176 protein-coding genes, 2 pseudogenes and 1 riboswitch (2 of these 179 running past the window's edge) are annotated in these 230,686 nt (G+C 47.2%); of the genes and pseudogenes, 147 read left to right on the forward strand and 31 right to left on the reverse strand.

All coding sequences use genetic code 11. The annotated features are described in order from the left end of the window. Window positions 1-1,283 carry the 3' portion of a glycoside hydrolase family 3 C-terminal domain-containing protein gene (locus tag CXK86_RS06165; protein WP_076253690.1) on the forward strand. It extends 1,540 nt beyond the left edge of the window, so only the last 1,283 of its 2,823 coding nucleotides appear in the window; its start codon lies beyond the left edge, outside the window; it ends in the stop codon at window positions 1,281-1,283. Between the two features lie 96 nt (window positions 1,284-1,379). Here the strand turns inward: CXK86_RS06165 and CXK86_RS06170 are convergent, their stop codons facing one another. The 3 genes from CXK86_RS06170 to CXK86_RS06180 all read right to left on the reverse strand — a co-directional run bounded on the left by CXK86_RS06170 (window position 1,380) and on the right by CXK86_RS06180 (window position 4,903). Beyond that, the gene (locus CXK86_RS06170; protein WP_036612816.1) at window positions 1,380-2,219 is read right to left on the reverse strand and encodes a methyl-accepting chemotaxis protein; all 840 of its coding nucleotides are present in this window, start codon (window positions 2,217-2,219) and stop codon (window positions 1,380-1,382) included. Between the two features lie 216 nt (window positions 2,220-2,435). Then, entirely contained in the window at window positions 2,436-2,945 is a 510-nt protein-coding gene (gene nrdG, locus CXK86_RS06175) for an anaerobic ribonucleoside-triphosphate reductase activating protein (RefSeq protein ID WP_076253689.1), read from the reverse strand. Further along, entirely contained in the window at window positions 2,942-4,903 is a 1,962-nt protein-coding gene (locus tag CXK86_RS06180; RefSeq protein WP_051447284.1) for an anaerobic ribonucleoside triphosphate reductase, read from the reverse strand. The genes nrdG and CXK86_RS06180 overlap by 4 nt, the downstream gene beginning before the upstream one ends. A gap of 481 nt (window positions 4,904-5,384) precedes the next feature. Between CXK86_RS06180 and CXK86_RS06185 the strand changes: the two genes are divergently transcribed. After that, window positions 5,385-7,022: a hybrid sensor histidine kinase/response regulator gene (locus CXK86_RS06185; RefSeq protein ID WP_076253688.1), complete on the forward strand. Its 1,638-nt coding sequence runs from the start codon at window positions 5,385-5,387 to the stop codon at window positions 7,020-7,022. Between the two features lie 159 nt (window positions 7,023-7,181). Continuing rightward, the gene (locus tag CXK86_RS06190; protein WP_047840782.1) at window positions 7,182-8,120 is read left to right on the forward strand and encodes an aldo/keto reductase family protein; all 939 of its coding nucleotides are present in this window, start codon (window positions 7,182-7,184) and stop codon (window positions 8,118-8,120) included. Between the two features lie 126 nt (window positions 8,121-8,246). On the opposite strand, the gene CXK86_RS06195 is transcribed toward CXK86_RS06190, so the two are convergent. After that, a complete protein-coding gene (locus CXK86_RS06195) occupies window positions 8,247-9,359 on the reverse strand; it encodes a GGDEF domain-containing protein (RefSeq protein ID WP_076319286.1) in 1,113 nt (370 codons plus the stop codon). 272 nt (window positions 9,360-9,631) lie between these two features. On the opposite strand from CXK86_RS06195, the gene CXK86_RS06200 reads away from it, so the two are divergent. The 20 genes from CXK86_RS06200 (at window position 9,632) to CXK86_RS06290 (ending at window position 31,355) form a co-directional block, all read left to right on the forward strand. Continuing rightward, the gene (locus CXK86_RS06200) at window positions 9,632-10,027 is read left to right on the forward strand and encodes a Fur family transcriptional regulator (RefSeq protein WP_101313529.1); all 396 of its coding nucleotides are present in this window, start codon (window positions 9,632-9,634) and stop codon (window positions 10,025-10,027) included. Next, window positions 10,003-10,809, forward strand: coding sequence for a winged helix-turn-helix transcriptional regulator (locus CXK86_RS06205; RefSeq protein ID WP_036612804.1), 807 nt, complete (start codon window positions 10,003-10,005; stop codon window positions 10,807-10,809). Before CXK86_RS06200 ends, CXK86_RS06205 begins: the two co-directional genes overlap by 25 nt. A 288-nt stretch (window positions 10,810-11,097) precedes the next feature. After that, the gene (locus CXK86_RS06210; protein WP_047840780.1) at window positions 11,098-12,561 is read left to right on the forward strand and encodes a catalase; all 1,464 of its coding nucleotides are present in this window, start codon (window positions 11,098-11,100) and stop codon (window positions 12,559-12,561) included. A 208-nt stretch (window positions 12,562-12,769) separates the two neighbouring features. Next, entirely contained in the window at window positions 12,770-13,186 is a 417-nt protein-coding gene (locus tag CXK86_RS06215; protein WP_017691824.1) for a BlaI/MecI/CopY family transcriptional regulator, read from the forward strand. Window positions 13,187-13,211: 25 nt separating this feature from the next. Continuing rightward, on the forward strand, window positions 13,212-14,048 hold the full coding sequence (locus tag CXK86_RS06220) for a M56 family metallopeptidase (protein WP_180361729.1): 837 nt from the start codon (window positions 13,212-13,214) through the stop codon (window positions 14,046-14,048). 50 nt (window positions 14,049-14,098) lie between these two features. Beyond that, the gene (locus CXK86_RS06225; protein ID WP_083684969.1) at window positions 14,099-14,512 is read left to right on the forward strand and encodes a DoxX family protein; all 414 of its coding nucleotides are present in this window, start codon (window positions 14,099-14,101) and stop codon (window positions 14,510-14,512) included. Between the two features lie 198 nt (window positions 14,513-14,710). Then, window positions 14,711-15,412, forward strand: coding sequence for a pirin family protein (locus CXK86_RS06230; protein WP_036612794.1), 702 nt, complete (start codon window positions 14,711-14,713; stop codon window positions 15,410-15,412). Window positions 15,413-15,456: 44 nt separating this feature from the next. Then, on the forward strand, window positions 15,457-15,792 hold the full coding sequence (locus tag CXK86_RS06235; protein ID WP_076253683.1) for a hypothetical protein: 336 nt from the start codon (window positions 15,457-15,459) through the stop codon (window positions 15,790-15,792). 174 nt (window positions 15,793-15,966) lie between these two features. Continuing rightward, window positions 15,967-17,562 (forward strand): spore germination protein, encoded by a 1,596-nt coding sequence (locus tag CXK86_RS06240; RefSeq protein ID WP_051447282.1) that lies wholly within the window; start codon window positions 15,967-15,969, stop codon window positions 17,560-17,562. Window positions 17,563-17,566: 4 nt separating this feature from the next. Further along, a complete protein-coding gene (locus CXK86_RS06245) occupies window positions 17,567-18,766 on the forward strand; it encodes a Ger(x)C family spore germination protein (RefSeq protein WP_076253682.1) in 1,200 nt (399 codons plus the stop codon). After that, window positions 18,759-18,980, forward strand: a complete 222-nt coding sequence (locus CXK86_RS31815; RefSeq protein ID WP_036612790.1) for a hypothetical protein — start codon at window positions 18,759-18,761, stop codon at window positions 18,978-18,980. The genes CXK86_RS06245 and CXK86_RS31815 overlap by 8 nt, the downstream gene beginning before the upstream one ends. Window positions 18,981-19,036: 56 nt before the next feature. Beyond that, window positions 19,037-20,239 carry a GerAB/ArcD/ProY family transporter gene (locus CXK86_RS06250; RefSeq protein WP_076253681.1) on the forward strand — a complete coding sequence of 401 codons (1,203 nt, stop codon included), beginning with the start codon at window positions 19,037-19,039 and terminating at the stop codon, window positions 20,237-20,239. 130 nt (window positions 20,240-20,369) lie between these two features. After that, window positions 20,370-21,200 (forward strand): uroporphyrinogen-III synthase, encoded by an 831-nt coding sequence (locus tag CXK86_RS06255; protein ID WP_076253680.1) that lies wholly within the window; start codon window positions 20,370-20,372, stop codon window positions 21,198-21,200. A gap of 206 nt (window positions 21,201-21,406) precedes the next feature. Next, complete coding sequence (locus CXK86_RS06260) at window positions 21,407-22,906, forward strand: cobyrinic acid a,c-diamide synthase CobB (protein WP_076253679.1); 1,500 nt, start codon at window positions 21,407-21,409, stop codon at window positions 22,904-22,906. Between the two features lie 178 nt (window positions 22,907-23,084). Continuing rightward, window positions 23,085-23,807, forward strand: a complete 723-nt coding sequence (locus tag CXK86_RS06265) for an SDR family oxidoreductase (protein ID WP_235193706.1) — start codon at window positions 23,085-23,087, stop codon at window positions 23,805-23,807. 43 nt (window positions 23,808-23,850) lie between these two features. Continuing rightward, window positions 23,851-24,489 (forward strand): ThuA domain-containing protein, encoded by a 639-nt coding sequence (locus CXK86_RS06270; protein ID WP_036667831.1) that lies wholly within the window; start codon window positions 23,851-23,853, stop codon window positions 24,487-24,489. Between the two features lie 72 nt (window positions 24,490-24,561). Then, on the forward strand, window positions 24,562-24,942 hold the full coding sequence (locus CXK86_RS06275) for a phasin family protein (protein ID WP_036612779.1): 381 nt from the start codon (window positions 24,562-24,564) through the stop codon (window positions 24,940-24,942). Beyond that, on the forward strand, window positions 24,943-26,613 hold the full coding sequence (locus CXK86_RS06280) for an ABC1 kinase family protein (RefSeq protein WP_036667829.1): 1,671 nt from the start codon (window positions 24,943-24,945) through the stop codon (window positions 26,611-26,613). A gap of 517 nt (window positions 26,614-27,130) precedes the next feature. Beyond that, window positions 27,131-28,582: a SulP family inorganic anion transporter gene (locus tag CXK86_RS06285; protein ID WP_076253678.1), complete on the forward strand. Its 1,452-nt coding sequence runs from the start codon at window positions 27,131-27,133 to the stop codon at window positions 28,580-28,582. A gap of 1,168 nt (window positions 28,583-29,750) precedes the next feature. Next, window positions 29,751-31,355 carry a DEAD/DEAH box helicase gene (locus CXK86_RS06290; RefSeq protein WP_036667827.1) on the forward strand — a complete coding sequence of 535 codons (1,605 nt, stop codon included), beginning with the start codon at window positions 29,751-29,753 and terminating at the stop codon, window positions 31,353-31,355. A 489-nt stretch (window positions 31,356-31,844) separates the two neighbouring features. On the opposite strand, the gene CXK86_RS06295 is transcribed toward CXK86_RS06290, so the two are convergent. Both CXK86_RS06295 and CXK86_RS32000 read right to left on the reverse strand, forming a co-directional pair. Further along, entirely contained in the window at window positions 31,845-32,777 is a 933-nt protein-coding gene (locus tag CXK86_RS06295; protein WP_076253677.1) for a hypothetical protein, read from the reverse strand. Between the two features lie 2 nt (window positions 32,778-32,779). After that, the gene (locus CXK86_RS32000; protein ID WP_164783298.1) at window positions 32,780-32,923 is read right to left on the reverse strand and encodes a hypothetical protein; all 144 of its coding nucleotides are present in this window, start codon (window positions 32,921-32,923) and stop codon (window positions 32,780-32,782) included. A gap of 262 nt (window positions 32,924-33,185) precedes the next feature. On the opposite strand from CXK86_RS32000, the gene CXK86_RS06300 reads away from it, so the two are divergent. From CXK86_RS06300 to CXK86_RS06400, 21 genes are all read left to right on the forward strand, one after another. After that, window positions 33,186-34,979, forward strand: a complete 1,794-nt coding sequence (locus CXK86_RS06300; RefSeq protein WP_076253676.1) for a vWA domain-containing protein — start codon at window positions 33,186-33,188, stop codon at window positions 34,977-34,979. Window positions 34,980-35,277: 298 nt separating this feature from the next. Then, on the forward strand, window positions 35,278-38,667 hold the full coding sequence (locus tag CXK86_RS06305; RefSeq protein ID WP_076253675.1) for a tubulin-like doman-containing protein: 3,390 nt from the start codon (window positions 35,278-35,280) through the stop codon (window positions 38,665-38,667). A gap of 1 nt (window position 38,668) precedes the next feature. Then, complete coding sequence (locus CXK86_RS06310; RefSeq protein ID WP_101313531.1) at window positions 38,669-41,110, forward strand: transcription initiation factor TFIID; 2,442 nt, start codon at window positions 38,669-38,671, stop codon at window positions 41,108-41,110. An 85-nt stretch (window positions 41,111-41,195) separates the two neighbouring features. Next, complete coding sequence (locus CXK86_RS06315) at window positions 41,196-42,479, forward strand: vWA domain-containing protein (RefSeq protein ID WP_076253674.1); 1,284 nt, start codon at window positions 41,196-41,198, stop codon at window positions 42,477-42,479. A gap of 19 nt (window positions 42,480-42,498) precedes the next feature. Next, window positions 42,499-43,146 carry a hypothetical protein gene (locus tag CXK86_RS06320; RefSeq protein WP_062836882.1) on the forward strand — a complete coding sequence of 216 codons (648 nt, stop codon included), beginning with the start codon at window positions 42,499-42,501 and terminating at the stop codon, window positions 43,144-43,146. Window positions 43,147-43,236: 90 nt separating this feature from the next. Further along, on the forward strand, window positions 43,237-44,496 hold the full coding sequence (locus CXK86_RS06325; RefSeq protein ID WP_024632789.1) for a TRAFAC clade GTPase domain-containing protein: 1,260 nt from the start codon (window positions 43,237-43,239) through the stop codon (window positions 44,494-44,496). Further along, a complete protein-coding gene (locus tag CXK86_RS06330; RefSeq protein WP_143781305.1) occupies window positions 44,493-47,699 on the forward strand; it encodes a GAP1-N2 domain-containing protein in 3,207 nt (1,068 codons plus the stop codon). The genes CXK86_RS06325 and CXK86_RS06330 overlap by 4 nt, the downstream gene beginning before the upstream one ends. Window positions 47,700-48,186: 487 nt before the next feature. Beyond that, the gene (locus CXK86_RS06335; protein ID WP_036612750.1) at window positions 48,187-49,071 is read left to right on the forward strand and encodes an ABC transporter ATP-binding protein; all 885 of its coding nucleotides are present in this window, start codon (window positions 48,187-48,189) and stop codon (window positions 49,069-49,071) included. 239 nt (window positions 49,072-49,310) lie between these two features. Then, entirely contained in the window at window positions 49,311-49,790 is a 480-nt protein-coding gene (locus tag CXK86_RS06340; RefSeq protein ID WP_076253672.1) for a glutathione peroxidase, read from the forward strand. Window positions 49,791-50,275: 485 nt separating this feature from the next. Then, window positions 50,276-51,637 (forward strand): FAD-dependent oxidoreductase, encoded by a 1,362-nt coding sequence (locus CXK86_RS06345; protein WP_074092585.1) that lies wholly within the window; start codon window positions 50,276-50,278, stop codon window positions 51,635-51,637. Between the two features lie 376 nt (window positions 51,638-52,013). After that, on the forward strand, window positions 52,014-52,865 hold the full coding sequence (locus tag CXK86_RS06350; protein WP_076253671.1) for a formate/nitrite transporter family protein: 852 nt from the start codon (window positions 52,014-52,016) through the stop codon (window positions 52,863-52,865). Window positions 52,866-53,290: 425 nt separating this feature from the next. Continuing rightward, window positions 53,291-55,354: a molybdopterin-containing oxidoreductase family protein gene (locus CXK86_RS06355; RefSeq protein ID WP_101313532.1), complete on the forward strand. Its 2,064-nt coding sequence runs from the start codon at window positions 53,291-53,293 to the stop codon at window positions 55,352-55,354. Between the two features lie 192 nt (window positions 55,355-55,546). Beyond that, the gene (locus CXK86_RS06360) at window positions 55,547-56,770 is read left to right on the forward strand and encodes an MFS transporter (RefSeq protein ID WP_076253731.1); all 1,224 of its coding nucleotides are present in this window, start codon (window positions 55,547-55,549) and stop codon (window positions 56,768-56,770) included. A gap of 205 nt (window positions 56,771-56,975) precedes the next feature. Next, window positions 56,976-57,890 (forward strand): class I SAM-dependent methyltransferase, encoded by a 915-nt coding sequence (locus CXK86_RS06365; protein ID WP_076253669.1) that lies wholly within the window; start codon window positions 56,976-56,978, stop codon window positions 57,888-57,890. A 269-nt stretch (window positions 57,891-58,159) separates the two neighbouring features. Beyond that, window positions 58,160-59,707, forward strand: a complete 1,548-nt coding sequence (locus CXK86_RS06370; protein ID WP_076253668.1) for a response regulator — start codon at window positions 58,160-58,162, stop codon at window positions 59,705-59,707. A gap of 332 nt (window positions 59,708-60,039) precedes the next feature. Then, window positions 60,040-60,900 (forward strand): ABC transporter permease, encoded by an 861-nt coding sequence (locus CXK86_RS06375; protein WP_235193717.1) that lies wholly within the window; start codon window positions 60,040-60,042, stop codon window positions 60,898-60,900. A 15-nt stretch (window positions 60,901-60,915) separates the two neighbouring features. Then, complete coding sequence (locus tag CXK86_RS06380; RefSeq protein WP_036667808.1) at window positions 60,916-61,785, forward strand: carbohydrate ABC transporter permease; 870 nt, start codon at window positions 60,916-60,918, stop codon at window positions 61,783-61,785. 27 nt (window positions 61,786-61,812) lie between these two features. Then, window positions 61,813-63,462 carry a type 2 periplasmic-binding domain-containing protein gene (locus CXK86_RS06385; RefSeq protein WP_076253667.1) on the forward strand — a complete coding sequence of 550 codons (1,650 nt, stop codon included), beginning with the start codon at window positions 61,813-61,815 and terminating at the stop codon, window positions 63,460-63,462. A 92-nt stretch (window positions 63,463-63,554) separates the two neighbouring features. After that, window positions 63,555-65,330, forward strand: coding sequence for a sensor histidine kinase (locus CXK86_RS06390; RefSeq protein WP_076253666.1), 1,776 nt, complete (start codon window positions 63,555-63,557; stop codon window positions 65,328-65,330). Then, window positions 65,309-66,601 carry an ABC transporter substrate-binding protein gene (locus CXK86_RS06395; RefSeq protein WP_076253665.1) on the forward strand — a complete coding sequence of 431 codons (1,293 nt, stop codon included), beginning with the start codon at window positions 65,309-65,311 and terminating at the stop codon, window positions 66,599-66,601. Before CXK86_RS06390 ends, CXK86_RS06395 begins: the two co-directional genes overlap by 22 nt. Before the next feature lie 197 nt (window positions 66,602-66,798). Beyond that, window positions 66,799-68,379, forward strand: coding sequence for a hypothetical protein (locus tag CXK86_RS06400; protein ID WP_076253664.1), 1,581 nt, complete (start codon window positions 66,799-66,801; stop codon window positions 68,377-68,379). Window positions 68,380-68,431: 52 nt separating this feature from the next. Here CXK86_RS06400 and CXK86_RS06405 read toward each other — a convergent pair whose 3' ends face one another. From CXK86_RS06405 to CXK86_RS32005, 4 genes are all read right to left on the reverse strand, one after another. Continuing rightward, on the reverse strand, window positions 68,432-70,144 hold the full coding sequence (locus CXK86_RS06405) for an ABC transporter ATP-binding protein (RefSeq protein WP_036612711.1): 1,713 nt from the start codon (window positions 70,142-70,144) through the stop codon (window positions 68,432-68,434). A 78-nt stretch (window positions 70,145-70,222) separates the two neighbouring features. Further along, window positions 70,223-71,251, reverse strand: coding sequence for an ABC transporter substrate-binding protein (locus tag CXK86_RS06410; protein ID WP_076253663.1), 1,029 nt, complete (start codon window positions 71,249-71,251; stop codon window positions 70,223-70,225). A gap of 110 nt (window positions 71,252-71,361) precedes the next feature. Further along, window positions 71,362-73,008, reverse strand: a complete 1,647-nt coding sequence (locus CXK86_RS06415) for an AraC family transcriptional regulator (protein WP_076253662.1) — start codon at window positions 73,006-73,008, stop codon at window positions 71,362-71,364. Between the two features lie 101 nt (window positions 73,009-73,109). Then, a complete protein-coding gene (locus CXK86_RS32005; RefSeq protein ID WP_179087941.1) occupies window positions 73,110-73,352 on the reverse strand; it encodes a hypothetical protein in 243 nt (80 codons plus the stop codon). Window positions 73,353-73,692: 340 nt separating this feature from the next. Here CXK86_RS32005 and CXK86_RS06420 point away from each other — a divergent pair, with 340 nt between their 5' ends. Continuing rightward, window positions 73,693-74,682 (forward strand): LacI family DNA-binding transcriptional regulator, encoded by a 990-nt coding sequence (locus CXK86_RS06420; protein ID WP_076253661.1) that lies wholly within the window; start codon window positions 73,693-73,695, stop codon window positions 74,680-74,682. A gap of 161 nt (window positions 74,683-74,843) precedes the next feature. Beyond that, a complete protein-coding gene (locus tag CXK86_RS06425) occupies window positions 74,844-78,236 on the forward strand; it encodes a GH36-type glycosyl hydrolase domain-containing protein (protein WP_101313533.1) in 3,393 nt (1,130 codons plus the stop codon). 79 nt (window positions 78,237-78,315) lie between these two features. On the opposite strand, the gene CXK86_RS06430 is transcribed toward CXK86_RS06425, so the two are convergent. Further along, window positions 78,316-79,515 (reverse strand): methyltransferase domain-containing protein, encoded by a 1,200-nt coding sequence (locus CXK86_RS06430; protein WP_076253659.1) that lies wholly within the window; start codon window positions 79,513-79,515, stop codon window positions 78,316-78,318. A gap of 265 nt (window positions 79,516-79,780) precedes the next feature. On the opposite strand from CXK86_RS06430, the gene CXK86_RS06435 reads away from it, so the two are divergent. Together CXK86_RS06435 and CXK86_RS06440 are read left to right on the forward strand one after the other, a co-directional pair. Next, window positions 79,781-80,281, forward strand: coding sequence for a GNAT family N-acetyltransferase (locus CXK86_RS06435; RefSeq protein ID WP_076253658.1), 501 nt, complete (start codon window positions 79,781-79,783; stop codon window positions 80,279-80,281). Between the two features lie 27 nt (window positions 80,282-80,308). Further along, window positions 80,309-81,097, forward strand: coding sequence for an SDR family oxidoreductase (locus tag CXK86_RS06440; RefSeq protein ID WP_076253657.1), 789 nt, complete (start codon window positions 80,309-80,311; stop codon window positions 81,095-81,097). Window positions 81,098-81,210: 113 nt separating this feature from the next. Here the strand turns inward: CXK86_RS06440 and CXK86_RS06445 are convergent, their stop codons facing one another. Further along, complete coding sequence (locus tag CXK86_RS06445; protein ID WP_036612698.1) at window positions 81,211-81,759, reverse strand: GNAT family N-acetyltransferase; 549 nt, start codon at window positions 81,757-81,759, stop codon at window positions 81,211-81,213. Between the two features lie 48 nt (window positions 81,760-81,807). Further along, window positions 81,808-82,071: a DUF2164 domain-containing protein gene (locus CXK86_RS06450; protein WP_076253656.1), complete on the reverse strand. Its 264-nt coding sequence runs from the start codon at window positions 82,069-82,071 to the stop codon at window positions 81,808-81,810. A 259-nt stretch (window positions 82,072-82,330) separates the two neighbouring features. On the opposite strand from CXK86_RS06450, the gene CXK86_RS06455 reads away from it, so the two are divergent. After that, window positions 82,331-84,064: a glutamine--tRNA ligase/YqeY domain fusion protein gene (locus tag CXK86_RS06455; RefSeq protein ID WP_076253655.1), complete on the forward strand. Its 1,734-nt coding sequence runs from the start codon at window positions 82,331-82,333 to the stop codon at window positions 84,062-84,064. A gap of 689 nt (window positions 84,065-84,753) precedes the next feature. Here CXK86_RS06455 and CXK86_RS06460 read toward each other — a convergent pair. Continuing rightward, a complete protein-coding gene (locus tag CXK86_RS06460) occupies window positions 84,754-85,947 on the reverse strand; it encodes an MFS transporter (RefSeq protein ID WP_047840746.1) in 1,194 nt (397 codons plus the stop codon). 163 nt (window positions 85,948-86,110) lie between these two features. On the opposite strand from CXK86_RS06460, the gene mobA reads away from it, so the two are divergent. Beyond that, window positions 86,111-86,740 (forward strand): molybdenum cofactor guanylyltransferase, encoded by a 630-nt coding sequence (mobA, locus tag CXK86_RS06465; protein WP_076253654.1) that lies wholly within the window; start codon window positions 86,111-86,113, stop codon window positions 86,738-86,740. Here the strand turns inward: mobA and CXK86_RS06470 are convergent. Further along, window positions 86,710-87,654, reverse strand: coding sequence for an AraC family transcriptional regulator (locus CXK86_RS06470; protein ID WP_256720170.1), 945 nt, complete (start codon window positions 87,652-87,654; stop codon window positions 86,710-86,712). The genes mobA and CXK86_RS06470 overlap by 31 nt on opposite strands. A 275-nt stretch (window positions 87,655-87,929) precedes the next feature. On the opposite strand from CXK86_RS06470, the gene CXK86_RS06475 reads away from it, so the two are divergent. The 6 genes from CXK86_RS06475 to CXK86_RS06500 all read left to right on the forward strand — a co-directional run bounded on the left by CXK86_RS06475 (window position 87,930) and on the right by CXK86_RS06500 (window position 96,454). After that, on the forward strand, window positions 87,930-89,933 hold the full coding sequence (locus CXK86_RS06475) for a beta-galactosidase (protein ID WP_076253652.1): 2,004 nt from the start codon (window positions 87,930-87,932) through the stop codon (window positions 89,931-89,933). Between the two features lie 308 nt (window positions 89,934-90,241). Then, window positions 90,242-92,032 (forward strand): sensor histidine kinase, encoded by a 1,791-nt coding sequence (locus CXK86_RS06480; RefSeq protein WP_076253651.1) that lies wholly within the window; start codon window positions 90,242-90,244, stop codon window positions 92,030-92,032. Further along, window positions 92,029-93,147, forward strand: coding sequence for a response regulator (locus CXK86_RS06485; protein ID WP_256720169.1), 1,119 nt, complete (start codon window positions 92,029-92,031; stop codon window positions 93,145-93,147). The genes CXK86_RS06480 and CXK86_RS06485 overlap by 4 nt, the downstream gene beginning before the upstream one ends. Before the next feature lie 138 nt (window positions 93,148-93,285). Next, window positions 93,286-94,566, forward strand: coding sequence for an ABC transporter substrate-binding protein (locus tag CXK86_RS06490; protein ID WP_047840742.1), 1,281 nt, complete (start codon window positions 93,286-93,288; stop codon window positions 94,564-94,566). A gap of 179 nt (window positions 94,567-94,745) precedes the next feature. Beyond that, the gene (locus tag CXK86_RS06495; RefSeq protein WP_017691891.1) at window positions 94,746-95,630 is read left to right on the forward strand and encodes a carbohydrate ABC transporter permease; all 885 of its coding nucleotides are present in this window, start codon (window positions 94,746-94,748) and stop codon (window positions 95,628-95,630) included. Beyond that, on the forward strand, window positions 95,627-96,454 hold the full coding sequence (locus CXK86_RS06500; RefSeq protein WP_047840740.1) for a carbohydrate ABC transporter permease: 828 nt from the start codon (window positions 95,627-95,629) through the stop codon (window positions 96,452-96,454). The genes CXK86_RS06495 and CXK86_RS06500 overlap by 4 nt, the downstream gene beginning before the upstream one ends. Window positions 96,455-96,610: 156 nt before the next feature. Here CXK86_RS06500 and CXK86_RS06505 read toward each other — a convergent pair whose 3' ends face one another. Further along, window positions 96,611-98,104: an aminotransferase-like domain-containing protein gene (locus CXK86_RS06505; RefSeq protein ID WP_076253729.1), complete on the reverse strand. Its 1,494-nt coding sequence runs from the start codon at window positions 98,102-98,104 to the stop codon at window positions 96,611-96,613. A gap of 135 nt (window positions 98,105-98,239) precedes the next feature. Here CXK86_RS06505 and CXK86_RS06510 point away from each other — a divergent pair, with 135 nt between their 5' ends. Then, entirely contained in the window at window positions 98,240-98,848 is a 609-nt protein-coding gene (locus CXK86_RS06510) for a LysE/ArgO family amino acid transporter (protein WP_076253650.1), read from the forward strand. 213 nt (window positions 98,849-99,061) lie between these two features. On the opposite strand, the gene CXK86_RS32885 is transcribed toward CXK86_RS06510, so the two are convergent. The 3 genes from CXK86_RS32885 to CXK86_RS06525 form a co-directional block, all read right to left on the reverse strand. Continuing rightward, entirely contained in the window at window positions 99,062-99,898 is an 837-nt protein-coding gene (locus CXK86_RS32885) for a methyl-accepting chemotaxis protein (protein ID WP_076253649.1), read from the reverse strand. 376 nt (window positions 99,899-100,274) lie between these two features. Further along, window positions 100,275-101,276, reverse strand: coding sequence for a GTP 3',8-cyclase MoaA (moaA, locus tag CXK86_RS06520; RefSeq protein ID WP_076253648.1), 1,002 nt, complete (start codon window positions 101,274-101,276; stop codon window positions 100,275-100,277). 119 nt (window positions 101,277-101,395) lie between these two features. Beyond that, window positions 101,396-103,618: a methyl-accepting chemotaxis protein gene (locus CXK86_RS06525; RefSeq protein WP_076253647.1), complete on the reverse strand. Its 2,223-nt coding sequence runs from the start codon at window positions 103,616-103,618 to the stop codon at window positions 101,396-101,398. A 367-nt stretch (window positions 103,619-103,985) separates the two neighbouring features. On the opposite strand from CXK86_RS06525, the gene CXK86_RS06530 reads away from it, so the two are divergent. From CXK86_RS06530 to CXK86_RS06580, 11 genes are all read left to right on the forward strand, one after another. Next, entirely contained in the window at window positions 103,986-104,810 is an 825-nt protein-coding gene (locus CXK86_RS06530) for an ABC transporter ATP-binding protein (protein ID WP_076253646.1), read from the forward strand. Beyond that, on the forward strand, window positions 104,791-105,603 hold the full coding sequence (locus CXK86_RS06535; RefSeq protein ID WP_076253645.1) for an ABC transporter permease: 813 nt from the start codon (window positions 104,791-104,793) through the stop codon (window positions 105,601-105,603). The genes CXK86_RS06530 and CXK86_RS06535 overlap by 20 nt, the downstream gene beginning before the upstream one ends. Then, window positions 105,600-106,538 carry an ABC transporter permease gene (locus tag CXK86_RS06540; protein ID WP_083684945.1) on the forward strand — a complete coding sequence of 313 codons (939 nt, stop codon included), beginning with the start codon at window positions 105,600-105,602 and terminating at the stop codon, window positions 106,536-106,538. The genes CXK86_RS06535 and CXK86_RS06540 overlap by 4 nt, the downstream gene beginning before the upstream one ends. Before the next feature lie 144 nt (window positions 106,539-106,682). Beyond that, on the forward strand, window positions 106,683-107,747 hold the full coding sequence (locus tag CXK86_RS06545) for an ABC transporter substrate-binding protein (RefSeq protein ID WP_076253644.1): 1,065 nt from the start codon (window positions 106,683-106,685) through the stop codon (window positions 107,745-107,747). 21 nt (window positions 107,748-107,768) lie between these two features. Further along, window positions 107,769-109,142 (forward strand): aspartate aminotransferase family protein, encoded by a 1,374-nt coding sequence (locus tag CXK86_RS06550; RefSeq protein WP_076253643.1) that lies wholly within the window; start codon window positions 107,769-107,771, stop codon window positions 109,140-109,142. 97 nt (window positions 109,143-109,239) lie between these two features. Further along, entirely contained in the window at window positions 109,240-110,529 is a 1,290-nt protein-coding gene (locus CXK86_RS06555; RefSeq protein ID WP_101313534.1) for a M20 family metallo-hydrolase, read from the forward strand. A gap of 4 nt (window positions 110,530-110,533) precedes the next feature. Beyond that, window positions 110,534-111,415 (forward strand): nitrilase-related carbon-nitrogen hydrolase, encoded by an 882-nt coding sequence (locus tag CXK86_RS06560; RefSeq protein ID WP_076253641.1) that lies wholly within the window; start codon window positions 110,534-110,536, stop codon window positions 111,413-111,415. A 49-nt stretch (window positions 111,416-111,464) separates the two neighbouring features. Further along, window positions 111,465-112,832, forward strand: coding sequence for an NAD(P)-dependent oxidoreductase (locus CXK86_RS06565; RefSeq protein WP_101313535.1), 1,368 nt, complete (start codon window positions 111,465-111,467; stop codon window positions 112,830-112,832). Between the two features lie 480 nt (window positions 112,833-113,312). Next, window positions 113,313-114,608 (forward strand): NAD-dependent dihydropyrimidine dehydrogenase subunit PreA, encoded by a 1,296-nt coding sequence (gene preA / locus CXK86_RS06570; RefSeq protein ID WP_101313536.1) that lies wholly within the window; start codon window positions 113,313-113,315, stop codon window positions 114,606-114,608. Beyond that, entirely contained in the window at window positions 114,605-116,050 is a 1,446-nt protein-coding gene (hydA, locus tag CXK86_RS06575; protein ID WP_101313537.1) for a dihydropyrimidinase, read from the forward strand. The genes preA and hydA overlap by 4 nt, the downstream gene beginning before the upstream one ends. Continuing rightward, a complete protein-coding gene (locus tag CXK86_RS06580) occupies window positions 116,050-116,277 on the forward strand; it encodes a hypothetical protein (protein ID WP_047840726.1) in 228 nt (75 codons plus the stop codon). The genes hydA and CXK86_RS06580 overlap by 1 nt, the downstream gene beginning before the upstream one ends. A 16-nt stretch (window positions 116,278-116,293) precedes the next feature. Here the strand turns inward: CXK86_RS06580 and CXK86_RS06585 are convergent, their stop codons facing one another. The 8 genes from CXK86_RS06585 to CXK86_RS06615 form a co-directional block, all read right to left on the reverse strand. Next, the gene (locus tag CXK86_RS06585) at window positions 116,294-117,970 is read right to left on the reverse strand and encodes a PucR family transcriptional regulator (RefSeq protein WP_101313538.1); all 1,677 of its coding nucleotides are present in this window, start codon (window positions 117,968-117,970) and stop codon (window positions 116,294-116,296) included. 462 nt (window positions 117,971-118,432) lie between these two features. Further along, a complete protein-coding gene (locus tag CXK86_RS06590) occupies window positions 118,433-121,657 on the reverse strand; it encodes an efflux RND transporter permease subunit (protein ID WP_101313539.1) in 3,225 nt (1,074 codons plus the stop codon). A gap of 33 nt (window positions 121,658-121,690) precedes the next feature. Next, entirely contained in the window at window positions 121,691-122,620 is a 930-nt protein-coding gene (locus tag CXK86_RS06595; RefSeq protein ID WP_164783302.1) for a TetR/AcrR family transcriptional regulator, read from the reverse strand. A gap of 231 nt (window positions 122,621-122,851) precedes the next feature. Further along, window positions 122,852-122,983: a hypothetical protein gene (locus tag CXK86_RS32580; protein ID WP_257467785.1), complete on the reverse strand. Its 132-nt coding sequence runs from the start codon at window positions 122,981-122,983 to the stop codon at window positions 122,852-122,854. A 301-nt stretch (window positions 122,984-123,284) separates the two neighbouring features. Then, window positions 123,285-123,599: a DMT family transporter gene (locus tag CXK86_RS06600; RefSeq protein ID WP_017691901.1), complete on the reverse strand. Its 315-nt coding sequence runs from the start codon at window positions 123,597-123,599 to the stop codon at window positions 123,285-123,287. Next, window positions 123,599-123,940, reverse strand: coding sequence for a DMT family transporter (locus CXK86_RS06605; protein WP_017691902.1), 342 nt, complete (start codon window positions 123,938-123,940; stop codon window positions 123,599-123,601). Before CXK86_RS06605 ends, CXK86_RS06600 begins: the two co-directional genes overlap by 1 nt. Then, the gene (locus CXK86_RS06610) at window positions 123,937-124,560 is read right to left on the reverse strand and encodes a TetR/AcrR family transcriptional regulator (RefSeq protein WP_101313540.1); all 624 of its coding nucleotides are present in this window, start codon (window positions 124,558-124,560) and stop codon (window positions 123,937-123,939) included. The genes CXK86_RS06605 and CXK86_RS06610 overlap by 4 nt, the downstream gene beginning before the upstream one ends. Window positions 124,561-124,685: 125 nt before the next feature. Further along, a complete protein-coding gene (locus CXK86_RS06615) occupies window positions 124,686-126,161 on the reverse strand; it encodes a phospholipase D family protein (protein WP_101313541.1) in 1,476 nt (491 codons plus the stop codon). A 255-nt stretch (window positions 126,162-126,416) separates the two neighbouring features. Here CXK86_RS06615 and CXK86_RS06620 point away from each other — a divergent pair, with 255 nt between their 5' ends. The 9 genes from CXK86_RS06620 (at window position 126,417) to fni (ending at window position 137,044) form a co-directional block, all read left to right on the forward strand. Then, a complete protein-coding gene (locus tag CXK86_RS06620; protein WP_257467786.1) occupies window positions 126,417-127,373 on the forward strand; it encodes a MerR family transcriptional regulator in 957 nt (318 codons plus the stop codon). Between the two features lie 264 nt (window positions 127,374-127,637). Continuing rightward, window positions 127,638-129,188 carry a phytoene desaturase family protein gene (locus tag CXK86_RS06625; protein ID WP_101313542.1) on the forward strand — a complete coding sequence of 517 codons (1,551 nt, stop codon included), beginning with the start codon at window positions 127,638-127,640 and terminating at the stop codon, window positions 129,186-129,188. Continuing rightward, window positions 129,185-130,648, forward strand: coding sequence for a phytoene desaturase family protein (locus tag CXK86_RS06630; protein ID WP_101313543.1), 1,464 nt, complete (start codon window positions 129,185-129,187; stop codon window positions 130,646-130,648). Before CXK86_RS06625 ends, CXK86_RS06630 begins: the two co-directional genes overlap by 4 nt. Beyond that, window positions 130,645-131,517, forward strand: coding sequence for a phytoene/squalene synthase family protein (locus CXK86_RS06635; RefSeq protein WP_101313544.1), 873 nt, complete (start codon window positions 130,645-130,647; stop codon window positions 131,515-131,517). Before CXK86_RS06630 ends, CXK86_RS06635 begins: the two co-directional genes overlap by 4 nt. Next, window positions 131,517-132,284: a carotenoid biosynthesis protein gene (locus CXK86_RS06640; protein ID WP_076253629.1), complete on the forward strand. Its 768-nt coding sequence runs from the start codon at window positions 131,517-131,519 to the stop codon at window positions 132,282-132,284. The genes CXK86_RS06635 and CXK86_RS06640 overlap by 1 nt, the downstream gene beginning before the upstream one ends. Continuing rightward, window positions 132,253-133,014, forward strand: a complete 762-nt coding sequence (locus tag CXK86_RS06645) for a lysophospholipid acyltransferase family protein (RefSeq protein ID WP_076328725.1) — start codon at window positions 132,253-132,255, stop codon at window positions 133,012-133,014. The genes CXK86_RS06640 and CXK86_RS06645 overlap by 32 nt, the downstream gene beginning before the upstream one ends. Before the next feature lies 1 nt (window position 133,015). Continuing rightward, window positions 133,016-134,164: a glycosyltransferase family 2 protein gene (locus CXK86_RS06650; RefSeq protein WP_101313545.1), complete on the forward strand. Its 1,149-nt coding sequence runs from the start codon at window positions 133,016-133,018 to the stop codon at window positions 134,162-134,164. Next, entirely contained in the window at window positions 134,161-135,642 is a 1,482-nt protein-coding gene (locus tag CXK86_RS06655; RefSeq protein WP_101313546.1) for a phytoene desaturase family protein, read from the forward strand. The genes CXK86_RS06650 and CXK86_RS06655 overlap by 4 nt, the downstream gene beginning before the upstream one ends. A gap of 334 nt (window positions 135,643-135,976) precedes the next feature. Continuing rightward, window positions 135,977-137,044 carry a type 2 isopentenyl-diphosphate Delta-isomerase gene (gene fni / locus CXK86_RS06660; protein WP_101313547.1) on the forward strand — a complete coding sequence of 356 codons (1,068 nt, stop codon included), beginning with the start codon at window positions 135,977-135,979 and terminating at the stop codon, window positions 137,042-137,044. Window positions 137,045-137,655: 611 nt separating this feature from the next. Here fni and CXK86_RS06665 read toward each other — a convergent pair. Further along, window positions 137,656-139,073: pseudogene (locus CXK86_RS06665) on the reverse strand (IS1182 family transposase). Window positions 139,074-139,408: 335 nt separating this feature from the next. Further along, window positions 139,409-139,993, reverse strand: a complete 585-nt coding sequence (locus CXK86_RS06670; protein ID WP_180361730.1) for a hypothetical protein — start codon at window positions 139,991-139,993, stop codon at window positions 139,409-139,411. Between the two features lie 263 nt (window positions 139,994-140,256). On the opposite strand from CXK86_RS06670, the gene CXK86_RS06675 reads away from it, so the two are divergent. Continuing rightward, window positions 140,257-141,450, forward strand: a complete 1,194-nt coding sequence (locus tag CXK86_RS06675; protein WP_180361731.1) for a chymotrypsin family serine protease — start codon at window positions 140,257-140,259, stop codon at window positions 141,448-141,450. Window positions 141,451-141,847: 397 nt separating this feature from the next. Here CXK86_RS06675 and CXK86_RS06680 read toward each other — a convergent pair whose 3' ends face one another. Then, on the reverse strand, window positions 141,848-142,084 hold the full coding sequence (locus CXK86_RS06680) for a helix-turn-helix domain-containing protein (RefSeq protein WP_076253622.1): 237 nt from the start codon (window positions 142,082-142,084) through the stop codon (window positions 141,848-141,850). Window positions 142,085-142,326: 242 nt separating this feature from the next. Here CXK86_RS06680 and CXK86_RS06685 point away from each other — a divergent pair, with 242 nt between their 5' ends. The 7 genes and pseudogenes from CXK86_RS06685 (at window position 142,327) to CXK86_RS06715 (ending at window position 149,028) form a co-directional block, all read left to right on the forward strand. Then, a complete protein-coding gene (locus tag CXK86_RS06685; RefSeq protein ID WP_076253621.1) occupies window positions 142,327-142,683 on the forward strand; it encodes a hypothetical protein in 357 nt (118 codons plus the stop codon). Window positions 142,684-142,856: 173 nt separating this feature from the next. Continuing rightward, window positions 142,857-143,909 carry a transcriptional regulator gene (locus tag CXK86_RS06690; protein WP_256720166.1) on the forward strand — a complete coding sequence of 351 codons (1,053 nt, stop codon included), beginning with the start codon at window positions 142,857-142,859 and terminating at the stop codon, window positions 143,907-143,909. A gap of 593 nt (window positions 143,910-144,502) precedes the next feature. Further along, window positions 144,503-144,673 (forward strand): aspartyl-phosphate phosphatase Spo0E family protein, encoded by a 171-nt coding sequence (locus CXK86_RS06695; protein ID WP_101313549.1) that lies wholly within the window; start codon window positions 144,503-144,505, stop codon window positions 144,671-144,673. Between the two features lie 246 nt (window positions 144,674-144,919). After that, complete coding sequence (locus CXK86_RS06700; protein WP_257467787.1) at window positions 144,920-145,390, forward strand: GNAT family N-acetyltransferase; 471 nt, start codon at window positions 144,920-144,922, stop codon at window positions 145,388-145,390. A 45-nt stretch (window positions 145,391-145,435) separates the two neighbouring features. Next, window positions 145,436-145,585, forward strand: a pseudogene (locus CXK86_RS32585) (type 2 isopentenyl-diphosphate Delta-isomerase); the annotation flags it as partial. 807 nt (window positions 145,586-146,392) lie between these two features. After that, complete coding sequence (locus CXK86_RS06710) at window positions 146,393-147,613, forward strand: S-layer homology domain-containing protein (RefSeq protein ID WP_101313551.1); 1,221 nt, start codon at window positions 146,393-146,395, stop codon at window positions 147,611-147,613. A gap of 200 nt (window positions 147,614-147,813) precedes the next feature. Further along, on the forward strand, window positions 147,814-149,028 hold the full coding sequence (locus CXK86_RS06715; protein ID WP_101313552.1) for an S-layer homology domain-containing protein: 1,215 nt from the start codon (window positions 147,814-147,816) through the stop codon (window positions 149,026-149,028). 202 nt (window positions 149,029-149,230) lie between these two features. On the opposite strand, the gene CXK86_RS06720 is transcribed toward CXK86_RS06715, so the two are convergent. Continuing rightward, window positions 149,231-149,665 (reverse strand): hypothetical protein, encoded by a 435-nt coding sequence (locus tag CXK86_RS06720; RefSeq protein ID WP_076254981.1) that lies wholly within the window; start codon window positions 149,663-149,665, stop codon window positions 149,231-149,233. A 209-nt stretch (window positions 149,666-149,874) separates the two neighbouring features. On the opposite strand from CXK86_RS06720, the gene CXK86_RS32590 reads away from it, so the two are divergent. The 62 genes from CXK86_RS32590 to CXK86_RS07025 form a co-directional block, all read left to right on the forward strand. After that, the gene (locus CXK86_RS32590; protein ID WP_257467788.1) at window positions 149,875-150,105 is read left to right on the forward strand and encodes a hypothetical protein; all 231 of its coding nucleotides are present in this window, start codon (window positions 149,875-149,877) and stop codon (window positions 150,103-150,105) included. Beyond that, on the forward strand, window positions 150,074-150,346 hold the full coding sequence (locus CXK86_RS32595; protein ID WP_257467789.1) for a GNAT family N-acetyltransferase: 273 nt from the start codon (window positions 150,074-150,076) through the stop codon (window positions 150,344-150,346). The genes CXK86_RS32590 and CXK86_RS32595 overlap by 32 nt, the downstream gene beginning before the upstream one ends. Before the next feature lie 192 nt (window positions 150,347-150,538). Then, entirely contained in the window at window positions 150,539-151,639 is a 1,101-nt protein-coding gene (gene ychF, locus CXK86_RS06730; protein WP_017691917.1) for a redox-regulated ATPase YchF, read from the forward strand. Window positions 151,640-152,302: 663 nt separating this feature from the next. Beyond that, on the forward strand, window positions 152,303-153,370 hold the full coding sequence (prfA, locus tag CXK86_RS06735) for a peptide chain release factor 1 (RefSeq protein WP_017691918.1): 1,068 nt from the start codon (window positions 152,303-152,305) through the stop codon (window positions 153,368-153,370). Window positions 153,371-153,394: 24 nt separating this feature from the next. Further along, on the forward strand, window positions 153,395-154,279 hold the full coding sequence (gene prmC, locus CXK86_RS06740; protein WP_083685084.1) for a peptide chain release factor N(5)-glutamine methyltransferase: 885 nt from the start codon (window positions 153,395-153,397) through the stop codon (window positions 154,277-154,279). An 85-nt stretch (window positions 154,280-154,364) separates the two neighbouring features. Next, a complete protein-coding gene (locus CXK86_RS06745; protein ID WP_076254008.1) occupies window positions 154,365-155,585 on the forward strand; it encodes an FtsW/RodA/SpoVE family cell cycle protein in 1,221 nt (406 codons plus the stop codon). 270 nt (window positions 155,586-155,855) lie between these two features. Then, a complete protein-coding gene (locus tag CXK86_RS06750) occupies window positions 155,856-157,076 on the forward strand; it encodes an FtsW/RodA/SpoVE family cell cycle protein (protein ID WP_036667775.1) in 1,221 nt (406 codons plus the stop codon). 924 nt (window positions 157,077-158,000) lie between these two features. Continuing rightward, window positions 158,001-158,660, forward strand: coding sequence for a stage II sporulation protein R (spoIIR, locus tag CXK86_RS06755; RefSeq protein ID WP_076254010.1), 660 nt, complete (start codon window positions 158,001-158,003; stop codon window positions 158,658-158,660). Window positions 158,661-158,907: 247 nt separating this feature from the next. Further along, the gene (locus tag CXK86_RS06760) at window positions 158,908-160,080 is read left to right on the forward strand and encodes an L-threonylcarbamoyladenylate synthase (protein ID WP_256720188.1); all 1,173 of its coding nucleotides are present in this window, start codon (window positions 158,908-158,910) and stop codon (window positions 160,078-160,080) included. A gap of 176 nt (window positions 160,081-160,256) precedes the next feature. Next, window positions 160,257-160,817, forward strand: coding sequence for a manganese efflux pump MntP (locus tag CXK86_RS06765; protein WP_036667772.1), 561 nt, complete (start codon window positions 160,257-160,259; stop codon window positions 160,815-160,817). A 58-nt stretch (window positions 160,818-160,875) separates the two neighbouring features. Then, entirely contained in the window at window positions 160,876-161,448 is a 573-nt protein-coding gene (locus CXK86_RS06770; RefSeq protein ID WP_036612575.1) for a low molecular weight protein arginine phosphatase, read from the forward strand. Window positions 161,449-161,544: 96 nt separating this feature from the next. Continuing rightward, window positions 161,545-161,626, forward strand: a riboswitch (ZMP/ZTP riboswitch). Between the two features lie 141 nt (window positions 161,627-161,767). Continuing rightward, a complete protein-coding gene (locus CXK86_RS06775; protein ID WP_076254013.1) occupies window positions 161,768-162,361 on the forward strand; it encodes a TIGR01440 family protein in 594 nt (197 codons plus the stop codon). A gap of 216 nt (window positions 162,362-162,577) precedes the next feature. Beyond that, window positions 162,578-163,828, forward strand: coding sequence for a serine hydroxymethyltransferase (locus CXK86_RS06780; protein WP_076254015.1), 1,251 nt, complete (start codon window positions 162,578-162,580; stop codon window positions 163,826-163,828). 429 nt (window positions 163,829-164,257) lie between these two features. Then, window positions 164,258-164,887 (forward strand): uracil phosphoribosyltransferase, encoded by a 630-nt coding sequence (gene upp / locus CXK86_RS06785; RefSeq protein ID WP_017691929.1) that lies wholly within the window; start codon window positions 164,258-164,260, stop codon window positions 164,885-164,887. A gap of 37 nt (window positions 164,888-164,924) precedes the next feature. Next, entirely contained in the window at window positions 164,925-166,082 is a 1,158-nt protein-coding gene (gene wecB / locus CXK86_RS06790; RefSeq protein WP_036667768.1) for a non-hydrolyzing UDP-N-acetylglucosamine 2-epimerase, read from the forward strand. A 185-nt stretch (window positions 166,083-166,267) separates the two neighbouring features. After that, window positions 166,268-166,522 (forward strand): AtpZ/AtpI family protein, encoded by a 255-nt coding sequence (locus CXK86_RS06795; protein WP_017691931.1) that lies wholly within the window; start codon window positions 166,268-166,270, stop codon window positions 166,520-166,522. Beyond that, window positions 166,515-166,892 (forward strand): ATP synthase subunit I, encoded by a 378-nt coding sequence (locus CXK86_RS06800; protein WP_017691932.1) that lies wholly within the window; start codon window positions 166,515-166,517, stop codon window positions 166,890-166,892. Before CXK86_RS06795 ends, CXK86_RS06800 begins: the two co-directional genes overlap by 8 nt. A gap of 45 nt (window positions 166,893-166,937) precedes the next feature. Next, complete coding sequence (atpB, locus tag CXK86_RS06805; RefSeq protein ID WP_017691933.1) at window positions 166,938-167,756, forward strand: F0F1 ATP synthase subunit A; 819 nt, start codon at window positions 166,938-166,940, stop codon at window positions 167,754-167,756. Between the two features lie 78 nt (window positions 167,757-167,834). After that, the gene (gene atpE, locus CXK86_RS06810; protein WP_017691934.1) at window positions 167,835-168,059 is read left to right on the forward strand and encodes a F0F1 ATP synthase subunit C; all 225 of its coding nucleotides are present in this window, start codon (window positions 167,835-167,837) and stop codon (window positions 168,057-168,059) included. Between the two features lie 113 nt (window positions 168,060-168,172). After that, window positions 168,173-168,661, forward strand: coding sequence for a F0F1 ATP synthase subunit B (gene atpF / locus CXK86_RS06815; RefSeq protein ID WP_036612568.1), 489 nt, complete (start codon window positions 168,173-168,175; stop codon window positions 168,659-168,661). Continuing rightward, the gene (locus tag CXK86_RS06820) at window positions 168,658-169,206 is read left to right on the forward strand and encodes a F0F1 ATP synthase subunit delta (RefSeq protein WP_036667767.1); all 549 of its coding nucleotides are present in this window, start codon (window positions 168,658-168,660) and stop codon (window positions 169,204-169,206) included. The genes atpF and CXK86_RS06820 overlap by 4 nt, the downstream gene beginning before the upstream one ends. A gap of 16 nt (window positions 169,207-169,222) precedes the next feature. Beyond that, window positions 169,223-170,737, forward strand: coding sequence for a F0F1 ATP synthase subunit alpha (gene atpA, locus CXK86_RS06825; protein ID WP_036612563.1), 1,515 nt, complete (start codon window positions 169,223-169,225; stop codon window positions 170,735-170,737). A gap of 169 nt (window positions 170,738-170,906) precedes the next feature. Further along, window positions 170,907-171,779, forward strand: coding sequence for an ATP synthase F1 subunit gamma (atpG, locus tag CXK86_RS06830; protein WP_036612560.1), 873 nt, complete (start codon window positions 170,907-170,909; stop codon window positions 171,777-171,779). Window positions 171,780-171,874: 95 nt separating this feature from the next. After that, window positions 171,875-173,278, forward strand: coding sequence for a F0F1 ATP synthase subunit beta (gene atpD, locus CXK86_RS06835; RefSeq protein ID WP_036612557.1), 1,404 nt, complete (start codon window positions 171,875-171,877; stop codon window positions 173,276-173,278). 60 nt (window positions 173,279-173,338) lie between these two features. Then, on the forward strand, window positions 173,339-173,743 hold the full coding sequence (locus tag CXK86_RS06840) for a F0F1 ATP synthase subunit epsilon (protein WP_036612555.1): 405 nt from the start codon (window positions 173,339-173,341) through the stop codon (window positions 173,741-173,743). A gap of 606 nt (window positions 173,744-174,349) precedes the next feature. After that, window positions 174,350-174,607 carry a DUF1146 family protein gene (locus CXK86_RS06845; protein ID WP_017691941.1) on the forward strand — a complete coding sequence of 86 codons (258 nt, stop codon included), beginning with the start codon at window positions 174,350-174,352 and terminating at the stop codon, window positions 174,605-174,607. 522 nt (window positions 174,608-175,129) lie between these two features. Further along, window positions 175,130-176,476 (forward strand): UDP-N-acetylglucosamine 1-carboxyvinyltransferase, encoded by a 1,347-nt coding sequence (murA, locus tag CXK86_RS06850; RefSeq protein WP_017691942.1) that lies wholly within the window; start codon window positions 175,130-175,132, stop codon window positions 176,474-176,476. A 467-nt stretch (window positions 176,477-176,943) separates the two neighbouring features. After that, complete coding sequence (spoIID, locus tag CXK86_RS06855; protein WP_076254017.1) at window positions 176,944-178,284, forward strand: stage II sporulation protein D; 1,341 nt, start codon at window positions 176,944-176,946, stop codon at window positions 178,282-178,284. A 1,029-nt stretch (window positions 178,285-179,313) separates the two neighbouring features. Beyond that, window positions 179,314-180,054 (forward strand): M23 family metallopeptidase, encoded by a 741-nt coding sequence (locus CXK86_RS06860; RefSeq protein WP_076254018.1) that lies wholly within the window; start codon window positions 179,314-179,316, stop codon window positions 180,052-180,054. A gap of 170 nt (window positions 180,055-180,224) precedes the next feature. Next, window positions 180,225-180,512, forward strand: a complete 288-nt coding sequence (spoIIID, locus tag CXK86_RS06865) for a sporulation transcriptional regulator SpoIIID (RefSeq protein WP_024632710.1) — start codon at window positions 180,225-180,227, stop codon at window positions 180,510-180,512. 219 nt (window positions 180,513-180,731) lie between these two features. After that, window positions 180,732-181,730 carry a rod shape-determining protein gene (gene mreB / locus CXK86_RS06870; protein WP_036612542.1) on the forward strand — a complete coding sequence of 333 codons (999 nt, stop codon included), beginning with the start codon at window positions 180,732-180,734 and terminating at the stop codon, window positions 181,728-181,730. A gap of 102 nt (window positions 181,731-181,832) precedes the next feature. Next, entirely contained in the window at window positions 181,833-182,717 is an 885-nt protein-coding gene (locus tag CXK86_RS06875) for a flagellar hook-basal body protein (protein WP_076254020.1), read from the forward strand. Between the two features lie 645 nt (window positions 182,718-183,362). Beyond that, window positions 183,363-184,202 carry a flagellar hook-basal body protein gene (locus CXK86_RS06880; protein WP_047840695.1) on the forward strand — a complete coding sequence of 280 codons (840 nt, stop codon included), beginning with the start codon at window positions 183,363-183,365 and terminating at the stop codon, window positions 184,200-184,202. Between the two features lie 12 nt (window positions 184,203-184,214). Beyond that, window positions 184,215-184,436, forward strand: coding sequence for a DNA-directed RNA polymerase subunit beta (locus tag CXK86_RS06885; protein WP_047840694.1), 222 nt, complete (start codon window positions 184,215-184,217; stop codon window positions 184,434-184,436). Between the two features lie 488 nt (window positions 184,437-184,924). Beyond that, window positions 184,925-185,356 (forward strand): 3-hydroxyacyl-ACP dehydratase FabZ, encoded by a 432-nt coding sequence (gene fabZ / locus CXK86_RS06890; protein ID WP_036613058.1) that lies wholly within the window; start codon window positions 184,925-184,927, stop codon window positions 185,354-185,356. A 112-nt stretch (window positions 185,357-185,468) separates the two neighbouring features. Continuing rightward, window positions 185,469-187,190, forward strand: coding sequence for a phospho-sugar mutase (locus tag CXK86_RS06895; RefSeq protein WP_076254022.1), 1,722 nt, complete (start codon window positions 185,469-185,471; stop codon window positions 187,188-187,190). A gap of 217 nt (window positions 187,191-187,407) precedes the next feature. Beyond that, entirely contained in the window at window positions 187,408-189,429 is a 2,022-nt protein-coding gene (locus tag CXK86_RS06900; protein ID WP_076254023.1) for a DUF5693 family protein, read from the forward strand. Beyond that, entirely contained in the window at window positions 189,405-190,586 is a 1,182-nt protein-coding gene (csaB, locus tag CXK86_RS06905) for a polysaccharide pyruvyl transferase CsaB (protein ID WP_076254025.1), read from the forward strand. Before CXK86_RS06900 ends, csaB begins: the two co-directional genes overlap by 25 nt. Before the next feature lie 7 nt (window positions 190,587-190,593). Beyond that, complete coding sequence (locus CXK86_RS06910) at window positions 190,594-191,355, forward strand: WecB/TagA/CpsF family glycosyltransferase (RefSeq protein WP_076254027.1); 762 nt, start codon at window positions 190,594-190,596, stop codon at window positions 191,353-191,355. Window positions 191,356-191,772: 417 nt separating this feature from the next. After that, window positions 191,773-192,900 carry a glycosyltransferase family 4 protein gene (locus CXK86_RS06915; protein WP_036667762.1) on the forward strand — a complete coding sequence of 376 codons (1,128 nt, stop codon included), beginning with the start codon at window positions 191,773-191,775 and terminating at the stop codon, window positions 192,898-192,900. A gap of 164 nt (window positions 192,901-193,064) precedes the next feature. After that, window positions 193,065-197,048, forward strand: coding sequence for an S-layer homology domain-containing protein (locus CXK86_RS06920; RefSeq protein ID WP_076254028.1), 3,984 nt, complete (start codon window positions 193,065-193,067; stop codon window positions 197,046-197,048). A 206-nt stretch (window positions 197,049-197,254) separates the two neighbouring features. Next, window positions 197,255-197,596, forward strand: a complete 342-nt coding sequence (locus tag CXK86_RS06925) for a hypothetical protein (RefSeq protein WP_036612519.1) — start codon at window positions 197,255-197,257, stop codon at window positions 197,594-197,596. A 518-nt stretch (window positions 197,597-198,114) separates the two neighbouring features. After that, window positions 198,115-201,111 (forward strand): S-layer homology domain-containing protein, encoded by a 2,997-nt coding sequence (locus tag CXK86_RS06930; RefSeq protein ID WP_076254030.1) that lies wholly within the window; start codon window positions 198,115-198,117, stop codon window positions 201,109-201,111. Window positions 201,112-201,426: 315 nt separating this feature from the next. Then, entirely contained in the window at window positions 201,427-204,042 is a 2,616-nt protein-coding gene (locus CXK86_RS06935) for a hypothetical protein (protein ID WP_101313553.1), read from the forward strand. Between the two features lie 134 nt (window positions 204,043-204,176). After that, entirely contained in the window at window positions 204,177-204,743 is a 567-nt protein-coding gene (locus CXK86_RS06940) for a hypothetical protein (RefSeq protein ID WP_076254034.1), read from the forward strand. Window positions 204,744-204,891: 148 nt separating this feature from the next. Beyond that, window positions 204,892-205,164 carry an alpha/beta-type small acid-soluble spore protein gene (locus CXK86_RS06945; RefSeq protein WP_076254036.1) on the forward strand — a complete coding sequence of 91 codons (273 nt, stop codon included), beginning with the start codon at window positions 204,892-204,894 and terminating at the stop codon, window positions 205,162-205,164. A 255-nt stretch (window positions 205,165-205,419) separates the two neighbouring features. Beyond that, the gene (metK, locus tag CXK86_RS06950) at window positions 205,420-206,622 is read left to right on the forward strand and encodes a methionine adenosyltransferase (protein WP_076254038.1); all 1,203 of its coding nucleotides are present in this window, start codon (window positions 205,420-205,422) and stop codon (window positions 206,620-206,622) included. Window positions 206,623-206,830: 208 nt separating this feature from the next. Next, window positions 206,831-210,652, forward strand: coding sequence for an S-layer homology domain-containing protein (locus CXK86_RS06955; RefSeq protein WP_101313554.1), 3,822 nt, complete (start codon window positions 206,831-206,833; stop codon window positions 210,650-210,652). A 104-nt stretch (window positions 210,653-210,756) separates the two neighbouring features. Next, entirely contained in the window at window positions 210,757-211,467 is a 711-nt protein-coding gene (locus tag CXK86_RS06960; protein ID WP_076254041.1) for a hypothetical protein, read from the forward strand. Window positions 211,468-211,739: 272 nt separating this feature from the next. After that, window positions 211,740-214,463: a stalk domain-containing protein gene (locus CXK86_RS06965; protein ID WP_101313555.1), complete on the forward strand. Its 2,724-nt coding sequence runs from the start codon at window positions 211,740-211,742 to the stop codon at window positions 214,461-214,463. Window positions 214,464-214,510: 47 nt separating this feature from the next. Continuing rightward, on the forward strand, window positions 214,511-215,671 hold the full coding sequence (locus CXK86_RS06970) for a sensor histidine kinase (protein ID WP_036612500.1): 1,161 nt from the start codon (window positions 214,511-214,513) through the stop codon (window positions 215,669-215,671). Between the two features lie 7 nt (window positions 215,672-215,678). Next, window positions 215,679-216,401, forward strand: coding sequence for a response regulator transcription factor (locus CXK86_RS06975; protein ID WP_026081439.1), 723 nt, complete (start codon window positions 215,679-215,681; stop codon window positions 216,399-216,401). A 359-nt stretch (window positions 216,402-216,760) separates the two neighbouring features. Beyond that, the gene (locus CXK86_RS06980; protein WP_036612497.1) at window positions 216,761-217,138 is read left to right on the forward strand and encodes a hypothetical protein; all 378 of its coding nucleotides are present in this window, start codon (window positions 216,761-216,763) and stop codon (window positions 217,136-217,138) included. 447 nt (window positions 217,139-217,585) lie between these two features. After that, window positions 217,586-219,469 (forward strand): helicase-related protein, encoded by a 1,884-nt coding sequence (locus tag CXK86_RS06985; RefSeq protein ID WP_101313556.1) that lies wholly within the window; start codon window positions 217,586-217,588, stop codon window positions 219,467-219,469. A 306-nt stretch (window positions 219,470-219,775) separates the two neighbouring features. Beyond that, complete coding sequence (locus tag CXK86_RS06990; protein ID WP_257467790.1) at window positions 219,776-220,438, forward strand: ComF family protein; 663 nt, start codon at window positions 219,776-219,778, stop codon at window positions 220,436-220,438. Between the two features lie 251 nt (window positions 220,439-220,689). After that, the gene (locus CXK86_RS06995) at window positions 220,690-226,233 is read left to right on the forward strand and encodes a fibronectin type III domain-containing protein (protein ID WP_180361732.1); all 5,544 of its coding nucleotides are present in this window, start codon (window positions 220,690-220,692) and stop codon (window positions 226,231-226,233) included. 149 nt (window positions 226,234-226,382) lie between these two features. After that, on the forward strand, window positions 226,383-226,790 hold the full coding sequence (locus tag CXK86_RS07000) for a TIGR03826 family flagellar region protein (protein WP_076254051.1): 408 nt from the start codon (window positions 226,383-226,385) through the stop codon (window positions 226,788-226,790). Window positions 226,791-226,964: 174 nt separating this feature from the next. Next, window positions 226,965-227,249 carry a flagellar biosynthesis anti-sigma factor FlgM gene (gene flgM, locus CXK86_RS07005; RefSeq protein ID WP_053779526.1) on the forward strand — a complete coding sequence of 95 codons (285 nt, stop codon included), beginning with the start codon at window positions 226,965-226,967 and terminating at the stop codon, window positions 227,247-227,249. 11 nt (window positions 227,250-227,260) lie between these two features. Continuing rightward, entirely contained in the window at window positions 227,261-227,764 is a 504-nt protein-coding gene (locus CXK86_RS07010) for a flagellar protein FlgN (protein WP_076254054.1), read from the forward strand. Window positions 227,765-227,785: 21 nt separating this feature from the next. Continuing rightward, complete coding sequence (gene flgK, locus CXK86_RS07015; RefSeq protein ID WP_076254056.1) at window positions 227,786-229,339, forward strand: flagellar hook-associated protein FlgK; 1,554 nt, start codon at window positions 227,786-227,788, stop codon at window positions 229,337-229,339. Window positions 229,340-229,361: 22 nt separating this feature from the next. Then, window positions 229,362-230,282, forward strand: a complete 921-nt coding sequence (flgL, locus tag CXK86_RS07020) for a flagellar hook-associated protein FlgL (protein ID WP_076254058.1) — start codon at window positions 229,362-229,364, stop codon at window positions 230,280-230,282. A 19-nt stretch (window positions 230,283-230,301) separates the two neighbouring features. Continuing rightward, window positions 230,302-230,686: the 5' portion of a DUF6470 family protein gene (locus tag CXK86_RS07025; RefSeq protein WP_076254060.1), read on the forward strand. Its footprint extends 185 nt past the window's final position; the window shows 385 of its 570 coding nt (coding positions 1-385); it begins with the start codon at window positions 230,302-230,304; its stop codon lies off the right edge, out of view.

The following is a 230,686-nucleotide window of genomic DNA, read 5'->3' on the forward strand; positions in this document are numbered from 1 at the left end:
CTAATGGTGGAAACGATGCATTAGTAGTGTCCGAAGAACTGAAAACCTTTGGTGCCACAGAGACGTTCAAGCAGGATGTGATTGTGAACGGACTTGAAGAAGCGGTAGCAGCGGCTAAGGCTGCGGAAACGGCGATTGTTTTTGTTGGTAATAATCCGCTTGTAAATGGTAAAGAAGAGATTGACCGTCCAAGTCTGGATCTCGCCGGATCCCAGCAACGTCTGGTTGAGGCGGTCTATGCCGCGAACCCGAACACGGTAGTTGTCATCGTGGGTAGTTATCCGTTCACATCCAACTGGGTTCAGGAGAACATCCCGGCGGTATTGTATACTTCACACGCAGGACAGGAACTGGGTAACGCAGTAGCTGACGTCTTGTATGGCGACTATGCACCAGCAGGCCGTCTGAATATGACATGGGTACAATCGGCAGATCAACTGACCGACATCAAGGATTACGATATCATTCAATCTGGTCGGACATATCAATATTTTGAAGGTAATGTATTGTATCCGTTTGGACATGGTCTGACGTATGCAACGTTTAAATACAGCAATTTGGAACTTAGCCCAGCTCAAGTGGGTACAGAGGGCAACGTTACGGTAACTGTAGATGTGAGCAATACGGGTTCAATCGCCAGTGACGAAGTTGTACAGTTGTACGTTCGTGCAGGCAAATCCCGGGTGAAACGTCCACTCAAAACGTTAAAAGGATTCCGTCGTCTTCATATCGAAGCGGGAGCTACAGCGAAAGTCAGCTTCACCTTGCCTGTTCAGGAACTGGCAATCTGGGATGTAACTCGTGATCGGTATGTCGTGGAAAGTGGAACTTACTCCATCATGGTTGCCAAGTCATCCTCTGATGTCCAACTGGTTGCAGACCTGACGGTAGAAGGAGAGACGATCCCTGCCCGTAATCTAGGTGTGGCTACTCGTGCCGAGAATTATGATGCTTACCTGGGTGTTGATCTGGATGAGAGCAAAGAGGGCGGAAGTGCTGTCCGTGTAGTTGGAGAGCAAGGATGGATTGCTTTCAAGGATGCCGATCTGGGTAGTGGGGCAGCAGCAATTGAAGCGCGTGTCTCCGCAGAACAAGCAGGTGCTGTGTTAGAAGTTCGACTCGGTTCACCAGACGGTACGCTCGCAGGACGTGTGGAACTGGCGCAAGGTGAAGCCCAGCAGTGGTCTACCGTGAAGGCTGAACTCACAGGTGCATCAGGTGCGCAGGATGTATACATTGTGTTGTCTGCAGGCGTGCGCATCAGTCACTTCAAGATTCGTTAAGTCAAATAACTCATGAAAAAGCCTCCGAACTTATTCGGAGGCTTTTGTTTATTGTTTGCTATCAAACGCATTTTTTATTGTCCATTAAACGTATTTTTATTTTCCGTCAAACGTAATCATTTTTTGCACAAATTGCTTCAATTGTTTGTTGGTTTCATTCAGCTGCTCAATTGTGCTCATGAAATTGTTTACGAGTTCAGCCTGTTCTTGGGAGCTGGCAGTGATCTCACCAAGTTCATTCTCCATGCCTTGAATGGATTGCCGAACAGAGAGAAGAGAATCTTCAATACGGGCCGTTGCTTCTTTGGTATCCACAGACAGTTTGCGAATTTCTTTGGCAACAACGCCAAAACCTGCACCTGCTTCACCTACACGAGCAGCTTCAATGGCTGCATTCAAGCCGAGCAGATTGGTTTGTTCGGAGATTTCACGAATGAAGCTGGCGACTTGAGTTACATTGCCTGATTTCTGTACGGCTTGTTTGGAATTATTCCGGATCTCTTCGGTTGTGGCACTGAGTTCCTCGGAGTGTGCAGCTACATGCTGTACACTGTCAATTAACTGGTTGGTCAGATTTTCGGTAGCATCCATGAGCTGTTGCAGCTGGTCCTGGTCATCCATACTGTAGAGCAGGTTGAACAGGGCGATGACTTCACCTTTTTCATTTTTAATGGGGATAAAAGCCACGTCAAAAGGAACACCGAATAAATCTTTAGGGTAGTGATCGAATCGTTTGACGGTACCGCCGTTGAGATCAGCAAAATTTCGATTTCCATCCAACAGAGGGTCGCCGGGTTGATAATTCAGTTGCTTTAACGATTCCCCTGCTGAGAAATATAGGAATTTCTCATGATCAATAACGGAGAGGGTTACATCCTGACGAATCGTATCTCGAAAGAAAGGCATACATGTAATTAATGCTTGAACAATATCCATATAAAAGATGATTCCTCCCTGGTTACCTTATGTAAACGGTTAAATTTTAAATGCTAACTTAGTAACTACCTATATTATATATCGTCATGCAATAGAGAAGAAAATAGAGAGAATGGATAAAACCTATTTCTTAAAGCAGACCACTATACGCCAACAAGACACGAGTCCGCTGGGGACCCGTGCCTTGTTAGTTGGTGAGGGGAATAAAACCAATGTTTACAGCATACTGAGCTGCATTGTAACGATGGTTCGAGTGGCTAGTGTTGCACGGACATCAATCAAACGCTGATTCCGGCTGCCGCGGAAGGGAAGGGAAACATCACGCTCTGCTTCAACGTATCGACCGTCAATAATCACATCGCACAACCGGGCAAGCTCCGCTCTTGCAGGGTCGGTAATCAGTTCTTCATATTCGAATCCCGTGTAGGCCCATACCGTCAGATCAGGACGTGTAGCGCGGAGCTGCTGGACCCAAGACGTACATTCTGCTGCCGAGAAAAAGGGATCACCACCACACAACGTAACGCCATCCAGTAACGGATGGGTCGTCACTTCATGCAGAATCTGCTGCTGCCGCTCCTCTGTAAAGGGCTCACCCGCTCGAAAGCTCCATGAATCCGGACTGAAGCAGCCCGGACAGGCGTGACGGCATCCGCTGATGAACAACACGGCACGCAGGCCGATTCCTTCATTAACCGATTCCGGGATGTAACCATATAGATTCACCGGTGTTTCACCCGATCCCGCACTTCGGCTTGCTTCGCAGCATTGAAGCGTACTTTGTAATCTCCGGTCAGATAGCCAGTTACGCGGCGTAACCGCTGGAAGTGTACATGGTTCTCATGGGCTTCACAGCTTGGGCATACATCCCCAATGACGCCTTCATAACCACATGCAGGGCAGCGATCAATTGGATGATTAATGGAGAAATAACCGATATCCTGCGCCAGTGCATACTGTACAATTCGCAGGAAAGCTGCGGTGTTGGCCCGAACGTTTCCGTCAAGCTCCACATAGGAGATCGCACCCGCGTTACATAAAGTGTGGAATGGGGCCTCCAGTTCAATCTTCCGATATGCTGGAAGCGTGTGGTAGACCGGGATATGGAATGAATTCGTATAATACTCCCGATCATTCACTCCGGGAATAATGCCATAACGCTCTCTGTCGATCTTCGTGAATTTGCCGGACAACCCTTCAGCAGGTGTGGCAAACAGTGTGATATTCAAGTTATGCTGCTCGCTCATCCGGTCACAGAACTCTCTCATGGTCCGAATAATGTTGAGCGCTTCGCGATGTACATGAGGATCCTGCCCATGATGGCGCCCATAGAGAGCTGTCATACATTCCGCGAGACCGATAAAACCAAGAGATAATGTTCCATGCTTTAAAAGCTCGGCAACCGGCTCGTTCGGGCCAAGCTGTTCTCCACCTTCCCATACACCCTCCCGCATCATGAAGTCCGATGCCTTGGCAGGCTGCAATGTCTGAATTCGGTAGCGGTGCAACAGGCCGGAAGCGGCATTATGCATAACTGACTCCAAAGCAGTATAGAATCCGGCTCGGTCAGCGACAGCTCTTGCACCTTGGCAGATGCCAAACCGGATGCCGAGCTTCACGAGGTTAATGGTGTTGAAGGACAGATTACCTTTACCACTTTGACGATTGCGACCAAACCGGTCAGCCAGTGTACGTGTGCGGCATCCCATAGTTGCAATGATCGTATCCGGATCTTCCGGATGATAGAAAGGCAGATTGAAAGAGGCATCCACATTGACAAAGTTAGGATACATCCGCCGGGATGAACAGGTGACTGCGAGCCGGAACAGATCATAGTTCGGCTCTCCTTGAGCCTGATTGATCCCCTGTTTACATTGGAAAATATGTTGAGGGAACACGGGAGTCTCCCCGTTGCCCAGGCCACGAATGGTTGCTTCCAGCAACGAGCGTGATACCAACCGTCCTTCCGCAGAAGTACATAATCCATAGTTCAGTGAAGTAAATGGAATCTGACCACCCGCCCGGCTGCTCATCGTATTCAGGTTATGAATCAGTGATTCAGCAGCTTGTCCTGTCTCCAATTCAGTCTCTTCATAGGCGAAGGCATATGCCCGCGGACATTGATTCTTCGCTTCGATGCTATCCAGATGAAGCTGTTCATCCCCGATCAGAACATTTTCACCAAAGAGCCGTTGCCCTTTGCGGTAGTGTTTGCGGAACGATCGCTGTACATAAGGGGCCAGATCCCAGTCAATTTTATTGGCCGATACACCGCCATATTGACTGTTCTGCTGGGATTGGAAGATGATCGCAACCAGAGCCATGGCAGACATGATCGTCTGAGGTGTGCGAACCGATCCGTTACCTGTGTTGAAACCCGCAGCAAGGAGACGGTCAAACGGGATAAAGATACAGTTGGTCGTTCCAAGTGCATACTGATCCAGATCGTGTACATACAGATCCCCATTCTCCACAGCTTGGGCAAGCTCTTCCGGCAACACATGACGCAGAGCATGCCACTTGGCGGTCTCCGAACCGAGCCTGCTCATCTTACCACTGAAGGAATCCCCGTTCAGATTCGCATTTTCCCTCAGCGTATCGGCGTCTTCTGCGCCAATAATTCGTCTTCCCAGGTCGGATAATAGATCGGATGCCAGTGGGGTGGCATACTCAAGCATGTTCATGTAAGGTTCCTCCTAAAATGATTTTGGTTATCATTCAATTCACGTTAAATACTATATGTAGATTCGTCTTATCCATTTATAAACTATATGTGGTTTTTTGGGTGTGATAATGATCACACAGCTTACTGAACAAAGTGGACTTTCCTTTAATTGCTACGGATAAAGGTTCCCAAAGTCTGAGCGGAAGCGTATAATTTCTAGTTATTCTGCAAGTATAATATCCGAAGTCGGACAAGATGGACTTTAATCAAGCTGAAAAGGCGAGTTGCAATGAATTCGCGGTCGTTAAACCATCCGTTTAAGACCTGCTTTTGTCCACAAATGGGCAATAGGCAGGGAGTATGATTCTCTTATACTTCTACGGTGTTAATCATATAAGTATAGATTGTGACAGCTATTCGGATTTTTGATGACCCCTGTACGTGATTAAACATTCTGAAATACAGATTTGAAAGTGCAGCTAAGATAAGAGGGGTGAATCATGGGGACGGCAGAAGGCATTACAAGAGGCTTCTATGAAGATATAAAGGAAGCTGCGGCTCATATCGTAGACGTATTAAGTGGTATATTGAAGGTCAATACCATCTTTGTTGCCACGAATGACGGGGTGACCAATGTCATTTTGGAGGCCTTTAATCGTACGGAAGAGTTAGTTGTTAAAGGCAGTGCACTTCCATTTACGGATTCATATTGCAGCCTGGTATTAAGAGACAACGGTAGCGTTCTTACGATCCCGGATACATGTGAACATCCGATGACACGATCCATGGGCGTTACGAGCGGACTTGGCAATCGCTTCTTCGTGGGCGTGCCTATTATGAGAAGATCGGGCGAAACATTTGGTACCATCTGTCTGATGGATGATCCTGGTTATGTGATCAGCGAAACCGATATGAAGACACTGAAGGCAATGGCTGTATTCCTGGGTTATGTTGTTGATCTGGAAAGCACGTTGCATGTTCAGGAGCAGAAATTGAGTGATTCGGAACAAATGCAAGAACAGCTCCAGGCAGAGAAAGAACGTGCCGAATCTGAGGCTATGACCAAAACACAGATGTTGAAGCTAATGAGTCACGAGATTCGCAATCCTTTGAACGGTATTTTGGGACTGACAGATCTGATGCGCACACCGGATATGCCTGAGGAGCAGTCCGAATATGTGAACATGATTGAGACAAGCGGCAATATTCTGCTTTCCTTGCTGAATAATATGATGAATTTCAACATTAATGAAGCAGGTAAAACGGTTATACATGATGATCCGTTTGATCTGGTAGGCACCATTGAGAATACCGTGTATCTCTATGCCGGGATTGCGACGGGCAAGAACATTGAGCTGGGATTAAATCTTGAACTGAATGTATCTCAAGTGTTTGTTGGTGATGAAGTCAAGATTGGACAGTTGCTTGCACACGTCATTCAATATGCTCTCGATTCAACGCGTGAAGGTTCCGTTCTGATCACAGCAGTGGTGAACGGAGGAGAATTGGAGGAGACCGGTACACTTCAGCTCAAGGTGAAGTACACGGGTCAGATGTTATCGGACAAGAAGACACAAACCTTTAACAGCCAAGATGAAAATTTGAATATCCAAAAACTGATTGGAAGCAATCTAGGTTTAGCTGTAAGCCAGAATCTTGCCATTCTCATGCATGGCCGTATTCAGGTGAGCAGTGTGAAGGAAAATGAGACGGAATTTAACATCTCCCTTCCGTTGCGCAGATACTGGGAGTTACCTCAACTCGCAAGTGTTCAGCAGCGGTTAAAAGGGAAAAAGGTGTTGCTTGCCAAGGACCCTGACATTTTGCAAGGCGTCTCTTCCCTGATGCGTAGGTGGGAGATGGATGTACACATGACCTCCGGTGTGACATTAGCGCATGATTGGATCAAGGAAGGATTCATGCCGGATGTAGCCGTTGTGGATATGGGGTTACTGGAAGGCGGCGCAGTTGATTTTGTACATGAACTGAAACAGCGCCTGGAGAATCTGCCCGTCATTGTTCTTGTTCCTTATGGGATGCACATTGAATTGCATGAAGCAGAAGCATTTGATGCTGTTCTGACCAAGCCGGTCAGACAGGCTGATCTGTTGAATGCATTGAGTATTACTTTGCCTTAAATCATGATCATAGATAAATCTTTATTCGGCGCACCGGTTATAGGTGCGCTTCTTTTCATTTTCCATTTTCTGAGCCAAAGCCCTTTTATTCCGAGCTGGTTACGTTACAATAGTAAGTGAACTTCATCTTTATAACCAACAGAGGAGGATATGCAATCAATGGATTATCGCAGATTAGGTGGAAGCGGACTGAAAGTGAGCGAGATCAGCCTGGGAAGCTGGCTGACGTACGGAGGGTATGTGGAACGTGAGAATGCGGTGAAATCAATTGAAACTGCATTTGATGAAGGCATTAACTTTTTTGATACTGCCAATGTATACGAACGGGGTGCAGCAGAAGAACTGCTGGGGCAGACGCTCAAAGCATATTCCCGTGACTCTTATGTACTTGCAACCAAAGTATTTGGCAAAATGGGTGATGGTCCGAATGACCAGGGGTTGTCTCGGAAACATATCAAGGAGCAATGTGAAGCCAGCTTGAAGCGCCTGGGCGTTGAATATGTGGATATCTATTACTGCCATCGTTATCATACCGAAACACCAATTGAAGAAACACTCCGCGCGCTCGATGATCTGGTACGCCAAGGCAAAGTGTTATATGTAGGCGTCAGCCAGTGGACAGCGGCTCAGATGGAAGCTGCGTTGGGTACAGCAGATCGTCTGCTTCTGGATCGTATCGTGGTTAATCAGCCGGTGTACAACATGTTTGACCGTTATATCGAAAATGAAATTATCCCGCTCGGTGAGCGTAAAGGCATCGGACAAGTCGTATATTCCCCGCTTGCTCAAGGTCTATTGACCGGGAAATATACGTCCGTTTCCGATATCCCAGAGAATAGCCGTGCTGCCAAGCTAGGATGGGACGAAGGAAAGATCAATGCGGATCGTATCGGGAAAGTTCGTCAACTGATTGAAGTGGCGGACAAGCTGGATCTGAAGGTTGGCCAACTGGCCCTGGCTTGGATTCTGCGCCAGAACAATGTATCCAGTGCACTTGTAGGGGCGAGTCGTCCCGAGCAGGTAAAAGAGAACGCGGCTGCATCTGGCGTGAAGCTGGATGCTGCCATTGTGGAGGAGATTGAGAGCATCCTTGCTTGATCTCCTGTCATTTTACACAAGCTGAGATGATATGCAATGATCTATAAAGAAAGGGATGTCCTGTGCGCCTGAATAGGCGAACGAGACATCCCTTTTTTGGAGAACGTTGAAAGGTTAGATCTTACTTTAAAGCGTAAGAGGCAAGGAACGAAAAGTTAAGGCACACACACGGTTACGCCCTGTATTCTTGGCTTCATATAAAGCACGATCGGCCTGTTCGAAGAAGTCGTCATCGTCATGATCATCACAATGATCGGGATATACGGCTACACCAATGGAGATGGTTAGACGTGTCGTGTGCCCGTCGGGCAGAGCAAAATGGTATTTCTCTACAGCCTGTCGTATAGATTCGGCGGTAGCCACGGCCTGACGGTGTCCACAGTCGAGCAAGAGAATGGCGAATTCTTCCCCACCGTTTCGTGATACGATATCAGCAGAACGTGCATGCTCAACAAGCAGTTGTCCAAGTTGCTTCAGGACCGCATCGCCAGCGGAATGACCATAGGTGTCGTTTACCTTTTTGAATCGGTCAATATCAATGGCAAGCAAGGAAAGCTTCTGTTGGTAATCCCGCGCACGCTGTAGTTCCAGTTGAAGTGATTTTTCGAACTGTCGTCGATTGCTCAGGTTGGTAAGATGATCGGTAGAAGCTCTTTTTTCCAATAGAAATAACATTTCATTGGATTTATTAATGAATTCTGCAATGAAATAGATAAATATTCCACCGGCAAAAGAAATGGTCATTTGTAACGGATATATCTTCATTAATGAATTCATGCTGTCCGTGTTCAACATAAGGATGATAAAAATTAATGTCATGCCAAGCAGATTCATTGTAATTATTTTAGTCAGTCTGGACCAAGGAGCATAGGCGAAGTATACACCGGACAGTCCGATCAGAGTCATGACAAAACCTGCATCTATGGCAGAGGATGATAAGCCGAACATCAGAATACGAATGATCGAGATCATGAGTCCCGTAACGACCGAAGCCAATCCTCCCATATATACCGCTGCGGTAACGATGGCCAGATGCCGTAGATCTACAATCGTAGTTTCGTTCAGAGGGAATGAATAGTTCATGAGTACTGTGCCATATATACCGAATAATAAGCCGCCGATCAACTGAACACGTAACGAGGGAAAAGGCAATCGGATACTATAGAACTTTGCGATGATCCCGGACACATACATAAACGTAATCATGACACAGATATTAATGAAAAAAGTGCTAAACAACCGACATTCCCCCTTTTTACGCACATCCTTATATTTTATCTGAAAATTTGCGCTGTAGCGAACCATATTATCCCAAATTTATGAGGGGATTGCTGGTAAAGGTGGTTTATTTGCATATACAGGATGTTAGAGTGATATTGACTTCAATATGCAATGAGATTTATACTTAATCTAAATCAAAATATATTCCTTCTTTTTGGGAAGACCATCATAAGTAGAAGATCAGTGTCTGATTTCATATAAAATGGATCAATAATAAAGGAGAAATGGTTGTGAGAACTTTAAATCTGACGATACAACGGCAAGCGGTATATGATGTGGTGCGCCATTCAGAGGATCATCCGACAGCTGCTGATGTCATGAATCGACTCGTGGAACAAGGATATAATCTGGCCTATGGTACGGTGTATAACTCTCTTCGTTATCTGACGGACAAAGAATTGATACGGGAACTTAAACTCGGAGAGACAGCAAGCCGGTACGATGCCCGTATGGATGATCATCAGCATATTATGTGTGAAGTGTGCGGCAAAGTGGACGAGGTGATGACAGAGGTTCCTCCACAATGGATAAAACAGGTAGCTGAAGAAACCGGATATGCAATCGATCATGCTCATGTGGTCTTTGGAGGTGTCTGCGGGGAATGCAGAAACAAACGGATCAAGTAAAAATAAAACTGCCTGGCCGCCGTTTACCCCTAAGGGTTAAACCAGCCTTGTCTGACTCAACACCCCTTGTGGACAATTGTCCGGTTACAAGGCGTGTTATTCTGATCAGCCCGATGCCGGGGCAGGTTCATGAACTGGTAAAGGCCTTAACGGATAGTTGCTTTGATGTACTGGTCTTCCATCGCTGGGAACCGGATCTGCATGAGCGTCTTGTCTTTGATCTGTTGATCTATGATCTGTCTGTTGCTGGAACTATCGATGCATTTGCCGGCATTAGCAGCCGATTGAATCGTGAGGCTGAGCATACAACCCCTTGTTTGTATCTGGTTGGTGAGAAGATGATTGGCAGTGCAAGTGGACCGATGCTTCAGGAGGAATTGCTGGTGTGGCCTGCACGCCCGCAGGAAGCACTTTACCGAGTGCAGCGCATGATTGGCAACAGCCCTGCTCTGCCCAACCGTGGTTTTTTGCCTGAGGAAGGGCACCGTATCGGATTCAAAGATCTGTGGCTCGATCGTGAACGGATGAGTGTACAGCGCGATAATAACCGGATTCATCTAACCAAGACCGAATATGATCTGTTACTCAAGCTGATTGATGCCAAAGGTGCAGTCATTTCCCGTGAGGAAATGCTCAGCGATATCTGGGAGACGGACTTTACGGGTGGAAGTAATGTGGTCGATGTTCATATCAAAAGCTTGCGCAAAAAATTGGGCGATAATGCGTCTTCGCCGCAATATATTGTAACAGTAAGAGGAGTGGGCTACCGCCTGGCGGATTAGTCCGCTTTTTTTTGCCCAAATTTTATCTTTCACTTCATGCTTTTTCGGGTACTACCTAATAGAGAGGCAGATCAGAATCATTCCCTTAAAACATGTTCATAGTTCATTCATGAATGTTGAAGAACCTCATCTTAATCTCATGTGAACCTCATGCAAGAGTAGAGTGGGACATGTTAGAATCAATTTAACAGTTAGATCAAGTCTAAATGTATATTTAAACCGAAGCCGAATATGATTTTAATAGTAGATATATAACAGCCGTGAGACCCATTAGAGGAGGACGACATGATGACAGAACGTATGACAACGAATCAGGGAGCACCTGTAGGTGACAACCAGAATTCCCGCACAGCAGGCAGAAGAGGGCCGACACTGCTTGAAGACTACCATCTCATTGAGAAAATAGCCCACTTTGACCGTGAACGTATTCCCGAAAGAGTCGTACATGCGAGAGGTGCCGGAGCTCATGGTGTATTCACGCTGGAGCAGAGTATGAAGGCTTATACAACAGCTGACTTCCTGCAAGATCCAGGTACGGAGACGGATGTGCTGGTTCGTTTTTCAACCGTTATTCATGGTACGGGATCACCAGAGACTGCACGAGATCCACGTGGATTTTCCGTCAAATTTTACACACGGGAAGGCAACTATGATATTGTCGGTAATCATCTGCCCGTTTTCTTCATTCGTGATGCGATGAAGTTCCCTGATATGGTGCATTCCTTGAAGCCGGCTCCGGATACAAACATTCAGGAACCTGCCCGATATTGGGACTTTATGACCCTCTCACCGGAATCAACACATATGATGACCTGGTTGTTCTCTGATCTGGGCACACCAGCAAGTTATCGGGAGATGGATGGTTTCAGCGTACATGCTTTCAAATGGATTAATGCACAGGGACAGGTCCACTATGTGAAATACAAATGGGAGTCTGCACAAGGCGTGCGAGGCTTCTCTCGTCAGGAAGCTGCCGAGGTACAAGGACAGGACTTTAATCATGCTACCCGGGACCTGCATGAACATATCAAGAACGGGCAATACCCGCAGTGGAAGCTTCAGGTACAGCTCTTGAAGCCGGAGCAAATGGATGATTTTGCTTTTGATCCTCTCGATCCAACCAAAACATGGCCTGAAGATGTATTGCCGTTCCATACGGTAGGGACCATGACCCTGAATCGGAATCCACAAAACTTCTTTGCTGAAGTGGAGCAGGCGGCCTTTTCTCCTAGTGCGCTTGTACCCGGAATTGAGCCTTCCGAAGACAAATTGTTGCAAGGACGCCTATTCTCCTATCCAGATACACAGCGTCACCGGCTTGGACCGAACTATTTGCAAATTCCGGTGAATTGCCCGTACGCACCCGTTCGTAATCATCAGCGTGATGGACTCATGAATGTGAATCAGGACCCATCTCCGGTGAACTATGAACCCAACAGTTCAGGAAACAGCCCGCAAGAAGATCCGGCATACCGGGACAGTCAGGTTCCGTTGCAAGGGCATGTTACAAGAGAGAAAATCGAGAAGACGGATGATTATACGCAGTCAGGGGAGCTTTTCCGTTCATTTACTCCTGTAGAGCAGCAGCATTTGCTTGATAATCTGATCAATGACCTTAAGGGCGTATCTGTTGATATTCAAATGCGTGCCCTGTGCCACTTCTTCCGAGCGGATGGACAGCTTGGCGGACGTTTGGCTCATGGACTCGGCGTGGATATTTCTGCACATATGCCGTCACAGGATGGAAAATAAAGTACAGTTTGACCATGTTCTACAACATCATACGGACTAATATTCGTTGAAGACCGGGCAGAACCGCGAACGTGCGGAACTCCCGGTCTTTGGCCTTTTTTACTGAAATGGAAAACAAATTTACAAATCATTTACATAAAATAGCTGACATAGAGGTTGACTTCTCATTTGATGGCACTACAATGGGTAGTGTGAGGGGTGTCAGAAAATGAGAATACACAATTTCAAAGTGGGTGAGCGTGGGCTCAACCGATTTTTTGGTCCGCTGGAGGCCAAGATCATGGACATTTTATGGGCTCGTCCTGGCAGTAGCATCCGTGAAGTGCAGACCGCACTTGAACAAGACAAAGACGTCAATTTTAATACAGTCATGACCGTGATGAACCGGCTCGTAGACAAGGGACTTCTCGGAAAGTCACAAAAGGGCAGAACATCTTTGTACCAACCGGTACAGAGCAAGGAGGAGTTTATGAACGACCAATCCAAGGAACTGTCACATGAGTTGGTGGATGAATTCGGAGCTTTGGCATTGAATCATATGCTGGATGCGCTGGACGAAGCAGATGCGGGTCTGATTGAACGCTTGGAACAGAAGATCAAACAATGGAAAAAGGATAGCGATTAAGATGTGGAAGACCCGCTCGAAACTTTTGTTTACCGTCGGGTTTGGCATTCCGTTACTCGTGTTCATGCAGATGTTCATGTACGCGATGTACAAAATTTTTGGCTGGGATATCCCGTTTAACCTGCTCTGGCTCTGCAATCATTGGATGAGTCGACTGGGATGGTTATCCGTGGGACATTTCCTGCTGGCACTGGTATTGCTGACATTTGCGGGAACAGGTTGGTTGTTAATGGTGCGTATGATGAAAACCAGAGCAGCCGTACGTAAGCTTCGCTCCATGGAGGTGCGTGCATTGTCTCGCGAACTGGAGTCCAAGTATCACCATCTCGGACAGCCGGGATTCATTGTGGTGGACAAGCATTCTCCGGTTGCATTTACAATTGGTCTATGGAGACCTTGCATCGTACTTTCCACGGGGCTTCTGACGATGCTGGATGCAGAAGAGGAGACTGCAGTTGTGTACCACGAAGTCCATCATCTGTGGCACCGTGACCCACTGAAGACAACACTGTTATCGGTATTTGCAATCATGATGCCGTATATTCCTGTATTGAAGCATACTTCGAAACATTACAATATTGTTAGAGAAATTCTGGCAGACAATGAGGCCATTGAGCGTACAGGCAATGTGGCAGGCATTGGCAGTGCTTTGCTCAAGTTGCTCCGTGCTTGTCCTGAACCTTGGGGGGTCAAAAAACTGACCGTTCAATCCTCATTTGCGGATACGTCGGTGAATGTCCGCATTTCACGTCTGCTGGACCCGGAACAGGACGTAACGCTGAGGTTGCCACGTTATGCTGTCCTGATGTCGGCTACTGTTTTTCTATTGCTGTCTATCTTGTTTGTTTGGTCCATCGGATAGATTAATTGGGCTACATGTGAAGTCAAATATAATGAGGAAGGAAGATGAACATGAATAATAAAAGTGTAGAGATTGGATTACTTTTCTCAAGGATTATGATCGGTTTGATCTTTGTATTGCACGGCTGGAGTAAATTCGAAGGTGGAATCAGCGGTACGGTAGGTTTTTTCGAAAGTATTGGTATTCCCGGATTTCTTGCATCCGTTGTAGCCATCATTGAGTTGGTAGGTGGTGCAGCGATGATTCTGGGTCTGGGAACACGTGTGTTTGCTGCTCTGTTTGCCATCGTGATGGTTGGCGTTCTGTTTACAGCCAAAGTGGGTGAGCCGTTCCTGAGTGGTACCGAGTTAGATTACCTGCTGCTTGCGGGTTCCCTGACACTGCTCTTCACAGGAAGCCGCCTCCTGGCCGTGGATTATCTGTTCTCCAGACAGGGGAGCGCTCGCCAGAATGTGAGTGCTTGATTTGACTAACGATTGCTAAAAATAATGAAGTGCAGGATGAGTCCTGTAACGAGGTTCTTTATTGGCCAGGCCGGTTCGGGAATTGATTTGCGAACCGGGCTGATCAGTAGAGAACTTTTTTCGTTTGGACGACATGCCTGAGGTTTGTTACAATGAGAATAAGTATGCTACTAAGAAAAAATAAGGAGGATGCATTTTATGATTAACGTCATTCCATCCGATGCCCGCTCCAGCTTCGATCGAGGCTGGCTCCGTGGTAGTCACAGCTTTTCTTTCGGAGAATACCAAGACCCGGAGAATACGGCGTTTGGACCGATGCGGGTAGCGAACGACGATGTGATTGCGCCTGGTCGCGGTTTTGGAGCTCACCCGCATAGTGATATGGAGATTGTATCGATCGTACTGAACGGCAAGTTGCGACATGAAGATAATCTGGGCAATGTAGCCGTTACAGGCTTTGGTGGTATCCAGCGGATGTCAGCAGGCAGTGGCATGATTCATACCGAACATAATGCATCCGATACCGAAGAAGTACGTTTGCTTCAGCTCTGGTTCATGCCACAGACAAAAGGGTTGGAGCCCTCCTATGAGACGACATCATTTGATCCAGCGGCATTGGCAGGAGCACTCGTGCCGATTGTATCCCCAGATGGGGGACCAAGAGTTGCGACCATTCATCAGGATATGACGATCTACCTTGGCCGATTAGCCAAAGACGAAACGTTAACCTTTAATCAGGATGCAGGCCGCCGAATGTACATTTTCTCCATCGAAGGCAAGCTGGGATTGGATGGAGAGTACCTGTTGAACGAAGGCGACACGGCTCGTGTGGAACAGCGGGATTCAATCGAACTGCAAGGAAACGAAGATACGTTCTATATGATTATTGATTTGCCGTAGATGGCTGATGAAATGAACTCCAAGATGAAGGAGGATATACACGTATGGCGCAACAGGAATGGTTTATGGTTAAACATGCGGTGACCGGACGAGGATTAGCTAATAGCAAAACAGATTCGCTGTCCTATCGGTTCCAACAAGAAGGTACAGGTTTCATATTTACCGTTACGGGTCTGGACGAGCAGATTGTGGAACAGATTATGGAGCTTAGACAGGAACTGAACGTATTTCGATTTGTCCAACGCAAGGATCAGCCCCTTTTGAAACACTGGTACTACGTAGATGGTGAACAGGTAGTATACGACAGGGAGAGTCACACGCTAAGCATCTATGCGAAGTCGGAGATTCGTTATGTGCCTGAAGATTATTTTGCGGATTAACTTATAAGTACCTATAGAACTTGGAACATCCCAGAGGTCTCTGTTAAATACAGAGGCCTTTTTGCTGTCTAAAAACTCAGAGAATTTAATCGTAATTTTGCAAAAAAGACCACATAATTCCCTGCTGTCTGGCACAAGCTACCTTGTATAAAAACAAGAACGGAGGGGCGGCATATGGCAGACAAAACATCTGGGAAAGACAAGTCCGGACAACCGGGACGAGCTTCAGAAGAAAAAAAACATATTCCTTTGGGACTGCCGTCCCCACCTTTTCTTCGGCAGCCAATTAGTGCAGTACATGAAACTCAGATTAAGGCGGTAAAGGAGATATTCTCCGATTGTTCTGATGTGGTTTTTCGCAACGTCATGATTACGCCTGAAGTGAAAGGACTTCTGGTCTATATCGAAGGCATTGTCAATTCGGCTGATATCCAGGAACACATGCTGCGACCGATTATTCGAGGGCTGGTGCAGCAGCGCACAGATGAACCTGATGTTCCACTGGATGATACAACCGTTGAGCTAACACAGGTGAAGCGAGTGGATACCTGGGCTGCTGCGACAGAAGGGGTGCTGGCATCCTCTGCCCTTCTGGTGGTCGATGGAAGTAACAAAGCCTGGATGTTCAATGTCAAAGGTGGCGTCAGACGTGGTGTGGAGGAACCGCAGACAGAATCCGTCATTCGGGGACCGCGGGAGGGATTTACCGAAACGCTCCGTGTGAATACGGCCTTATTGCGGTTCAAGCTGAAAACACCTGCGCTCAAGATGGTGAGTATGACCCTTGGAACAGACACCAAGACAGATATTGTGCTGACCTATCTAGAAGGTATTGCTGATCCAAAAACGATTCAAGATGTCAAGAAACGTCTGGAAAAAATTAATATTGATGGCATCCTGGAGACGGGTTATATCGAGGAACTGATTGAAGATCATCCGTATTCCCCTTTCCCTCAGATGCACTATTCGGAGCGGCCGGATACCGTTGCAGGCAATCTGTTGGAAGGACGCTTTGCCATTATGGTAGATGGAACCCCATTCTCGCTAATTGCTCCAGTCACGATGTGGCAGATGCTACAAGCCAGCGAGGATTATTACGAGCGATTCTTCATCAGTAATCTGGTGCGGTGGATTCGCTTCCTATTCGTAGCCATCGCTCTGTTCCTGCCAGCCTTGTATATCTCTATTACAACATTTCATCAGGACATGCTGCCAACTACGCTGATTCTGAGTATTGCGGGTGCACGGGAGGCTATACCTTTTCCGGCTTTGGTGGAAGCCCTCATCATGGAGCTGTCGTTCGAAGCTCTCCGGGAAGCGGGGGTCAGGTTACCCAAGACAGTGGGTCAGGCTGTCAGTATCCTCGGTGCACTCGTGATCGGACAGGCGGCAGTTCAAGCGGGGATTGTATCCGCACCGATGGTTATTATCGTATCCATGACAGGAATAGCTTCCTTCACGATCCCGCGATTTAACTTCGCGATTACGGTGCGTCTGCTCCGATTTCCGATCATGTTACTAGCAGGTATGCTTGGACTATACGGCATCGTCATCGGCTTGGTCCTGATCTCGGTGCATCTGACACAGATGACTTCGTTCGGTGTCCCATATCTCTCTGGTCTTAGCCCGTACAGTAAAACAGATACCAAAGACATTCTCATTCGTGTGCCATGGTGGAAAATGATCAATCGTCCTTCTACGGTACATCGGGATCAGAAACGGATGACCGAAAAGATCAACGGTTCCCCTGAAGCTGAGGAAGGGTGGTGAACCCATGCAGATCATATATAAGTACCGGGCAGTGATAGCGCTGTTGTTATGTACCACTTTTATTTCAGGTTGCTGGGATCGTAAGGAGATTAACGATGTTGCCTTTGTGATTGGTATTGCTGTTGATAAGGAGGGGGACAATTACAGATCCAGTCTTCAGATTGCTCTGCCAGGACAATCCGGTTCTTCCGGTAGTGAAGGAGGCGGAGGCGGCACGAGTGGGGATAAATCCTGGTTCATGTTATCCAATACAGCCAAATCTGTGCATGGTACGTCTATTGAAGGTCAAAAGGAACTTTCACGAACAATCTATTACGCGCATCGCCGTACGATGCTTATTGGTGAGGAGCTTGCCCGGGATGGCGTGGCCCCCATGCTCGATCTGTTTACACGGTATCCGCTGAACCGACTCTCTGCATTGCCAGTGGTCACAAAAGGTGCAGCATATGAGGTCATGGATACGGATGCACCTATAGAGAAGTTTCCATCCGAGATGGTGCGGGAACTGTGCTTCCTCAATATGCGTAATCCACGTTCACTTAAAACGTTTATAGATGCCATTCTGAGTGAAGGTGTCGATCCATTCCTGCCGGTCGCTTCGAAAGTGAGCAATGTTCCAAAAGGGTGGAAGGACGCCAAAACAAACATAAAGCTGGATGGGTTGGCCATTTTCAAGAAAGATAAGCTGGTTGGCATGATTGACAAAGCTCCAGCCGATGCGCTCATTCTTGCTATGGGCGAGGCCAATGCACCGGAGATTATGGTTAAAGCTCCTGGCGGAGATGGAAATATGTTCATCAAGTTGAACGAGAACAACGCTTCACTACATCCCAGTATCAAGGCTGATAAGGTCACCGTGAATATTGAATTATATGCCAAGGGAGTTCTCGTAGATAACGAATCCAATTATGGCGACCGGCGTGAGAATGAGATTCTGAAGTTACATGAAGCCATTCACGAGAAAATAAAATTGGATATCGAGGAAGGTGTCCGGTTGGTTCAGGGAAAATACCATGCGGACATCCTTGGAATCGGTCGATCCATTCATCAACATCTGCCGGCCAAGTGGGACACGATGAAGGATCGTTGGGATGACATATACCCTGAAGTTGAGGTGACGGTTACCCCCCATGTCCTTATTGAAAACGTTGGGGTGAGCAATAAACCAATTGGCGTCGGAGAGGATGAAGTTGTACATGATTAAACCACTCTTATTTACCTTCCTGGCCATGGTAATCGTGGTCATTTTGATGGATTTCAGACATTTGAAACAGGCAGCTGCCATTAATCGCTGGCTATCCTATAGTTTGATAGCAGTGGCTACAGGCATTTGGTTCTATGTGACTAATCTAAGCAAAACCTTATTTGTGTCGGTATGGATAAGCCACGTTATCCAGCGCTTACTGCCACTGCCCTAGGTTGTGGACAGGATGCATTAAGTTTGCGAGATCGCGAGAGGGAAAGGAGGTATATCATGAATCAGAGAGTGACACACCGTCAGATGATCCTGCTCGTGCTGCTGCTCAGTATTTCAGGAACGTTAATTCAGCCTCACGCGCAAGCTATCTACTATGCGGAACAACACGCTTATCTCTCGTATATACCTGTAGTCTTAGTGATGCTTGCATCCATGTGGATGTTAAGTCGGGTCCAGCGGAGATTTCCGGATCAGGATCTATTTCAAGCCCTTGCTGGGCGATTCCCCTTTTTGGGAAGGCTCGCAGGATTGATGTACATTTTGTTTTTTTTCTTTGTGTTTGCGAGGGATATCCGGTTAACGGGGGATTATATCAGCATAACTTTGTTAGAGACCACGCCCATCTCCATCATTGTGTTATCTCTGATCGTTATGGGAGTTTTTATCGTCAGAGGTGGGCTCGGCTCCTTAATCGGTATGTCGGAGTTGTATGTGACATTGTTTCTCTTAAACTCCGTGATTGTGCCTTTCATGCTCATTCAACAGATCAATATGGATAATTTGATGCCGTATTTTCACGTTGATGTTACGGGAGTGGGCAAGGGGAGTTGGTACATATTTTCGTTTTACGGAGAGATGATTGCATTACCTTTTGTTATCAAAGGCAGTGATTTTCGATATAAATCGGTTGTGTCAGGTATTATCCTCTCTGCACTCCTGATGATGCTAATCCTTGTGGAGACCATTACCTCCATTGGAGTTCCTATCGCTTCAAGGTTGGTGTATCCCTCCTATGAACTGGCAAGACAATTGCAAATCAGTGATTTCTTGGATCGGTTTGACCTTGCGCTGGCAGCGGCAACCTTGCCTACCATGATCACGAAGATTGCATTTGACCTGTACTTTGTCTGCTGGGGATTGAAGCGAATCATTCCGAACGTATCGGGAAAGGTGTTGACAGGCCCGATTGCCCTCGTCGGATTTGTCTGTGCATTCTGGTTCTTCCGAAATGCCATTCAGCTCAATCGTTTTACTCGGGAATGGACGTGGATCGCCATTGTATTTGAAGTGATGTTCCCTATCGTGCTGTTTCTTTTCCTTCGTCCTCGCAAAAAGGATAAAAAAGAATCTACCCAACAGAGATCGGGAGAACAGTCAAAGAAAGAGAAACATGAGCCGGAACAAAAATCGGCTGATTCGGAGAAGGACGGAGAGAAAAGACGGAAAGATTCTCATGGCGGAGAACTCCAGCCTTCCTGATGCATTCCATCAAAAATCCTTATAGATGAACGGGCAAAAAGAGGGAAAGTACAGTTTCCCTCCACAGAAGTACCCTGTATACTGTAGTCAGACTGATGAACATTCGGCTGAACTAACGGGGGGAACATGAATGGCTCAACATTTGGCAGGTGTACGTGTAGCATTGACAGGACCACGAAAATCGAAAGAAATGTCCATACTGGTTGAAAAAATGGGTGGAATCCCGCTTGTGCGACCGGCACAGGGGACCGTATTCCTGGATGATCGGAGTATCAGGGATGGGCTGGTATCCTGGATCTCAGACCCGCCAGATTGGGCGGTATTAACGACGGGTATGGGATTGGATGCATTGTTTGAAATGGCTGAGGATATGGAAGTGGCAGGCCAATTGTTGGATGTATTATCAGAATCCTCAATTGCGGCAAGGGGATACAAGACGGTGAATGCGCTCAAAAAGCGCAAGCTAACACCGCTGGTACGAGATGATGACGGTAGCACGGACGGGCTCATCCGAGAATTCACCCCACATGATCTCGCAGGGAAAAAGGTTATGTTGCAGCTTCATGGGGAGACAGCTCCCAAACTCGTTGCATGGTTGGAAGAACAAGGTGCCATCGTCAGACAAGTGCTTCCTTACCGCCATGTACCGCCAGAAGAGGCAGAACTGGAACAGTTATTGAATGAAATTCTAAAGTACGAAGTAGATGCTGTTGCGTTCACAAGTGGACCGCAGGTTAGGTTTCTGACGCAATATGCGGCCTCCCAGGACAAGCTTGAGCCGATGCTTGCAGCCTTCAGACAAGGTGTAATTCCTGCGTCTGTAGGTAAAGTTACCGCAAACTCCATGCGTGAAGAAGGCATTGAGGCACTGGTCATTCCGGAGGAAGAGAAGATGGGAGCACTCATCGTTGAGCTTGGACGTTACTTTGCAGCAGGGCGTGCGGCCAAGATTAGAGATTAGTGGCCTGCTTTTAGATCAGTTCGATAAAAAGCTTTTGGCGTCGCTTCATGAATAAAAAGTGTGCATTAATCTTAACCGCATCGCTATATGATGCGGTTTTGTTTAGATTATAGAATTTATACGTTACAACTAAAATACGAATGTACATCCTTGATAGTGCTTCGATCAGAAGCTTTTCTTATCTCGAAGAAAAGGTGGAAATGACGATGACCATTGCAGATCGTAATGCCAGACCCCGACTTATCATTGCAGGGACCGGAAGTGGTGCAGGAAAAACGACAGTAACCTTGGGGCTGATGAGGGCACTTGCCCAGCGTGGCTTGAGTGTACAAGGGTTCAAATGCGGCCCGGACTATATTGATCCGACATATCATACCGCCGTCACGGGCAGACCGTCACGTAATCTGGATGCATGGATGACATCGCCTGAATACGTGAGAGATACGTTCGAGAAGGCATCGGCGGGACATGATATTTCCATTATAGAAGGCGTTATGGGCCTTTACGATGGCAAAGATCCGCTCAGCAATACAGGCTCAACTGCAGAGATTGCTCTGGTCACGCAGACCCCTGTGATTCTGGTTGTGGACGTACGCAGCATGGCTCGCAGTGCGGCCGCGATTGTCCTGGGTTTTCAACAGTTGGATCCTGAATTAAATATTGCCGGAGTGATCGTCAACCGGTGTGGAAGTGCGGGTCATTATACCATTGTGAAAAAAGCCATTGAGCAGATGTGCGGAATTCCGGTGGTTGGCTGGCTGAAGCGGGATGAAGACATGTCCATTCCTGAGAGACATCTGGGACTTGTACCTGCCATTGAGCGGGGTGAATTGAAACCATTATTTCAGCGGGCTGCCGATGTGCTGATGGAAGGCACCGATCTGGATCTGCTGCTGGAGCTGGCGACAAGCGCCCCACCTTTGAATGAAGAAGAAGTGATTCCTGCAACTACTGCCCAAGCTGATTCGGCTAATGCTGAATCAGGCTCGAATTACGATCCACTTTCCAATTCAGTGATCCATGTTAATAATCGACATGTATCATATGCGATGCAGCCTGTCATTGCCGTTGCGCGCGATGCGGCATTTAATTTCTATTATCCCGATAATCTGGAATTGCTCGAAGCGGCCGGGGCTCGATTACATTACTTCAGTCCGCTCGCTGGCGAAAGTATTCCAACAGATGTGGATGGCATCTATTTGGGTGGCGGGTTTCCAGAGGAGTTTGCAGCAGAGATTGCCGGTAACCAAGATTTCTTGGAAGGACTTCGACGGGCAGCACAATCCAACATGCCTTTATTTGCTGAGTGTGGTGGTTACATGGTACTTGGAGAAACGTTGACCGACCGAGAGGGAGTTACTTTTGACATGGCGGGCATTATCCCCGCACAGGTGCAGATGCAGAAGAAGCGCGCTGCGCTTGGCTACCGTGAAGCGAGTAGCGTTCAGGATTCCTTTTTACTGAAAAAGGGTGAAGTACTTCGAGGTCATGAATTTCATTATTCGACAATGACCTATCGTGATGAAGAAACGATTCCTTATGCGTATGAGACCAAGGGGATGCGTGGCTTGAAGCAAGAGGGATATGCCGCAGGCAACATCGTGGCGGGGTATACGCACGTTCATCTGGGCTCTTATCCGGCAGCTGCTCAAAGATGGGTGGAACATTGTTTAGCCTATCGGCAGGAGCGAGATATGCAGAGATAATAACAGCTATTTATAGCTCAAATAGATAGCTGAATTCAATAAGCAAAATGGCTCTAATCTCGCTTTTACCTCCTGAGTCTTTGGTCGTGAAGTTGGCAATCCTATTCTGAATTAAAGGTTTTCAGATGAATATGTGGAATGAATAAAAGACAGAATCATTATGCGAGGGAGGGACATCATGATGAGAACCGTATGTGTAACGGGAGCTGCTCGTGGATTGGGATTGGCTTTGACGGCACAGATGCTGAAGAGAGGGTATCTCGTGTATGCGGCCGGTCTGGACGTGGAAGATTCCGAGGGAATTCGTATGCTTGCAGAAGGATATCCTGACCATCTGCGCGCCATCGAACTGGATATCGCGGACGACCTGTCGGTAGCACTGTTCACGGAGACATTGAAGCTGGATACGAATCATTTGGATATGCTGATCAATAATGCGGCTATACTAGGAAGTATTACGGATCATATCCGCGGGCCGTTGAATATGGCGGAGATGGCTGAAGTATTTAATGTGAACACCTTAGGTACACTGCGTGTGACTCATTCCCTGTTACCCCTCCTTCTTCAAGGACAGGTCAAGCTGATTGTTGATATCTCTTCCGAGGCTGGAAGTATAGAACAATGCAGTCGGGATGGGTGGTATGCCTATTGTATGTCCAAAGCTGCTTTGAACATGCAGGCCCGTCTTGTGCACAATGGTCTGAAGGATGAAGGCGGACAAGTGATGCTTGTGCATCCCGGTTGGGTACAGAGTTATATGAGGGGCGAATTGGATGTTGCTGCGGATCTCACGCCCGAGCAATCTGCACAGCATATCGCAGTACTTATCGACCGCCATGAACAGTTTAAAGGAGATCAGCCCGCATATGTGGACTACAAGGGAGAGAAGCTCCCCTGGTAGTTGGTTTTATACAGTGAGGTGAACAAGAAAGGAGATTAATTGAATGGATCATCGTAAAAAAGCATTATTACTTGGCGATTATACACATCCGGATTGGCACCCGCTTCAGGGGGTGGATGCGGAGATTAGCCGAATTTTCCATGATACTATGACTGTGCAGTGCAGTGAGAATCGGAATATGCTGCTGCAAGAAAATATAACCGGGTTTGATGTATGTATCTCATACATGGACGATTGGAAGGGTAAAGTCTCTCCACAGCAGACAGCAGGTTTGTTGTCCTATGTAAGTAATGGGGGTGGACTGGTCATTATACATAACGGCATTTCGCTCCAAAATCGTTATGAGCTCAAACAGATGATCGGTGCCAAGTTCCTGCATCATCCGGCGTATGCACCGCTTGAATTCACTGTAACGGCGGAAAGCCATCCCGTGACGGAGGGCATTTCGAATTTCACAATGGAAGAAGAGCCTTATCAGTTCGAATTTGGTTCTTTTGCCGAAACGAAAATATTACTTGAATATCAATCCGAAGAAGGACCAAAGCCTGCGGTTTGGGCTCATCGATATGGTGTTGGGCGTATTGTTTATCTGATGCCGGGTCACCATGTGCCGTCTTTTGCACACGAAACGTACCGGAAGTTACTTCTGCAAGCAGGCAAATGGGCTGCGCGTTACGTCTGATCGGACTGACATTTTTGCATGCAGAGTATAAGGGGTATAATATAGAGATCAACGAAGAGGAGGATGACAAAAATGAGCGATTTGTTCAAAAAGGCGATCTCGTTAGGGCTTGGTCTTACTGTCGTAAGCAAAGAAAAAATTGAGAAAACCGTGGATGATTTGGTCAAGCGCGGGGAACTTGCGCCCGGTGAATCCAAAGCTTTGGTTGAACGTCTGCTGGAACGGGGCGATGAAGAGCAAGGCCAGTTCAAGAGAGTGATTCAAGAACAGGTCAAGCGTGTGCTTCAGGAAGCTGGTGTGGCATCCGAAAGTGATGTAACCAGTCTGGAACAGCGCGTTGCCGTTCTGGAGAAAAAACTTGCCGAACTGGGCCACTCACCACAGCTTCAACCTGATGAATCCCCAGCTCCACTTGAAGTTCCTCCTCCTCTCAAAGGAAACGAGATCGAGTAGATGGCAGTGCGAATCAAACATGTCGGCAGATACCGTGAAATTGCCATGGCGCTAGTGCGTCATGGCTTCGGTTATATGGTCGAGGAGCTGGGTTTGTTCCAGTTGCTGGCTCTGCCCAGACGGTGGATGTCGCGTGAAGCACACACCACCAAAACGCTGAGTGAACGTATTAGGCTTGTGCTGCAGGAGCTGGGGCCAGCTTTCGTTAAGCTGGGGCAACTCGCAAGCACAAGGGCAGATCTGTTGCCTGAGTCTGTCATTCGTGAGCTGGTGAAGTTACAGGATCAGGTCCCGCCGTTCTCTTCCGAGACGGCACGGGGTATTTTGGAACAGGAATTGGATACACCGCTGGAGGAGATCTTTTCCCGGTTCGAGGATACCCCTGTAGCTGCGGCCAGCATTGGACAGGTGCATCTGGGCAAACTTCAAAGCGGTGAATCGGTAGCCATCAAGATTCAGCGTCCCGGTATATCGCGTATTGTGCAGCGTGACCTGGATATCTTGCGTGAACTGACAGCCATGGCCGAGAAGCGCTGGGACTGGGTGAAGCAATATCAGATTCCGCAAATGGTCGAAGAATATGCTCAGGCGTTGATGGCCGAGCTGGATTATACGGTCGAAGGCCGAAATACGGAAAAGATTGCACAGCAGTACCAACAGGACAACAAGGTGAAAATCCCGGCAATTTACTGGGATCAGACTTCGTCCCGTGTGCTCACTATGGAGTATATCGAAGGTATCAAACTCAATGATCGTGAAGAACTGGTCAGACGCGGCCATGATCTGAACAACATTGCCGAGCGGCTGGTGGATTCATTATTGAATCAGATCTTTATTCAGGGTTTCTTTCACGCTGACCCACATCCGGGCAATCTGATGGTATTGAAGGATGGACGTCTTGCTTTTATAGACTTCGGTATGGTGGGCAGTCTGAGCGACGAGATGAAACAACAGCTCGCTTCACTTATTATTGGGTTAATGCGCAAAGATACGGACAGTATGATCCGGGCGATTGAAAAATTGGGCATGATGCCAGATGACATGGACCTGCGTGGTCTTCATGTGGATTTGGACAAGTTACGTACCAAATATTACGATATTCCCTTTTCCAAGATTAGTGTGGGTCAGGCGTTGAATGACTTGTTCGGCGTAGCTCAGAGGCACCGGGTTGTCATGCCTGCTGATATTCTGCTGCTAGGTAAATCGTTGCTGACGATGGAAGGTGTAATTGAACATCTCGATCCTTCCCTGAGCATTGTAGATATGGCCGAGCCTTTTGGGCGGAAGCTGATCAAGGAACGTTTTAGCGCTGGAAGAATCAAGAATCGCTTGTTCCGCAGTGCGGCCGATATGGCCGAGAGTGTCATTGGTCTGCCAGGGCAGTTAAGGCAATTATCATCCATTATTAGCAAAGGCAAGCTGAGGCTGGAGATCAGTGTCCCTGAACTCGATGCACTCATGCGTAGAATGGACCAGATTAGTAATCGGCTGTCTTTCAGTATCGTGTTACTCGCCTTTTGTATCATTATGGTGGGATTGATTATCGGTTCTTCGATCAGTCATCAGTCCACGATGCTGTGGGATATTCCGGTCATTGAGATTGGTTTCCTGGTGGCGATTCTGATGGTGGCTTTCCTGCTCTATTCGATATTCAAATCGGGAAGGTTCTAGCAACAGCATTACATCACAAGAATACCCGTAAAGAGACTTTCTTCAAAGGATCTTTGCGGGTTATTTTTTGTGAATAGAGAATTGGTGAGTAAATTATAGAAAGATTAAGATAATAGAAGAAAAGGTTCTGTTTTTTCGCCTTAACTGTATTAGTACATATCCGGTCCTGTGACTATAATAATAGGTCAGTACATTAACGGACCCGGTTTTTCTGAGAGGGGAAAACCTATGGGCATCAGGATCAGCTCCTTATGTCGCACGAAGTAAGGCAACTGAGGCAGTAATGGAACACCAGCGGTACACACTGGAACGGAAAAGACATGAGTGCATATTAACCCGTCAAGGCTATATGGATGGTTAATAATGATGCAACTCAGGCAAGAGCATACGAATAATGCGGAGAGGAATCCGTTGTTTTGTGCTGTCCTGGGTAGTTGGTTAGTGTGAACGGCTTCCGTTACTCTTCAGTAAGATTGTCCATTATGAGGAATACACGTAGGAGGAACGGCAAGAACATATGAATACTTTAAAACAACAATGGTTTGGCAACATTCGCGGAGACGTGCTGGCAGGCATTACGGTAGCGCTGGCGTTAATTCCGGAAGCCATTGCGTTCTCCATCATTGCGGGTGTTGATCCGATGGTCGGATTGTACGCTTCGATTACGATTGCGATTGTGATCTCGATTGCTGGTGGAAGACCAGGCATGATCTCGGCGGCAACCGGTGCCATGGCGGTACTGATGGTTGGACTCGTCAAGGATTATGGCGTGGAATATCTTTTTGCAGCGACGATATTGACGGGCATTATCCAGTTTCTACTGGGCATATTTAAGGTTGGACGGTTTATTACGTTTGTGCCTCATTCGGTGCTGACCGGATTCGTTAACGCACTGGCTATACTCATCTTTATGGCGCAGTTAACCCACTTCACGGGAGCGAACTGGATCATGTATGCGATGGTAGCGGGTACGCTGGCGATCGTTTATATTTTGCCACGGTTTTTCAAAGGCGTTCCAGCTCCACTGATTGCAATTATCGTGATGACGATTATTACCTTGGTATTTCATCTTGACGTAAGAACAGTCGGCGACATGGGGAATATAACGAGCACTCTGCCGATGTTCCACTTGCCAAATATTGCGTGGACTTGGGACACGCTGATGATTCTGCTGCCTTATTCATTCACCATGGCACTGGTTGGATTGCTGGAATCTCTGCTGACCGCAACCATCGTGGATGAGATGACCGAGACCAAAAGCAGCAAGAATCGTGAAGTGCGTGGTCAGGGTATTGCGAATTTCGTGAACGGTTTGTTTGGCGGCATGGGCGGCTGTGCGATGATTGGGCAGTCGGTCATTAATGTGAAGTCTGGCGGACGTGGAAGATTATCTACGTTTACTGCGGGTGCGTTTCTCGCGATCCTGTTGTTGCTGTTTAGCGGTGTGGTGAAACAGGTACCAATGGGTGCGCTGGTCGGTGTGATGTTTATGGTGTGTATCGGAACATTCGACTGGAGTTCCATCAAAAATATAACTCGCGTGCCGCGGGCGGAAGCTTTTGTCATGATCGTGACGGTAGCGATTGTGGTCTATACCCACGATCTGTCGATCGGGGTCATGGTCGGCGTTGTGCTCAGTGTGCTGCATTTTGGCTGGAAACAGACCAAGATTCGTGTACAGGCGAGCCAAGCGCAAGGGCAGAAAGTTTATTGGGTTCACGGACCGTTCTTCTTCGGTTCTTCGTCCCGATTCGTGGATGAGTTCGATGCAGAGGCCGATCCGAAGGAGATCACGATTGATTTCGGAGGTTCACATATCTGGGATAACACTGCGGTTGTGGCTATCGGCAAAGTGAAGTTCAAATACGCGAAGCTTGGCAAAACCGTGCACCTGCGCGGGTTAAACGAGGAAAGCTCCCGTATTCTTGAACGGAGTGGATTTGCTACAGCTGGAGGGCATGGTTCGTAGCTTGTTTGCAACGAAGGTTGTTGTCCAAAGGTGCATTGTCTGACTATAGTTACGCGGACAAGGTGAAAAATGAACGGTTTAGTAAATCTGGAATTAAGGATCTAAACAAGTAATGAAGTAAAGTTATGAAGGCTACTGTCCTAAAGTAGTGTTGAGTAGACATGCGACAGCCCTGTGTAGTAGATAACATAAAAAGATACTTTCTATCAGCGGCGCACTTTTTCCTAAAATAAATTGGGGAGAGGGCGTCGTTGTTTTTATTAGATTGTGTGGTGTGTACAGTGAAGAAAAGAAAAAGAACGAAGAAGAAGAAGGAGTAGTTCTAATGGTGGTAGTGGTGTTCTAGTAGAAGTAGAAGTAGAAGTAGAAGTTGGAGTAGCAGTTGTAGTAATAGTTCTAGTAATAGTTCTAGTAGAAGTATAGGTAGTGCTGGTTGTTGTTAGTTCTAGTATTTGTAGTTGGTGTTCTGGTTCTAGTAAATGTTGTTATTTCTCTAGCTGATCTTATTGTGCTCAAGCTTGTGTTCTTCAGTGTGTGTAAACTCTAACGAACCTGGCACGTCTTATATGGAGTTATTTCATGTTTTCGTTATTCTAACGAATCTCAGACATCTTATTTTGCTGATTCCACCCATACTGATGCCGTTTCGCGGGTATTCCGAGTAATTAAGTGACTGGAGTTCGTTAGAAAATCCAAACGGCTTTAATTGGCGTAATAGGGTGTCCTGGATTCGTTAGAATTGGTGGTACGTGGGATTTGCATGCAGTTCAATCCTCAACCAATTCACAGAATCAGAGTCATACTTCGAGCCAACACCTTGGGATGTTCCACTCATCATCATTTTCAGAGGGGCTCCTATGGTTACTGTCAAAATCATCCTTACACTCTCTCTCATAACCATCCTCAAACTCACTTGGTCGATACAAGTTACGCTGATCTTGGAATTTTGTGCTACAAGTTGGGGGTGTAACGCTGTATCCCCTTTTGTTTTGCTTGACTAACGTGTAAACTACAGGGTATGGAGAAGAAGAGCAACGAGTGGATTGCTTTTTAAAAAATTCATTTCATAATCATGATTGAACTAAGGAAAACTAGTCTTGATGGCAGATACTGATACTGAGTCATTATGAAATGGACTTATCTAAATGAATATACAGAGGTGTAACGATTGGCAAACTTTGAACAACTGGGCATTCGCCCGGAATGGTGCGAGATCCTGAAACATCAGGGAATCGCCGTGCCGACTCCGGTACAGGAGCGTTCGATTCCGGTACTGCTGGGTGGACGCGATATTATCGCTGAGGCACAGACAGGAACAGGGAAAACGCTGGCATTTTTGCTGCCGATTATTCAGAAAATTAACGTATCCGACCGTTCGCCACAAGCGCTGATTATCGCGCCTACGCGTGAGCTTGCGCTGCAAATTACGGAAGAAGCGAAGAAGCTTACTGCTAACGACGATAAACTGCACGTGCTTGCCGTATACGGCGGGCAGGATGTGGACAAACAACTGCGTAAATTGCAGAACGGTACCCAGATCGTTATTGGTACACCAGGTCGTCTCCTGGATCACCTGCGCCGTGGCACGCTGAAGCTGGATAATGTGAAAAAACTGGTGCTGGATGAAGCCGACCAAATGTTGCACATGGGCTTCCTGGACGATGTGGAGACGATTCTTAGCGAGCTACCACATAAACGTCAGACAATGCTGTTCTCAGCAACGATGCCTAAGGGCATTCGCAACCTGGCGAAGACCTACATGAAAGATCCGGAAGATGTAAAAGTATCTTCCCAATCTGTTATCCCGATCAAACAAATTCGCCAGCAAGTGCTGGAATGTACGGATCGTGGTAAATTAGAAGCGCTTCGCGGCATGATTGATACGTATCGCCCATACTTGGCGATTATTTTCTGTCGGACCAAACGTCGTGCATCCAAGCTGAACCAAGATCTGCGTGAAGCAGGTTATGCAAGTGATGAACTTCATGGAGATCTGTCCCAATCCAAGCGTGAGAACGTAATGAAAGCGTTCCGCGATGCCAAACTGCAAGTGCTGGTTGCTACAGATGTAGCTGCACGTGGACTTGATGTTGAAGGCGTTACGCATGTATTTAACTACGATATGCCGCATGATGCGGAAAGTTATATCCACCGGATTGGTCGTACGGGCCGTGCAGGCGGTACAGGTCTTGCTGTAACGTTTGCAACAGAGCACGACAGACCGGAACTTGCACGTATTGAACAAGGTATTGACCAAAAGCTGTCCCGTATCCAGTGGACAAGCGAAGGTCCAATTGCTTCAACTGGAGCAGCTAGACGTTCCATCAACAGTCAAGGGGATGACGAACGTTCAGGCGGACGCTCTTCCGGAACTGGTAGTGCCCGTCGCGGTGCAGGCCGTAACGATCGCAGAGATGGCGGACGTGGGGGACGTGGTTCCCGCGGTGGCGAAGGTGGCCGCAGTGAAGGCGGACGCAGTGGTGGTCGTAGCGGTGGCCGCAGCAGCGACAGCAGTCGTGGTGCAGCGGGTCAAGGTGGACGCGGTGCGGGTCGCAGTGGCGACGAGCGCAGCGCAGGTCGTGGTTCCGCGCGCAGCAGCGACAGCAGTCGCGGAGCAACGGGTCAAAGCGGCCGCGCAGCTAGCAGCGGCTGGGCTGGCCGTAGTGCCGACAAGCGCACCTCCGGGCGCAGTAGCGAAGGCTCTCGCCGTCCGGAATCCGCAGGACGCGGACCGGCGAAGGGTGACCGTCGCGATTCTCGTCGCGGACGGTAAAGCCTTGGCGCAAGCGGCGATGCAGCCGCAATTGCGCAGGCACCATGCCATGCCACAGTGATGGGCATGGCACATATGAGAGGGTTCGGGTACAGATGTACCGAACCTTCAGATCAAGGGTCGCGACGGAACCACGTCGCGGCCCTTTCACCAGGACAGATGATCATTTCCGCTTATTCTTTTTGTCATCTGTGAGTACCTGTTTGCGTGCCTACTTGATCCATGGAAGATGCCATTTAGGTATTCCCCATGTAGTTTTTCCTTTTTTTCGTGTACTGCGTATAGCACGTGGCAGACTGCCATAAAATTCAAAACACCTCATCCTAGACCTAAGGATGGGGTGTTTTTGGATTAATTCTTATATCATTAGAAGCATAACCTTCGATCTGTGGTGCTGACGCGCATGCAGGGATGGATGAAATTGCATTCGTCTATATACAGGGAGTGAGTTTGCACTAAACTACGTTTTTCTTTCTCAATATATCATCCCTACAGCTGAACATCTGCGTATTGATCCCGATATTTCTCGTTATACACCCGGCCTACCGACTCCGCCAGACCCCCGCGTGCCTTGCTCGGATAGCGTTCAATCGTGTGATAAAGTCTCATGAAGCGATCCTTGGGCATAAAGCGGGCGTAGCGGGTAATAAGACTAGGGAATAACTCAATATATTTGCTCTTGCGTACGGCAGCAGCAGCTACGGCTGTAAGTATCTGAATTCCATTGTGGAGCTGTAAAATGTTCACTTCATAGGTTGCGATATAACGAATCGCATCTTCACGGATCAAATCGGGCTTAAGCCGAGCAATCTCACCAATATATTCAGCCAGCAGCCGCTCGAAGCTACGTAAGAGCAAGGGCTTGAGCTGCAGATCCATATCACTGCGTAGGACAAAGGATTGTAACAGCGCAACCTGTTGCAGTCGAATCCGGTCATTGTAGACGAGTGAGCCGATCTCGCGGAGCATCTCATAGGCAAGTGCTTCATCCTGTTTTCGAGCTTCGGCGACCAGAGCCCAATTGCGGTTAATACCCTGGCGGATGAGTTCCTCATCCTGTTGTAACGTGCGCTTCAACTCGCGCTGCTGCTCTACCTCGAATGAACGTTTCTGCATGAAGATCAGTAAGGCCAGAAGCAACAGGGAAACGCTGGCTGCCGCCATGGTCTGATCTATGGTCTCACCGAAATAGGTAGCAGCTACACCGAACAATGTCGTAATGAACAAGTCGCGTGCAATCCGGCGTTTTACACGGGAAGTTGCCTTCGCTTGAACGGAATTGAGGGTACCCCGGCCACAGGCCGTGCACTCATCTTCCCACAGGCAGGTGTACTGTCCACAACGTGAGCAGACTTGCAACTTTTCATAGGCATAGGTCGTTCGATGAAATGGTCTTATGGATACAACTAGTTTAGTACTCATGCTTAATCACGCTCACCATTCAGAATAGTGTAGAGGGTACGATCCGTGTCTTCCCGGGAGACCGGTTTCCGTCGATGAAGCTGGAGTGCAAAACCCTTTATAATGACAAAAAGAAACAATATGGCGAGGCATCCGTATGTAACCATAATCCGTTCCCTTCTATGGCTTGGTGAACAAGCGCTGTTATATTGCAGTTTGCTGGCAATAACTATATCATATTTCCATAGTTGGTACTTTTGTGCCAGTTCAAGGCATGAAATCGTCGATTTTTGTCAGTCATTACAAAACTGTAACTCAAGATAGGGGTGCTTTTCAGAATTTGTTAGTAGACTGTTAAGATTTCCTTAAGGCTTGACGCCTATAATAAACTATTCCCATTTTAATCTCAAACGTGAAGGAGTACACCCAATGCTGCGGACACGCAAAATACGCTGGCTTAGTGGAACGATGGTTCTGCTGACAATTCTAACGCTACTGTTACCTCAAGCGTTGCTGCCACAAGCTGCAGCGGCTCAGGCACAGACAAGCGGAATCGATGCGGTACTTGTAGCCGATGTAAGTAACTCAATGAATACAAGTGACCGTGACAAGATCAGTAATGAAGCCATGAAAATGTTTATTGATATGCTGCCAGTCCAGGGGGACAAGGTAGGGATTGTCGCTTATACCGATCAGGTGGAGCGGGAAAAGGCTATGCTGGAGATTCAGTCCGATGCGGACAAGAGCAGCCTGAAGGATTTTATTGATCAGCTTGGCCGGGGGCCATATACCGATGTCTCAGTTGGTGTCGCCGAAGCCGTGAACATACTGAATCATGGTGCAGACCCATCCCACTCGCCAATGATCGTGCTGCTGGCGGATGGCAACAATGACTTTAACAAAACCAAAGGCCGTACACAGGCACAATCTGATGCTGACCTGGCAAAAGCCGTGAAGGAAGCACAGGATCAGGGTATTCCGGTGTATACGATCGGATTGAACGCCGATGGCAAGCTGAACAAGAATGCACTCGCAGACCTGGCTCAGCAGACTGGAGGTAAATCATTCATTACCGATACGCCGGATGATCTGCCACAGATTCTGAGTGAGATCTTCGCGGATCATGCCAAACTGAATGTGGTAAAGCTGCCCTCTGTAACGGGAAACGGCAGTTATCAGGAAGTTACCGTGAATGTACCGAATGACAGTGTATTGGAAGCAAACATTTCGATCATGTCTTCGAAGCCGGTGGAAGTGCAATTGACGGACCCTTCCGGACAAGCCGTGGACCTGAACTCGGATGCAGCCAAGCTCTCGACGTCGAAGAGTTATTCACTCGTGAAGCTGTTGAAACCCCAAGAAGGAGACTGGAAACTTCGGGTAAAAGGGGCTCCGAAAGACAGCATCGATATCAACCTGTTGTTCAACTATGATCTTCAGCTCGTTGTGGACCCAATTAAGACCAAGTCCTATACCAAAGAGGACAAGGTTGATCTTGCAGCCAAACTGGAGAATGGCGGTCAGCCACTCCAGGATAATGATCTGTATACAGATATGAAGGCCACGCTGGTTGTGAAAGATGTGGATACTGGCAAAAGTGAAGAACAACCGCTGGAAAACACAGGTTCTGGTTTTGCCGGAACGTTTGAAGTACCAGACAATCATAACTATGAATTAGTCATCCGTGCGGAAGAAGACAGCTTCTACCGTGAAAGTGAGCCAATCACGATCAACGCGAGCGGAGCAGCTGGAAGTGGATCTCAACCAACAACGTCTGGCGGTGAACAGGACAAGCCGTTTCCTTGGTTGCCTGTCATCTTGGGTGTTATAGCCCTGATCGTGGTTGGTGTTGGTGCCTGGTTCCTGATGGGCTGGCTGAAACGGAAAAATCGAGGTTTTGTAGGCCAGATGGTCGTGGAGATTCGTGATGAGAACACGGGAGATAAATCATATCCGCAATATAAAAAGCTGGTATCCTTCCGGGGCAGATTTCATCTTCATCAGTTGTTGCAACTGGACCCTGAGCTGAAGGAAACCGAAAAATATGTATTTACGCCCAGCAATGGGGATCGAATTATAATCCGTAACACCGCAGGCGGTACGTTGGAGAAATCCGGTCGTGCAGTCGATGCAAGCTCAGGCGTTGAACTGAAGAACGGTGACCGACTGAGCATCCCGCTGCAACAGGCGGACAAAACGATTTTGATCGAGTATTTGGTGTGAAGGATTATAGCTAAATGAATGTAAGCTATATAAGTTGAACTAATCCATTTACACGAGAACGCAGAGGACAGAAAAAAGCTGGAGAAGCGGAAGCGTTCGCCTAAAAGCTTTCTGAAAGAAAGCTACATCGGAAGCATAGGCTATCCCCAGATTTTCACCTTTGAAAAAGAGAATCAAAAAATCTGGGGATAACAGCGATCGGAAGTTTGTTCTGTCATCGGAGTGGCAAGTGTAAATATTCTTTAGTTTGAATTATATAGATTGAAGCATACGTGCGTTAATCTAAGGAGGACATGGAATGAAACCGATTGTTAGAGAACATATTCAGCAACTGGATGTATCACTTGGCGGAGGTATTGTCAGTGAGAAGATCAGAGTTGATACAATTGATAATCCCATTCTGATTATTGGTTTGGGAGGAACGGGAATTGATGCGTTGCTGCGTCTCAAATATCAGATTAACCGTCGTTTCAAGCTGCCACAGGACCCGGTATCCAAGAAAAAAATGGACAAGCCGGACAATGTGGAGTTTCTGGCTTTTGAGACAAACGAACAGGATCGTGCCAAAAAGTATAAAGGGATCGGACTTGATCCGATCAATGAATTCGTGTTGCTATCCAATGCCGAAATTGGCGGACTTCTACAGAACCGTAGCGTGCTGGAGCCGTATATTACGGACTGGCTATCTCCGGAACTGAGCATCACGGACGGGATGAACGGTGCCGCAGGTGTACGTCAGGCTGGACGTCTGCTCCTGTTCACCAAGATTAATCAGGTGGTACAGGCCATCGACAAAAAGATCAAAACCTTATCCGTAGGCACCAACAAAAAACTGATGGTATTCCTGCTGACAGGTCTGTCCGGCGGTACAGGCAGCGGCTGTTTCCTCGATATTTCCTATATTGTGCGCGGTATTATCGAACGTGATCACGGCTCTGCCGGGATTGACCGCGTGAATACGCTGGGATATCTGTTCACGCCAGACGTGAACCTGTCCAACAAAAGCTTGAGCGAACACACTCGTGAATACATTCGCAAGAACGGATATGCTGCGCTCAAAGAGCTGGATTACTGGATGAACGTGGATAGCCGCGGTGAGCGATTTACTCAGAAGTACGGCAATATTTTAACCGTTAACTCACCACTGCCGCCATTTAACCTGTGTCATCTAATCTCAGCGACGAATACCGAAGGCAAATTGCTGGAGAACGCCTACGATTACTGCATGAACGTCACGGCCGAGAACATTACCAACTTCATGGCAAGTGAGGAGAAGCAGTCGGGTGAGGAGTTTGCGATCCATGACTATATCAGCAACATTCGCACCAACATTGCACAGATGAACAAGGTGTACCCGGCGAACTATGATTACAACATCATTGGTGCATCTTCGGCTGTCCTGCCGATTGAAGAGATGACCACGTATCTGGCGTATCGCATGTTCGACAAAATGAACACCATGTTCTCCAAAGCACCAAACCAGGAGGATACCGAGAAGTTTGCCCGCAAGCTGGGCATTGATCTCGAAAGTGTGGTCAAGTCCTTTGAAGCGCGCGTGCCAGAGCCGCTGCCTGGTTATCAGAACAGTGAGCGTCTATCCTATGGCAACGTGGTGAAATCACAGGTTGTGAATATGGATACCGAACTGGAGCAGAACTTCTTGGCTCGTGCCCGTGAAGAATATATCAAGGCGAAGAAACAACTGCCGGGCGAGATTGCCGGTCAGTTCACTGAACAGATCCGGCGTATGTTTTTACATCCCGAACAAGGTCCGTTCTATGTCTCCCGTCTGATTTATACGGAAAAAGGTTTCTGTGTACTGAAGATGATTCAGTCGTACATCGAAACGTTGCGTGAGAATGCCTTCCGCATTCCACGTGATATTGAAGCAGCTCAGGAGCAGTCCGAAGAGAAGCTGGGCGATGCGAAGAGTGCTTTTGTCTCCAAAGAGAAGAAAAAGAATGCTTATATTGAAGCAAAAATTCATGAGTACTGGCTGCACGCCGACGTGGAACGCAACGATCAGATGATCGAGTTCTATGAAGATCTGTATGAGTTGCTGAACCAGGAAAACAGCCGCATTTATAACGTATTTACCGAAACGCTGAACGCCCTTAGCTCGATATTCGCCAAGAACGGTGACCTGCTGACACGTGGCGAGGAACAAGCTGATCACAAAGGCAACAAAACATATTACTGGAACGTTGTAAGTGTACCGGATATCGTCAGTGTGGTGGACGGGCTGTTGGATAAACGTGATACAGATGATCTGATCCGTGACTTCTCTCGTGAATTGCTGGAAAACTCCAGCCAGTGGGTGAAAGAAAACGAGATTGATATCGTCAGCTCCATCTCCGACTTCCTGAGTGAGAAATTCGGTGATCTGATTACCCGTTCCATGGAAGATTTCCTGGTAATCAAATACGGTCAGGATGAGTCGGTTGAGAAATTCGTGGAACGTTTCATTGCTGGCAAGTTGGATGATGAGGCTGTTCCGGTGTTTAATCTGAGCAACAGTACGGGCAGTCTGCATTTCCCTTCATGGGGATTTGTATCGGTACCGGCACAGGCGCCAGGCATCTTGAAAGGGATTCGCAATTATCAGAACAATGCGGTAGGCAAATCTCATTTTACCGTTAAGGAAAGTGAAGTGCGTAACCGGATATTCTGGCTGAACACCCGCAACGGGGTACCACTCTTTGTGTATACACCGCTCAAAGTATATGAGGAAAGTTATGAACGTACCATTTTGGACAAAGAAGGCATTGGTCGTCACTTGGTGCAAACGGAGAAAAACAACTGGACCTATCTGCCGTCTCCGATTCCGGAGAAATCATGGGGAGATGTGTACGAGAACGCCCGCGTGAAGCAGTATAACGCCCGTGTGCGTAACGAATTTGAGCAGGCGCTTGGATACAACATTGTGACAGCCAAATCCATTGATGAGAATACAAGCAATCGGTATGCGATTGTGACAACAGAAGCGTTTGATCTGTCTGCCAAACTGGGAGCCTACGACATGCGTCTGACGTCCACCACGCCGAACCTCGGCGAAGTGAAGCGGGCCGTGATCGAGCTGAAGCGTCTGCAAACCGAAGGGTTGCCGCGTGTAGGCGTTAAGGATATTTTCGGAAGTATTAATGAAGATATGGCCAAAGAAAACCTGGTACGCTCTCCGCAGCTGATCGCACGTGTCCGTGAGGAACTGGCAAAGATGAATGCCATCTCGGCCAAAGTTGCCGAACTCGAAGGCATTCTTGCCCAGTACCAGGACGAAGAGCAGTGGTATGACCGCTTCATCGAAGCGTTATATACTGACACCATCGTCAAAAAAGGTGCCCTCTACGTCTATGACCGTGACCCGGAAGAAGACGCATGGGAGCCGTTCGCAAACTTGATGAAGAGCCGTAACTTTGCCGAGTATGAAGTGTTTGGCAACTTCCGCGGTCTGGCAGAGAAGGATCGCAGTACATTGCTGCGCAAAGCCTCCCGCCGCGATAACGATCTTACAGCTTCTGAGGATATCACCCCACTGCTGACAAAGCTGGATGATCTGGCTGCCCTGTTCATGGAATCGCGCGATCGTCTCGAATATGAGCGGGTAGAACTGGCTAACGGAGAAGACATCTATCAGTTCTACAGAACGATGTCGTCCAAGCTGAACGACATTCGCAGAAGGCTGAAGTAAGATGGCGGCCGGGATGGAGTTCAATTCGAACAATACCCTGAAGCGTGATCTGGAGAAGTATGCAGCGCAGTATGCAATAGAGCAGGAGCGTCAAGGCAGCCTGGGTGATGGACGCAGCAGTATCCATTACCCGGCGCTGTTCCTGTTTGTGGGTGATCTGGTTGCACCTGCAGTGTCTGCTGTGCAGGAGATCAATCGGCTAAAATGGGATAACGGAGACGGTGTGGTCTACGTTCAGATTGGTACAGAAGATCAGAAAGAGCATCCGGGTGAAAAGAGGAATATTGGCTCGTCCGATGATGGGCAGGTGACTTGTCACCGCTTGCCTCTGTCCGCTGGGCAGACGGAGCGACCGTCCAAAACACGGCGCAAGGATGTACACCGCAGTTTCCACGAATCGGATCAGGCGCTCTACGATCTGAATCGTACGCTTCGTCGGGTCAGTAACCGAATTGCCGAATATGGACGGTTATACTCGTCATTTGATCGGATTTACGTTACGGTGGTAACCAGAGCGGATGATCCGTTGAATGTATTGTTGCCAGAGCTCACCAAGCTGACGGAGACCATTTTGTCCCAAGCCTTCAAGTCGGTGCAGACGGATCTGCATGTATTGGTCAGCGAGATGGAACAGGTGGATTCCTTCGGGTATGCCAGCGCAGCAGGCCTCGCTTTTCTGCGGGAACTGGATTATATGCAGTCCTTGGACTACACGTTCAGCGGTAAACTGCTGGTGACGGAGGATGGGATCTCCATTCCGGTTACACATCCCGCGTCACCGTTGTTTGATCTGGTATATCTGTTGTCCGACAAAAATGAGCGTGGAACCGGCGTTCCCGGTGGCTGGATCGAAAATGCTGAGATCATCTGCCGGATCTGCCTGCTGAAGAACAGGAAGCAGGATGTAGATCACTCGGGTAGCGTTTCAAGCACGGGAGCGAACACCTACAACAATACATCCTTTAAAAACAATATTCGTACCACCTCTGATCAGCATGGTTATGCCAGCGCGGGTTTTGCCGAGATCAGGCGGCCAAACAAGCCGATTGCACTGGCGGTGTTATATCACCTGTATCGGTATCTGCTCGCACGCATGCGGCAGGAGCCGGATTGGAGCATTAAGGACAAGCTCGCTTTCTTTGGACTGGACGCGGCCTCGGTGGAACGCAAAGTCGAAGGCCTGCTGCCCAATGAAGATCTGGTTAGTGGCATGAGTGGCATCATGACGCATAACGTCAGTTTCTCTGATCTGAAGCCGCTCTCACTTCGTGAAGCGGAGAGAGCGTTGTTTGGACAAGGAGCTGAAGCGTACTTCCGCGATAACGTTGTCCGTCTTGTCGAAGAGCGTGTGCGCGAGCGCAGCTCTAGCGGTTCCCTGCGCCGTCATGCTGAACATTCCCGCGCGGAGCATCCAGAGGTTGGTTACTTCCAGTGGGCGGCCTGGAGTGACAGTGAGCCTGGCAGTGTGCGTGAAGCGCTACTCGGATTGATTCGGGATAAATCGATGCAGCTTGAATCGGCACGTGCTCTGCTGGAGCAACGTCAGCAAGAGCGAGTGGAAGATCAGTCGTTCAAACGAGCGTTGTTCCGTGATAAACAGAATGTGCGCAATCTGATTGACTGCATGCTGGAGCGAGTGTATGTACCAAAGGTAGAATTACTGCGACTGGAAAATGAATTACATCTGCTGCGTATCTACGATACGGAGATGGAAGAACTTCATCGTTTTAGTCGCCAAGTCACAGCAGCACTTGAAGCGCTGGAATGCACACTGCGAGAGACAGCTGCCCAAAGTATCGCCGCTGCGGATGAATACATCGGCCAGAACGTGATGGAGTACTACGGCAAAGTGACGGAAGAGCTAATCATCGACCTGGAAGCCAAACGCGGACGGGATGTATGGTTTGAGGACCGTTACATGGGAGACATGAACCGGCTTGCCACAGAAGGCGATGACCGTCTGTTGAAACGGCTGATGGAGGTATGTCACTCGTTGCTGCTTACGGCCGAGCCATTGCGATTGCCATTTGAAGAAGAACTGTTGCAGCGGGCGAATGTAACGATTGCCTACGGAGATAAAGACGTATTAACCCGGGATGATCTGTTCCGCAGGTTGTACCACACGCTGGAGGATCAGGCGGTTGTTCGGGTCCGGGTATTCGATTATACGCAGGAACATCGGTATGAAGAGAAGTATTTCTTTGGTGACCATCATAGTTCTTTCATGGACTACGCGGCACATGCCGAAGAGACGTCACGTATCTACAAGTTGGGTGTGGTGGAACGAAGTAGTGGCGTGGAGAAGCTGAATCTGATGGGCGGTTTCCATCTGGAGGATCTCATGGTGTATCGGAACGGTAAGGTATATTATGACTCGTACACGGAGAATGGCTATGAACTTCACCCCGCTGGTCTGGTGGAAAAGTTGTCACCCATTCGTTAAGACGCCGGCGGTGTCCTGACACCCAGCACCAATCTTGTATTAACTCAGCCTGTTTACGGCTGGTATGGAAAGGATGCATGTAGACATGCAGCGAAAAATCAATCTTCTCCTGGTCCTGTTCAGCCTGATTGGCGGGGCAGTGGGCTTTGCGGCAGGAGAAATCATGCTGCGTCAATGGCTTGGGGAGATGCCACGTCTGTTGCTGATGGGATTATACTTTGGCGTACTGGCGCTGAGCGTTGGATTGTTCTGTTTGATCGCAGAGATGATCTCACCCAAGCTGAATGGCGCTTCATGGAAGCTCCGGTATCTGGGACTGTCGTGGAAATTGCTTGTTCCGGCAACACTGGCTCTGTTATTTGTTGTTGGACTCGCCCTGCAATTGTTGTATCAGATCAATCCGGGCGGTGTGAAGCAAGTCAAGGACATCGTACTGATGATTGATAACTCGGGCAGCATGAGCGAGACAGATCCGGATAACGGACGCTTTGAAGCAGCCAAGACACTGATCAGCCAAATGGAGAGTGACAAACAGGTGGCTGTCATTACATTTGATGACCAGCCGCAGTTGTTACAGCCATTTATTGCGCTGGATAGTGAAGCGGCCAAGAATGAGGTTTATAGCAAAATCGATGGCATTGTCACGACTTCGGGCGGCACCAATTTTGATGCCGTGCTGCGGGAAGGCATGGAACAGATTCAGGGCAAACAGGACCCGAAACGCGGTACAGTTGTCATCTTGTTATCTGATGGCTTCAGTGAAGCGGATACGGCAGATATTTTGTCCCAATATACCAGTGAACAGATTTCTATTAATACAGTTGGCCTAAGCCTGGTGGACCCATCAGGTACGGATCTGCTACGTAATATTGCTCAGCAAACGGGCGGCATGTACTATGATGTACCGGATTCCGGTGGTCTGAATCTGGCATTTCAGCAGATCTACGATACGATTGATGAACGGACGCTTGTGACGGAGCGTACAGGTATGATGGAGCATAGCGTTTATCTGGCGATTTTCCGTGTAGCAGCCGTGTTACTGATTGGAGTAGCATTGGGTGTGTCACTCGGACTTGTGTTTGATAACCGTCATCTCGCCCTCAGCTTTGGTATTGGTGGTGCGGTGTCGGGTCTACTGGCAGGGCTTCTGCTGGAGTGGGGACTCGACGGTTCGAACGTGGGGGATACATTCGTACGTCTTGGTGCGATGCTCATTTTGTCTGGCGTATTGACCCTCTTCTCCTGGACTGTTCCGATTAAGGAGAACACGCCGCGGAAGAGCAGGGGTCGTCGTGAAGCTGGCGGCGGAACTTCTTCTGCCGAAGGGTTTGGTCAGAGACCAAGAGATACACGCAGCAAAGGATTCTAACGTCGGGAGGTCAATGGAAATGCGGTTTACGGATGCAGACCCTTCGACACCCTTGATTCGAAAACTGACACTTGCGGTGGACGAAGGGCGTTGTACACTTCGCTGGCTCTGGCCGGAACGGGTAGAAGCTGTGTATGTGGAACGGCTGGAGCTGGATATGATGAGCGATGATCGTACCGGGGAAGAGCCTGCACAGGGCAAGCTGAAGCTGTACACGAGAGAGGAATATAAGGCGAGCAATGGTTACACGGATCGGATTACAGGTTTTGGTGCCATCAAGTACACGGTTTATGTGTGTCAGATGCAGGAAGATGGGCCTGTGCTGATCCGTCAACGAGACGAGGACAACATGGTGATTGCAAGCGCAGGGAAGGCGGATATCCGCTTTTCCATTCGTTACAAGAGCGGTTTTTTTCAGAAACGAAAAAGTGTATTGATCACCGTCACAGCGGAAGTACCTGTTCCAAAGGAAGCCCTCTGTTATGTTCGCAAACAGGGCGGGGTTCCGCTGAATAAGGAAGATGGTACGGTGTACCCTTTTGTGAGTGATTTTGCTCCCGGAAGAAATGAGATGCCGCCCGTTGAAGTTGCCAAGGATGATTATGTGCGATTATTCTTCACGGACGGACCGAAATATGGAGCCGCCTATCGGCTTATATCAGACTAGATAGTTGGACTAGCGATTGGAAGGTTACTCTGTCATCGTAGTGCAAGTGTAAATCACCTTAGTCTGACTGATCAGGGGAGGGGAGTGGCTATGAGCTTTTTTAGTCGGTTTTTGAAGAGACAACAGCCGGAGGAACGTCCGCTGTTTTACGATATTGTGTGCCCTTATTGTTTCAGTAAGTTTTCACCGGAAGAGGTAGTGTTCCGCGCCGCCCATCACCGCGATGATGACGAGGACTACGCACTCGGGGAAGATGCGAAGTTGAATCGGTATCGTGAAAGATTCGGACTCGACACGGTATTTGATATGGAGGCGGTATTGGCCCCTCATGATGTACCGGAGGAACACCGGATTTATTCCGATAACATTGTGATGGGTCTGAACGATCGGTATGGTGTCGTTACACGTCGCCGGTTGTGTCCGCAATGTCATAACGAGCTGCCTGTTACGGCAGGTAAAGCACCGAGCAATATCATTTCCATTATTGGTGCATCCCAAGTGGGGAAATCCGTCTACATGACTTCATTAATTCATACATTGCAGCATTATACGGCCGATCATTTTGACGCGGCTTGCATGCCATTGAATGCGGAGATTAGCCGCCGGTTCCGTGCGGATTATGAAGAACCGTTGTTTGAACGGGGGGATCTGCTGGATTCCACACAGAAGGAGAAACTGCAGGAGCCGTTTATCTTCCAATTTGTGTTCAAGGACGAAGATAAAGCGCCGCTGACACTGGTTTTTTTCGACGTTGCGGGTGAAGGTATGGTGGAGCAGGATTATCTCGGACTTCACGGGCAGCACATCAAGAACTCGGCAGGTATCCTGTTCATGGTGGACCCGCTTCAGATTCGTTCGATTCGGGACAAAATCCGCATTAACCTTGGCAACGAGCCGGGAGAGTGGACACCACGATACGATGAGCCGCGTGACGTGGTACTGACGATGTTTGGAGATTTTATCGCATACCAGGACAAAGCCAAAACGAATATTCCAACGGCCGTTGTGCTCACCAAAAGCGACATGCTGCATTCCCTCAAGGATGAAGAGGGGGATTATATCAAATCCAACAGTAATGTCTTCCGCAACATGGTGCACCGCGATTGGTTCGACTTAACCGAGTTCGAGAATATCGACGGGGAGATCCGGCGTTTTATCGAGAAAGTGGATCGCCCATTCAAGGGCACGATGGATGTGTACTTCAAGGATACAGCCTATTTCGCAGTCTCTGCGCTGGGTAGCAATCCGGTGGATATGAAATTGCAGGGTGTGGTTAGTCCGATTCGCGTGGATGAACCTTTCCTGTGGCTCCTGTACAAGCTGAAGTACATTGAGGGGAGAGTGGGATGATGCGTTCTTCCGTAACCCCGCCCATTGAACAACAGCTGTATACCCGAGAGCGGCGCGGGGTGTTTCGCACAACAGAGGGGTTTGATACGGTTGCGGCATCGCCGGGACTGGACCCTTCTTTTATCAAAAAAGTGCTTCACCCCTACTGTGTCTATGACGCTCCAGCGGAGCTAACAGGCCGTAGCGAGAAGGACGAGACGAAGTTTCCGGCTGCCATTCACCTGCTTCATCTGGAGAGTGGAGAGACGATTCTTGGGCAAAATGTGTACCAGTCTGCAGATTTCACCGGGCTGCGAAGTGCCTTTTTTGCACATAATTACGTCTTGTCTCCCGAACGCTCGGAAGAGCAGATGAAGCAAGGCGGCTGGCTGGATGCCGTGTTCGCCACGTCATATGACATCGAACAAGGTACAGTTCTGCCAGCACTTGCTGAATTGCCTATATCACCTAGGAGCGGACAGGGTGGGGCGACCGATGCTGGCGTAGGATCACCAACCCAAGTGCTGAGCACCTTGAAAATGAACGAAGTGCTGTTCAAGCGCCTGCTCTATGCGGTAATGCAGTCTGTAGCGACACGCAGAAAAGTATACATTGCGCTGGACCTTCCCGCAGAGGAAGTGACCGCAGGGGCCAAAGGATTGTTACGTTTGCTGTACACGGCTTTACCCTACGCATTCCGGCGGCAGCTGGGATTCATGACGTTTGCCAAGGAGCCACAGGCCAAGAAGGGCATCCACGTCCAGTTTGTTGAGCGAGGGACGTTACGTCCGAAAGACCGGAATACGGAGAAGGATTTCACCTTTGATCTGGTATCCGGCAGAGTGACACATGCGGATGCATCTGTGGCGAAGTTACCTTATGCAGAATTCGCTTGGGCCTTATTGCAGGAACCTGCGGCGGCGGATGCGTTCTATACGTTTGCGGATGAAATGATGTCCGGCATGGAACCTGGGCGGGAACTTTCCATTGAAGCATATGGCGAACTTGCGGTGTTCTATGGTCTTGAACAAGGCATGGAAGACCTCTATCTGGATAACAAAAGTCATGTCCTGAGTGGCTTGCTGACCTATTTGAAGCCGGATGGTGGATTGCAGCAACGTTCCCGTCTGAACGAGCTGTTCCTGACCTTGCTCAGCAGGGAACTGGACAGCGTGAAGCGTGAGAACGTACCCGAAGAAGACGTCGCAGCTCGCATTGGCGAATATTTCAGTGTTGCCACGCCCGTGGTGCAATCCCGGATTGTGGACTATTTCATCTACGGTGTGAATAATGCCCGCGCCCAGAAGCGTATGCGCGCTGTGCAGGAATTGTATGCTGTGCTGGATCGGGATCCGCAGCTGAATCGGGCTTTCTTTGATAAAGTGCTGGCCAATGAATCGCTTACCAAGCTGTTGTTCGAGCCTTATCTGGACAATCAGCTGAAACGCACGGAATCGGCAGCGAACGTTGTGGAAGTGATCCGAAGATGGGTTACGTCCCATCCATCTGCGATCCACTACAGCTTCTTGCAGGAGCGGACAGCCAATGAGCTGCTTGAACGGTTATGTTCTGCGCCTAATCCGGTACAATCTGCGAATGAAGCCCTCCAGCGTGTTAGCATACTGGATCGGGTATCCGCTGATGTCACCTATGATACAGGCATTACGGCACGAATTGGTCAATCTGAAGCTACAGCCCGTCCTAATCGCAAAGGGGGATCTCCGTCTGCCAGTCAAGATCCGGCATATCAGGAGGAGTTAACCCGCCTTGCAGACAAGCTTGCTTATGTCATTAACCTGTTTATGATTCAGGATCTGGATCTGGATCGGGTTAACCGTGAACAGCTATTAAGCATTGATATTTTGCAGCATGGTAATGAGGTTCGGGATTGGGCGGCACGTCAGGGCTCTGATGTATCTGCTCGAACGAACATGATGCTGGCTGCGAGAGTGTGGCTTAGTGGCGAGGGGAATGAAGAAGAGGCCTTGGAGGCACTTTCCCTGGCAGAACGCAATGAACTTCAACGCTGGACGCGTCGCTGGCTTGCCGGAGAGCTGCAGGCTCATCCGGGGATTGCGGCATATGAAGCTTTGCCGATGGCTTTTTATCGGGGAGGAAGCGGCAGCAATCGGTTGGATTATCCTGGCCTGATTGAATTCATCCGCACCAATGCAAGTCGTGCTGAAGGGCTGTATCCATTCTTCGAATGGTCAGGAGATCATCGAATGTTTGTCCGGGGTTCCAATGCGCATAAAGGATATGCGGATGCGATCGTGGCGTATTTCAAAGCCCATGACCGTGAAGCATTCAAGTCGAAGTCAGCTTTCAAACCGTATTACGTTAGAGCCAGCAAGACAATGAAGCCGGTCTATGACCGTGCGAAGACGGAATTGTCCTCTCCACTGGTGCGGATGCTAACGGGTAAAAGGAAAAATCTGTTCGGATTAATCCTCTTGATCCTGGTTCTGGGTATTGCTGGCGGTACATATGCATGGATGAAAGATTCTGTAGAGCCGCCAGCGGCATCCCCTCCATCTACCCAGGAGCCTGTCATACCGGCTGAACCGGAGGTGCAGCTCGCGGAGCAGATTGCTTATATGATTCCTGCGAGTGAACAGGAGGGTACGGAATTACCTGCTCAACTGGTGATCCGTTTCAGGAATGATACGGGAAGCACTGAGTTTGAGCAAGGCAAACTTCAATTGACGCTGAAGGATGATAGCACTCAGGAGTTGGATGCTACAGGTAAGTGGGAGAGCTTTAATCGGAATGAGGAGCCAGATAACCAAGTTCCTTCCGATGGTGGCTCAGGAAGTACTTCCGAAGGAAGCACGGATGGTTCTTCAGCGGGAAACATAGAGCAGACGGAGGATGGCGATCAGCAGGCCGATCCTTCAACATCGGGTGATTCCACTTCAGATCCTGCTACTGATACAACAACGGATACAGGGACGAATGCACCGTCTAATGCTGGGAGTGGAGACACGGATCAAGGTACGGATGCCGATCAAGCTACTGGTTCCACATCGCCTGACACATCTGTATCCAATGAACAGGATGCGAACACTCCTGCACAGATGTCTATTGGAGAGGTAGATCGTCTCTATCCGTATGGATTGCAGATCGATCTTCCAGCGAATATGGATGCCGAGAGTATTGCCAGTGTGAAGAGTACGCAGGGCAGTATGACTGTAATTCAATTGATGCCTCAGCCGAAGCTGTAAGTTATTTTATATGAGCATGTTGCATAGATTCATTAAGTGTCTTTTGATCCAATAATGAAAAATGCTGACCTCATACCTTATTAAACGAGCGTATGTGAGATGACCTTGAACTTTAGATTTCAAGGTCATCTTTTTTTATTTGATATGGCGGATACAGCCATTGCATGAAAAAAACTCACACATTCACAATTCAGACACAAAATTTGCGATTCAAGAGTTTGAAAAACAGTCAGAAGTGATAAAGTGCGCGGAATGAATGAGAAAAGATCTCATGTGTACTTGAGAAAAGAGCGGGATTTCTGCTACAGAAAGTCCAAATAAAGCACGAAAAGAGAAGAAAATTTGGTTTTTTATGTTGACAAATGATAATGATTATCAGTATCTTTAGTGTAGAAGATATTTGCGTCGGAAATCACAGAATTACAATTTCGTTTTTGTTGTCATAGCCGGATTACATAACCGGGATAAATGAGAGAGGGATGATCGCATGTTTCGTCTGGAGACGACCAAGCTGGATATCGCTTATGAGGAAAGACTAATTGTAGAGGATCTGAATATTCAGATTCCCCAAGGAAAAATTACAGCACTTGTTGGAGCCAATGGTTCAGGGAAGTCAACCATCCTGAAAACGATGGCACGCATTATGGCTCCAAAAGCAGGTAATGTATTGCTCGACGGGAAGTCCATCCATAAACAGTCCACGCGTGAAGTTGCCAAGCAACTTGCGATTCTGCCACAGAATCCAACAGCCCCTGAAGGTCTTACCGTTACTGAATTGGTATCGTATGGTCGCTTTCCTTATCAAAAAGGATTTGGCTCCATGCGTGCGGAAGACAAACGTATGATTGAATGGGCTATTGAAGTGACAGCCATGACTGAATTCCATGATCGTCCGATTGATCAACTGTCCGGTGGACAGCGTCAACGTGCCTGGATTGCCATGGCACTTGCCCAAGAAACAGATATCCTTTTCCTGGACGAGCCGACTACATTCCTGGATATGGCTCACCAGCTCGAAGTATTGCAATTACTGGAGCAACTGAATGCCACAGCCAACCGTACCATTGTTATGGTTGTGCATGACTTGAATCATGCTTCCCGCTACGCACATCACATGATTGGTATCAAAAAAGGTAAAGCCATCGCTCATGGTTCACCTGTGGAAGTTATGAACTCAGATGTACTTCGTGAAGTATTCAACATTGAAGCAGATATCGTGATTGATCCGCGTTCCGGTGTACCGCTCTGCTTGCCTTACGCTCTTGCAGGCGAACGCCAGCAATCGAAGACGCCAGAGCAGCTGGTCATGAACAGCGCGATGGTTCATGCTGGAGGACGGGCAGAACCACGTGTTCAAGCGACAGGAAGTTAACGAAATGGGCCATATGTGGTCCTTACATTATAGAATGAAGCCGCTGTGCGCTATCGCACGCGGCTCTTTTGCATTCATGGGGGATTTGCAATGCATGGGAGCAAAGGGGACGAGTAGACCCGGGATTTGGTAATCACATTGGATCAGGTTTATAATAATAGGACAGGCTGTGGGTTCATTGGTTATGCCAACGTGCTCGCAACAGCCCAAACCAACATATGTCATGGGAGGAATCAGTCATGTCCGTATATTCATATCAGGCGGTAACCACCGCGAACCAAGAAGTCTCACTGGATCTGTATCAAGGTAAGGTATTGGTCATTGCCAATACAGCCAGCAAGTGTGGGCTGACCCCGCAATACGGTGAATTGCAAAAGCTTTATGATCGTTATCGTGATCAAGGCTTGGTTGTACTGGGTTTCCCTTGTAACCAGTTTGGAGGGCAGGAGCCAGGTACAAGTGAGGAAGCGGAATCATTTTGCCAGATTAACTATGGTGTGAATTTCCCGGTGTTTGCCAAGGTAGATGTGAATGGTGAGGGCACTCATCCCCTGTTCCAATACCTGAAGGAGCAACAACCTGGCGTAGGTGAAACAAGCGACATTCAATGGAACTTCACCAAGTTTCTTGTTAACCGTGAAGGTGAAGTGGTAGGTCGTGTTGAACCGAAAGAATCTCCGGAGACAATGATTGCAGATATCGAGAAATTGCTCGGTTAATACAAGAACGTTTGAGAAGCCTGTCCTTGCATAAGCAAAGATGGGCTTCTTTGATTATTTTATATACGCAGATTTATTCTCTTCACAGGTATGAGTTGGATCCATGAGATCAACTCTGTAATGAAAATTGAAGCCATTTATTTTTTGTATAAGTCAAACATGAATGCAGAAGACGCCTCTAACTTTATACGTCCACACTGCATTCATACAGGGATCACGGAAGCCATTACATAGCATAAACCCGCCCAAATCCGGGGACAATGAAATCAATACAATGAAGGGAAGAAAGGCTTAAATACAGGGAAATGACCTCCTTCGACAAACTTTTTTTGCTCAACCTATTGCAATGTGAAAAATATCACATTATAATGAGTGTATAAAGTGAAATAAATCACATACACAGTTTCGAACAAGAAGTGAAATGTTTCACAACCATAACAACCTTATATTCAAACTCATTTATATATTTCGAGGAGGAACTTTTAATGAAAATCGCAGTTATCGGATGTACACACGCAGGAACCGCAGCCATCGTAAATACCGCTAAATTGTACCCGGATGCTACCATCACCGTGTATGAGCGCAATGACAATATTTCCTTCCTATCTTGTGGCATTGCACTCTACGTAGGTGGGGTTGTGAAAGACCCTGACGGTTTGTTCTATTCTTCGCCTAATCAACTGGCAGAGCTTGGTGTTGAGACCAAGATGCTTCATGAAGTAACAGCAGTAGATGCCAAGGGCCATACCCTTCAGGCTAAAAACCTGCAAACCGGGGAAGAATTTGAAGATACGTTTGACAAACTGATCGTGACAACGGGGTCATGGCCTGTCGTTCCAAAGCTTGAAGGCATCGAGATGGATAACATTTTACTTTGCAAAAACTACAATCATTCCAACACGATTATTGAAAAAGCCAAAGATGCCAAACGTGTCACCGTTGTAGGTGCAGGATATATCGGCGTAGAGCTGGTGGAAGCTTTCCAAATGAACGGCAAGGAAGTTACCCTGATCGACAGTGTGGACCGGATTTTGAATAAATACTTGGACCCTGAGTTCACGGATGCGATTGAAGATACGTTGACTGGACGCGGCATCAAGTTGGCACTTGGTCAAACGGTACAGAAGTTTACTGGTGAAAATGGCAAAGTGACTAAAGTGATCACGTCCAAAGGAGAGTTCGAAACCGATCTGGTTATTCTGTGCATTGGTTTCCGTCCAAATACAGAGCTGCTCAAAGGCCAAGTGGATATGCTGCCAAACGGCGCAATCATCGTGGATAAATATATGCAAACGAGTCAAAAAGACGTCTTCGCTGCGGGTGACAGCTGTGCTATTCATTACAACCCAACAGGCAAAGCATCTTACATTCCACTGGCAACCAACGCCGTGCGGATGGGTACACTCGTAGCCCGTAACCTGGTTCGTCCTACGACACCGTATATGGGTACACAAGGAACATCGGGTATCAAAATTTATGAGCAAAATATCGCGGGTACAGGGATGACGGAAATGTCTGCTGCTGACGAAGGCCTGATTGTTGAATCTGTCGTACTGGAAGACAGCTACCGTCCGGAGTTCATGCCAACGGCTGAGAAACTGTTGCTCAAAGTAGTATATGAGCAGGCTACTCGTCGGATCGTTGGAGCACAGGTGATGTCTCAGGTTGATCTGACTCAATCGATTAATACAATCTCGGTTTGCATCCAAAATAACATGACCGTAGATGAGCTGGCCTTCATCGACTTCTTCTTCCAGCCACATTACAACAAACCGTGGAACTTCCTGAACACGGCGGGTCTGCAAGCACTGCCTCCAATAGAAGTAAAAGCACCAGCAATGGTGTAAGGAAGCAGAATAGATGGTTGAACAGAGGGCATGATAAACGCCATACAAAGATAAGTCATGCTTGTCCGTAAATAAGAGGAGTACAATAACTGCCAAGATTACGAAACAAGGCGGATGATTATAAAGGAAAAGAAGACTGGCGAGTATATCGTCAGTCTTTTTTGTGATTTTTTTAGCTACAAAAGGCCTTACTACACTCTTGCTGTCATAACTATTCCAAGACACTCTTAAAGTATCTTTTTAAACAACATTGTGATAATTTGCACAAAGTTATGTTTAGGACCGAGATACAATTGAGATATGGTATTCAACGCATAAACAAAGGAATTCAGATGGTTTTATCCAACGATGAACAATGAAGGAGAGGATGAATGATATGGCAGCAAAAACACCTCTTGAGGTTGCACAATATACGGCGCAGACAGGCATGAAGAAGGCTCAATATCCGGCGTCTTCTGTACTGGTGCTTAGTTTTCTGGCAGGTGCTTTTATTGCGCTGGGGTTTCTACTGGATATTCGAGTGATTGCTTCTGCGCCAGCAGAGTGGGGAAGTCTGGTCAATCTGATTGGAGCGGCAGTGTTCCCGGTTGGATTAATCTTGGTACTCATCGGTGGTGGAGAGCTGTTGACAGGTAACATGATGGCAGTTCCACTTGCAACGATTGCAAGAAAATTATCCGTGGGTAGCATGTTGAAAAATCTAACCTTAGTGACGATTGGTAATTTTGTTGGAGCTTTGTTTGTCGCGTACGCGTTTGGACATGTGCTGGGTCTGACCGGAGAGGGTGTATATCTGGCAAAAGTGGTGGATATGGCTGGGCATAAGCTGCATGAGGGTTTCCTGCAAGCTTTCATCTCTGGCATCGGCTGTAACTGGCTGGTCGCGCTGGCCGTGTGGTTATCTTATGCTTCGGATACGATGAGTGGCAAGGTACTGGGCATTTGGTTTCCAACGATGGCATTTGTGGCGATTGGATTCCAGCACGTTGTGGCCAATATGTTCCTCATCCCGGCGGCAATCTTTGAAGGACATTATTCGTGGGGTCAATATGTGATGAATTTCATTCCGGTATGGCTCGGGAATCTGACTGGTGGTGCTCTGTTTGTAGCTGCAGCCTATTGGGTGGTGTACCTGCGCCAAGCTGAGCCGAAAGTGAAGCCGGAGATAGCAACGTCGATCGAAGCTGTGGAGACGGAGGCTAGAGTGATGTTGAGCAAACAAGCATAGCGGGCACAGCGTAGCATGTGTGCACGGGTTATAGAAGAGAAGACGATTCTGATCTTGCTCGGTTCATGGCGAATATGCTGTGAGGGAGCAGGGCGGGATCGTTTTTTTGTATGGGGTTCTTGTTGGAGTCTAACGCAAAATAAATTCGCCATGACAAGGTTCGGGGGAACGAAACCTGTTCATGGCGAATTTCGGGAGTGGTCCATGATATGGCATGAGGAGGAAGTGGGGAAACACTAGCCTAATGCCTTATTTTTAATTTACCCCTGAATTCTGAAGTTGAATCAAACTCAAAAACATTTTTTTGAAAATAATTTAAAGCCGCTATAGCGGCGAATATGAAGCAAAAACATACTGTTCTCTTTACGCGATAACCTCGAAGAAGATATGATATAGGGATAGCTTTTAAAGAAGGGAGCCTTACGATGATCGATCAGGAGAATGGTGTATTTGCGGCGGTGTGCCCGCTCGACTGTCCGGACACTTGTGGTCTGTTATTACATAAAGAGAACGGCAAAATTGTGAAGGTGGCAGGCAATCCGGATCATCCCATAACCAAGGGTGCCATCTGTAATAAAGTTAGAAATATGACTGAGCGGGTGTATCACCCCGAGCGTCTACAATATCCGATGAAACGTGTAGGAGCCAAAGGTGAAGGCAAGTTCGAACGAATTAGTTGGGATGAAGCGATTCGCGAGATTACGACCAAATTCACCGCATTGTCCGAAACCTACGGCCCGGAGAGCATCCTGCCCTACAGCTTTTACGGTAACATGGGCATTCTCGGCGTAGACGGTATGGATCGGCGTTTCTTCAATGCGCTTGGTGCGAGTGTACTGGAGCAGACGATCTGTAACTCTGCTGGAAATACGGGCTGGAAATATACGATGGGTGCCAACCGGGGAACGGTGCCGGAAGATACGGAGCATGCGGATCTCATCCTGGTGTGGGGCGGCAATATCGTCAGTACAAATATGCACCAGGTCGTTTTGGCGGAGAAAGCCCGTAAGAAAGGCGCCAAGATTGTCGTCATCGACGTTCATCGCAATCGTACCGCCCAATGGGGCGACTGGTTTATTCCGCTGTATCCGGGCACGGACAGCGCACTGGCGCTGGGTTTGATGCATGTGCTATTCGAACGGGGACTAACGGATGAAGCGTTTATGCAAAAGTATACGGTAGGTCATGAAGCACTGCGTGATCATGTCCGCAGTTACACCCCTGAACGTGTTGCACGCATTACGGGCGTGCCGGAGGAAACCATTGTGGAGCTGGCCGAACTATACGGCAACGCACAGGCAGCCCATATTCACATCGGCAATGGCCTCCAGCACCATGATAATGGGGGGATGAACGTGCGTAGCGTTGCATGTCTGCCTGCCATTACAGGGCAGTGGCTGAAGCAAGGCGGCGGTGCCGTTCGCACTAACAGCTACGCGAGCACAAATAGCGACGCGCTCGAACGTCCGGAGCTACGGCAGAATCCGGAGCCGCGAGTGGTGAACATGAACCGGATTGGTGAAGCGTTGCTGGAAGCAGAGCAGCCAATCCGAGCGATGATGGTTTACTGCAGCAATCCACTGGTGGTGGCACCGGATACCGAGCGGGTGGAGCGAGGTTTTGCACGGGAGGATCTGTTCACGGTTGTGCATGATCTGTTCATGACGGATACGGCGAAGTATGCAGATATCGTATTGCCAGCCACATCTTCATTTGAAGCGACGGACCTGTACACCTCTTATTGGCATCAGTACGTTCATCTGCAAGAGCCGGTGATTGCACCGATTGGGGAGAGCAAGAGCAATGTGGAACTGTTCTCACTGCTTGGGCAGGCTATGGGGTACGATCCTGCAATCTTCGGAGAAACACCGGAACAGATGATTGAGGACGCACTTCAGGGCACAGGCAACCCCTACATGAATGGGGTCACGTTGGAAGGACTGAAGGAACATCGATTCGTGAAGCTGGATATGACGCCATATGCTGCATATCTGGATCAGCTGCCCACACCTTCAGGCAAAATTGAATTGTATTCCGAGACGATGGAACAGAGAGGGCTTCCGCCGCTCCCTACCTATAGTGCTCTGGTTGAAGGATATGATGGGGAGCATCCGGCTGGACCTGCCGATACGTATCCATTGATGTTCCTGTCGCCGCCAAACCATAATTTCCTGAACTCCACCTTTGGTAATTCAGCCAAACATCAGCGTTTGGAAAAGATGCCTTTATTGCAGATACACCCCGAGGACGCCATCCGTAGAAACCTAGAGGATGGAGATGAAGTAGTCGTATGGAATGATCGTGGGCGCATTGAACTTACCGCCAAGGTGAGTGAAGCCATGCTGCCGGGAACAGTGATTAGCCAAGGCTTATGGTGGGATGGTGACGGGAAGAAGCAGCGGGCGAATTCACTGACGTCCAATCGGTTGTCGGACATGGGGAACGGGGCGACCTTCTTCTCAGCCACTGTTGAAGTGAAGCGTCAATGAGTGTGCTTGCAGCATGATTTTTTTGAGGTAAGATGAACAAAGGCTAGAACTTGAGCAGGATTATAGTGCAATTGATGTAACACTTCATAAAACCTTCGCTCTGGCTGGTTATATTTATGCCGTCAGGGCAAAGGTCTATTTTTTATGGCCATTTGTATGTGCAGAGGTACTAAGGAGAATGAACTAGAGATGATGAGATGGCTGGATAACTATCCAAAAGAAGTGAGAGTATTTTTATTAGCAAGTCTGGTTAACGCAACAGGCAGTGCCTTGATGTGGCCGCTGACCACCATGTATGTGTTTGATGAGCTTGGACGGACGATGGCAAACGCGGGTTTTGTAATCCTCATTCAGTCCCTGGGTGGCATCTTTGGACAATTGCTTGGTGGTTCGTTGTATCACAGAGTAGGCGTGAAGAAGCTGATTATTGGCTCACTGGCGCTTAATGCGTTAGGTTTGTTTGCGTTGCCGTGGATTAGTGCGTATTGGGTCGTATTTATATGTGCCATGGGCTGGATTGGTCTGTTCAGTTCATTGTCGCTGCCAGCGATTCAAGCCTTTATTGGCTTCCGGTTTGCGGAGCGACGCGGTGAATTATTCAATATTATCTATGTGGCGAACAATATCGGGGTGGCGATTGGTACGGCGTTGAGCGGTTTTCTGGCTGACTTTTCCTATCACCTCAGCTTTGTACTGAACGGGGTGACCTCAGCCGGATTTGCAATTTTCTTCTGGTATTATCTGTCGCGGGTTGAACCGGATCAGGGGGAAGTACATCTGACGAAACGGAAAACCGTCCCCGATGGGCCGGGCGTCTGGGCATTGCTGGGGAATACCCGACTATATCTGTTTATGAGCTTGGGCGTACTCTTCCTGTTATTCGGCAACTCCATCTGGAACACAGGTGTGTCCCCGTATATCATCTCTGAGGGTATGGAAAAAAGAATGTACGGTCTGCTCTGGACCCTGAACGGGGTGCTGATCTTTGTGGGCCAACCTTTTACCAGCTGGGTGAAACGGACCATGGCCCGTACCTCCACTGCCCAGATGACGGCGAGTGCGGTATTCTATGGCATGGCCTACATTGTGATGATTACCATGTACAGCTATCCAGGCATGGTGCTTGCAATGGTACTTGCCACGTTTGGAGAGATGTTGATCTCCCCTGCAACGCCTGCATTTATCTCCGAGCATGCTGGCAGGGCGGCACCTTTTTACATCGGGATATCGGGTGGGATCGGTGCGGTTGGACGGGTTATCGGCCCCTATGCGATGGGGGTCATGTATGACAAACAGGGACTTATTCCGGTAGCGTGGCTGGCAACAGGCACAGCAGCTATTGCGGTACTTGGTTTTGTGTTGCATGCGGTGTTGAACCGTAATCGTGAAGTGAAGGAGTATGGAATGGACGCCTAACAGATCTCATCGGGTTGGATAGGATGCGGAAGGAAGAACGAGTTGAAGTGGACGGTAAATCCACTGTAAACTGTCTGTTCATCCGTAAATTATGGTTGACAAAAAAATGTATTTATGCTATAATTTACATATAAAAATATTCCGTATATAATAAGATTCTCCTGGCCAGGGGAATCTTATTTTTGTTTGTACGGGAGGAATAAGTATGAAGCAAAATGAATCCAGTATCACATCATTGATTTCGACTTTTGGCCGAGCCTATCACAGCCAACATGACACACCCCTCATTTTCGATGATTTTATGGCGAGATTGCTGATCTCTCCTCAAGAGTTTTCAGATATCAGCAATAACATGGTTAGAGGCATTCATTTTTTCAACCCGGATATGGCTCACGAGCTCAAGGACGACCCGGAAAAGGTTCTAAAATGGATTACCCAGGTACAGTTATCTCCAATAACTCTGGCTCGGGCCGCTTACTGTGAGCATGTACTTTTGCATGAAGTCGCGTTGGGATTGAAGCAGGTAGTCATTCTTGGCGCCGGGATGGATACGTTTGCTTTGAGGCATCCGGAATTGGAGGACACGCTGGATATCATTGAAGTGGATTATCCGGCTACACAGCAATTCAAGAAAGAGCGGCTGAATCAGGCCGAGCTGACTATTCCGGACAATCTTCACTTGGTACCCATGGATTTTACGCGTGAGCTTTCGAATGACAGCTTGACTATTGAAGGTTTGAAGAAACGGAAGACGTTGGCTAGTCTCTTGGGTGTTTCGTATTATTTGCCCCAAAATGATCTGTTTAACGTGATTCGTCATGTGTTTGCGAACCTGCCAACCGGAAGCTCTATAGTTCTGGATTATGCAGATGAGCACCTTTTTGAGGAAAAAGGAATGTTTAATCGGGTTGAAAATATGGTTAAATTGGCTGCAATGGGTGGTGAGCCGATGCAATCCGGCTATGCATATGTGGAGATGGAGGCCTTGCTTGATGAAGCAGGGCTACTTATTTATGAGCATCTGACTCCCGAGGCGATTCAGGAACAGTTTTTCCAGGATCGAATCGATCATCTAAGGGCATTTGAAACGATACATTTCATTCACGCAGTAAAAAAATAAATCGATCCGGGCATGTAAGTCACCTATATAGCCCGCATTTGCATAGTAGCGGCAAACCTTCACCCTGTGGCAGGGTGAAGGTTGTTTGGTTTGATCAAAGGAACAGCACAAACCATGATTCTGTAGCCAATAACATCACACGTGATACAAATGTTCAACAATCAGACTTGTTAGTGTGCAATTCCATGTCATTCAATGTCCTCCCCTCTATTTGTGCATAATGCCCATATAATAGAATGGAACTGGTTAAAGGCAGGAGGATGCATACGATGTACAAGGTTTTGCTGGTTGATGATGAATTTATGATCTCGGACGGGATCTCCAGTGTGGTGAACTGGTCCAGATTAGGAACAGAACTGATCGGCATTGCTCAAGATGGATTGGAAGCGCTTGCTTCAATTGAGCGGCAACGCCCGGATATCATCATCTCGGACATCCGCATGCCGGGAATGGATGGGTTACAGCTGGTTGAAGCTGTGGCAGAGAAGTATCAGCATATCTCGTTTATCATGCTCACGGGTTTTACGGAGTTCGAATATGCGAAAACGGCCATGCAGTATGGGGTGAAGCACTATTTGCTTAAGCCCTGCAGCGAGGAGCATCTTGTACAGGCTATCAGTGAATTGGTCAGTGAGAAGCGAGAGTTAACCGATCAGGAGCGTTTTGTGCAGTCGATCCAATATGATCTGGAGCGTGTACTGCCGCATGCCAAGGAATATTTTCTGAAAGAGCTAGTCACGAACAGAACATACGGGGTCAAGGAATGGAAGTATTTCGAGGAATTATTCGATGTACAGTTTCAGGATCAGCGTGTGCGGTTGCTGCTGGTAGAGATTGAGGGGGATCATGAGTATTTGCACTTGTTCGCGGTGAAGAACATTGCCGAAGATATTTTTCACAATCCCATCTTAAGTGCCACGGTTGGAAGGCATGTGCTACTAATTATGGAGGACAAGTTGTCTGAAACGCAGTTGTTCCATAATATCGATGAGATTCGCGCCACATTTACCCGATATTATCATGATGATCTCACGATAGCGCTAAGCGAGCCAGGAGACCTCTCGCAGGCACGCCATTTGTACATGCAGACGCTGGTTTATCTCAATTACCGCTTTTACCTCGGTGAGGGCAGTCTCATTATGGAACGGGATATTTACTCTCCCGGAGAACGCATTCTTCCTGAATTCGAATACGATCCGGAGCGGATGGTTACTGCAATCAAGGCGGGACACTGGCAGGAAGTGGGATCAGAGCTGAACCGGATGTTTCAGCTGCTTGCCAGCTTGCGATACGATATATCCCAAACGAAGTCCTATCTTATTCAGATGTTTATGGAGATGATTCGACTCAGTGGCTCTGCCGAGATGAAAAGGTATATGGACCAGTTGCCAGGCATGATTGAATCCAGCACCTTGCATTCTTTTCAACAGTTTCTGCTTGCCGTCGCCAAAGAAATCACCTTGCGCCGCTATGATCAACATCGCTCCAGACAATCGCAGATGGTAGGTAGTGTGAAACAGCTGGTAGAGAAACGCTACAAGGACGAGACATTAACACTCCAGTCCATCGCTGGGGAAATATACATGAATCCAGACTACATCGGCAAAATGTTCAAAAAAGAAACGGGTGAGAAATTTACGAACTATGTGTTAAGCTACCGCATCCGTAAAGCGTTGGAGCTTCTGGAGCAGGACGGGAACTGCACTGTATCCTCGCTTGCCGAACAGACAGGCTTTGGTGCCAACTGGCCGTATTTCAGCAAAATGTTCAAGAAATACACGGGTTTCTCCCCTTCCGAGTATAAAAAAGTACCCTAAGACAGCGTTGCTGTCGCTTCTACATAGCTAATCTTTATATCCGATCTACATCTAATCTGTGATCGGGCCCTGTACGCCATTCATCGGCAGCAGGGTCTTTTTTTGTCGGACGGAACTCGGTTTTGAACATCCATTTATCGGAAATGAGCATGGGAAGAAAAGGCGCTCGCTTCTATCATTAGAAGTGTCATGTTAGTGAATGAACATCGAGAGTGGAGGTTGAGTGGATGGAGCTGAATCGAAGCCGGGGGATTGAACCTGGGCGTTTGAAGCCAGCTGGCAAATGGAGTTCGGTGAAAAAGGAACTTGTCCGCAACAGATACGTTTATCTGATGCTCGTTCCTGTGGTAGCCTACTATCTGATTTTCAGCTATGGGCCAATGTACGGGCTACTGATGGCATTTCAGGAATCCTACAACCCGATCAAAGGAATCTTGGCAGGCGAATGGGTCGGATTTGACAACTTCACCATGTTTTTTGAAAGTTATTATTTCTGGCGACTGATTAAGAACACACTGATTTTAAGTTTTTACAGTATTGTGTTTGGTTTCCCGGCTCCGATTCTACTAGCACTGCTACTGAATGAAGTCCGGAAGAAGTGGTTCAGAGGTGCAGTACAGACCATCAGTTATATGCCGCATTTTATTTCGGTTGTCGTCGTGGTTGGAATGTTGAAAACGTTCTCATCTTTGGACGGTGGCTTGTTTAACGTCATTCGTGACTTTTTCGATCTGCAGCCAATTATGTTTTTGGCAGAAAAAGATATGTTCCGTCCGATGTACATTCTGTCCAACATATGGCAGGGCGCAGGCTGGGCCTCGATTATTTTTTTGGCAGCACTAAGTGGTATTGATCCTCAGTTGTATGAGGCTTCCAAAATTGACGGCGCAGGCCGCTGGAGACAGCTGTTACATATTACACTGCCGGGCATTATGCCCACGATTGTGATCATGTTAATTTTGCGTATGGGGGCGGTCATGAATGCGGATTTTCAGAAAATATTGCTGATGCAAACAGCACCGACCTATGAGACATCGGATGTCATATCCACCTTTGTTTATCGATCCGGTATTTTGGAGGGGAACTATACGTATTCAACCGCCATCGGACTATTTAACGGCGTCATTAATTTCGCGCTGCTCATTATCGCAAACGCGATCAGCAGAAAGCTTAACTCAACCAGTCTATGGTAATCGGAAGGTGAAGCGATGAAACAGTCTATAGGGGAACGACTTTTTGATGTATTTAATACACTGCTGCTCTTGGTGATCATGGTTTTATGCTTGTACCCGATGCTGTACGTGTTCAATTCTTCAATCAGCGACCCGGACCAGATGCTGCGTTCCCGTTCACTGATGCTCATTCCTGAAGGTTTTCAGCTGGGAGCGTACAAGTCGGTATTTCAGGATACTCGCATCTATACGGGATATATGAACACCTTGTTCTATGTTGTGGTGGGTACCGCCATTAATCTGCTCATGACTTCACTGGCTGCATATGGGCTGTCACGCGGTGATCTGATGGGCAGAAAAACGCTGATGAAATTAATTACGTTCACGATGTTCTTCGGTGGGGGTATGATTCCGACTTTTCTGCTGATTCAGAATCTGGGCATGGTGGATACCCGTTTTGCGCTTATTATTCCGGGTGCCATCAGCACATTCTATTTCCTCATTATGAAAACAAACTTTGAAGGCATCCCGATCAGTCTGATCGAATCGGCGAAGCTTGATGGTGCCAATGACTTTCTGATTTTGTTCCGAATTGTACTGCCTTTGTCAAAGCCAATCCTGGCGGTCATGATGCTGTATTATGCGGTTGACCATTGGAATGATTATGTCGGACCGATGCTCTACCTGCGCAGTCAGGAGTTGTATCCGATCCAGATTATTATGCGTGATATTCTGATCAGCAGCAGTACAGAGGCCATGGGCGCTGGCGCCGATACCGGCTTTGCCATTGGGGAGAACATCAAATATGCGACGATTATTATCTCCACACTGCCGATCATGCTGGTATATCCGTTCATCCAACGTTATTTTGTTCAGGGCGCTCTAATCGGTGCTGTGAAACAATAAAAAATGTATCCTATGGAGGCGAATTACGTGAAAAAAAGAATGGGGTCCATCCTGTTGTCATCGCTACTTACCATGTCTTTACTGGCGGGCTGTACAGGTGATAATGAACCAGGTAACGCAGAGCCAGCAGAAGGAACAGAACCTGCGGTTCAGGCGTTGACCGAGATTCCGCTACCGATTACAAGTGAGCCATTTACCATTGATTACTGGCGCGCCAATGATGCCAAACTGACAGCTTCCTTGAACAATTTTGGCGATATGGCGGCTTATAAGGAAAAGGAGAAGCTGACAGGCATCAAAGTGAAGTTCACACATCCTCCGCTTGGACAACAGCGTGACCAGTTCAATCTGCTGATCTCCACGAAGGAGCTGCCGGATGTCATTTATTATAACTGGGCGGATGCCGTTGGCGGACCGGAAAAAATGATCAAGGACGGCCGGATCATCCGGTTGAATGAATTGATCGACAGTTATGCACCGAACTTAAAGCGGATTATTGAATCCGATCCGGATGTGAAAAAACAGATTGCACTCGACGATGGCACGATCTATATGTTCCCGCTGCTGAAGCTGGATGCATTGAAGCTGAATGCCACTTCAGGTTTAATTATGCGCCAGGACTGGCTTGATAAATTAAATCTCAAAGTACCTACCAACATTGATGAGTGGTATACGGTGCTTAAGGCATTTAAGGAACAGGACCCTAACGGCAACGGCAAGCCAGATGAGCTACCATTCACCGGAAACTGGGGACCGGGCAACCTGACCAAGCTCCATGATTTTGCCGCGGCATTTGGTGTCATTGGTGGTTTCCAGATGAATGGAGACAAGGTGGAGTTTGGACCGATTCAGCCGGGCTACCGTGATTTCTTGGAGACCATGGCCAAGTGGTACAAAGAAGGGCTGATTGATCCCGAGATCATGACCAATGACGGTAAAGCTTTCGATTACAAGGTTACCAGCAATCTGGCAGGCGCATATCAGGGTGGTGTGTTCAGCGGCATGGGGAAATACTTTAATCTGATGAGAGATACGGATCCGAACTTTAACGTGACGGGTGTACCATGGCCTGTATCTCCGGATGGAACTTCGTATGCGACATTTAATCTGGACACTAAAGTGTTGTCTTATGGTGAGGCTATTACGGCTTCCGCAGACGAAGACAAATTGAAATACATTGTACAGTGGATGGACTACAACTATAGCGAAGAGGGTAGTGATCTGTTCAACTTTGGTATCGAAAATGACAGCTATGTTCGTGACGGGGAAGGTGTCAAATTCACAGATACCATCATTGATAATCCGAACGGTCTAACGTATGACCAGGCACTGGCTTCCTATGCCTTATCCATTATGGACGGTCCAATCAATCAGGATAGTCGTTATCTGGATGCATTATTATTTGACGATGGACAGCGTGCGGCAAATGCGGAATGGATGAAAGCAAGCTCAGCATTAACGCTTCCTCCAATTCGTTTGTCAACAGATGAGGTGACCACAAGTACATCCATCATGAGTCAGGTGAATACGTATTTGAATGAGACGATGACTGCCATTATTAGCGGACAGAAGCCGATCACCGAATTTGACAAGATGGCCGAAACAATCAAGAGCATGGATATTGACCGGGCGATTGAGGTTCATCAGGCTGCGTATGATCGATATCAGTCTAAATAAAACGTGAGAAATCGAGCGCTAAAACTTTGGGGAAACCTTCCTGTATGTGATATACCTAGTAGTATCACGTGGTTCAAAGGAGCGCTTTGGTCATGACAGCCTACCGCAAACTCAGCATCAAAATGAAAATGTTTCTGATGATTATGTTCATGATGGCGTTTGTCATCATCCTCGCGTTTGGGTCCTTGTATTATACGTACTCGGTGTATGACAAACAGCTGTTTGATAAGTCGTCCCGACTTCTGAACCTTTCTTCGTCTACAGTGGATGTTGAACTTCAGAAGTTGGAAGCGGTATCATTAAACATGATCTCCGATACGCAGATTCAAAGAGCCTTGAAGTCGTTGCTGGATGACGATAGCGCATATTCAAGCTTTATTGAACGAAAAAAGATCACGGATCGGCTATGGGAGCATATTAGTGGGGCTGCACGATATGTGCAGTCCGTTCATCTGATTGATTCCAGGGGAAGAGTCAATAAATATGGCGAGACACTAACCGTATCTCAGGAAAAATATGATCGGATGATTGCGGCTGCGGAGCAGGCCAATGGTGCAGTGCGCTGGTTATACCCGGATGACGATGACCCGATGCTGGTTATGGTGCGTCAAATGCGAGCCTATGAACCGATGACCCTGGAACCGGTAGGCATCCTGTTTCTGCGTATTAATATCGAGCGACTCGTCGAGGAGTATGCGGGCATCGATAGCCAGGACAGTGACATTATTTTAAAAGCAGGTAGTGATGTGGTGTATCCTTATCGCCAGCTTCCAGAAGCGGTGTCCGCCGGACTGAATCCACTTCCAGGCAGTGGGGGATATGAGATCAAGAATCTGGATGGGAGGGAGATATTTCTTTCCCAGAAGAAATCCGCATACACCGACTGGGTGTATTATAATATGGCCTCTTATGATGAAATTTTTGAACGTATTATATGGTTGAAAAATAGTTTGATTGTTGTTTATCTTATCGCCATTCTGGTTGTTCTCGCGCTTGGTATGGTGTTCGCACGAAGTCTGACAAGGCCGATCAGGCAACTCATCAGTCAGATGAAGGAGGTTCAGTATGGGGATCTGGAGAATATAGACGCCAATCTGTCCATTCCAACGCACCAGCACATGGATGAACTGGGGTTACTACAGCGTACGTATCGACTGATGATTACACATATTAATACATTGATTAAAGAAAATTATGCAAGCCAGTTGGTCATTAAAGAAACGGAGTTCAAGGCGCTACAGGCGCAGATCAATCCCCACTTTCTGTATAATGCGCTGGATTCGATCCATTGGCTCGCCAAAAAGAACAGGCAGGAGCAAATCTCCAGTATGGTGTTATCACTCGGATATTTGCTGCGTTCCTCCATCAGCTTCAAACAAAATATCATTACCATTGCGGAAGAGCTGGAGATCGTCAATCATTACATCACCATTCAGACCTACCGTTTCCGGCAACGGCTGGATTTCCGTATGGATGTGCCTGCTTCTTATCTGGGTTGTGCCATTCCAAAGTTGACCCTACAGCCACTACTGGAGAATGCCATTCAATATGGTTTGGAACCACAGGTTGGATCATGTCTGATTCGAGTGTATGCCGAGATATCAGCTGGCAAGCTGGCTCTTATCGTGGAGGATCACGGTCCCGGCATGGAACCCGAATATGTGGAACAGGTGCTGCGCGGTGAAGTGAAAACCAGAGGCACAGGTATTGGTCTACTGAATATCAGGGAGCGGGTACGTCTGGCTTTTGGCGAAGAATATGACGTTCTGCTGGAGAGCAGGCCGGGGCTTGGAACGAGAGTAACGGTGCTGCTGCCACCCCCATCACCAGGTAAGGAGGAGAAGTTATGGGAAGATGGATGCGAATGATAGGCATGCTCTGCCTTATGCTGACTCTTCCTGGCTGCGTGAACCAGTTGGATCAAAGGCCAGGCATGATTGTGGAAGAAGAGCCGATAACGCTACGAATCGCTTGGTGGGGTGGAGAGTTCCGCAACAATGCAACGATTGCCGTTATCAACCTGTATGAGAAGTTGAATCCACATGTGAACATTGAATACGAATATAGCAGTTTCAACGAATACTGGAGAAAACTTGCCCCACATGCAGCAGGCAATGCGTTGCCCGACATTATCCAGATGGACATCTCCTATCTGTCCCAGTACAGTTCGCTGCAACTGTTGGAGGACATGACGCCGTACATGCAGAGCGGGCTGATTGACACGACAGATATTGAGAAGGAACAGCTGGAGAGTGGTAGCCTGAATGGAAAAACCTATGGTCTCAGTTTGGGGGTTAACGCCATGCTCAGCATCTATGATCCGGAAGTGTTAAAGGCCCATGATATTGAATTGCCAACGGATACGTGGACATGGGCGGATTTTGACCGGATGGGCGAGCAATTGCTCGGGAAAGGCATCTATCTGGGAACCTATTTTACGCCGGAACAGTTTTTCGCGTATTACTTGAGACAGTATGGTTCCAAGCTATACGCGGAGGATGGCAAGAGGTTGGGGTATGAGGATGATGGGCTGTTTATTGAGTACTTTGGCAGGATGCAGAAGCTCGCGGAAAAGAAACTTATTTTTGCACCGGATATCTGGACATCAGACATTGGCCAGCCTGATAACGACCCGTTTTATCTGGGAGAGGCTTTGTTTAGCTGGGGGTATTCCAACCAATTTATCAGCACCGCTCAGCGTTATGGCAAACCCTTAACCATCTCCCCAATGCCTGGGCCAAACAGCCAGGATGGATTGTTCTTGAAGCCAGGCATGTTTTTCTCCATGGCGGGTAATTCCAGACATAAGGAGGAAGCTGCCAAGTTCATCAGCTTTTTTGTGAATGATTTGGATGCCAATCTGCTGCTCAAAGGGGAGCGGGGTGTGCCCGTCTCATCCAGTGTCAAAGAGCGGATGAAGCTGGTGGTTGAACCGGAGCTGGCGCAGGTGTTTGATTATATCGATTGGGTTGCGGATAACAGCACTCAGATGGACCCGCCTGATCCCGTAGGTGCGCCAGAGGTCACTGCGGTATTACGTGAGTTGTATGATCTGCTGCTGTTTGGCAAAATTACGCCTGAGCAAGCGGCGGTGGAATTTCGTGAACGGGCGAATGCCATTCTGGGTGGGAAGTTATAAGAATGGACTAGATCATATATGTATTTAATGGACTTGGGGCTGTTGTCGTTCACAAGCTCAACCTTCATTCTACTCGGGTGAGGGTTTTTGTTATGGAATGGTGTATATTTCCTCTAGTATAATGAAAATGGGTAGTTGTCCTATCTGTAGATTAGATAGATTCTATCCATATATTAATGGATGAGGAGTGTCAGGACATGTCCATACATCAGATAGGTCACAAGGTGTCTTTTGCCGATATGAAAACGAAGTTGCCTCAGGAGAGCTGGATGTACACTCAGAATGAAGCGCACAACGGTGAATTTGAAGCCGAGGAAGTATGGTTACATTCTGGTGATCTTCATATCAGTGAACTGTTGTTGGATGAAGGACCCTTTTTGATCTTAGTTGAAGGAAATCTGACAGTGGATCGTTATATTGGAAATACAAGTTCCGACGCGGCCAGTTCAAATCTGGTTGTACTTGGGAATCTCATAACGCCCTATATGATCGTGGGTGGGCAGGAAATATATATTACAGGTAATCTCTATGTGGAGGATATGTTCTGGGGGGATTATAACCATGGAGAATTGACAGTGAGAGGGAATGTAGAAGGTGGATTGCTGGTAAGTACCGATCAATATACGATTCAGGTTCAAGGACAGCGTAATGTGAAGCGTCAGCTTGAAGAATGGGAGGATCTCGGACCATGGCGGGGCTTTGACATGTTGGCGTTATTCGTTCCTGAATGTGTGATTGATGAAGATACAGAGCCGTTTCCTTGGCGAGAAGAAATGTTAAAGAGGCTGCAACAAGGACAACCTGTAATCAACCGAAAGTACATTCATGCTGATGAATCAGAGCCAGATGCGCCGGATTGGTTCGAAGATCATCGGATTACCGCTGAGAACATAGAGCGTCTTACTCATCCATCTTTGTTGCCTGTAAGAGAGGAGGATGAGTTACTGAACAGCTATGAATTTTGGTTGGACGAGCAATTTTGCCGAGTATCGGTCTATGGAGATGAGCATACGGAGGGATATTTCCGCAGTCTGTATTTTCAGGATGACCACAATTGTGCATTGTTGCTTAAGATGGAGCCATCAGATCAAGGTTCCAACTCTCCTGATAAACATATCGTACAACCGGGTGAACCTGTCTGGATGATCTCAGGAGCATTTCGTTATCTAAACAATGAGAAGTCGGAATGGAACGTATTTTCGGAGAACTCACCTGCTGATATTCAGCAGTTAAGCGAGCAAGGATGGAGCACCTTGTTGCAGTCTGTATCGAATTATCAGTATGCCCGTTCCTTAATTTCGCACCAACTGATCCACGATTTATTAGCACTGCCTGTCGTGGAGCCATATGACGATTATTATGATGATGATCGGCACGGGCTGTGGATTGGAGAGTTATATTATGCATTTCGACAAGCAGGTCAGATGTCTGATGGTGTTCCCCAGCCAGTTATGCTACGTATTGGAAGAGAGTATGTGGATGCTCAAGGGGAGACGCAGGTGGAAAAATACTATTATACCCTGCACCAACATGCGGACGGCTCGGAAAGTGTGTTGATCGAATACTCGGCTCAGAAGGACGAGGATGAGGAAGAAGAACCGTTGTTGCTTGAACTTCATTATATAGGCGGCTCTCAATTACTACATGCCGTTCAATTGCTCGAACGTGGACGCCAAGTACTCATTCAAGCAAATGAGGATCTACTGAATGGGGAGCTGCCTTACGCTGCTGAATCATTTGCAAAACGATTTTGGAAATCCAAAGGATACCTGAAATGAATAAAACAACCTTCACCTCTAGTTCTGAGGGAAGGTTGTTTTGTCGTTGTATTTACCCAAACTGGGCTTGATGCAGTCGGCTGTACGAGCCTTTGCGCGCGAGCAGTTCTTCATGACTTCCTTGTTCAGCAACGCTACCGTTCTCCACCACCACGATGCGATCGGCGTGTCTAATGGTCGCCAGTCGATGGGCAATCACCAATGTCGTACGACCTTGAGCCAGCTCGGACAACGCCAGTTGAATGGCAGCTTCCGTCTCGGTATCGAGAGCGGATGTTGCTTCATCCAGAATGAGAATTGGCGGGTTTTTCAGGATCATTCTGGCGATGGACAAACGTTGCTTCTGTCCGCCGGACAATTTCACGCCACGTTCACCGATCATGGTGTCCAGTCCATCTGGCTGGGATTGTACCAGCTCTTCCAATTGGGCCCGGCGAATGGCTTGCCAGATTTCCTCATCGGAAGCATTCAGTTTGCCGTATGCAATATTTTCTCGAATCGTTCCATCAAACAGGAAAATATCCTGCTGCACAATCCCGATATGGGAGCGCAGTGATTCCAGTGTCATGTCCTTCACGGGAATGCCATCGATGGAGATATGTCCTGCATCCACATCGTAGAAACGTGGGATCAGACTGCATAACGTCGTTTTACCTCCGCCCGAAGGTCCAACCAGAGCAACCGTCTGGCCTGCCTGGATATCCAGATTGACCTGAGACAGCGTAGGTTTGTGTTCTCCATAAGAAAAGGTAACGTTATGGAAAGCAATATCTCCTTTGACATCCGGAATCGGTTTCGCTTGTGGTGTATCTTCTACATCCGGTACAGCTTCAAGAAGCTCCAGGTAACGTCTGAATCCGGCGATGCCTTTGGGATACGTCTCGATGACAGAGTTAATCTTCTCGATCGGTCCGAGGAATACATTGGAGAGCATCACAAAAGCGATGAATTCCCCGTAGGTCATACTGCCTTGAATGACAAACCAGGTTCCACATACCAGTACAAACAGCGATACAAATTTCATCAGGATAAAACTGAGTGAAGAGTTCCAGGCCATAATACGGTAGGTGATTAGTTTTGTAAGCCGGAAACGTTCGTTGTTCTCAACGAAACGTCCTACTTCATGTTTTTCATTGGCAAAAGCCTGTACCACACGGATGCCGCTCACATTGTTCTCTACTCGTGCGTTATAATCGGCGATATCCGCAAACATGCGCTTGAACGCCTTGGACATTTTGCGACTGAAATACAGCGACAGGTAGATCATCAGCGGCACAATGATGAACGTCATCACAGCCAACTGCCAGTTGATCCCCAGCATAATCCCGAAAGCTCCAGCGAGTGTCATGAGGGCAATGAATAGATCCTCGGGTCCATGATGCGCGATCTCACCAATATCCATCAGATCGTTGGTCATGCGGGAGACCAGATGCCCGGTCTTATTGTTATCGAAGAAGCGGAAGGACTGTTTCTGTACACGCTGGAACAGTTCACGCCGCATATCGGATTCGATGTTAATACCGAGCTTGTGGCCCCAATAGGTCACTGCATAATGGAAAAAGGAACTGAGCAGGTAGATGCCGAGCAACCCGACACACGCCGCTAAGATCATGGACCAATTGCCAGCCGGAAGCAGTTGATCGACCACCCGGTTAACGGCGAGTGGAAAGGCCAACTCCAGCAGAGCGGCAGCGATGGCACAGGAGAAGTCCAATATAAAGAGCCTTTTGTAAGGACGATAATAAGACATAAAACGGCGAAGCATATGTAAGTCCTCCTCAATATGACATAAATGCCCGAGCAGGCTAATTAGCCTGTCCGGACACCTGTATTCATGCTTATGTTATTTACGGTTTTGCTCGGCACGTTCTACGATCATATCGGCGAATTCCTCAGCCTGACCTTGAATCGCAATCGGGTCGAAGTACCAGTAACGGTCTTCCAGCAACTCATACACCTGATTGTTTTTCACAGCCGGCAGGGATTGCCAGATGGAATCGCCTTGGTAATTTTTATTGTTCTCTCCAACGGTTAAGAAGATATGATCCCCTGCATAATCACCAACAACTTCACGCGAAATTTCTTTCCATTGGGTATCACCCATCAGTTCTTTTTTGGTGATTTCGAGTGGGGCAAGTTGCAAAGCACTGTAGACCGCTTGTCCTCCTCGACCAAAATTGTCTCCATATCCATAATAACTTTTGTCGGATACTTCAAGGATGGAGAAGGTTTCCTCCGGTTTAATGACTGTTTTCACCTTAGCGCGAGCGGCTTCAATCCGTTCATCGTACGTTTTCAGCCAAGCTTCGGCTGCTTCGGATTTGTTCATCAGCTCTCCGAATCCCCGGATTTCGTCGTGTACATTGGTGAAAGTACCATACGGAATGACCACGGTCGGTGCGATTTTTTGATAACTCTCAATTTCGCTGGCCTGATCAGAGTAGGTAATGATCAGATCCGGGTTCAAGGCAACAACCTTCTCCATGGATACCGCCGCCCGATCACCAATACTCTCTATGCCCGCTACCTGATCTGCATAGAACGGGTTTTCCAAATAATATTGAACAGCACCAACGGGTTTCACACCCAGTGCGAGCAGATCACTTACGTACATATCGGTAACGATTCGTTTCGGTTCAGCCGGAATTTCAACATCTCCGCTTAATGACTTGTAGATCCGTGTAGCATTTGAATTGTCTGAACCGGACGACGTGTCTGTGTTCGTCTCGGAAGAGGCTGTTGTTGTTTCGGTTCCCGCTGCCGAAGTCTGTTCAGTGGCAGTCGAGCCTGTTCCGCTGCTACATGCAGCCAGAATCATAATGATGGCGAGCATAAGCAGCAAGCCGGAAAAGCGTTTTTTTGCAGCAAACATATTTTTGTTCCCCCTGTGTATAATCAATAATGATTATTATTCTCATTAATAACATAGAGGAAGATGTGATATTTGTACATGGACAACTATGATCACTACTGCATGGACAATTATGATGTGAGGTGACGCATGATATGCTGCAACTGCTCCATAACGGACAAGGGATCAAATCCATAGAACATGTCGGCATCAATCTCGTATACACGTCCTTCACGAACGGCGGATAGGGTGCCCCAGGATTCCTGATTCAGCAGGTTATCCAGCATTTCTCGTTCGGCAGGTTCCTCAGGGAAGGCGACAAACATGTGATCTGCGGCATACAAGTGAATCTCGGACAACGGAACATGAACGTACCCCGTAAGTAACTGCCCATCCTGCTCCATACGTGACGGCGGAGTGAAGCTCAGCGATTGATACAGCACATGAGAAGCTCTGCCCCAGCCATGACCATAGATATAAGCGCCGTCCTCTCCAATCATAAACATGCAAACGGCGGACCCTCGTGTTCCTTCCATCTGTTGGTCTAACGTATGATTGGCTTCTTGCTCCAGTTGATGATATTGATCTAACAACGCCTGTGCATTGGACTCAAGCCCGGTAATTCGGCCCAAAAGAAGAAGCTGCTCCTGCCAATCAATTTCCTCAAAGGGCATCAGAATGGTTGGTGCGATCAGACGTAGTTCATCAGAAGCGGGATGTGGTGCATACCCGATAATGACATCGGGCTGAGCGTTTGCAATCAGATCCGTATGTTTAACAAGCTCATATTCGGAATGCTGCTCAAATTGCTCATGACCATCATGAACATGTTCACCACGTTTTTCTTCCATCCAGCTGGCGACGGCACCCATGTGGGGAGTGTGACCCAATGCCAGAAGTGAAGCCGTATAGTTGTAAGTCAAAGAAACAATCTTTTTGGGCATTTTCCGGTAGTGTGTTGGTGCTGATCCAACCATCTGTTTGAATTTGCGGCTCAGATAAAAGGTGTCCCTGTAGCCTGTCAGTTGTGCAATCTCCTGTAGCGTAGGGTTCGCGAACAACAGATGTTCCTGAGCCATCCTGATTCTGAGACGAGTTACATATTCAACAAACGTAAGACCTGTATGTTTCTTGAACTCCCGTGAGAAATGCTCAGGACTCACATTTGCATCCCGTGCCAATTGTTCGCGGGTTAACGGATGGGTATACATCTGATGGATATGTCTGAGCACGGCATCGAGCCAGGAGTGATCTTCATGAGCAGAATGAGCCGCATGATCCCGCAAAATATCCAGTAACTCATAGAAAAGCATATGTGGCCTGAAGGGGCTGGAATCACGGCCTGCCGTACTGGCTTGAACCAGCTCTACTGCCCTGTCGGTGAGAGTGCGACTTCCAATGGGAACTGGTATCCCGAACGGCCAGAACAGCTGTTCATTTTCAGTGGAATCAAAAGCAATAGCAATGCCCTGTACTGGCGACAGGGAGCCGCGCTTGTTCTCGTGCTGAAGCAGGCTTCCAGCTTGCCGAACGACTGCACAGCCTGCATTTAATGTCAGTTTACCCTCTGTACTGATCAGCCTGGCCTGGCCAGCAGTAATGACGTATAGCACATGAAGTGTGCTCCACATCTCATCTGTACGGGAGAACGCCTCACGGTCATGAAGTTGCACCAGATGGCGCAGCTTGAACAGGGCAGCGGGGATGGACTGAATCTTCTGCAAGGAAACGGAGCGGGACAGCGATTTTTTATGGTAAATAGGCTTGGAAATATTCATTTGATAACTGTCTCCTTACATAAGTCAGCAGGCGCATTTTTCGTCTCATGCCCCTGGTGTACTGGCGTAATTCTCGGATCTCGACTATTATGCAGTATATACTATAAACGGAGTGACGTGGATGGACAGATTGGACAATTCAACTTTTTCTGTGAAAAATAGATAAAGTGGTTGAAATCGCTATCAACACCGACTATAATGAAAATGTCGAAACGTTTCAATCTGGCGTTTACTGCCAGTTTCATTGTATTAGGCACGAACTGTTTATAGAGCGCCAGATTGAAAGACGTGTCATGACCATCACTAATGGTATGGATTGGAACGAGGATTTTTTTTGAGAACACCTCGAAACGTTTCGATTGACATCCATCGCTATGATATGTATAAAGATTAATAAACGATAATGAAGGATTTAGTGGTTGTTCTAACCATGTACCGTATAAAATGTAGATAACCTTAGAATTTGTTCTATATAAATTGAACTAACATTTACACAAAACGGAGAGGGCAGAAAGAACCTGAAGAAGCAAGGCGTTCGCCTTTATCCCCGGATTTTCACCCTTATAAAAGGGAAACAAAAAATCTGGGGATAACAGCGATCGGAAGGTTGTTCTGTCATCGGAGTGGTCAGTGTAAATATTCTGTAGTTCAATTTATATATAGTTTAGAAGGAGCGAACGTGGAATGGCAACGATTAAGGATGTGGCAAAGCTGGCAGGTGTAGCACTCTCGACTGCTTCCTATGCGCTGAGCGGGGATAGCAAGGTTAGTGCCAAGACCAAGGCTAAAGTGCTTGAGGCAGCACGAGAACTGAATTACCGCAAGAACGGCTTTGCCATGGACCTGAAACGGAGCCGGACAAACACGATCGCTTTGATCCTGACCGATCTGTCGGGCCCGTATTACTCGGAGTTGATCCGTAGTGTACAGGATGTAGCCCTTGCGAACGGGTATGACCTTATTGCTTGCAGCTCCATGGGTGGACGGGATTCAACGGCAGTGCGATTTTTGCGTGAAAAAAGAGTAGATGGAGCCATCATCCTGGCGCATAACATCCATGATGATATTCTGGTAGAATCTGCCGGTCATCGTTTTCCGATCATTGTGATGGATCGTCAGCTGTCGAGTGACCATCTGGTCAACGTGTTGGTGGATGGAGAGCAGGGTGGTTACCTTGCAACCCGCCACCTGATCCAGGCAGGACATCAGAAGATTGCTTATATCAGCGGTCCATCCAACTCGTATGACAACGCGCTCCGTTACCAAGGGTATCTGCGAGCGATGCGGGAAGCGGGACTTGAAGAAAAGTCCAAATGGCGTCTGAACGGCAATTTTGTGCGTGAGGGCGGATACAGTGCAACCAAAATGATGATCATGCAGGGCGATCTTCCCTCAGCGGTATTTTACGGTAACGATGAGATGGCGATTGGTGGCCTGAAGGCATTGGAAGAGCGTGGTGTATCGGTGCCGGATGACATTTCCGTGATCGGTTTTGATGATATTCAGTTGTCCGAATATGTGCATCCACCGCTGACAACGATACGCCAGCCGAAGCATGAAGCCGGGTCGCTCGCCGGACATCTGTTATTCCAGATGCTCAATGGCGAAGCGGTTGACCCTTCATATACGTTAACGATTAATATGATCGAGCGCAGCTCTGTACGTTCGATTTAGACCAAGTCTGAACAATAAAGAACTGTCTGCATGCTGAAGTAAAAGTTTAATGATGGGGTTATCGTCCGGACGGGCTGTAAAAAGCCGGTTTGAAGAGGCCCCTATTCTTTTTCAGATTTATCGAAACGTTTCGATTTTAACTAATTCAAGGAGTGAACCTTATGACAACGATGATTAATGAACCGATCCGGTTAAGTGCCGGGGAGTTATCCTTTACCTTTTTGAATAGTGGCGACCTATACCAAGCTACATCCGGCACAACGATGTTAAACCAGTTGCTCAGCAACCAGATTGATGGATCTTTGAACAACCTGTACCTGCGTGTACATGAGGGAGAGAATATCAGCTCGTTCCCGTTGCTCGGTGTACGTTCGAACAGCAAGGTGATTACAAGCAAGGCACAATTCAGCAACCAGTTGATCTGGGAGGGCACAGTCCAGCTGGAAGGTAGCGAAAAAGGCATTGGCTATCAGGTCGTATTTACAGCTACACCTCAAGGTGTATGGTTCTGGGATGTGAAGCTCACAGGACAACAACATAACGTAGATGTGGTATACGGACAGGATGTTGGGCTTGCAGATCCAGGTGCGGTACGTAGTAATGAGGCTTATCTGTCACAATACATTGACCATACGGTGTTTGAAGATGAGGCGAAAGGCTATGTCGTTTGTTCCCGTCAAAACCAGCCTCAGGGCGGTGCATTTCCATATATGCAACAAGGTTCCCTGACGAAAGTAGTTGGTTACTCCACAGATGGATTCCAATTCTTCGGTCTGTCGTACAAGGAAACGAATCAACCAGAGAGCTTGACTCACCCAACGCTGGCAAATGAGACATATCAGTATGAATTTGCCTATACGGCATTGCAATCTGAACTGCTGAATCTGAACGGAGAAGCTCAGGTGGTCTTCTATGGACTGGCGAAGCCTAATCATGCCGAAGGAATCTCTGCACTGGAGTTCGGAGATGAAGTTACCGCAGCATGGAATGAAGTACAGGCTCTGACTGTGGAAAATGGTGATACGTTGGAACAGGTGAAACTGTCCTCCTTCCTGGGTGAACCACTGGTTACACTTGATCTGACGCAAGATGAGATTCATGATCTGTTCCCTGATCGTCATCAGGAAGAGCACAGTGGTGAGGAACTGTTGTCCTTCTTCACAGGCAGCTATGAGCATATCGTTCTGAAAGCAAAAGAATTGCTTGTGGAGCGTCCGCATGGTCACATTCTGATGAGTGGTGGCAACGTGCAACTTGGAGCACAGGTTATTACGACAACATCGTATATGTACGGTATTTTCAACTCACAACTCGTTATTGGTAACACCAATTTTAATAAAATGATCAGTAATGCTCGCAATGCATTAAACGTGCCGAAAACGGCGGGACAACGCATCTATGTGGAAATGGACGGACAATATCGTCTGCTGACGATGCCTTCCCTGTTCGAGATTGGCTTCAACTATGTACGTTGGATCTACAAAACGGCATCCGATACGATCATCGTGACGAACTATACAGGGGCACACACCACCGAAGTGAGCATGAACGTACGCTCCACAAGTGGCACAGCATACCGTTACCTGGTAACAAACCAGATTACGATGAATGTGAATGAATACGAGTATCCGCTGCATATGACGCAGGATGGCGATACTTTGATCTTCAAGGCTGATCCACAAGCGATTAGTGCAGGAACGTACCCAGATCTGCAATACCGCATGTCGGTGGATGGCGCAGCTGTGAATGTAGGGGACGAAACGTTGCTGGCAAGTGGTATCCGCAGTGGTTCCGCATCACTGGTTACGCTTAGTCTGGAAGCAAGTGCTGAATGGACGCTGAAGGTACAAGGGGTATTGGAAGGCCAAGCGGACAGCGGAGTGGTAGCAGGTTCAAGCCTGACGTTTGAAGAGGAAGTGCAGGCATACCGCGAGTTCTTCGCAAGTGTGATGAACGGGTTCCGTTTGTCCCGTGGAGAAGGTCAGAGTGCAGAGGATCTGTTCAAAGTAAATGCGCTGGCTTGGTGGTACACCCACAATATGCTGGTTCACTATTCTGTGCCTCACGGTTTGGAGCAGTACGGTGGCGCGGCTTGGGGTACACGAGATGTGTGCCAAGGTCCAGTGGAGTACTTTATGGCAACGCAAAAATATGAGCAAGTTCGCGATATCATCAAAATGGTTTATACCCACCAATATGAAGATGATGGCAACTGGCCGCAATGGTTCATGTTTGATAAATACTTTGCGATTCAACAGGAAGAAAGTCATGGCGATATCATCGTTTGGCCTTTGAAAGTATTGGCGGACTACCTGACAGCGACTCGCGACTATGCGATACTGGATGAGAAAGTACCTTATACCGTCAAGCATAGCTTCGGGTTCACGGAAGAGACGGCAACGGTACTGGATCACGCGAAAAAAGAGATCGAATATATCCGTTCGCACTTCCTGCACGATACGTTCCTGTCTTCCTATGGAGATGGCGACTGGGATGATACGCTCCAACCAGCCAATGCACAGCTGAAGCAATACATGGTGAGCAGTTGGACGGTGGCATTGACGTATCAGTCCGTGAATGTGCTCTCGCAAGCGCTGAAATTCAAGGATGCAGACTTTGCACAGGAGCTTGACGTGTTGGCTCAAGGCATTCGTGAGGACTTTAACCGTTACATGCTGGGCACAGATGTGATTCCAGGCTTTGTATACATGGAAGAAGCCGACCAAGCGAAGCTGATGCTTCATCCAACAGACACAGAGACAGGCATTCAATATCGCCTGTTGCCAATGACGCGCAGCATGATCGGTGAATTGCTGAATGCGGAGCAAGCAGAATCGCATTACGCATTGATCCGTGAACAGTTCCTATGCCCGGATGGCGTGCGTCTGATGAATCGTCCAGCTCAATATGCTGGTGGTGTAAGCACACACTTCAAACGTGCAGAGCAAGCATCCAACTTCGGTCGTGAGATTGGTTTGCAATATGTACATGCCCATATCCGTTACGTAGAAGCGATGGCGAAGCTCGGTAAGACAGATCAGGTGTGGAATGGTCTCGCGATGATCAACCCGGTTGGTATCGGCGAGGTTGTACCTAACGCGGAGATTCGTCAAGCGAACTCGTACTTCAGCAGTTCAGACGGCAAGTTTAATACACGTTACGAGGCGCAGGAGCATTTTGACCAACTTCGTAAAGGGACTGTACAAGTGAAAGGCGGATGGAGAATCTACTCCAGCGGCCCTGGAATCTACATGAACCAGCTGATCTCCAATGCACTTGGCATTCGTCAAGAGGGCGGCGATCTGGTCATTGACCCGGTATTGCCAGCTGAGCTGAACGGTATGCAATTCGAATTCGAGTATGCGGGTGAGCCGGTGACGTTCATCTATCACTTGAATGAAGGTGCTGTGAGCCGAGTAGCGGTGAATGGCAAGGACATTCGTACCAAGCGTACAGCGAACCGTTACCGTCAAGGCGGAGTAAGCATCTCACTGGATGAGTTCAGACAAGCACGCAGTGAAACTGAGCGTACGGTTGTTGATATCTATATGTAATTTCATAGCATGATGTACACCAAGGTCATCCTCCTTTAATCAAGGCGGGATGGCCTTTTTGGCATATGCTCATAATCCACTAGCGCAGCGGGACCGCCAGCAACGTGTACAACAGCTCATTATGTCGCACATGTTTTGTTACGTAGCCCTGTTGCTCCAGCCAGCCGCATAGCTCATCCAGCAGAGGGAAGTGACGCTGGCGTAAGGCTAGCAGCTGTTCCTCGTGTCCTGTGGTTTCTGCCTGCCGAATATAGGAATCACGGTGAGTCGCATCAACAAACATCAGATCCGTTAGACCGATACGTCCACGCGAGGTTAATACCCGCTGCATCTCCTGTAAAGCCAATAGTTGCTGATCTGGACTTAGATGATGGAAAGCAAAGCTGGATACAACAAAGTCGAAGGAATGATCGGTAAAAGGCAACGCCATAAAATTACCAAGTTTCACATGCATCTCAGGATATTTGGTACGACATCTGCGCAGCATCTCCCGGGATTGGTCGATTGCAGTCATGTCTGCGCCGTGCTGTAGCAGTTTCCCAGCCAGATTACCTGTGCCTGTACCAATATCAAGTCCTTTCTCACCAAGGGCGGGAGAGATCCATTGAGCTGTCTGTTCGAGCGCTTCGTCATAGTTGTGATACAGATAAAAGGAAGACTGTACCGTATCATTGGAATCGCCCGGCGTGGAATGACCTGCATTATGGTTTGGATGTGAAACTTCATTCTCATCGCTTATAGGCGAGGGGTTGGCCGAATGATGCCTGTCCTCTGAATTGGGGTGTTCAGTACTGACTCTGCCTTCTGCCTGCACTCGCTGATCATGGATGTCTGCCTGCATGTCATAATTCCACCGATCATGCCAGTTCTGCCGGGCTTCACGCAGGCGACGGGCACTGTCTGCGAGATCGTGCAGATGGCTGACATCCAACGGGCCGTCCTGACGATTCAGGTCAATCATGCGCTGGGTTGTATCCATCATACGTTTGAGCTCAATCCACTGGGCATACATGACGGCCTGTTGCAGCTCCAGATATTCTTCCAGCCGCTGCTGATTCCCTTGATCAATCTCTCCGAGCGCATGTGTAATATCCTGTAGCGACATGCCAATCTCACGCAGCGCAGCAATGGTCTGAAGCCGCCAGATATCATTCTCCGTATAGGTACGATACCCGTTACTGGACTGTTTGGCGGGGAGAATTAATCCTTTTTCCTCATAAAAACGAATGGCTCTCGCCGATATACCAAGCCTGCTTGCTGCCTCTTTGATGTTCATCATGCATCCCCCTCCTTATCGAATCAGTATAAACCATGACGTTACGGCAAGGTTAAGTGTTTATCATTTTGCGAAAAGGTTCAATACCGAGTGGAATTTTAGTCAAAGCTGAGGCTATGCTACAATATATAGAACAAAAAACTTAAATAGTGGAGTAAACGAACAATGTCTTCCTATTCCTAAGTTTCTCAACGTTCTTAACTCTCTTAACTTTCCCGACGTTGTAACGCACAGCGTTGTCGACTATAGCACGAAAGGTTGAATCATTATGCTTACCAGCCATACATTTACGATTCGTCCATCCGAGATTAAAGATGCAGCCCAGCTAATGGAGTTGGATGCCCTGGTATGGGACAAATACACCTCTCCTGCACCGATGCAATGGCGTTCCAGACAACAATATCTGCAGCATTGCCCGCCAGGCAGTCAATTGATTGCGGTGCAGGGAGAGCGGGTATGTGGTTATGTGGGCTTTAATCCAGCCACAGGTATGCCCGTCAACCGTCATGTCTACGAGATTCATATTGCGGTTCATCCTCATGATCGGCGTTGTGGCGTTGCCACAGCTTTGATGGATGCCATTAAGCAGCATGCGGCCCAACAAGGCGTTCGCAAGCTCAGGCTGCGCGTACTTTCCAGCAATCCGGGAGCCATCACGTTTTATACACAGTGTGGATTTGTGACGGAAGGCAGGTTGGTTTCCGAGTTTTATATCGGAGGCAAATATGTGGACGATATTCTTATGGGTTATTTTATCCAGACCAAATAGAAACATAGCTGAGGAGGAGGAACAACGATGGATATGGGACTTCAAGGTAAAAAAGCATTGGTGCTGGCTTCCAGTCGAGGACTGGGCAAAGCGGTAGCCGCTCAATTGGCAGCAGAAGGTGCTGACGTCATGCTTGCCAGCCGGAGCGAAGAAAAGCTCGCAGCAGTGAAGCAGGAGCTTCTGGCGCTTGGTGGTGGCGGACATGTGGAATATTGTGCAACCGATGTGACACGCAAGGAAGATATTGAGGCTCTGATTCACAAGACAGCAGAAATGTTTGGACAGATTGATATTCTGGTGAACAATTCGGGTGGCCCGCCATCGGGTTCATTTGAGTCACTGACGGATGAGGATTGGGAACGTGCATTTGAATTAAATGTACTCAGTTATGTAAGGCTGATTCGCGGTGCTCTTCCTTATATGAAAGAAAGTGGAGGACACATTGTCAATATCGCTTCAACTTCAGTGAAACAACCCATTCCGGGTTTGGTGCTGTCCAACACGTTCCGTACCGGCGTGTTTGGATTGGCGAAGACCTTGTCTCAAGAGCTGGCCCCATACGGAATTTTGATCAACACGGTGGCGCCAGGACGTATTGCAACAGACCGTATACGTGAGCTGGATGCAGCACGGGCTGAGCAGAATGGAATCAGTGAGGAAGAGGTATCTGACCAATTCCGTAAAGAGATTCCACTGGGCCGTTATGGTCAACCAGAGGAGTTTGCCAAAGCGGTTGTATTCCTGTTATCCGGAGCCAATACGTACATTACCGGAACCTCATTGATCGTGGATGGTGGTATGGTCCGAGCACTATAAAAGTCATTGAATACAATAAAATACCCTCTGTCACCACATTACGTGGAGATCGAGGGTATTCGTTTTGATTCATTATGTTGGGAGAGATCACTCCGATTTATTATGTAGGCGAATTAGCGCAAGAGTTCCCATTCATGCTGAAGCATGCCGTACACCGCATGGTTCACGTAACCTTTAGGCAGTTTCTCTGCCTGACGAATGACACCCTCGAGAACAAATCCGAGTCTTTCAGGGATAGCACGACTCCGTTTGTTATTCGTTGCCGAGCGAATCTCGACGCGATTCAGGTCCAGGGTCACCAGAGCATAATCAACCAGAACGCGACAAGCGCTTGTCATCAAGCCCTGACCCTCAAAACCTTTGCCAAGCCAATATCCGATGCTTACCGAGCGGTTGGTCCAGTTAATCTCGTGGAATCCAATGACGCCAGCTAGATCCCCTTTTGACCATACTCCGGCGGTGAATCCGCCATTCTCGGCACCTTGTTTTAACGCGTTGGTAATGAAGTTCGAGGTGTGTTCCACTTCTGTCACATGATCCACCCACGGCAACCAATGTCTCAATTGATCCCGCGAGCGATCCGTCAGTTCAAACAGCGGTTTGGTATGTTCCATGGCCAGTGGCCGGAGTTCGGTATATTCATCCAATGAATAGGTAAACATGAATGCAACCTTCTTTCTTTGTATAGTATAGGTTTGGTTTGTAGTGGATTAACGGGAGGTCTTGGGCAACTTTTGCTCCAGTGCAAACAGGTCTTCTTCCATTGAGGCCATGCGTTGATTGACCGTTGTGCGTGCGTCACGGAGTGCCTGATTATATATGTAGGGAGCGAGCTGTGTCATGAACAGGTCGAGGACACCCCAAGCGGCCAGATCGCCGAGTTCTTCGCCACGTTCCTCTTCGAAATACGACTGGATGGTGCGAATGGCTTCATCCTGCTGTTCTTTGGTCAGTTTAAGCGAGTTCGATGGAATGGGAAACCCTCCCTTTAATTTGTTTTTACTATCATGCTACATGATTCGAGCGAACCCGTCAAAATGGTTTAGGGCCTATTTATGCACGGCTTATCCTGACTTTGGTGCCGTTCTTTATTGAACTCCTCCCCCGTTAAAGGTATATTTAAATGAAACGCGTACGAAACTTTCCAAGAAAATAGATTTTTTCAGGAAATGACTTCGTTATTAAGGAATTATAGCCGGAATTGCTGCAATTCCCTAAGGCTCCAATCCATTCATGAAAGGTTTGATACCTGTGGACAATCGTACAACCCCACCTAACTTTATCAAAAATATTATTACCGAAGATCTCCGGTCTGGGAAAGTCCAGGAAGTTATTACCCGTTTTCCTCCGGAACCGAACGGTTATCTGCATATCGGCCATGCCAAGGCGATCTGGATTAACTTTACACTGGGCGGCGAATTTGGCGGCAAAACGAATCTGCGCTTTGATGACACAAACCCGGTCAAGGAAGATGTAGAGTACGTTCAATCGATTCAGGAAGACGTGAAATGGCTCGGATACGAGTGGAATGAGAAACGTTTTGCCTCGGATTATTTTGACGAGATGTACAACCGTGCTGTCTTGTTGATTAAAAAAGGTAAAGCCTACATCGACGACCAAAGCGCCGACGAAATCCGTGAAATGCGCGGAACGCTGACGGAGCCGGGTAAGAACAGCCCGTACCGTGATCGTTCGGTGGAAGAGAATCTCGACCTGTTCACACGTATGCGTGCAGGTGAATTCAAGAACGGAGAGAAAGTGCTGCGTGCCAAGATTGATATGTCTGCACCGAATATCAATCTGCGCGATCCGGTTATTTACCGGATTTCTCATGCACATCATCATAACACGGGCGACAAATGGTGTATCTATCCAATGTACGCCTTTGCTCACCCGCTTGAAGATGCGATTGAAGGTGTGACGCACTCTCTCTGTTCCCTGGAGTTTGAGGATCAACGTCCATTCTACGATTGGGTTATTGCCGAGTGTGAGATGGAGAACCAACCGCATCAATATGAATTTGGTCGTCTGAACCTGTCCCAGATGGTGACAAGTAAGCGGAAGCTGAAACTGCTTGTGGACGAAGGTCATGTGGATGGATGGGATGATCCGCGCATGCCAACGATTTCGGGTCTGCGCCGCCGGGGTTATACACCGGAAGCTATTCGTGATTTTGTATATGAGACAGGCATTTCCAAAAACTATGGAGTTATCGATCTGCAAACGCTGGAGCACTTTGTACGTGAAGACTTGAAACTGAAAGCTCCACGCACGATGGCTGTTCTGCACCCACTCAAAGTGGTCATCACCAACTATCCTGAAGGACAAGTGGAATGGCTTGAAGCAGAGAACAATGTGGAGAACCCAGAGATGGGTAATCGCCAAATTCCGTTCTCCCGTGAGATTTATATCGAACAAGACGATTTCATGGAAAATCCGCCGAACAAATATTTCCGTTTGTTCCCTGGCAACGAAGTTCGTCTGAAACATGCATACTTCATTAAATGTAACGATGTGATCAAAGATGCAGCAGGCAATGTGACCGAGATTCATTGTACCTATGATGTAGAGACGAAGAGCGGCAGTGGCTTCACTGGCCGTAAAGTCAAAGGAACAATCCACTGGGTAGAAGCGACTCAAGCGGTACCTGCTGAATTCCGTCTGTATGAGCCGTTGATCCTGGATGAAGCACCAGAAGCAGAGGTCGAAGTAGCAGTAGCTGGGGCTGAAACTGAGGTTGTGGAAGAGCAACCGGAGAAAACGTTCCTGGATCAATTGAACCCGAACTCCCTTGAGATTGTTAATGGGTATGTGGAACAAGAGATGAAAGAAGCGAATGCTCAGGATAAATTCCAATTCTTCCGTCACGGTTACTTTAGTGTAGATCCGAAACATTCCGAGCCAGGACGTCCGGTATTTAACCGGGTCGTATCCCTGAAAAGCTCGTTCCAACTGCCGAAGGCATAAGGCCGCTGGATGAAATTTATGGCTTGTTCATCAGAGTGCTGGTAAGCAGCCAAGTTATAAGTTAAAGGGAGGGCATCTTTCGTCATGATCATGGCGAAGGATGCCCTTTTTGTTTTTCTGGGTCTAGCCAGGTCCAGTTTTAGACGTAGTAATACAATTTCTCATGAACATGAACATGAACATGAACATGAACATGAACATGATAATGAGCTAAGGCCATAGATGTGCGTATGAGGCAAGAATCTAACGAACCGAAGACACGTTATTTAAGTGTATTTGGACATTCCAGCAACGTAATGAATCGTAGACACCTTATTTCCTCGTTCGGCCTGTCTTTTTGGGGTTTTCAGCGTCTTTTACGCGAAATAACGTGGCTGAGATTCCTTAGCTTTAGAATTTCGTGAAATTGCTGCAAATAAGGCGTCTAAGGTTCGTTAGGAGCAACAAACCTTAGACGCCTTCCTCTTTACTGCACCTATGATTAATCTTTTGTCTGAATGTTTGAACGTTTTATTTACACCATAACGGAGAGGACAGAAGAAAGCTGGAGAAGCGGAGCGGTCGCCTTTATCCCCGGATTTTACCCTTTGAAAAGGGAATCAAAAAAATCCGTGGATAACAGCGATCGAAAGATTCTTCTGTCCTCGTAGTGCTCCAGTGGAAATCCTTCAACTTTTTCTAACAAAAGATTATCGGTCCTCATCCATATTACCCATCTCCGTTAATACAACTGGCTGATAGCCGTTACGTCGATTCGATAACCACATGATGCTAAATCCGACAGCGCCGATGAGCGAGAAGAATACGCCAATGCTATACATGATTTCTGCACCGAAGCTTTGGAACAACCAGCCGCCGAACAGACCGGCAATGACGCCGGAGAGACCGCCCCAGGCCATCGTATACACCGCTTGTCCGGAGGAACGATAAGGTCTTGGGATAAACAGCATGGTCAGCTGTGTGCCTACATAGAAGTATCCACCAAACGTAATGGAGTGCATCAACTGAATGAATACAATCTCCAGTGGGTTGTTAGCCAGTGCCATGAGCTGCCAGCGAAGTGCAAACAGCACACTGATCAGAATGAGAGATGCCAAGAGCATGCTCATTTTGCGTTTGAGCAAGCGGTCAAGCAGCAGGAATACGCCGACTTCGAGAATGGATGAGGTGAAGATGGCCCAGCCGACCATCTGTTTATCGCCACCCATCTCTACTATGTATAGCGACATAAACGTACTATTCATGGCATTAGGCACCGATACGAGTACACCCAGGCCGATAAATGCCATAAAATACGGATTGAACATGACTTTGCCAAACCGCCGAAAAGTAACCACGGGTGTATCCGAAGCGATTGGCTGTCTAGGCAGAAATACGGATAATACAAAGGCGGTGGCAATCATGCACGCAAATATAATGGATACACTGCCGATGCCAAAACGGTCAATGAGCGGTCCGGCTGCGACGGCAGTCAGTGCCCAACCGAGTGAACCCCAGAGCCGGAATGATCCAAATTTTTGGTTTGTCCCATCGATATATCCGAGAATCAGGCTATTAGTTTGAGCAAATAATGGACTTTGAAAAAAATAAAAGAAAATCATGGCTACATAGATCCATGTATAAGTGGGCGCATAGAATACACCCTGGGCGAGCACAAATGTGCCTCCCATCATAATCATTAGAATGATACGAATGTTGCGAGATTTATCGCTCCAGAAACCCCAGAACGGGTTGGCAAACAAGGATACAAAGGGTCCAATCGCCATGAGACTGCCAATCTCCAGTTTGGTCATACCAATCTCTTGCAGATACAACTGCAGGAATCCGGCAAAGATCGAGATGGCTCCATATATGAAAAAGTTATATAGTTTCAGAGAAACCAATGAGGGATTGCCTCTTGAAGGTGCAGGTCTGTCCAATTAAGCCATTCCTTTCAAATGCATATTGTTCAATGTATCATTTGTTGAAAGGGGATTCAATGCATAGCGAACGTTTTGAAATTGATGTAGTCAAACACATATCGTTACCAGGAGGGAGGATAACAACATGAACACGCGTGAATGGACAGGCATCATATTGGCAGGAGGTTTATCCAGTCGCATGGGGACCAACAAGGCCATGCTGGAACTGAACGGTTCCGTTATACTGCAACATGTCACAAATGCCATGAGACCCGCTGTATCCCGTATCATCGTGGCTGCCGGACCCAATGTGACAACCTACAGTACAATGGGCTACGAATGCGTTCAGGATCACTATCCGGGGAAGGGGCCACTCGCCGGTCTTCACGCGGCACTGGAGGCTTCCGGTACGGAATGGAATCTAGTCTGCGCCTGCGATATGCCGCTCCTGCAAACGTCTTTTTTTGATGGGATAAAAAAGCTGGCCGAGTCGCATGACTCTTATTCTGCTATCGTTCCACGCGTGGATGGACATGTCCACCCTCTTGCAGGGGCTTACCACATACGAGTGCTCCCTGATCTGGAGCAGCGTCTGATACAGGATCATCTTCGAGTCATGCGATGGCTTGAAGAGATCGGTTGCTGTTATGTCGAAGCGGAAGAGCTTGAAAGAGCGGGCGTTCATCAAGTAGCGATGCAAATGAGTAATATGAACACGCCGGAAGAGTACGAACGTATCCGTAATCAAGATTCTGGACTCGATTCCGATCTGTAGGATACAGGATTACCTGATGCATCTGCATGATGATTGCGATATTGAAGCGGGCTTTGGCCTGTCCAACGTTTGAATTGTCTGCTGAAATGGGACAGATGGGTGTAACCTAGCTTCCACGCAATTTCCCCGAGCGACAGCTCTGGTTGTTCGATCAGCACTTTGGCCTCCTGCAACTTCAAGCTGGACAGGTAAGCCCTGGGCGATCGTCCGTACACCTTGCGAAAGACCTGTAGACCATATCCCGGGCTGATGCCAAACGAGGATATAATCTGCTCTACTTTGACCGTGGATACGCTGCTTTCCTTGGTTCGAAGCTGGGCATGGAATGCCTGCTTGATTGCCTCTGCTATAGCTCCCGCATAATGCATGGCTGTTGGAGCTGGTGCATGTGAAGCAGCAACGGAAGGGGTGGACTCCGGTTCATTGTCAGCGGCTTGGGACAACAGGGCGAACAGTTCAAACATGCGTGCCTGCATGATCATTTTGTCAGTGGACGTGTAGGCTTCAGATACGTTAATCATCCCCATCCAACTCTCCAGCACAACGCGTATTTTCCCATTATCAGCCGTACCTGCTGCGTAGATTCGGCTGTGCTGTGACATCAGCTTCAGGGTGAAGACCGGATCATCCACATTAAAGTGAGCGCTAAAATAAGTCATGCCTTCCGTGGATACACATTGATTTGTATGTTTGAACCCGGGAGGAATGAGAAGAATGGAACCTTCCTCCACGGTATAGGTATAACCATGAATCACACTCTCCTGCGTACCTTCGATGATCAACATAATCTCAAAGCCCGGATGTGATTCTTCCGGCATCGCCCATCCATAGGGTACTTGTTGGCTGTGCGCACCATAGAATTTGATGTTACAGTCGATAATAGGCAGCCAGTGGGCCAGCGTATGATGTGGCATTTCTCGGAGCTGTGATCGGATATCCATAACATTCACCTCGGAAAAGGGTAAAAACAACTTGCCTTATACAATCGGCACCCGTAGTATACTTCATTATAATCAGTTTAACGTGAGCATGGTTAATCCACTTAACACATCAGCGTTTGAAGTGGTTGCTGAACAATCCAAGTTCTTTAACCGACATTAATGTAAACGCTACCATTATGGATTGGAATATGTCAACTCTTGCACACGTCAAGATCATTATATTTTCCACCTAAAAAGGAGATTAAATCATGGACAAATTATTATATGGCGTAGCTTATTATGATGAATATATGCCCTACGAAAGATTGGACAAGGACATTCAGATGATGAAGGATGCAGGGATCAACGTGGTCCGCATTGCAGAATCAACCTGGAGTACCCATGAACCGCAGAATGGTGTATTTGACTTCTCTTCCGTAGACCGCGTGTTGGATGCCATGCATGAGGCAGGGATTCAGGTTATCGTTGGCACACCAACGTATGCTGTTCCAACGTGGATGGTCAAGGAACATCCGGACGTTCTGGCTACAACCTCACAGGGACCTGGCAAATATGGCGCAAGACAGATCATGGACATTACACATCCAACCTATCTATTCTATGCCGAGCGGATCATCCGCAAGCTGATCTCTCGGGTAAGCACACATCCAGCGGTAATCGGTTATCAGACAGATAACGAGACGAAGCATTACAATACGGCTGGAGATAATGTACAACTGCAATTCGTGAAATACATGCGTAACAAGTTCAGTTCTCTGGATGAACTCAACAAGGAATTTGGCCTTGATTACTGGAGCAATCGGATCAATAGCTGGGAGGACTTTCCGTCTGTTGTAGGAACGATTAACGGCAGTCTGGGCGCTGAGTTTGCCAAGTTCCAGCGTCTGCTGGTAACCAATTTTTTGGCTTGGCAAGTGGGGATCGTGAATGAATACAAACAGGAAGGACAGTTTGTTACCCAGAACTTTGACTTCGATTGGCGTGGATATTCCTACGGCATTCAAGGGGATGTGGACCATTTTGCCGCATCGAAACCTTTTGACATCACCAGTGTGGACATCTACCATCCTTCCCAAGATGATCTGACGGGCATTGAAATTTCATTCGGCGGGGATGTGGCGCGTTCGACCAAACAATCGAATTATCTGGTACTGGAGACCGAAGCGCAGGCTTTCTGGCATTGGGTTCCCTATCCGGGGCAGCTGCGCTTGCAGGCATTCAGTCATCTGGCATCAGGAGCGAATATGGTTGCCTACTGGCACTGGCATTCGTTGCACAATTCGTTTGAGACGTACTGGAAAGGATTGCTCAGTCATGACTTTGAACCGAATCCGGTGTACAACGAAGCGAAGACCATTGGCAGGGATTTTGCAAGGCTGAGTCCAAAGCTCGTGAATCTGAAGAAAACGAATCGGGTGGCTGTGCTGTTCAGCAATGAGGCACTGACATCAATCAAATGGTTTGGGTTTAACTTCACCAGTGACAAGAACTACAATGACGTGGTGCGCTGGATGTACGATGAATTGTATAAAATGAACATTGGCTGTGACCTCATCGACCCATCGGTTGAGAGTTATACGGAGTATGATGTGCTCGTTGTACCTGCTCTGTATGCTGCTTCGGATGCATTGCTGGAAAAATTAAATCAATTCGTAGAGGATGGCGGACATATCGTCTACTCGTTCAAAAGCGGATTTGCAAATGAGCATATCAAGGTACGCTCTACCCGCCAGCCCGGCCTGATTAGTGAGGCCTGCGGGATCAGTTATAACCTTTTTGTAGAGCCAAAACATGTTTCGCTGCGCAATGATCCATTCGAGGTTGGTGAGGAGCAGAACCAGATTCACACCTGGATGGAACTGATTACACCAACAACGGCTGAAGTACTCGCTTGGTATGATCATCCACATTGGGGTGAATATGCGGCAATTACCCAGAATGCCTATGGAGAAGGCAAAGCAACCTATGTCGGCTGTTATACCAGTTCTGCGGTGATCCGTAAGTTGTTGGAACGTGTCATGAAGGAAGCGGGCGTATGGGGAGCGGATCAGGAGCTGGCTTTTCCTATCATTGTGAAGACAGGTGTGAACGATCAGGGGAACACGATTCGCTACTATTTCAATTATGCGAATGAGGCAACATCTTTCGTGAATGCTTATGGAAAAGGAACTGAACTTCTGGCAGGAACCCCGATTGCTGAAGGAGAGAAGATCGAACTGGAGCCATGGGGCATACGGATCATTGAACAATAATAGGAAATAATAAATATAGGTATATAAGTTGAATTTAACATGTGCACGTTAACGGAGAGGGCAGAAATAACCTGAGGAAGCGGAGCGTTCGCCTTTATCACTGGATTTTCCCCTTAGAAAAGGGAATCAAAAAAATCCGGTGATAACAGCGATCAGAGGGTTGTTCTGACCACGTAGTGATCTCGTGTAACCATTCATTCTATTGTATAACGTGATATTTTAACATTTCCAAACGAATATAAAGACCAAAGCGCCCTCAGCTTCCATGCTGGGGCGTTTGTCTATTTTAGCTCAGGAGTGGATGCGCTGTGTTTACCGAATGTTATCGGAAGCTGATAGATCCTTTCAAACGTAGCATTCGCAATAAATTGATTCTTACCATGACGCTGCTGGCCGTTCTGCCCGTCATTGCCATGACCGCTATGGCTGCTGAGAATACCCGCTCTTCCATGGAAGAGGAGATTATGGAGACCAACCGAGCCAATATGAACTGGGCCTCCATCTATCTGGGTGAACAGTTCGCGCGCATGAACAACATTATCTATTCGATTCAGATCAGTGACGAATTGCATCAATATCTGGCGTTGAACGAGGAAGCGCCGGCGGCCAGCCGATTCGATGAACAGAAGGCCATGTTCAATATGCTGAACAGTGTATACTATTCTGCTGGCAATTATGTATTTGGCGTTGAACTGTACCTGAAGGAATTGGACACCTTGTTCACCTTCAACTCGATGGATTCTCGCATCAAAGCGGTATCGGAAATACCGGAAGGATATCATGAGCTTTTTGCACAACATAAAGATTTTACGATTATCAATGATCCGGACGATCCGCAAAAGTTTCACATGACCCGCAGCATGAACCGCTTCGAGGATCAGGCACAGATCGGCGCCATCAGTCTGGAGGTCAAGTGGGCTGAGTTCAACCAGACCCTGGAGCTGCTGGATAGCCGGGGTGACTATGCGGTATACATTGCTGACAGCACGGGCAGTCCGGTCTATCAGCCAAACCAAGAGATTCAGCCTTCAGCGGAAGCACTGGAGAAATTGGCAGGCACAAAAGAAAGTTCGGGGTTTATCCGTACAGCCAAAGAATATGTATTCTTTCACTCCATCGAGCCGTCAGGACTGCGTGTGATCAAGATTGTACCTGCCCATGTTGTTAACGAAAGTGCCTTGGAAACGATGAAATACGGATTGGTTGTGGGTGGCCTGGCCACTGTCATATCTGTGGGACTAGCTGCGCTGGTGGCCTGGCGCACATCAAAGCCCATTGTCAGACTGGCAAATTCTATGAAGGGTATTCAACTGATCAAGGACAGGGAAGTGGTGCGAAGTGGCCGGGTAGATGAGATTGGTCTGCTGGAGAAAAATCTGCACGGCATGGCTAGTCGTATTCGGGAACATATTCGCGACAACTACCTGATGAATCTGGAGAAGCAGACGGCCGAGCTCAAAGCACTGCAATCCCAGATCCATCCGCATTTCCTGCAAAATACGTTGCAGATGATTGGCGGCATGGTCTACTCGCAAAAACCGGCAGACAGTTACAAAGTCATTCGAGCCTTGAGCGAGATGTTTCGTTATATTGTGCGAGCGCCGGATGGACTTGTCCCTCTACAGGCTGAACTGGACCAGCTGGAGCATTATATGCTGATTCAGAAGCAGCGTTTTGCCGGCAGGCTTGAATATACACTGGAAATCACCGGAGAACTTCGGGCGTGTTATATCCCCAAGTTGTCTTTGCAACCCATTGTGGAGAATGCATTTTTGCATGGTCTGGAGAAGAAACAGGGCGAGTGGAAGCTGGGTATTAAGGTCGTCTGTGAACCTACAGATGTAACCATTCGAATTTGTGATAACGGCGTGGGTATGGATGCTGAGAAACTAACGGAGATGCAGTCCAGACTGGAGCGGCTTACCCGGCAGGCTGATCGGGTGTGGAGTTCAGGTACAAGTATTGGACTGGTCAATGCGGCCTCACGAATGGTAATGCATTTTGGACCTGAATATGGGATGAGCATAGAAAGTGAATACGGACAGGGGACAAGCGTTACGGTACGAATCCCCTGCAATACAGGAGGCGAAGCCTTGTGAACAAGGAACTGTACAGAGTGCTGTTGGTGGACGATGAACCGTGGAACCGGGATATTTTGCGCAACCTAGGAGATTGGAATGAACTTGGCATGACCGTTGCAGGTGAGGCAGAGGATGGCGAGCAGGCCATTCAACTGGTCAAGCAGCATCAGCCTCACATTATCATTACGGACATGCGCATGCCCGGTACAGACGGTGTGGAACTGTTACAGACAATGAGCGGACAGTACCCACAGATCAAGGTGATCGTGGTGAGCGGATATGATGACTTCAATTATGCAAAACATGCGCTCCGCCATCGGGCTGCAGATTATCTGCTCAAACCGGTGAATCCGGATGAACTGAATGGTGTACTTGCTAAATGTGCAAGGGAGTTGGAAAAGGTTGAATCAGCACCTGAATCGTGGGAATCGTACCCATCTTCGTTCGCAGGTGAGTTCTCCCTGTTTCAGCAGCAGGCCCGCCTGCGGTTTAATGACCTGAACGGTCAGAGTCTGCGTGAGTGGTTCCAGCAATTACAGCAGAAGCTGGAACGATGCGAGATTAACAGACCTCGGCAGCTTGGGCGGGTGGCTCATGAATTACAGGCTTTGCTGGATGAGTTGTGCGTCTCCAATGGCTTGTACGAGCGGCCCGAAGCAACGGCGCTACCTCCTGCGGCTGCGCTGGCTTCCATTGAATCCACGATCGCATGGATTTCGACTCCGTACTATCAAGCTTTGGAGCAGCTGATTGCGCAGCGTAAGTTCAAGAATAAGCTGAACCTGAATGAGGTGAAGCAATACATGGAGCAGCACTGTATGGAGATGATTACCCTGGAGCAGCTCGCCCAGATCTTTTTTGTCAGTAAGGAATATCTCAGCAAGGTATTCAAGAAAGAGTATGAGGTGAATGTGACCGACTATGTTGTCCAATTACGTATGACGAGAGCGAAAGAATGGGTGATGGATGAACAGATTCCGTTCAAGCATATTGCCGAGATGGCGGGTTATGAAGATGTGTCCTACTTCTATCGTGTTTTCAAGAAGCATTTCGGAGTTTCTCCAGGGGAGATGCGGAAGGGACAGGCTCGTATAGCAGGTAAATCAGGCAGTAGTACGGAATTAGACGTTTGAGAGAGCATTTGCGGCAGGATTAAGGTTTAAAATAATCCAATACACAACTCTAATTTTGTCCAATGAAGCGCTTTCATTTTCTGATATATAATGAGCCTATGAAAGACAAACCAGTTACACACCGGGAGGTCATAAGAGATGAAAGTATGGAAAAGCGTAGCAAGTGCGGTACTGGTCAGTGTTCTGCTCGCAGGTTGCGGTTCCAATGCAGGAACGGACAATGGGCAGGAGGAATCCGCATCAGGCAGCACGGTATCACTCAAAGTATTCGTTGCACAACCTCGGCTGAAAGAACATTACGATAAATATATAGAACAGTTCAAAGCCAAGGAGAAAGCAGAGAAAAACATTGAAGTGAACGTGCAACTGGAGATGCCGCCTGCGGACAATGCACCTCAGATTCTGAAGACTCGCCTCGCCTCCAATGATGCACCGGATGTGTTCGCCCTGCATGCAGTCAATGAGATTCCACCATTCAGCAAAGCTGGTTATCTGGAAGACCTGTCGGGCCAACCTTTTGTCGATAAGCTGCTGGATTCGGTTAAACCTTCCATAACGGATGCGGAGGGTAAAATCGTAGCTATTCCATTGGAAACAGTATCATGGGGCTATCTGTACAATAAAGATATTTTTGAAGAGCAAGGGCTGGAAGTGCCAACGACGTTAACGGAAATGAAAGCGGTCGTGGAGAAACTCAAAGCAGCCAACATTACACCGTTTGAACTGTCCTACAAAGAAGCCTGGATTCCGCAATTATTCCTGCCACTTACCGTGGGTGCATTAACTCAGTCGGAGCACAAAGACTTCGTGGAGAAGATGAATCAGGATCAGGGCTCCTTCTCCGATATGAAAGCATTGTTCGATATCTTCGATCTCGTCAATGCCAATGGAACGGACAAAGCGCTGGAAGTGGGCGGAGATGATGGTTCAGCAGCCTTCGCATCTGGAAGCGCAGCGATGTGGATTCAGGGACCATGGTTTGCCGAAACCATTCTGAAGTCCAACCCGGACTTGAACTTTGGTGTAGCACCAATGCCGATCAATGACAATCCGGATGATACCAAAATCAATCTGAGCACCTCCACTTCACTGGCAGTATCGTCATCTAGCAAAAACAAAGAAGTGGCACTCGATTTCGTGAACTACATTCTCGATGACAAGGATTCAAGTGCATTCTTCGAAGCACTCAAGTTCAATCCGATTGCCAAGATCCATGACTTCAAGAGCTTCCCATGGGTAGACGATGCCCAGAAATATGTGAGTGAAGGTAAAGCTTATGAGGACCCATCCCTCCCTCAAGCGGTGAAAGACGAGTCAGGCAAAGCGTTGCAAGGCTACTACTCTGGGCAATTAAATCAACAGCAGGTTATCGATGCGCTCGACAAGGCGTGGAAATCCTACAACAAAGTCAACAAGTAAGGAGCTGTGAGGAATGGAGTATCCGCTTTTGTTGGCAAATCTCAACGGTCTGAGAGTTTTGTCAACAAATTAGCGGTACTTTGTTTCGTCACAGTCTCCAAGCAGATGATACGGCAGGCAGAACGTTCTTCGTTCCCTCGTTTACAATCATCCGCTTCGAGTGAAAAGGGGGAGAACCAATGGCTACGAATGTGTTCAAGAAGTATCTGTCACTGCTCGCGTTCACTGCGCCTGCCTTTGTCATCTATGCGATTTTCCTGCTGTATCCCACGTTTAGTGGCATGTTCTATAGTCTGACGGATTGGAACGGACTCAATCGGGATTACAGCTTTATCGGTCTGGGTAACTTTGTGGAATTGTTCAAAGAAGATCCAGACTTTCTGAACTCTCTGTGGTTCACGATGAAATATGTAATATTTATGCTGATTCTGCAAAATGGAATTGCCTTGCTGCTCGCTGTGTTGATTGAGTCACGAACGCGCAGCAAAGGGCTTTTCCGGACGCTGTTCTTCATGCCTAACATGATCAGTACAATCATCAGTGCTTTCATGTGGACCTTCATCTTCTCTCAGGTGCTGCCACAGCTCGCAGAGAAACTGGCTTTTTCGTTCCTCGACCAGCAATGGTTGGGTGATCCGAAGTTTTCATTTTACTCCATTCTGATCGTATCGCTCTGGAACGGTGTAGGGTATATGATGATCATCTATCTGGCTGCTCTCCAGGGTGTGCCGAAAAGTCTCAAAGAAGCGGCTGTTATTGATGGGGCCAACGCATTCCAGGTACTGCGCAATGTGGTGTTGCCAATGATTACTCATGCCGTGACCATCTGTTTCTTCCTGACGCTGAACGGAGCATTCAAAGTGTTCGAAGTGGTATATGGACTGACTGGTGGCGGACCGGGTCGGGCCACGCAGGTGATCACGATGAACATCTATGAAGAAGCATTCTCCAACAACTTCAGATACGGCTATGCGAGTGCCAAATCGGTTGTGCTGTTCATCATCGTACTCATCTTTACACTCATCCAGATCACCGTCATGAAGAAGAAAGAGGTGGAAGCATGAGGATGCAACGACTGAACAGTTATCTGATTCGACTGCTGCTGATTCTGGGCTCTCTCGTCGCCATGCTGCCGATCTACATGGCGGTTGTGAACTCTTTCAAAACACAGGGTGAGATGTTCCAATCTTTTCTCGCGCTGCCAACAACGTTGCACTGGGAGAATTATTCGGACGCGTTTAACAAAATCAATCTGTTGGGCAGTTCCATGAACTCGGCAATTGTATCCTTTCTGGGGATCGGTGGTATCGTCTTCTGTGCCTCACTTGCGGGATACAAGCTGTCACGTACCTCAGGCCGTTTGAGCAACCTGATCTTCTTCCTGTTTGTTGCGTCCATGCTGGTACCGTTCCACTCGATCATGATTCCGCTGACACGGGTAGCCAAAGGCATGGGTGTACAGGGAAGCACGTACGGATTGGCCCTGATCTATATCGGACTTGGCGTGAACATGGCAATCTTCCTCTATCACGGGTTTGTGAAGTCCATTCCGCGTGAATTGGAAGAATCAGCTCAGATGGACGGATGTAATGAGTTCCAGACATTCTTCCAGATTATCTTCCCACTCTTGCTGCCGATCACAGTCACCATCGCGATTCTGGACTTCCTGTGGATCTGGAATGACTTCTTGTTGCCACTACTCATGTTGACCGATGTGAATCGTTATACGCTGATTCTGTCCACGAACATGCTGTTTGGGGAATACAACAAGGAATGGCCGTTGATTCTGTCATCCTTAGTACTGACTGCGATTCCGGTTATTCTGATATACGCGTTCTTCCAAAAGTTCATCATGGAGGGTATTGCGGAGGGTGCGGTAAAAGGGTAAAACATTCGAAAGTATCCCAAAACACAGCTGGTATTTGTCCGCTCTGGTATTTGGCCAAACTTTCGAAACGTACGCAAATAGCCTTGATCTGAAGGACATGGTCCTTTCAGGTCAAGGCTGTTTTTTGGTTGTGAAATCAGGAACCAACATTCGAAGTTAGGAGCCAGAATCCATGAGCCTGTGGACAGCTTCTGCGAGGCATTTTAACCCATGTTCCATCTCATCAGGTGAAGCATACGCGTAAGAGAGCCGAATGTGACTCGCATCTAACCGGTCATACAGATAACCCGGGTGTATAAGTACGTTTTGCTCCAGACAGGTATGGAACAATTGGCGGATAGAGAGAGGGGATACGGTGAATTGCAGCCAGATGTAAAATCCACCAGCGGGTATTTCCCAATCCGCAATCCCATGGAAGTGACGTTGAAGCAACTCCAGCATGATATCTCTGCGTCTGCGTAGTTCAGGGCGAAGGCGTTCCATATGTCCAGAGTGATGTCCTTCGGCGAACCATAGGGCAGCAGCTTCTTGGGCGAGTGAACTGGTGCCGTAATCGGTCTGCATCTTGATATCTGCGAGACGGCGAATGACCGGCTCTGGCCCAACCATCCATCCGAGGCGCAGTCCAGGACTGACTGCCTTTGACAGAGTACCCATATGCAGCACCCGTCCTTCCTGGTCACGCGCCTTCAGCGATGACGGAGGAGGTTTATCCAACCACAGATCACTGTAGGCGGCATCCTCCAGTATGGAGATGCCTATTGTTCGAGCGGTGGTCATGAGTTCTTCCCGGCGGTGATCACTCATCACAGAGCCGGTGGGATTATGGAAGCTCGGGATCGTATAGAGAAGCGAGATGTGGTCTTGATCTTTGACATGCTGCGCAGCATCCTCCAGACGTGCAATATGCAATCCTTCGTCATCCATAGGGATGCCACTCATTTTCAACCCTGCCGATTGAAAGGCGTGAATCGAATAGAGATACGACGGTTTTTCCAGGAGAACCGCTGATCCGCGAGGGAGCAGTCCGACCGAAATCAAGTGCAGCGCCTGAAGAGAGCCCGACACGATTAGTATGGAATCTGGAGAGGCCTGAATGCCGGTAGTCTGCAAATGGACGGATAAAGCCTCACGAAGCTCCAGGCTTCCTTGAGGTTCCAGATAGTTGAGTGTACGAGAACGATGGGACAGGGAGTGCAGAATGTCGTTAAAAGCATCCTGAGGCATCAGTTCCGGGGAAAGCTCCCCTGTACCAAGACGTATGATGCCAGGTCGGAATTCAGCCTGATTAATCTGCTGGATCTCGGGCAGGTTGGGATAATACCAGCCCTCCTCAATGGCTTCATTCCAGTTGGGCATCGCTTCGTGAGCCATACCATGCCAACCGGAGCCGGAAATATAGGTTCCCCCGCCATGTCTGCCTTCAATCAGACCAGTGGCAGCCAGATTATCAAGGGCAGTGACCAATGTACTGCGGTTTACCCCCATGGACTCAGCCCATATTCGCTGTGAGGGGAGACGATATCCTGCTGACCATTCGCCCGTTGTGATTTTCTGCCGAACATAGGCTTCAATCTGGCGATACAAGGGCAAGTCGAGAGAAGGGTTCGGCTTCCACCCCATGTTTAGCCGAGAATCAGAACGTTCCATAACTGGCAGAATCACCTCCGGTTTTCTTTGTAACAAACAATATATCATTTGGTTGGGTCTGATGCCATCCAAGTGGTTGGTTACGTCGGCCATCATCTGCCCTACTATGGAATACAGAGATAAGGGGGAAGCGCGATGGAGGTTGTTATTCACGCAGTGGTTCTGGCGTTTGGCCTGATCTTGCCACTGGGTGTGCAGAATGTATTTATTTTTAACCAAGGCATGAGCCAGAGGCGTTATATACATGCCCTGCCTGCTGTAATAACGGCAGGGGTCAGTGATACGCTGCTGATCGGGGCAGCCGTTGGAGGGGTGTCGCTCATTTTGTTGCAATGGCCATTGCTAGCGAATGTGTTGTATGCAGTAGGAAGCTTGTTTCTGCTATATATGGCATGGAGTATCTGGAGGTCGTCCGAATCTGTGGAAGGTTCGGGGACGGTAATGTCAGCGGGGCGACAAATTGCGTTCGCCGCATCGGTATCTTTACTCAATCCTCATGCTCTGCTGGATACGGTTGCCGTGATTGGCACCAGTTCACTTCAGTATGAAGGGGTGGAGCGCATTTATTTTGCCCTAACAGCCGCGGCTGTATCGTGGATATGGTTCTTGGGACTTGCAGGCGCAGGCAGGGTGATTGGCAGAACGGATCGAACTGGACGCATCAGTCTGGTGTTTAATCGGTTGTCCGCTGTAGTCATGGTTGGGCTTGCGTGTATGATGCTGTGGAAGCTCATCTATTCATAGAAGGACCGTGATGTGGCTGGCACAACTTGTTAAAATAAAAAAACTCCCCGTGACGTTAATCGCACGGAGAGTTCAATGTGGATGCTGAATTTGGTAATCAGCATAGCCTGTTGAATTAGTTATTGAGTAGGAATATGTAGTGCTCGATAATGCATCGGTATTGCGTCTCTTATATATGGTTAGTCATTTGAGTTAAGTTCATCGTAATCGGATCTATTCCGCCTTCAGCAACATGGATTCAATAAACACTTTCAGATCACGGCTTACACTGTTCAACTGATCAATGACCTCGCTGAACTCGGTTACCAGCACCGCTTGTTGGTTGCTAGACTGTGAGATGGATGTGATCTCCTGCTCCATCTGCTGAATGGAATGCTGAACATCTTTCAAGGAACGTTCGATATTCACCGTAGCTTCTTTGGTACCTGTAGAAAGTTTACGCACTTCAGATGCAACGACGCTAAATCCGGCGCCTGCTTCACCTGCTCGGGCCGCTTCGATGGCTGCATTCAGGCCGAGCAGATTGGTCTGTTCTGAGATTTCACGGATGAATGCGGCGACTTTGTTCACTTCGCTTGAGTTCTGCACAGCCATGCGGGTATTATCCAAAATTTGCGTGGAAGATGCCGTCAATTGCTCGGATTGGGCGGCTACCGTCTGCACCATATCTGTTAATTTTCCGCTGATACCGCCGATCAATTCAGTGAAGTACTCCAGTTTTTCCTCGTTCTGAAGAGAGAAACCAATGGCAAGTGTGCCCACGATATTTCCTTGTTCATCCCGAAGTGGGGTGGCCGCCGAGTTGATTGATGTGCCATAGAATTTCGCATCAATACGGTTCGCTGAAGTTTCCCCATGTATAAGTGCCCGGCGTAGTGTAGGGTCATCGAGGGAAACGGGGTCTCCAGCCTTGATGCCCAGATCGAGTTCGTTGCTGGGAACATAATACCAGAACTTCTCCGTGTCGGTTACCGCAATCATGATATCGTGTTCTTTCAGCATAATTTTAAAATATGGACTTGCTGCAACGAGTGCTTCAACGATGTTCAATAAGGTTCAGCTCCTATAATGTATGTGTATCATCTAGATGTATTGTATACATCGTCAGAATGAGGTTGATCTTGAAGGCCTGATAAGGGCATAACGTATATTAATTAAATTTTCAACAAATGAAACAGGGGAATTGATGATTTTCAGAAATTTATGAAAATATAACGAAAAAGCAGACAAGAACATCATGTTCTTGTCTGCTTTGGCTATCCACCTATGCCTTATGACACGCTCCACTTCACGTTATGAATGCTGATTCACGTCAGGGGTCACCGCGCCAGCGTTACCTCATCCGTTGTGTGAAGAGGTCATCCTGACGGTAAAGATATATATCGATATGCAGGAATACGCGGTTGAGTTATATTGCGTACTGTTGTTATCCGCCAATCTGGGACATGCGGCGTACCGTCGGCGTGTGCGATTGCATTTTTTGTTCCAAAGCCAGAGCCATCTCATGATTCTTCGGTTTCGTACCCAGCGCTTTGAGGAAAAGTGCCGCCATGGCATTCGGATCATCCACGAAGCGGCGAACATTATACTCATCTGACCAGTAGAGGCAAGCTTTGATATGTCCATCAGCGGTCAACCGAAGTCGGTTGCAATTGTCACAGAAGTGATCGCTTACGGGATGAATCAATCCAAATGTGCCTTCGGAGCCCGCAATTTTCATATTACGTGATGGGCCATTGCCCGCAGGGCCTTTTGTATTTTCTACCGTCCAGCCTGCTTCAGCACATACATCTGTCACGGCTTCCAGCGGCAAATAAGATTTGCGCCATGAATCCGAAGCCTGTCCAATCGGCATATATTCAATAAAACGCACATGAAGAGGTTGATCAATCGTCATTGCAATAAAATCCTTGATTTCATCATCGTTGATACCCTTCATCAGCACAACATTCAGCTTGATCGGAGCAAGGCCAGCAGCTGTTGCAGCTTCAATGCCTTTCAGTACCTTGTTCACATCTCCGCCGCGGGTAATCATGGAGAAGCGATCAGCGCGCAGGGAATCCAGACTGATGTTAATCCGGTTCAACCCAGCATCTTTCAACGCCTGAGCTTGTTTGTCCAGCAGAAGAGCGTTGGTAGTCAGGGCAATATCGTCAATCCCGTCAATTGCCGAGATCATGCTGACGAGCTTGTGCAGATCCTTCCGTACCAGCGGTTCGCCCCCCGTGAGCCGAACTTTACGCATGCCCATCGGAGCAAGCACTTTCAGCACCTGTGCAATCTCTTCGTAGCTCATAATCTCATCATGTGGAGCAAACTCCATACCCTCTGCGGGCATGCAATACACACAGCGTAAATTACAGCGGTCCGTAACAGAAATACGGATGTAGTCATGTATCCGGCCAAATGAATCCTGAAGCAGTTCCATGCAGACCACCCTTTCATCGGTTCAGATTGGAAATCTTCTATTATAAATGATACGACAATTTCAAAAGGAACAGTTGCATCAAATTTTAGCTATTTCTCCAATCCGCGTCAACGATGACGTCAGATGACAGCATTTTTGGCGGGGTGATTCAGATGGAATTGTCCCACGAGTTGTTGCAGAAAGACCGTAATGGCTTCCACATTATGCGAAGAATGCTGAACCTGCAACATATCACGGATCAGCTCCATCATCTCTGCTTCTACCTCAGCAGATGTCGCCCGATTCTGATGGCTGATTGCAGCAATATTCTCCATCAGCATGACCACTTGATCCACGACTTGTATGCGCTCAGGTTCTTCAGCGGTAGCATTTTGCAAAAGTTGCGAAGCGGCCTGAACCAGTGTTGTTCCTTCAGCCAGTACCTGATCACCCTCTGTGATTAATTGAGATGCCGCTCCTGCTGCCGTTGAGATTCGGTCCAGAATCTGATGAATATTTTCAGTGGAAGAGCGGGATAACTCGGCTAGCTTGCGGATTTCCCCTGCTACGACCGAGAACCCTTGGCCATGTTCGCCCACGCGTGCGGCTTCAATTGTAGCATTCAGAGCCAGCAGATTGGTCTGAGCTGAAATTTCATCAATGACAGCCAGTGCACGGTAAATCTCTTTCATGGTATCCATGAAGGAAAGGATGGTACGGTTAGTATCGGATACCGCTCCTGAGATTTGGGTCATTTTATCGCCGATTCGTTCCACTTCCTGCTGAGCCACGCTGATCTGTTCGGTAGCAGAGGTCTCAAGTTGTTGCAGCGTTATGCGCATGTGATCAGCAGCAATCTTGGCCTGGTCAAGATCTTCCAGTTGGGTACGAATGGCCTGAATCATCGAACCAAGCTTGTAATTCACACGCTCAGTTGTACCTTGGGTTGTCTCTGTTGAAGTTCGCATCTGATACTGATTATCCATAACGTCTACCGTGGCAAGTTGTACCTTCAGCATAATGCCTTCCAGAGAGTCAATCATGTTGTTGATCCACTTCGCCAGTTCACCCGATTCATCTTGGGCAAAAGCAGACGTGTTCAGGCGCTGGGTCAGATCACCCCTGCCTTCGGCGTTAATTCGAATAAATCGGCTGATGCGACGCAAGTCTTCATGAACTCGTTGATATTGGCTGCGATGCAGCTGTAATGCAGTGAAGAATCCAAATAACACATTAAATGCTGCCATCGCTGCCGCGCCCCATCCACTACCAGTGAAGGCATAGACAAGGGCGGCTCCTGCAACGCCTGACAAAAGCGTGAAGAGACTGTGTTGCTTGAACTGGCGCCAGCCGATGCTTCGTATCCGATACACTTCCTCCAGATCCCCTTCACACATCATGCCCCAGCGATCAGGACAGTGTGGCAGCTGGAAGGTGATGCCTTTGCCGATCACAGAAATATGGCGGTAATCCGAGTAGCCAGGAAAAGCTACAAACAGATTGGAACCATTCTGAATGGTGTTTGCTACTCCGGGGTGTAGTTCTCCGGTCGACGGATCAGTGAACATGAGTTCCAGTTCGGTATGCTCCTTGACGGAAACGATACCCCATTCGGTGGTGACACCATCTTTGAGATTTTCCCCATGTGTAAAAGTACGATCCTCGAAGCGGCTTCGGGACAAGGCGGTGCCGGGTTGCAGATGGGGCCGTAATATCGACTCAGCCATAAAGAGGTAATTGTCACCGGAATCGGGATAGATATGACCTGATTCTCGTTGGATCAGGTCACCGAGTACATCCCCGGGTACACGGCTGCATAATGAACCGACATATCGACCTTCCTGCAAGATTGGGGAGATAAACAGCAAGGTGACATCATCGTGAAAAGCGGACGAGCGTGGACCAATATCCAACGTCAGTGGATCAGAATATGGACCATACAAGCATTTTTTACCATGACGATCTGCTCTGGAGTATTTCAATCCTGGTCCAATTAAAGCTTCGTAATCCTCATAGATCTGTCCAATATGTTTCTTATATGTAGAGAATACTACCTGATTCTGTTCGTTCAGCATGAATAGCTCCGTACTGTCTATGGCTCGAATATAACTGGATTGAAACCATGTATCTAGTTTGCTTCGTTGCTGTGAACCTTGTAATACATCTTGTAATCGGACCGACTGTATCTGTTGAAGCAAACGATCCAGGTGATTCCATTGTTCATCTGCCCAGTCCATCATAAGCTGCCGTCTCGTCTCGGCAATCCCCTCAAAAATCTGTTCCACATCTTCCTTCATATGTGCGTTCAACCGATACGATCGCCACAGCGGCAATCCTTTTCTCCATCCCAGCCAATCAAACATCATGACCACCCCGATTTCTGGATTCTCTATTCAATCTTTATACAAGAAAATGAGCAAGAATACGAGGGCATATGTCATATTTTCCGAATATTTAATCAATAAATACAAATGATCGTGCGCTTGTTGTTAGGTGAAATGTATGTTAGCTATCTACGAAGAAAACTCACATGTATGTATATGAGAATCCGTCTCATTTTACATTGTGTAACATGAACAGGCCCATACTCAAAACACACTGTATAATGTAATCCCCGCCCAAAGCGATATAGTATTATCTAACAAGCAAAACCTGTTACGTTTGTGTATATAAACCTCCCATTCAGCCTTGGTGTGCAATGAAAACAACTTCTCACAAAGGAGAATGCCCATGTCCTCCATATCCTCAGCCACAGTCCCCGAAGCCTGCCATATTGATGTAGATCATGTGTCCGTTGTTTTTGGTACAGGTACACAACAAGTGACTGCCTTGTCGGATGTTACATTCCAGATCCAGTCCAATGAGTTTGTCTCTCTGCTGGGCCCTTCCGGCTGTGGCAAGTCGACCTTGCTCCGGCTGGTGGGTGATCTACTTCAACCTAACTCAGGCACCGTACGCATTGCAGGTCAGGATCCTGAGCGGGCTCGACTACAGCGACAGTTCGGCATCGTTTTCCAAACACCCGCCTTGTTCGATTGGCGCACCGTTCGTCACAATGTGGAATTGCCCTTGGAACTGCTGGGTACCCGCCGGAAGGAGTGCCGCCGCATTAGCGGTGAACTACTTGAAATGGTGGGGTTAACCCGCTTCGCCGACCATTATCCATGGCAGCTCAGTGGCGGGATGCAGCAACGTGTATCCATTGCACGTGCACTTGCACTTGATCCGCCATTGCTGCTCATGGATGAACCCTTCTCTGCCTTGGACGAATTCACGAAAGAAAAGCTTCAATTGGAGCTGCTTGAGATCAAGCGCTCAACAGGCAAGACCTTCCTCTTTGTCACACACAGCATCTCCGAAGCCGTATTTCTGTCCGACCGGATCATCGTGCTCTCGGCACATCCGGGGCAAGTACATTCCATTCATTCCGTCAATCTGCCTTCCGAACGTCATAGTGAACTGAGAGAAACGGAAGCCTTCTACCACATGATCACAACCATTCGCAACTGCTTCTACGAGGAGCGTGATGAATCTCATGTCTCTGCGGTTCTTTAAACCGGGATATCGATCCTGGGTTGTCATCTGGATTATGGCCATATTGGTGCTATGGGAAGGAATCGCCTGGATGCTCCAACTGTTCCTGTCACCTCAGCAGGCGGCGTCTCGCCTTCCTTATCTGCACGAAGTCCTTGCAGCCTTGTTTCGTTACTCGAGTACGCTCGCAGAGCAGGGGGCTGTCACGTTTGGCAATGCAGCCATTGGTTTTGCAGGGGGAACGTTGCTTGGTCTGGGTCTGGCTCTACTCATGAGCGGGGCTGTCTGGCTAGAGCGCACGTTATCTCCATATGTTGTCTCCTCACAGATGGTTCCGGTTATTGGTCTCGCACCAATTGTGTACGGGATCATCCACAATGCGGAGTGGGCCCGAATTGTTATGGCCGCGTATGTCACTTTCTTCCCGATCATCATCCATACGTTGAAAGGATTGAAAAGTGCAGCACCAGAGCATTTGGAGCTTATGCGTTCCTGTGGAGCTTCATTGACTGCACGATATATCAAATGCCTGCTGCCCTCAGCACTGCCGGGACTATTTTCTGGTATGAAAATAGCTGCTCCGCTGGCGGTGACCTCCTCCATCGTTGTGGAATTAATGGGAGCTCCCGACGGACTCGGCGTCCTGATGGTCAGTTCGTTATATTACGGTCATGCCCAAGTTGGTATGTTCTGGGCCACCATCATGCTTAGCATTGGCATTGGCCTGATCTCGTATCTGGCCATCAGTCTGGCTGAACGTTGGCTAACCCCTTGGCAGCCTGAATTCAGGGCCAAAGGAGGTCAGGCCACATGAGTGAAGGTAGTGTGTTGAGCCGGAAAAGTGATGAAGGTGTGACGATTGCTGCTGTAACTGGCGCGGCTACGCCCCTCACGGGTTCACAGATAACATCTGCTCCAGGATCAGAAATTCACGGACAACAGGGACAAGCCGAAAAGGCCAGATTGGGTACCAGCGTTCGCAGGCGCTCCATTGTACTGAGCATGCTTCCTTGGGGTGCGGGTGTGTTATTTCTCGCCCTCTGGCAGCTCAGGTTGTTTCATTGGATATTCTCGCTGGAAAGTTACCAACTGCCTGTGCCTTCCGCGATTGCGGCATCCATTCAGGAAAATGCCAATATGCTCTTTCGATACGCGATGTATAGCGGAACCGAAATGCTGGGAGGTTTTTTGCTCGGTTCATTGTTGGGTGCTCTGGCAGCGGCAGGTGCATCGTTCTTTCCAACAAGCGGCAGGGCGGCGGTTACGGTTTTGTCGGCACTGAACGCAGTTCCGATTGTGGCCCTTGCCCCGATTATGAACAATTGGTTCGGAGACGGGATCTGGTCGCGTATTGCAGTAGTCACGGTGATTACGATGGCAGCGATGGCCGTCAGCCTGTTCAAAGGGCTGACTTCCATTCAGCCGCAGTACAGTGATCTGCTGAGTGGTCTTGCCGCGAGCAGGATGCAGTTTTTTTGGAAACTGAGACTGCCTCACGCGCTGCCTTCCCTCTTCGCCGGTCTGAAGATCAATATGTCGACCAGTATTATTGGGGCCATTGTGGGTGAATTTTTCATCGCCTCCCAGGGGCTGGGGTACTTGCTCTCGGATCAGATTCGACTGGCAAACATGCCCTTGGCCTGGTCCTGCATTGTTATCGCCGCCGCGCTCGGCATTGTGTTGTATGAAGCGGTTGTCCTGGCAGAAAAGCGACTCATTCCGTGGAATCGTGCACGCATAAATCCTTAACTTACATCAGGGTACCAACCATAGATTCATAGATCGTAATACGTGATTGAGGTTGTTCAAAAAGTCCACGGTACTGAAAAGTAGACTTTTTGAACACGGACTGATGCTTGATAAATCGTATATAAACAGGGGGTTGTTCTGTACATGTACAAAACGTTGAAGCCGGGTTTGCTGGTATTGGTCCTGTTGGTTGTTACGATGCTGAGTGCATGTTCTACGAAGTCCGAGCCGGCGGCTGAGCCTGTTGCTGCGAGTTCAGGAGGGGCGGGCGAAGCAGATCAACCGTTAACCAAAGTGAAAATTCAACTGAAATGGGTGCCGCAGGCGCAGTTTGCCGGGATCTATGCAGCGAAGGAAAAAGGTTTTTTTGCAGATGAAGGCATTGATGCCGAGATTATTCCAGGTGGGCCGGATATCGTGATTGAGCAGCAGGTGGTCAATGGCGCGGCCGATGTGGGCATTACGGGTGTAGACAGTTTGCTGGTCAGCCGGGATAATGGTCTGCCACTCGTCTCGCTCGCCCAGATCTCACAGAAGAGTAGTTATCGCTTGATTGCCAAGAAGTCCCTAGGCATTACTGTTCCCGCTCAGATGAAGGGCAAGAAGGTCAGTACCTGGTTTGGCAGTCAGCAGTTTCAGGTGCTCGCGTTCATGGAGAAGAATGGCCTGGATCCGAAGAAGGATATTGAACTGGTGAAGCAGGGGTTCACGATGGATCAGTTTTTCAACGATCAGGTAGATGTGGCGACGGCAACGATCTATAACGAATTTCACGTGGTGCTGGAAAGTGGGATGAAAGAATCCGATCTGGATGTATTCAATATTGAAGATGCCGGTGTTGGGATGCTGGAGGATACGCTGATTGCCAAGAAGGATTGGGTAGACAACAACCGTGAGCTTGCGGTCAAAGTAACCCGTGCCATTCTGAAAGGTTGGAATTACGCCATCGACAATCAGGATGAAACGGTGGATATCGTGATGAGTAATGTGACGGATGGCAGCACCACCCGTGAACATCAGGTCACGATGCTCGAAGAGATTGCAAAGCTGATCCGCCCGGAAGGATTTACGGAACAGCAAGTCGGCAGCTTTGTTGATGAGTCATTTACCCGAACTGCGGATATTGCACTGAACTATGGCTTGATCAAAAAAGCCGCCAACCTGGATGAAGCGCTGAAGAAAAGCATCTATGAAGAAGCTGTGAAATAAGCGCGTGGAGGAGGATGACGAATGAGTTCTGTGGATCAGCAGCCTCAGCCGCTTGGCAGTACGAAGGAAGAATGGCTGGAGAAGGATCGCAAATACGTGTGGCATCACATCTCGCCTCATAACGATCATCCGATGATTGCAGTGAGTGGGGAGGGTAGCTGGATCACCGATCAGGATGGTACGCGTTATCTGGATGCGATGTCGGGACTGTGGTGTGTGAATGTGGGCCATGGCCGTGAGGAGATTGCGAGGAGTGCCTACGAACAGATGAAAGCACTCGCTTATGTCCCGATGACGCAGAGTCACGAACCGGCGATTTTGCTGGCGGAGAAGCTGAATGAATGGCTGGAGGGGGAGTATCGAATATTCTTCTCCAACTCAGGTTCAGATGCGAATGAGGTGGCTTTCAAAATAGCCCGTCAGTACCACCATCAGAATGGTGAGCCTACTCGGCACAAATTCATCTCCCGTCACCGTGCCTATCACGGTAACTCCATGGGAGCGCTGGGCGCCACCGGGCAAGCCGCCCGCAAGATCAAATACGAGCCACTCGGCGTAGGTTTCTCTCATGTTCCACCACCGTATTGTTACCGCTGTCCGTTTGGACGAAACAAGGATGGATGCGGACTCGAATGTGCAACCATCTATGAAGAGGTGATTCGTTGGGAAGGTCCTGAGACGGTTGCCGCAGTAATTATGGAGCCAGTGATTACAGGAGGCGGCATGATTGTGCCCCCGCCGGATTATATGCGTACCGTGCAAGAGATCTGTCAGCGCTATGGCGTGCTGCTCATTGTGGATGAGGTAATCTGCGGTTTTGGTCGCTCCGGGCAGAAGTTTGGTCATCAGAACTATGGTGTACAGCCAGATATCGTGACGATGGCAAAAGGCATGACCAGTGCGTATTCGCCGCTATCGGCAACGGCCGTGCGAGCCGATCTGTATGACACGTTCCGCGAACCCGGACCGGATGCCCATTTTCGCCATGTGAATACATTTGGCGGAAATCCGGTGTCCTGCCGGGTTGCACTGGCAAATCTGGAGATTCTGGAACGAGAGAATCTGGTCAGCCGGGCGGAAGAACTGGGATACCTGCTTCGTGAGAAGCTGGAGCCACTACTGGAGCTGTCCATTGTGGGGGATATCCGTTCATTCGGATTCGCCTGTGGCATTGAATTGATTGAAGCAGACGGATCTCCTGCGGAGGCGGATAAAGTAATGAAGGTACTCGCCAGTTGTAAAAGGGATGGCATCCTGATTGGCAAGAACGGCGATACCGTACCGGGGTTTGCAAACATTTTGACGATCTCTCCGCCGTTTGTCACCACCGAGGATGAGCTGGATCTGATCGCTGGAAGTTTGCTCATTGCGCTACGTAGTCTGGACGCAGGTTAGTTGCCATACACAGGTACGACAGGCGTTTACGGTTTAGCAAGCAAAATGAAAATTTTCATATCATTACGCGAAAATAAGCGCAAGGAGGCGAGGAAGGATGCAGACCACAACAGGCAAAGTCATTAATCAGCTTCGGCTGAATGAGCGAATTGAGCAGTTGTCACAGATTGGCCGAATCTCGGAGACGGGTGTTTGCCGACTTGCCCTGACCCCGGAAGATATGGATGGCATCATACAAGTTCGTCTCTGGATGGAAAATGCCGGTCTGACGACACGACTTGATCCCTTCGGTAATCTGATAGGTCGTCTGGAAGGTGCGGATCAGTCGTTGCCAATCCTCATGATTGGTTCCCACATCGACTCTCAGCCGTATGGCGGTCGATATGATGGAGCGATTGGTGTGCTCGGTGCACTCGAAGCCGTGCAGTGCCTGATCGAAAATGGCATTCAGCCCCGTATGCCAATTGAGGTAATTGCATTTTGCGATGAAGAGGGTTCCCGTTTTAACAAAGGCCTGTTCGGCTCACGTGGTATAACCGGTCAGTTGGAAGAAGGCGAACTGGAGCGGCAGGATAAAAACGGAGTGACCCGTCGGGAGGCGCTGGAAGCCTTTGGATGTTCTCCTTCGGATTTTGATGAGGCGATCTATCCGCCAGGTTCCATTGGCAGTTATCTGGAGCTGCACATTGAGCAGGGGCCGGTGCTGGAAGCGCTGAATGCACCAGTAGGTCTGGTTACGGGCATTTCGGGTCCGTTGTGGCTTACCGTGACGATGAAAGGCATGGCGGGTCATGCGGGCTCCGTTCCGATGGGGATGCGGCATGATGCTCTGGTAGGCAGCGCCAAAGTCATTGCGGCTTTTGACGATATGGTGAGAGAAGACCCGGAAGCACCAACCGTAGGTACGGTGGGAAGTTTGAGGGTGTTTCCAGACTCACGGAACATCATCCCGGAGGAAGTCAGCTTCACGGTAGATTTACGAGACATGGAGATGGAGCGCAGGAACCGGCTTGAAGCCCGATTGATGAACATTTTGGATGATGTGAGTTTCCGATATGGTCTAACCTACTCGCTGACAGAGGATACGAATAGTGAGCCGCGGTATTGTACAGAGCCAATCAAGTCTGTGATTCGTTCATCCGCGGAAGAGATCGGGGTTACTTTGCCAGAACTGATGAGTGGTCCGTTCCATGATGCGTTGGCCCTATCGCTTGTGTGTGATTATGGCATGATCTTTGTCCGCAGCAAGGACGGCATCAGTCATCATCCCAGCGAATATTCCTCCCCGGAGGATATTGGACTCGGCACGGAAGTGTTATATCGCACCATTCGGAGGATGTGTAGTGGAGTGAACCAACCAATCATTTTACCCGAGGAGGCGTTGTGACGTTATGAGCAAAATCAGCATCGGATTAATCCAGGCTTCTCATGAAATTGAAGGTTCGGCTCCCGTTGAGATACACAAAGAAGCTGCGGTTCAGAAACACATTGCGCTGGTCCGTGAAGCTGCTGCAAGAGGCGCCAAGATCATCGGGTTGCAGGAAGTATTCTATGGGCCGTACTTTTGCACAGAGCAGAATCCCAAATGGTATGCATCCGCTGAACCGGTGCCGGAAGGACCGACGACCAGACGTTTTCAGGAACTGGCGAAGGAGCTTGCGGTGGTGATTATTTTACCCGTGTATGAGGTGGAAGGCATTGCTTCGTATTACAATACGGCAGCCGTCATTGATGCAGATGGTACGTATCTGGGGAAATATCGCAAACATCATATCCCGCATGTGGAAGCAGGTGAGGGTACAAATGGGTTCTGGGAAAAGTATTATTTCAAACCAGGTAACCTCGGGTTTCCGGTATTTGATACGGCCTACGCCAGAGTGGGTGTGTACATCTGTTATGATCGTCATTTTCCGGAAGGGGCACGATTGCTTGGACTGGCGGGGGCAGAGATTGTGTTCAATCCGTCTGCTACGGTTGCGGGAACATCGGAATATCTGTGGAAACTGGAACAGCCTGCTCACGCGGTAGCTAACGGCTATTACGTTGCAGCCATCAACCGGGTCGGCGTGGAAGCGCCGTGGAATATGGGTGAATTTTATGGACAGTCGTACTTGGTGGACCCGCGAGGCAGAATGGTAGCGATAGGCAGCCGGGATCAGGATGAGGTCGTCATTGGCGAGATGGATACGGAGATGATTCGTGAGGTGCGTAATGTGTGGCAGTTCTACCGCGATCGCAGGCCGGAAACGTACGAACATCTGGTTAGTCTGTAAAAGTAGCTGGAAGCTGCGCGGATCAAACTTCAGGAGGTGCATGACATTGATGAACAGCTCAGGAACAACGTTATCCGATTATGGGTGGGAGAGTCGTTTTGCCGAGATGAAACCCGCCATGACAGGCAAGGAAGCGATGGAGGAATCAAACCGCTGTCTGTACTGTTACGATGCACCTTGTATCAAAGCCTGTCCAACCGACATTAATATCCCTTCTTTTATTAGCAAAATATCAACAGGGCACCTGAAAGGATCGGCCCGCACCATCATGGATGCAAATCCGGTTGGAGCCAGCTGCGCACGTGTCTGTCCCACAGAGGAATTGTGTGAAGGTGCATGTGTTCTGAACGAATCGTCGAAGCCGATTCGCATTGGTGACTTGCAGCGTTACGCCACCGACTGGGCGCGGGCGAAGAATGAGCCGTTATTCCAGGCAGCACCTGCCAATGGGAGAACCGTTGCTGTTGTGGGAGCGGGGCCAGCAGGACTGTCGGCAGCACGTGAACTGGGGCGTGCAGGATATGAGGTGACGATCTATGAAGCAAAACCCAAAGGCGGGGGACTGAACACGTACGGCATCGTATCCTTCCGTTTGCCCGAATCGGTTGCGCTATGGGAAGTGGAGCAGGTGGAGGCACTTGGTGTACAGATCCGTTATGGGGTGCGTATCGGTGTGGATATCCCTGCTTCGCAGTTGCTGGAGCAGCATGAAGCGGTCATTCTGGCCTGTGGCATGGGTTCAGTACCTAAGCTGGGCGTTGAAGGGGAGACATTGGAAGGTGTCTATGATGCCATTGAACTGGTGGAGTCTACCAAGCAAGGTGTTCCGCCCGCGCTGAATGGTCTGAAGGTTGCCGTTATTGGCGCGGGCAATACGGCGGTAGATGCAGCGACCTGTTCGGTACGTCTTGGTGCCGAGCGGGTGCAGATGTTATATCGGCGCGGGGAAAGCCAGATGACGGCGTATGCGTTTGAATATACTTTTGCCAAGCAGGAGGGTGTGGAGTTCCGCTGGTTTACGATGCCGCAGCGAATCATTGGAGACGAGAACGGTCGGGTTCAAGCTGTGGAATGCGTGAAAATGGAGCTAATTACCCCGCCTGGTGGTGGGCGTGCGTTGCCCGTGCCTGTGGAGGGATCGGAGTTCATGATTGAATGTGATACGGTCATCCGGGCGATTGGGCAGCATCGGTTATTACCATTAATCGAAGCGTTTGGGCTGCGTCACCAATGGGGCGTCGTTGAGATCGAACCGCATACGTACCGTACCTCGCATCCTCAGATCTATGCGGCAGGAGATGTCATTTTTGGTCAGGGCCAGGGTGAGGCGATGGTTGTCTCGGCTGCACAGCAGGGTAAGCTGGCTGCCGGCGCAGTCATGAAGGCATTACCTGGACAGGTGGAAGAGACGGCGTGAGCAGCGAGGGAGACAAGGGAAAGTGGAGAGTACACGGAAACCGTGCAATGAAAGGGTGTAAGGAGAGAATACAAGGAGAGGCGAGGGTGGGAGGGCGCAAGGGACTGCTAGAGTGATATAGGTGTAGATCAGATCTGAGCAAGAAGTGTGGGTACATCAAATTCTCGTGTACCTGACACGCTAACGAACCCTACACACCTTATAGTGGCAATTACCGAGGATTGGAAAATTTAACGAATCTCACACGTCTTATTTTGACGAATACCTGTTGAAATGAAGCCGAAATGAGCGATTACAGCCAAATAAGCTTTCTACGATTCGTTAGATTTTTAAAATGCCGCTAATGAGCCCAATAAGAGGTGTACGGTTCGTTAGAATTTAGGTGTTATCCAGAAACCCCACTACTACGCAGAGATCCTGAGCACGACCAAATATTCCAGTGTAACTAGTAAGTTCAAACAACACCAAGGAGGGATCGTTATGGCTGACTTATCCATTAATCTGGCAGGTATTCGATCACCCAATCCATTCTGGCTGGCTTCTGCACCACCGACCAATACGGGATATCAGGTTCAGCGTGCGTTCGAGGCGGGCTGGGGTGGTGCGGTGTGGAAGACACTGGGTGAGCCAATTATCAATACATCCTCGCGTTTCGCGGCGGTCCATTTTGGTGGGCAACGGGTGGCGGGGTTTAATAATATTGAATTGATATCCGATCGTCCGCTGGAAGTGAATCTGCGGGAGATCGCCGAGACCAAGAAACACTTCCCGGACCGTGCGGTTATAGCTTCACTGATGGTGGAACCTACGCGGGAGAAGTGGCATGAGATTGTCAAAAAGGTGGAGGCTGTCGGCGTCGATGGCCTGGAGCTGAACTTTGGTTGCCCGCATGGCATGGCCGAACGTGGTATGGGAGCCGCCTCTGGTCAGCAACCTGACCTGGTCGAACTCCAGACGATGTGGGTGAAGGAAGTGGCGACTACACCGGTGATTGTAAAGCTCACGCCGAATATCACGGATATTACGGCAACTGCCCGGGCAGCTGTACGAGGTGGCGCGGATGCGATCTCTCTGATCAATACGATTAACTCCCTGGCAGGTGTGGATCTGGATTCGTGGAATACCGTGCCGCATGTGGGCGGCAAAGGAGCACACGGCGGATACTGTGGCCCAGCGGTAAAGCCCATCGCACTGAATATGGTTGCCGAGTGTGCGCGTAATCCTGAAGTTGGTGTACCGATCTCAGGGATTGGTGGCATATCCGACTGGCGGGATACCGCAGAGTTTCTGCTCATGGGCGCTACAGGTGTCCAAGTATGTACCGCAGCCATGCATCATGGATTCCGCATTGTGGAAGACATGATTGATGGCCTGAACGATTATCTGGATGAAAAGGGTCTGAGCAGCGTTGCAGAACTGGTAGGTCAGACGGTTCCGCGTTACTCCGATTGGGGCAATCTCGATCTGAACTACAAAGTCGTCGCCCGCATCAACCGCGATGTCTGCATCAACTGCAACAAATGCCATATTGCTTGTGAGGACACCTCGCATCAGTGTATTGATATGTTGACCGACCCGTCCGGCTCCTATCTGGAAGTGGTGGAAGAGGACTGTGTTGGCTGTAATCTGTGTTCGATTGTTTGTCCGGTGGATGGGGCGATTGAGATGGTTGAGCTTGTGCCTGAGCAGGAACCTGTAACCTGGAATGAACGTCAGTCTGCGATTGCGATGTTGCAATCGGTTAGAGATCAATCAACCAAGGAGGCGATATCATGAGTACCCGCAAATTGATTCGTAACGGTGTGTTGGTCACAGCGTCAGATACCTTTGAAGCAGATATTTTGATCGAAAAGGGTAAAATCACACAGATTGGCATCGGACTGATGCCTGACGAACGAACGGAGGTTGTGGATGCAGCGGGCTGTTACGTCATTCCGGGCGGGATCGATCCGCATACGCATCTAGATATGCCCTTCGGTGGAACGGTAACGGCGGATGATTTTGCGACGGGAACGACAGCGGCAGCCTTTGGTGGTACAACAACGATCATTGATTTTTGTCTGACACAAAAAGGCCGTCCATTAATCGAATCTCTCCAGGAGTGGCATGCCAAAGCCGAGGGTAAAGCCGCCATCGACTACGGTTTCCATCTCATGATCGGCGAGATGAATGATCAGGTGTTAGAAGAGCTGCCGCAGATCATTGAAGAAGAGGGTGTGTCATCCTTCAAGGTGTTCATGGCGTATAAAAACCAGTTTCAGGCGGATGACGGGATTCTCTTCCAGACGTTGCAAAAGGCAAAAGAGTACGGCGCACTCGTCATGGTTCATGCCGAGAACGGGGATGTCATTGACCTGCTGGTTCGACAGGCGCTCGCCGAAGGGCGCACGGAGCCGATTCATCATGCGCTGACTCGTCCATCCATGCTGGAGGGAGAAGCAACAGGGCGTGCGGCGCGTCTGGCTGCACTTGCGGATTCACAGCTGTATGTGGTGCACGTGACCTGTGCGGAAGCAGTGGAGCAAATTGCACGTATGCGTGAAATGGGCTACCGGATCTGGGGGGAGACCTGTCCTCAGTATTTGACACTGGATCAATCGATCATGGATCAGCCGGACTTTGAGGGTGCAAAGTACGTCTGGTCACCACCGCTGCGGGAAGCAGCACATCAGGAAGTGCTGTGGAATGCATTGAAAAGCGGTCAACTACAGACGATTGGCTCCGATCATTGCTCGTTTAATTTCAAAGGGCAGAAGGACTTGGGCAAAGATGATTTTAGCAAAATTCCTAACGGGGGGCCTGTCATCGAAGATCGTCTCAGCATTCTGTATTCCGAAGGTGTAGTCAAAGGAAGGATCACACTGAATCAGTGGGTTGATCTATGTTCGACAAGAGCGAGCAAGTTATTTGGACTATTTCCGCAGAAAGGGACTCTCGCTGTCGGGACAGACGCGGATATCGTTATTTTTGACCCCTCTGTAAACAGGGTGATCTCGGCAGATACGCATCATATGAACGTGGATTACAGTGCATTTGAAGGTATGCAGGTACAGGGATGTCCGGTGACGGTGTTGTGCCGCGGGGAGTATGTCATTCGAGATCGGCAGTATACCGGAACAGCAGGGGCAGGCCAATATGTGAAGCGCAACAAGTATGATGCAGGCGCGCCCATACCGATGAAACATCCTGTGACGGCAGTGAATGGAGGGAGAAGCTGATGTCGGATCATGATGTGTTTGAGACCGAGAGGATTGCCATAGAGCGAATGGTTGCACAGGGTTATCGGATCTATGCGGTACGGGAACATCTGGAGGGTGCTCACGTCATATGGGGGCACCCGGATCTTCCCGAAGAGAAACAAGAGCAATACGTAGGCACGGCGTCTGGACGGAAGTGGTTCAGTCACATCCTGATTCGCCAGCTTCAGGAGCAACGGGGAGCGTAGACCATACTGAAGCTCTTCATGCGATCGGGCCGTGTACGTACTCATAAGCGTAGATGGCAAGTTCGATCGCGACCCTTTTCTCGGGGAGGATATAGTCTTCTCCCAAAAGGGCTTCGATTTTGTCCAAACGGTGATACAGTGTCTGTCTGACGATATATAGAGCGGTGGCCGTCTCTTGCTTGGAGCAGCACAGGACCAAATATTGCTTGAGGGTCCGCAGTAGCTGACCTCCTTTCTCCACATCGTAACGAATGAGCGGCCCCAAATATTCTTCGATGAAATCATCCAGATTGCCACTCTGCTTCATACTAGCGATGATGCGGTAACAATGAAGATTACTGTAAAAGGGCTGCTGCATCTCGCCGATGTCCTTCTGAATTCGCAGTGTCTCCTTCGCGGATTCCAGACTATCCTTGAGACGGGAGAGGTCTGTACAGTTATGACTGATACCGATCAAGCCTGAGAAGAGGCAGTGGGTCTGTTCCTGCTCGTGCTGCTGTAGCTGTTCGATGCAGCGCCAGAGACTGCTTTTGCGCTGAGATCCAGGTAGTGGGTCGAGAATGATAAGAATGATCTGGTGGTTCAGAACGGTGCTGTAGAGGGTGAAGTTCTCCCGAGCAAATACCAACCGGGCGACGATGTTACGTTGGATTAACAACTTCTGAAGTCTGAGGCTATCTGTGTATGCTGGATTGCTGTCGAATAAAATAATAGTGGCTTTGCTCGTTGCGAGAAGGGGATTAACGGTAGATATATATTCATGGATTTCCTTCGTGGAGTGGTGTCCGTTAAGCCAATCAATGACCCACATATCTTCTTTGTAGCGGCGTTTCTCTTCCATGTATTTGGTTCGCATCCAGTCCTGAGCAATCGCGGCCGCGCATCGTTCCAGTGCCTGAATGACGAATTCATCCGAAGGTTTGATCGGTATGCTTGAATCTTGATCCGTCAGCTTTTGATGCATCAGCACAAGGTCGGCAAAGGTGTAGTCCAACGCCTGAACAGGCATGCTGATCACATCCAATGTGTTATCTGACAGCTGCATTAAATTCGGAATATCCTCCCCCGCCCAATGTTCCCGCTGCAAAAACCAATCCTGCCGACGAGTCTCCAGCTGCTCTGGAGGGCAGTAGGGAACGGCACTTGCTTCCCCTTCAAGTGGATATAACGCCACGGCACATCCGGTTGTTCGTGACAATAATCGAAGCAGAGGTTGTACGCCATCTCCATTCAGAAGAAGTTGGTTAAAGGAGGTGGTGAGACTATCGAGTTCAGCGATCATTCGCTGATGACTGCGAATCAGGGTGAAATGCAGGTCTTGCGTAATATCGATATAACGGACTTGTTCGTGGAACCAGATCAACGGAAAATCAGCTGCTACTGCAATTTCTTTCATAGCCCCGAGCTGTAACTTGGTGTGATCCCCCAGTTCCATACAGAGTCCGGCAGCCCCACGTGCAATTAACTGACGCAGAAAAGACAGGCCTTGCTGCTCACCCTCCTGCCAGCCAATGCCTGTTGTCAGCACCAATTCCCCGCCATTGAGCAAGTCCCCCACCTCGGGAACCTCCATGATATGAACCCAGCAAACATACCGCTCCAGCGCACGATCACTGGCCAGGACTTCTGCCTTGCGAAACACAGGACGTTTTAACATGTCTCTGACTTGAATATGAAGCGTTGTCTCCCCCACACAACCACCATCCTTCCCCAATCACATGTGATCTATCTGGAGTCTGGAATCCGTCAACTTACATAATTAATCCATATTATAAGTCTATTTACAGCCAATGGGCTGAAATCTAACGTTCATTTGTTTCAAATGACAAATGGGACTGTTCTTTTTGTGATTTTGATTAAAATAAAGAATTTATATGTCAGTCTATGTCTCATGTGAATTTTCATCAGCATTTTGCATAATTCGATTCCAATCGCTCACGGGTACAAGATATAGACGAATAGAATCATTTCGATCTATATCTTGCTGATTGGAAGACGCTCATGGGATTTATGCAAAATGCTTAAATAAAAAAAAGCCCCTTAACATCACATCGGAATTCAATCATTCCAATATGCGCTAAGGGGCGAGAAGCTAATATTATAGTCTGTATTTAAGTTGTACTCGAACCGTTACATGAGTACAATCAACGACTTCTTAATCTTCGATTCTTTTCTTTTTAAATTTCATCAGGAACTCATACACAATCGGTACGATAACCAGCGTGAGCAGCGTGGAGCTGATCAGACCGCCGATTACAGTGATTCCGAGTCCTTTGGAGATGATACCCGCACTCTCTTCGAGACCCGTTACCAGCGGCAACAGGGCACCAATGGTCGCGAGAGCGGTCATCAGGATTGGACGCAGACGAGTTGCACCGGCTTCCAGCAAGGCTTCACGGGTAGGCATACCCTCTTTTTCCTTGTGAATAACACGGTCGATCAACACGATAGCGTTGGTGACCACGATACCGATGAGCATCAGTCCACCCATCATGGCGGAGACGTCGAGCGTACCACCAGCGATGAACAGACCTACCATTATACCAATGACCGTAAATGGCAGGGAGAACAGGATTGCGAATGGTGCCAATCCGCCGCCGAATGTAACAACGAGCACGAAGTATACAATGGCGATGGCCGCCAGCATGGCGAGACCCAGTTGAGTAAAGGTATCATTAATCTGTTCGGTTGTACCGCCGAACTTCACTTCAACGCCATCAGGCAGATCCAGCTTGTCGATCTCAGCCTGTAGGTTACTCGAAGCTTTCGTTACATCCGAAGCCAGGATGTTGGCTGTGACTTGTACAACAACTTTACCATCAATTTGCATGATGGAGTTCGGGGATGTACCTTCTTCCACTTTGGCAACATCTTTGATTGGTACCTCGATGCCAAGCGGTGAAGTGACGGTTTCATCCTCAATCTCTTTAATGCTGCTGAATGTTTTGTTGTCTGTCTCTACATATACTTTGTACGTTTTGTTATCGATATCGACTTCCGTAAGCACAGGACGTTCCCGTGCCGGGCTCAGCGTCATCGCCAGTTGGCCTGCAGTCAGGCCCAGGGAACTCAATTTCTCCTGATCTGCCACGAGCGTATACTGCCCGTAGGTGTCAGCGAGTGTAGTGTCTGCTTTTTCAAAATTATCCTTATCTGCTTCAACCAGTTTCAGAATTTCGTCCGATACAGGTTTGAGTTGCTCTACATTATCGCCATAGATGGACAGGCTCAAGCCACTGCCACCCAGACCGCCGGACATGTCGAGCTCATTCCAGGTACCTACGGTAACTTCTTTCTTCAGACCTTCTACAAGCTGTTCCTTCACTTTGGTAAAGTCTTTCGTGTCTTCGTTATATTCAATATAGAATAGAGCCGAGTTGGAACCACCGCCACCCATGCTGCTCAGTGGATTACTTCCGCCGATGGAATATTGCATTTTCTCCAGACCTGGTTGTTCCAGCAACCACTTCTCGGCAACGAGTGCTTCTTTTTCGACATCTTCACGCAAAGCTCCGGTTTGTGGGCTGTACGTAATAGTCACGTATTTATCCTGTTGTTCTGGCAAGAAGCTTGCACCGATAAACGGGTACAGGAACAAACTGCCGACCAGCAAGATCACTGCAATACTGACTGTGATGAGTTTGTGTGAAAGGGTCCAGTTCAGCAGGCGTTTGTAACCTTCCGCCATTTTGCCTGGTTTTTCTTCGTGATTCTGTTTGTTCTTCAACCCTCCACGGAAAAGGGTGTGCGCAAGCATCGGCACAATGGTAATGGCAACGATCAGGGATGCCAGCAAAGCGAATACCATGGTCAGTGCAAATGGCGTGAATAACTCACCGACCATGCCGCTTACCAATGCCAGTGGCAGGAATACCGCAATAGTTACGATCGTGGAAGAAAGGATTGGCACAAACATCTCGCGAGTTGCTTCGCGGACTAGTTCACGGCCTTTTAATCTTTCACCTTTGAGTGTTAATCTGCGGTAGATGTTCTCGATAACAACGATGGAGTCATCGACAACCCGTCCGATGGCAACCGTCATCGCACCCAGCGTCATCATGTTCAAAGTAATATCCATCATATTGAGAGCAGTCAATGCCATGAGCAAGGAGAGCGGGATCGAGATAATGGAGATAATGGTTGAACGAATATTACGCAGGAAGAGCAGGATGATCAGGATGGCAAACAAGGCGCCAAAAACGGCTTTGCCCAACATCGTGTTCACCGAGTCCTGAATCGGCTTACCTTGGTCAAGCAATACAGTCAAATCAGCATTTTTGAACTGCGATTGCAACTCTTCAGCTTTATCTTTGACTGCGTTAACGACATCAACCGTGTTGGCATCGTTGGATTTTACAATGGAAATACCAATCGATTCCTTGCCGTCTGTCCGGGAAATGGATTCCGCTTGACCGATGACTTCGATCTTGGCAATTTCACTTAATTTCACTGTCGGGATACCAGCTGCGTTGGCAGCACCTGAAGGGCTACCCACACTGGCATTACCACCAGCGGCTTGGTCCGTTCCTTGTGAAGCACCTGGAGCGGTACCTTGACCAGCTTCACCAGTTGGTGCTCCAGAGCCTTGTGGGGCTGCGTTTGAACCATTGCCTGCGGAAGCACCGGCACCGCCGGGTACAACTGGAATGGCAAGGTTTTTCAGGTCATCGATGTCGATGATGTTTCCATCTACAACAACGGCTTTCTGGGATTTATCCAGTTCAAACAGTCCAAGGGGCACACGAATGGATGAACCCTGAACGATGCCGTTTACCGTATCTTCGGTCAGGCCCAGCTCGGCCATTTTGGCTTGGTCAAACTTCAATTGAACTTCTTTCACATATTGACCGGACACCTGAACCTGAGCTACACCGTCAATGTCTTCGAGTGCAGGCTGAATATCCGATTCAACCAGTCGTGTCAATTGTTCCAGGTCACCGCCGTCCTTGTCGGACAGGCTCAGAGATACAACCGGGAAAGAGTTAATGCTGAACTTGGAAATGGTCGGCTTCTGCACACTGTCAGGCAGTTGAACTTCATTCAGTGCCTCACGAACGGTTGCAGTTGCGTTGGTCAGATCTGTTCCATAATCAAATTCGAGTGTGATCGATGCTGCGTTCTCCATGGAAGTGGAGGTAACTGTCTTCACGCCATCTACATTACGTAGTTTTACTTCCAGCGGCTTCGTGACATCCTCAACAATTCCCTCCGGTGCAGCCCCCGGATCAATGGCAGTGACATTTAGAAACGGTACGTTGATGTTTGGGATTGTCTCTTGTTTCATCGTCAATCCGCTGTACAAACCTGCGAAAGAGATGATAATCGTCAGAATCCAAATCGCAAACTTGTTGTTCAGTGAAAAATTAATAATACCTTTCATACGATGGTTTCTTCTCCTCTCTGTTTCTCCTGTTTATGTGTGTGACGAGTCAGCCTGGATGAACCGGCTATACATGGCATCCAGAATATGCTGAAGCTCGGAGTGCAAAGATTGAATGGCAGTTACGTTCTCCAGATTGTGCATCATGCCCAGAATAATGGCACGTCGCGGTGTGAATTCCATCATCTCCTGCCGGAGAATGGCAATGGTCTCAAGTACATCATTCTTTGGTTGCCCAGCAGGCAATTCGGAGGCAGCAATATCCTGCATTTGCTTGATAATATGAATAGGATGCCGCATCACCGTGGAATCCGGATGGGGTTCGGTAATCCATGCAGGCCAGTCCTCCAAAGGAATCAAAGGCAAAGGTCGCTGCTTAAGGAATCCGTGCGCTGCATAATCCATCATTTGCAGTAAATTTGTTGCCATTTTGGTAACAGTAAGGGACGGCATCTCTGTAAACCAGATCTTGACGTAGGAAAGGAATAGCCCCTGTGTCAGCAAAATAAGGTCAATCGTATAAGGTTCAATCTCCGATCCGTACTGCTCCTCCAGCTTATCCTTAAACCAATGTAAGGTACGTACCTCCAGATCTCTTTGCAGCGGATGGCATTGTTCCTTGCGTTGCTGTTCATCATCCATCATCATGCTGCGCATCTGTACTCGCAAAAACTCCTTAAGTTCGGCAACATGGATGAGCAGTGTCTCAATCTGCTTGTGCAGACGTTCACGCGAGGTAAGGCTGGTTTCATGCTCAATCTGTGTCATCTCGTCCATGAGCGTGTACATGCAATACTCCAGAGTACTGGCTTCTAATTCCTCTTTGGATTTGAACATGATGTAGAGACTGCCCTTGGACATCCCGCATAATTCTGCAATCTCTTGCATGGATGTTGCAGCACTGCCTTTGGATGAGAATAACTTGAGTGCTGTAGTAATGATGAGCTTTTTCTTCTCATTCATCTCATGTATAGGGTTCATTAACGATACATTCACCTCATCAGGGAACTTGTGAGTTCTTGAATTGACTTTAAGGTCAAAATAAGTATAAACGATCTGGTTAAAGGAATTCAAATGGGAGTGAATTGGAAAATGTGTATGGGGAAAAGTGGCTGATCAAAGGGAAGGAGAGACGGCAAGTAACAAGGTGCAACTTGTATGTACGATAGGGATAAGGTATCAAGAACGTTTAAGTTAGTTTCCTCCAGTGAAGACGTATAAGGCGAGTATAATAATGGCGACTAGAGCGATGAGATAGAAAATGGCCATGGCGATCAGAAGGGTATATCCTGTATAAGAACCAATGCGTGCCAATAATTTTTTCATGATTACGACATCCTTTCTTACGTGGCAAAGTATAAAGAGGTTCCCTATTTATATCATTCCCCAAAAAAGACGACTTTCTGATCGAAGTCGTCTAATTTATATTACAAGATTTAATAGATATCATAATGGAAGCTAAGAATTACACGATAACGGAGATTGCAGAACCGACTTGAAGAAACGAAGTGTTCGCCTTTATCACCAGATTTATCCCTCTTCAAAGGGAATCAAAGAAATCTGGGGATAACAGCGATCGGAAAGTGGGACTGCAATCGGAATTATAAAGTGTAATTCAGTTGTTCCGTTACGTGATGAGCTTCAGCCCAACAGCTGCCACCAAAATCATCGCGATAAACAGGATACGCTTCGCTTCTTTCCGTTCACCGAACAGGAACATGCCTGTTAACGTACTGCCGACCGTCCCGATCCCGGTCCACACGGCATACGCTGTGCCCATCGGAATGGACGTCATGGCGTAGGACAACAACGAGAAGCTGAACACAAACGACACCAGCATAAGTACGATGTATGGCCATCCTTTCTTGGTGGAAGCACCATTAATACCGATTACGCCGAAAATTTCACATATCCCTGCACCTACAATTGCCATCCAAGCCATTATACTGCACCTCCTTTGGCTTCTTGCTGATCCGTTACCAGCTTCAGTCCAATTACGCCGCAGAGCAGCAGCCCGATGAGCAATACTTTGGCCAAGCGGAACGGTTCACCGAACAATACCATTTCCGTAAGGACGGTACCCGCCGTACCAATTCCCGTAAAGACGGCATACACCGTACCCACAGGCAGCCTTTTGGAAGCGGCAATGATCAGTCCAAAGCTGATCACGATGGCAATCCCCGTTAAAGTCCACTCCCAGGCATTCGAGGCATGTTTCAGCCCACTTACCCAGACAATCTCAATAATTCCGCCGATAAATACATATAACCAGTTGCGGTTCATGTTGTTAAATCTCCTTCCGGCACAACGCTGTGCGCCTCGTCGTTCAAATGATGAATGCCATGCCAAAATACAGGCCAGGCTGCTTCCAACCGTCTCTTGTACCGACGGGAACTTCCATAGATAATCTCCACGGTGATACCGTCGAGAAACGTCATAAATGCAATGGCGGCTTGTTCCGCGGGTAGGGGCGGTATATCTTCATTACGCATTGCCCTTTGCAGCAGACGAGTCAGTACACGTTCCATACCATCGATAAACGGATACACTTGATCCATCACTTCGCCATACAGAGAAAGGGGGGGATAAAAACAATTACGCAACATCAAACGAGCCGAAGCATGGGCATTGTATTCTTGTTCGAACCAGATCAACAAGCCTTTCAGCCTCTGCTCCAATGGCAGATCCGCATGATCACGGAAATATTCCAGTGTGTGCCGTGTTACCTCGTGAAATGCAAAGTCCAGTGTGTGTAAAAACAAGTCATCCTTGCAGCTGAAATGCGCATATATGGACGGTTTTTTAATCCCGACTTCATCAGCAATAGCTCTCAGAGAAGCTCCCTCATAGCCATCTCTGGCAAAATGGAACAGGGCTGCATCCCGAATGGATTGTGCAGTCATTCAATCACCTTCCTAACGGTCGTTAGGTAATTATATTTCCACACTTTACATCACCTGTCAAGATGAAAATATCCGCCTGCACAGTGAGTACAGGCGGATATAACAGGTATGGATGTGGTTTCTGATCAAAAGGTCGTAAGACCCAGAATCAGTTGCAGCTTATATAGGATACCTTTCAAAAACGTAGTCTTCTCCTGGAACTCATCCAGGTCTAACGTGAACTCGGCATCATTATTATTCCAAATACGCTCAAAATAATTCGCGATATCAAGTGTGAACTTATTGTCTGGAGGTGCAGCAACCCATAGATCATTCTCCAGATTGTAGTCATTCATGTTTCGTGGTGTAAAGTTGGTTGAACCCCCTAGGACTATATGATCTCCGGTTGCTTTGGCAAGATAGATCATCTTGGTATGGTATTGCTCCTTGGTGGTGTTATACCAGCGGATCTGAATTTTACCGTCGGATTTATCATGCAATTCAGCAGCGACAGGACGGTTCGGAATACCGATCTTTTCCTGACCAAAAGCATTTTCATTTGGATCTAGTACAAGCCGGATCTCGGTTCCTCGTTTTGCCGCTTCCAGCAGGGCTTCCAATACTTTCGGAGAGGCCACATAGAACATGCCCATCCATAAGGTGTCACCTTTGCCAGCTTGATTGATCTCATGGAGTACAGCGTCATTCACTTTGCCTTCAGTTAAATAGCGTATTCGCAAATCTCCCGTATTTGAATTCGAGGAAGGAGCTGTGTAGGCAGGAACCTTGCCTCCGCCTGAGATGTCGAGAACAGCTTGCTCGGACTGAAGAATATCGCCAATGATTGGACCTGTTACTTCAAATGCAATATTCGAGTGGTAGGCACTCGCATCATGGATATTGCCAGAAGAGACAATCGCTGTCTTCTCACTAACAACAACTTTACGATGATTGGCCTTCACATTGAGCAGCTTGAGATAGGAACGCACAGTGACATCCGGACCATCCGTGGCCATCAGGTTTTTGATCCAGCCATCTCCGGATTGGCCAAACCATTGGAAGAAGGTCCGCCAGACCGCAGAGTATACTGGAGTTGAATCACGCAAAGGGTCCACATCCGTGATGACCACATGAATGCCTGCTTGTTTCATTTGTTCCAGCAACGGATTGGGTGCTGAGTTATAGTTGGTATTTACTTCATCTGTAATGAACCAAATGTCCATGTCCGGGTGCTGATTTTTTTTGGCGACCAGCGCTTCGGTGAATTCAGTACTAACGGGAGGAAAGTTTTGTCCCTTGTGCTGATAATTATTGAACAGGAACATATCCACCAGGACAAACTGCTCTGCTTCCTCCACAATCTGCATCATGCGCTGGAAAATCTGCTGCTCGTGCTCCATCTGTTCGTCGGAGGAAGGATAAGTGAGGTCATGCAGGAACTCGACTTGATCCACACGATACTCCGGACTTTCGTAGGAAATGCCCGTTGGTAATGGTTTGTAGGTCTGATAGAGCATGACGGCGATGAGCCATAGGACCAATAGGACGAGTCCTGTTCGTATGTATGGAAATTTGCCGCGTGAAGACTTGCGGTCTGATGTATGGCGGCGTAATGAGACCAACGGTGGACTCCCCCTTCTGTACTTGCTGACTTCTATTACCACACGGATGATAACGTTGACGCAGAAGAACCCGCTAGCATAACGAATGTAGTGGTAAAATGCATATGGCAAAATTGGCAGTATGCAATCGACAGGTGTCTGAGCGTTGTGTATAATGAGTGTATTATTTTTGTAGAATGTTAGGGTTTTCATATGCCTGACAAGGACGGGGAACCAATGATATAACCTTTGAAATCTGGACATTTAGGAAAGAAAGTGGGTAATAAGGTGTATTCCATCAAACAAGTCGCTGCCATGCTCGGTATCCCGACGGTGACGCTCCGGGCTTGGGAGAATCGGTATAGTGCGGTCACCCCTGAGCGGACGGAATCGGGTTATCGAATGTATACCGAAGAGAATGTTGCGGATCTGCGCTGGTTGAAAGAACAGGTTGAGCTACATCAGACCAATATTTCGGAAGCGGTACGGATGTTGAAAGTAAACAAATTAAATCCGCCCGAGGCTGTGCCCACGCCGATCATGGCTCCGGTGCCTACGATGGAAGAAGCCTACGCACGCATGGCAGATCAGATCTATGACTCGCTCTACAACTTTCAGGGTGAACGTGCCAATGGTTTGATTGATTTTGGGTTCACCATGTATGGGTATGACTCGATGTTCTATCATGTGTTGGTGCCCATTCTGGTTCGGGTTGGAGATGCATGGGAGCAAGGCAGGGCTTCGGTGGCTCAGGAACACTTCATGACACAGCTGATATCACAGCGCTTTTATCAGTTTTTCCATCTGTTCCCGATCTATCCGCATCTGCCCAAAGTTCTGGCGTTGTGTCCGGAAGGGGAGCACCATCAGGTCGGATTGCTGCTGTTCTCTCTTTTTATGCGCAAAAATGGAGCGGAAGTACTGTATCTCGGTGCGAACACGCCAGAAGAAGGTATCTTCCCGATTATCCGGGAGCAGAAGATCAAGTTGGTCTGCCTGTCGATCACAAGTCCAGGGCTTCTTGTTAAATGTGATCAACTCGTCGAGCGGATTAAAAACGAGTTCCCGCATATTCGCTTTGTACTTGGTGGAAAGGGCTATGAGCGTGCAGAGCATGCGCGTTATCCGCAATGGATTATGCCGGAGAGTTCTGCGGACTGGCAGTCGTGGATGGAGCGTGAATATCTCTCCGAGCGGTCACCTGGTGCACGGTTTGGACAGGCCAATAATTAAACATAATCTCAAATGATATGAATAGGTTAGTGTATAAAGGACATCCTTTGACGAAAGTGATCAAAGGGTGTTTTTTGTGTTTATAAATGGATTACCAGGTATTTTGACCGACGGGTCATTTTTTGGTTTACAAGCTCGTATAATATTTGTATTATATTTGTATAATGTTTTTGCTAGTTACCGCTTAAAGTGTTCTTGGGCGGTTTAATAATAGGTTAGGGGCTTGAGAACTATAGGAATTCCCTACATAGAAAGGTGAGTGGCATGATACCGAATCAACAACGCAAACGTGCAGCTGTCATTGGTGCAGGTCCGGGTGGACTTGCAGCAGCGATGTTATTGTCCGGTCAGGGGTACGAGGTAGATGTGTATGAGAAACAGCCAGTCATCGGGGGGCGTTCTGCCAGATTGGAACTGGGTGAATATCGATTCGACCGCGGTGCTACATTTTTGATGATGCCTCAGCTGATTGAAGAGATGTTCGACGTGGTGGGGCGTAAGTTATCCGATTATGTGCATATGAAAGAGCTAACCCCACTGTACGCACTGAACTTTGGTGATAAGGTGTTCACGCCTTCTCGTAATCGGGAAGATACAGCTGCACAGATTAAGGAATTGTTTCCGGGCAATGAGGACAATTACCTTCGGTTCATGCAAGAAGAAGAAGTGAAGTTTGGCAAAGTCATGCCTCTGCTCCGTCGTCCTTTTGGCAAGTTGACTGACTATCTACGCAAGGATGCGGTAACAGCTCTACCTAAGCTTGATGTCCACAATACAGTCTATGGAATCTTGTCCCGCTATTTTACAGATGAGCGTCTACGCTGGGCATTTACATTCCAATCCAAATACCTTGGCATGTCTGCCTGGGATTGTCCGGGTACCTTTACCATATTATCGTTTATTGAGCATCACTACGGATTGTTCCACCCCATTGGCGGCGTGAATCGGATCTTCCAAGCCATGGCCGATGTCGTGGAAGAACACGGAGGACGCATACATACTTCGACCCCGGTGAAACAGGTCATCGTTCGCAATGGTCGTGCAGAAGGTGTGTTGCTTGAGAACGGTGAACGCATCGAAGCAGACCATGTGGTGGTGAACGCCGACTTTGCACATGCGGTTAACCATCTGTTTGAACCAGGCGTGCTTAAGAAATATACCCCGGAGAAAATGAAACGCAAAAAGTATTCCTGCTCTACAGCAATGCTGTATCTGGGCGTGGATGGTGATGTGGACCTGCCGCATCACTCGATCTATTTTCCCGAGGACTACCGGTTGAACGTCGACGAGATTACAAAGCACAAAATGCTGTCTGCCGATCCATCTCTATATATTCATAACCCTTCCAGACTTGATTCGACGCTGGCACCGGAAGGGAAATCTGCTTTGTATGTTCTTATGCCTACGCCTAACCTTACCGCAGATATTGATTGGGAGGCAGAACGGGAGAATGTGCAGGAGGCCATGATGAAACGCATGGAAGGCATTGCTGAGTTGGCAGACATACGCAGCCGTATTGAAGAATGTATGCTGTTCACTCCACTCGATTGGGAGACTGAACTGGATGTGTATCGGGGAGCAACGTTTAATATGGCACATAATTTGGGTCAGATGATGTATCTGCGTCCCCATAACCAGTTTGAAGAGTTGAAAAGTGTATGGCTGGTAGGCGGCGGAACACATCCGGGCAGCGGGTTGCCCACGATTTTCGAATCGGCACGGATCAGTGTCAGACTGATTCAGGAAGAGGACGCACGCACACGTTCCAAGCCATCCTCTTATGTGAAGACGGCAGAAGCCAGAGGGCATTCATGAAGCGGGCCGCTATTGTAGGCGCAGGGATTGGCGGACTCACTTCGGCACTGTTATTGAACCGTCAAGGCTGGGATGTCACCGTGTATGAACGGGGTTCCCGCGTTGGCGGACGTATTGGATATGAGCAGGAAGGCGAGTATCGGATCGATCAGGGGCCAACGATCGTACTGCTGCCGGAGATGTTACTTGGCATAATGGAGGAAGCAGGCGTAGATCGTTCGAAGATTGAGTTACTTCGCTGTGATCCGTTATACAGAGTCCACTACCACAGTGGTCGTGTCATGACCAAGATGACCTCACGTGAAGAGCAGACGGCGGAGATTGAGCGTTTGTTCCCGGGAGAGAGCCGAGGATTCAGACGGTTCATGAAAGATATGGACACGTTGTTTCCGGCAGGCCGGGCAGCGTTTCTGGAAAGGGCTTTTCCGCGCAAAAGGGATTTCTTCACCCCTTCGCTCATGTCACTCATGGGCAGATTGCGTGCACACAAAAGTGTCCGGAAAGCGGTAGGCGATTATTTTGAGCACGAGGAATTGCTTGATGCATACTCACTGCAAAGTTTATACATTGGTGGATCACCGTTTGGGACGCCAGGTATCTATTCCCTTTTACCTTACGCAGAGCATGAATATGGCATCTGGATGGTCAAAGGTGGATATGCAGCATTGCCGGCCATTCTGGAACAGGAACTGATATCACGTGGTGGACGTGTCGTGCTGAATTCGGAAGTGACCGGACTCAAGATTAAAAATGGTGTGTGTGAAGGTATAGAAACGGCAGCAGGCGCAGAAAATGTGGATGCAGTTATCTACAATGGTGATTTCCCCCATCTATCAGGTTTGCTTGGACAATCACCAGAGGTAGCACGTAAAAGAAAACCGTATCGTCCCTCTTCCGGATGTGTATTGCTCTATGTGGGCGTGGACAAAACCTGGGAAGATGCAACGACGCACCAGTTCTTCCTGCCACCGAGTCTTGAAGGCAGTTTGCAGGAAGTGTTCAATCAGCGACGCATTCCGGCAAAGTCCTCATTTTACGTATTTAATCCGGTCGCATTGGATGAAACTGCAGCACCTCAAGGACAGAGTGTATTATATTTCCTCATTCCCGTACCAGATGCCGAAGGTGTCGACTGGGATCAGGAGAGTGAAGCATTGGCAGAACGGGTACTGGAAGAAGCGGAGCAACGTGGATTCCCGGGACTTCGTGCAGCGATCAAGTGGAAAAAGGTACGTACACCCGCTGACGCAGAGCGAGACGGGCTCTATGGGGGCGGAAGCTTTGGTATAGCACCTGTATTATTCCAGTCCGGTGTATACCGACCGCAACCCAAACCATTCCCTAATATAAAGGGATTATATGCCGCAGGAGCATCTGTACATCCAGGTGGCGGAGTGCCGATTGTAATGCAGAGTGCACGGATGGCCGTCAATCAACTCATGAAGGAGATGGGAACATGAATGAAGCGATTTTGAGCAGGTGTGAAGAGTTGATGCAAAAGGGTTCTTCCTCTTTTTATCAGGCCTTTAGAGGGCTGCCAAGTCCACGTCGGGAAGCGGTATATGTCATTTATGCCTTCTGCCGCATGATTGATGACAGTGTAGACGAGCCGGAACATTCGCCATATACGATTCACGAGATCCATGATTTGTTTGATCAGTTGGACGACGCGGAAGGACACTTTATCTGGCCAGCACTGAGATGGTTGTTCAGCAGTTTCCCTCATCTGGATAAGGGGCCATTTTTCCGTCAGATGGAAGGGCAACTCACAGATCTTAAAGTAACGCATTATACAACGATGCAGGAACTGGAGCATTATTGTTATCTGGTGGCCGGAACCGTAGGCGAGATGTTGTTGCCTGTATTGCGGGATGATAACGGCGCGGAAGTAGCCGTGAACGGGATTGCTTTGGGTAAAGGGATGCAGATCGTTAATATTATTCGGGATGTTGGTGAAGATCGGGCCAGAGTGCGTCGGTATGTTCCGCTGGAGATCATGGAGAAGCATGGTTACACCGAGCAGGACTTTGAAGACGGGGTTGTGGACGAACGTTTTATTGCCATTGTTCATGAATTAAAAGCTGCAGCATTGCACTGGTTCCGTATTGGCATGGATCGTCTGGATACGTACCCAACGGAAAGTGCATTTTCCATCGAGCTGGCAGCAGCCTTTTACTCCACCATTCTACACGCCGTTGAACGCAACGACTATGACGTATATACCAAGCGGGCATATGTTAGCGATGAATTGAAACTGGAGATGCTGGGTGCAATTGTGAAACGTTACCCGATGCTGGCCTATCAAGCCTCCCGAACGGCGGTATCCTGATGATCCAGTGGCTTTACTGGGCGTGGTATGTCATTGGAGCAACCTTGATGCTAACGATCGGTGTGCCTGACGTATTATCTTTTTCAAATGGTTTATTTCTAATCTTCTACGCATTGTATGTGCTGGATCTGATCTATCAAGGGCGTAATCGGACAGGCCTGTCCGACCAGTCAGTCATCTGGCTGAAACCCGGACTCTGGATATCCTCTGTGATTATCTGGCTTGGAGGTATGGGCGTAGAGTGGGTAGGCGTTCATACGCATTGGCCTTTTGGCGAGTATGCCTACTCAGACTTCTTCGGGATTCATCTGTTCAGTGTGCCAGTTACGCTGGGTTTCGCCTGGATCGCAGTGGTGGGTAACTCGGCGCTGTTAAGTGGCGGTGGTTCAACGTGGACTGGCAGATTGCTTCGAGCAGTGAAGACCGGGTTCTGGGCGATTGTACTCGATCTGGTGCTCGACCCTGTTGCGCATGCAAGAGGATTCTGGGAGTGGCAAGCCCCAGGTGGATTCTACGGTGTTCCGTGGACCAATTACATAAGCTGGTTTATCATGGGTGCATTCTTATCCCTTTTCCTTCCGGCCATGCCTAATGACCGTAGCTCATTGCTGCGTGCAAAATGGTTGTATCAGCTGTTTATTCTTCTGTTCGGCCTGCTTGCTCTAAAGGAAGGGATTACGGGCAGCTTTATCATCGCCATTGCTGGTGTGCTTCTTGCCGAAGGGAGCTGGCTCTATGATTCGCGCCGTAAAATCAAAACCGTTTAATCGTATTTTTGCCTTATACAATCACTATTATCTGCTACGTCGGCGCTTCCGCTCCTTCACGCTCACAGGGTCACTGGACCCGCAGGTGGACATCAGGGACAACTCCCCGATTGAACCGACTCGTCCCGTGATCTATTTCATGAATCACAGCTCCTGGTGGGATGGTCTGCTGCTCTATCATGCGGCCAGGCAGACATCGCGGGGTGATCATTATGTGATGATGGAGGAGCAACAGCTTCAGCAATATGCTTTTTTTCGTAAATTGGGTGCGTATTCGATCAATAAGGAGAGTGCGTCCGGTATTCGGACCTCTCTACAGTACACCAGTGAATTATTGGATTCAGGTAAAAGGGTCTGGATTTTTCCCCAAGGAGAAATATTGCATCAGGAGGCCAGACCGATTCAGTTCCGTCCAGGCATCGGATTGTTACTTCGTCGTTCTCCAAATGCCATTGCTGTACCGGTAACCTTGTGCCATGGGATGGTCCAGCATGATTTACCGGAAATATCGATGCAGGCGGGCCCGGCTGTGATGGAAGACTGGAAGGCGTTGAAGAGTGAAGAGATTGCCGCCAGACTCGGCCATGTGCTGGAACAGCAGTTAGACGATCATAGATCAGAGCTTATACGGATGGGGCAGGGAAGTTTGCCAGATGCGATTCCACTGATTCGTCATGTACGTTCGACAAGTGAAAAATACGATGCGGCACGAAAGCGGGTGAACCGTTAGCATGAATGCATCTGAAATCTTCTGGATTGTGCTTACCTGCATATTGGGCATACAGTTGCTGTTCGCTCTATGGAACGTCTCCTGTCTGCCCAAAGTGCGTTCATTCCGAGCAGACCGAATACAACCACCAGACCTGCTGGTCTCGGTGCTGATTCCAGCCAGAAATGAAAGACTACATATCGAAGGATGTCTGGAGAGTGTGCTCGCGAGCGATACATCAGGATTCCAGATGGAAGTATTGGTGCTGGATGATCGCTCCGAAGATGAGACAGCGGCCATGGTACAAGCGATTGCGGATCGGGATGCACGTGTGCGTTTGCTGCATGGCGTTGATCTTCCCGAAGGCTGGATGGGGAAATCCCATGCGTGTCACAGGCTGGTTCAGGAGGCCAAGGGAGAATGGTATATGTTCGTGGATGCGGATGTGCGTCTGGAGCCAAGTGCCATTCGGCAGACTCTTGCGGCAGGGTGTGAGCAGAGCGGGGGGCTGGTAACCGGTTTTCCTTATCAGGTAACAAAGACGTGGATGGAAAAGCTTGTTGTACCCATGATGGTCTTCACCATCATCAGTCATCTGCCCATTTTCATGATACGAAGATCATCCAGTCCGATGTTTGTGGCCGCTACGGGGGCTTTTTTGCTGATTCATCGCTCCAGTTACGAAGCTTCCGGTGGTCATGCTGCCATTCAGGCACATCTGGTGGATGATATGAGTCTCGCCAAAGCAGTCAAGCGTGCAGGTCATCCGGTGATGCTGACCGATGTGCATGATGTAACAAATACCCGTATGTATCAGAACGGGGCAGAAGTATGGAACGGATATAAGAAAAACATGTACGAAGGTATGGGGCGCAAAGACGTGCTGCTGCTTGGCACGATGTTAATGTATACACTGATGTATATTGTGCCTCCACTAGGATTGATTATTGGACTCCTTATGGGCAGTTCGATGTCCATTCTGTATGGATTGTTAGGAACATTATTAGGTATGGCTGTAAAAAGAGTAGCGGATCATGCTGGCGGACAACCCTGGTGGCTTGCCCTTCTGCAACCGGTCAGCATGGCCTGTGTCATTGCCATCGGATTCGCTTCCTGGCAGGCAGGCCGCTCCGGCAAGGGGTATGTATGGAAAGGTAGGCGGTACAGTTGAGAGGTAACGTCATTATAATCGGTGCAGGATTTGGAGGTCTGTCGTGTGCAATACGACTGGCTTCACAAGGTGTGCAGGTGACCATTCTGGAACGGCAGCAACATGTAGGTGGCAAGCTACAGCAGATTGAGCGGGACGGGTATCATTTTGACCGGGGACCGAGCACGATCACGATGCCATCGACCTTTCGTTCAGTCTTCGACCATGCTGGAGTAGCAATGGAAGATTACGTACAATTATATGAGTTAGAACCGCGCACGCGTAATATATTTGCAGATGGCACAGTGGTAGATTTGTCAGGTAATCGCGGGTGGATGAAGGAGCAGATCGCTACGTACAGTCCGGAGGATGCAGCTCGTTATGATGCGTTTATGGATGAATCTGCCGCGCTATATGCGGAAGCCAATCGTCATTTTCTGGGTAAGTTGCTGCTGTCTCCTTCTGACAAATACAATCTTCAGATGCTGCGCAGCCTGCTCCGCGTGCGGCCAACGGTGAAGCTGGATAAGTTACTGCGCTCATATTTCCAACATCCGCATACGCTGGCTATGTTCGGACGGTACGCGACCTATGTGGGATCATCGCCGTATCAATCACCTTCGATCTTTGCCATGATGGGGCATGTGGAAGCAGAAGTGGGCATCTACGGGGTCAAAGGTGGAACCTATCAACTGATCGAAGGTATGACCCGGCTGGCTCGGGAAAAAGGTGTACAGATCATTACCGGCACAGAGGTCCGGCAGATTGTTGTTCGGAATGGAAAAGTGGCTGGCGTGGATACGGATCAAGGCCTCCGCGAAGCAGATCAAGTGGTTGCGAATGGAGATGTGCTTAGCGTAAATCGACTGCTGCTCGCACCGGAACATCGGAAAGAAATGAGCGATGCCCGCATACGGAAGTATGAGCCCTCCATTTCAGGATTTGTGACGCTGGCAGGTGTGAGAAGACAATATGATGCGTTGTTACACCATACGGTCTTTTTCCCGGAACGGTATGAACCGGAGTTTGACCATATTTTCCGTGACCGTAAAATGCCCGCCGATCCCACGATCTACATCTGTTATTCCGGTTATTCGGAAGCGGGCATGGCTCCGGCGGGAGCCAGTAATCTGTTCATTCTGGTCAATGCCCCCTATTTGTCGGATTCATGGAATTGGGAGCAGCAGACGGAACGTTACGGTGCGTTTGTGCTGGAACAATTGGCGGCGCGGGGAATTACCGGGTTGAATGAATCCGATGTGCTGATCCGGTACACACCGCAAGATATCGAACGGGATACCTTGGCGCATCAAGGATCGATCTACGGCATCTCGTCCAACTCCGTGAAGCAGACCTTTATGCGACCAGGCAACCGAAGCAAAGATGTACAAGGACTCTGGTACGTCGGCGGAACGACACATCCAGGCGGCGGAACCCCGATAGTGACGTTGTCCGGACAGCTTGTTGGTGAGCAATTGGCATCGGAAATCTTGAGATAAGTTTGTTGTGCAGATGATGGAGTGAAAATGTGTTTTGTTGATCCATGTGCGTGTGTATCGTCTCTGCTAATTAACTTTGAAGCTACTACGGATGATCCGTGCTGTTGAGTAGGTATGAGATAGTGGTGCTCCGGGATTTAAGTGAGACATTTGGTGTCGGGGCATCCTTTCAATAGCCGGTTTGGAACGTTATACTGGATAGAGTTAAACTGCTGAGCTGCAATGCTTATAGGATTAATGTTTTTGTCTTTTGCAAAAGACGTATATACATAGAAGCTAGGAAGAGGCAGGTTATCCTGTCGATCCGCACGATTCTCACATAGGAGGTCTCATCATGAATGAACAAGAGCGAGCCGGCGAACGGCTGCTTCCCGAAGTGGCTACGGGAGAACGGAAGCTAGAGCACGTGCGCCTCTGTCTTGAGGAGAATGTGGCAGGAGAAGGGGTAACCAGCGGTATGGAGCGGTTTGCGTTTCGCCATCACCCACTGCCGGAACTGGATTTTGAAGAAGTGCATCTGGAGACTTCGTTTATTGGCAAAAAAGTACGCACACCCTTGCTCATCAGTTCGATGACGGGTGGAAGCAAAACAACGGGCGCCATCAATGAGCGCCTCGCCCGAGTAGCAAACGCCAGAGGCTGGGCGCTCGGCGTAGGTTCGATCCGGGCTGCCGTAGAACAGCCGGAACTTTCGAGTACCTTCGATGTGCGGCGCTGGGCACCGGACATCCCGGTCATTGCCAACCTGGGTGCGGTGCAGCTGAACTATGGCTTCACCACAGCTGATTTCCAGCGTGCGGTAGATATTGCGGGTGCGGACATGCTCGTCCTTCACCTGAACACGTTGCAGGAAGTTTTCCAGCCGGAAGGTAACACCAACTTCAGTGGATTATTTCAACGGATTGAAAACTTGTGTCGTGAGCTAGACGTACCTGTTGGTGTGAAAGAAGTAGGTTTTGGCATCGATGGCGTGACGGCTCAACGCCTATATGAAGCGGGTGTCGCGTTCATTGATGTAGCCGGAGCTGGAGGTACAAGCTGGGTACAGGTAGAGAAGTACCGCAACAATAACCCGGTACGCCGGGCGGCAGCGGAAGCTTTTGCCGACTGGGGCATTCCGACAGCGGAGTGTATTCAGGAAGTGCGTGCGCTGAACCCAGCGGGTGCACTTATTGGTAGTGGTGGACTGTACACGGGCGTAGACGCGGCCAAAGCCCTCGCGCTCGGTGCGGATCTCGCTGGTTTTGGCCGATCTCTACTCGAATCCGCAGTCGCTTCGGATGATGCGCTGAATAACCGATTGGAACAGGTCGAATTCGAGCTGCGAACCGTGATGTTTGGCATCGGGGTTGGTCGGATCGAGGATTTGAAACAGACGTTACGTCTGGTGGAACGGCGGTAGAGTGAGGGTGGAAATGCAGGTGCGAACCCCAAGCTCACATGATTTCCTTGGGGGATTCGCACCTCGAATTTTGTCGAAAACATCGTTTTCGTGACCTTTTGGCAACACATGTGTTCGTTGAAGGATGTTTTTTATCACAAACTTTTCTGTAATTTGGTATAATGATTGAGAATACGTGATAATGTTTGAATTTGATGACTTTATTACGTATTTTTTCGCAGTCGCACTCCGTGGAGTGCGTGGATTGAAGTCATGCCGAACGGGATTTCACACGCCAGACCAGTGCGTGGATTGAAATTCCTCGGGTCAACGCTGTTTGTGTCATCTATATTTGGTTCTGTATATGGGGTGCCAAATATAATCAAATCCTTACAAAGTCTTGTCTATCTCATGCTTTAGCATGGATAAGTACGTAAGACTTTTTTTGTTTTAATACAATTTAGAAGTTATGAGAATACAAAAAATCCGTCCAAAGAAAAATGAGGCCACTGAAGAACTTTACTTTTTCAAGTAGTGGATAACGTTTAGCCAAAAAAGAAGACATTTACACCCAAGTATTGGGAGTGATGTCTTCTTTTTTTGGCATTATTCGCTTGTGTTCTCTGTTCTCCTTACTCTGCTAACTTCAATATTCGTTTTAAATTTACAGCAAATATGGCCATTGCACCTTGTAATTGCATGCCAAGTAAACCCGAGGATGTGGCTATATCATACCCGTGTCCATGCTTAAGTTCACTGTTCTTCGCTTCAATTTTGTAACGCTCTTTGGATTTCTTTTTGAAATATTCTGTTTCTTGAAATGCCATTTGTTTGGAATGTTCTTCCGATTTTATCGAAACGGAGTATGTCTTGCTTTTCGCACCTTCTTTGTAGCAACCTTCCTTCAGTGCACAACGCACACATCGCTCTACATCAAAATAATAAGTATCTGTTTGGTTTTTACCGATACTTTTCTTGCCTTGCCGAGCCTGGTGGACGGCCATATGCCCAGTTGGACACACATACAACCCTGCATCCTTGTTAAACAGAAACTCATCTTCCTTTTTACGGTTTCCTTGCGTAATCAGTGGCTTCAATTTCGCTACAAGTGCAATTTCATTTTTGTGGGTGTATACAATATTATCCCTCTCGGAATAAACTGCGTCTCCAATGACGGTCTTCACCTGCATGCCAGCCGCTTTGATTTATTTGATTAATTCCTGTAATTGTTTTCCATCATTCTTCTCTCCTGTTGTGATAACGGCCGCTGTAATGATCCGCTCCTCAGTCATGGCCAGGTGTGTTTTGTATCCAAAGAAAGCAGAGTCTGCGCTCTTGTGTCCCACTCGTGCGTCGGGGTCTGCTGCCAGGCGAAGTTGCTCGACGTCATTTGAGATCGTTTCTTTCAGCAGGTTCAGAGGCTCTAGAATTTTCGGTACTTGTGCGATCCCAGATTCGGTTTCAACGAAAGTGACAAGCTTCTGGCAATACTCTATTTCATCTTCGAGCTTTTTGCTTGTTGGTTTTGGCTGATTCATCCAAGGTATATATCGCTTTGCGCAACTTCCGCGCACGGTCTTGTAGAATGTCTTGCGGTGACTTCTGGTTGTAGCGCGCTTTTGTATGCGTAGCATCGACGATAATGGCAGGGCTCTTCACAATACTCTGCTCGATCGCAAGCGTCACCGTTTTACCAATGAGCATATCTTTCAATCGCAATTTCCGGAATTTGGTCAGAGAGCTGGAGTCAATAACAGAATCTTCCGGTGCCATACCGAGAAAATATTTAAACGACATGTCATACTTCGAGCGTTCAACGATGTCTACGTCAGACAGTTCAAAGATCGCTTTGAGCAGTAAATATTTAAACATGCGAATAGGATCAATGGCGTTACGTCCATTGTCCAAACAATATTTCGCTTCGAGTTCTTCATAAATGAAAGTAAAGTCCACGAGCTCTGATTTGACGGAGCATATTGTCCTTCGGAACGACGATGTCATACAGTACCGCATAAGGACTCAGGACTAAAGTTTGTTGTTGTCGAATCATCTGCTCTCACCTACTTTTCATGATAACTCAATTTTTCTTGAAAAACTGTACCTTTTTCTAAATTAGAACTTTTTCAGTGGCCTCAAGAAAAATGGATGGATTTTTTATGTTTCTCTTTAAAAGTGAGAAAGCGTTACGCTCCGTTGACAATGTTTAGCCCAGTTTGTTTTTTTACCCATCATCATCCGGTATGTACGCTAACACATCTGAAAGAGTAAAGTCATTTCCTATCATTTCCTGCAGATTGTTCAAAAAACTAAATACAGGAATCAGACAGATGATTGGGGTGACCTAGCCGAATGCAAAAGCGGAATCCGCTTTTTGTCAGTATTTTTTTACTTTGCAGTTAATGAAGCAGGGGCGGAGGTTAATTCGATATCTTTCCATTGACCGTCAATTTGTGCCCTAAACTTTGCACGAACTACCAAAGTATATGTCCCAGGAGTTTTTAACTCTAGTACATTTTGTGGCGAAGGTACATACTCACTACCATCATAACTATAACTGCCCCCCGATTTGATGGATGTGCTGATTCCAATACCATTTACTATCGAATTTTCTGTTCCAAGATCTATAGCCTTCTCTTTTTCATCAAAAAGAGTATAGGTAAACATATTTACTCCATGCTCCAATTGAATCGTAGCTGTACCTTTATTCCGTAAGAAGGCCTCTACATTAAACGGTTCATTAATTTTGACCTCAGTTGGTGCATCTACATCCAGAAGGAAAAGCGGCTTATTATTCGCTTCGTTAAATGAACAGCCTGAAATAACGAATAGGAGCAAAGGGGCGATCAACTTCAGCATACCCGCAGTTTTCATCTTTAACAGCCTCCGATCGATTAGTTGATATATATTTGACGCTATATTCAGTAAGGATGTTGCAATACGATCGCGCAGATCTTCAATTGTTTTATTCATTACTAACCAGCTGACGGTCAGAGCGGAAAGTATATAAAACACATTTTATACTATTTTTTTGTATTTTATGGAACATTTTGCTTGGAAGCAACGTTATTAAAAGTATACCTGGAAAAAAGTTGAGGTATGTGTTGTGCCCCTGCTGCATATCCAGGAAATTTTTTGTTGAAAAGGAGTTGGTTTAAGAATGAAAAGAAAGCTGATCTCAATTGCTACAACGTTTACCATGTCAATAATGCTTTTATCTTCTTCAGCTTTTGCAAATGGTCCTGAACTTGGGGGGGGGTCCGAATCCTGCTTCAAATCATTTTGAAATACCCATTGATGCCGGACCTGCTCCAGTTAATACAGTAGCGGTAGCTCAGGATTCCGAGGGTAAGGAGTTTTCCCTGGCACAGAATGATCGTGTCCAATTGCAGGAATACATTGCTGCTAACTTTAAAGATGCTTATGCTGGAGCGTATACCGAAGAAGATGGAACCAATGTAATACTTCTAACTAGCGAAAGCAAAGCTAAAAGCCTTGCGGGTAATAACCTCGAAACAGTGCTGAAGAGTAAAAGCAAAAAGACAGATAAACTGAAATTCAAATATGTAAAGTACAGCGAAAATGAACTTTACGAGGGAAAGGAAAAAATATTTAAAAATGCGGAATCTTTAGACCTTGAAGCCGTGGGAATCGATACCACACAGAATAAAGTCAATGTTTACATTACGCAAGAGAATTTAGATAGCAAAAAGGACGAGATTGTAAGCAACTATTTAAATGAAGATATGATTAATTGGATAGTTGGCGATGTTGAAATTAAAGACAATGCTTATGATTTATTCTCAGGTGAACGTATTGAAAGATACGTTGATGGAAATTCCTGGGGAGTGTGTAGTCTTGGTTTTAATGGAAGAGCGAGTGGAAATGATGTTGGTGTGACTGCAGGACACTGTTCAAACGGCACATACTATGATTTGTCAGATGGATCAGCTTCTATTGGTACAATGTCAAATGCAAATAATAGCTCAAGTTCGAGCTATGATGCTGGTTTTGTGAAATATGTATCAGGAGTGAAGCCAAGTGTATTCCTTAACGGAAGTACAATGACCGTTGGTACTACTGATTATTCCGGGGCGTATAGACAAGTCGGTGATTACGTTAAAATTCATGCTACTTCTAAAGGTGGCACGGGTACTTCCCTTTTGAAAGTAATAGATTCTGATCTAAGTATTCCTGGAAACCCAATGCATTTAGTGAGAACTGAGTACGGTGGGCTAATCGGTGGTGATAGTGGAGGCTTGGTGTATTCCATCGCAAACAATGGAGTAAAAAGTTATGCTCGCGTAGAAGGGATTTATAAAGGGAATTATCTTTATAATGGTACAAAGACAGGAGAAGTTTTTTCGAAATATAGTTATGTCTATGATGGTTTAGGAATGTCAGGGGTTTATACGGATAACAGTTATTAAGCAACGAATTACAGAGTATAATCATTGAGTGTTTGGTATAACCATAGATCGTAATCAGAAGCTTAGTATTAACTAAGCTTCTTTTTTTTGTGCGCCATGCATGGCGATTAACTAGGCGGAGAAAGTCCGCTGTGGGGGTTTGTAGTTACAAACCACGTATTGAGAGCATGAATTGAAATACTTTTGACTGGGTTACCATGAAGTTTCCTCCCGTAGTCAGAGTGCCATAATGTGAACTCGTACTTAGCCGTACTAAACATGGCTAAATACGGGTTCAAATTTATCAGGAGTCAGTAACAATACAAAAATCCGTCCAAAGTAAAAATGGACGGATTTTTTTGATTTTCTTTAAAAGTGACATTTCGCTCCATTGAAAATGTTTGTCCAGTTTGTTTTTTTATCCCTTGTGATCATCCGGTATGTACTCTAACACATCGTTAAGAGTGTAGTCATTTCCTGTCAGTGCCCGTAGAGTGTTCACGATATTATTCAAGGTATCTAAATCAAGCCTTTTCGTTTTTCCTTCGCACAAATCATAGATAAGGTTCGGTCTAACTTTTGCTTCTCTAGCCAGTGCATTTTTAGTGACGCTGGCTGCATCTAAAGTGTCGCCCAATCTTATTTTTATAGACATAGCCAATTCCACCTTTCACTTTAATGATAACCTAACGTTAAATGTTTTAAAATAATCACTTGACGTTTATCGTTAAACGTTATAAAGTTTGGGTATATTATCAATAGACGTTAAACTTTTGGCGTTAAATTGTTTGTGGTTTAAAATCAAAATCAATAATGTTTTAAATTTACCTAATGGTTATTTCTCATAATGATTATGAATAATGAGTCTCATTCTTTTTAAGGGAGGGCAATAGTGTCATGAAAATCTCAAACCATTTTGAACGTGCTTTGTTAATCCTCGACACCTTTGACCAAGATCGAGAAATGTATATTTACCAAGGTTATGTCATGAATGAGCGCTATATCATTTATGTAGATGAAGGTACGTTATGGCTTCGGCATGTACAGAGAGTTACACATATAGATCATTTATATATTGATGGAGATACTGGAGGGTTAGTCCTGACTGAGCATATCACAGGAAATGCAAGAGAGATGCTAGAGTCAATCGTGGACAGATTGAGTGGTATGGATGCGATGACATTTCTCACGGATGTCTTATTGTGGACTCCCGACCGTGTGGATATGAATTTGATGCTTGATTGCATACTATGACAAGGCTCTCCAGCCCTCTTCCAGGCTATTTTTTGCAACATTTTAAGCAAAGCAGATAAATATCTTTATAATAAAAGTAAATTATTTACAAGTAAAATATTGATATTAAATTCAAAAATATAGTATTATTTAATTGACCATTGCTTAATTTTGCTTGGAAAGGTGGTGTACCTTTGAACTCAGTAGCCACAATACGTGATCATTTAGCAGACTACTTAAAAACGAACCATATGACACTCAATCAATTCTCTGAGATATCGGGAATCAACTCAGGGACGTTGAGTGGTACGCTGAACGGGCTACGTACCATTGGCATGCAGCAGTTGGATCGACTAACTGCCGGGATGGGTTTAACAGAGGGTTACTTCTATGAATTATACATACATGAGTGTTTTGTACATACAAGCCCGGATTGGCGAAGACTGGGGCCTTTTTTATATCGTTGTGCCGAACTCGGTAAGGTCGATTATATGGAAGAAGCTGTTAATCTAATTATGGATAATCTTTCCTATGCACCGCTTTTGTTCGAGTTGGCTGAACAGTTATATCGTGAAGGGAAGTTAGAAGCGGCCATGCCCTTGTATGTATGTGTAGCCGAGGGTGAGAAAATGCAACATTCTGAACGGTTGGCTCTAAGTCAGTATCGTTTGTTCACAATCGGGCTTTCCAAGGATCAGATGAGTAATCTTGCACTTGCTACCCAGTTCGAGTTTTTTGTAGATCGGCTAGACGAGCCTTACCAGCTGGATGGACTGAACGATCTGATGAATGTGTATGCTTCATTGCGCCGATGGGATAAGGTGAGGAGCCTTGCTGATCAGTTAAAGTTAAAAGCAATGATCCATTATGAATTGAAGAAAAAAGTAAATGTAGCGGAAGATAACCCTAAAAAGCAAATTATATTCTATGTTTTATACGCTTATTTGATGCTTGGAGAGGCTTGTTTTTATTATGAAGAATATGGAGAAGCACTTCAGTATGTTTCGTTGTACACCGATTATAGTTGGATAAATGATCCGAGCGAAGAGGAAACCGTTGTTATTCGTCAGTTCGAGGAATGGGCAGAAGGCAATCGATATCTATATGAACTAATGTCAGGTAAAACAGAGGTTATCCAAAGTTATATGAACTATATCTCGGAGAGAGAAAATGAGATCTTTCCTGCTTTATGTGCGATTGTAAATGCAGCGAATCGGTATGATATGAAACATTTCTTCAATTCTTGAAAAGTATCAATCTTATTTCATGTATCAGGACCAAAGCAGTCGTATTGGAAAAATCAGCGAGCAATATACGAATGATCAATATGGTACTTTGCTTGTGGGCCTAGGTACATATTATTTAAAACATCAAGATTATAACAGAGGATTTCAGTTGATTCTTAACGGTTTGGATTTTGCAAATAAAATTAAGAATAAAGATAGTATTCTAGAGTGTATAAAAATATTTGAAGAATTTCGGTATTGTGCAATCGAAGAAGCTAAACTACGATACAAAAAAATGATTCGGGAGGTTTGATGACGAATGAAGATGAAATTGGCAATATTGATAGTTACATGCAGTATCACAGTAGGCGTTGTTTTTCCTACTACTCAACCCATCCCCGTTGAAAAAGACCGTCCAGTAATCGTGACAACTAATGGCCACGGCACAGGAAGTTAACCAGCATTTCTGAAAATACGCTTTTTGAATATGAGCTGCTCCCTCAAGTAGAATGGTGAATTGTCTACGTTGAAGGGAGCTTTTTCGTGTTGGAGTTCGCCTGATTTCCTACTAATTAGCAGAATGGACTAGAATGTTACAACAGGGAGGGGTGAATATGGATTGTGGTGAGCTCAAGTTGCAGATCGAAGCAGCGAGACAAAAGCTCTATCAACTCAAGATGGACTATGGAAATCTGCTTCATCCTCATGTTATACAGCAATCTATGGTCCTGGATGATCTAATTAATCAATACAATCAGGTTAAAATAAAAAAGCCGATTGAATAATTCAATCGACTTTGGGCGAGAAACTTTGGCGGGTCGCTCGCCCCTATATTTTAACATAAGTCCACAGAGCGAAATATCGTTATTACATACATTCTTGATTCACGGTGACATTCTCAAATTTAAATCGTCAGAATAACTTCATGCGCTAAGTGGGAGAACAGGATACAATAAGATACTAGTAGTGCAAATAGGACTGCACAGAGATCTTACATAATGAAGATCACTCGAAATAAGGAGAGGAATAAGTTGGAACTTTCTCTAATGAATCAGGAAGATTTTGCGAGTTTTCGCATTCGATCGATTAAGGATTTTGCAGAAGAAAAAGTAGAAGCGGGTACCTGGGCTGAGGAAGAGGCGCAGCAACTGGCGGAGGAGTCTTATGAACGTTATCTGCCAGAAGGCTTGAACACACCCGGAGCGTATCTCTACAATCTGGTGCATCCTGTGGACGGCAATGTGGGGTATATCTGGTTTAATGTCACGGATAATCGCCGCGGGAAGGATGCTTTTTTGCTGGATATTGTGGTTGAAGAAGCGCACCGTGGTAAGGGATACGGAACAGAGACGATGCAGGCGCTTGAACAGACGGCCTTGAGTCTTGGCGTGGATCGCATTGGTTTGCATGTGTTTGGACATAATGTGCGGGCGAGCAGCCTGTATCGCAAGATGGGATATGAGGTAACGGATCTGACGATGTATAAGGAAATAAAAGGTTAATCTGATGGCGGATAATCTAAGCCACTGGCTGGTTTTGGCTGACCTCTGATCGAATCCGCGGTCGCATCAGATGATGATGCGCTGAATGAGCGGTTGGAACAGGTCGAATTTGAGCTGCGTACCGTGATGTTTGGCATTGGCGCCGGTCGGATTGAGGATTTGAAACAGACGTCACGTCTGGTGGAGCGGCATTAGGCGGGAGGTTAAAATGAAGGTGTGAACCCCAAGCTCACATGATTTCCCTGGGAGATTCGCACCTCGGATTTTGTCGAAAACATCGTTTTCGTGCCCTTTTGGCAACAGCGGTATTTGGTGAAGGATATCTTTTGACGCATATGTTGCTATAATTATTGGCGATACGTAATGAATTTTGGACTTTATTACATGTATTTTCGCTGTCGCACTCCGTATGGAGTGCTTTAGAATACTACTCGCGAAAGCAAGTGGCTTTTTTGTATCTAAAACTTCGGTAGACGTCTGTGAAGGTATATCTTTACGAACGAAGAAAAAGTCTGTTTTTATATTACCTAGAAGTCTTACAGTTATTGTGAGCATTTATAATAACTATAAGACCTCACGCGACGCCCTGCTTCATGACAAATGTGGCCGCAACATACATACAGGAGTTTTAATCATGCAAACAATCACTAGAGAATACGGATATGCCAAGGTATCCACAAAAGAGCATAATAAAGATCGGCAGTTAACTGTATTACGGGAACAAGGCATTCCAGAAGAATAGATTTGTGCTCGACCATACCACCTGTTAAACCCAATATATTTAATAGTTCATCGAGAGAAGCGATTAAATATATTTAAGCAATTCACTCAAACTTACGAAGAGTTGCACAAGTGTTCCCTGATATGAGGGGGGCGTTCCAAGAAAACGAATACACAATGGAATTTTTCTGAAATTTTAATCCACGGCCCATGGTGACGATAATGAATATAGAGTGGTGTTCTTCCCAAATCGGAGAGAGCCTATAAAAAAGGAGAGAGTTTGTGAAAAAACAGGTTATCAAATTCGCAGGAATCGCACTGGCAGCAGTACTTATGGCAGGTACGATGGGTATCACGTCAGCTAACGTGCAAGCCGCAACAGCAACGACTCAATTTTCTGACGTTGAATCCACCCATTGGGGCGCCAGCGCCATTACCAAGGGCGTTTCCAAAGGCTATGTCGATGGATACATGAACGGTACATTTAAACCAGACGCCAGCGTCACACGTGCGGAATTCGTGAAGATGGTCGTCTCGGCTATGGGACTTGAAATCACGCCAGCAAACGGTAAATGGTTTACCGAGTACGTTGACGCTGCAAGCAAAGCAGACCTTTACGTATCTACCGATTTTAACGATAGCGAAGTGGCTTGGACGAAAGTGATGACACGGGAAGAAATGGCTCGCGTTGCAGCTCGTGCGATCGGTGAAACAACAAAGGAAGATGACAAATGGATGTACCTTGCTACGAAAGCGGGTCTCATTAAAGGCGTTGGTATAGGGCAGATCGCTCCGAAAGGACTGACCACGCGTGCGCAGGCAATTGTTGTAATCGAACGTATTCTTTCCAAGAATACTGGCGCTTCCCTTGACGTCGATAAGTATGCGGTTGGTAGTGCTGAAATCGCATGGCATGGTACGAACATCTTCACTGTGATGCCTGAAATGTGGGTCACACCTGAATCTGATGTAAAACGTGCTGGCAAGGCTTCAGTCGAGGAAATGTGGAACGAAAGTAAAATGACGCTCACATCGAAGGATGGACTGTGGCAAGGCAAGCTGGACGCTCTTGTTGCTATTGACCTTGCTGATCCGAACGATCCCAATCGATTCCTACTACCCAATATCAATCAATTGAAATGGTCAAATAACAGGCAGACCATTACTGATTTGATGGTTAAAGACCAAAAAAATAGCTACATTCTGTATTTCAAAGGTGGTCAAGTTTATAACAAAGCACCAAATAAATATCTGGATCGAAAACGGCTAACTTTTCGTGTCGGTGGTTTTAACAGCCCGGATCTTGATGCGTTTTACTATAAACGTACCCTTAACGGGAGCGCTTTTGTTTATCAAAACAAGTGGTTTGATCTTCCTGCTATTATTATTCCAAAATCTGGAACTATTCAGCAAGGTGATGATCTTGTTGTGAGGCTCGAAACTCCAACTAGCGGTTCACTTGCAAGTGATAGCGTAATTATTCGACTACGGGGTATTCAGTAGCCGAGGCTTAAAATTTGTTGGACTCATTATATTGCTCTTAACAAGCAGTATACTGGGTGCTTTTTGCCGTTATAGGAAGTTTTAGAAAAAAATCCACTTGCTTTCGCAAGTAGCATTTAACCGCTAAACTCCTGTTACTATAAAAATATAGAGGGTTATTTTCCGAAATCAAGAGCGTCTAATCAAAAGGAGAGAGTCCCGTGAAAAAATATTTCACCAAAATCGCAGGAATCGCACTGGCAGCAGTACTTATGGCAGGTACGATGGGTATCACGTCAGCTAACGTGCAAGCCGCAACAGCAACGACTCAATTTTCTGACGTTGAATCCACCCATTGGGGCGCCAGCGCCATTACTAAGGGCGTTTCCAAAGGCTATGTCGATGGATACATGAACGGTACATTTAAACCAGACGCCAGCGTCACACGTGCGGAATTCGTGAAGATGGTCGTCTCGGCTATGGGACTTGAAATCACGCCAGCAAACGGTAAATGGTATACCGAGTACGTTGACGCTGCAAGCAAAGCAGACCTTTACGTATCTACCGATTTTAACGATAGCGAAGTGGGTTGGACGAAAGTGATGACACGGGAAGAAATGGCTCGCGTTGCAGCTCGTGCGATCGGTGAAACAACAAAGGAAGATGACAAATGGATGTACCTTGCTACGAAAGCGGGTCTCATTAAAGGCGTTGGTATAGGGCAGATCGCTCCGAAAGGACTGACCACGCGTGCGCAGGCAATTGTTGTAATCGAACGTATTCTTTCCAAGAATACTGGCGCTTCCCTTGACTTCGATAAATATGCGATTGGTAATGCTGAAATCGCATGGCATGGTACGAACATCTTCACTGTGATGCCTGAAATGTGGGTTACTCCAGAATCTGATTGGAAACAAGCTGGTAAATCGTCTGTCGAAGAAATGTGGAACGAAAAGCTTATGACGATCACATCGAAAGATGGACTGTATCAAGGTAAGCTGGAGGCTCTTATCGCGATTGATCTTGCTGATCCTAACGATCCGAACCTTGGGTTGATTGCGCCAATGAATACGCTCAAATGGTTTAACAACAAGCCTGATGTAAGGAACCTAATGGTCAAAGATCAGAAGAACAGTTACGTCCTGTATTTCAGTGGTGGTACGGTGTTCAACAAGGATACAAAAAAATATAACCCTTCAAAAAATCTTCAATTCCGGGTTGATGGATTTAATAGTGCTGATGCCAATGCTCATGCCAAAGGTGTTCTGAATACAACCTCCTACGTTTTTCGTAATAGCTTATTTGACACTCCTGCCGTAATTATTCCAAAAACAGGTACTGTACAACAAAGCGATTTGGTAATTAGACTTCAAACGCCAGCAGGTGGGTCTCTGTTCAGTGAAAGCATTCCGCTCCGTCTCAAAGGTATCCAATAATGAAAAAAACCGACGACGTTTATTGTTTGTCGGGCTCAGCAAACTGCTCCTATCGAGCAGTTTGCTGGGTTCAATTTATAGTGTAGCCGTTATTGAGATAGTTCTTCAGGGAAAAGCTTAAAAATTGGCATCTAAGTTTTTATTATGTGTGCCCATGTTCACATAATAATGTTTTACTGCTTAAACGGAGCGAGTATCGATATCACATACATTCATCTTTCACGGTGACATTCTCATTGGTTACAGTAACGTAGGAATTGCCTGATAAGTATTCCGTATAACCGCAAACCGTTTTGTTATAGGGCTTTCCGCGACTGTCCGTAAACGCTAAGGAGACGGCTCCCTCCCCGGAAAGTTTCAGCCGTGGGGCGAATTTCACGTTTGCTCCGCTGGGAATATCCTTATCGAATACGTAGGTGGAGCGACTCTCATTGTTGTTTAACGAGTTGTCGCCTTGGACTAGGCTAGCCTGAATATGGGTGAGGTCATAGTCGGACTGATTATGGATCGTGATCCTTAAGTGGCGAAAGGGATCCATTGCATTCAGAAAGCTCATAAAAGCGACGATGGCGATTCCGAGTATGATAGCAGACAAGATAATCATTTTCTTTTTGGAGAATCGGCGACGTGTGTTCAATATGATCCACTCCCTTCCTTCATGAGGTATAAACGATGGGAAGAGATCAAAAGTTATAAATAAAATGGGTAAATATGAAATTGAAGCTCGAATCGTCAGAATAACTTCATGCGCTAAGCGGGAGAACAGGATACAATAAGATACTAGTAGTGCAAAAAAAGTTTGCACGGAGATCATACATAGAACACTCAATTGAGGAGGAAAACAACATGGAACTATCTCCAATGAATCAGGAAGGTTATGCGAGTTTTCGCATTCGATCGATTAAGGATTTTGCAGAAGAAAAAGTAGAAGCGGGTACCTGGGCTGAGGAAGAGGCGCAGCAACTGGCGGAAGAATCTTATGAACGTTATCTGCCAGAAGGCTTGAACACACCGGGAGCGTATCTCTACAATACTGATGCATCCTGTGGACGGAAATGTGGGGTATATCTGGTTTAATATCACGGATAATCGTCGCGGGAAAGATGCTTTTTTGCTGGATATTGTGGTTGAAGAAGCACACCGTGGTAAGGGATACGGAACAGAGACAATGCAGGCGCTTGAACAGACGGCCTTGAGTCTTGGCGTGGATCGCATTGGTTTGCATGTGTTTGGACATAATGTGCGGGCGAGCAGCCTGTATCGCAAGATGGGATATGAGGTGACGGATCTGACGATGTACAAGGAAATCAAAGGGTAAACCAAAAAGCGGATAATCTAGTCCAAACTTAAGATCTGCGCAAAACGAATTATCCGCAGTAACCGGGGATTTCGGGAAGCGTATGGGACTCTGGTCGAATTGGCGAAGTTCCTTGATGCCTTGAGGTTTGTCATATATAATGTATAGGATTATCCATACCGAACAAGTAATCAATGAGGAGTTGTCATATACATGGCTTTGAAAGCTGGAATCGTGGGTCTGCCTAACGTTGGTAAATCTACATTGTTTAATGCAATTACACAAGCAGGTGCCGAATCGGCAAACTATCCGTTCTGTACAATTGACCCTAACGTGGGGATCGTTGAAGTGCCAGATGAGCGTCTGGACAAACTGACAGAACTCGTTGTACCTAAGAAAACAGTACCAACGGCGTTTGAGTTTGTAGATATCGCTGGTCTTGTTCGCGGTGCGAGCAAAGGCGAAGGTCTTGGTAACAAGTTCCTTGCCCACATCCGTGAAGTAGACGCGATTGTACACGTGGTACGTTGCTTTGTAGATGAGAACATTACACACGTCGATGGCAAAATTGACCCGGTAAGCGACATCCAGACAATCAATCTGGAGCTGATCCTGGCCGATATCGAGAGTGTTGAGAAGAAAATCGATCGCTCCAAGAAAAACATGAAGGGCGGCAACAAGACTGCCTCTCAAGAAGTAGAAGTATTGGAGAGAGTGAAGGCTGTCCTGTACGATGACAAGCCGGCACGCAGCATGGAACTTACGGATGACGAGCTTCTGATCGTGCGCGATCTGCACTTGCTCACCCTGAAGCCTGTTCTGTACGCAGCCAATGTAGCTGAGGACGAAATCGGCGACGTGGCGAACAATGCTTATGTGCAAAAAGTAAGAGAATTCGCAGCTGCTGAAAACGCAGAAGTTGTGCCGATCAGTGCGAAGGTTGAAGAAGAGATTTCTGAGCTGGAAGGCGAAGATAAACAAATGTTCCTGGAAGAACTCGGTATCGAGGATTCCGGTCTGAACCTGTTGATCAAAGCGGCTTATAAATTGCTCGGTCTGTACACATACTTCACAGCAGGTGTACAGGAAGTTCGTGCGTGGACAATCCGCAAAGGTACCAAAGCGCCTGGCGCAGCGGGAGTCATTCACACCGACTTCGAACGTGGATTCATCCGTGCAGAAGTTGTTTCCTACGACGATCTGGTTGCAGCGGGTTCCATGAACGGTGCCAAAGAGCGTGGACAACTTCGTCTTGAAGGTAAAGAATACGTTGTAAATGACGGCGACGTTATGCACTTCCGTTTCAACGTATAAGTTGTTACACCTTTATATGTAGATTCAATAACATGACCCTGCGACCTTCTCGTGAAGTTCGTGGGGTCTTTGACTTAGAGTTTTACAGATGAGGAACAAGAAAAACCACCGGGATTAGGTTGGTCGCCTTGCAATCCGGTGGTTCTTCATTCATTTGATTGAAATTCGCCGTGGTCGCCCACCGGCCTTTGTTAGAGAAGTCACGATGTTAGCGCATCGTGGCTTTTGTTTATTTTACACCTGCTATACTACTTGTATTATAGCACCGTAGGAACATATCGGAACAACATCGAATTTTGTATTTTGCAGCACAAAAATTAGTTCATCCGCCTGCGGAACAGTTACTATTCAGAACCATAAGAATATGCTATAATTAAGAGTCGTATACCACGTTAAAATTCGCGCTGTAACAGATGAGCTTAAGCGTGTTTCATACAGGGTACGCGATTTCTTGATTTCACTTTAAAAGTAAAGGATTTGATGACGTTGTAGCGATGTTATACGTCGATCATACAGGAATGTGAATACATGCTGCGGTCAGGGGATTCGGTGAGAATCCTGTGCGTTGTGGAATATAGATTATAGATGTTATGAATAATGAAACCGAAATAATTATTAAAAACGATATTTGCATGGACAAAATAATGTGTGAGGTGACTATACATGTTGGATAAATTACAGGCGTTAGCCGACCGTTATGACAAGTTGAGTGAGCTTTTGTGTGACCCGGATGTGGCAAGTGACAACAAAAAGTTGCGGGAATATTCCAAAGAACAATCTGATCTGCAACCGACTTATGAAGCGTACAATGAATACAAACAGGTAAGTCAGGATCTCGAAGCTGCAAAGGAAATGCAGGGTGAGAAACTGGATGATGAGATGCGTGAAATGGTCAAAATGGAAATTGACGAACTAAGCACTCGCCAGAAGGAACTGGACGAATTGATTCGTGTGCTTATGCTGCCAAAAGATCCGAATGACGACAAAAACGTTATTGTTGAGATTCGCGGAGCAGCTGGTGGAGATGAGGCAGCGTTGTTTGCAGCAGATCTGTATCGGATGTACACACGTTATGCAGATGCACAAGGCTGGCGTGTAGAGCTGATGGACGTTAACACAAATGATCTCGGTGGATTCAAAGAGGTTGTTTTCCTGATCAACGGACGTGGCGCTTACAGCAAAATGAAATACGAAAGCGGCGCACACCGTGTGCAGCGTATTCCAACAACTGAATCCGGCGGACGTATTCATACGTCAACTTCAACGGTTGCGGTCATGCCTGAAGCCGAAGATTTTGATATCGAAATTCATGACAAAGACATCCGTGTTGATACGTTCTGTTCCAGTGGTGCCGGTGGACAATCGGTTAATACCACGAAATCCGCAGTACGGGTAACGCACGTTCCAACGGGAATTGTGGCGACATGTCAGGATGGAAAATCACAGAACTCCAACAAGGAAAAAGCGTTGCAGGTTCTGCGTACACGTATCTTCGATATGAAACGTATGGAAGAGGAAGCGAAGATCTCTGTTGAGCGGAAGAGCAAAGTGGGAACGGGCGACCGTAGTGAGCGTATTCGTACGTACAACTTCCCGCAAAGCCGTGTGACGGATCACCGTATCGGTCTGACGATGCACAAGCTGGATCAGATCATGAACGGGGAGATTGAAGATATCTTGTCTGCACTGACGATTGCTCAGCAGACCGAGTTGATGGATAGAGGAGAATAATCTGTGACCCGCGCGCAGTTTGTCATGACGCCGGAACAGAGCTGTCGGGAAGCCTTCGTGGAGGCTTCCTCTTTTTTGGAGAAGTGCGGCGTGTACGAGCCGCAAAACAATGCCCGGCTGCTGCTGGAACATGTACTCGGCGTTTATGGCGCCGCGTACTACATGATGCAGCCGGAGCCTTTTCCCAGCGAGCATCGCAGCCGCTGGGAGGACGCCGTCACGCGCAAGGCTACGGGTGAGCCGGCGCAATACATTATCGGCAGCCAGGAATTCTATGGGCTGCCGTTCGAGGTCACGCCGGCCGTGCTGATTCCGCGGCCGGAGACCGAGCTGTTGGTCGAGGCTGTGCTGCGCGAAGCCGACCGCGTGTTTCCCGACGGCGCTCCGCTCGCCGTCGATATCGGCACGGGCAGTGGTGCCATCGCGGTGACGATGGCTTCACTGCGCCCGCGCTTGCAGGTCGGCGCCGGGGATCTCTCGGCGGCTGCCCTGCAAGTGGCCGCGCGGAACGCGGCCGCGAACGGGGTACAGATCGACTTCCGTGAAGGCGATTTGCTGGCCCCGTTCGCCGGGGCACGGGTGGACATCCTGGTGTCCAACCCGCCATACATCCCGGCGGCGGATATCGCCGGGTTGCAGCAAGAGGTGCGCGATCATGAGCCGCGCATGGCATTGGACGGCGGTCCGGACGGGCTTGCACCGTACCGTATCATGCTGGAGCAGTTGGCGCTGTTGCCTGCGCCGCCGCAGATCATTGGTTTTGAGCTGGGCCAAGGGCAGGCTCGCGACATTGCAGCTTTGCTTGAAACGGCGGGACATTGGCCGGAAATTATCATTGTACCGGACCTTGCCGGAATCGAGCGGCATGTCCTGGGTGTTCGTACTTCGGAACAGGTGACGAAAATGTAAGGTTCTGCGGGTTTTCTTTTTGCCGTGAAATCCTCTACAATGAGATATACCGAAGATTTCTGAATGCTTGGGGGAACATAATTACATGCTGCACAAATTTAAAAAAATAGACTATTCTATTGTCTTTATACTCGTTATTCTGATGGGTATCAGTATTTTATCGATTTACAGTACAACGTTTGGTCGTCCAAAGCTGGAGGGACTCCCGAAAAGCGCAGTGATCTTTTATATTTTGGGCTTCGTAGTCTTTTTTGGGATGTCGATGATCAACTATAAATTCATAATCAAAAATTATTTATATATCTATGGCGTGGGGATGCTCCTGCTCATATTCGTTATGTTCTTTGGTAAGGAGTATTATGGTGCAAAAGGTTGGCTGTCCATCTTCGGGGTCAGTTTGCAGCCTGCTGAATTGTTCAAGTTATGCCTGATTGTGTTTTTATCGGCCTTTTTGGCCCGAAAGAAGAACCGTCCGCTCTATTTTGGACGTGACGTTATTCCGATTTCGCTCTGTGTTCTGCCGCCGTTACTACTCGTATTGCTTCAAAATGACTTGGGAAATGCATTAAGCTATGTAGTCATTCTTGTGGGCCTACTGTGGATTGGTAACATTAAATTTACGCATGCCCTCATTGGCTTTATGATCGCAGTGGCTGCTTTTATCGGTGGTACACAGGCGTATATTCATTATCATGATGAGATTGTTAAATTCCTGAATGACATTGGACGTTCGCACTGGGCGGATCGTTTTGACCCTTGGCTTGTACCAGAGCTGACCTCAAGAGATGTACTCTGGCAGACGTATAATGCAAAGCTTGCGATTGGTTCTGGTGGGATTACAGGCAAAGGTTATATGGAAGGCACAACGATTCAGTCGAATCGGGTGCCGCTGGCCTATGCTGACTCCATCTTTGTGCAGATTGGGGAAGAATTTGGTTTCATCGGTGCCTCGGTACTGCTTCTCCTGTACTTTATCCTGATTCACAGGCTGGTGCTGATTGCACTGGAGTGTAAGGATCGCGCGGGGCCTTATCTCATTGTTGGGATCATAGCGATGCTGCTTTACCAGATCTTTGTTAATATTGGTCCATTCATTGGTCTGATGCCGTTGACAGGAATTACGCTGCCGTTTATCAGTTCGGGTGGTACCTCCATTATGATCAACATGATTAGCATGGGTCTTGTAATGAGTATTAAGGTCCATACGGAAGAGAATGAGGATATTCTTGGCTCTGCGGAACAACCGAGTATTACGGATCTGGTGAGGAAATTGCTAAGACGCAAGCCATCCCAGCAGGAGCAATAACGTTTCTGAGTCAAACCGTGAAATAGCACGTCAGATTTATGTATATAAGCTAGATAACTATAGAACCCTGGAACAGACCAACCCAAGTTACATTGGGTGGATGTTTTGGGGTTTTTATTGTTTTTACGGCGTAATTCAGGCCGTTGAATAGTTCGTTTTTTAACCTGAAACGACCCTGATTTCCATTTTATTATCCAATTATATACAATGGTAATATTGAGTTCAATTGGAAATCATAGAATGCTAGATTTCAGGGGGATGGACAGAGTCATGTTGAGAATGTTGAAAAAGATGGACGGTGTGATTCTTTTTGTAATGCTGTTGCTCATGATTATTAGTGTATTTGCGATTTATAGCGGAACGCAGACAGATGCCAACTTGGCGAATCATCATGTCAAAACGATGTATTTCTATGTGGCCGGGTTCATTGCGGTGCTTGTGATCGGGCTTGTGAATTACAAGTTATACGTGAAATATGCGTTTTATTTGTATGGCTTGGGGATCATACTACTGATCCTGGCCAATGTCCTGGGAAGTTCAATCAATAACGCCAACGGTTGGCTGAAGCTGGGCGAGAACTTTTCTTTTCAACCGGCAGAGCTGTTCAAGATGATTCTGATTCTGTTTCTCGCCCATTTGATCGTGAAGAGACAACGAGGCACGCTGAAATTTTGGAGAGATATTGTGCCGATTGGCTGTTGGGCGTTTATTCCGTTTGCCCTTGTTATGGCTCAGAATGATTTGGGGAATGCGCTGGGGTATGTGGTGATTTTGGCTGCGGTATTCTGGATCGGAAATATGAGGCTGAAGCACGCATTGATTGCACTGGCGATTGTGGGAGTGGCGTTCTTTGGTTTTGTCAAAGCCTATACCTTCTACCATGGTGAAGTTTTCACTTTTCTTGAAAAGATAAAACGTGAGCATTGGGCGGAGCGGATTGATCCCTGGCTTGTACCGGAAAAGGCTACCTCAAAGGCTTCCTGGCATACGAAAAATGCAGGTTTAGCCATCGGTTCTGGGGGCATCATCGGCAAAGGTTATTTGCAAGGAACATCCGTTCAGAGTGGACGAGTCCCCTATACGTATTCTGATTCCATTTTTGTTGTGATCGCAGAGGAGTTTGGGTTTGTTGGTGCATCCGTACTGATTCTGTTGTACTTTATCCTGATCCACCGCATGGTGCTGATTGCTCTGGCATGTAGAGATCGCGCGGGACCCGTCATCATTGTAGGTATTATCGGAATGTTGTTGTATCAGGTGTTTGAGAACGTGGGGGCGTTCCTCGGACTGATGCCACTCACAGGTATTACGTTACCGTTCATCAGTTACGGCGGCACCTCTTTGCTTATAAATATGGCTTGCATCGGTGTAGTCATGAGCATTAAGTTGTACGGGCAAGAAGAGGAGGATGAACTTCTGATGGGAGAGCAGCAACCCCGGTTGTCGGAACGTTTATGGAATATGCTCAAGAAAGAAAAAAGTGCTGTGTAACTGTTGAGTCGGTGTAGGTGAAAGGTAAAGCGGTGGGACGTATAACGTGATCGTTTATAGGAATGAAGAGGTTGATTTGCCCTGTAACCAGGTGCGGATAAGCCTTTTTAACATGATGGGTGAGAAAGTGTGAATGAGAGATGAAAGAAGCAATGCATAGGTGTCTTCGAGCCTGCTGTAGGCTGAGGCGAACCTGAAAGAGTTGGAAATAGAGTGTTGAGCATTGTGTGGAGCTTCAGGTGCCAGCTGTTAGGAGTTAAGAGTTAGGTGGTGTTAGGAGCTAACGAACCACACACGTCTTATTCGGGGATTTGAAGTGTCTGGAGAAAACTAAGGAATCTGAGACACGTTATATCAGTATAAACAGCCTTCTGTAGCGTGTTGATCAGATAACTTTGGGGAATAACGTGCCTCATGTTCCTTACAATTTCAAAAGAATGCCTGAAGGGCAAATAAGAAGTCCTCGGTTCTTTAGAACATCGACTGGTCACTCGCGAGAGTCATTCGCCTAGGGTCAGCCAGTACAGTCTTCAAGGCTTTTTGGACGCTGACATTTTGTCATCGTATAACTTGCCTGGGTTTAACCACACATTCTAGTAGTACGTGTTCAAAAAGTTGGGTTTTCAGTACCGAGAAGATGGGATGAGGCTAGAAATGGAGTAGTGGAGCGTAGGATAAACTACGTGAGCAATCAAAATGGTTCTTTGGTAAACATACTCCGTAAGGCTCCCGCTTATTTCGGCTGAATTTCATATTCGACGTTGATGATGCAGCTGGGCATTCTTCGTAATCAAAGCGGACTTTTTGAACAACTTCTAGTAGATTTATTGCAAATGCTAGGTTTACTTCCGTCTCTACCGGGCATACTGATAGACATGAGAGAGTTGCAGGCAACGTGATCAGAGAGCCGAGGGGGAGAACGGAATGAGCAGAAGAATTGTAAAGCAAATTGGACTTATTATTGTATGTCTTATGATGATTATCATGATGTGGGAAGGTCAGAAAACGGATGCAGCTGTGGCGGCCACAGCAATTCCAGAACAATCGATTCGCTTGCGTATTCTAGCAAACTCGGATGCACCGGGAGATCAATTGGTGAAACGCGAGATTCGGGATGCTGTCGTTGCTCAGATGGGCGAGTGGGTAGCCGAACTGGAGAATCCGCAAAGTCTGGATGAAGCGCGCAAGGTGATTCGTGAGCATTTGTCCGAGATTGAGAATAGAGTAGGAGAAGAGTTGGCCAGTCGCGGTTTAAATTATGAGTATCAGGTGGAGTTGGGTTCCGTTCCGTTCCCGACCAAACTATATGGTGGCACTGTGTATCCTGCCGGAGATTATGAAGCGGTTCGGATTACGCTGGGCGAAGGAAAAGGTCAGAACTGGTGGTGTGTGTTGTTCCCGCCGTTGTGTTTCATTGATGCAGGGACCGGGGATGCACTGGCGAAACCTTCAACGGTATCAGCCGCAGCGGCTGAACCAGGAGATGCAGAAGCATCTGTGCAGGGAGACACACCGGAAGCGAGATTCTTTCTGTGGGATATGGCTGTGAAACTGTGGAGTTGGGTAACTGGATTGTTCGCATAACAACGTATTTATAAAATAGTAGAGGGCGACTTCGATTCAGGAAGCTGCCCTTTTGATATGAATTAGTGGTGAATTTCCGGGCGAAGTTTGAAGGGCATCCGAGTTGGGACAGGTATGTTATAATTGCTTATATTGAATATGGATATGAACTAACCTACTTGAAGTTTAGGAATGATGATATATGAGCAGAGAAAACGAACCAGTGCAACACACCTCTGAGATGAGGGATGGTAGAGAAGAACGTGATATGAAAGCTCCGGGAGAGCTGGTCACTGAGATGTGGGATGTACGCGTCTTGGTGAGCGCTGAGAACGATCACGGATTGGGTAATATTGAATTATTGGATGTGAAAAAGGGGAGCGCCGATCAACAGGCGCTCGCCGACTTGCAGGCTGCCGCAGCCTGCATTCGTCTCGGTCAGACGGTGGCCTTTCCGACCGAGACGGTCTATGGCTTGGGTGCTGATGCGCGTAGCACAGCAGCCGTGGAGGCTGTATTTGTCGCTAAAGGCCGACCTTCCGACAATCCACTGATTGTGCATATCGCGCACCGTGACCAGTTGGATACGCTGGTCACGGAAGTGAACGAAACGGCGGAAGCGCTGATGGCGACCTTCTGGCCGGGACCGCTGACGCTGGTGCTGCCGGTTAGGCCGGGGGCGGTGTCCCCGCGTGTCACCGCCGGTCTGGACACGGTGGCCGTGCGCATGCCGGACCACCCGGTGGCCTTGCAGTTGATCGCCGCGGCGGCATGCCCTGTGGCTGCGCCAAGCGCCAACCGCTCCGGGCGGCCAAGCCCGACACTCGCGTCTCATGTACGCGAGGATCTGGATGGCCGCATCGGCGGCATTGTGGACGGCGGCCCCACCGGGGTGGGCGTCGAGTCCACGGTTGTGCAGGTCGGTGACGACGGTACCGTCACCATCCTGCGCCCTGGCGGCATTACGGCGGAACAACTGTCCGCCGTTGCCGCCCGTGTCGCCACGGACCCCGCGCTACTCGCGGAGGGGGCCGATGGCGTGGGCAGCCCGGCGCCGCGCTCGCCGGGCATGAAGTACACGCACTACGCACCCGCAGGGGCGCTGTGCGTGGTGGAGGGGCCGCCCGCAGCGGTGGCGGCCTGGATCAGCGCCGCCCTCGCAGAGGCGGCGCAGCGCGGAGAGCGCACCGCTGTGCTGGCGTTCGCCGAGCACGCGGAGCAGTACCGCGCCGATGCCGTGTTCTCGCTGGGCGACGCCAGCGAGCTGGAAGAAGCAGCGCGCCGGCTATACGCCGCGCTGCGCAGCTGCGATGAGCAAGGCGCCACATATATTGTGGCTGAAGCCTGCTCACGCGAAGGGCTGGGAGCAGCCGTCATGAATCGGCTGCTCAAGGCTGCGGGGAACCAACTCATACAAGTTGGCAACCAGCGCCTCTTATAACCTCTCCTGATCATACAGTCAGGAGAGCTACTCAAACTTTTTCCAAAACAAAATCAAGATTCTATAAAGCCAGCATCTGACCAGAGATCCGTCGCCGTTTGCCTTTCATCGGTCATGTTTAGGTCCTTGTCCGCATATCGTGTACAAGAACCTTTACGTGACTTGGGGGTATGGGGATGTGGGATGTGTCTGTCCATGTAGGGCAGTTGGTAACCATTTTGATCATGGCTATTGCGCTTGGCCTCGATGCGTTCTCACTCGGGATCGGAATTGGCATGAAGGGCATTCGGCTGCGGGATGTATTGCGAATCAGTATTGTAACGGCGCTATTTCATATCATCATGCCGCTCATCGGCATGTATATGGGCAAATACGTCAGCTCCCTGCTCGGTGACATTACGACGTATGCGGCAGGTGGATTGCTTGTTTTGCTGGGTGCTCATATGATTCTGAATGCATTCCGTGAAGGCGATACAAAGCTGGTGGACCACCGTTCCCTGCTCGGCGTTGTTTTGTTCTCCCTCAGCGTAAGTGTGGATTCATTCTCCGTTGGCGTATCCTTAGGGATGTTTAGCAGTGATCTGATCTTAACTGTACTTGCTTTCGGTGTGTGTGGCGGGGTGATGTCGGTTATGGGTCTGCTATTAGGCCGTCGGGTGAGCCAGAATCTCGGGGATTACGGCGAAGCCATTGGTGGCGCAATCTTGCTTGCGTTTGGACTTTTGTTTATATTTTAGAATAAAACTTGAGATATCATATCATTCGCATCATATGTAAAATGGGGAGGCTAACACAATGAAACATATTTTATTCGTATGTACAGGAAATACGTGCCGCAGCCCCATGGCAGAGGGGCTTTTGAGAAAACTGGCATCGGAGCGTGGCATTCAGGTAGAGGTTCGCTCCGCAGGTGTGGCAGCAACGTCGGGTATGCCGATCTCCCGACACGCTGAAGCGGTTTTGAGAGATCATAACGTTGAAGGTCCACCTCATTCCACACAGCTTAGCTCTAACCTGGTAGGTTGGGCCGATCTGGTTCTTACATTAACACGGAGTCATAAGCAGCATGTCATGCAGGTTTTTCCCGATTCAGTCCACAAAACCTATACATTGAAAGAATATGTGGAGGATGATGAACAGGTATTAAGTGATGTTCAGGAGTTGGACAGCCTGTTTGCAACGCTTGAGATGAAACGTGCCCTTGGCCAAGAGATCCTGGCATCGGAGCGTGAGCGAGCCATTGAGATTAGACAACGAATTCCAAGTTTCGACATCTCCGATCCGTTTGGAGGAAGTCGTGATGATTACAATATAGCTGCAGCTGAGATTCGGACGGCATTGGACCGGCTTTTGGATAAGCTGGGATAATTCTGATCCTGCGAGGCAGGTTATAGAAATAGGACACGTGATGTAAATTAACCGTTGATTTTAGCCGCGGGTTGTTTTATGATGAAGGGGAAAACAGGGATCCGGTGTAACTGGCGACGAAGTGGGCATAACCACGATGGAGCACCGGAACAAACGGCCGGTCGCCTGGGCAAAAGAGCAATTCTGCGTTACCCGCAGACTGCTCTTTTTTTCGTCTTTCATCTGATTATTCGCTATAATAGTACCTGAGATGCCGTGCAAGAATACGAAGGACAACCAAGAGACAGCGGGCATGATTTTATCGGGAGGCGATAATAGGATGACTATAGAGTTAGATTCGGAACAACCCGGATTGCAGGAACAGACCGCGTCTATTCTGCATGAACTGGCGCTTGCCGGACAGCTTGGGCCTGGACAGATCGTTGTGATCGGTACAAGCACAAGTGAAGTCGCAGGCGCTCGGATTGGTACGAGTGGTGCCATTGAAGTGGCGCAGCAGCTTCTTGCGGGTATACGCGAGGTGCAGGAAGAGTTCGGTTTTGACACGGTATTCCAATGTTGTGAGCATCTGAACCGTGCGCTGGTAATGGAACGTTCTGTGCTTACTCGACTTGGATTGACCGAGGTTGGTGCAGTACCCGTGCCCAAGGCCGGAGGTTCAATGGCATCCGCAGCATATCGTTCGCTGACCGATCCATGCCTGGCTGAACATGTGCAGGCCCATGCGGGACTGGACATTGGGGAGACGATGATTGGGATGCATCTCCGGCATGTAGCCGTACCCTATCGTACAGCGCTTCGCTATGTTGGAGATGCTCGTGTAACCACAGCGTTGACCCGTCCGAAGTTGATTGGCGGCGAACGCGCGGTGTATCGTATGGAAGAACAACCAGATTCGACATTTTGTGACTAACATATAAAGCGAGACTAATTGGGTTACACTCCTGACTTTGATTGCATCACCATCTTCCGATCGCTGTTATCCCCAGATTTTTTAATTCCCTATTTAAAAGGGGAAATCCGGTGATAAAGGCGACCACTTAGTTTCTTCAGATTGGTGTTGCACTCGCCGTTTTCGTGTAAACATTAGTTTCACTTTATAACTTCACTTATAACTGGGAGGAATTTAATCATGGAACAATTGCGCAAGAATGACCCGGCAGTACTGGAAGCGATGAATCTTGAACTGAAACGTCAACAGAACAACATCGAACTGATCGCATCCGAGAACATCGTAAGTGAAGCAGTAATCGAAGCAATGGGATCTGTTCTGACCAACAAGTACGCTGAAGGATATCCAGGTAAACGTTACTATGGCGGTTGTGAGCATGTGGACATCGTTGAAGACATCGCGCGTGATCGTGCAAAAGAATTGTTCGGAGCAGAACACGTGAATGTTCAACCTCACTCCGGTGCACAAGCGAACATGGCAGTTTATCTTGCAGCGTTGAAACCTGGTGATACTGTACTTGGTATGAACCTTGCCCATGGTGGACACCTCACACACGGTAGCCCGGTTAACGCATCTGGTTTGCTGTACAACTTTGTGGCATACGGCGTACAGGAAGATACATTCCTGATTGATTATGATGAAGTACGCAAAGCGGCTTTCAAACACCGTCCTCGTCTGATCGTTGCAGGTGCAAGTGCATATCCGCGTACCATTGATTTTGAAAAGCTAGCTTCCATCGCCAATGATGTAGGCGCTTTGTTCATGGTGGACATGGCTCACATTGCAGGATTGGTTGCTGCTGGTTTGCATCCAAACCCGGTTCCACATGCGCATTTCGTTACAACAACAACACACAAAACGCTGCGTGGACCTCGTGGTGGTATGATTCTGTGCCGCAAAGCGTGGGCAGCAGCGATTGATAAAGCCGTATTCCCAGGTTCCCAAGGTGGACCTCTGATGCACGTGATCGCTTCCAAAGCGGTAGCATTCGGAGAAGCTTTGCAACCTTCGTTCAAAACATATGCACAGAATGTCGTGAAAAACGCACAGGTTCTGGCTGAAACACTGATCGCTGAAGGATTGAACATCGTATCCGGTGGTACAGATAACCACTTGATGCTGATCGACACACGCAGTGTGAACATCACAGGTAAGGAAGCTGAGCATGTGCTTGATTCCATCGGTATTACCGTGAACAAAAATGCAATTCCATTCGACCCTACAAGCCCGTTTGTAACAAGTGGTATTCGAATTGGTACACCTGCTGCAACTTCCCGTGGCATGAACGAAGAAGCGATGGTTGCTATTGGTAAGATCATTGCCAAAACGCTGAAAAATCCAAAAGATACAACGAAGCTGGATGAAGCCCGTGCAGAAGTGACTGCACTGACAGACCAATTCCCGCTCTATACAGATCTTAAATACTAAAAAACTTTGCTCATGCTGTTTGTATTTGAGATGTTCTTAAAATGGGATACAAAAAAACGAAGCAGACAGAATGAGACCGCAGAAGCGAAGCGTTCGCCTTTATCCCCGGATTTTTCCCTTGTTAAAAGGAGAATAAAAAAAATCTGGGGATAACAGCGATCGAAGGATCATTCTGTAGGCGGAGTGCCATTGTATTCATCATTTTCATTTTCTTAACGACATAACAGCAGGAGCAAAACAGGACCGGATGGATCATTTTCCGGTCCTGTTTTTTATAGGATTCGGTAATCTGTAATGATTGGGTGCCCTTTGATGGTGTAATTCGTTGTTGGTGATGATATAATATACAGGATTTATCGAGCCCATGAATGGTGGCTAGGTATATTTGGAAATGCTGAACATGAAGAACTTACCGGAGGGACAAATTAGATGGGAAAATTAGTAATATGTGATCACCCTTTGATTCAACACAAACTGACGTTTATACGCGACATGCGTACGAATACGAAAGATTTTCGTGAATTGGTGGATGAAGTAGCAACGTTGATGGCTTATGAGATTACAAGAGATGTTGAACTGGAAACGATTGATGTACAGACACCTGTAGCTGCAACACAAGGTAAAGTTATCTCTGGACGTATGCTCGGACTGGTGCCGATTCTGCGCGCAGGACTCGGAATGCTGGATGGCGTTGTGAAATTGTTACCAGCGGCAAAAGTTGGACATGTGGGTCTGTTCCGTGACCCGGAAACACTGCAACCGGTAGAATACTACACCAAACTGCCTACAGACGTAACAGAGCGTCAATTGATTGTAATTGATCCGATGCTGGCAACGGGTGGTTCGGCAATTGCAGCTATTGACGTGCTCAAAAAACGTGGCTGTACCCAAATCAAGATGATGAACCTGGTTGCAGCACCGGAAGGCGTAAAAGCTGTGCAAGATGCACATCCCGATGTGGACATCTATGTAGCAGCATTGGACGACCGTCTGGATGATCATGGTTATATCGTTCCAGGGCTTGGAGATGCAGGAGACCGTCTTTACGGCACTAAATAAGCATATCGCATGCGGAGTAGAAAAGAGGCTTGCTCGAATGTCCAACAAAATTAAAGTTATGACGATCTTCGGGGTGCGTCCGGAAGCCATCAAGATGGCTCCGCTTATTTTGGAATTGCAGAAACACCCTGAGTCTATTGAATCTATTGTTTGCGTAACTGCGCAGCATCGCCAGATGTTGGATCAGGTACTTGAAGTTTTCGACATTCATCCCGATTATGATCTGGATGTGATGAAGGACCGTCAGACATTGAATGAAATTACAATTCGTGTTCTTGGCGGTCTGGAGCCAGTGTTAGCCGAAGCTAAGCCGGATATTGTACTGGTTCACGGGGATACATTAACTACCTTTGTAGCGAGCTACGCAGCATTCCTGCAACAGATTCAGGTAGGACATGTGGAAGCGGGGCTGCGGACGTGGAACAAGCTGTCTCCATATCCGGAAGAGATGAACCGTCAGCTGACGGGAGTACTGGCTGATCTACACTTTGCGCCTACGGATTGGTCTTCTTCCAATCTTGCCAAAGAAAATAAATCGGAGTCTAGTACGTACGTCACAGGCAACACGGTAACAGATGTGTTTCAATATACTGTACGGGAGGACTACACACACCCGGTACTTGATTGGGCCCAAGGCAAACGCCTTGTGCTGATGACAGCTCATCGCCGTGAATCTCAAGGCGAGCCTCACCGCAACATTTTCCAGGCCGTCAAACGGATTGCCGACGAATTCGAAGATATTGCCATCGTGTACCCGGTGCATCCAAGTCCTGCTGTGAAGGAGCCGGCTCACGCGATCTTGGGGAATCATCCCCGTATTCAATTAATTGATCCACTAGACGTGGTGGATTTGCATAACTTTTACCCGCACACTCACTTGATTTTGACCGATTCAGGCGGTTTGCAGGAAGAAGCACCTTCGTTTGGTGTGCCTGTGCTCGTATTGCGCGATACAACAGAACGCCCGGAAGGTATTGAAGCCGGAACGCTGGAATTGGTAGGTACCGAAGAGGAACGTGTGTATGAACGGACCAAAGCTCTGCTCACAGACAAAACCCTGTATGCAAGCATGAGCCAGGCTGCCAATCCATACGGTGATGGACATGCTTCGGAAAGAATTGTCAATGCGATTTTGCATCATTTCGGTGTAAATAGTGAACGTCCGGAATCATTTCACAGAAAATTCAAAAAATAATACATTTTTTCTGACGGATTTATAAAGGGCAAGCATACAGTTAAACTGTACGGTTTACGCGGGTTTATGGGCTTTGAGGGTCTGTATTCCCGTCGTTTCCCCCTTTAAAACGCTAAAATCATTCAATTGACAAAGGCTCTCATCATTCAGTAAAATTAACTGGGATTGCAAGGGTGGCGTGGAAAATGGCCGATTCGAACAAACCAAATTCATCCCGTAACCATGACGATAATGTATGGAAAGCGATGGGACTCGTGACAGCTTTTGGGATCGAGATTGCCATTCTCGCTGTTGCCGGATATTACGCTGGCTCCTGGTTGGACAAGACCATCGGAGGTAACGGAATATGGATCGCCGTAAGCGTTCTCTTTTTTCTTGCGGCAGGCGGTGTAAGCATCTACTTTATCGCGAAAAAAATCATGGGGGAAAGTGATGAGTGAACTAACCAGATACCGCAGATCGATGACTGTTTTCGTCATGTACTTTCTTATGATTTGTTTTCTCGCAGCGGCCTTTATGCCACGTGTGGAGACAATTGCTTTGGGACTGGCCCTGGGTACAGGAGTTAGCTGGATCAATGCATTTTACCTGGGCTACAAAGTAAGGAAAATGTCTGATGATGCGGCAGAAGGTAACTTGAAGCGTGTCAACTTGGGATTTTTGACAAGAGCGGCATTCGCTGTGCTCGGTATATTCATATCGATGCGCTTTCCGCAGTACTTCAATACATATGCGGTTGCAGGCGGTCTCGTCATTGCACAATATTCCTTATTGATTATAGGGATTGTCTATTCCCGCAGAGCAGAATGATGTTAAGGGCTGCAGCTTTCAAGTCGAGAAAGGGGTGAGAAAAATATGCATGAAGCTCCAATTATTATGCTTGGCGGATTTCGACTGGATCTATCGGTTCTGTTGATGCTGGTAGTTACAGGTGCAATTGTTTTTATTTTTGCTGTACTGGCAACACGGAGATTATCCGTTGAAAATCCCGGCAAGCTGCAAAATTTTATGGAGTGGGCAGTAGAATTCGTCCGCAATCTGATTTCCAGTACAATGGATATGAAGAAAGGTAAACATTTTATCTCTCTCGCTCTTTCCATGATTATGTTCATTTTTGTAGGGAACATGCTCGGACTTCCGCTCGTGGCTGTATCTGAGGTAACAGATGTTAATCAGGCACAGGTATTCGGTAAGCCGATTGTTACAGCGGTGGAGGCGTTTGAAAAAGCGCATGCCAAGGACCCTGAAGCACACCCACACGTTGAACTGGCCTGGTGGAAATCACCAACAGCTGACTTGTCTGTAACGATGGGACTTGCTCTCGTAGCGTTCCTTGTATCTCATGGACTTGGATTGTTCCGTAACACCAAAGGGTATCTCCAGCATTACTTCAAGCCATTCGCCTTGTTCTTGCCAATCAACTTGATTGAGACGGCATCCAAGCTGTTGACACACGGTATGCGTTTATTCGCGAATATCTTCGCTGGTGAGGTACTGATCGCAACGATCCTGAAACTGACCACATTCAAAGTGTTTGGTGCTATTGCAGCGATTCCGCTACTTATGGTGTGGCAAGGCTTTAGTATCTTTATCGGCGCGATCCAGGCATTTGTGTTTGTTATCTTGATGATGGTGTACATTTCACAGAGCATCGAGACGCATGACGAGCATTAAGTTTCAAGCCCTACGAAGATTTCTTCACCAGGCTGAACAATAAAAAATTCGATTTATCATTTTAAGGAGGATATACAAATGGGAGCAATGGCATTAATCGCAGCAGCAATTGTTGCAGGACTGGGCGCGTTTGGCGCAGGTATTGGTAACGGTATGGTAATCAGCAAAACGGTGGAAGGTATTGCCCGTCAACCGGAAGCAAAATCCACTCTTCAAACAACAATGTTTATCGGTGTAGGTTTGATCGAGGTATTGCCGATCATCGGTGTGGTACTCGCGTTCATGTTCTACGGTATGGCTTAATCAAATTTTAAAGGTTTGGCGGGGAAGGCCATAGCCATCCGCGCCTTCTTTTTAGGTAATGTCCGTTCTAACGGATGACGTTTCAAGGATACCTCCAGGAAGGAGTGAACAGATTGAGTTTCATATGGGAAAATACGCTTCTTGCGATTGTTGCATTTGCAATTTTATATTGGCTGCTTAGCCGTTATGCCTTCGGGCCTTTGTTCTCCATTATGGAAAAACGTCGTGAACTCGTGATGACGCAGATGAATGAGGCTGCACAGACTCGGGAACAGGCCATTGCCTATGTGGAGGAACAAAAACAAGCTCTTGAACAAGCACGTCAAGATGCTTACGACATCATTGAACAGTCCAAACAAACAGGTGGCAAACAAGCTGAATCGATTTTGGCTGATGCAAAAGCTGAAGCTAATCGTCTGAAAGACGATGCAGTACGCGAAATCGAGAGCGAGAAGAACAAAGCAGTCGCAGCACTTCGCAGCGAACTGGGTACAGCTTCCGTTCAGATTGCATCCAAGTTGATCAAAAAAGAAGTTGAGAACGGTCCTGCACAAGAAGAACTTGTGAACCAATACCTCAATGAGGTAGGAGGCCGACAATGAGCCGCGATACGATAGTTGCCAAGCGTTATGCGAAAGCATTGTTCGAAGTTGCTCTTCAGCAACAGCAGGTGCTTGAGGTTGAACAGGAACTGGTTGCGGTAGTCAGTGCATTGACCGGAGATGCAGATATCGAGAAATTTATCGTATCTCCTAATATCTCTGATGAAGTCAAGCAGAACGTGCTTCACTCAAGTCTTGATGGTAAGGTATCCGAACCTGTCCTTCGTACAGTTTTGTTGTTAATTGAACGCGGACGCGTTGAATTGCTGGGAGACTTGCTGAATGATTATCGGAAGATCCAAGGTGAGTCGCTGGGCATCGCTGATGCACGTGTCTACTCCACTTATGCGTTGAATGATGAAGAAAAAGAAGCGGTAGCCCGTGAATTCGGTGGCCGTGTGAATAAAAAGATTCGTATCGAGAACATTGTTGATCCGACTCTGCTGGGCGGATTGAAAGTCGCCATTGGCGATACGATCTATGACGGCAGCTTGGCTGGCAAGCTCGAACGTCTTGAGCAGTCTTTTAACAGACGAGTACAGTAGATTGGGGTGAGGACACTTGAGTATCAAACCAGAAGAAATCAGTACATTAATTAAGAGCCAAATCGAACAATACAAGACCGATATCGATGTAGTCGAAGTCGGGACGGTAATCGAGGTTGGTGATGGTATCGCTCGTGTTTACGGACTTGAGAACGTCATGTCCAACGAGTTGGTTGAATTCCCAAGCGGTGTTATGGGACTCGCCATGAACGTCGAAGAAAGCAATGTCGGTGTCGTTATCTTGGGACCTTACTACGATATTCGTGAAGGTGACCAAGTGAAACGTACTGGCCAAATCATGCAAGTGCCTGTAGGCGAAGCATTGATTGGACGCGTTGTGAACCCGCTCGGTATTCCTGTAGATGGCAAAGGGCCAATCGCTACAACGGAATTCCGTCCGGTTGAAGGTAAAGCACCAGGCGTAATGGATCGTAAATCGGTTCATGAGCCGATGCAAACAGGGATCAAAGCCATTGATGCAATGGTTCCAATCGGTCGTGGACAACGTGAGTTGATCATCGGTGACCGTCAAACAGGTAAAACATCCATCGCGATTGATGCGATCCTGAACCAAAAAGGTAGCGGCATGAAGTGTATCTATGTGGCTATTGGTCAGAAACAGTCTACGGTTGCTCAAGTTGTGGAAACTCTTCGTCGTAAAGGCGCAATGGAGTACACAATCGTTGTAACTGCAGCAGCTTCCGATCCATCACCACTCTTGTACATCGCACCGTATTCCGGATGTTCGATGGGTGAGTACTTCATGTACAAAGGCGAGCACGTTCTGGTTATCTATGATGACTTGACCAAACAAGCCTCTGCATATCGTGAGCTTTCCTTGTTGCTTCGTCGTCCACCGGGCCGTGAGGCTTATCCGGGTGACGTCTTCTACCTGCACTCCCGTTTGCTGGAGCGTGCTGCGAAGCTGAATGATGAACTGGGTGGTGGTTCTTTAACCGCACTGCCGTTCATTGAAACACAAGCCTCCGACGTATCAGCATACATTCCAACGAACGTAATCTCCATCACGGACGGACAAATCTTCCTGGAAGCTGACTTGTTCAATGCTGGACAACGCCCGGCAATCAACGTAGGTATTTCCGTATCTCGTGTCGGTGGTTCTGCTCAGATCAAAGCGATGAAAAAGGTTGCAGGTTCCCTGCGTCTCGACCTCGCTCAATATCGTGAGCTTCAAGCGTTCTCCCAGTTTGGTTCCGATCTGGACAAAGCGACTCAGGCTCGCCTGAATCGTGGTGCACGTATGATGGAAATCCTGAAGCAAGGTGTAAACCAGCCTCTGGCCGTAGAACAACAGGTGGTCAGCTTGTACACAGCCGTTAAAGGATTCCTGGATGAAATTCCTACAGGTGATGTGACTCGTTTCGAAGGTGAGTTCCTTGCCTTCATGGAGAGCAGTCATCCGGAAATTCTTGCATCCATCCGTGATACTAAAGAATTGACTGCAGACAACGAAAATGCACTGAAAGGTGCAATTGAGAAGTTCAGAAAGAGCTTTGCTGTCTCTGTCTAAATAAATGACTGCAGGTGCGGAGTTGTCTAACCGATTCCGCATGTCTGCATGTAATACTTTGACTCTGTCAAAAAAAGATGATGCTTACGAAGTAACTTTGACCCCGTCAAAGTAGGGTTGTGCTTACGATGTAGTTTTGACTTTGTCAAAACTTTAAGGTGGTGAAATCATGGCAAAAGGCATGCGCGAAATTAAGCGGCAAATTAAAAGCGTACAAAGCACCAAGCAGATCACCAAAGCAATGGAGATGGTAGCTGCTGCAAAACTGCGTAAAGCGCAGGAAAAAGCGGAAGCAGCCCGTCCTTATTCGGAGAAACTGAAAGAAGTTGTAGCTAGTATTGCATCAAGCACGCAAGGTATACAGCATCCGATGCTGGAGAGCCGTCCGGTCAAAAAGACAGCTTACCTGATCATTACATCGGACCGTGGTCTTGCAGGTGGATACAATGCGAACGTTTTGCGTCAGGTTAATCAGACGCTCAAAGAGCGCCACAACTCCCAGGATGACTACGAATTGTTCGTCATTGGACGTAAAGGACGCGATTACTTCAGACGTCGTGAAATTGCGATGGCATCCACAACAACGGATCTGTCGGATTCGCCTTCATTTGCAGACATCAAATCCATCGCACACGAAGCTGTTCATGGGTTTGAACTGGCTGAATTTGATGAATTGTACATTTGTTATAACCGCTTTGTGAATGCGTTGACCCAGATTCCTACGGTAGAAAAACTTCTTCCGATGGAAACACCTGAGGTAACTGCTGCGGAAGGACCAACGGCAAGCTACGAATACGAGCCGTCTGCTGAAGCTGTACTGGAGGTTCTGCTTCCGCGTTACGCGGAAACGCTGATCTATGGTGCACTTCTGAACGGTAAGGCAAGTGAGCTCGGCGCGAAAATGACGGCAATGGGTAATGCAACCAAAAATGCATCTAAACTCATTAACGACTTGTCATTGACCTATAACCGTGCCCGTCAAGCGGCGATTACGCAGGAGATTACGGAAATTGTGGCAGGTGCCAACGCAGCACAAGGCTAACCGTTTTTTTATTAATGAAGGCTTGCAGAGCAAAGATAAACGAACGGTACATTATTTTTGCAAAAGTAGCAGGCTTGTAGGAGGGGAACGTTAAGATGAACAAAGGACGCGTTGTGAGCATCATGGGTCCGGTTGTTGACGTCGAGTTTGATCGCGGCGGTCTGCCGGAAATCCTCAATGCCATTACGATCACTACAGTAAGTGAGAGCGGCGTAAGTGTGAACCTTACACTCGAAGCTTCGAGACATCTGGGTGACAACCGAGTACGTTGTATTGCGATGTCCTCCACGGATGGACTTGTTCGTGGTATGGAAGCTTTAGATACAGGAGCACCAATCTCTGTACCCGTCGGAGAAGCAACACTGGGTCGTGTATTTAACGTACTCGGCGAAGCAATTGATACTGGCGGTGCCGTAGCTGCTGAGCACAAGAACCCGATTCACCGTTCAGCACCTGCATTTGATGAACTGACTACCCAAGCAGAAATGCTGGAGACAGGAATCAAAGTTATCGACTTGCTTGCTCCTTACGCTAAAGGTGGTAAAATCGGTCTCTTCGGTGGTGCCGGTGTAGGTAAGACGGTAACCATTCAGGAATTGATCAACAACATCGCACAAGAGCACGGCGGTATCTCCGTATTTGCGGGTGTTGGTGAGCGTACACGTGAAGGTAATGACTTGTATCACGAGATGAGTGATTCCGGCGTTATCAACAAAACAGCAATGGTCTTCGGACAAATGAACGAGCCTCCAGGCGCACGTCTTCGTGTAGCCCTCACAGGTCTGACGATGGCGGAATACTTCCGTGATGAAGAAGGCCGTGACGTGTTGCTCTTTATCGATAATATCTTCCGTTTCACCCAAGCGGGTTCAGAAGTATCTGCCTTGCTTGGACGTATGCCTTCCGCGGTAGGTTACCAACCTACGCTGGCAACAGAAATGGGTCAACTGCAAGAACGTATCACATCAACGAAAAAAGGTTCTGTAACATCCATCCAGGCCATCTACGTGCCTGCGGATGACTACACTGACCCGGCTCCTGCAACGACGTTTGCCCACTTGGATGCAACGACGAACTTGGAGCGTAAAATTTCCGAGATGGGTATCTACCCTGCGGTAGATCCACTGGCTTCCAGCTCCCGGATCTTGTCCCCTGAAGTTGTAGGTGAAGAACACTACAGCGTAGCTCAAGGCGTTAAACGTATCTTGGCACGTTACAATGAATTGCAAGATATCATTGCAATCCTGGGTATGGACGAGTTGAGTGAAGAAGATAGAGCGCTTGTATACCGTGCTCGTAAAATCCAACGTTTCTTGTCCCAGCCTTTCCACGTTGCTGAAGCATTTAACGGTATTCCAGGTAAATACGTTCCGGTTAAAGAAACGGTGCGCAGCTTTAAAGAGATTCTCGAAGGTAAGTATGATGATCTTCCGGAAGCAGCTTTCCTCTTTGTTGGTACAATTGAAGAGGCAGTGGAGAAAGCCAAAACACTGGTTTAGTCTGAATCCAGGATTGTCCTTATGTGGGCTATCCTTCGGATAGTTTCAGGAGGGATGGAATTGAGCACCTTTTTGTTGGAAATCGTAACACCCGAGCGTTTGGTCTATTCAGAACAGGTGAATAGCATTACGGCTCGTGGTATTGAAGGGGAACTGGGCATTCTGCCAGGTCATATTCCTATGGTTACACCTTTGCAGATTGCACCAATCTATATCCATAACGGAAAAGAAAATAAACGAGTTGCTATCGGTGGCGGGTTTATCGAAGTTCGTAAAGATAAGGTTGTTGTACTCGCAGAGAGTGCTGAATTCCCGGAAAGCATTGATGTGGATCGTGCGCGTGCGGCGAAAGAGCGGGCAGAACGTCGGCTTGCAAGCCAAAGCAATCAGGACCACTTTGATCACCGTCGTGCAGAGATTGCGCTGCAAAAAGCGGTTAACCGGATTAATGTGTTCGGCAAATAAACGATTCTTTGAAGCCTGGCGGCTTAGTCTGCCGGGCTTTTTTGAGTTTGTTTAATAGAATTGTTTTATCGAATATATCAAAAGGGCTGACCACAAATCCATCCTATCCCTTCAGTAAACAGAAGTATTTTAAGCAAAATATTCACCGATTATGATTATTTGAATAGAATGTAGGACTAAAGTAGTGGGCGCATTTACCACTAAGAGAACCATTTTTTTCATGAGTAAATTTAAATTATTTCCGAGGAAATGACAGAATCGATATCGAAATAGCGCTCTTTTATGTCGTTTTAGTCACAAAATCCCGGCATTTTAAAATTAAAATATTTTAGAAGTGGAAATCAATGTAATTGACAATGTATGATGAAAGAGCCTATATTCCATAGAGTCAGCAGAAGCAGGAAGCTGCGTAGTAGATTCCATAGTCATGCACAGCCGCATTGTTGCTGCTCGGTGATTGGGCATCAGGAGATTCCTGCCTGGCAGGAGTAAATCTGACAGTACGCTCAGTATGTTGTGCTTAAGACATTCCAGTATACTAACAAGTTATGGGTGCCGGGCATATGATATGCTGATCGCTGCAACAAATGTGGAGGTAAAGAATATATGGATACTGATCTGACGAATCAGGTGAACCAAGCATTAAGCACCAATGGCTTGGTCTCAATCATCGTCTCCCTGTTATGTATTGCGTTGTCTTGGTGGGCTTTGACAAATCTCAAACTGGATTTAATCATCAGGCAGCCACGAGGTGCTCAGGGAAGACTGTTGCATTTGTTGCTCGCCATCATTTTGGGGCATGCCGTTGCTGGCTTTGTCATTGACTACTTGTCCTGGACTCAAATGTTGCGTAATTTGTTTTAATGTTGAGATGGTTGGTTAATCATCTGTTAGGTTCTTCAAGCTGCTCATTGTCGAATAACATCGATTAATTGTGTTAACAATTAGAGTATGAGTTGTCGGTAAAGAAATTAAGAAAAAAATGTGACGTAAAATTGGATGAATTTGAGATGTTTTATGTAAAAATGCTTGTATCGTACAATTCAACAATGTTATGATGGAAGTTAGGGAATTCACAATTGTTCACTTATTTTGTAGTTATAAACGGGATATCCGGTTCATGCCGGCTAATAACCATCCCACTCTGTCTGTTCTGATGCTCTGCTGGCTTGTAAGACACTGATTTTTACATGCTGAATAGCAAGATGCACGGCACATGGTATCATTGATATGGATTATAAAAACCAATTCTTTTCTGAACAGACATCTGTGGCAATATGCCAGAATATGTCGAAATTCCACACACAGCAACAGTCCTTTCTAGCATAGTGGGGCTTACGTATTCCGGAATGAAGAAAAGGGAATAAAAGCGCGGAGGGAACCATGATGAGCAAATTTATCGTCCGCGGTGGCAAAAGGTTGACCGGAAGTGTCAAAGTTAGCGGCGCTAAAAATTCTGTTCTTCCGATCATCGCTGCCTCTCTCTTAGGGGAAGAAGGACAAAGCGTTATTATTGACGCGCCTCCTCTAGACGATGTGATGACGATTAACAAGGTGTTGGAATCGCTGGGAGCGGGAGTTACATACCGGGACGAAGTGATTACCGTAAATGCGGAGAAACTTACTTCCTGTGAAGCCCCGTATGAATGGGTAAGTAAAATGCGGGCGTCTTTCCTGGTCATGGGGCCTTTGTTGACTCGAATGGGTCATACAAGAATCTCACTTCCTGGTGGATGTGCCATCGGTACACGGCCTATTGATCAGCATTTGAAAGGTTTTGAAGCCATGGGCGCAGAGATCAGCTTGGGCCAAGGTTATATCGAAGCTCGTAGCCAAGGTCGGTTGCGTGGCGCGAAAATTTATCTGGATGTGGCTTCCGTAGGTGCCACTCAAAATATTATGATGGCTGCAACATTGGCCGAAGGTGTAACTGTTCTGGAGAACGCGGCAAAAGAACCTGAGATTGTGGATCTTGCCAACTTCCTGAATGGGATGGGTGCCATCGTACGTGGTGCTGGTACTGGAGTGATCCGCATTGAAGGTGTGGAGAAACTGACAGGTGTTACACACACCGTTATTCCGGATCGGGTAGAAGCTGGTACGTATATGGCTGCTGCTGCAATTTCGGGCGGTGACGTGTACATTGAAGGTGCAATCTCTGATCATTTAGGCTCCGTTATCGCGAAGCTTGAAGAGATGGGTGTTACAATCCAACCGGATGAGAATGGCGTGCGTGTAATCGCAGATCGCCCTCTTAAGGCTGTGGATGTGAAAACATTACCATACCCAGGATTCCCGACCGATATGCAATCCCAGATGATGGCACTTTTGCTTGCATCTGAAGGAACAAGTGTCGTGACAGAGACTGTTTTTGAAAACCGATTCATGCATGTGGATGAATTCCAATTGATGAATGCGGAGATCAAAGTTGAAGGACGTTCGTCCATCGTCACAGGTAATGCCAAACTGAAGGGTGCCAAAGTAACGGCTACCGATCTGCGTGCGGGTGCCGCACTCATTATTGCAGGTCTTGTTGCTGAAGGTACAACGGAAGTGGGCGGTGTTCATCACATCGACCGTGGCTATGTACATCTCGCTGAGAAGCTTAACGGACTTGGCGCTGACATCTATCGGATCTCGGTTGATGAGCCTAAGCTGGAAGCAACCAAAGCACCTAGTGAAAAAGTGGAGAAAGAAGTACCGATGTTTAAGGTACAACCAACTTTGGCTTAACACTGGATTGAATAGAAAAAATATGGCCCTCTATTATGAGTCACACGGTTGTGTGGATTATGAATGCGATGGAACGTATATTGTAAAAAATGATAAAGCTAAGCCATCTGGCTTGGCTTTTTTTGTGTTTACTTTTAAGAAGACAACGAGATATTTGATACCTGATTCTATTAATAGCTGGTCCTAACTTGTATAGCATAACATCGTATTCTGTATCGATTCTGAACCAAATGAAAGAGCATACTTTATATGGGTGTCGGATCCAGCTAAACACCGGTATACAGCGACAGATCAACGTTTCTATGATGTACATAGCAAAAGAAAACAAGAAATTGAACAGAACGAAAAGGGCCTCGTTTCTCTCAAATCAGGTTCTATCAGATCAAGCCAGCTCATAACCTAAACTATGGATTTGAACAACACGACCGGCACATGACCGGCCATAGATAACGGAGGGTTATATTCGAATGAAAGAAGCTCGTGTACAGGTAAAGGTACCCCTTGTCCCTCGTCCAGGTATGCAAGAGCCGGAGGGAAATACCGTTTCTGGAGTGGAAAAAGACAAGCCTGCCCCATTGAACCTGAGGACTGTTCCATCACAGCCTGCAAGATTATCCAATCCAGGACGGGTGTCGGCAGATGAACTGAACCGAAAGACAACCGAGCATATTCATATACCTGTTATTGAGCTGGACCAGTTCCGCCGAGTGAAGCGTCGCCGAATGCGGACGTTTGGACGAAAACCCCGATGGGGACGTAATACGACGCGATGGCAACCTGCTGCCGCTGTATCTGCCTTATTGGCAATGGCGTTACTGATTCCGGTAATTCTGGTATGGCCGCGGACAAGCGAATCACCAAAGCCGATCCCTGCTCCAACAGATTCAAGCAGTACAAGAACCCCAGCTCCTGCGCCAGCCGTTCCTGTTACGTACCCTGAACCTAAAGTGCGCGTATACCTGTCTGCAACGGGCACAACGATGAATCTGCAACTGGAAGACTATGTTACCGGGGTGGTGGCAGCTGAGATGCCTGCGGAATTCAGACTGGAGGCGTTAAAGGCGCAGGCAATAGCTGCTCGTACATTTATCGTGCGTAGGTTAGCTGCGAGTGATACAAGCGGTGTTCCATCAGGTGCGGCGGATGTGACGGATACGGTCAACCATCAGGTGTTTATTCCGCCAGATCAGGTGAAAGCGGATTGGACGCGTCTAGGGAAGGCGAAGGAATGGGAGAAGCTACAACAGGCTGTGCGCGAAAGTCGAGATACGGTGATGACATATCAGGGCAAGGCAATCACCGCATCCTTTTTTTCCACAAGTAATGGGTATACCGAGAATGCTGAGGATGTATGGGGGAACGCCGTACCGTATCTGCAAAGTGTAGACAGTCCGTGGGACAAAAACCTGGCACCAGGATTCAAACAGACCGTCACCATGAAGCGTAATGATATTCTGCAGAAGTTAAACTTGGATGCCATTCCCGTTACCGCTCAGAAGGGTGGATCGTGGATGGAAGTATTGTCTACAACCAAAGGACATCGGATTAAGGAAATGCAGATCGCGGGTGAGACATTCAGCGGACCCGAGGTTCGTAAACTGCTTGGATTAAGATCCAGCCAGTTCAGTTGGAAGACCACAGGTGACGAAATCCAGATTACAACGTACGGTTACGGTCATGGGGTTGGCATGAGCCAATGGGGAGCAAACGGCATGGCGCAGGAGGGACACACGGCCACCCAGATTCTCAAACACTACTATACCGGCATTTCATTCGGACAGGCATCCAAGATGCTTGCATCGAAGTAGGAGAGATGAACACGGATGGATAAAGCGAAATAACTCGAATGAGTAGGAGTATGTGCGAATGTATACAAATGTATGTGAATGAGAGCAGTTTAGGTTTGGAACTCATCAGGCTTCCTTTCCACCAGTGGGGCGCTAACGAATCTGAGAGATCTTATTGGGCGTTATCACAACGAATGGAAATTCTAACGAATCTCAGACACGTTATATCACGATATACCACCGAACTGATCCAATAATAGCGCCCTAAAGAGTAATTAGTGTGTCTACGGTTCGTTAGAATTCCTAAGCCGCGATTTCCCCGCCAATAAGGCCGTCTGAGTTCGTTAGAAATATTTTATTATTCTAATCACTAACAAAATGGTGGATACTGCCATTCACTACATGCTCATTCGCAATAAGCAAGCCGAACCAGAACCAGAACGTTGAAATTAAGTTTCCAAGCCCTAAGGTTAAAAAATTGATTTATGTTCCCTGTCTACCAAGCAACTTCTAACTATACTGTAACCATTCATGATCCAGTTTCTTTTAAATCAAGATGTTAGATGGAACATTCAGTATTGGCGCGCTTTGTCTATCTCTAATCTCACATCTCACTTTCAAAGAACCTGGGTGGTTTAAATCTGCATTATCCAGTCACATCCTATATCCTTTCTCTCACCGATAAATGCACTTCATAGAAAGATTGACCCCTACAGCCAATCCGGACCAGTCTACCAACACCCATTCCGGAGCTTTCGAGATTTGGCTATATATGCGGAGAGTGCTAGCCGTAAGGGGAGCGCAGGGGACAGAAAAGACCTGTAGAAGCGAAGCGGCCGCCTTTATCACCGGATTTCTCCATTGGGAGAAATAATCAGGAAATCCGGGGATAACAGCCGGTCGAAAGGTTTTCTGGCCCCGAAGCGGTGTACGCACTAATTACTCACCCCTCACATATATAGCACTCTCTGAAACCTCCGTGAAAATAATTAGAGTCGCGCGTGTATAAAAGAGTTGCACCCGGTAACACTTGTTACTGAGGTGATTAACATGAATGAACAAAACAAAAAAACAAACCAAGAAGAAACTCCTAAAACAACTCAAGGAGTACCGGCTAGTCAGCCCTCTTCATGGAAAAGAGCAATGTCCAAACGCTGGGTCTTCCCGGCAGCCTACATCGCAGCAGCAGGCATTATACTAACCTTAGTGTGGGTCTATCAGGGCACAGGCGACAAAACGCTAAACTCGGACCCTGCTAGCGGGGTAGTAGAAACAGGCGCATCGGTGGGTACAGAAGGAACAGCAGTAGGCGGAGAAGAAGAAAGTGTGGAAGTTGTTGCAAAGTCGGAGAATTTTGTATGGCCGGTAGCGGTACCGTCCGAAATTTCGGTAGTAAAACCTTTCTATGATAGCGAAGCTTCAACCGAGGAACATGAAGCGGCAATGGTGCAGTACAATGATACATTCATCCCGAACACGGGTGTGGATCTGGCACGTGGGGATAACAAAACGTTTGAAGTCAAAGCAGCACTCGCCGGTAAAGTTACCCGGGTTGAGCAAAATCCGCTCACAGGTCAAGTTGTGGAAATCACACATAGCGATAACCTGAAAACGGTATACCAAAGCTTGGCAGACGTCAAAGTGAAACAGGACGACGAAGTGAAACAGGGAGATGCGATTGCATCCGCTGGCGTCAATGAATTGGGTAAAACGCTTGGCAACCACCTTCACTTTGAAGTGTACGAAGACGGACAGCCAGTTAACCCGCAAGGATATCTTCCGGAAAAATAAATGAATTTTACCGCAGCAACATGACGGGCAGAGGGTTAAACCTCTGCTCTTTTTGTGCTTTTCAGAAAATAATGGGACCTTCGAAGCTTGTCACACCTCTAAACCGCGAATATATAGGCATGCTCCTCATATAATGTACCAAACTATCCACACAGTAGGGAGGCGGGAGCGTGCACGATTACATCAAGGAACGGACCATCAAAATTGGTCGCTGCATTGTTGAGACGAGGAATACGGTCCGTACCATAGCCAAAGAATTCGGCGTGTCAAAGAGTACTGTGCATAAGGATCTAACGGAGCGTCTGCCGGAAATCAACCCTGATCTTGCTGACCAGGTGAAACACATTTTGGAGTATCACAAGTCCATCCGCCATTTGCGGGGCGGTGAAGCGACCAAAATTAAATACAAAAAAACGAGTGGCAAGAAACGTGAGGTGTTGGCTTCCGCCAAATCGTAAGCATCTTCACAAAGACGTAGGCCAAAAAGCTCACACATGCATTGAATCCCTCCCCTGAAGTATGATATGTTAAATGCTGGTACAGGATCGAATTATGACATCTTATCAGCCCGATTTTTACATATATATGTTGCACTTTGTCGAACGAGCGGTGACGTGATAAGGGACTCTTTTTCACAGGATACGCTGACCAAATAATATCACTTTGGGGGCTCTTTTATGTTTAGCAAGGATATCGGTATTGATCTTGGCACGGCCAACGTGCTTATTCACGTGAAAGGAAGTGGGGTTGTCCTCGATGAACCTTCCGTCGTGACCATTGAAAGAGATACGAAGCGTGTCCTTGCTGTTGGGGAAGAAGCGCGTCGTATGGTGGGGCGTACTCCAGGTAACATTGTTGCCATTAGACCGCTGCGTGACGGCGTTATTGCGGACTTCGAGATTACAGAAGCGATGCTCAGACATTTCATTAATCGTGTGGGTGCAAGAAGCTGGTACAGCCACCCTCGGATTTTGATTTGTGCACCAACGAACATTACTTCCGTGGAGCAGAAGGCCATCCGTGAGGCGGCAGAACGCAGCGGTGCCAAAGAAGTGTTTCTGGAAGAAGAGCCGAAAGCGGCAGCGATCGGTGCGGGAATGGATATTTTTCAGCCGAGCGGCAATATGGTCGTGGATATCGGCGGCGGTACGACTGACGTTGCAGTCCTTTCTATGGGCGACGTGGTCACCGCCTCTTCTATTAAAGTCGCAGGGGACAAGTTCGACGAAGCCATTATCAAGTTTATCAAAGCCAAGTACAAGCTCATGATCGGTGAACGGACCGCTGAAGACATCAAAATTGCGATTGGTACCGTACATCCGGGTGGACATCAAACGGAGATGGACATTCGCGGACGCGATATGGTATCCGGCCTTCCTGTTACCGTAACGATATCGGGAAATGAAGTACAGGAAGCACTTTGGGATTCCGTGCAATCCATCATCGTGGCAGCCAAATCGGTATTGGAACGTACACCGCCTGAATTGTCAGCGGACATTATCGACCGTGGTGTTGTATTGACTGGCGGAGGTGCATTGCTGAACGGACTGGACGAGCTTTTGTCCAATGAATTGCATGTACCGGTATGGGTGGCGGAAGATCCAATGCACTGTGTCGTGAAGGGGACAGGCATAATGCTTAATAATTTGGATCAGGTGGTTAAGAAAAAGTTCTAATCTGCCGATATAAATAGCAAAGGTTCGCCATGCTCGGAAAGCAGAACGGACAAGCAGCCAACCTGTGATGCAGGTCAAGCGCTTGAGGAGAGGGGTTAATTCATGTTAAGAGGTCTGTACACCGCTACTGCGGGAATGATTACGCAACAACGCCGCCATGACACAGCAACACAGAATATCGTAAATATGAACACCACGGGATATAAACAGGTGAACAGCGTAAGCCGTTCCTTCCCGGAAATGCTCATTACTTTGGTAGGCGGAGATGCAAATCTTCCAACAAAGCGGCTGGGCAAGCTGAACACGGGGGTGTTCGCGGAAGAGAGTTTGTCCATGAATTTGCAGGGGACCATTATGGAGACTGGGCAGAAAAACGATTTTTCCATTTCATCCAATATGACTGTCAATGATCCGCAGACTGGACAACCTGTCCCGTTTGACGCATCAGGCAAATTTGTACGGGCCGACGGCACGGTGACTTACCAGCCTCAGGCGTATTTTACAGTTCAAGATGCAGAAGGTAACACCGGATATACACGCGATGGTCACTTCGAGATCACTGGAACGGGACAATTGCTGAGTTCAACAGGTTCACAAGTGTTGGATAATAATGGACAACCTGTAGTGTTGACAGGTTCTGTGGAGCAATTTAAAGTGGATGAGCAAGGCCGTTTGGTGAATGCAGCAACGGGTGCACCAACAGGGGTTACTCTTGGCATTAGTGTCATTGACCAGCCGAATCAACTGGTTCGTCAAGGTAATGGCAATTTCAGTCTCAGCGATGCAAACGGGGCAACGTCCCGGATGATGGCTGCCGGTGATAATGTGCAGATCCGTCAAGGATACCTGGAAGGTTCCAATGTTGATGCCTCACAGGCAACGGTTGATATGAACGCTGCATTCCGGGCGTATGAAGCCAACCAGAAGGTCGTACAATTCTACGACCGCAGTCTGGATAAAGCCGTCAATGAAGTCGGGCGTGTATAACGCCGACGTTTAAATATAACCGCGCAGCGGAGAGCCAAACGCCCTTTGCGCAGCAAAGCAGAGAGGCTCACGCGAAGCGCAAGAGCCTAGACGCATCCGAGCCTACGCGAGGAACGCGTGGCAATACCTGAGCGCAGCGACGGTCTCGACAGCCCTTTGCGAAGCAAAGCAAGGAAGAGACCACGCGGAGCGCTAGAACCTAAACGCATCCGAGCCTAAGCTAGGAATGCGTAGCAGTACCTGAGCGCAGCGACGGTCTCGACAGTCCTTTGCGGAGCAAAGCAAGGAGAGACCCCGCGGAGCGCAAGAGCCTAGACGCAACCGAGCCTATGCGAGGAATGCGTGGCAGTACCTGAGCGAAGCGATGGTCTCGACAGTCCTTTGCGGAGCAAAGCAAGGAAGAGACCCCGCGGAGCTACACGCCGCATAAAGAGCGTGCCGTGCTATGATTCAGCCATGTGAAACTATGGCGGGAATCATAGCACGGCAGTCGCGGCGCACATACACCACCGCCACTTAGCAAGATCGTACCCCACTTACCTAATCCGCCTGTTTCGGGAGTCCAGAGGGCAGCGCCATCTGGGGCCCTCCCTACTAGGGAGGGTTTGGGAGGGTGGACAGGACACAAGGGAGGGTATACCACCAATGAATAATTCCATGATTAGTGCCAAGGTTTCCATGACTGCCATACAGCAGCGTCTGGATGTCATTTCCGATAATATTGCCAACGTGAATACGGCAGGCTATAAGAGCAAGCAGGCGGCATTCGAGGATGTGCTGACCCGGGTTCAACAACAACCGGACAAGTACAAACTGGATGGACGTTCCACACCGATGGGATATAACCTCGGTTTTGGTGCTCGTTTGGCAGATGTAACGAAGGATATGTCTCAAGGCCCCTTGAACGAGACTGGCCTTCCGACCGATCTGGCCATTGAAGGAAATGCGATGTTTGCAGTTGAAGCGAATGGGGAGAAAATGTGGACACGTCAGGGTGCATTTCATTTTGTACCTGATACAAGACCTAAGCCTACTCCGAATTCACCTGATATGATGGTGATGGTCAATGGCGAAGGCCACTTTGCCCTGGATCGTCAAGGCAATCGTATTACGGCACCGAATAATAGCAAAGTTGCTTTTGATGAAAATGGCAACCTGTTAATCCGACGCGGTAATGCGGCAAATGCAACCATTGGAGCACAGCTGCAAGTGGTAGACATTGAACGCCCTGAGGGGCTCGTACAGTATGCGGATAACCTGTTTGGACTGGATGCGGGATTAACCGAGGATGATGTATTTGGCGCTGATGCAGCTACACGTCAAGCAGCTGCATTGATTCGTCCAGGATTTCTGGAGCAATCCAATGTGGATCTGACACAGGAGATGTCTTTGCTTATGCAAGGACAGCGGACATATCAGCTGGCGGCAAAGGCGCTAACTTCAAGTGATTCCATGTTGGGTCTTGCCAACAATATGAGAGCGTAAAAGGTGAGTGTGATGACAGAAACACAGCAGCAGAACAGTAAGCCGGAGAAAAAGGAAGTCAAGAAGAAGAGTGGATGGCGCATCGCAAGATGGTTCCTGGTTCCGGTCCTGCTTGTTCTTGCCCTCGCTGGCGGAATGGTAGCTGGATATGTGGTACTGGGCAAACAGGATATCGGTTCCGTATGGCAATGGAGTACATGGGAACATGTATATAATCTGGTATTCGCTCCATAATGTAACGAGTTAAGCGAAAACTCCTGCGCAGGCAGGAGTTTTCTTTTTGACGTTGAAAACAGTATAATGATGGATGACGTTTGACGTCACAAAAGAGGCCTCCCCTGCGAAAGACATTCGTCATCGCGAAGAGAGACCCCTTATCTTAACCTTCACTACTGCAGTCATGAAGGATATAACTAGTGTTAACCGAAAATATGCTTTCCATACAAAATTTAAAAATTAAAAACCTTTTATATGAGCTTCGACTTGATCATAATCAGGTTTTCCATGTCCGCACTAAAGTCAGTGAAGGGAACGGAATCGTTCGAAAGAAGCGAAGCGCTCGCCTTTGTTTCCTAATGTTATCCATCTGAAAAATAGTTCAGAAACATTAGGAAACAACAGCGATCGAAAGAACGATCCGTAACCGTAACGGTCACCTATGCGCACATGAAAAATCCATGATTAAGAACGCTCATATAAACATCCCGAGAGGAGATTACACTGTGCTCGATATCAAACAGATTCAAGAAATCATCCCGCACCGCCCCCCGTTTCTGCTGGTGGACAAGATTCTAGAGATTGAGGATGGCAAACGTGCCGTTGGTTTGAAAAACGTAACCATTAACGAACCTTTCTTCATTGGTCATTTCCCAGAGTATCCGGTAATGCCGGGTGTACTGATTACAGAAGCGCTGGCTCAGGTTGGTGCAGTAGCCATTCTGAATTTGGAAGGCAACAAAGGAAAAATCGGCTTTTTGGCGGGACTGGACAACTTCCGATTCCGTGGACAAGTTGTGCCCGGAGATACGTTGATTCTGGAAGTGGAGATTACACGTCTGAAGGGTTCTATTGGTAAAGGTAAAGCAACTGCCCGAGTGAACGACAAAGTGGTCGCTGAAGGCGAGATCATGTTTGCACTGTCTGACCCAAGCTGATTACATATGTGAGCATTGACATCATGCAGGAACGTAGACGGAGCGAATGATGCAAGATGTTGAAGTAACTCAGCACACCTGAATTTATATAGACGGAAGGGGTTTTATCGGAATGGAACAGTTAAGCACAGCAGCAGCAGAGACGTTGCAGCAATGGTTGGAGGATGCTTCGATTGATGAAGCAACGAAACAGGAGCTTCGTGACTTGCAGGATCAGCCGAAAGAGCTGGAGGAACGTTTTTACAGAAACCTGGAGTTTGGTACAGGTGGATTGCGCGGGGTCATTGGTGCGGGAAGTAACCGGATGAACCGTTACACCGTAGGTCGGGCAACGCAAGGATTTGCGCGTTATTTGCTTGAGCAGCATGGTGACCAAGAAGGCAAACCTTCTGTTGTCATTGCTCATGATTCCCGTCATTTCTCACCTGAATTCACACTGGATGCTGCGCTTGTACTGGCTGGAAACGGCATTGTAGCCAAGCTGTTCCCATCCTTGCGTTCAACTCCTGAGCTGTCATTCGCAGTGCGTCACCAGAAGGCAACTGGAGGGATCGTTGTAACAGCGAGCCATAACCCACCGGAATATAACGGATATAAAGTCTACAATCATGAGGGCGGTCAATTGGTACCGGATGAAGCGGAAAAAGTCATTCAGTACATCCAGGAAGTGCCTTCCCTTGCTGACGTGAAAAAGCTGACGCAAGAAGAAGCAGAAGCTCAAGGACTCCTGATCTGGTTGGGTGAAGACCAAGACCAAGCGTTTGTGGATACCGTAGCGAGCCGTAGTCTGAGCCGTGAACTGATCCAATCCGGCATAGGCCATGATTTCAAAATCGTTTACACACCGCTTCACGGAACAGGTAACATTCCTGTACGTCGCGTGCTGGAGCAGATCGGATTCGAGCAAGTGCACATTGTAGCTGAACAAGAACAGCCGGATGCTGAGTTCTCTACCGTGAAATCCCCTAACCCGGAAGAACGCGAAGCGTTTACGCTTGCAATGAAGCTGGGAGAATCCGTAGGCGCTGACATTCTGATCGGAACAGATCCGGATGCAGACCGTATGGGTGCTGTCGTGAAAGACAATGATGGCAAATATTTCGTCTTGTCCGGTAACCAGTCTGGTGCCATTATGGTACATTACCTGCTCAGTCGCCTGCAAGAGACAGGTACACTGCCAAGCAATGGTGCGGTTGTCAAAACAATCGTAACAAGTGAGATGGGTGCTGTTATTGCTGAACATTACGGTGCAGAAGTGATGAACACACTGACAGGCTTCAAATATATTGGTGAAAAAATGAACCAGTTCGAAGCAACAGGCAGTCATACATTCTTGTTCGGATATGAAGAGAGTTATGGCTACCTTTCCGGTAACTATGCCCGTGACAAGGATGCTGTCCTTGCCTCGATGCTGATTGCTGAAGCAGCTGCGTATTATAAGAGTCAAGGCAAAACGCTGTATGATGTCTTGCAAGAGCTGTACAACCAATTCGGATATTTCTTGGAGAAGCTGGAGTCCCGTACGCTGAAAGGCAAAGACGGCGTGGCTCAGATTCAAGCCAAAATGACGGACTGGCGTTCCAATCCGCCACAAGAAGTAGCGGGAATTGCTGTACAAGATGTACTGGACTACTCCCTTGGTCTGGACGGTCTTCCGAAGGCGGACGTACTGAAGTTCATTTTGGCAGACGGTTCATGGTTCTGCTTGCGCCCTTCAGGAACAGAACCGAAGATCAAAGTATACTTCGCCGTGCGTGGAGAGAATTTGGAAGATGCGGAAAGCTGGATCGAGCGTCTGGTGACTACAGTGATGTCGCGTGTAGACGCACAATAATACGAATGCAACAATGAGCAAGAACATGAGAAGGCCTCTCCGCACCGTAAGGTTGGTTGGCGGAGGGGTTTTTCTTTGAAATAAAAGTGTAGATGGTTCTAGCATATAAGAGGGCTTGTTGACACAAGCTGTTTGTAACCTATTGTATAAATGTTAAATGAACGAATTACTTGAGCTGAACGTGCATTTGGTTCCAACACTTGAGGAGGTACATGTAGTGCGTCAAAAATGGCTTTATTGGAATAACGCTTCTCGGAAGTGGTTGTGGCTCGTCGTTATTATCGGTCTGGTCGCGTCCATCCCTGTAATCAGTGATCGGGTGCAGACAGAATCTTCTGCCAAAAAGGTGGAGCTTGTCTTTAACTATCGAGGACTGCTGGATATCTCAGCGTATCAGGCACATCCGCAAGATTTCATGAATGAACAATTGACTCGTCTAAAAGACGCAGGCGTAACAACGATGGCTGTGTTCGAAAGTACATTGGACGAGCTGAGAAAGACACGCCGACTAATGGTATATAACGGCCAGGATCTCGCGAACCTGACCAAAGATGTGATCCCTTCTAATGCAAATTACACGTATGTGTTATTTACATCGGAGGAAAACGCACAGACGTATACCCCTATTATTGAACAAACGTTCGCTGATCGGCAGATTCCGGTAGTACCATGGGAATATGAAGGTCGTAGCGGCTTAATATTGCAGACTCCTCCGGAGAATGCCAACATGCAGCCTTTGCAGCCCGATCCGGTTGCCGTGAAGATGCTGCGTGATAAAGGGTTCTACATTTTGCCGCGGATCTCGGACAGTGTGCCATACAGCCAGGAATCGATGGAGCGCTTGCTTACCTTCTTCGAAGAGAATGGCGTAAAGCGCATCTTGTTTGATGGTGATGCTGTGAAAGGGTACAATGATAATGAAGAGATGAAAAGTCTTGACCAATTCGCACAGTTGCTGAATAAGCACAATATTGGTCTTGCAGCCATCGAGAACTTGAAGAAACCGCAGTCTGGATTCCAGACCCTTGCTTATAAAACGGATTACAACGTTACGCGTCTGTACTCGCTTAGTGATGGAGATGCCAATCTAGACGTAGATACGATTGCTGACCGTTTTGTTCTGGCAACCAAGGATCGCAACATTCGTATGCTCTATATGAATGCATCGCCAAGCCGGAATACAGCAAAGGCTATGATTACAGATCCAATTGAGAATCTGATCAATAGTCTGGGTGAGCCGGGTCATGCGGTAGAACGCATGGCGAAGCATGGATTCGAGTTAGGACAAGCTGAAGCATTTACAGTTAAGGATTCTTCGATTCAGCGTTATGCCAAGCTGGTTGCTCTTGTTGGTGCAATTGCCATGATTGCACTTATGGTTTCTTATTTTATCCCACTACTGACTTTGATCGCATTTGTGGTCGCTTTGGTGGGCAGTGCAGGATTGTTCCTTTTGAAACCAACGCTGCTGGAGCAAGGAATTGCCTTGCTTGTGGCAATCGCCGCGCCGACCATAGCGATGGTGCTGGCCGTTCGTACAGTGAACTATCAGCAACAGCGTCAACCCGACGCATCTGCGGGTCGTCGTTTGAAACAAACGTTGGTGTTATATGTAAGAACTTCGATTCTGTCATTCCTGGCGGTACCTTTTGTCATCGCATTGCTTAACAGTATTACGTACAGTCTGGTGATTAACCAGTTCCGCGGCGTGAGTCTGTTGCACTTTGCACCTATGGCACTGGTGGCGATCTATATTGTGTTTTACCGGGGTTCGGGATCGTTCTCTATTAAACAAATTAAGAATATTCTTCGTACACCGATTACCGTTGTAATGGTAGTACTGGGACTTGTTGCTGCCGTTGTTGGATATTACTATTTGAGTCGTACAGGCAACTCGGGTTCGGTTACGCCATTCGAGATGTTCCTTCGTGTAGTGCTGGAAGATACGTTCGGTGTACGTCCGAGATTCAAAGAATTTATGCTGGGACACCCGCTGTTTATCGTTGGCGTGTTCGCCGCTTTAAAATATCGTAAAGTCATCTTTGTGCTCATTATTGCAGCGATTGGACAGTTGTCCATGGTGGATACGTTCGCGCATATCCATACGCCGGCTGTATTGTCACTCATTCGTGGAGTGATGGGATTGGGACTTGGCTTAATCTTCGGTATCATTGCTGTGGGTGTGTGGCAAGTAGCGGAAGGATGTTGGAAAAAATGGTCACCACTTCTCAAAAGTTAGTCATCTCGGGGTATTACGGATTCCGCAATAGCGGAGACGAAGCGGTGCTAAAGTCGATTTTGACAGCGCTGGAAGAGGAAAGCCAAAGGTCGAACATAACGATTGAACCTATTGTTCTCTCGGGTGATCCCGAGTCAACAACCGCAATGTACGGTGTACGCTCCGTGCATCGTATGAAATTGAAGGAAGTCCGTGAAGTGCTCAAGGAGAGCGACGGGTTAATCAGTGGCGGAGGAAGTCTATTGCAGGATGCAACTGGACTGAAATCCATTCCTTATTATCTGGGTGTAATCAAACTGGCCCAGTGGCTGAAAAAACCAACGTTTATCTATGCACAGGGGATTGGCCCTGTGAATCGTAAAATTTTTAATCCGATGATCAAATCGGTCTTTAAGGCCTGCACCTATGTATCCGTTCGGGATGAACAGTCTGCAGACTACCTGCGTGGGCTCGGGTTACAGTGGAATCAGATCCATGTTGTACCCGACCCCGTAATGGGTTTGCCATTACCTGAAACAAAAGTTGAGAGGGGCGCAGGTGCTGTCTCAGCAAATGCTGCTACTCAAGCTAATCGAGTGGAGCCTTCAACTGGAGGACATACCAAGCTTCCTGTGATCGGCGTATCGGTACGTTTCTGGGAGTCAGACCGGAAGGAACTTACGGCTATTGCCGCCGGATTAAAAAAGCTGTGCTCCAAAAGAGCGGTGCACTTGCGTTTTCTGCCATTTCATTTGCCAGTGGATGAACAGGCATCACGTTTCCTTATGGAAATGCTCGGTGATGTGACCAGCAAAGGCAGCAAGATTAGCATCACAGAAGATCTGACCGACCCTCAGCTTATGCTGGAGGAAGTCAGCAAGTGTGATCTCGTCATCGGTATGCGTCTGCACAGTCTGATCTATGCAGCTTCGCAATATGTGCCTCCGGTGGGTATCTCGTATGATCCGAAAATTGATCAATTCCTGCTTCGTCTGGACAGTGAACCAGCAGGAAATACGGATACACTCGATGGAGATAAACTCGCCAAGACTGTTGTTGGACTGCTGGATCAACGTTCACAGTGGTTGAAGGAACATGAAGAAGGCATCACCCAACTGAAGCAGGAAGCCAGAGTGCCTGCACAGCAGATTATTAACTATTTGGGCCGCAAAGGATGAGATAAAGATGAGTCAGACCGGATCAATACCTACCGTTTCGATCTACGGCATTCCTTTTTCCAAACTGACGATGAAAGAAACGGTAAAGGTTCTCCAGGAAGCTGTGCTGTCCAAGCAGACACCACATCAGGTCATCACAGCCAACCCCATTATGGTTATGGCCGCATTGGAAAATCCCGCAATTATGGAAGTCATGCAAGCTGCGGAATTAATTGTTCCTGATGGAACAGGTGTCGTATGGGCTGCAAACTATTGTGGAGATCCTGTAGCTGAGCGAGTGCCGGGTTTTGAGCTTTTACATGAATTGCTGCGTGTTGGAGAAAACTATCGATGGGGCGTATATCTGCTTGGTTCCACCCCTGAGGTGATTCAAGAAACGGCAGTTCGGTTACAACAGCAATATCCGGCGATTCGAATTGTGGGTTATCGCGACGGTTATTTTGGTCCGGCTGAGGATGAACAGGTCATCGCTTCTATTCGGGAAGCGGCACCTGATCTGTTGTTTGTAGCACGTGGGGCGGACACACAAGAACCGTGGATTCACAAGCACAAAGATGCACTGCAGGTTCCCGTAACCATGGGCGTTGGCGGAAGCTTTGATGTGATTTCGGGTAAAACTAAACGTGCGCCTGTCCTGTTCCAAAAGTTAAGACTGGAGTGGTTCTATCGCTTATTGCGTGAACCAAGCCGGGCTGGACGGATGCTTGCGCTTCCGAAATTCGCTGTTAAGGTGATGCGTGACAAAGAAAACGTGACGAAAGTCCGTTAAAAACAGGTAATTGCGAGATAAATGCGTGTTTTTGCTAGAAATTGAGGATGGCTTTTCGGGTGTGATGAGCGTATAATTCATTCCGGATTACATGTGTGCCACTCCATTGAAAAACGGAAGTTGTTGCATACGGCCACTTCGATGTCAGAATAACCTTTTGATCGCTGTTATCTCTGGATTTCTTTTATCCACCTTTGCAAGGTTGAAATCCCGCGATAGCATATGCTTACGATGTAGCTTTCTTTCAGAAAGCTTGTAGGCGAACGCTTCGCTTCTACAGGTTATTTCTGCCCTCTCCGTTCTGGTGCAAATGGCATTTTTCATCAAAAGTGACTAACAAAACATTTTTATATATAAAAAGAGATCAGGGGATTTATAATTTCGTACAGGTATTATAATTGGGGGTCGAATGTTCAAATGGTAGCGATCTTTATCATTGGATTTATCGTGTCAATGGGACTGGCTCTTGCCCTGACACCACTTGTCAAAAAGTTCGCAGTCCGCATTGGCGCAATGGATACGCCGAATGCACGTAAAGTACACACACGGATCATGCCTCGTCTTGGTGGTCTGGGGATATTCCTGGCCTTTATTATTACAGTTGCTGCATTGCTTCCGTTTGTATCGGCATGGTTCACGACTCGGGATATGAGTTTTGTCAGCGCGTTTCTGATTGGTGGAACAATTATCGTGCTGATCGGAGCACTCGATGATCGGTTTGAACTGTCGGCCAAAGTGAAGTTGCTTGGTCAGATCGTTGCTGCTTCTGTCGTTGTATTTGGATTTAATATCCGGGTAGATTTCGTTAACATTCCGTTTCAGGATTCCTACTCTTCACTCGAAGCTTGGGTATCGATTCCGCTGACGATCTTCTGGATCGTTGGTGTAACGAATGCGATTAACCTGATTGATGGTCTGGATGGTCTGGCAGCCGGTGTATCTGGTATTGCAATTGGTACCATTGCGGTGATGTCCTTCCTGATGGGTAACATGATGATTGCCTTGATGTGTCTTGTATTGCTGGGTAGTATTATCGGATTCCTATTCTTCAACTTCCACCCTGCCAAGATCTTCATGGGGGATACCGGATCACTATTCCTTGGTTTCTCTCTGGCAATGCTGTCCATGCTGGGATTCAAACAAATTGCTATCGTGTCCTTTATTACACCGCTGATCATTATCGGTGTGCCGCTCTCGGATACCTTCTTCGCGATTATCCGTCGTGCGGTACAACGGAAACCGATTTTCGCACCGGATAAAGGTCACCTGCATCACTGCTTACGTGAACTTGGATTCAGTCACCGTCAGACGGTGCTGATCATTTATGGAATTGCCGCATTCTTCGGAGTTCTGGCGATTATCCAATCTTCCGCTGCCATGTTTGAAGCGAACTGGGTAACATTTGTGGTCATCTGTATCATGATGTTCTTCCTCCAGGTGGGAGCAGAAGTCATTGGACTTGTTAGCAAAACGAGAAGACCGGTTATTAACTTTCTGATGCGCATGCGCGTCAAGTTGAATCCGGAGACCCGTTCGAAATCATAAATAGACAAATGTAATGGTTACAGCTATTTTTGAATATTATTCCAGACCCAACCTTATCCCTTGTGGATAAGGTTTTTTGTTTATTTTGAGATTTTTACTAAATAATTGGTACCTTTTGCCGATATATAAAGGTAACTGACTTAAAAGAGGAGAGATGATATTTAATGCAACAAAAGAAACGGCCGTTGGTCTGGATCATGTTGGTCACCATGGTGTTCTCATTGTTCCCACAAGGTCTATTCGGTGGGTCCGTTGCTTCGGCTGCAGATGCATTTTCAACGTATTTTACGCCATCTGATAGAACAATCCGAGAAAGCTCAAGACTTTCGCTTGTCTATGATTCTACTCAAGGCAAGGATAACTCCAACTTTCTGACAAGGGAACTTGTGTATAAAAGCCCTACTTCGTCCCTTGATATTACGGGCACATTTTCAATGGTTAACGGTTCGAGTCTAAAAGTGAAAGTTGAGCAGTTAAAGCTTGTTGAAGAAGGAAACTTGCGTACATGGGTTCCGGATGAAACACGTACTGTAACTACAGCTATCACGAATAGTGGCAGTAACCGTTTTACAGCTAGTAACGTAGGCTTATTTTCAGGATTCAACAGAATAACGTTTATTGGAACACAAGGAAATAGTTCTGTAGAAAGTTCTGATTCATTCTATGTAATGTATGATCCTGCTCCTTATATTGAAAACTTCATACTTTATACAGACCGTACCATCCCAGGTGGCGGTGTAGCGTATAACCTAAATGAAGGTACCGAGACCGTTGTGGATACAGAGCGTGTAGATTTCCAGGGTACAGTTAAGAATGCAACTCAGGTCTCCATTTCAGTCAATGGTGGAGAACCAATGGACCCCCCTGTAACAACGGATGGTAGTTTCTTTGCATCTCAAATAAAGCTATTACCCGGTAAAAATATTCTGAAGTTCAACATTGAAGGTCAGCCTAATGGGATTGAAACGGAACGTGTTGTTTATTATTTTGATAAAACAAAACCTTTCGTAGATCTCAAAGTAACGATTGGAAATGAGACTAAATCTGTAGTGAGTAAAACGGATTTGGCAACTTTCACGGACCCAGATAAAACAAAAGGGACATTAGCTGGTCAGATTCTGGTTCCTTATGTGGAGGGTAGTGGCAAATTCGCAGATGAGGGTACTGTAACCGTCCAAGGTAAAAGTTACAGTATTATAGTACAGGCCCAAGATGAAAAGTTGATCACAGGCCCAGATGGAAAATCTGTCAAGTATCGAATGGTAAGCTTTACATCCACTGAGGAGTTTGATCTAACTCCTAGTAGCACTGACAGTACGAAGGCTGCCAAGGATCAGACACTTGTAGTGAAAATAGCCCAAGGTGCGTTCAGTGCGGAATATACAGCTAGTTACGTGTATTCATCAGGTGCACAAGATATTACGAACCTATATTACCTGCCTAACTATAAGGGAGGAGCAGTTGACTCTAAGAGACCACTGAATGGCGCAACATTGCAAGATGATAAACTATATATCCTTGTAGAGTCAGGAAGCTCTCTTGACAAGTTACCAGTTCCAACACTTAAAGGTGTTTACTTACCATCAGGACTTAAACCGGTTGAACTAAAACAATATCTTGGTGCAACAGGTCTAAAGGATAACGAGCAGATATATGAGATTACCAGCCTTGCAAGTGGTAAACAGCAACTTCGTTTCTCATTCAGTGATAATCCTGAACCAGATCTGGCTAAGGTAGTTGAGGTTACCTATGCGACGATTAGCTCAATCTACGTAGGAAGTATCCAGACAGGAGAAACGTATACGTTTGATTCATCCAAAGGAACGCAATACCTGAATGTAGAGGGTGAATTGTTAGGTTTCAAAGACCTGACTGACTTGAAGGCAGAGATGCTTGTTAATGGTCAGTTGACTGCAACAACGGTAACAAGTTTAGTGAATGCTACTGATTTGAACAACACAGGGTCTACAACAGCTCCGGTCATTGCATTCCCGAAAACACAAAAATTCAAATTCAGTCTGCCAATCAAAAAAAATGGTCCGATTTATTACGGAGAGAACACCATTGATATTCGAGCTATTGTTGACGATGCGGGTGGAAGACCGAAAACGATAACATCGGTTCTGAAAATTAATGTAGTGGATTCGTATAACTCAACCATTGCTTCTTTTATGCCAACACGTATCCCTACAAGTAGAGAATTATTTGATAATAAAACAGTCGCGAACTACACGGAAGAGAAATTAAGTAGAATTTTTGCCGTGACTCCTGACTTTATTCTCAAAGACGGTAAGTATGTAACAAGTGAGAAAGAGTTCGATCTCGTGTTCCGAGGAAGTGGAGCGCAAAATATCAACTTGAGTTTCGGTTCAAAAGTGATTTTCAGTAAAACTGTTAATAATACAGAGGTGTTGGAAAGTACAGATAACGGTGCAACAGTTGGAGATATAACCGGCTCTGACTTTGCTGGTAATGAAGATTCATTCATCGGACGGATTCGTGGTCTGAAGTTCGATGCGCCGGGAACCCAAGTGTATACGCTTGAGTTGATTAATAGTACAGGCGCTCGTTCTACACAACGAATTGAGGTTGTACGTGAGCCTGCTCCATACCGAATTCTGGCTCCTCAGCCAACGGTGGGTGATCAGATTGTTGTTAATAAGAACTATGTACGATTTGATATCGAAGCAGAGGGTGCAACTCAAGTTCTGGTTGGCAAAGAACCTGCTGAGAAGCGTACGGATTACAATAATCGTTTTGTGCTTGATTATGTGGGATTGAAGCCTGATAAGGATAATAAAATCAAGATTGAGATCACTCGTGCTGGTGGAACAATTAGTGATACAGTATCTGTGTACTACACTAGTGCAGTGACAACGAATTCACAGTATATGGCTCCTAAAGTAGCTAACAAATATACAGCTTTTAATAAAAACTTACAGCTTTCTTTCCCGAAAGGAACAGTTTTGCAATCCCAAAATTCAATAGGTATTACAAAATTCTATCCAACTAACAAAGTGTTGTTTGGAATTGCAGAACCGAGAAAAGGAATTGTAGAAAAGATAAATGATTACGGGTATGATACTGAAGTTGGAGGCGAATATAAGCCGAAGATTGAAATTCCTCTCTCCGTTTCGGGTAATTTCTCATCTGCATTGGATACAAGTGACTTTGCGTTGATTTCCGATATTTATTGGATCAGTGGAGGTATTGGAGAACAAGGTAATAGAAATGATAGCAGTTATAAGTCAGCTACAGACGGAGTCACACCATACAGTATGGACGGAATTTTCACTACGTTTGCCGCTGAACGTATCCTTACTCCATCCAATCGTGGATCGTTAATCTTGAACTACGATCCGTCAATTGTAGATGATGTGGGTTCAACAATCACCGTATTCCGTCTTTCGGACAAAACGCAGGCGGGTACCTGGGTACCGATTGGTGGTAAAGTAGATACGAAGAAACATACGATCACAGTGCCATTTGATGAGTTCGGATATTATAAAGTAATGAAACAAAGCAGAAGTTACGCGGATATTACGAACCATCCATGGGCAAGAAACTATCTTAATGCGATGTATGCCAAAGGTCTGATGAAACCATTGAAGAGTAATTCGTTTGGTGCAGATGACCGAGTAACACGTGGGGAGTTCGCAACATTGTTGGTTAAAGGTATGGATATTCCAATTACTACTCCGACGCAGCAAACATTCAGTGATGTAGGAAAAGGTACTGGAGCTGAGATCTGGAGTTATGAAGCCATTGAGACAGCAGCACGTGTAGGGATTATAACGGGACGTAGCGATGGATTCTTCCAGCCGCAATTGCCAATATCCAGAGAAGATGCAGCCGTTATGATTGCGCGTGCGATGAACGCCAAACTTGCAGCCAATGATAGCAAGTTGTCTTCAGCACTAGGCAAGTCGTTCCTGGATTCATCTTCAATTGAGTATTATGCTCGTCCAGCTGTACAAGCTGTAACAAAGGCTAAGATCATGGACGGTAGTCCAGTGACTGTAGCAGGATCAACCAAACCACAATACCAATTCAATCCAAAAGGTAACATGACTCGCGCAGAAGCAGCGAAGATTGCTGTGGAATTGCTCAAAAAGAGCACAGGATTATTTCCTAAAACCTTGAGTTAATTCGTTTGATACATTAATGCAATTTAGGAAGGACCTGTCCCTTACTCTAAAGGGGCAGGTCCTTTTCATGGCTGTCAATGAATTGACATAGAGTACTTTTATAATAGAAGAAACAGAATTTTTACCAATAACTATTTTTGTAATTTGCTAGAGTATAAGATACAATAACGGTAAATACACAATGATCTAGAGGGTGAAGTTAGCTAATGAAACCGATTTATTCAAAAGCCCAGCTGGGCTACATGAAGGCAAAGACACAGTTTGAGAAGCAGGCAGTCATTCTGGAGAAAAAGTTGGAAGATACACGTAAGACTCAGGAAATCTCTCAGGAAGTTATGGAAGGGCTTGTACAGTCTACTGGCTTCCATGATGCGTATAACAATCTGGTGCTGGCTGAGAATGAGTTGATTGAATGGTCTCATACAACGATGAAGCATGAGAAAACGTACCGTGAGAACAGACAACCAATTGACGATATGTATCTGAGATTGAACAGCGATCCAAATATGCGTGCCCAAATTATTGAACTCGCGATGAAGATTAAATAACTTATATTTCCAGAACTGCAGGAAAAGCATCCCAATAGGGGTGCTTTTTTATTTTATTTTTTGTGAATTTTGTCGCTTCATAGGTTGAAGTTGCGGGTATAAATAAACGTTGGTAGCACAGACAAACCAGAGATCACAATTCCAGATTCACTGCTGTATCAACGGTTTGAAAAGGTTTTGAATGGCTTCGATACCCGCACTGTACCTATACATAAAAAAAACCAAAACTTTTTTTGTGCAATCCGCAACTTTTTGAAATCTACTGCGTTTAAAGTGTAGAGTCGAAAACATTGGGCCTGTTACCAAGAATGACCTCGTGAAGAATCTTGTCTATTTTTTAGAAAAAATTGCTTTACGACACGAGAGACCCATTGTATAATACGTAAGGTAGGATTAGGAAACTACTCTATTTACGTGTGATTCTGCTTTACAAACTAGTTTACAAGTTTCTGTGATATGCTCACAGACATCATTTATATTAACTTGCTCACAACTCTGGAAAGGGGGTGCAACAATATATGAGGAATACGAGCGACCCTATTAAAAAAGAAAATTCAAATGTTATGAACGCCCAAGGAGGAGAAAAAAAGGTTATGAAGAAAATTTTATCCGTAGCATTGTCTACAGCAATGGCATTCTCAATGTTTGCATCTGTAGCATTCGGTGACACAGCAGTTTCCCCGCAACAACAGTTTGATGCATTGAAAGCAAAAGGTATCTTCAACGGTTATCCGGATGGTACAGCAGGTCTTGACAAAGACATGACTCGCGCTGAGTTTGCAAAAGTTATCACTAAATTGCTGGGTCTGAAAGAGATCACTGGAACTCTTTCTTACACTGACAAAAACTACACAGCTAAAAACTGGGCTGTACCTTACATCGAAGCAGTAACTGCTGCGGGTATCATGGAAGGTAAAAACGTTGAGAAGAAAATCTTCGACTTCAACGGTAAAGTGACTGTGTCCGAGATGGCTACAATCCTGACTCGTGCATTGGATCTTGAAATCCCAACTGAAACAAACAACACTGCTCCAGCTTGGGCTAAAGGTTATGTTCAAGCAGCAATCAATGCTGGTTTGGTTGATGCAAACACTAACTTCACAGCTAACGCTTCCCGCGAATTGTTGGTAGGTGCAGCTTTCGCAATCGATCAAGCTCAAAGCTTGAAAGTATCTTCTTACACTGTAACTGAAGCCGGTAAAGTTGTTGAGTTCAAAATCAGCGACGGCGAAACAGTAAAAGTAACTTTGGATAAAGCTCTCGAAGCTAACAAAGAAACTGAAGTGAAATTTACTTACAAAGATAAAGAGTTCACTGAAAAAGTTACTTATGTAACTACAGTAGCTCAAGCGGTATCTTCCGTATCTGCTACAAACCTGAAAGAAATCACAGTTAAATTTGATGGTACTGTAGATCAAATGTCTGCTGAAAACCAAAACAACTATGTTGTTAATGGTCTGACTTTCAAAAGCGCTACATTGTCTGATGACAAAACTACTGTAACTTTGTTGGTATCTGAAGGTAACACTTCTTTGACTAACCAAAGATCCACTAGTCTTCAAATCAACAACGTTAAAAATGCTGATGCAACTAAAACATTCACACAAAAAGTAGAGTTTACTCCACTTGATGTTGCAGTTCCAGAAGTAAAAGAAGTTAAAGCTCTGGGAACAAAAGCTTTCAAAGTAGTATTCAGCGAGCCAGTTAAACCAGAATCTGTGAACGCTACTTCTTTCCGTGTAGATAACAACGTGATTGCTGCTTCAGTAAAATACGTTTATCCTAACACTGCAATTGTAACTACAGATTTGACTGCTGGTGAACACACATTGCGTGTGAGCGGCGTACAAGACTACTCTGGTCTGTCCATCGTTCCAGTAGAAAGCAAATTCACAGCAACTGAAGATACAGCTGCTCCTAAAGTTGTTGGTGTTAAATCCAATGACCTGAAAGAAGTAACTGTTGAGTTCGACGAAACTGTGAAAAGTGTAGCAAGTGCGTATGCTAACACTACTGGCAATACTGCTCAAACCATTGAAATCAACGATAATAAAGTTACGTTGACATTCAACAATCCGTTGAATGTATCGGAAAACACAGTTTACTTGACTGCAGTGTCCGACTATAGCAACAACTCTGCTTCCGTTGACACTAAAGTAACTCCAACATTGGACACAGTTCGTCCAACAGTTGTAGATACTAAGTTCAAAATGGAAAATGGTAACTACATTGCTGAAGTTCAATTCAGCAAATCACTGAAATTGGATTCCGCAGAAAACCCAGAGAACTACGTTCTGAAAGATGCAGAAGGTAAAGTTGTAACTGTATCTGGATTGACTTCTAAAGGATACCCAGTTATCAAACCAAGTTATAACAGCAACAATAAAACTGTTACTGTTAACCTGGGAAGCAGCTTGAAATCTGATGCAACTTATACATTGACAGTATCTGGTGTTATTGACACTGCAACAATCGGAAATGTATTGTTGCCTTATACTGCTACATTGAACGCTAACACAGCTCAAAACGGTAGTGTAACACGTGTATGGTCTGACGTGACTAATGGTGTTCGTTATGTATATGTTCAATTCAACAAAACTTTGGCTACTTCCGGTGACGGTAATGCTCTGGATGCAGCTAAATATATGGTAACAAACGTTGATAACACTGGTGCTCCTATTGGAACTCCATATCAAATCGCTAAAGAAAACAATGACATCACATTGATTTCTACAAACACTGTTAGAATCGCTGTTACAAATAACATTGCGATCACTGACTGGGCTAAAGCTAAAGTTTCCGCAAGCTACATTAAAGATTCCGAAGGTAAATACTTCAACAGTGGTAACTACACTGTAGGATCTAACGTAGGTTCTTCCGAAGTACTTGCGACAACTAACGATGTATATGCTACAAGCCGTAACGAAGTTAAAGTTAAATTCAACACAGCGTTGTCGAATGTTAACTTGGGAGACTTCGATCTGAATGGCGTTCGTCCAACAAGCTACACGTTGGCTGATTCCAACAAAACTGTAGTTCTGAAGTTTGCTGATAACACAATCTCTAATGATGTTAACGGTTATACTTTGAAAGCTACTAACCCAAGCACTCAAGATAGCTTCGGTAACAAGCTTCAAGCATTCACTGCAACTGTACTAGATGGTATTGCTCCAACAGTAACTCTGAACAACATTGTTAGAGATAATAACACTGTTACAGTAACTGTTTATGCTTCTGAGGCTCTTACTCAAGATGGCAACTATGGTTCTGCTTACATCCAAGGACTCTTCGACATTGATGCAGGTAGTGGCGTGACAACAACAATCACAGGTGCTTCTATTGGTGGTACTGACAACAGAACTATCACTATTACTGCAAATGTAGTTGGTGACACAAATGGTAAAGTTACAACTGTGAAATTCGATGGTTCTAAAAATAAAGCAGCAAAAGCTATTACTGATGCAAAAGGTAATGCGCTGGATGAGTTTTCTTTCGGAAAACAGTTGACTAATTAATATTTTTTCTGAAGCAGCCTTGCATCTTTATAGATGCAAGGCTGCTTTTTTTTTCGCCCGGCAAGCGTAAAAACTTGGCGGTTAGTTCGAAATAGTTTAACAGTAGAAAAACACCCGCTTGAGGTACTGTCGATTGCGCTCAAATGGTTGAACCGCCGTATACCGAATGTACGTACAAGGTGTGAGAGATAGGCTACTCAATTTTATTTAACTTAGAGAATTTTTAAATTGTTAATACACAACAACATCGTAACTTTCTACCCTTCTCGAACGTTTATACTATAATGTAACAAGCAACTTATGGGAGGTTTGGAAGTGAATCAAAAGAAAATGTTTGTGAGCTTGCTCGCGAGTGCGATGTTGATTAGTTCAACGGCTGGCATTGCCATGGCAGCGAGCACAATCAATAAAAAGTCTGCCACCAGTTCAAATAGCAGCACATCGAAGAAAACGGCATCAACCACGAAAAAGGTTGTACATACACTCGGTAACCTATCGGCTGTTAAAGTGACAGCGCGAAGTTCCGTAAGATTAACAGATGTAAATATCTTGGCACAGGATGATGGCAATGTGGTTACGTATACATTGTCTTATAAGAACAATGACAGCACCCCAATGATGATGCTCGATTACTGGAGCAAGGTGAAAACCAAGGGTGGAACATCGTTCTCACCTAAACTGATTGCGAAGGATCAGGAAAAGAAAACGGTCGCCCCTGGATCAACAGTTGAGTTGACCTATGTCATGAAAGTGGGTCGCGAGGTGAAACTCAGTGATCTGAACTTCCTCATCGTGAAATGGGATTTCAGTCAAGCTAACTATGAACGTACGCTGGGTAAGTTTAACGTGCCCGCATCCTATAGTATTACCACACCTGTAGGTAAGCCGAAGACGGTTCGTCTAAGCGACTCTGCGGTGAAGGTGAAAGTATCTGGAATTAAAGTGTTTCCAGGTGAAGATAAGAATCAGTATGTGAAAATTGGCGTGAATTTAAACAATATCAGTTATAAATTGCTTGAAAATCCGAATATCAAATGGATCTTGCGTACACCAAGTGGTACCAACTATCCGTTAACTCCGGATAAAGACAGTACGAGTGTCAGTATACAGGCTCAAGCTAATAAGTCCCTCAGTCTGATGGCATCTCTTCCTACGTCAGTGAAGCTGCAAAAGTCTGAGCTATTGCTGGTAGAGGAACAGGGTGAAGAGAAAAGTGTTCTGCCTGTTGCTGCATTGCAATTGCCAGAGGCTAGCAAAACGAATGTAGAAGTCGCTGCTAATCAGCCAAACATTATTTCAGTTGAAGGACAACGACTGTCCACATTGATTGAATCTGCCAAAGTTCGAATTGATGATGGTGAGTACAATCTTAACCTTCAAATGAAACTCAAGAATGAAGGCAAAAAAGCCATTAAGGTGCCGACATATACCTTCGAGGTACGTAATACAGACGGAACAGTATATCCGATTGAAACCAAAGCATTGGATACATTGAAGTTGAACCCCGGCGATATCAAGACAATTAAGCTAAGTGTAACCCTTCAGGGTGATGGTGATACAAGCAAAATCAAGCTGTATGTAATGAGTCCTGTAGACAAAAATGAAAGCACAGAATCGACAACTTCTGCTCCAACGAATGGATTTGTTTTCTCTTATCCTGTGGGTGTCTATGCTATTCCTGAATCGGTATCCAGTGGAGATGGGTTGACGACCGAAACTGTCGTTAAGAATAACAAAGGTACATTTGGTGTGTCTTTTGGATCGTTACAGCGGTTGCCGTGGCTTGATAGTGATATTATTGCCGCAAAAGTGACCATTCGTAATGCGGGTAACAAAACAGTTCAACTTCCTGAGCTTGAAGCGATGTTTATGATTGATTCTGCTGAGATTGAAGGAGACAAGAAGCTAATCTACACACAAAGTGGAAAGCTACTTGGAGCCGGCATGACAACAGAGGCTTACCTGTTGACCAAGATTCCTTCCGAATTACGTATATCTCGTCTGGAACTAAGTCTTAACGAGAAAGTTAGTGAAGAAGAGACGAATGAGTGGATCACGTTAAATACGTCCGGATTAATTCCACCCTTATCTTATGTTGGAAGCGGCAAGACATACACTTCGGGTACTGCTGATAAAGAGACGGAAATGGGTGTGCGGAGAACGATTCGTTATCCGGGAACATCATCGGACATCGTATATACCGAATTCGAAATGACGAACAAATCATTGCGTCAAAGTGGTCTCGGTAAACTGGTAGGATACTTCAAAACATCGGATGGCCAGTATTACAGAGCAACTGCGAAACAAGCAGAGCGTCTGCCTGGGCCGGGTCAGAAGTCAATTGTTACGTTCTGGGCTAAGATTCCGAAGTCCGTTACCTTCTCAGACCTGCGCCTAATAGTGGGTGAAGGCATTGCAGACAGCAAGTTTGTAACCGGTGAAGGGGAAGCGACTGCTTATGTGAATGCTTTGGCATTCGAAGTACCGCCAACCTCCATTAGTATTCAAGGCTCGCTAAGCAATATTGATCTCTATCCGTACTCTTGGACTGCTAACAGTGTGAGAGCATATCTGGCAGGTAGTTCATCCGTACAAGTAGAGGTGAACTATAGCTTGACTCGCAATGAAGAGATCGAGATGGGGGAGAACGAACACAAATTAATCCTCACGCTGACCGATCAAGCAGGAAAAACATATGAGAAAGAACTGACTTTGGGAACCGATCTGAAAGTGGGAACCAACCAGACGCTGAGCTGGAGTGTAGAAGACAGCTTCTTCGAAAAATTACGTGGTGGTTCGTATCGTTTGACAGTATATGATCAATTTCAAGGACAACGTATCCGTCTTGCAGAGCAAAGTTATGGATACGACATTTCTAAGCTTCCAAAAGAAGAACCGGAGTTCCCTACGTTCCCATCGGATGGGTTTTAATAAAAAACAGGCAGCACTATAATTATCCATAAAACCTCGTTTCCACCCAACGGAAACGAGGTTTTGCTTGTCGCATCCCTACTTTTTCTCTATAGTTAAAGTTAATAGATTACCAGAGGAGGAAAATGATTCACATGAAACCTTATATGAAAGTATCCCTTGCAGCGCTCGCGATTGGTGTTGGCGTGTGGGTTGGGTCGGTATACAGCAATACAGCCATCGGTGCAGGTACAAGCCAGCCAGGAACAGCAGACGATCCGGTTGTAACGAAGAGTTATGTAGACCAGCAGATTCAAAAAGCATTGGGTGGAGGTGCTAGCACGGGTTCAGGCAACACATCTGGTAACAACACTGGCTCTACAGGAACCGGGGACTCCGGTAGCACAGGTGGAGACACATCCCTTCCTCCACTGGTCTCGGGCGCTTCTGAAGCCGTTGAGATCGTAACCGTAAAGCCGGGTCAACAGCTGATCGGAAAGTCCGGCGCGGAGTTCATTGTACGTAGCGGCAAAGCTGTGATCGTCAGTGAAGGTACGAATGGTGTAGCTGATCTGACGGACGGGATTGATCTGACGAATGGACAGGCAGCGCCGACCAATCACCTGCTCTCTTTTCCAAGGGATGGACGGGGGATCACGGTATTGGAAGGAAACAAATATAGCCTAACTGTAATGGTTCGTGGTGGATATACTTTGAAATAGGATTTGTAGCTGTTAAAGGAATTATTCATTAGTCTTACTTTTCATTTGCTCAGATTACCCATTTCTAACAAACATTAATACGGCTAGCCAACCTTGTTCCTGCTCACTCTATAACTGTTGACAATCAATTAATGGAGGTGCAGGAACCATGGCTAGAAGCAATCGCAAAGTGGTACCCGAAAGTCGTCAAATGCTGGATCAGATGAAGTATGAGATTGCTGCAGAGTTTGGTCTCAATGTAGGTTATGGTGGCAGAGGTTTAGCTGGTGCGGATACAGAATTTGGATCTGAACTTGGTAAAGTGAGTGATCACTCCTATGGGCAATACAAAGGGTGGGGACATCTGACTTCCCGCGAGAATGGATCGGTTGGTGGAGAGATCACCAAAAGGCTAATTCGTCAGGCAGAACAGCACTTATAGGGCATTTTCCTTACCCCATTTCGTTTGACACGTCTTGACAAATACGTTAAGATGGCACTTGAGGTATGCAACCTTTTCCACTAGGGAAAGGTTGATTTTCGTTTGAGGCAATTACCTGAAAAATCCTTATCTTCGGTACTGCGGACCCTGCGTCCTTATTCCATTTTGGAAAGCTTCGAGGGTACAGTGAACGAATCGCTGTCATGTTTTGTTCGGGCAATCGCCATACTACTAGTTATGGGAGGTTGAAACTTCATGTCTGTTAAAGGCCGGCATCTATTTACATCGGAGTCTGTAACTGAAGGACATCCGGATAAAATCTGCGATCAGATCTCAGACGCCGTATTGGACGCGTTCCTGGCGAACGATCCTAATGCTCGCGTAGCTTGCGAAGTTTCCGTAGCCACAGGCTTAGTGCTTGTCATCGGTGAAATCAGTTCAGCTTCTGAATACGTGGACATTCCGTCCATCGTTCGTAATACAATTAAGGAAATTGGGTACACCAATGCCCAGTTCGGTTTTGATTATAACACTTGTGCAGTTCTGACTTCTCTGAATGAGCAGTCTGCTGATATTGCCCAAGGCGTTAACGCAGCGTTTGAGAACCGTGACCCGGAACAAATGGCTCGTGAGACAGAAAACATTGGTGCAGGTGACCAAGGTCTGATGTTCGGTTTTGCAACGAACGAAACACCTGAACTCATGCCTTTGCCAATCGCTCTGTCCCACCGTATTGCGCGTCGTCTGGCGGAAGTGCGTAAGAACGGTACATTGGAATATCTTCGTCCGGATGGTAAAACGCAAGTAACGATTGAATACGACGGTGACAAACCGGTACGTGTGGATACAATCGTTGTGTCTACTCAGCACGCTGAAGAGACTACGCTGGAGCAGATCCAAAAAGATATCAAAGAACATGTAATCTTGCCTGTTGTTCCAGCTGGATTGCTGGATGAGCAGACTAAATATTTCATCAACCCAACAGGACGTTTCGTTATTGGCGGACCTCAGGGAGATGCAGGCCTTACTGGACGTAAAATCATCGTAGATACCTACGGCGGTTATGCACGTCACGGCGGTGGTGCGTTCTCTGGTAAAGATCCAACAAAAGTAGACCGCTCAGCAGCATATGCAGCTCGTTACGTAGCGAAAAACCTTGTTGCTGCAGGTCTTGCAGACAAATTGGAAATCCAGCTCGCTTACGCGATTGGTGTAGCCAACCCGGTATCGATCAATGTGGATACATACGGAACAGGCAAAGTCAGCGAAGAGAAATTGGTTGAGCTTGTGCGCAACAACTTTGATCTTCGTCCGGCTGGCATCATTCGTATGCTGGATCTGCGTCGCCCAATTTACAAACAAACCGCTGCTTACGGTCACTTCGGCCGTACAGACCTGGATGTACCTTGGGAGCAAGTGGATAAAGTAGACCTTTTGAAAACTCAAGCAGGTCTGTAAGTTAGGTGCAATAGTAATGGAGCCCTTGATTCCGTTAAGGAATTAAGGGCTTTTTTGTGCTTCCATCGATTTCACTGCTTGTCATGGACAAAGGAAAAATTATGGAATAAATCCCCAAATAACTAAATGAAATCCCTTCTCTAACCGAAATACATAATGAGGTCTGTGCATCAAACAGGAGAAGAAATGCAGATAAGGGGGAAGATCAGTGGAATTCAAGAGAATTGCAAGAAAAGGCATGCTCGGAATCTTAATTGTTATGTTGACGGCTCAAGGTTGGCTTACGGGATGGAGTGGAGTCGAGCAGGAAGCATATGCGGCCAATGAATTAAGTGCAAATGGAATAACGAATACTGTTCCTGCGGTGAACGGCAAAAACGTCGATGGATCATTGCCGTTACGTATTGAATTTGCGAGACCGGTTTCAAAAGTAATCGGTCCGGAAAGTAAGATATCCATTAAACGTGTCAACGATGATTCAGAGGTTGTTTCTGTAGACGTATCCAGTGAACTGGTAACGATTGAAAGCTTAGGGCTAATCACGAATCCTTCTGTACCTGTGAACGATACCGAACCGTCTACAGGAGAAGATACAGCTTCACCACCACCTGAAGGGAAATTTGTAAGCATCCAACTCCCAGAAGGAAATATTCTTCCTGGTGGAACATATTACGTTCAAATTGATGCAAATGCATTTGCTTACATGGATGGTGAGAATCTTACTTTATTTCCAGGATTATTGAACAAAGCGTGGACGTTTAGTACTCAAAATATAGGCTTGCCGGCAGTTACAGGCAAGATACCCCAGAACGCAGCTGTTCAGGTGAAACCTTCGGATCATCTGACAGTGTCGTTTAGTCTACCGGTTGTTGCTGGAGCAGGCACACTTCAAATTTATCAAGGGAGCGGAACAGGAACTTTATTTGAAGCAATTCCAATCACGTCTAAAGGATCACCACGAATTACTGGTCTTGGCACTAAGACGATTACAATTGATCCTGTAAAAAATTTCAATAACAATAGTACATATTATATCGTGATACCTGAAGGTTTTTTACGAGATCAGCAGGGGAATGACATCCGTGGAATCAGCGGCATGGATTGGGGATTCAATGTGCAGTCGGACCCAACTTCCCTAACGGTGTCCACCTTGTCTCCTACCAATGGCACCACGAATGCGCCTTTGTCGGGCAACCTAACAGTGACGTTCAACAAGGAACTGGACCGTAGCTTCCCAGGTCAAGCTATTCTCAAGAAAGCAAATGGAGCAACCGTTGATTCGACGACAACCTTTAGTTCGAACAACAGACAACTGATTATTACGCCAACAAGCACATTAGAGAATAATATGAACTATGTTGTCGATATTCCTGCCAATACGTTTCGTGATCAAGCAGGTAATACATTCGCAGGTTTGAATGGATCTACATCATGGGCTTTCAAAACCTTAAGCAGAGATACAACAATACCTGTAATTAAGAGTGCCAAGATGCATAGTAACAACACGATTCGTCTAACGTACGACAAGTGGCTTAGCAGCATCAGCCCACTGAGCAGCAGTTATACCGTTACCGTGAATGGAGAGAATCGAAACGTCAGCTCCACTTATATCTCAGGTGACAGTGTATATGTTGTCTTGGATACGGGTGTAGCGGTAGGACAAGTTGTGCGAATCGCATATGCACCCGGTACTACAGGTAATCGTCTTACAGATCAGTCTTCCAATGCTGCGGCTGCTTTTGGCGCAAGAGATGTGGAGAACGGTTTAGATTCTGTTATGTCCAAGCCGCGAGAAGGTAACGTGTATTACAGTACAATTACGTTGTACTACCCTGAGACGGTATATATCACTTCAAGTGATGCAGCAAGACAATTCAGTGTAACTGCGGATCAGTCGGCTGTAGGCATTAGTAGCATATCGATCAATGGCAGCTCTGTGGTGACATTGAATCTTAGTCGATCCATTACGGATGGTGAAGTCGTTCAGGTTGCATACACGCCAGGTTCATGGCCTGTAAAAGATACACGTGGACAGGCTCTTGCTGGATTCAGCGGCTTCTATGTCCGCAATTCAATTGATACCAAATCACCTGAGTTCAAGAGTGCTGAGGTGAGTGGCAACAAGTTATGGTTGCGTTACAATGAACCACTGAACATGACGAATAAACCCCTCAACAGCCAATATTCTGTTCTGGTCGATGGTAAGCCAGTCTTCGTTAATGATTCCGAGATCGAAAATGATCTGGTCACGTTAACGCTGGCTTCAGCGGTGAAAGATACACAAAATATATCGTTATCATATGTACCTGGAGCATTGCGATTAACGGATCTAAACAATAACCCAGCAGGATATCTCAATCTGACTCCAGTAACGTACACATATGGAAATGGCAAAATCCTTTCGGCTACGCTTCAGGGAGACACGGTTCAAATTAATTTCCGTGATTCACTCCAGTCCCAGGCTGCACTAACAGCATCTCAGTTCAGTGTAGTGATTGGTAATTCAACCACAACTGTATTGTCTGCTTCAGCTTCTGGCACTGTGGTGACGTTGAAAGTGGATACTTCAGCAGTTACATCGACAGCTACTCAGACGGGAACGGTGAGTTATGTACCTGGGGCTTTGCCGTTACGGGATGCGTCGAATGTCACGATAACAGCATTTGGTCCACTTACGTTACAACAGACGAATAATAGTTCGAACAATAATCAGTCGGGAAACCGTCCTTCCTGGTTGTCGGAATTGGATGCATTGAACTATGGTCAGTCTTTACTTGTGATGAATAATACTACGGCTTCTGCTGTATCTGCGATGTCCCACTATAATCGCCCGACTCGTCAATTCAACGTGGATGCAACCAAGTTGATTCAGTCCTTTGAATACGCTGGAGCAAACGGGAAATTGACTCAGCCGGTGGTATTTGAGATTCCGGACAGTGAATCGGCTGCGTATGTTGGATTCCCATTAAATGCACTGACTCAGATTGCTGCAAGTTATCGCACAGGCACTATTGGTGTGAAATATGGCGATCTTCTCTGGACGGTGCCACTGTCTAATTTAGATATGGCGGCTATGAGTCGGAGTGTAGGAACGTCAAACACAAGTGCTACGACAGCAGCAGCAGTTCCATCCTTATACGTTCAGTTAGGGACGGTACCTGTGTCTTCATCGGGGACGATGGAAGGCTTGATTGCAGGTGCAGGAGCGCAGAAGCTTGGCAACTATACGGACGTATATTTGTATACCGGTAATGGAACAAGCGATCAACGTGTAGATCAGAATGTCAAAAGCCAACTGGCCATGCAATTGGCTGCCAATACCCCGAGTGTAACATCTGGATTTACGTATATCGATCCAGTTACGTTTAGGTTATCCAATGTACCTAGTTCCTTTAAAAATACGACAGGTGGTGTAGTTGTTCGAGGACAGCTGAATGGCAATCAGTCGGTAGTCCCTGTTAACAACATCGTTAGTTATCCGGATACGGCGTCACACTGGGCTAGTGAGGTCATTAAGGAGCTCTCTGCCAAATGGATAATTAACACACCGGGTGGTTCCTTCTACCGACCGAATGAGAACATTACACGTGCGGAATTTGCTGAATTGGTCGCTAGAGGTCTAGGACTGAATGGAGAACCTACTGCAGCAAGTCGTTTCCAGGATGTTCGTAGCGGTAGTGTGACAAGTGCCTATATCGGTGCTGCTGCTGAAGCGGGAATCATTACAGGAAATACCGATGGTACCTTTAAGCCGGATCGCCCCATTACGCGTGAGCAGATGGCACTTATGATGGTACGTGCGATGAACTACGGTGGGAAAACAGTCTCTCTTCAATCTTCCGCTGCTACCACTCTATCCAAGTTCAAGGACAGCAACAAAATCCAGTCCAAGGATTCTGTTGCCAAAGCGGTGCAGGAGGGAATCATTCAAGGCATGACAGCCAGAACATTTGAACCTCAGGGAAATGCAACTCGTGCACAGGCAGCAGTCATGTTGAAGCGGGTTTTGGACAAATTAGGATATCTATAATTTAATAGGGACACTTCAAGGAAGCTCATTTCTTGAGGTGTTCTTTTTATATAATTAGATAAAGGACTAAAGAGAGTTGAAGTTTTATAGAAAGGGTGACTTTTTTGAACATTACTAAGATACTCAAAAAAGTATTATATGAACGAATTCGAGAATTATCATTTGTTTATCAAGAATCTTCGTCTAATCCTTGGGTTTTTGTTAGATCTAGAAATGGTTATTCTAAAGAAATTATAGAAATTGATAGAAGTGATTGGGAATCATGTGCCATTCGTTGCACTTTCCAAACGGATTCTAAGTCAATAAGTAGTACAAAGCTTGCTGAAGGAAAGGTTCATGAGTGGTATGTATATCGTAATAATGAAGAACTGCATCAAATTCTTAACTATTTTGGTGAACTCATAGAGAAATACGCTTTGCAATGGTTTGCAGAGCATGCAGTGGCTCTTTCGCCCGCACCACCCAATTACCTAGGCACTGAGTGGATTGACTTTATGCATGATTTCGTCGAGACAAATCATATTAAGTTAGAGGTTCCAAGTTCGATTGTTATATTAGATGAGTTGATAGTACAGGGAATAGATCAAAATGAGATATATTCGGTAGGCTTTTGTTTTGGGGAAATTATTATAAAACGTTTTGGTGCAGAATGGGAGTATACTAAAGAACAAGGTCCGATGATAAAAAATATAGCTGGTAATCCTAAATTTAGACGATCACCGCATGAATTGGTGAAAAATGTATTAGAGAGTCGAAACCAATTATCATTACAGAGGTACTATAATGATATTGAATTTGTGGTAGAAGACTTGTAAGTTAATAGGAAATATATGAATCATAAATGGACTTCTGTTGTGCTTACTCGTGCACAGACGAAGTCTATTTTTTGATTAGTTTAACTACATAGCAGAAACGTGTGGAATTGATTAACCAATATATACCTCAATCTTGGCTGGGGGCGTAACTTTTTTCACAAAAAGTAGTCTATTAATAGAAGAGTATACTAGAGATCTCGCTATCGGCTGCCTACTTGGCAGTGTTCGTGATGTCTAAGATTGATATACAAGATGGGAGAGACGTTTCAGACATGCTGGGGAAACATGAGAAACAGCTGGAAGACGTTAAGGGCAGTAAGGTGAAGAAATGGGCGATTGTGACGCTGGCGGGTGTGATCTGGATTGCACCGGTGATGAGCGCAGGCGGGCAGATGTGGTCAGGCACTTCGTGGCAATCGGTGGCCGCTGCAGCATCTACAAATACAAGCAAGTTGAGTGAAGAAATTCTGACTTCGGGTGCGAAGCTCATGAAATACAGATATACAACAACACGTTCCGGTTCCAAGGTAAACGTACTGGCGGATGTAATCCAGGTGGATTTGCAGAACCCGTATGTGAAGCTGGATGTGATGACAGGCAAGGGCGGTAATCTGAACAGTAAACAGAGCACGGGTGCCATGGCTAAGGAAAATGGTGCAGTAGCTGCTGTGAATGGCGATTACTTCAATGTATCCGGCGAGCTCGCACCAATTGGTGGACAGGTCTCAGATGGCGTACTGGTCTCCACACCTTCCGAACTGTCGGGCATGTATGCCCTCACGGTGACCAAGGATGGCAAACCGATGATCGACGAGTATTCCTTTGACGGAACTGTGAAGGCACAGGATGGTTCAACCTTTGCTTTGCGTGGGATAAATAAAGAGGATTATACGGTAGAGTCGGGTGCGGTGAAGTATAGTCATGCCAACTCGATGTATATTTATACACCGGCATGGACATCGAGCAAACGACCAAATGATCCTTCCACAACGCCGACAGAGGTTCTCGTGCAGAACGGAGTAATTACCCAAATCTCGGATAAAAAAGCGTTAAACATGACGGTACCGAAGGATGGGTACATTTTGCGTGCGCATGGAACAGCGGCGACATGGATCATGAGCCATTTATCTGTTGGACAAACCTTGGATGCGGATTACAAGTTAAAAGCCAAAACAACCGGGCAATCGGTTGATCCGAGTAACCTGGAGATGATGATTGGCGGTCATACCATTTTGGTGAACGGTGGAAAGGCAGCTTCCTTTTCCCGTGATATCGCATCTTCCGGCATTGGTGGCATTCGTGCCAGAACGGCAGTAGGATACTCCCAGGATGGTCGGTATGTCTACATCATCGCAGCGGAGAAAAACAGCAACAGCAGCGGGATGTCGCTGACGGAACTGCAATCCTTTATGACCAGTGTGGGTGTCTGGAAAGGCATGAACCTGGATGGAGGCGGCTCCACAACAATGGTAACACGTCCGTTGGGTGAGCAAACCGCTGGTCTGACGTTCAACACAGAGTATGGCACCGAGCAACGTCAGGTTGTAAACACGCTAGGTGTGTTCTCTACGGCTCCTGTAGGTAAACTGAAGGGCTTTGCCGTGAGTGGTAGCCAAACGTTGCTGGTGGGTCAAGAGGGCAAGTACACAGCCAAAGGATATGACACCTACTACAACCCGATCGCAACAGGCGATATCAGCATGTCCTGGAAGTCCAGCAACAACAGCATCGTGAGTGTCAGCAACGGTACAATCAAAGGCGTGAATCCAGGAACAGCAACGCTGACGGCAACGAGCAATGGAGCTTCATCTTCTATTAAAGTATCGGTATTGGGTGGAAGTGAATTGGCTTCACTGACAGCAGGATCAGGTCTGGGTTCGCTCCAAGCAGGCACAACGATGTCCATTCCTGTAACGGCAACAACGAAGAGCGGACAAAGTGTTACGGTTCCGGCAGACTCGCTGACATGGGAATTTATCGGATTCAAAGGTAAAGTTACTGCTGACCAATTAACCGTATCTTCCGTCAATTCCGGTGCACAAGTAGGATATGCGATTGGACGTTATGATGGTTACAGCACAGTCGTGGTACTCTCGGCTTCTGCAAGCGAAACGATCTGGGAGAACTTCGAAAACGTGAATTATCCGATTAACTTCACGACGAACGCAGCGGGTGTAACTGGTACGGCAACAGTCACAGCAGGAACTGGTGAAAAAGCCGGCTCCAATGTACTGCAACTCGGTTATGATATGACTGCTGGAACAGGCAAAATGTACGCTTATGCACAACTGAATGGCTCTACCGGTAGAGAGGTATCTGCTACAGCTACATCGATGTCGATGGATGTTATGGGAGATAAAAGCCTGAACTGGTTACGTGCCGAATTCACGGATGCCAATGGCAAAACGGTATATGCTGATCTCGCCAAGGCAATTGACTGGAACGGGTGGAAGAAGCTGAGCGTGGACCTGAACGGACTGAACATCGCCTATCCGGCGAAGCTGAAGCGGGTCTATGTGGTGAACGTGGAAGAAGGTCAGGATGAGCGTGCGAAATCAGGTACGGTTGCTTTTGACAATATCGCATTCACGATGCCTTCCAAGTCCAGTGAAGTCGGATTGCCTACGGGTACAGCTTCGCTTGTGCTTGGACAGAAATCGATGACGGTGAACGGAACGAAAAAAGTGATTGATGCAGCACCGGTCCTGAAAAATGGTACAACGTATGTGCCAATCAAACATGTTTTGGACGCTTTTGGTGGTCAGGCAAGCTGGGATAGCAAAAATCAGCGGATCACGGTATTACGTGGTGGCAAGCTGATTGATCTGGTTGTAGGGCAGAAAGAATTCATTCTGAATGGTAAAAGACAGAGCGCAACTGTTGCACCATACGTAACGGGTGGTAGGACTTTAGTCCCGCTCAGACTCGTTTCCGAGCAACTTGGACTGACTGTAAAATGGGAACAGAAAACGAAGACCGTTACCATCTCATCGTGATATGGTATGATATATACCGGAAACGATAGAAATGGAGTCGAACAAACGTGGATTTACAAGCCGATGCCATAGACCGCGTCATTAAAAACGCCATACAAGTCATGGAAAACAGCAAATATCAAATGTTCGAAATCATGGACTCGACTCGCGATGAGCTAAAAACACTCAACGAGGAGTTGAAGTCGGTGTTGAAGGAGACGGCGGAAACGATCGAGAAAGTAGATCAGTTGGAGCTGAACTACCGCCGTTCCCGGATCCGGCTGACTGAGGTTAGCCGCGACTTTGTCCGTTATTCCGAGCATGATATCAAGCAGGCATATGAGAAAGCAACACAGCTGCAGCTGGATCTGATGATTTATCGTGAGAAGGAAATGTATCTGAAGGCCCGTCGGGATGACCTACAGAAGCGTGCCAAAAATGTGGAAGCTTCTGTGGAGCGTGCGGAGACCATCGGTTCGCAGATGGGTGTTGTACTCGAATACCTTTCAGGTGAACTAGGTCAAGTGACCCGGATCATTGAAAATGCCAAAAATCGACAAATGATTGGTTTGAAAATAATTTTGGCCCAGGAAGAAGAGCGGAAACGTATTGCTCGTGAAATTCATGACGGGCCTGCCCAGATGCTCGCCAATCTAGTGCTTAGGACGGAAATTGTAGAAAGAATGCTCATTAAGCAGGATTTTAAGATGGTCCAGGCCGAAATAGTAGATTTGAAAGGCCAGGTTCGTTCCAGTCTTGAAGAAATGAGAAAAGTTATTTTCAATCTGCGTCCTATGGCACTGGATGATCTGGGACTGATTCCAACGCTTCGGAAGTACGTGCAGGATTTTGAGGTAAAAACGAAAATCCGGTCGCTTTTTGAAACAAGAGGTAAGGAACATCGTTTATCTTCCGCGATGGAGGCAGCGATCTACCGCCTCGTGCAGGAAGGTCTGTCGAATGCTGCAAAGCATGCTTATCCCACTTATGTTGTAGTGGAAATTACATACCAGGCTCAGCTCGTCAAAATTGTCGTTCAGGACAATGGGCTTGGGTTCAAACCGGAGCTTCTTGCGAAGAAAAGCAAGGATCATACCCACTTCGGTCTGATTGGGATGAGAGAACGGGTTGAACTGTTAGAAGGAAGAATAGAGATCGAATCCGGAGAAAATCAAGGAACCAAAATAGTGATTCATATCCCGACAAACGTGGATAAGGGAAAGGAGTAGCAGGATGATGGAAAACCGTGATACTGGTAAAGCATCGATTAAAGTTCTTTTGGCTGATGATCATCAGCTGTTCCGTGAGGGACTGAAACGCATTTTAAATATGGAGGACGACATTGAGGTCATCGGCGAATGCGGCGATGGTATTCAAGTGCTCGAATTCTGCAATCAGGATAAACCTGATATCGTATTGATGGATATCAACATGCCAATCGAAAATGGGGTAGAAGCAACGGAGAAATTGCGTGAGCTGTTCCCTGATGTCAAAGTAATTATCTTGTCCATTCATGATGATGAAAGTTATGTATTTGAGACGCTTCGTAAAGGGGCTAACGGATACTTGCTGAAGGATATGGAGGCCGAGTCTCTGATCAATGCGATTCGTTCCGTGCATGAAGGACATGCGTTCATACATCCGAAAGTAACAGGCAAACTGATCATGCAGCTGCGTCGTATGACGTATCTTAATGAAACAGGGGCAATGAGTGAAGGAGCTTCGAAGGAAGCTGGCGTTAAATTTGTCGCTGGCGACAATAACCCGCTCACACGTCGTGAGGCTGAAGTGCTTCGCTTGATGGCAGAAGGTAAGAGCAACAAAATGATTGGTGAATTCCTGTTCATCAGTGAAAAAACAGTAAAAAACCATGTCAGCAGTATTCTGCAGAAGATGGAAGTGGACGACCGTACTCAAGCTGTTATCAATTCGATCAAATATGGTTGGGTTACGCTCTAATACCTTATGTTTTTCGTAAAGCAGTATTCTTACGGTAAGTCAGTCCATTGGTTGATTCAACCTAGACGAAAAGTATAGATTGGTGTTCACTCGCGCCCTTTCCAGAATGTTGGATTGGTCTGCGGGTTAATGGACTTTATCACTGCAAATGAGCAAAGTGCAAGGTTGTGCGGAACATATGTTCAAGCTTAGGCGTGAATGAATGACCTGGCCTGTCTTTCTTCGTCCGGTGTCGATCAGCGTGGAATATGAGTGGTAGGAAATGCAAGTGTAACCCTTCAGGAAGTACAGCATATACTTGTTGTATACAGGGATGTTCGCCATGGGTGAGCATGACCTTCCGAGGAGGTGCAGTTGCCATGGTTGCTCATCTGACTATGATTCTGCTCATATACTTCCTGGCGGCAATGGCCGTTCATGCCATGCACCAGCGCCATCTTTCCCGTCCGGAATCTGAAGGTTTCGAGCAGATTCTGCTCATCCCTTCCAATCAGGCAGGGCGGATCGAAGGCATTGTAAGAGAACTTTGCCGGGAATTGTTATACCGTGGTAAGAGCTTCAGATTAACAGTTGTCGCTGATCGTACAGAAGCGGAAACGATTACGATTATTGAAAAGCTTATGCAAAGGCAAGGCATGGAGACATCTTATCTGCCTGCTGTCCCTGCTGATATTGAACGGGTAGCACAGACCGATCACACGTTTCGCCTGATTGATTTGCGTGAGTCAGAGCAATAAATCATCATGTAAACGGAAATGGGATTAACATTTCGCAGATCTACAGTGAAAAGATTACAGCAGAAGCTGTAGTCTTTTTTTGTAATTGTAGCCAAGTCTGCTTTTAAATTAAAAATGGGTTTTTATGCAATCTATGGTTATTGTCTGGGTTTTGACGAGTTCATGAGTATTAAAATAAACTTTTCGAAGTCAGAAATCTTAATTTAAAAGTATAGACGATTCAGATTGGAAAAAGTTTCGCAATTTTATAGAAAGATTCTGGTTATTAGCAGAATTGTATGATGGAATCATGTTGTGTGACTAACCTTGTGATGTAAAGATTCAATTGGTATAGTAATAAGTAAATTAATCATAATATGGACATGAAGCACATGCGCCGGCGAACAGCCGGATTGGCATGTGCTTTTTTTGCGTTCAGGAGAAAGTACGATGGGGGGAGGAGAGTAAATGAAGGTTGCTTTGTATATGTGCCGTGTAGGGGAAGGGTGGAACATGATGTTATCACTCGATATTCGAGTGGATGTGGTTTGGTGGCTAGAGGGAGGAAGTGGGCGACATGTGCTGCGCTGGTTGCTGTTAGACAAGGCGTTACCGTTAAGTCAGGCATCCTGGTTGGTTGAACATTTTGGGATGGAGCGAGGTATGGATCAGTGGGGCCAGCGCGAATGGCAGAACTATCTTGCGCGGAAGCTGGATGTGTATGAATTGGCCTCGGGGGAAACAGAGGCCAGAAAAGGTATAGCAGGCAAAGCGGGGAGTGCCGCTGCGCGTGGTGCGTTGGTAGGCGGGATGCCAGAGCCGTATCCCGCCGTGCAGTGGGCTCAGCTGGAGCGGGACGCGGCCCTGCTGGCTGAGCGGATCAGTGGCCGCCAATTACTGGCGGCCGAGGCGGAGGCGTTGCTGGCGGATACCGCCCAGCGGCCAAGGGAGTGGCGCGCGGCTGCGCAGCTCGCGCGCTTGCATGGGCGGCTGAGTATCACAGCCGCCCTCGAAGGGCCTGCCACGCGCCGTCGGCACACGTGGCTAGGACGCGCGCTGAGCGCGCCCCGCTGCCACCGTTGTGGCAGCGAAGCCAGGCAGCGTGTGCCCTGCGCTGCCTGCGGCTTGGCGGCGTGCGCCTACTGCGAGGCTTGCCTCGCGCTGGGGCGCAGCCGTGCTTGTGCGCTGCTGCTACGCAGTGCAGCGCACGGGGCCGTGCCACGACGCGGCGAAGCACCGCGTGGCACGGCTTTGGCCCACACCGGCGGCGGGCTCGCCCGGTGGGGGCTTAGCGCAGCGCAGAGCGCGGCAGCAACTGCGGTGCTTGCATTTTTGGCCCGGCCACCCGCAGGGGATGGGCCGGGGCGGTTTTTGCTGTGGGCCGTGACCGGGGCCGGCAAGACCGAAATGATATTCCCTCTACTCCAACATACATTGGATCGTGGCGGACGAGCTTTGGTCGCTACGCCGCGCAGGGATGTGGTACTGGAACTAGCTCCGCGTCTGGCGAAAGCTTTTCCGGGCACCTCGCTCGCTACCCTTTACGGAGGAAGTGAGGAACGCTGGAAAGATGCTCAGCTCACGCTTGCGACCACACATCAACTGATGCGTTTTTATCAGGGGTTTGATCTCGTCATTATCGACGAACTGGATGCTTTTCCTTATCACAACGATCCCATGCTCGCTCACGCGGCGGCATCCTCCTGTAAACCGGAGGGGAATTTCGTCTATCTGTCTGCTACACCGCCTGCTCGGCTCCAGAGGGAAGCGGCACAGGGGAAACTAACCCATGCCAAAGTTCCAGTACGTTTCCACCGCCATCCTTTGCCCGTGCCAAGATTGATCAAAATGGTTACCGTTGCTGAATGTATTAAGAAACGAAATCTTCCTTCTGCCTTGAGGACTAACATCCAAATTTCATTGAAGCGTGACGCTCAGGTATTTGTCTTTGTAACACGCATTGCCCAGATTGAGGCGTTTGTGAATCTAATGCGTCGTACTTTTCCCGGAATCCATATCGAAGGAACTTCATCTCAGGACCCTGATCGCGCTAGCAAAGTTATAGCCTTTCGTGAACGCAAAATTCGTCTGCTCGTAACCACCACAATTTTGGAGCGTGGCGTTACCATTCCGCGTAGCGACGTCTTTATATTGGATGCAGACAATGGTCTCTTTGATGAAGCATCGCTGGTCCAGATGGCGGGTAGAGCAGGGCGTTCCATGGATGACCCAGCGGGTAGAGTGGTTTTTGCATCATCTCGTCGGACACGTTCACAGGTGAAGGCCGTTGCACAAATTCGGAAAATGAACACCATCGCTCGTCGCAAAGGCTACCTGCACCCACCATCCTAAACATAATCGTTATCTGACAAGTTCGTATCCACATTGCACAATACATTCCCAAGACTGGAGGTTTGCTCATCCATGTTCAACTGGTTCAGTAACATAACCGATTATGCGCAGCACCTGACCCAGCGTCTCCATCACCTGCTCGCCCCACCGGGAGCGACTTGTCTGACATGTGGCACTCGAGCGATTCTGTCTTCAACTTATTCAGGCATATGCCAACGTTGTGTGAAGCAGATTCCATGGATCCGTTCCATCCGCTGCCTGCGTTGTGGTCGAGGTGTCGGATGTCCGGACTGTGCTCGTCCACACATGCAAAACCGTTCTTTTATCTCCAACCGCAGCGCCGTACAGTACAACGCTCTCATGAAAGAATGGATAGGCATGTACAAATTCAGAGGTCATGAAAGATACGCGCCGCTCTTAACCGCGCTGTTGATTCAAGCCTTTCAAGCGATGAGCGAAGAACGAAATTCTGCTTTGGCAAAAGAACCCCCAGCTCACGTGGCTCATATCGCCACGCCTGCTCAAAAAATGAAGCCGCAATGGCGGCCTGACGCGGTCACCTATGTCCCGGTGAGCAGCGAGCGTCTGGCCGAGCGTGGCTTCAATCAGGCGGAGCGGCTGGCTGCTGGGCTCGCCACCGCCTGCCGCCTACCCATCGTAGATCTGTTGCAGCGCCAGATCAACACCACTAAACAAAGCTTCAAATCACGCGGTGAGCGTATTGAAACGATGAAGAACGCCTTTTCCATCAACCTGTATGGCACGAAGTTAATTGAAGAGCTATACAAGGGATCTCATCTGCCAACACATATGGGCATATCGCATGCCACACCCATACAGATCCTGCTGATTGATGATATCTATACAACAGGCAGCACCTTGGACGCTTGTGGGCGGGTTATTCTAAATGCTGGCTTCCACATGGAGATTCCGGTCGAGATTTACACCCTGACACTGGCAAGATCCTAGAAAGTAAATCCAAGTAATAAATGACGGTCCAGCATTCTTCAGCCACTTTAGGTGGGTGATCTATACTGTATAATTAATAGTAGACAGGAAAGTATGTTCCTTTATTAATCATTGGTACGTTAATGCGTGTCTCCATTCCATTTATTCCATTTGAAATATAGTTGTTTGATGAAATTATAAATGAAAGCGTAATAAGAAATTTTTTACATGTAAAAAAGAGGAATTGGTTTTCTCGCGCAGAATAGATAGTTTTGCCGTTCACCACAGGTGACAGCATAGGGAGTGGCACAACATATCTGTTGAAGGGGAGAACAAAAGTGGTCGCAGGAAAAAGAAAAAATGGATTTTACTTATGGACTGTCCGTCTACTAGTATTCATGCTGGTATTCGGACAGTTTGGCGTGTACGGGGGGAACCGGGCACATGCAGCCGTAGGAAGTGGGATAGTCTCATCAAGTAATGATTACCAATATGTGTTGACCAACAACAACGGCCAATTACAGGTGAATCAAAAATCAGTTAAGCTGGGTTGGGTGAGATCATATGAGATTTCAACATCAGGATATTCTTTTAGGAGAAGCCAATCGATTAATGGAGCAGTTGAGGACATAACCAAGATTTCATTTGGCTCCTACACATCTACTTATGCCGGTAAAGTTACCAATGCCTTTATCATCGACTTTGCTGAGGTATGGGAGTATTACACGACTATGGAATACAGACAATCCGGAACCAATGTTGGAGTATGGAATAATTCCACCGTTGATGAATTTGGAATGACTACGCCAAGATATGTGCAAAGCTATGAGGCTACACAGTTAAGTCTTGTGATTAATGCCGATACAGGAGCGGTAGTAGATTTTGTATCTAACCTGAATCCGTATTACATACGGAAAGCAGAATCATTCAGTTTTGTAAAAGAGCCGGGGACAACACAGCCTATTACTACAATTCCTGCTGTCCCAACTAATTTGGCGGCTGATGCCAGTGATGTAGCTATTAATCTCAATTGGTCTGCTGCTCCACAAGCTGTTCAATATGAGATTGAAGAGAATGGCATAGTCAAAGGGCCTTTTTACGGAATCAATTATACACGTTCTTCACTTACACCCAATACTACATACACCTATAGGATACGTGGAATTAACAGACTAGGAGCTAGTGAGTGGAGTGAGCCGGTTGCAATAACAACCTTGCTTGAGAAACCTGTTTTGGCCGTAACACCAGAGGAAGGCAAGAATACGATTCAGTGGATGGCGGTTGAGTCTGCAGATCGCTACCAGTTGCAGATTGATGGTGGTACACCATTTGAATTAGGAAACGTAACTTCCTATGTACATGAAGGGCTTGAAGCTAATTCAACGCATACCTATGTGCTAAAATCCTTCTCGGCTAACAATGAGAGTGCGTGGAGTAAAATGGTGAGTCAGTTAACAGTACCTGATCGTACCAACGGGCTGACGGTTACTGATGCCACATTCAATAAATTAACGGTAGCTTGGACTGCGGTAAAGGGTGCTACCGGATATGATTTGGAGATTGATGGCACTAATGTTGCTGTAACAGGCACCACATATAGTAAAACTGGCCTTGCAGCCAATACAGAGTACACTTTTAGGATCAGACCTAAAAATGCTGGTGGTGCAGGAAGCTGGAGTGATGTAACTACAGGAATCACCCAGATGAGTACACCCGTTATTCAGTCCAACCCTTCACAAGAAGAAGTTGTTCTCATCTGGTCACCAGTTGATGGTGCAACGTCATATGAAGTTGAGGCGGATGGCGTTGTCGTTGGAGATATATCAGATTCAATCTATACGCACACAGGGCTCAAACCTGGAACGGTACATAAGTATCGTGTACGAGCTATAAGTGACAATAACATTAGCGCATGGTCGGCAGTGAAATCACAGAATACGTTGCCTGATTCCGTTAATGGATTGGTGGTCAGTGCAGCGACCAATGCAGCTGTAACTGTGAAATGGACAGCAGTAACCGGAGCCGCAGGTTATGATCTCGAGATCGATGGAACAGTTGTCCCTGTAACAGGAGTAACCTACACGAAGAATGGTCTCGCAGCAAATACAGATCATACCTTCCGTATTCGCTCAAAGAATGCCGCTGGTGCAGGGGCGTGGAGTGATCTGATCAGTGGAACGACACTTCTAAACACACCAGTATTGAAAGCAGCATCGGAAGAAACTGCAATCAATCTGACATGGGCTGATGTAGCAGACGCAACGAAATATGAAATTGAGGCTGATGGAGCAGTAGTGTCAACAGTAGAAGAACCTAGTTATAGCCATGCAGCACTGCTGCCAGGAACGGCGCATAAGTATCGCATTCGTGCGTTGACCGAGACCAATACAAGTGCATGGACAGCAATTCTGACGCAGAGTACATTGCCTGCAGCGGTATCAGGTCTCAGTATAACATCCACAACGAACGCCGCAATTTCCTTGAAATGGAGTGCAGTGACCGGTAGCTCTGGATATGACTTGGAGATTGATGGAGTGGTAGTTCCAGTTACTGGTTTAACATATACGAAGAGTGGTCTTGCAGCGAATACGGACCATACGTTCCGTATCCGTTCCAAGAATACGGCAGGTGTGGGTGTGTGGAGTGATGTGGTAAGTGGCAGGACTCAACTCAATACGCCTGTGCTGAAAGCATCTTCCCAAGAAGATGCAATTACTGTAACTTGGGCAGATGTTACTGATGCAACCAAATATGAAGTGGAGGCAGATGGTATTGTTGTAGCAACGGTTACGGCGCCAGTCTATACACATGAGAGTTTGACTCCAGGAACAACGCATAAGTACCGTGTAAGAGCCCTGACGGAGCTCAACGTTAGCCCTTGGACTGCACTTCTCACTCAGAATACTTTACCGGGTTCAGTCACAGGGTTGAGTGTAACCTCTGCAACCAATGTCGCTATCGCGCTTAAGTGGAATGCCGTAACTGGAGCAACGGGTTATGACTTGGAGATTGATGGCACGGTAGTAGCTGTAAGTGGATTAACATACAACAAGACAGGTCTTGCAGCCAATACGAATCATACGTTCCGCGTTCGCTCTAAAAATACGGCCGGTGCCGGAGTATGGAGTGATATCATTGATGGTACGACATTGTTGAATACCCCTATTTTAAAAGCTTCCTCGGAAGAGACTGCTATTACAGTAACATGGGCAGATGTATCAGATGCGATCAAGTATGAGATTGAAGCAGATGGCTCAATTGTTGCAACAGTTAATGAGCCGAAATATGTACATTCAAGTCTTCAGCCAGGAACAGCGCATAAGTATCGTGTACGAGCACTGACAGATACAAACAACGGGGCTTGGACTGCTGTCTTAAATCAAAATACACTACCAGGTTCAGTTACTGGACTGGGTATTACCTCTGTAACGAATACAACAATGGCTTTGAAATGGAATGCTGTAACCGGAGCAACAGGTTATGAGCTTGAAATTGATGGCACGGTAGTAGCTGCTACTGGATTAATCTACAACAAGACCGGACTTGCGGCTAATACGGATCATACGTTCCGCGTTCGCTCCAAAAATGCGGCAGGTGCCGGAGCATGGAGTGATGAGGTAAGTGGTACAACGTTATTGAATACCCCTGTTCTAAAAGCTTCCTCGGAAGAGACTGCGATTACATTGACATGGGCTGATGTAGCAGATGCAACCAAGTATGAGATTGAAGCAGATGGAGTCGTTACTGGTACAATTAGCGAACCGAAATATGTGCACACTAGTTTGCTTCCAGGAACGGCGCATAAATATCGTGTACGTGCACTGACGGACTCTAATACAGGTGCCTGGACTGCGGTGCTGACGCAAAATACGATACCTGCTTCGGTTACTGGTTTAAGTATTAGCTCCGTTACCAATGTAGCCATTGCCTTAAAATGGACGGCAGTAACGGGAGCAACAGGATATGATCTTGAGATCGATGGTACAGTTGTACCAGTAACGGGAGTAGCTTATACGAAGAGTGGGCTTGTGACAAATACGGATCACACGTTCCGTATTCGTTCTAAAAATACAGCAGGTGCAAGTATATGGAGTGAGATTGTAGATGGCACAACTTTACTTAACACACCTGTGCTGAAGGCTTCTTCTGAGGAACAAGCGGTCACCTTGACATGGCCTGAAGTTAAAGATGCAACCAAATATGAGATTGAAGCGGACGGAGTCTTAGTGGGTACTGTTAAGGTGCCTACTTATACTCACAATAATCTGATAGCTGGAACAGCACATAAATACCGCGTACGCGCTCTGACCGAAACCAATGTTGGAGCTTGGACTGCGGTCTTGACACAAAATACGTTGCCTGGTTCTGTGACCGGGCTAACGGTAACAAGTGTAACGAACACAGCTGTTGCTCTGAAGTGGAACGCAGTCTCAGGAGCGACGGGATATGACCTTGAAATTGATGGCACGGTGGTACCTGTTAGTGGAGTGGTTTACACCAAAACGGGACTTATCGCCAATACGGATCATACATTCCGTATTCGTTCCAAAAATATTGCTGGAGCTGGAGCTTGGGGAGATGTAACAGATGTTACAACCCAGTTAAACACACCTGCTCTGAAAGCAACATCAGAGGAAACAGCTACTACTTTGAATTGGCTTGATATTAAAGATGCAACTAAATATGAAATTGAGGCAGATGGAACAATTGTTTCTACAGTAACCGATCCCTCATATGTTCATAGTAATTTGCTTGCAGGAACATCGCACACCTATCGTGTGCGTGCATTAACGGATAAGAACAGCAGCGCTTGGTCTACGGTCTTGACTCAAAGCACTATACCAGGCAGTGTGACTGGATTGAGTATGAATTCTGCAACAACAGTAGCAATTTCTATGAAGTGGAATGCGGTTACGGGAGCAACAGGATACGATCTTGAGATCGATGGTAAAATAGTTGCTGTAACGGCTCTGGCTTATACCAAAACAGCACTTCTAGCCAATACAGAGCATACCTTCCGCATTCGTGCCAAAAATGCTGCCGGCATTGGTAGCTGGAGTGAGATTGTAACCGCCTCGACCCAATTAAATGTACCAACAACACTGAAAGCTGTACCTGAAGAAACCGCAGTTACGCTGACATGGAATGAAGTTGTTGGTGCAACAAAATATGAGATTGAGGCAGATGGCATAGTGGTTGCTACTGTAAGTGATCTCTTGTATGTCCATAATGGAGTACTTGGTGGAACGATTCATAAATATCGTATTCGTGCCCTGACCGACACTAATGTGAGTGCATGGACAGCAATATTGTCCCAAACTACGTTACCTGCAAGTGTCTCAGGCTTGAGTATTAACTCTGCAACCACAGCGGCTATTGCGCTGAGATGGAGTGCTGTAACTGGAGCTACCGGGTATGATCTGGAGATTGATGGTACGGTGGTTGCCGTGAGTGGAGTAGCTTATACGAAGAGCGGACTTGCACCAAATACGGAGCATACCTTCCGGATTCGGGCCAAAAATGCTTCTGGTGCGGGAGCTTGGAGTGAGATCATAGCGGGAATGACTCAATTAACTACACCTGTGCTCAAAGGAACTTCAGACAGAACAAACGTTATTCTGACATGGGAAGCGGCTATCGGTGCTTCGTCTTACGAAATTGAAGCCGATGGGCAAATTGTGGCGGCTGTCAGTGATACAACGTTTATTCATTCTGACCTGTTACCGTTCAGTTCGCATAAATATCGTATTCGGGCATTCAATGATCAGAACACAAGCATATGGTCTTCTGTACTAAGTATTAGAACATTGAATTAGTAATGTATAAGGGGGAATGGGTTTGCATATATGTGCATCCTGTTCCCCTTTTTTGCTTTGTAAATAGACTATGGCTTCATCAGAGAAAATAAGGTAATGTATAATTATTATCTATTCGGAAATGGAAGTTTGAGAGGGGCGTTTTAGCGATGAATCTAGGTAATTGTCCTCGCTGTGGTAAATTATATGCGTTGAATTTTCGAGATGTATGCTCGAATTGTATTAAGGAAATGGAACAGGAATATCAGATCTGTGTAGATTATTTGCGCGAAAATAAAGGCACCAATATCCAGGAACTATCTGATGCAACAGAAGTTTCGATCAAAACCATTACCAAGTTCATCCGTGAGGGACGGATTTCCATCGAAAATGCCCCGAATATGATGTATCCTTGTGAAGTATGCGGAACATTGATTCGTGAAGGTCATATGTGTGACTCTTGTCGTCATCGCTTGACGAAAGACTTGGCTAGTGCAGCTCGTGATGTAGGTCAGAAGGATAACGGCATTATAGGCGGACGAACCTACAATGCTCTCGACAAACTACGCGATTCATAGGAACGAGGTCTTAAATACAGATCTTGCTATAACAAATGTTTTGAAACGTACCGATAAACTTATTAAAGATTATCGGTTTTTTTTATTATCCTAATCATTTCGATAACATAAAGATAAAGTAAGAAAAACGTATATCAACATAAACTCCTAATCATGGAAGGAAGTGCATTTTAAATGAAAATCAATGAACCGAGTAGAATTGGCGCCATCAATTCATATCAAAGGAACGTTGAATCCAATCAGCAGGCTGATGCCAAGAAGAGCCGCCGTAAGGACGAAGTATCCATTTCTCCGGAGGCGATGAAGATGCTTGAGGAACAAGGGCGTACACAAGATGCAGGACGCATTCAGCGGATACAGGAACTGAAAGAACAGGTCAGTTCGGGAACGTATCAGGTAGACAGCAGCAAGCTTGCTGACAAATTGCTACCGTATTTTAAGTCTTTTGATAAGGAATAGGTGATCACGCAATGGCAGCACTGGATAGATTAATTGCAGTTTTGCAGCAAATGGAACAAAGTCACCGCGATATGCTGGCACTCAGCGAGGTCAAGAGACAGGTCATTGTCAAAAACGATGTGGATGAACTCATTGCCATTCTGAACAAAGAATCCCGTTTCATGAAACAACAGGAGCCATTGGAGATTGAACGGCAGAGCGCAGTTCACGAATTGCTTCAGGAGCGTGGGATCAAGTCCATGCTGAACCTGAACATTACGGAGATCTCCAAACTGATTTTTGATCCGGCTGACAAACTGCGATTGCTTGAAGCCCAGAAAAAGCTGGCGGAAACACTGCATGAATTAAAGGAAATCAATCAACTGAATCAAAAGCTGATCGAGCAATCGTTGATGTTTATTGATCTTTCAATGGATATCTTTGCTTCTCGGCCAGAACAGGATGCCACATATCAGCATCCTGCTGATAAGAACGGTAATCCAGGGCGAATCGGTCTGTTTGACACGCGTGCCTGATTAAATTAGGGGGAAACCAGAGTGACATCAACATTTCATTCAATCGAAACGGCTAAACGCAGTTTGTTCACACAGACGACAGCTCTTAGCACAACAGGCCACAACGTAGCCAATGCCAACACCGAAGGGTACTCGCGGCAAAAGGTAAACATGCAGGCATCCATTGCCATGGAGCCGTTTGCATTTCTGCACAGCACTACACCAGGACAGCTCGGTACAGGGGTGGAGTTCGATTCGATTACGCGTGTGCGCGAGAAATTCCTGGATGACCAATATCGTAATGAAAACACCAACTTCGGGAGTTGGTCCATTCAACGAGACACGCTTGAGAAACTTGAAGCTATTGTGAATGAACCATCAAACACCGGATTTCGGACGGTTATGGATAATTTCTATAAATCATGGTCAGATCTGAGTAAGAATCCTGAGGATGTTACAGCACGTCGGATCGTGAAAGAAACGACTCTGGCGCTGACAGATGCGATGAACCAGATTAGCCGCCAACTGGGTTCGCTTAGTCAGGATTTGGATAGCAACATCGCGGTCAAAGGTAATGAGATCCAAGGTTACCTGGGTAACATTGCGAACCTTAACAGTGCTATTGTGAAAGTAGAGTCTCTTGGCGACAATGCCAACGATTTGCGTGACCAACGTGATCTGATGACGGACAAGCTGTCTAAAATCATGAATGTTACTGTTACGGATTCTCCACAAGGATATCAGATTCAAATGAATGGACAAGCACTTGTTACAGGCGGAGCAGTGCAGGTTGCAGTAGATCCTGCTTTTCTGAATGCCGCGTATACAGCAGGCACGCTCACTAATGGTGAAGTCCACGGCATGATTAAGTCCAGAGACACGTTGGTAAGTGATTACCAGAAACAAATGGATGACTTGGCTAATACCCTTGCTAACGGAGATATCGAGATTACTCTTCCTGCGGGTTCTGTTTTACCTGATAATACGATCCTTGATGGAGTTACATACACAGGTGCAGCACGGACACTAGCTACAGATCTCAAGGTTACAGTCAAAGGTCTGAACGGACTGCATCAGCTTGGATACAGCATGGATGGAACTAACTCTGGAGGATTACCATTCTTTACAGCAGCGGGTGGTGGAACAGCCATTACAGCTGGTAATATTTCATTGAACGCAGAGATCCTGGCTGATCCGAATAAGATTGCGACCTCACTCCGCACATCGGATGCTTCTGGTACAGAGACTGTAATCAAAGGTAATAATACACTTGCTATCTTGCTGGCGAATCTGAAAGATACACCGATGAAATCTGCAGACGGATTACGTAATGCAACGATCGGTGCACAATTCAGTGCTATTGTGGGACAACTGGGGGTACAATCTCAGGAAGCTGCACGTCAGACATCCAACTCGGAGTTCCTTGTGGAGCAAGTGGACACCCGTCGTCAATCTGTTAGTGGTGTATCGCTGGATGAAGAGATGGCCAACATGATTAAGTTCCAACATGCTTATAGTGCTTCTGCACGTTTCATGACCACATATGATCAACTTCTCGATAAATTGATTAACTCTACCGGCATGGTAGGCAGATAATAGAAGGGAGTGACTAACAACCATGAGAATAACAAATAACATGCTTAGTTCACAGTTGCTTTTGAACCTGAACCGGAATGCACAGCAAATGAACAATACTCAGACTCAACTGGCAACAGGCCGTAAAATTAACAAGCCTTCGGATGATCCGGTAGGAATCACTTACTCCCTTCGTTATCGGGCAGAACTTTCATCCAATGAGCAGTATCAGAAAAACGTAGACAGTGCGGTTTCCTGGCTTGAGTTTAACGATACTGTTATGAATCAGGCGGGGAATGTCGTGCAGCGTCTACGTGAGCTGACGGTACAAGCTTCGACAGGAACGAATCCTCAGTCCGCGCTGGACAGTATCAATGAAGAGGTAAAACAGCTTAATGAACAGTTGATTGATATCTCCAATAGTAAGCTTAACGGGAAATATGTTTTCAATGGTGAGACCTATGATGTGAAACCATATGATTTCCCTGCAAATCTAGATGGTACTTTGGATACAACGAATGCTGCTTCTGTTGTTACTGATAAAGGAAAAATTAACTTCATTGTAGGTGAAAGTGTCCAATTGCCTATTAATGTGAGTGGTAATGAAGTATTTGGAACAGAGACGGAAGAAGACAATCTTTTTGTCATCATGAATACGATCATGCAAGCTTTGACGGAAGGTGATCAGAAAGAGCTATCTGATCAGCTGGACAACATCGATAGTCGAATGGGTAAAATGTTGTCGATTCGATCTGAAATCGGCGCAAAGACTAACCGTGTTGACCTGATGATGGGGCGTTTGGAGGATCTCGGTATTAACTTGACAGATCTGCAATCCAAGGTGGAAGATGCGGATTACGCCGAACTATCCTTGCAATCTAAAATTCAAGAAAATATCTATAATGCTTCTCTTTCAGCAGGTGCCAAAATCATCTCGCCATCTCTGGTGGACTTCCTGAGATAATATAAGGAGGAGTTATGTTATGAACACTCTTCCTGTTGTTCAGATTCGAACTACACCATCTATATTAAACATGGATGCTGACCCTGGACAGTACTCCATTCGTCAACCTAAGGCGGAGGTTCAACTTCATACCAAACCTGCAAAACTGACTGTACAAAGCCATCCAATTGAGCTGAATGTTGATCAAAGCAGGGCATTCTCTGCATATACTGGTGGTAACATGATTGATATGAACGCTCGTATTTATTCGGGGATCCAACAGAAATTTCTGCAAAACATAGCTTCGCGTGTGGAGCAGGGTAATCAGTTAGCGGCTATTCATAAACCGGGAAATACGATTGCTAATATTGTGGGTACCGATTGGAAGCCGCAACCTTTTCCGGAGACGAGAACCCCTGCTTCTT

It is taken from the genome of Paenibacillus sp. BGI2013, from assembly GCF_002843485.1.
GTDB lineage: Bacteria > Bacillota > Bacilli > Paenibacillales > Paenibacillaceae > Paenibacillus > Paenibacillus amylolyticus.

What these genes read in the sequence shown, in the direction of transcription:
- CXK86_RS06170 (WP_036612816.1), bottom strand. Translation starts at nt 2,219, where the DNA reads ATGGATATTGTTCAAGCATTAATTACATGTATGCCTTTCTTTCGAGAT.
- CXK86_RS06180 (WP_051447284.1), bottom strand. Translation starts at nt 4,903, where the DNA reads ATGAACATGCTTGAGTATGCCACCCCACTGGCATCCGATCTATTATCC.
- CXK86_RS06185 (WP_076253688.1), top strand. Translation starts at nt 5,385, where the DNA reads ATGGGGACGGCAGAAGGCATTACAAGAGGCTTCTATGAAGATATAAAG.
- CXK86_RS06190 (WP_047840782.1), top strand. Translation starts at nt 7,182, where the DNA reads ATGGATTATCGCAGATTAGGTGGAAGCGGACTGAAAGTGAGCGAGATC.
- CXK86_RS06205 (WP_036612804.1), top strand. Translation starts at nt 10,003, where the DNA reads ATGCAGAAACAAACGGATCAAGTAAAAATAAAACTGCCTGGCCGCCGT.
- CXK86_RS06210 (WP_047840780.1), top strand. Translation starts at nt 11,098, where the DNA reads ATGACAGAACGTATGACAACGAATCAGGGAGCACCTGTAGGTGACAAC.
- CXK86_RS06215 (WP_017691824.1), top strand. Translation starts at nt 12,770, where the DNA reads ATGAGAATACACAATTTCAAAGTGGGTGAGCGTGGGCTCAACCGATTT.
- CXK86_RS06225 (WP_083684969.1), top strand. Translation starts at nt 14,099, where the DNA reads ATGAATAATAAAAGTGTAGAGATTGGATTACTTTTCTCAAGGATTATG.
- CXK86_RS06230 (WP_036612794.1), top strand. Translation starts at nt 14,711, where the DNA reads ATGATTAACGTCATTCCATCCGATGCCCGCTCCAGCTTCGATCGAGGC.
- CXK86_RS06235 (WP_076253683.1), top strand. Translation starts at nt 15,457, where the DNA reads ATGGCGCAACAGGAATGGTTTATGGTTAAACATGCGGTGACCGGACGA.
- CXK86_RS06240 (WP_051447282.1), top strand. Translation starts at nt 15,967, where the DNA reads ATGGCAGACAAAACATCTGGGAAAGACAAGTCCGGACAACCGGGACGA.
- CXK86_RS06245 (WP_076253682.1), top strand. Translation starts at nt 17,567, where the DNA reads ATGCAGATCATATATAAGTACCGGGCAGTGATAGCGCTGTTGTTATGT.
- CXK86_RS31815 (WP_036612790.1), top strand. Translation starts at nt 18,759, where the DNA reads ATGATTAAACCACTCTTATTTACCTTCCTGGCCATGGTAATCGTGGTC.
- CXK86_RS06250 (WP_076253681.1), top strand. Translation starts at nt 19,037, where the DNA reads ATGAATCAGAGAGTGACACACCGTCAGATGATCCTGCTCGTGCTGCTG.
- CXK86_RS06255 (WP_076253680.1), top strand. Translation starts at nt 20,370, where the DNA reads ATGGCTCAACATTTGGCAGGTGTACGTGTAGCATTGACAGGACCACGA.
- CXK86_RS06260 (WP_076253679.1), top strand. Translation starts at nt 21,407, where the DNA reads ATGACCATTGCAGATCGTAATGCCAGACCCCGACTTATCATTGCAGGG.
- CXK86_RS06265 (WP_235193706.1), top strand. Translation starts at nt 23,085, where the DNA reads ATGATGAGAACCGTATGTGTAACGGGAGCTGCTCGTGGATTGGGATTG.
- CXK86_RS06270 (WP_036667831.1), top strand. Translation starts at nt 23,851, where the DNA reads ATGGATCATCGTAAAAAAGCATTATTACTTGGCGATTATACACATCCG.
- CXK86_RS06275 (WP_036612779.1), top strand. Translation starts at nt 24,562, where the DNA reads ATGAGCGATTTGTTCAAAAAGGCGATCTCGTTAGGGCTTGGTCTTACT.
- CXK86_RS06280 (WP_036667829.1), top strand. Translation starts at nt 24,943, where the DNA reads ATGGCAGTGCGAATCAAACATGTCGGCAGATACCGTGAAATTGCCATG.
- CXK86_RS06285 (WP_076253678.1), top strand. Translation starts at nt 27,131, where the DNA reads ATGAATACTTTAAAACAACAATGGTTTGGCAACATTCGCGGAGACGTG.
- CXK86_RS06295 (WP_076253677.1), bottom strand. Translation starts at nt 32,777, where the DNA reads ATGAGTACTAAACTAGTTGTATCCATAAGACCATTTCATCGAACGACC.
- CXK86_RS32000 (WP_164783298.1), bottom strand. Translation starts at nt 32,923, where the DNA reads ATGGTTACATACGGATGCCTCGCCATATTGTTTCTTTTTGTCATTATA.
- CXK86_RS06300 (WP_076253676.1), top strand. Translation starts at nt 33,186, where the DNA reads ATGCTGCGGACACGCAAAATACGCTGGCTTAGTGGAACGATGGTTCTG.
- CXK86_RS06305 (WP_076253675.1), top strand. Translation starts at nt 35,278, where the DNA reads ATGAAACCGATTGTTAGAGAACATATTCAGCAACTGGATGTATCACTT.
- CXK86_RS06310 (WP_101313531.1), top strand. Translation starts at nt 38,669, where the DNA reads ATGGCGGCCGGGATGGAGTTCAATTCGAACAATACCCTGAAGCGTGAT.
- CXK86_RS06315 (WP_076253674.1), top strand. Translation starts at nt 41,196, where the DNA reads ATGCAGCGAAAAATCAATCTTCTCCTGGTCCTGTTCAGCCTGATTGGC.
- CXK86_RS06320 (WP_062836882.1), top strand. Translation starts at nt 42,499, where the DNA reads ATGCGGTTTACGGATGCAGACCCTTCGACACCCTTGATTCGAAAACTG.
- CXK86_RS06325 (WP_024632789.1), top strand. Translation starts at nt 43,237, where the DNA reads ATGAGCTTTTTTAGTCGGTTTTTGAAGAGACAACAGCCGGAGGAACGT.
- CXK86_RS06330 (WP_143781305.1), top strand. Translation starts at nt 44,493, where the DNA reads ATGATGCGTTCTTCCGTAACCCCGCCCATTGAACAACAGCTGTATACC.
- CXK86_RS06335 (WP_036612750.1), top strand. Translation starts at nt 48,187, where the DNA reads ATGTTTCGTCTGGAGACGACCAAGCTGGATATCGCTTATGAGGAAAGA.
- CXK86_RS06340 (WP_076253672.1), top strand. Translation starts at nt 49,311, where the DNA reads ATGTCCGTATATTCATATCAGGCGGTAACCACCGCGAACCAAGAAGTC.
- CXK86_RS06345 (WP_074092585.1), top strand. Translation starts at nt 50,276, where the DNA reads ATGAAAATCGCAGTTATCGGATGTACACACGCAGGAACCGCAGCCATC.
- CXK86_RS06350 (WP_076253671.1), top strand. Translation starts at nt 52,014, where the DNA reads ATGGCAGCAAAAACACCTCTTGAGGTTGCACAATATACGGCGCAGACA.
- CXK86_RS06355 (WP_101313532.1), top strand. Translation starts at nt 53,291, where the DNA reads ATGATCGATCAGGAGAATGGTGTATTTGCGGCGGTGTGCCCGCTCGAC.
- CXK86_RS06360 (WP_076253731.1), top strand. Translation starts at nt 55,547, where the DNA reads ATGAGATGGCTGGATAACTATCCAAAAGAAGTGAGAGTATTTTTATTA.
- CXK86_RS06365 (WP_076253669.1), top strand. Translation starts at nt 56,976, where the DNA reads ATGAAGCAAAATGAATCCAGTATCACATCATTGATTTCGACTTTTGGC.
- CXK86_RS06370 (WP_076253668.1), top strand. Translation starts at nt 58,160, where the DNA reads ATGTACAAGGTTTTGCTGGTTGATGATGAATTTATGATCTCGGACGGG.
- CXK86_RS06375 (WP_235193717.1), top strand. Translation starts at nt 60,040, where the DNA reads ATGCTCGTTCCTGTGGTAGCCTACTATCTGATTTTCAGCTATGGGCCA.
- CXK86_RS06380 (WP_036667808.1), top strand. Translation starts at nt 60,916, where the DNA reads ATGAAACAGTCTATAGGGGAACGACTTTTTGATGTATTTAATACACTG.
- CXK86_RS06390 (WP_076253666.1), top strand. Translation starts at nt 63,555, where the DNA reads ATGACAGCCTACCGCAAACTCAGCATCAAAATGAAAATGTTTCTGATG.
- CXK86_RS06395 (WP_076253665.1), top strand. Translation starts at nt 65,309, where the DNA reads ATGGGAAGATGGATGCGAATGATAGGCATGCTCTGCCTTATGCTGACT.
- CXK86_RS06400 (WP_076253664.1), top strand. Translation starts at nt 66,799, where the DNA reads ATGTCCATACATCAGATAGGTCACAAGGTGTCTTTTGCCGATATGAAA.
- CXK86_RS06405 (WP_036612711.1), bottom strand. Translation starts at nt 70,144, where the DNA reads ATGCTTCGCCGTTTTATGTCTTATTATCGTCCTTACAAAAGGCTCTTT.
- CXK86_RS06410 (WP_076253663.1), bottom strand. Translation starts at nt 71,251, where the DNA reads ATGTTTGCTGCAAAAAAACGCTTTTCCGGCTTGCTGCTTATGCTCGCC.
- CXK86_RS06415 (WP_076253662.1), bottom strand. Translation starts at nt 73,008, where the DNA reads ATGAATATTTCCAAGCCTATTTACCATAAAAAATCGCTGTCCCGCTCC.
- CXK86_RS06420 (WP_076253661.1), top strand. Translation starts at nt 73,693, where the DNA reads ATGGCAACGATTAAGGATGTGGCAAAGCTGGCAGGTGTAGCACTCTCG.
- CXK86_RS06425 (WP_101313533.1), top strand. Translation starts at nt 74,844, where the DNA reads ATGACAACGATGATTAATGAACCGATCCGGTTAAGTGCCGGGGAGTTA.
- CXK86_RS06430 (WP_076253659.1), bottom strand. Translation starts at nt 79,515, where the DNA reads ATGATGAACATCAAAGAGGCAGCAAGCAGGCTTGGTATATCGGCGAGA.
- CXK86_RS06435 (WP_076253658.1), top strand. Translation starts at nt 79,781, where the DNA reads ATGCTTACCAGCCATACATTTACGATTCGTCCATCCGAGATTAAAGAT.
- CXK86_RS06440 (WP_076253657.1), top strand. Translation starts at nt 80,309, where the DNA reads ATGGATATGGGACTTCAAGGTAAAAAAGCATTGGTGCTGGCTTCCAGT.
- CXK86_RS06445 (WP_036612698.1), bottom strand. Translation starts at nt 81,759, where the DNA reads ATGTTTACCTATTCATTGGATGAATATACCGAACTCCGGCCACTGGCC.
- CXK86_RS06455 (WP_076253655.1), top strand. Translation starts at nt 82,331, where the DNA reads ATGAAAGGTTTGATACCTGTGGACAATCGTACAACCCCACCTAACTTT.
- mobA (WP_076253654.1), top strand. Translation starts at nt 86,111, where the DNA reads ATGAACACGCGTGAATGGACAGGCATCATATTGGCAGGAGGTTTATCC.
- CXK86_RS06470 (WP_256720170.1), bottom strand. Translation starts at nt 87,654, where the DNA reads ATGCCACATCATACGCTGGCCCACTGGCTGCCTATTATCGACTGTAAC.
- CXK86_RS06475 (WP_076253652.1), top strand. Translation starts at nt 87,930, where the DNA reads ATGGACAAATTATTATATGGCGTAGCTTATTATGATGAATATATGCCC.
- CXK86_RS06490 (WP_047840742.1), top strand. Translation starts at nt 93,286, where the DNA reads ATGAAAGTATGGAAAAGCGTAGCAAGTGCGGTACTGGTCAGTGTTCTG.
- CXK86_RS06495 (WP_017691891.1), top strand. Translation starts at nt 94,746, where the DNA reads ATGGCTACGAATGTGTTCAAGAAGTATCTGTCACTGCTCGCGTTCACT.
- CXK86_RS06500 (WP_047840740.1), top strand. Translation starts at nt 95,627, where the DNA reads ATGAGGATGCAACGACTGAACAGTTATCTGATTCGACTGCTGCTGATT.
- CXK86_RS06505 (WP_076253729.1), bottom strand. Translation starts at nt 98,104, where the DNA reads ATGGAACGTTCTGATTCTCGGCTAAACATGGGGTGGAAGCCGAACCCT.
- CXK86_RS06510 (WP_076253650.1), top strand. Translation starts at nt 98,240, where the DNA reads ATGGAGGTTGTTATTCACGCAGTGGTTCTGGCGTTTGGCCTGATCTTG.
- moaA (WP_076253648.1), bottom strand. Translation starts at nt 101,276, where the DNA reads ATGGAACTGCTTCAGGATTCATTTGGCCGGATACATGACTACATCCGT.
- CXK86_RS06525 (WP_076253647.1), bottom strand. Translation starts at nt 103,618, where the DNA reads ATGTTTGATTGGCTGGGATGGAGAAAAGGATTGCCGCTGTGGCGATCG.
- CXK86_RS06530 (WP_076253646.1), top strand. Translation starts at nt 103,986, where the DNA reads ATGTCCTCCATATCCTCAGCCACAGTCCCCGAAGCCTGCCATATTGAT.
- CXK86_RS06535 (WP_076253645.1), top strand. Translation starts at nt 104,791, where the DNA reads ATGTCTCTGCGGTTCTTTAAACCGGGATATCGATCCTGGGTTGTCATC.
- CXK86_RS06540 (WP_083684945.1), top strand. Translation starts at nt 105,600, where the DNA reads ATGAGTGAAGGTAGTGTGTTGAGCCGGAAAAGTGATGAAGGTGTGACG.
- CXK86_RS06545 (WP_076253644.1), top strand. Translation starts at nt 106,683, where the DNA reads ATGTACAAAACGTTGAAGCCGGGTTTGCTGGTATTGGTCCTGTTGGTT.
- CXK86_RS06550 (WP_076253643.1), top strand. Translation starts at nt 107,769, where the DNA reads ATGAGTTCTGTGGATCAGCAGCCTCAGCCGCTTGGCAGTACGAAGGAA.
- CXK86_RS06555 (WP_101313534.1), top strand. Translation starts at nt 109,240, where the DNA reads ATGCAGACCACAACAGGCAAAGTCATTAATCAGCTTCGGCTGAATGAG.
- CXK86_RS06560 (WP_076253641.1), top strand. Translation starts at nt 110,534, where the DNA reads ATGAGCAAAATCAGCATCGGATTAATCCAGGCTTCTCATGAAATTGAA.
- CXK86_RS06565 (WP_101313535.1), top strand. Translation starts at nt 111,465, where the DNA reads ATGAACAGCTCAGGAACAACGTTATCCGATTATGGGTGGGAGAGTCGT.
- preA (WP_101313536.1), top strand. Translation starts at nt 113,313, where the DNA reads ATGGCTGACTTATCCATTAATCTGGCAGGTATTCGATCACCCAATCCA.
- hydA (WP_101313537.1), top strand. Translation starts at nt 114,605, where the DNA reads ATGAGTACCCGCAAATTGATTCGTAACGGTGTGTTGGTCACAGCGTCA.
- CXK86_RS06580 (WP_047840726.1), top strand. Translation starts at nt 116,050, where the DNA reads ATGTCGGATCATGATGTGTTTGAGACCGAGAGGATTGCCATAGAGCGA.
- CXK86_RS06590 (WP_101313539.1), bottom strand. Translation starts at nt 121,657, where the DNA reads ATGAAAGGTATTATTAATTTTTCACTGAACAACAAGTTTGCGATTTGG.
- CXK86_RS06595 (WP_164783302.1), bottom strand. Translation starts at nt 122,620, where the DNA reads ATGAATGAGAAGAAAAAGCTCATCATTACTACAGCACTCAAGTTATTC.
- CXK86_RS32580 (WP_257467785.1), bottom strand. Translation starts at nt 122,983, where the DNA reads ATGAAAAAATTATTGGCACGCATTGGTTCTTATACAGGATATACCCTT.
- CXK86_RS06600 (WP_017691901.1), bottom strand. Translation starts at nt 123,599, where the DNA reads ATGGCTTGGATGGCAATTGTAGGTGCAGGGATATGTGAAATTTTCGGC.
- CXK86_RS06605 (WP_017691902.1), bottom strand. Translation starts at nt 123,940, where the DNA reads ATGAACCGCAACTGGTTATATGTATTTATCGGCGGAATTATTGAGATT.
- CXK86_RS06610 (WP_101313540.1), bottom strand. Translation starts at nt 124,560, where the DNA reads ATGACTGCACAATCCATTCGGGATGCAGCCCTGTTCCATTTTGCCAGA.
- CXK86_RS06625 (WP_101313542.1), top strand. Translation starts at nt 127,638, where the DNA reads ATGATACCGAATCAACAACGCAAACGTGCAGCTGTCATTGGTGCAGGT.
- CXK86_RS06630 (WP_101313543.1), top strand. Translation starts at nt 129,185, where the DNA reads ATGAAGCGGGCCGCTATTGTAGGCGCAGGGATTGGCGGACTCACTTCG.
- CXK86_RS06635 (WP_101313544.1), top strand. Translation starts at nt 130,645, where the DNA reads ATGAATGAAGCGATTTTGAGCAGGTGTGAAGAGTTGATGCAAAAGGGT.
- CXK86_RS06640 (WP_076253629.1), top strand. Translation starts at nt 131,517, where the DNA reads ATGATCCAGTGGCTTTACTGGGCGTGGTATGTCATTGGAGCAACCTTG.
- CXK86_RS06645 (WP_076328725.1), top strand. Translation starts at nt 132,253, where the DNA reads ATGATTCGCGCCGTAAAATCAAAACCGTTTAATCGTATTTTTGCCTTA.
- CXK86_RS06650 (WP_101313545.1), top strand. Translation starts at nt 133,016, where the DNA reads ATGAATGCATCTGAAATCTTCTGGATTGTGCTTACCTGCATATTGGGC.
- fni (WP_101313547.1), top strand. Translation starts at nt 135,977, where the DNA reads ATGAATGAACAAGAGCGAGCCGGCGAACGGCTGCTTCCCGAAGTGGCT.
- CXK86_RS06670 (WP_180361730.1), bottom strand. Translation starts at nt 139,993, where the DNA reads ATGAATAAAACAATTGAAGATCTGCGCGATCGTATTGCAACATCCTTA.
- CXK86_RS06675 (WP_180361731.1), top strand. Translation starts at nt 140,257, where the DNA reads ATGGTCCTGAACTTGGGGGGGGGTCCGAATCCTGCTTCAAATCATTTT.
- CXK86_RS06680 (WP_076253622.1), bottom strand. Translation starts at nt 142,084, where the DNA reads ATGTCTATAAAAATAAGATTGGGCGACACTTTAGATGCAGCCAGCGTC.
- CXK86_RS06685 (WP_076253621.1), top strand. Translation starts at nt 142,327, where the DNA reads ATGAAAATCTCAAACCATTTTGAACGTGCTTTGTTAATCCTCGACACC.
- CXK86_RS06695 (WP_101313549.1), top strand. Translation starts at nt 144,503, where the DNA reads ATGGATTGTGGTGAGCTCAAGTTGCAGATCGAAGCAGCGAGACAAAAG.
- CXK86_RS32590 (WP_257467788.1), top strand. Translation starts at nt 149,875, where the DNA reads ATGGAACTATCTCCAATGAATCAGGAAGGTTATGCGAGTTTTCGCATT.
- ychF (WP_017691917.1), top strand. Translation starts at nt 150,539, where the DNA reads ATGGCTTTGAAAGCTGGAATCGTGGGTCTGCCTAACGTTGGTAAATCT.
- prfA (WP_017691918.1), top strand. Translation starts at nt 152,303, where the DNA reads ATGTTGGATAAATTACAGGCGTTAGCCGACCGTTATGACAAGTTGAGT.
- prmC (WP_083685084.1), top strand. Translation starts at nt 153,395, where the DNA reads ATGACGCCGGAACAGAGCTGTCGGGAAGCCTTCGTGGAGGCTTCCTCT.
- CXK86_RS06745 (WP_076254008.1), top strand. Translation starts at nt 154,365, where the DNA reads ATGCTGCACAAATTTAAAAAAATAGACTATTCTATTGTCTTTATACTC.
- CXK86_RS06750 (WP_036667775.1), top strand. Translation starts at nt 155,856, where the DNA reads ATGTTGAGAATGTTGAAAAAGATGGACGGTGTGATTCTTTTTGTAATG.
- spoIIR (WP_076254010.1), top strand. Translation starts at nt 158,001, where the DNA reads ATGAGCAGAAGAATTGTAAAGCAAATTGGACTTATTATTGTATGTCTT.
- CXK86_RS06760 (WP_256720188.1), top strand. Translation starts at nt 158,908, where the DNA reads ATGAAAGCTCCGGGAGAGCTGGTCACTGAGATGTGGGATGTACGCGTC.
- CXK86_RS06765 (WP_036667772.1), top strand. Translation starts at nt 160,257, where the DNA reads ATGTGGGATGTGTCTGTCCATGTAGGGCAGTTGGTAACCATTTTGATC.
- CXK86_RS06770 (WP_036612575.1), top strand. Translation starts at nt 160,876, where the DNA reads ATGAAACATATTTTATTCGTATGTACAGGAAATACGTGCCGCAGCCCC.
- CXK86_RS06775 (WP_076254013.1), top strand. Translation starts at nt 161,768, where the DNA reads ATGACTATAGAGTTAGATTCGGAACAACCCGGATTGCAGGAACAGACC.
- upp (WP_017691929.1), top strand. Translation starts at nt 164,258, where the DNA reads ATGGGAAAATTAGTAATATGTGATCACCCTTTGATTCAACACAAACTG.
- wecB (WP_036667768.1), top strand. Translation starts at nt 164,925, where the DNA reads ATGTCCAACAAAATTAAAGTTATGACGATCTTCGGGGTGCGTCCGGAA.
- CXK86_RS06795 (WP_017691931.1), top strand. Translation starts at nt 166,268, where the DNA reads ATGGCCGATTCGAACAAACCAAATTCATCCCGTAACCATGACGATAAT.
- CXK86_RS06800 (WP_017691932.1), top strand. Translation starts at nt 166,515, where the DNA reads ATGAGTGAACTAACCAGATACCGCAGATCGATGACTGTTTTCGTCATG.
- atpB (WP_017691933.1), top strand. Translation starts at nt 166,938, where the DNA reads ATGCATGAAGCTCCAATTATTATGCTTGGCGGATTTCGACTGGATCTA.
- atpE (WP_017691934.1), top strand. Translation starts at nt 167,835, where the DNA reads ATGGGAGCAATGGCATTAATCGCAGCAGCAATTGTTGCAGGACTGGGC.
- CXK86_RS06820 (WP_036667767.1), top strand. Translation starts at nt 168,658, where the DNA reads ATGAGCCGCGATACGATAGTTGCCAAGCGTTATGCGAAAGCATTGTTC.
- atpG (WP_036612560.1), top strand. Translation starts at nt 170,907, where the DNA reads ATGGCAAAAGGCATGCGCGAAATTAAGCGGCAAATTAAAAGCGTACAA.
- atpD (WP_036612557.1), top strand. Translation starts at nt 171,875, where the DNA reads ATGAACAAAGGACGCGTTGTGAGCATCATGGGTCCGGTTGTTGACGTC.
- CXK86_RS06845 (WP_017691941.1), top strand. Translation starts at nt 174,350, where the DNA reads ATGGATACTGATCTGACGAATCAGGTGAACCAAGCATTAAGCACCAAT.
- murA (WP_017691942.1), top strand. Translation starts at nt 175,130, where the DNA reads ATGAGCAAATTTATCGTCCGCGGTGGCAAAAGGTTGACCGGAAGTGTC.
- spoIID (WP_076254017.1), top strand. Translation starts at nt 176,944, where the DNA reads ATGAAAGAAGCTCGTGTACAGGTAAAGGTACCCCTTGTCCCTCGTCCA.
- CXK86_RS06860 (WP_076254018.1), top strand. Translation starts at nt 179,314, where the DNA reads ATGAATGAACAAAACAAAAAAACAAACCAAGAAGAAACTCCTAAAACA.
- mreB (WP_036612542.1), top strand. Translation starts at nt 180,732, where the DNA reads ATGTTTAGCAAGGATATCGGTATTGATCTTGGCACGGCCAACGTGCTT.
- CXK86_RS06875 (WP_076254020.1), top strand. Translation starts at nt 181,833, where the DNA reads ATGTTAAGAGGTCTGTACACCGCTACTGCGGGAATGATTACGCAACAA.
- CXK86_RS06880 (WP_047840695.1), top strand. Translation starts at nt 183,363, where the DNA reads ATGAATAATTCCATGATTAGTGCCAAGGTTTCCATGACTGCCATACAG.
- CXK86_RS06885 (WP_047840694.1), top strand. Translation starts at nt 184,215, where the DNA reads ATGACAGAAACACAGCAGCAGAACAGTAAGCCGGAGAAAAAGGAAGTC.
- CXK86_RS06895 (WP_076254022.1), top strand. Translation starts at nt 185,469, where the DNA reads ATGGAACAGTTAAGCACAGCAGCAGCAGAGACGTTGCAGCAATGGTTG.
- csaB (WP_076254025.1), top strand. Translation starts at nt 189,405, where the DNA reads ATGGTCACCACTTCTCAAAAGTTAGTCATCTCGGGGTATTACGGATTC.
- CXK86_RS06910 (WP_076254027.1), top strand. Translation starts at nt 190,594, where the DNA reads ATGAGTCAGACCGGATCAATACCTACCGTTTCGATCTACGGCATTCCT.
- CXK86_RS06915 (WP_036667762.1), top strand. Translation starts at nt 191,773, where the DNA reads ATGGTAGCGATCTTTATCATTGGATTTATCGTGTCAATGGGACTGGCT.
- CXK86_RS06920 (WP_076254028.1), top strand. Translation starts at nt 193,065, where the DNA reads ATGCAACAAAAGAAACGGCCGTTGGTCTGGATCATGTTGGTCACCATG.
- CXK86_RS06925 (WP_036612519.1), top strand. Translation starts at nt 197,255, where the DNA reads ATGAAACCGATTTATTCAAAAGCCCAGCTGGGCTACATGAAGGCAAAG.
- CXK86_RS06930 (WP_076254030.1), top strand. Translation starts at nt 198,115, where the DNA reads ATGAGGAATACGAGCGACCCTATTAAAAAAGAAAATTCAAATGTTATG.
- CXK86_RS06940 (WP_076254034.1), top strand. Translation starts at nt 204,177, where the DNA reads ATGAAACCTTATATGAAAGTATCCCTTGCAGCGCTCGCGATTGGTGTT.
- CXK86_RS06945 (WP_076254036.1), top strand. Translation starts at nt 204,892, where the DNA reads ATGGCTAGAAGCAATCGCAAAGTGGTACCCGAAAGTCGTCAAATGCTG.
- metK (WP_076254038.1), top strand. Translation starts at nt 205,420, where the DNA reads ATGTCTGTTAAAGGCCGGCATCTATTTACATCGGAGTCTGTAACTGAA.
- CXK86_RS06965 (WP_101313555.1), top strand. Translation starts at nt 211,740, where the DNA reads ATGCTGGGGAAACATGAGAAACAGCTGGAAGACGTTAAGGGCAGTAAG.
- CXK86_RS06975 (WP_026081439.1), top strand. Translation starts at nt 215,679, where the DNA reads ATGGAAAACCGTGATACTGGTAAAGCATCGATTAAAGTTCTTTTGGCT.
- CXK86_RS06980 (WP_036612497.1), top strand. Translation starts at nt 216,761, where the DNA reads ATGGTTGCTCATCTGACTATGATTCTGCTCATATACTTCCTGGCGGCA.
- CXK86_RS06985 (WP_101313556.1), top strand. Translation starts at nt 217,586, where the DNA reads ATGAAGGTTGCTTTGTATATGTGCCGTGTAGGGGAAGGGTGGAACATG.
- CXK86_RS06990 (WP_257467790.1), top strand. Translation starts at nt 219,776, where the DNA reads ATGCAAAACCGTTCTTTTATCTCCAACCGCAGCGCCGTACAGTACAAC.
- CXK86_RS07000 (WP_076254051.1), top strand. Translation starts at nt 226,383, where the DNA reads ATGAATCTAGGTAATTGTCCTCGCTGTGGTAAATTATATGCGTTGAAT.
- flgM (WP_053779526.1), top strand. Translation starts at nt 226,965, where the DNA reads ATGAAAATCAATGAACCGAGTAGAATTGGCGCCATCAATTCATATCAA.
- CXK86_RS07010 (WP_076254054.1), top strand. Translation starts at nt 227,261, where the DNA reads ATGGCAGCACTGGATAGATTAATTGCAGTTTTGCAGCAAATGGAACAA.
- flgL (WP_076254058.1), top strand. Translation starts at nt 229,362, where the DNA reads ATGAGAATAACAAATAACATGCTTAGTTCACAGTTGCTTTTGAACCTG.